Origin of the sequence: Streptomyces sp. NPDC006687 (genome assembly GCF_040636215.1) — a bacterium.
Taxonomy (GTDB): domain Bacteria; phylum Actinomycetota; class Actinomycetes; order Streptomycetales; family Streptomycetaceae; genus Streptomyces.
Genome location: NZ_JBEYJJ010000008.1, coordinates 54,825 through 277,994 on the forward strand (window position 1 = coordinate 54,825; position 223,170 = coordinate 277,994).

The 223,170-nt window shown below is 72.0% G+C and carries 213 protein-coding genes and 3 pseudogenes (1 of these 216 cut by a window edge); 127 read left to right on the plus strand and 89 right to left on the minus strand.

Annotation, left to right across the window (positions count from 1 at the left end):
* The 3 genes in view from afsQ1 to ABZ716_RS12440 are tightly spaced (at most 34 nt apart) and all read left to right on the plus strand, a layout consistent with a single transcriptional unit that may run on beyond the window.
* A protein-coding gene (afsQ1, locus tag ABZ716_RS12430) for a two-component system response regulator AfsQ1 (protein ID WP_185117195.1) crosses the window boundary here: on the plus strand, nt 1-37 show its end. Its footprint begins 641 nt before the window's first position; only the last 37 of its 678 coding nucleotides appear in the window; its start codon lies off the left edge, out of view; the stop codon is at nt 35-37.
* Nucleotides 34-1,524, plus strand: a complete 1,491-nt coding sequence (locus tag ABZ716_RS12435) for a HAMP domain-containing sensor histidine kinase (protein WP_358812888.1) — start codon at nt 34-36, stop codon at nt 1,522-1,524. Before afsQ1 ends, ABZ716_RS12435 begins: the two co-directional genes overlap by 4 nt.
* Nucleotides 1,525-1,558: 34 nt before the next feature.
* Nucleotides 1,559-2,182: a hypothetical protein gene (locus tag ABZ716_RS12440; protein WP_358958721.1), complete on the plus strand. Its 624-nt coding sequence runs from the start codon at nt 1,559-1,561 to the stop codon at nt 2,180-2,182.
* A 263-nt stretch (nt 2,183-2,445) separates the two neighbouring features.
* Here the strand turns inward: ABZ716_RS12440 and ABZ716_RS12445 are convergent, their stop codons facing one another.
* The 3 genes from ABZ716_RS12445 to ABZ716_RS12455 form a co-directional block, all read right to left on the minus strand.
* Nucleotides 2,446-4,095: a phospho-sugar mutase gene (locus ABZ716_RS12445; protein ID WP_358958497.1), complete on the minus strand. Its 1,650-nt coding sequence runs from the start codon at nt 4,093-4,095 to the stop codon at nt 2,446-2,448.
* 38 nt (nt 4,096-4,133) lie between these two features.
* Nucleotides 4,134-4,940 (minus strand): purine-nucleoside phosphorylase, encoded by an 807-nt coding sequence (locus ABZ716_RS12450; protein WP_045949141.1) that lies wholly within the window; start codon nt 4,938-4,940, stop codon nt 4,134-4,136.
* 238 nt (nt 4,941-5,178) lie between these two features.
* A complete protein-coding gene (locus ABZ716_RS12455; RefSeq protein WP_125603982.1) occupies nt 5,179-5,616 on the minus strand; it encodes a gamma-glutamylcyclotransferase in 438 nt (145 codons plus the stop codon).
* Between the two features lie 183 nt (nt 5,617-5,799).
* On the opposite strand from ABZ716_RS12455, the gene ABZ716_RS12460 reads away from it, so the two are divergent.
* Both ABZ716_RS12460 and ABZ716_RS12465 read left to right on the plus strand, forming a co-directional pair.
* Nucleotides 5,800-7,239 (plus strand): NAD(P)H-quinone dehydrogenase, encoded by a 1,440-nt coding sequence (locus ABZ716_RS12460; protein WP_351877967.1) that lies wholly within the window; start codon nt 5,800-5,802, stop codon nt 7,237-7,239.
* Between the two features lie 198 nt (nt 7,240-7,437).
* Complete coding sequence (locus ABZ716_RS12465) at nt 7,438-8,427, plus strand: DeoR/GlpR family DNA-binding transcription regulator (RefSeq protein ID WP_358958499.1); 990 nt, start codon at nt 7,438-7,440, stop codon at nt 8,425-8,427.
* A gap of 484 nt (nt 8,428-8,911) precedes the next feature.
* Here ABZ716_RS12465 and ABZ716_RS12470 read toward each other — a convergent pair whose 3' ends face one another.
* A complete protein-coding gene (locus ABZ716_RS12470; RefSeq protein ID WP_358958501.1) occupies nt 8,912-10,675 on the minus strand; it encodes a biotin carboxylase N-terminal domain-containing protein in 1,764 nt (587 codons plus the stop codon).
* A 378-nt stretch (nt 10,676-11,053) separates the two neighbouring features.
* On the opposite strand from ABZ716_RS12470, the gene ABZ716_RS12475 reads away from it, so the two are divergent.
* Entirely contained in the window at nt 11,054-11,491 is a 438-nt protein-coding gene (locus ABZ716_RS12475) for a hypothetical protein (protein ID WP_358811184.1), read from the plus strand.
* On the opposite strand, the gene ABZ716_RS12480 is transcribed toward ABZ716_RS12475, so the two are convergent.
* From ABZ716_RS12480 to ABZ716_RS12495, 4 genes are all read right to left on the minus strand, one after another.
* The gene (locus ABZ716_RS12480) at nt 11,472-12,080 is read right to left on the minus strand and encodes a nucleoside triphosphate pyrophosphatase (RefSeq protein ID WP_358958724.1); all 609 of its coding nucleotides are present in this window, start codon (nt 12,078-12,080) and stop codon (nt 11,472-11,474) included. The two genes, ABZ716_RS12475 and ABZ716_RS12480, sit on opposite strands and share 20 nt — an antisense overlap.
* A 1-nt stretch (nt 12,081) precedes the next feature.
* Entirely contained in the window at nt 12,082-12,216 is a 135-nt protein-coding gene (locus tag ABZ716_RS12485; protein WP_358811183.1) for a hypothetical protein, read from the minus strand.
* A 96-nt stretch (nt 12,217-12,312) separates the two neighbouring features.
* Nucleotides 12,313-12,525 carry an acyl-CoA carboxylase epsilon subunit gene (locus tag ABZ716_RS12490; RefSeq protein ID WP_351883252.1) on the minus strand — a complete coding sequence of 71 codons (213 nt, stop codon included), beginning with the start codon at nt 12,523-12,525 and terminating at the stop codon, nt 12,313-12,315.
* A 21-nt stretch (nt 12,526-12,546) separates the two neighbouring features.
* Nucleotides 12,547-14,139 (minus strand): acyl-CoA carboxylase subunit beta, encoded by a 1,593-nt coding sequence (locus ABZ716_RS12495; protein WP_358811182.1) that lies wholly within the window; start codon nt 14,137-14,139, stop codon nt 12,547-12,549.
* A 131-nt stretch (nt 14,140-14,270) separates the two neighbouring features.
* Between ABZ716_RS12495 and ABZ716_RS12500 the strand changes: the two genes are divergently transcribed.
* The 5 genes from ABZ716_RS12500 to hutH all read left to right on the plus strand — a co-directional run bounded on the left by ABZ716_RS12500 (nt 14,271) and on the right by hutH (nt 20,132).
* Nucleotides 14,271-15,137, plus strand: coding sequence for a biotin--[acetyl-CoA-carboxylase] ligase (locus ABZ716_RS12500; RefSeq protein ID WP_358811181.1), 867 nt, complete (start codon nt 14,271-14,273; stop codon nt 15,135-15,137).
* Nucleotides 15,138-15,266: 129 nt separating this feature from the next.
* The gene (locus ABZ716_RS12505; protein WP_358811180.1) at nt 15,267-16,424 is read left to right on the plus strand and encodes an adenylate/guanylate cyclase domain-containing protein; all 1,158 of its coding nucleotides are present in this window, start codon (nt 15,267-15,269) and stop codon (nt 16,422-16,424) included.
* Between the two features lie 31 nt (nt 16,425-16,455).
* A complete protein-coding gene (locus ABZ716_RS12510) occupies nt 16,456-17,265 on the plus strand; it encodes an enoyl-CoA hydratase-related protein (protein WP_358958503.1) in 810 nt (269 codons plus the stop codon).
* Nucleotides 17,266-17,348: 83 nt separating this feature from the next.
* The gene (locus ABZ716_RS12515) at nt 17,349-18,464 is read left to right on the plus strand and encodes a GGDEF domain-containing protein (RefSeq protein WP_358811179.1); all 1,116 of its coding nucleotides are present in this window, start codon (nt 17,349-17,351) and stop codon (nt 18,462-18,464) included.
* A 126-nt stretch (nt 18,465-18,590) separates the two neighbouring features.
* Complete coding sequence (hutH, locus tag ABZ716_RS12520) at nt 18,591-20,132, plus strand: histidine ammonia-lyase (protein ID WP_351883287.1); 1,542 nt, start codon at nt 18,591-18,593, stop codon at nt 20,130-20,132.
* Between the two features lie 65 nt (nt 20,133-20,197).
* Here the strand turns inward: hutH and ABZ716_RS12525 are convergent, their stop codons facing one another.
* Entirely contained in the window at nt 20,198-20,524 is a 327-nt protein-coding gene (locus ABZ716_RS12525; RefSeq protein WP_351883240.1) for a hypothetical protein, read from the minus strand.
* A gap of 107 nt (nt 20,525-20,631) precedes the next feature.
* Here ABZ716_RS12525 and ABZ716_RS12530 point away from each other — a divergent pair, with 107 nt between their 5' ends.
* The 4 genes from ABZ716_RS12530 to ABZ716_RS12545 all read left to right on the plus strand — a co-directional run bounded on the left by ABZ716_RS12530 (nt 20,632) and on the right by ABZ716_RS12545 (nt 24,679).
* Complete coding sequence (locus ABZ716_RS12530; protein ID WP_351883238.1) at nt 20,632-20,973, plus strand: hypothetical protein; 342 nt, start codon at nt 20,632-20,634, stop codon at nt 20,971-20,973.
* 144 nt (nt 20,974-21,117) lie between these two features.
* The gene (locus ABZ716_RS12535) at nt 21,118-22,371 is read left to right on the plus strand and encodes an Ig-like domain-containing protein (RefSeq protein WP_358811178.1); all 1,254 of its coding nucleotides are present in this window, start codon (nt 21,118-21,120) and stop codon (nt 22,369-22,371) included.
* Between the two features lie 124 nt (nt 22,372-22,495).
* The gene (locus ABZ716_RS12540) at nt 22,496-23,953 is read left to right on the plus strand and encodes an ABC transporter permease (protein WP_358958506.1); all 1,458 of its coding nucleotides are present in this window, start codon (nt 22,496-22,498) and stop codon (nt 23,951-23,953) included.
* Between the two features lie 48 nt (nt 23,954-24,001).
* Nucleotides 24,002-24,679, plus strand: a complete 678-nt coding sequence (locus tag ABZ716_RS12545; RefSeq protein ID WP_358958508.1) for an ABC transporter ATP-binding protein — start codon at nt 24,002-24,004, stop codon at nt 24,677-24,679.
* 18 nt (nt 24,680-24,697) lie between these two features.
* On the opposite strand, the gene msrA is transcribed toward ABZ716_RS12545, so the two are convergent.
* Entirely contained in the window at nt 24,698-25,366 is a 669-nt protein-coding gene (gene msrA, locus ABZ716_RS12550; protein WP_358811175.1) for a peptide-methionine (S)-S-oxide reductase MsrA, read from the minus strand.
* A 68-nt stretch (nt 25,367-25,434) separates the two neighbouring features.
* Nucleotides 25,435-26,541, minus strand: coding sequence for a hypothetical protein (locus ABZ716_RS12555; RefSeq protein WP_358811174.1), 1,107 nt, complete (start codon nt 26,539-26,541; stop codon nt 25,435-25,437).
* A gap of 123 nt (nt 26,542-26,664) precedes the next feature.
* Here ABZ716_RS12555 and ABZ716_RS12560 point away from each other — a divergent pair, with 123 nt between their 5' ends.
* A complete protein-coding gene (locus tag ABZ716_RS12560) occupies nt 26,665-27,822 on the plus strand; it encodes a cystathionine gamma-synthase (protein WP_358811173.1) in 1,158 nt (385 codons plus the stop codon).
* 29 nt (nt 27,823-27,851) lie between these two features.
* On the opposite strand, the gene ABZ716_RS12565 is transcribed toward ABZ716_RS12560, so the two are convergent.
* The 3 genes from ABZ716_RS12565 to ABZ716_RS12575 are packed head-to-tail and all read right to left on the minus strand — an operon-like array spanning nt 27,852 to nt 29,131.
* Nucleotides 27,852-28,103, minus strand: coding sequence for a hypothetical protein (locus ABZ716_RS12565; RefSeq protein WP_358811172.1), 252 nt, complete (start codon nt 28,101-28,103; stop codon nt 27,852-27,854).
* Nucleotides 28,100-28,549 carry a sigma factor-like helix-turn-helix DNA-binding protein gene (locus ABZ716_RS12570; RefSeq protein WP_358958510.1) on the minus strand — a complete coding sequence of 150 codons (450 nt, stop codon included), beginning with the start codon at nt 28,547-28,549 and terminating at the stop codon, nt 28,100-28,102. Before ABZ716_RS12570 ends, ABZ716_RS12565 begins: the two co-directional genes overlap by 4 nt.
* 60 nt (nt 28,550-28,609) lie before the next feature.
* On the minus strand, nt 28,610-29,131 hold the full coding sequence (locus tag ABZ716_RS12575) for a MarR family transcriptional regulator (protein ID WP_358811170.1): 522 nt from the start codon (nt 29,129-29,131) through the stop codon (nt 28,610-28,612).
* A 192-nt stretch (nt 29,132-29,323) separates the two neighbouring features.
* Between ABZ716_RS12575 and ilvA the strand changes: the two genes are divergently transcribed.
* The 3 genes and pseudogenes from ilvA to ABZ716_RS12590 all read left to right on the plus strand — a co-directional run bounded on the left by ilvA (nt 29,324) and on the right by ABZ716_RS12590 (nt 32,549).
* A complete protein-coding gene (gene ilvA, locus ABZ716_RS12580) occupies nt 29,324-30,553 on the plus strand; it encodes a threonine ammonia-lyase (protein WP_358811169.1) in 1,230 nt (409 codons plus the stop codon).
* A 139-nt stretch (nt 30,554-30,692) separates the two neighbouring features.
* Nucleotides 30,693-31,695 (plus strand): annotated as a pseudogene (locus ABZ716_RS12585) (ATP-binding cassette domain-containing protein).
* Nucleotides 31,692-32,549, plus strand: coding sequence for an ABC transporter permease (locus tag ABZ716_RS12590; protein ID WP_358811167.1), 858 nt, complete (start codon nt 31,692-31,694; stop codon nt 32,547-32,549). The pseudogene ABZ716_RS12585 and the gene ABZ716_RS12590 overlap by 4 nt, the downstream one beginning before the upstream one ends.
* A gap of 100 nt (nt 32,550-32,649) precedes the next feature.
* Here the strand turns inward: ABZ716_RS12590 and greA are convergent, their stop codons facing one another.
* Together greA and ABZ716_RS12600 are read right to left on the minus strand one after the other, a co-directional pair.
* The gene (gene greA, locus ABZ716_RS12595; protein WP_351883212.1) at nt 32,650-33,150 is read right to left on the minus strand and encodes a transcription elongation factor GreA; all 501 of its coding nucleotides are present in this window, start codon (nt 33,148-33,150) and stop codon (nt 32,650-32,652) included.
* A 157-nt stretch (nt 33,151-33,307) separates the two neighbouring features.
* Nucleotides 33,308-33,715: a DUF4307 domain-containing protein gene (locus ABZ716_RS12600; RefSeq protein ID WP_358811166.1), complete on the minus strand. Its 408-nt coding sequence runs from the start codon at nt 33,713-33,715 to the stop codon at nt 33,308-33,310.
* A 106-nt stretch (nt 33,716-33,821) separates the two neighbouring features.
* On the opposite strand from ABZ716_RS12600, the gene mca reads away from it, so the two are divergent.
* Together mca and ABZ716_RS12610 are read left to right on the plus strand one after the other, a co-directional pair.
* Nucleotides 33,822-34,703, plus strand: coding sequence for a mycothiol conjugate amidase Mca (gene mca, locus ABZ716_RS12605; protein ID WP_358811165.1), 882 nt, complete (start codon nt 33,822-33,824; stop codon nt 34,701-34,703).
* 2 nt (nt 34,704-34,705) lie between these two features.
* A complete protein-coding gene (locus ABZ716_RS12610; protein ID WP_351883207.1) occupies nt 34,706-34,939 on the plus strand; it encodes a hypothetical protein in 234 nt (77 codons plus the stop codon).
* A gap of 70 nt (nt 34,940-35,009) precedes the next feature.
* On the opposite strand, the gene ABZ716_RS12615 is transcribed toward ABZ716_RS12610, so the two are convergent.
* Nucleotides 35,010-38,240 (minus strand): tetratricopeptide repeat protein, encoded by a 3,231-nt coding sequence (locus tag ABZ716_RS12615; protein ID WP_358958513.1) that lies wholly within the window; start codon nt 38,238-38,240, stop codon nt 35,010-35,012.
* Nucleotides 38,241-38,383: 143 nt separating this feature from the next.
* Between ABZ716_RS12615 and ABZ716_RS12620 the strand changes: the two genes are divergently transcribed.
* Nucleotides 38,384-39,610: a recombinase family protein gene (locus tag ABZ716_RS12620; RefSeq protein ID WP_358958515.1), complete on the plus strand. Its 1,227-nt coding sequence runs from the start codon at nt 38,384-38,386 to the stop codon at nt 39,608-39,610.
* Between the two features lie 48 nt (nt 39,611-39,658).
* The gene (locus ABZ716_RS12625; RefSeq protein ID WP_358958518.1) at nt 39,659-41,713 is read left to right on the plus strand and encodes a thioredoxin domain-containing protein; all 2,055 of its coding nucleotides are present in this window, start codon (nt 39,659-39,661) and stop codon (nt 41,711-41,713) included.
* A gap of 527 nt (nt 41,714-42,240) precedes the next feature.
* Here ABZ716_RS12625 and ABZ716_RS12630 read toward each other — a convergent pair.
* Complete coding sequence (locus ABZ716_RS12630; RefSeq protein WP_355965424.1) at nt 42,241-42,927, minus strand: hemolysin III family protein; 687 nt, start codon at nt 42,925-42,927, stop codon at nt 42,241-42,243.
* A 220-nt stretch (nt 42,928-43,147) separates the two neighbouring features.
* Between ABZ716_RS12630 and ABZ716_RS12635 the strand changes: the two genes are divergently transcribed.
* Both ABZ716_RS12635 and ABZ716_RS12640 read left to right on the plus strand, forming a co-directional pair.
* Complete coding sequence (locus ABZ716_RS12635) at nt 43,148-44,977, plus strand: phosphoenolpyruvate carboxykinase (GTP) (protein ID WP_351883197.1); 1,830 nt, start codon at nt 43,148-43,150, stop codon at nt 44,975-44,977.
* 320 nt (nt 44,978-45,297) lie between these two features.
* Nucleotides 45,298-45,729, plus strand: coding sequence for a hypothetical protein (locus ABZ716_RS12640; protein ID WP_358811160.1), 432 nt, complete (start codon nt 45,298-45,300; stop codon nt 45,727-45,729).
* Nucleotides 45,730-45,743: 14 nt separating this feature from the next.
* Here the strand turns inward: ABZ716_RS12640 and ABZ716_RS12645 are convergent, their stop codons facing one another.
* Entirely contained in the window at nt 45,744-45,950 is a 207-nt protein-coding gene (locus ABZ716_RS12645; protein ID WP_358811159.1) for a hypothetical protein, read from the minus strand.
* 110 nt (nt 45,951-46,060) lie between these two features.
* Nucleotides 46,061-46,426, minus strand: a complete 366-nt coding sequence (locus ABZ716_RS12650) for a hypothetical protein (protein WP_358958521.1) — start codon at nt 46,424-46,426, stop codon at nt 46,061-46,063.
* Nucleotides 46,427-46,571: 145 nt separating this feature from the next.
* On the opposite strand from ABZ716_RS12650, the gene ABZ716_RS12655 reads away from it, so the two are divergent.
* From ABZ716_RS12655 to ABZ716_RS12675, 5 genes are all read left to right on the plus strand, one after another.
* Nucleotides 46,572-47,570, plus strand: a complete 999-nt coding sequence (locus ABZ716_RS12655; protein ID WP_358811157.1) for a LuxR C-terminal-related transcriptional regulator — start codon at nt 46,572-46,574, stop codon at nt 47,568-47,570.
* Nucleotides 47,571-48,140: 570 nt separating this feature from the next.
* A complete protein-coding gene (locus tag ABZ716_RS12660; RefSeq protein ID WP_358811156.1) occupies nt 48,141-49,292 on the plus strand; it encodes a DUF692 family multinuclear iron-containing protein in 1,152 nt (383 codons plus the stop codon).
* A complete protein-coding gene (locus ABZ716_RS12665) occupies nt 49,292-50,110 on the plus strand; it encodes a DUF692 family multinuclear iron-containing protein (protein ID WP_358958523.1) in 819 nt (272 codons plus the stop codon). The genes ABZ716_RS12660 and ABZ716_RS12665 overlap by 1 nt, the downstream gene beginning before the upstream one ends.
* Entirely contained in the window at nt 50,049-50,600 is a 552-nt protein-coding gene (locus ABZ716_RS12670) for a hypothetical protein (protein WP_358958526.1), read from the plus strand. The genes ABZ716_RS12665 and ABZ716_RS12670 overlap by 62 nt, the downstream gene beginning before the upstream one ends.
* The gene (locus ABZ716_RS12675; protein WP_358958528.1) at nt 50,597-51,946 is read left to right on the plus strand and encodes an MATE family efflux transporter; all 1,350 of its coding nucleotides are present in this window, start codon (nt 50,597-50,599) and stop codon (nt 51,944-51,946) included. Before ABZ716_RS12670 ends, ABZ716_RS12675 begins: the two co-directional genes overlap by 4 nt.
* Nucleotides 51,947-52,041: 95 nt before the next feature.
* Here the strand turns inward: ABZ716_RS12675 and ABZ716_RS12680 are convergent, their stop codons facing one another.
* Both ABZ716_RS12680 and ABZ716_RS12685 read right to left on the minus strand, forming a co-directional pair.
* Entirely contained in the window at nt 52,042-52,473 is a 432-nt protein-coding gene (locus ABZ716_RS12680) for a hypothetical protein (protein WP_358811152.1), read from the minus strand.
* A gap of 87 nt (nt 52,474-52,560) precedes the next feature.
* Nucleotides 52,561-53,772: a pyridoxal phosphate-dependent aminotransferase gene (locus tag ABZ716_RS12685; protein WP_358811151.1), complete on the minus strand. Its 1,212-nt coding sequence runs from the start codon at nt 53,770-53,772 to the stop codon at nt 52,561-52,563.
* Nucleotides 53,773-54,092: 320 nt separating this feature from the next.
* On the opposite strand from ABZ716_RS12685, the gene ABZ716_RS12690 reads away from it, so the two are divergent.
* Complete coding sequence (locus tag ABZ716_RS12690; RefSeq protein ID WP_358958530.1) at nt 54,093-54,650, plus strand: hypothetical protein; 558 nt, start codon at nt 54,093-54,095, stop codon at nt 54,648-54,650.
* Nucleotides 54,651-54,749: 99 nt separating this feature from the next.
* Nucleotides 54,750-55,301: a GNAT family N-acetyltransferase gene (locus tag ABZ716_RS12695; RefSeq protein WP_358811149.1), complete on the plus strand. Its 552-nt coding sequence runs from the start codon at nt 54,750-54,752 to the stop codon at nt 55,299-55,301.
* On the opposite strand, the gene ABZ716_RS12700 is transcribed toward ABZ716_RS12695, so the two are convergent.
* Entirely contained in the window at nt 55,298-55,954 is a 657-nt protein-coding gene (locus ABZ716_RS12700) for a TetR/AcrR family transcriptional regulator C-terminal domain-containing protein (RefSeq protein ID WP_358958532.1), read from the minus strand. The genes ABZ716_RS12695 and ABZ716_RS12700 overlap by 4 nt on opposite strands.
* Before the next feature lie 114 nt (nt 55,955-56,068).
* On the opposite strand from ABZ716_RS12700, the gene ABZ716_RS12705 reads away from it, so the two are divergent.
* The gene (locus ABZ716_RS12705) at nt 56,069-56,713 is read left to right on the plus strand and encodes a DUF4386 domain-containing protein (RefSeq protein WP_358958534.1); all 645 of its coding nucleotides are present in this window, start codon (nt 56,069-56,071) and stop codon (nt 56,711-56,713) included.
* Here ABZ716_RS12705 and ABZ716_RS12710 read toward each other — a convergent pair.
* From ABZ716_RS12710 to ABZ716_RS12730, 5 genes are all read right to left on the minus strand, one after another.
* Nucleotides 56,700-57,152 (minus strand): nitroreductase family deazaflavin-dependent oxidoreductase, encoded by a 453-nt coding sequence (locus tag ABZ716_RS12710; protein WP_358958537.1) that lies wholly within the window; start codon nt 57,150-57,152, stop codon nt 56,700-56,702. The two genes, ABZ716_RS12705 and ABZ716_RS12710, sit on opposite strands and share 14 nt — an antisense overlap.
* Nucleotides 57,153-57,307: 155 nt before the next feature.
* Nucleotides 57,308-57,493: a hypothetical protein gene (locus ABZ716_RS12715; protein WP_351883182.1), complete on the minus strand. Its 186-nt coding sequence runs from the start codon at nt 57,491-57,493 to the stop codon at nt 57,308-57,310.
* Nucleotides 57,494-57,574: 81 nt separating this feature from the next.
* Complete coding sequence (locus tag ABZ716_RS12720; protein ID WP_358958539.1) at nt 57,575-58,585, minus strand: YdcF family protein; 1,011 nt, start codon at nt 58,583-58,585, stop codon at nt 57,575-57,577.
* 5 nt (nt 58,586-58,590) lie between these two features.
* On the minus strand, nt 58,591-60,228 hold the full coding sequence (locus ABZ716_RS12725; RefSeq protein WP_358958541.1) for a D-aminoacylase: 1,638 nt from the start codon (nt 60,226-60,228) through the stop codon (nt 58,591-58,593).
* Between the two features lie 19 nt (nt 60,229-60,247).
* Nucleotides 60,248-61,528, minus strand: coding sequence for an amino acid deaminase (locus ABZ716_RS12730; protein ID WP_358958543.1), 1,281 nt, complete (start codon nt 61,526-61,528; stop codon nt 60,248-60,250).
* 210 nt (nt 61,529-61,738) lie between these two features.
* Here ABZ716_RS12730 and ABZ716_RS12735 point away from each other — a divergent pair, with 210 nt between their 5' ends.
* Entirely contained in the window at nt 61,739-62,146 is a 408-nt protein-coding gene (locus tag ABZ716_RS12735; RefSeq protein ID WP_358958546.1) for a RidA family protein, read from the plus strand.
* 55 nt (nt 62,147-62,201) lie between these two features.
* Here ABZ716_RS12735 and ABZ716_RS12740 read toward each other — a convergent pair whose 3' ends face one another.
* Together ABZ716_RS12740 and ABZ716_RS12745 are read right to left on the minus strand one after the other, a co-directional pair.
* Complete coding sequence (locus ABZ716_RS12740; protein WP_358958548.1) at nt 62,202-63,539, minus strand: M14 family metallopeptidase; 1,338 nt, start codon at nt 63,537-63,539, stop codon at nt 62,202-62,204.
* Between the two features lie 139 nt (nt 63,540-63,678).
* Nucleotides 63,679-65,373 carry a glycoside hydrolase family 18 protein gene (locus ABZ716_RS12745; RefSeq protein WP_358811140.1) on the minus strand — a complete coding sequence of 565 codons (1,695 nt, stop codon included), beginning with the start codon at nt 65,371-65,373 and terminating at the stop codon, nt 63,679-63,681.
* 396 nt (nt 65,374-65,769) lie between these two features.
* Between ABZ716_RS12745 and ABZ716_RS12750 the strand changes: the two genes are divergently transcribed.
* The 14 genes from ABZ716_RS12750 to ABZ716_RS12815 all read left to right on the plus strand — a co-directional run bounded on the left by ABZ716_RS12750 (nt 65,770) and on the right by ABZ716_RS12815 (nt 76,687).
* The gene (locus tag ABZ716_RS12750) at nt 65,770-66,666 is read left to right on the plus strand and encodes a hypothetical protein (RefSeq protein WP_358958550.1); all 897 of its coding nucleotides are present in this window, start codon (nt 65,770-65,772) and stop codon (nt 66,664-66,666) included.
* Nucleotides 66,667-66,705: 39 nt separating this feature from the next.
* The gene (gene cpaB, locus ABZ716_RS12755; protein WP_358811138.1) at nt 66,706-67,407 is read left to right on the plus strand and encodes a Flp pilus assembly protein CpaB; all 702 of its coding nucleotides are present in this window, start codon (nt 66,706-66,708) and stop codon (nt 67,405-67,407) included.
* Between the two features lie 7 nt (nt 67,408-67,414).
* On the plus strand, nt 67,415-68,719 hold the full coding sequence (locus ABZ716_RS12760) for an AAA family ATPase (protein ID WP_358958553.1): 1,305 nt from the start codon (nt 67,415-67,417) through the stop codon (nt 68,717-68,719).
* Between the two features lie 3 nt (nt 68,720-68,722).
* Nucleotides 68,723-69,094, plus strand: a complete 372-nt coding sequence (locus ABZ716_RS12765) for a TadE family protein (RefSeq protein ID WP_358811136.1) — start codon at nt 68,723-68,725, stop codon at nt 69,092-69,094.
* Nucleotides 69,091-69,468 carry a TadE/TadG family type IV pilus assembly protein gene (locus ABZ716_RS12770; protein ID WP_358958556.1) on the plus strand — a complete coding sequence of 126 codons (378 nt, stop codon included), beginning with the start codon at nt 69,091-69,093 and terminating at the stop codon, nt 69,466-69,468. Before ABZ716_RS12765 ends, ABZ716_RS12770 begins: the two co-directional genes overlap by 4 nt.
* Entirely contained in the window at nt 69,465-70,811 is a 1,347-nt protein-coding gene (locus tag ABZ716_RS12775) for a CpaF family protein (RefSeq protein ID WP_358811134.1), read from the plus strand. The genes ABZ716_RS12770 and ABZ716_RS12775 overlap by 4 nt, the downstream gene beginning before the upstream one ends.
* Complete coding sequence (locus ABZ716_RS12780; RefSeq protein WP_351883156.1) at nt 70,808-71,746, plus strand: type II secretion system F family protein; 939 nt, start codon at nt 70,808-70,810, stop codon at nt 71,744-71,746. Before ABZ716_RS12775 ends, ABZ716_RS12780 begins: the two co-directional genes overlap by 4 nt.
* A gap of 18 nt (nt 71,747-71,764) precedes the next feature.
* Nucleotides 71,765-72,679 (plus strand): DUF5936 domain-containing protein, encoded by a 915-nt coding sequence (locus ABZ716_RS12785; RefSeq protein ID WP_358958559.1) that lies wholly within the window; start codon nt 71,765-71,767, stop codon nt 72,677-72,679.
* A gap of 71 nt (nt 72,680-72,750) precedes the next feature.
* Nucleotides 72,751-73,440, plus strand: a complete 690-nt coding sequence (locus ABZ716_RS12790) for a response regulator transcription factor (protein WP_358958562.1) — start codon at nt 72,751-72,753, stop codon at nt 73,438-73,440.
* Nucleotides 73,441-73,565: 125 nt separating this feature from the next.
* Nucleotides 73,566-73,796 (plus strand): hypothetical protein, encoded by a 231-nt coding sequence (locus ABZ716_RS12795; RefSeq protein WP_355965480.1) that lies wholly within the window; start codon nt 73,566-73,568, stop codon nt 73,794-73,796.
* 11 nt (nt 73,797-73,807) lie between these two features.
* Complete coding sequence (locus tag ABZ716_RS12800) at nt 73,808-74,449, plus strand: pilus assembly protein TadG-related protein (RefSeq protein WP_358811130.1); 642 nt, start codon at nt 73,808-73,810, stop codon at nt 74,447-74,449.
* Between the two features lie 30 nt (nt 74,450-74,479).
* Entirely contained in the window at nt 74,480-75,070 is a 591-nt protein-coding gene (locus ABZ716_RS12805) for a hypothetical protein (protein ID WP_358958564.1), read from the plus strand.
* A 4-nt stretch (nt 75,071-75,074) separates the two neighbouring features.
* Nucleotides 75,075-75,722, plus strand: a complete 648-nt coding sequence (locus ABZ716_RS12810; protein WP_355965397.1) for an OmpA family protein — start codon at nt 75,075-75,077, stop codon at nt 75,720-75,722.
* Nucleotides 75,723-75,739: 17 nt separating this feature from the next.
* Nucleotides 75,740-76,687, plus strand: coding sequence for an aminoglycoside phosphotransferase family protein (locus ABZ716_RS12815; protein WP_358958567.1), 948 nt, complete (start codon nt 75,740-75,742; stop codon nt 76,685-76,687).
* 118 nt (nt 76,688-76,805) lie between these two features.
* Here the strand turns inward: ABZ716_RS12815 and ABZ716_RS12820 are convergent, their stop codons facing one another.
* Nucleotides 76,806-77,222 (minus strand): VOC family protein, encoded by a 417-nt coding sequence (locus ABZ716_RS12820; RefSeq protein WP_358958570.1) that lies wholly within the window; start codon nt 77,220-77,222, stop codon nt 76,806-76,808.
* A gap of 10 nt (nt 77,223-77,232) precedes the next feature.
* The gene (locus tag ABZ716_RS12825) at nt 77,233-77,652 is read right to left on the minus strand and encodes a helix-turn-helix transcriptional regulator (protein ID WP_351883138.1); all 420 of its coding nucleotides are present in this window, start codon (nt 77,650-77,652) and stop codon (nt 77,233-77,235) included.
* A 146-nt stretch (nt 77,653-77,798) separates the two neighbouring features.
* On the opposite strand from ABZ716_RS12825, the gene ABZ716_RS12830 reads away from it, so the two are divergent.
* Entirely contained in the window at nt 77,799-79,424 is a 1,626-nt protein-coding gene (locus tag ABZ716_RS12830) for a cytochrome b N-terminal domain-containing protein (RefSeq protein WP_358958573.1), read from the plus strand.
* A 13-nt stretch (nt 79,425-79,437) separates the two neighbouring features.
* On the opposite strand, the gene ABZ716_RS12835 is transcribed toward ABZ716_RS12830, so the two are convergent.
* The 4 genes from ABZ716_RS12835 to ABZ716_RS12850 form a co-directional block, all read right to left on the minus strand.
* Nucleotides 79,438-79,845 (minus strand): cytochrome c oxidase subunit 4, encoded by a 408-nt coding sequence (locus tag ABZ716_RS12835; RefSeq protein ID WP_358958575.1) that lies wholly within the window; start codon nt 79,843-79,845, stop codon nt 79,438-79,440.
* A complete protein-coding gene (gene ctaD, locus ABZ716_RS12840; protein ID WP_358958577.1) occupies nt 79,835-81,493 on the minus strand; it encodes a cytochrome c oxidase subunit I in 1,659 nt (552 codons plus the stop codon). The genes ABZ716_RS12835 and ctaD overlap by 11 nt, the downstream gene beginning before the upstream one ends.
* Nucleotides 81,494-81,737: 244 nt before the next feature.
* Complete coding sequence (locus ABZ716_RS12845) at nt 81,738-82,760, minus strand: SGNH/GDSL hydrolase family protein (RefSeq protein WP_358958579.1); 1,023 nt, start codon at nt 82,758-82,760, stop codon at nt 81,738-81,740.
* A gap of 133 nt (nt 82,761-82,893) precedes the next feature.
* A complete protein-coding gene (locus ABZ716_RS12850) occupies nt 82,894-83,487 on the minus strand; it encodes a TetR/AcrR family transcriptional regulator (protein WP_358811122.1) in 594 nt (197 codons plus the stop codon).
* Between the two features lie 129 nt (nt 83,488-83,616).
* On the opposite strand from ABZ716_RS12850, the gene ABZ716_RS12855 reads away from it, so the two are divergent.
* Nucleotides 83,617-85,203 (plus strand): MDR family MFS transporter, encoded by a 1,587-nt coding sequence (locus ABZ716_RS12855; RefSeq protein WP_358811121.1) that lies wholly within the window; start codon nt 83,617-83,619, stop codon nt 85,201-85,203.
* A 226-nt stretch (nt 85,204-85,429) separates the two neighbouring features.
* A complete protein-coding gene (locus ABZ716_RS12860; protein WP_358811120.1) occupies nt 85,430-86,044 on the plus strand; it encodes a hypothetical protein in 615 nt (204 codons plus the stop codon).
* A gap of 186 nt (nt 86,045-86,230) precedes the next feature.
* Here ABZ716_RS12860 and ABZ716_RS12865 read toward each other — a convergent pair whose 3' ends face one another.
* The 3 genes from ABZ716_RS12865 to ABZ716_RS12875 form a co-directional block, all read right to left on the minus strand.
* The gene (locus ABZ716_RS12865; RefSeq protein WP_358811198.1) at nt 86,231-87,508 is read right to left on the minus strand and encodes an extracellular solute-binding protein; all 1,278 of its coding nucleotides are present in this window, start codon (nt 87,506-87,508) and stop codon (nt 86,231-86,233) included.
* A 285-nt stretch (nt 87,509-87,793) separates the two neighbouring features.
* Nucleotides 87,794-88,411 (minus strand): SMI1/KNR4 family protein, encoded by a 618-nt coding sequence (locus tag ABZ716_RS12870; protein WP_351883122.1) that lies wholly within the window; start codon nt 88,409-88,411, stop codon nt 87,794-87,796.
* A gap of 63 nt (nt 88,412-88,474) precedes the next feature.
* Nucleotides 88,475-88,831 carry a DUF192 domain-containing protein gene (locus ABZ716_RS12875; protein WP_358811119.1) on the minus strand — a complete coding sequence of 119 codons (357 nt, stop codon included), beginning with the start codon at nt 88,829-88,831 and terminating at the stop codon, nt 88,475-88,477.
* Nucleotides 88,832-88,946: 115 nt separating this feature from the next.
* On the opposite strand from ABZ716_RS12875, the gene ABZ716_RS12880 reads away from it, so the two are divergent.
* Nucleotides 88,947-89,651: a prepilin peptidase gene (locus tag ABZ716_RS12880; protein ID WP_358811118.1), complete on the plus strand. Its 705-nt coding sequence runs from the start codon at nt 88,947-88,949 to the stop codon at nt 89,649-89,651.
* Nucleotides 89,652-89,793: 142 nt separating this feature from the next.
* Here ABZ716_RS12880 and mgrA read toward each other — a convergent pair whose 3' ends face one another.
* Complete coding sequence (gene mgrA, locus ABZ716_RS12885) at nt 89,794-90,831, minus strand: L-glyceraldehyde 3-phosphate reductase (RefSeq protein ID WP_358958581.1); 1,038 nt, start codon at nt 90,829-90,831, stop codon at nt 89,794-89,796.
* A 129-nt stretch (nt 90,832-90,960) separates the two neighbouring features.
* Here mgrA and ABZ716_RS12890 point away from each other — a divergent pair, with 129 nt between their 5' ends.
* From ABZ716_RS12890 to ABZ716_RS12905, 4 genes are all read left to right on the plus strand, one after another.
* Nucleotides 90,961-91,722, plus strand: coding sequence for an isoprenyl transferase (locus ABZ716_RS12890; RefSeq protein WP_351883118.1), 762 nt, complete (start codon nt 90,961-90,963; stop codon nt 91,720-91,722).
* 376 nt (nt 91,723-92,098) lie between these two features.
* Complete coding sequence (locus tag ABZ716_RS12895) at nt 92,099-93,415, plus strand: PhoH family protein (protein ID WP_358811116.1); 1,317 nt, start codon at nt 92,099-92,101, stop codon at nt 93,413-93,415.
* Nucleotides 93,416-93,829: 414 nt separating this feature from the next.
* The gene (locus tag ABZ716_RS12900) at nt 93,830-94,552 is read left to right on the plus strand and encodes a transglycosylase SLT domain-containing protein (RefSeq protein WP_358811115.1); all 723 of its coding nucleotides are present in this window, start codon (nt 93,830-93,832) and stop codon (nt 94,550-94,552) included.
* A 120-nt stretch (nt 94,553-94,672) separates the two neighbouring features.
* The gene (locus tag ABZ716_RS12905) at nt 94,673-95,998 is read left to right on the plus strand and encodes an AI-2E family transporter (protein WP_358811114.1); all 1,326 of its coding nucleotides are present in this window, start codon (nt 94,673-94,675) and stop codon (nt 95,996-95,998) included.
* An 88-nt stretch (nt 95,999-96,086) separates the two neighbouring features.
* Here the strand turns inward: ABZ716_RS12905 and ABZ716_RS12910 are convergent, their stop codons facing one another.
* Nucleotides 96,087-96,626: an alkyl hydroperoxide reductase gene (locus ABZ716_RS12910; protein ID WP_358811113.1), complete on the minus strand. Its 540-nt coding sequence runs from the start codon at nt 96,624-96,626 to the stop codon at nt 96,087-96,089.
* 3 nt (nt 96,627-96,629) lie between these two features.
* On the minus strand, nt 96,630-97,184 hold the full coding sequence (locus tag ABZ716_RS12915) for a peroxiredoxin (RefSeq protein ID WP_351883109.1): 555 nt from the start codon (nt 97,182-97,184) through the stop codon (nt 96,630-96,632).
* A gap of 135 nt (nt 97,185-97,319) precedes the next feature.
* On the opposite strand from ABZ716_RS12915, the gene ABZ716_RS12920 reads away from it, so the two are divergent.
* Nucleotides 97,320-98,267, plus strand: a complete 948-nt coding sequence (locus ABZ716_RS12920; protein ID WP_351883107.1) for a hydrogen peroxide-inducible genes activator — start codon at nt 97,320-97,322, stop codon at nt 98,265-98,267.
* Nucleotides 98,268-98,305: 38 nt separating this feature from the next.
* On the opposite strand, the gene ABZ716_RS12925 is transcribed toward ABZ716_RS12920, so the two are convergent.
* The 5 genes from ABZ716_RS12925 to ABZ716_RS12945 all read right to left on the minus strand — a co-directional run bounded on the left by ABZ716_RS12925 (nt 98,306) and on the right by ABZ716_RS12945 (nt 103,197).
* On the minus strand, nt 98,306-100,672 hold the full coding sequence (locus ABZ716_RS12925; RefSeq protein ID WP_358958583.1) for an FtsX-like permease family protein: 2,367 nt from the start codon (nt 100,670-100,672) through the stop codon (nt 98,306-98,308).
* The gene (locus ABZ716_RS12930) at nt 100,669-101,355 is read right to left on the minus strand and encodes an ABC transporter ATP-binding protein (protein ID WP_358811110.1); all 687 of its coding nucleotides are present in this window, start codon (nt 101,353-101,355) and stop codon (nt 100,669-100,671) included. The genes ABZ716_RS12925 and ABZ716_RS12930 overlap by 4 nt, the downstream gene beginning before the upstream one ends.
* Nucleotides 101,352-101,876 carry a PadR family transcriptional regulator gene (locus ABZ716_RS12935; RefSeq protein WP_351883101.1) on the minus strand — a complete coding sequence of 175 codons (525 nt, stop codon included), beginning with the start codon at nt 101,874-101,876 and terminating at the stop codon, nt 101,352-101,354. Before ABZ716_RS12935 ends, ABZ716_RS12930 begins: the two co-directional genes overlap by 4 nt.
* Before the next feature lie 164 nt (nt 101,877-102,040).
* Nucleotides 102,041-102,298 (minus strand): hypothetical protein, encoded by a 258-nt coding sequence (locus ABZ716_RS12940; protein WP_355965381.1) that lies wholly within the window; start codon nt 102,296-102,298, stop codon nt 102,041-102,043.
* Entirely contained in the window at nt 102,295-103,197 is a 903-nt protein-coding gene (locus tag ABZ716_RS12945) for an SPFH domain-containing protein (protein WP_358958585.1), read from the minus strand. The genes ABZ716_RS12940 and ABZ716_RS12945 overlap by 4 nt, the downstream gene beginning before the upstream one ends.
* A gap of 255 nt (nt 103,198-103,452) precedes the next feature.
* Here ABZ716_RS12945 and ABZ716_RS12950 point away from each other — a divergent pair, with 255 nt between their 5' ends.
* Entirely contained in the window at nt 103,453-105,753 is a 2,301-nt protein-coding gene (locus tag ABZ716_RS12950; protein WP_358958587.1) for a transglycosylase domain-containing protein, read from the plus strand.
* Nucleotides 105,754-105,822: 69 nt separating this feature from the next.
* Here ABZ716_RS12950 and ABZ716_RS12955 read toward each other — a convergent pair whose 3' ends face one another.
* From ABZ716_RS12955 to ABZ716_RS12965, 3 genes are all read right to left on the minus strand, one after another.
* Nucleotides 105,823-108,021: an ATP-binding SpoIIE family protein phosphatase gene (locus ABZ716_RS12955; RefSeq protein ID WP_358811107.1), complete on the minus strand. Its 2,199-nt coding sequence runs from the start codon at nt 108,019-108,021 to the stop codon at nt 105,823-105,825.
* 252 nt (nt 108,022-108,273) lie between these two features.
* Nucleotides 108,274-108,993, minus strand: a complete 720-nt coding sequence (locus ABZ716_RS12960) for a DUF402 domain-containing protein (RefSeq protein ID WP_358958589.1) — start codon at nt 108,991-108,993, stop codon at nt 108,274-108,276.
* A gap of 101 nt (nt 108,994-109,094) precedes the next feature.
* Nucleotides 109,095-110,498 carry a class II fumarate hydratase gene (locus ABZ716_RS12965; protein ID WP_351883089.1) on the minus strand — a complete coding sequence of 468 codons (1,404 nt, stop codon included), beginning with the start codon at nt 110,496-110,498 and terminating at the stop codon, nt 109,095-109,097.
* Nucleotides 110,499-110,606: 108 nt separating this feature from the next.
* Here ABZ716_RS12965 and ABZ716_RS12970 point away from each other — a divergent pair, with 108 nt between their 5' ends.
* Complete coding sequence (locus ABZ716_RS12970; protein WP_358958591.1) at nt 110,607-112,136, plus strand: ricin-type beta-trefoil lectin domain protein; 1,530 nt, start codon at nt 110,607-110,609, stop codon at nt 112,134-112,136.
* Nucleotides 112,137-112,226: 90 nt separating this feature from the next.
* On the opposite strand, the gene ABZ716_RS12975 is transcribed toward ABZ716_RS12970, so the two are convergent.
* On the minus strand, nt 112,227-113,012 hold the full coding sequence (locus tag ABZ716_RS12975; RefSeq protein ID WP_358958594.1) for a glycerophosphodiester phosphodiesterase: 786 nt from the start codon (nt 113,010-113,012) through the stop codon (nt 112,227-112,229).
* A 233-nt stretch (nt 113,013-113,245) separates the two neighbouring features.
* Here ABZ716_RS12975 and ABZ716_RS12980 point away from each other — a divergent pair, with 233 nt between their 5' ends.
* Together ABZ716_RS12980 and ABZ716_RS12985 are read left to right on the plus strand one after the other, a co-directional pair.
* A complete protein-coding gene (locus ABZ716_RS12980) occupies nt 113,246-114,046 on the plus strand; it encodes an MEDS domain-containing protein (protein ID WP_358958596.1) in 801 nt (266 codons plus the stop codon).
* A complete protein-coding gene (locus tag ABZ716_RS12985) occupies nt 114,043-115,026 on the plus strand; it encodes a sensor histidine kinase (protein WP_358958599.1) in 984 nt (327 codons plus the stop codon). The genes ABZ716_RS12980 and ABZ716_RS12985 overlap by 4 nt, the downstream gene beginning before the upstream one ends.
* Nucleotides 115,027-115,103: 77 nt before the next feature.
* On the opposite strand, the gene ABZ716_RS12990 is transcribed toward ABZ716_RS12985, so the two are convergent.
* Nucleotides 115,104-116,771: a fumarate hydratase gene (locus tag ABZ716_RS12990; protein ID WP_358811101.1), complete on the minus strand. Its 1,668-nt coding sequence runs from the start codon at nt 116,769-116,771 to the stop codon at nt 115,104-115,106.
* Nucleotides 116,772-116,919: 148 nt separating this feature from the next.
* Between ABZ716_RS12990 and ABZ716_RS12995 the strand changes: the two genes are divergently transcribed.
* Complete coding sequence (locus ABZ716_RS12995) at nt 116,920-117,600, plus strand: DUF1707 domain-containing protein (RefSeq protein WP_358958602.1); 681 nt, start codon at nt 116,920-116,922, stop codon at nt 117,598-117,600.
* 218 nt (nt 117,601-117,818) lie between these two features.
* Nucleotides 117,819-118,133 carry a WhiB family transcriptional regulator gene (locus ABZ716_RS13000; protein ID WP_351883063.1) on the plus strand — a complete coding sequence of 105 codons (315 nt, stop codon included), beginning with the start codon at nt 117,819-117,821 and terminating at the stop codon, nt 118,131-118,133.
* A gap of 109 nt (nt 118,134-118,242) precedes the next feature.
* Here the strand turns inward: ABZ716_RS13000 and glpX are convergent, their stop codons facing one another.
* Nucleotides 118,243-119,274 carry a class II fructose-bisphosphatase gene (glpX, locus tag ABZ716_RS13005; RefSeq protein WP_351883061.1) on the minus strand — a complete coding sequence of 344 codons (1,032 nt, stop codon included), beginning with the start codon at nt 119,272-119,274 and terminating at the stop codon, nt 118,243-118,245.
* Nucleotides 119,275-119,500: 226 nt separating this feature from the next.
* Here glpX and ABZ716_RS13010 point away from each other — a divergent pair, with 226 nt between their 5' ends.
* Nucleotides 119,501-120,019 carry a DUF4245 domain-containing protein gene (locus tag ABZ716_RS13010; protein WP_358811197.1) on the plus strand — a complete coding sequence of 173 codons (519 nt, stop codon included), beginning with the start codon at nt 119,501-119,503 and terminating at the stop codon, nt 120,017-120,019.
* A 147-nt stretch (nt 120,020-120,166) separates the two neighbouring features.
* Here the strand turns inward: ABZ716_RS13010 and ABZ716_RS13015 are convergent, their stop codons facing one another.
* From ABZ716_RS13015 to ABZ716_RS13030, 4 genes are all read right to left on the minus strand, one after another.
* On the minus strand, nt 120,167-120,754 hold the full coding sequence (locus ABZ716_RS13015; protein ID WP_351883059.1) for a malonic semialdehyde reductase: 588 nt from the start codon (nt 120,752-120,754) through the stop codon (nt 120,167-120,169).
* A 97-nt stretch (nt 120,755-120,851) separates the two neighbouring features.
* Complete coding sequence (locus tag ABZ716_RS13020) at nt 120,852-121,091, minus strand: exodeoxyribonuclease VII small subunit (RefSeq protein WP_358811099.1); 240 nt, start codon at nt 121,089-121,091, stop codon at nt 120,852-120,854.
* Nucleotides 121,092-121,116: 25 nt separating this feature from the next.
* The gene (gene xseA / locus ABZ716_RS13025; RefSeq protein ID WP_358811098.1) at nt 121,117-122,376 is read right to left on the minus strand and encodes an exodeoxyribonuclease VII large subunit; all 1,260 of its coding nucleotides are present in this window, start codon (nt 122,374-122,376) and stop codon (nt 121,117-121,119) included.
* A 33-nt stretch (nt 122,377-122,409) separates the two neighbouring features.
* Nucleotides 122,410-123,783, minus strand: coding sequence for an APC family permease (locus ABZ716_RS13030; RefSeq protein ID WP_358811097.1), 1,374 nt, complete (start codon nt 123,781-123,783; stop codon nt 122,410-122,412).
* A gap of 86 nt (nt 123,784-123,869) precedes the next feature.
* Here ABZ716_RS13030 and ABZ716_RS13035 point away from each other — a divergent pair, with 86 nt between their 5' ends.
* Nucleotides 123,870-124,877: a 4-hydroxy-3-methylbut-2-enyl diphosphate reductase gene (locus ABZ716_RS13035; protein WP_358958604.1), complete on the plus strand. Its 1,008-nt coding sequence runs from the start codon at nt 123,870-123,872 to the stop codon at nt 124,875-124,877.
* A gap of 32 nt (nt 124,878-124,909) precedes the next feature.
* Complete coding sequence (gene ppgK, locus ABZ716_RS13040; RefSeq protein ID WP_358811096.1) at nt 124,910-125,659, plus strand: polyphosphate--glucose phosphotransferase; 750 nt, start codon at nt 124,910-124,912, stop codon at nt 125,657-125,659.
* A 29-nt stretch (nt 125,660-125,688) separates the two neighbouring features.
* Here the strand turns inward: ppgK and ABZ716_RS13045 are convergent, their stop codons facing one another.
* The gene (locus tag ABZ716_RS13045) at nt 125,689-126,090 is read right to left on the minus strand and encodes a DUF6542 domain-containing protein (protein ID WP_358958727.1); all 402 of its coding nucleotides are present in this window, start codon (nt 126,088-126,090) and stop codon (nt 125,689-125,691) included.
* A gap of 232 nt (nt 126,091-126,322) precedes the next feature.
* On the opposite strand from ABZ716_RS13045, the gene ychF reads away from it, so the two are divergent.
* The 6 genes from ychF (at nt 126,323) to ABZ716_RS13075 (ending at nt 136,557) form a co-directional block, all read left to right on the plus strand.
* The gene (ychF, locus tag ABZ716_RS13050; protein WP_358811094.1) at nt 126,323-127,411 is read left to right on the plus strand and encodes a redox-regulated ATPase YchF; all 1,089 of its coding nucleotides are present in this window, start codon (nt 126,323-126,325) and stop codon (nt 127,409-127,411) included.
* 278 nt (nt 127,412-127,689) lie between these two features.
* Complete coding sequence (locus tag ABZ716_RS13055; protein ID WP_358958606.1) at nt 127,690-129,435, plus strand: class I SAM-dependent DNA methyltransferase; 1,746 nt, start codon at nt 127,690-127,692, stop codon at nt 129,433-129,435.
* Entirely contained in the window at nt 129,432-130,676 is a 1,245-nt protein-coding gene (locus ABZ716_RS13060) for a restriction endonuclease subunit S (protein WP_358958608.1), read from the plus strand. The genes ABZ716_RS13055 and ABZ716_RS13060 overlap by 4 nt, the downstream gene beginning before the upstream one ends.
* Nucleotides 130,676-134,248: a type I restriction endonuclease gene (locus tag ABZ716_RS13065; RefSeq protein ID WP_358958611.1), complete on the plus strand. Its 3,573-nt coding sequence runs from the start codon at nt 130,676-130,678 to the stop codon at nt 134,246-134,248. The genes ABZ716_RS13060 and ABZ716_RS13065 overlap by 1 nt, the downstream gene beginning before the upstream one ends.
* A gap of 3 nt (nt 134,249-134,251) precedes the next feature.
* Nucleotides 134,252-135,532, plus strand: coding sequence for a CHAT domain-containing protein (locus tag ABZ716_RS13070; protein WP_358958613.1), 1,281 nt, complete (start codon nt 134,252-134,254; stop codon nt 135,530-135,532).
* Entirely contained in the window at nt 135,529-136,557 is a 1,029-nt protein-coding gene (locus ABZ716_RS13075; protein WP_358958615.1) for a hypothetical protein, read from the plus strand. The genes ABZ716_RS13070 and ABZ716_RS13075 overlap by 4 nt, the downstream gene beginning before the upstream one ends.
* Before the next feature lie 220 nt (nt 136,558-136,777).
* On the opposite strand, the gene ABZ716_RS13080 is transcribed toward ABZ716_RS13075, so the two are convergent.
* From ABZ716_RS13080 to ABZ716_RS13100, 5 genes are all read right to left on the minus strand, one after another.
* Nucleotides 136,778-137,185 carry a PIN domain-containing protein gene (locus ABZ716_RS13080; RefSeq protein WP_358958617.1) on the minus strand — a complete coding sequence of 136 codons (408 nt, stop codon included), beginning with the start codon at nt 137,183-137,185 and terminating at the stop codon, nt 136,778-136,780.
* The gene (locus tag ABZ716_RS13085; protein ID WP_358958620.1) at nt 137,182-137,457 is read right to left on the minus strand and encodes a hypothetical protein; all 276 of its coding nucleotides are present in this window, start codon (nt 137,455-137,457) and stop codon (nt 137,182-137,184) included. Before ABZ716_RS13085 ends, ABZ716_RS13080 begins: the two co-directional genes overlap by 4 nt.
* Nucleotides 137,458-137,733: 276 nt before the next feature.
* Entirely contained in the window at nt 137,734-138,315 is a 582-nt protein-coding gene (locus tag ABZ716_RS13090) for a Uma2 family endonuclease (RefSeq protein WP_358811092.1), read from the minus strand.
* 43 nt (nt 138,316-138,358) lie between these two features.
* The gene (locus ABZ716_RS13095; RefSeq protein WP_358958622.1) at nt 138,359-139,546 is read right to left on the minus strand and encodes a hypothetical protein; all 1,188 of its coding nucleotides are present in this window, start codon (nt 139,544-139,546) and stop codon (nt 138,359-138,361) included.
* Between the two features lie 44 nt (nt 139,547-139,590).
* Nucleotides 139,591-140,568 carry a superoxide dismutase gene (locus tag ABZ716_RS13100; RefSeq protein ID WP_358958625.1) on the minus strand — a complete coding sequence of 326 codons (978 nt, stop codon included), beginning with the start codon at nt 140,566-140,568 and terminating at the stop codon, nt 139,591-139,593.
* Nucleotides 140,569-140,645: 77 nt separating this feature from the next.
* Between ABZ716_RS13100 and ABZ716_RS13105 the strand changes: the two genes are divergently transcribed.
* The 4 genes from ABZ716_RS13105 (at nt 140,646) to ABZ716_RS13120 (ending at nt 144,397) form a co-directional block, all read left to right on the plus strand.
* Nucleotides 140,646-141,083: a MarR family transcriptional regulator gene (locus ABZ716_RS13105; RefSeq protein ID WP_358958628.1), complete on the plus strand. Its 438-nt coding sequence runs from the start codon at nt 140,646-140,648 to the stop codon at nt 141,081-141,083.
* A 122-nt stretch (nt 141,084-141,205) separates the two neighbouring features.
* The gene (locus ABZ716_RS13110) at nt 141,206-142,342 is read left to right on the plus strand and encodes an alpha/beta hydrolase-fold protein (RefSeq protein ID WP_358958630.1); all 1,137 of its coding nucleotides are present in this window, start codon (nt 141,206-141,208) and stop codon (nt 142,340-142,342) included.
* A gap of 193 nt (nt 142,343-142,535) precedes the next feature.
* A complete protein-coding gene (locus tag ABZ716_RS13115; RefSeq protein WP_358811087.1) occupies nt 142,536-143,609 on the plus strand; it encodes an alpha/beta hydrolase-fold protein in 1,074 nt (357 codons plus the stop codon).
* Between the two features lie 8 nt (nt 143,610-143,617).
* Nucleotides 143,618-144,397 (plus strand): trypsin-like peptidase domain-containing protein, encoded by a 780-nt coding sequence (locus ABZ716_RS13120; RefSeq protein WP_358958632.1) that lies wholly within the window; start codon nt 143,618-143,620, stop codon nt 144,395-144,397.
* Between the two features lie 15 nt (nt 144,398-144,412).
* Here the strand turns inward: ABZ716_RS13120 and ABZ716_RS13125 are convergent, their stop codons facing one another.
* The 3 genes from ABZ716_RS13125 to ABZ716_RS13135 all read right to left on the minus strand — a co-directional run bounded on the left by ABZ716_RS13125 (nt 144,413) and on the right by ABZ716_RS13135 (nt 147,418).
* Nucleotides 144,413-145,354, minus strand: coding sequence for an EamA family transporter (locus tag ABZ716_RS13125; RefSeq protein WP_358811085.1), 942 nt, complete (start codon nt 145,352-145,354; stop codon nt 144,413-144,415).
* Nucleotides 145,355-145,398: 44 nt separating this feature from the next.
* Nucleotides 145,399-146,208 carry an isocitrate lyase/phosphoenolpyruvate mutase family protein gene (locus ABZ716_RS13130; protein ID WP_358958635.1) on the minus strand — a complete coding sequence of 270 codons (810 nt, stop codon included), beginning with the start codon at nt 146,206-146,208 and terminating at the stop codon, nt 145,399-145,401.
* A 97-nt stretch (nt 146,209-146,305) separates the two neighbouring features.
* The gene (locus tag ABZ716_RS13135; protein WP_358958637.1) at nt 146,306-147,418 is read right to left on the minus strand and encodes a pyridoxal-phosphate dependent enzyme; all 1,113 of its coding nucleotides are present in this window, start codon (nt 147,416-147,418) and stop codon (nt 146,306-146,308) included.
* Nucleotides 147,419-147,638: 220 nt separating this feature from the next.
* Between ABZ716_RS13135 and ABZ716_RS13140 the strand changes: the two genes are divergently transcribed.
* From ABZ716_RS13140 to ABZ716_RS13170, 7 genes are all read left to right on the plus strand, one after another.
* Nucleotides 147,639-149,213 carry a S8 family peptidase gene (locus tag ABZ716_RS13140; RefSeq protein ID WP_358958639.1) on the plus strand — a complete coding sequence of 525 codons (1,575 nt, stop codon included), beginning with the start codon at nt 147,639-147,641 and terminating at the stop codon, nt 149,211-149,213.
* Between the two features lie 189 nt (nt 149,214-149,402).
* Nucleotides 149,403-150,551, plus strand: a complete 1,149-nt coding sequence (locus ABZ716_RS13145) for a DUF4190 domain-containing protein (protein ID WP_358958642.1) — start codon at nt 149,403-149,405, stop codon at nt 150,549-150,551.
* A gap of 159 nt (nt 150,552-150,710) precedes the next feature.
* Complete coding sequence (locus tag ABZ716_RS13150) at nt 150,711-151,466, plus strand: GntR family transcriptional regulator (protein WP_358811080.1); 756 nt, start codon at nt 150,711-150,713, stop codon at nt 151,464-151,466.
* A 203-nt stretch (nt 151,467-151,669) separates the two neighbouring features.
* Complete coding sequence (locus ABZ716_RS13155; RefSeq protein WP_358811079.1) at nt 151,670-151,873, plus strand: SPOR domain-containing protein; 204 nt, start codon at nt 151,670-151,672, stop codon at nt 151,871-151,873.
* A gap of 32 nt (nt 151,874-151,905) precedes the next feature.
* Nucleotides 151,906-152,394 (plus strand): (deoxy)nucleoside triphosphate pyrophosphohydrolase, encoded by a 489-nt coding sequence (locus tag ABZ716_RS13160; RefSeq protein WP_358958645.1) that lies wholly within the window; start codon nt 151,906-151,908, stop codon nt 152,392-152,394.
* A gap of 154 nt (nt 152,395-152,548) precedes the next feature.
* On the plus strand, nt 152,549-152,977 hold the full coding sequence (locus ABZ716_RS13165) for an ATP-binding protein (RefSeq protein ID WP_358811196.1): 429 nt from the start codon (nt 152,549-152,551) through the stop codon (nt 152,975-152,977).
* A 244-nt stretch (nt 152,978-153,221) separates the two neighbouring features.
* Nucleotides 153,222-155,786 carry a SpoIIE family protein phosphatase gene (locus tag ABZ716_RS13170; RefSeq protein ID WP_358811195.1) on the plus strand — a complete coding sequence of 855 codons (2,565 nt, stop codon included), beginning with the start codon at nt 153,222-153,224 and terminating at the stop codon, nt 155,784-155,786.
* 95 nt (nt 155,787-155,881) lie between these two features.
* On the opposite strand, the gene ABZ716_RS13175 is transcribed toward ABZ716_RS13170, so the two are convergent.
* From ABZ716_RS13175 to ABZ716_RS13190, 4 genes are all read right to left on the minus strand, one after another.
* The gene (locus ABZ716_RS13175; RefSeq protein WP_358811077.1) at nt 155,882-156,664 is read right to left on the minus strand and encodes a succinate dehydrogenase/fumarate reductase iron-sulfur subunit; all 783 of its coding nucleotides are present in this window, start codon (nt 156,662-156,664) and stop codon (nt 155,882-155,884) included.
* Nucleotides 156,661-158,565 carry a fumarate reductase/succinate dehydrogenase flavoprotein subunit gene (locus tag ABZ716_RS13180; RefSeq protein ID WP_358958648.1) on the minus strand — a complete coding sequence of 635 codons (1,905 nt, stop codon included), beginning with the start codon at nt 158,563-158,565 and terminating at the stop codon, nt 156,661-156,663. Before ABZ716_RS13180 ends, ABZ716_RS13175 begins: the two co-directional genes overlap by 4 nt.
* Before the next feature lies 1 nt (nt 158,566).
* A complete protein-coding gene (locus tag ABZ716_RS13185) occupies nt 158,567-159,391 on the minus strand; it encodes a hypothetical protein (RefSeq protein ID WP_358811075.1) in 825 nt (274 codons plus the stop codon).
* 103 nt (nt 159,392-159,494) lie between these two features.
* Nucleotides 159,495-159,719, minus strand: coding sequence for a hypothetical protein (locus ABZ716_RS13190; RefSeq protein WP_358811074.1), 225 nt, complete (start codon nt 159,717-159,719; stop codon nt 159,495-159,497).
* Nucleotides 159,720-160,078: 359 nt separating this feature from the next.
* Here ABZ716_RS13190 and ABZ716_RS13195 point away from each other — a divergent pair, with 359 nt between their 5' ends.
* The 23 genes from ABZ716_RS13195 to ABZ716_RS13305 all read left to right on the plus strand — a co-directional run bounded on the left by ABZ716_RS13195 (nt 160,079) and on the right by ABZ716_RS13305 (nt 188,807).
* Nucleotides 160,079-162,487 (plus strand): ABC transporter family substrate-binding protein, encoded by a 2,409-nt coding sequence (locus tag ABZ716_RS13195; protein WP_358958650.1) that lies wholly within the window; start codon nt 160,079-160,081, stop codon nt 162,485-162,487.
* A 361-nt stretch (nt 162,488-162,848) separates the two neighbouring features.
* Nucleotides 162,849-164,753 (plus strand): translational GTPase TypA, encoded by a 1,905-nt coding sequence (typA, locus tag ABZ716_RS13200; protein ID WP_351882973.1) that lies wholly within the window; start codon nt 162,849-162,851, stop codon nt 164,751-164,753.
* Nucleotides 164,754-165,208: 455 nt separating this feature from the next.
* Nucleotides 165,209-166,855: a peptide ABC transporter substrate-binding protein gene (locus ABZ716_RS13205; RefSeq protein WP_351882971.1), complete on the plus strand. Its 1,647-nt coding sequence runs from the start codon at nt 165,209-165,211 to the stop codon at nt 166,853-166,855.
* A gap of 182 nt (nt 166,856-167,037) precedes the next feature.
* Nucleotides 167,038-167,961 carry an ABC transporter permease gene (locus tag ABZ716_RS13210; RefSeq protein WP_351882969.1) on the plus strand — a complete coding sequence of 308 codons (924 nt, stop codon included), beginning with the start codon at nt 167,038-167,040 and terminating at the stop codon, nt 167,959-167,961.
* A 28-nt stretch (nt 167,962-167,989) separates the two neighbouring features.
* Nucleotides 167,990-168,916, plus strand: coding sequence for an ABC transporter permease (locus tag ABZ716_RS13215; protein WP_351882967.1), 927 nt, complete (start codon nt 167,990-167,992; stop codon nt 168,914-168,916).
* A gap of 18 nt (nt 168,917-168,934) precedes the next feature.
* Nucleotides 168,935-169,990 (plus strand): ABC transporter ATP-binding protein, encoded by a 1,056-nt coding sequence (locus tag ABZ716_RS13220; RefSeq protein WP_358958652.1) that lies wholly within the window; start codon nt 168,935-168,937, stop codon nt 169,988-169,990.
* Nucleotides 169,983-171,128, plus strand: coding sequence for a dipeptide ABC transporter ATP-binding protein (locus ABZ716_RS13225; RefSeq protein ID WP_351882963.1), 1,146 nt, complete (start codon nt 169,983-169,985; stop codon nt 171,126-171,128). The genes ABZ716_RS13220 and ABZ716_RS13225 overlap by 8 nt, the downstream gene beginning before the upstream one ends.
* Nucleotides 171,129-171,279: 151 nt before the next feature.
* Nucleotides 171,280-172,905, plus strand: a complete 1,626-nt coding sequence (locus ABZ716_RS13230; RefSeq protein WP_358958655.1) for an ABC transporter substrate-binding protein — start codon at nt 171,280-171,282, stop codon at nt 172,903-172,905.
* Nucleotides 172,906-172,982: 77 nt separating this feature from the next.
* Nucleotides 172,983-173,924: a GNAT family N-acetyltransferase gene (locus ABZ716_RS13235; protein WP_358958658.1), complete on the plus strand. Its 942-nt coding sequence runs from the start codon at nt 172,983-172,985 to the stop codon at nt 173,922-173,924.
* A gap of 106 nt (nt 173,925-174,030) precedes the next feature.
* A complete protein-coding gene (locus ABZ716_RS13240) occupies nt 174,031-175,662 on the plus strand; it encodes an ABC transporter substrate-binding protein (protein ID WP_358958660.1) in 1,632 nt (543 codons plus the stop codon).
* Nucleotides 175,663-175,696: 34 nt separating this feature from the next.
* Complete coding sequence (locus ABZ716_RS13245; protein WP_358958662.1) at nt 175,697-176,620, plus strand: ABC transporter permease; 924 nt, start codon at nt 175,697-175,699, stop codon at nt 176,618-176,620.
* Entirely contained in the window at nt 176,613-177,617 is a 1,005-nt protein-coding gene (locus ABZ716_RS13250) for an ABC transporter permease (RefSeq protein WP_358958664.1), read from the plus strand. The genes ABZ716_RS13245 and ABZ716_RS13250 overlap by 8 nt, the downstream gene beginning before the upstream one ends.
* Nucleotides 177,618-177,632: 15 nt before the next feature.
* A complete protein-coding gene (locus ABZ716_RS13255) occupies nt 177,633-178,607 on the plus strand; it encodes an ABC transporter ATP-binding protein (RefSeq protein ID WP_358958666.1) in 975 nt (324 codons plus the stop codon).
* Nucleotides 178,600-179,661: a dipeptide ABC transporter ATP-binding protein gene (locus tag ABZ716_RS13260; protein ID WP_358958669.1), complete on the plus strand. Its 1,062-nt coding sequence runs from the start codon at nt 178,600-178,602 to the stop codon at nt 179,659-179,661. Before ABZ716_RS13255 ends, ABZ716_RS13260 begins: the two co-directional genes overlap by 8 nt.
* 359 nt (nt 179,662-180,020) lie before the next feature.
* On the plus strand, nt 180,021-180,215 hold the full coding sequence (locus ABZ716_RS13265; protein ID WP_007266329.1) for a hypothetical protein: 195 nt from the start codon (nt 180,021-180,023) through the stop codon (nt 180,213-180,215).
* Nucleotides 180,216-180,237: 22 nt separating this feature from the next.
* The gene (mshB, locus tag ABZ716_RS13270) at nt 180,238-181,143 is read left to right on the plus strand and encodes an N-acetyl-1-D-myo-inositol-2-amino-2-deoxy-alpha-D-glucopyranoside deacetylase (protein ID WP_358958671.1); all 906 of its coding nucleotides are present in this window, start codon (nt 180,238-180,240) and stop codon (nt 181,141-181,143) included.
* A complete protein-coding gene (locus ABZ716_RS13275; RefSeq protein WP_358811063.1) occupies nt 181,140-181,523 on the plus strand; it encodes a DUF6113 family protein in 384 nt (127 codons plus the stop codon). The genes mshB and ABZ716_RS13275 overlap by 4 nt, the downstream gene beginning before the upstream one ends.
* Nucleotides 181,524-181,880: 357 nt before the next feature.
* On the plus strand, nt 181,881-183,860 hold the full coding sequence (locus ABZ716_RS13280) for a hypothetical protein (protein ID WP_358958674.1): 1,980 nt from the start codon (nt 181,881-181,883) through the stop codon (nt 183,858-183,860).
* A 160-nt stretch (nt 183,861-184,020) separates the two neighbouring features.
* Complete coding sequence (locus tag ABZ716_RS13285; RefSeq protein ID WP_358811061.1) at nt 184,021-184,980, plus strand: ABC transporter ATP-binding protein; 960 nt, start codon at nt 184,021-184,023, stop codon at nt 184,978-184,980.
* On the plus strand, nt 184,977-185,729 hold the full coding sequence (locus ABZ716_RS13290; protein WP_358811060.1) for an ABC transporter permease: 753 nt from the start codon (nt 184,977-184,979) through the stop codon (nt 185,727-185,729). Before ABZ716_RS13285 ends, ABZ716_RS13290 begins: the two co-directional genes overlap by 4 nt.
* 32 nt (nt 185,730-185,761) lie before the next feature.
* Complete coding sequence (locus ABZ716_RS13295) at nt 185,762-186,895, plus strand: sensor histidine kinase (protein WP_358958729.1); 1,134 nt, start codon at nt 185,762-185,764, stop codon at nt 186,893-186,895.
* Entirely contained in the window at nt 186,892-187,527 is a 636-nt protein-coding gene (locus ABZ716_RS13300; RefSeq protein ID WP_358958677.1) for a response regulator transcription factor, read from the plus strand. The genes ABZ716_RS13295 and ABZ716_RS13300 overlap by 4 nt, the downstream gene beginning before the upstream one ends.
* Before the next feature lie 26 nt (nt 187,528-187,553).
* Nucleotides 187,554-188,807, plus strand: coding sequence for an MFS transporter (locus ABZ716_RS13305; protein WP_358958679.1), 1,254 nt, complete (start codon nt 187,554-187,556; stop codon nt 188,805-188,807).
* Here the strand turns inward: ABZ716_RS13305 and ABZ716_RS13310 are convergent.
* Both ABZ716_RS13310 and ABZ716_RS13315 read right to left on the minus strand, forming a co-directional pair.
* A complete protein-coding gene (locus tag ABZ716_RS13310) occupies nt 188,800-189,591 on the minus strand; it encodes a transglutaminase-like domain-containing protein (RefSeq protein WP_358811043.1) in 792 nt (263 codons plus the stop codon). The genes ABZ716_RS13305 and ABZ716_RS13310 overlap by 8 nt on opposite strands.
* Nucleotides 189,588-190,577 carry a GNAT family N-acetyltransferase gene (locus tag ABZ716_RS13315; RefSeq protein ID WP_358958682.1) on the minus strand — a complete coding sequence of 330 codons (990 nt, stop codon included), beginning with the start codon at nt 190,575-190,577 and terminating at the stop codon, nt 189,588-189,590. Before ABZ716_RS13315 ends, ABZ716_RS13310 begins: the two co-directional genes overlap by 4 nt.
* A 116-nt stretch (nt 190,578-190,693) precedes the next feature.
* Between ABZ716_RS13315 and fdxA the strand changes: the two genes are divergently transcribed.
* Both fdxA and dapC read left to right on the plus strand, forming a co-directional pair.
* Entirely contained in the window at nt 190,694-191,023 is a 330-nt protein-coding gene (gene fdxA / locus ABZ716_RS13320; RefSeq protein WP_030011906.1) for a ferredoxin, read from the plus strand.
* A 117-nt stretch (nt 191,024-191,140) separates the two neighbouring features.
* Entirely contained in the window at nt 191,141-192,235 is a 1,095-nt protein-coding gene (gene dapC / locus ABZ716_RS13325; RefSeq protein ID WP_358811041.1) for a succinyldiaminopimelate transaminase, read from the plus strand.
* 76 nt (nt 192,236-192,311) lie between these two features.
* On the opposite strand, the gene ABZ716_RS13330 is transcribed toward dapC, so the two are convergent.
* The gene (locus tag ABZ716_RS13330) at nt 192,312-192,671 is read right to left on the minus strand and encodes an ATP-binding protein (protein WP_358958685.1); all 360 of its coding nucleotides are present in this window, start codon (nt 192,669-192,671) and stop codon (nt 192,312-192,314) included.
* Between the two features lie 268 nt (nt 192,672-192,939).
* The gene (locus tag ABZ716_RS13335; RefSeq protein WP_358811193.1) at nt 192,940-194,040 is read right to left on the minus strand and encodes a hypothetical protein; all 1,101 of its coding nucleotides are present in this window, start codon (nt 194,038-194,040) and stop codon (nt 192,940-192,942) included.
* Nucleotides 194,041-194,117: 77 nt separating this feature from the next.
* Here ABZ716_RS13335 and dapE point away from each other — a divergent pair, with 77 nt between their 5' ends.
* Both dapE and ABZ716_RS13345 read left to right on the plus strand, forming a co-directional pair.
* Nucleotides 194,118-195,197, plus strand: coding sequence for a succinyl-diaminopimelate desuccinylase (gene dapE / locus ABZ716_RS13340; RefSeq protein WP_358958687.1), 1,080 nt, complete (start codon nt 194,118-194,120; stop codon nt 195,195-195,197).
* A 64-nt stretch (nt 195,198-195,261) separates the two neighbouring features.
* Nucleotides 195,262-196,020 (plus strand): TIGR00730 family Rossman fold protein, encoded by a 759-nt coding sequence (locus ABZ716_RS13345; RefSeq protein ID WP_358811038.1) that lies wholly within the window; start codon nt 195,262-195,264, stop codon nt 196,018-196,020.
* A gap of 62 nt (nt 196,021-196,082) precedes the next feature.
* Here the strand turns inward: ABZ716_RS13345 and folP are convergent, their stop codons facing one another.
* Entirely contained in the window at nt 196,083-196,943 is an 861-nt protein-coding gene (gene folP / locus ABZ716_RS13350; protein WP_358811037.1) for a dihydropteroate synthase, read from the minus strand.
* A gap of 76 nt (nt 196,944-197,019) precedes the next feature.
* Here folP and ABZ716_RS13355 point away from each other — a divergent pair, with 76 nt between their 5' ends.
* On the plus strand, nt 197,020-197,403 hold the full coding sequence (locus ABZ716_RS13355) for a DivIVA domain-containing protein (RefSeq protein ID WP_358958689.1): 384 nt from the start codon (nt 197,020-197,022) through the stop codon (nt 197,401-197,403).
* Nucleotides 197,400-197,981: a DNA-3-methyladenine glycosylase I gene (locus tag ABZ716_RS13360; RefSeq protein WP_358958691.1), complete on the plus strand. Its 582-nt coding sequence runs from the start codon at nt 197,400-197,402 to the stop codon at nt 197,979-197,981. Before ABZ716_RS13355 ends, ABZ716_RS13360 begins: the two co-directional genes overlap by 4 nt.
* A 16-nt stretch (nt 197,982-197,997) precedes the next feature.
* Here ABZ716_RS13360 and ABZ716_RS13365 read toward each other — a convergent pair whose 3' ends face one another.
* Entirely contained in the window at nt 197,998-198,801 is an 804-nt protein-coding gene (locus ABZ716_RS13365) for an enoyl-CoA hydratase-related protein (protein ID WP_358958694.1), read from the minus strand.
* Nucleotides 198,802-199,133: 332 nt separating this feature from the next.
* Here ABZ716_RS13365 and ABZ716_RS13370 point away from each other — a divergent pair, with 332 nt between their 5' ends.
* On the plus strand, nt 199,134-199,301 hold the full coding sequence (locus tag ABZ716_RS13370; protein WP_003966491.1) for a DUF3117 domain-containing protein: 168 nt from the start codon (nt 199,134-199,136) through the stop codon (nt 199,299-199,301).
* Between the two features lie 89 nt (nt 199,302-199,390).
* Here the strand turns inward: ABZ716_RS13370 and ABZ716_RS13375 are convergent, their stop codons facing one another.
* Complete coding sequence (locus ABZ716_RS13375; RefSeq protein ID WP_351882913.1) at nt 199,391-200,053, minus strand: class I SAM-dependent methyltransferase; 663 nt, start codon at nt 200,051-200,053, stop codon at nt 199,391-199,393.
* A gap of 166 nt (nt 200,054-200,219) precedes the next feature.
* Between ABZ716_RS13375 and sigE the strand changes: the two genes are divergently transcribed.
* The 5 genes and pseudogenes from sigE to ABZ716_RS13400 all read left to right on the plus strand — a co-directional run bounded on the left by sigE (nt 200,220) and on the right by ABZ716_RS13400 (nt 204,381).
* Nucleotides 200,220-200,999: an RNA polymerase sigma factor SigE gene (sigE, locus tag ABZ716_RS13380; RefSeq protein ID WP_351882911.1), complete on the plus strand. Its 780-nt coding sequence runs from the start codon at nt 200,220-200,222 to the stop codon at nt 200,997-200,999.
* A pseudogene (locus ABZ716_RS13385) lies at nt 200,996-201,472 on the plus strand (zf-HC2 domain-containing protein); the annotation flags it as partial. The gene sigE and the pseudogene ABZ716_RS13385, both read left to right, overlap by 4 nt.
* Before the next feature lie 445 nt (nt 201,473-201,917).
* Nucleotides 201,918-203,003 (plus strand): annotated as a pseudogene (locus tag ABZ716_RS13390) (trypsin-like peptidase domain-containing protein); the annotation flags it as partial.
* 137 nt (nt 203,004-203,140) lie between these two features.
* On the plus strand, nt 203,141-203,590 hold the full coding sequence (locus tag ABZ716_RS13395) for a sec-independent translocase (RefSeq protein ID WP_351882907.1): 450 nt from the start codon (nt 203,141-203,143) through the stop codon (nt 203,588-203,590).
* 74 nt (nt 203,591-203,664) lie between these two features.
* The gene (locus ABZ716_RS13400) at nt 203,665-204,381 is read left to right on the plus strand and encodes a hypothetical protein (protein WP_358811031.1); all 717 of its coding nucleotides are present in this window, start codon (nt 203,665-203,667) and stop codon (nt 204,379-204,381) included.
* 64 nt (nt 204,382-204,445) lie between these two features.
* Here ABZ716_RS13400 and ABZ716_RS13405 read toward each other — a convergent pair whose 3' ends face one another.
* The 3 genes from ABZ716_RS13405 to ABZ716_RS13415 form a co-directional block, all read right to left on the minus strand.
* The gene (locus ABZ716_RS13405; protein ID WP_358811192.1) at nt 204,446-205,579 is read right to left on the minus strand and encodes an Mrp/NBP35 family ATP-binding protein; all 1,134 of its coding nucleotides are present in this window, start codon (nt 205,577-205,579) and stop codon (nt 204,446-204,448) included.
* Nucleotides 205,580-205,648: 69 nt separating this feature from the next.
* Nucleotides 205,649-206,155, minus strand: coding sequence for a DUF1003 domain-containing protein (locus ABZ716_RS13410; protein ID WP_351883265.1), 507 nt, complete (start codon nt 206,153-206,155; stop codon nt 205,649-205,651).
* A 163-nt stretch (nt 206,156-206,318) separates the two neighbouring features.
* Nucleotides 206,319-207,590: a CBS domain-containing protein gene (locus ABZ716_RS13415; protein WP_351882903.1), complete on the minus strand. Its 1,272-nt coding sequence runs from the start codon at nt 207,588-207,590 to the stop codon at nt 206,319-206,321.
* Between the two features lie 198 nt (nt 207,591-207,788).
* On the opposite strand from ABZ716_RS13415, the gene ABZ716_RS13420 reads away from it, so the two are divergent.
* Nucleotides 207,789-208,640 (plus strand): hypothetical protein, encoded by an 852-nt coding sequence (locus ABZ716_RS13420; RefSeq protein ID WP_358958697.1) that lies wholly within the window; start codon nt 207,789-207,791, stop codon nt 208,638-208,640.
* A 23-nt stretch (nt 208,641-208,663) separates the two neighbouring features.
* Here ABZ716_RS13420 and ABZ716_RS13425 read toward each other — a convergent pair whose 3' ends face one another.
* Nucleotides 208,664-209,179, minus strand: a complete 516-nt coding sequence (locus tag ABZ716_RS13425) for a hypothetical protein (RefSeq protein ID WP_358811028.1) — start codon at nt 209,177-209,179, stop codon at nt 208,664-208,666.
* A 31-nt stretch (nt 209,180-209,210) separates the two neighbouring features.
* Nucleotides 209,211-210,323, minus strand: coding sequence for a magnesium and cobalt transport protein CorA (locus ABZ716_RS13430; protein ID WP_351882897.1), 1,113 nt, complete (start codon nt 210,321-210,323; stop codon nt 209,211-209,213).
* Nucleotides 210,324-210,696: 373 nt separating this feature from the next.
* Between ABZ716_RS13430 and ABZ716_RS13435 the strand changes: the two genes are divergently transcribed.
* From ABZ716_RS13435 to ABZ716_RS13450, 4 genes are all read left to right on the plus strand, one after another.
* Nucleotides 210,697-211,281 (plus strand): suppressor of fused domain protein, encoded by a 585-nt coding sequence (locus ABZ716_RS13435; protein WP_351882895.1) that lies wholly within the window; start codon nt 210,697-210,699, stop codon nt 211,279-211,281.
* Between the two features lie 89 nt (nt 211,282-211,370).
* On the plus strand, nt 211,371-212,012 hold the full coding sequence (locus tag ABZ716_RS13440) for a DUF6758 family protein (protein ID WP_358958699.1): 642 nt from the start codon (nt 211,371-211,373) through the stop codon (nt 212,010-212,012).
* Between the two features lie 146 nt (nt 212,013-212,158).
* Nucleotides 212,159-213,025: a PHP domain-containing protein gene (locus tag ABZ716_RS13445; RefSeq protein WP_358958702.1), complete on the plus strand. Its 867-nt coding sequence runs from the start codon at nt 212,159-212,161 to the stop codon at nt 213,023-213,025.
* Between the two features lie 97 nt (nt 213,026-213,122).
* A complete protein-coding gene (locus tag ABZ716_RS13450) occupies nt 213,123-213,728 on the plus strand; it encodes a MarC family protein (protein WP_351883263.1) in 606 nt (201 codons plus the stop codon).
* Nucleotides 213,729-213,787: 59 nt separating this feature from the next.
* Here the strand turns inward: ABZ716_RS13450 and ABZ716_RS13455 are convergent, their stop codons facing one another.
* The 3 genes from ABZ716_RS13455 to ABZ716_RS13465 all read right to left on the minus strand — a co-directional run bounded on the left by ABZ716_RS13455 (nt 213,788) and on the right by ABZ716_RS13465 (nt 217,054).
* A complete protein-coding gene (locus ABZ716_RS13455; RefSeq protein WP_183067205.1) occupies nt 213,788-213,940 on the minus strand; it encodes a hypothetical protein in 153 nt (50 codons plus the stop codon).
* Nucleotides 213,941-214,035: 95 nt separating this feature from the next.
* Entirely contained in the window at nt 214,036-214,896 is an 861-nt protein-coding gene (locus ABZ716_RS13460) for an alpha/beta hydrolase (protein WP_358958704.1), read from the minus strand.
* 97 nt (nt 214,897-214,993) lie between these two features.
* A complete protein-coding gene (locus ABZ716_RS13465; RefSeq protein WP_358958706.1) occupies nt 214,994-217,054 on the minus strand; it encodes a DEAD/DEAH box helicase in 2,061 nt (686 codons plus the stop codon).
* Nucleotides 217,055-217,519: 465 nt separating this feature from the next.
* On the opposite strand from ABZ716_RS13465, the gene ABZ716_RS13470 reads away from it, so the two are divergent.
* Nucleotides 217,520-218,278: a ferritin-like fold-containing protein gene (locus ABZ716_RS13470; RefSeq protein ID WP_351882886.1), complete on the plus strand. Its 759-nt coding sequence runs from the start codon at nt 217,520-217,522 to the stop codon at nt 218,276-218,278.
* A gap of 45 nt (nt 218,279-218,323) precedes the next feature.
* Here ABZ716_RS13470 and ABZ716_RS13475 read toward each other — a convergent pair whose 3' ends face one another.
* The 4 genes from ABZ716_RS13475 to ABZ716_RS13490 form a co-directional block, all read right to left on the minus strand.
* Nucleotides 218,324-218,623 (minus strand): hypothetical protein, encoded by a 300-nt coding sequence (locus tag ABZ716_RS13475; protein WP_358811191.1) that lies wholly within the window; start codon nt 218,621-218,623, stop codon nt 218,324-218,326.
* Nucleotides 218,624-218,741: 118 nt separating this feature from the next.
* Nucleotides 218,742-218,969: a DUF3107 domain-containing protein gene (locus tag ABZ716_RS13480; RefSeq protein ID WP_351882884.1), complete on the minus strand. Its 228-nt coding sequence runs from the start codon at nt 218,967-218,969 to the stop codon at nt 218,742-218,744.
* Between the two features lie 120 nt (nt 218,970-219,089).
* On the minus strand, nt 219,090-219,728 hold the full coding sequence (locus ABZ716_RS13485) for a TetR/AcrR family transcriptional regulator (protein WP_351882882.1): 639 nt from the start codon (nt 219,726-219,728) through the stop codon (nt 219,090-219,092).
* Nucleotides 219,729-219,885: 157 nt separating this feature from the next.
* Nucleotides 219,886-220,101, minus strand: coding sequence for a hypothetical protein (locus ABZ716_RS13490; RefSeq protein ID WP_358811022.1), 216 nt, complete (start codon nt 220,099-220,101; stop codon nt 219,886-219,888).
* 130 nt (nt 220,102-220,231) lie between these two features.
* Here ABZ716_RS13490 and ABZ716_RS13495 point away from each other — a divergent pair, with 130 nt between their 5' ends.
* From ABZ716_RS13495 to ABZ716_RS13505, 3 genes are read left to right on the plus strand one after another with little or no spacing between them, the layout of a single operon-like run.
* The gene (locus tag ABZ716_RS13495; protein WP_358958709.1) at nt 220,232-221,227 is read left to right on the plus strand and encodes an alpha/beta hydrolase; all 996 of its coding nucleotides are present in this window, start codon (nt 220,232-220,234) and stop codon (nt 221,225-221,227) included.
* A gap of 10 nt (nt 221,228-221,237) precedes the next feature.
* A complete protein-coding gene (locus tag ABZ716_RS13500) occupies nt 221,238-222,635 on the plus strand; it encodes a DUF3152 domain-containing protein (protein ID WP_358958712.1) in 1,398 nt (465 codons plus the stop codon).
* A 17-nt stretch (nt 222,636-222,652) separates the two neighbouring features.
* Nucleotides 222,653-223,000: a VOC family protein gene (locus ABZ716_RS13505; protein WP_358811019.1), complete on the plus strand. Its 348-nt coding sequence runs from the start codon at nt 222,653-222,655 to the stop codon at nt 222,998-223,000.
* Nucleotides 223,001-223,170 lie beyond the last annotated feature (170 nt).

Consider the following 223,170-nt stretch of genomic DNA (forward strand, 5'->3'; position numbering starts at 1 on the left):
CCGCGGCGTCGGCTACCGGCTGGACTCCCCGCAGTGACCAAGGCACCCTTCGCGGGCCGGCGCTGGACCAGCCTGCGGGTGCGGCTGCTCGTGGTGTTCGCCCTGGTCGCGCTGGTGGCCGCGGTCTCCGCCTCCGGCATCGCCTACTGGCTCAACCGCGAGGCGGTGCTCACCCGTACCCAGGACGCGGCCCTGGGCGACTTCCGCCAGGAGATGCAGATCCGGGCCGCGGCCCTGCCCGCCGACCCCACCCCCGAGGAACTCCAGCGCACCGCCGAGCTGATGGCCGGCAGCAGCCCCGGGTACAGCGTGCTGCTCGTCCACGAACGCAAGGACAGGCGGCTGGTGTTCGGGGCGGCCGGGGCGACGTCCTTCGGGCTGGACGACGTACCGAAGTCCCTCCAGCACGCCGTGAACGACCGCCAGAAGAGCACGACCGCCAACGACTCCGAGTACCACATGTACTGGCAGCGGACGACGCCCCACGGCAACCCCTACCTGGTCGGCGGCACCCGGATCGTCGGCGGCGGCCCCACCGGCTACATGTACAAGTCCCTCGCCACCGAGCGGGACGACCTCAACGCGCTGGGCTGGTCGCTGACCATCGCCACCGGGCTGGCCCTGCTCGGCTCCGCGCTGCTCGCCCAGGCGGCGGCCCGGACCGTGCTCAAGCCCGTCCAGCGGCTCGGCGAGGCGGCCCGCCGGCTGGGGGAGGGCGAGCTCGACCACCGGCTCGACGTCTCCGGCACCGACGAACTCGCCGACCTGTCGCGGACGTTCAACCGCACGGCGGAGGCGCTGGAGAAGAAGGTCGCCGACATGAGCGCCCGCGAGGAGGCCAGCCGGCGGTTCGTCGCCGACATGAGCCACGAACTGCGCACCCCGCTCACGGCGTTGACGGCGGTCGCCGAGGTGCTGGAGGAGGAGGTCGACGACCTCGATCCGATGATCGCGCCGGCGGTGGGCCTGGTGGTCAGCGAGACCCGGCGGCTGAACGACCTGGTGGAGAACCTGATGGAGGTTACCCGCTTCGACGCGGGCACGGCCCGGCTGGTGCTCGACGACGTGAACGTCGCCGACCAGGTCACCGCCTGCATCGACGCCCGCGCCTGGCTGGACGCCGTCGAGGTCGACGCCGGACGCGGCATCGTGGCACGGCTCGACCCGCGACGGCTCGACGTGATCCTGGCCAACCTGATCGGCAACGCCCTCAAGCACGGCGGATCGCCGGTGCGGGTGTCGGTGCGGGTGGAGGAGGAGTGGCTGGTCGTCGCGGTCAAGGACAACGGGCCGGGCATCCCCGAAGAGGTCCTGCCGCACGTCTTCGACCGCTTCTACAAGGCCAGCGCCTCCCGGCCGAAGTCCGACGGCAGCGGGCTGGGCCTGTCCATCGCCATGGAGAACGCGCACATCCACGGGGGCGACATCACGGCCGCGAACGGCCCGGACGGCGGGGCCGTCTTCACGCTGCGGCTGCCGATGGACGTGGGGAAGGTGATCGCCGGTGACGGTACGGACGCGTAGCCCGCGTAGCCCGCGTAGCGCGCGGGTGACCGTGGTGGCGGTGGTGGCCCTAGCGGTCCTGGCCCCGGTCCTGTCCGGGTGCGGGATCCGGGCCACGACCGTCCCGGTCGACGTGGGCCCGGCCCCGTCCCGGGTGTCCTGCGACACGCCGGACGTGCCGCCCGGGCAGAGCGGGGTGCAGGGGTTCCGCGCCAAGATCGAGCTGGTCTGCGGCTCGCAGCTGGTGGCGGTGGACCGGGTCGTCCCGGTGCCGGAGAAGCGGACCGGGCGCGAGCCCGTCACGCTGGTCGCGCAGGCCCTGCTGGAGGAACTGGGGCGCCCCCTGTCCGACCAGGAGCGCGAGGGCGGCTTCACCACCGTGGTCCGGGACGGGCTGACGGCCGCTCCGGCGCGCCCGGGCGACCCGGCGGGCGCGGTACGGCTGAGCCGCAAGCCGGAGGACCTGCCGCCGGTGGCACTGGCCCAGATCGTCTGCACGCTCTCCGCGAGCGACGCCGTCTCGGCCGGCCCGGGCCCGGTGGTCCTGGGCGGCCCGGACGCGGACCCACCCCGTGCCTGGGAATGCACGGACGCGGTCCGCTCCCGCCCGGAATCCGCCCCGACCCTGGGCGAACTGGTCCGCCCGACGGCGTCCCCGTCGGGGACGCCGGGGTCCTGAGGCGGCTGCCCCGGTCGGGCCGTCGGGGTCGTTGGGGTCGTCGGGGTCCTGAGGCGGCCGTACTTGTCGGGGTCCTGAGGCGGTGGTCCGGCTCGCTGTTCGTTTCCTCGCGGTGCGGGCCCGCTATCTCCCCCGCACCCGGGGAGGCGGGTGGGCAGCCACCGGCCTCCCCGGGTGCGGGGGAGACAGCGGGCCCCCGGGACGCACGCGGCCCCCCGTAGCCGGAGCTGCGGGGGGCCGGGGTGGTGGCAGGGGGGGGCGGGCTAGAGGCCCATGGCTGCCGAGAGGTCCTTTTTGAGGGTGTCCAGGACTTCCTGGCCTCTCGTGCGGGCCGGGGTGAGGTCCGAGGGGTCCGCCACCGGGACGACCACCTCCAGGTAGCACTTCAGCTTCGGCTCCGTGCCCGACGGGCGGCAGATGACGCGCGCCTTGTAGTCGCCCTCCAGGTAGTAGCGCAGGCCGTCCGTGGGCGGGAGCTTCGCCGTGCCCTGGGAGAGGTCCTCCGCCGAGACCACCCGCAGGCCCGCCAGGGCCGTCGGGGGCTGTGCGCGCAGCTGGGCCATCGCGTTGGCGATGACCGACAGGTCCGAGACGCGGACCGACAGCTGGTCGGTGTGGTGGAGGCCGTGGGCCATCGCCAGGTCGTCCAGGAGGTCGGTCAGGGTGCGGCCCTGCTCCTTGAGTTCGGAGGCCAGTTCGGCGACCAGCAGGGCGGCGGTGATGCCGTCCTTGTCGCGGACGCCCTCGGGGTCCACGCAGTAGCCGAGCGCTTCCTCGTAGCCGTAGCGCAGACCCTCCACGCGGGAGATCCACTTGAAGCCCGTGAGGGTCTCCTCGTAGCCGAGGTGCGCCGCCTCGGCGATGCGGCCCAGGAGGGACGAGGAGACGATCGACTCGGCGAAGACGCCCTGCGCGCCCTTGTGCACGAGGTGGGCCGCCAGGAGGGCGCCGACCTCGTCGCCGCGCAGCATGCGCCAGCCGCCGTCGTCGGGGACCGCCACCGCGCAGCGGTCGGCGTCCGGGTCGTTGGCGATCACGATGTCCGGCTGGACCTCGGCGGCCTTCGCGAAGGCCAGGTCCATCGCGCCGGGCTCCTCCGGGTTGGGGAAGGCGACCGTCGGGAAGGCCGGGTCCGGCTCCGCCTGCTCGGCGACGAGGACCGGCTCCGGGAAGCCGTGCCGGGCGAAGGCCGCCATGACGACGTCCTTGCCGACGCCGTGCATGGCCGTGTAGACGGTCCGCACGCCGCGCGGGGAGGCGGGCGTCAGGACGGCGTCGGTGCGCGCCAGGTACGCCTCCAGGACCTCCTCGTCGAGCTGGAGCCAGCCTTCCGAGGGGCGGGGGACGTCGGCGAGGGAGGCGATCGCGTCGATCTCCGCCGCGATCTGCGCGTCGGCGGGGGAGACGATCTGCGAGCCGTCGCCGAGGTAGACCTTGTAGCCGTTGTCCCGGGGAGGGTTGTGGCTGGCGGTCACCTCGACGCCGGCGACGGCTCCCAGGTGCCTTATGGCGTACGCGAGGACGGGCGTGGGCAGCGGGCGGGGCAGTACGGCCGCGCGCAGTCCGGCGCCGGTCATCACGGCGGCGGTGTCGCGGGCGAAGTCCGCGGACTTGTAGCGCGCGTCGTAGCCGACGACCACGAGGCCGCCGTCGTGGCCCTGGGCCTTCAGGTAGGCCGCCAGCCCCGCCGCGGCGCGGATGACCACCGAGCGGTTCATCCGCATCGGGCCCGCGCCGATCTCCCCGCGCAGTCCGGCGGTGCCGAACTGGAGCGTGCCGGAGAAACGGTCCGCGAGCTCGGCGGTGTCGCCCGCGTCGATGAGCGCCGTCAGCTCCGCCGCGGTCTCCGGGTCCGGGTCCTCGGCCAGCCAGGCGCGTGCCCGGGTGAGGAGGTCGTCGTCCTTTTCCTGCACTGCTTCCGCCTTGCCTCTCGTACGTCGTCGGTCGTCGGTCAGATGCGGGCGAGGACCTGCGTCAGCAGGGTGCCCATGCGGGCGGCGGAGTCGCGGCCGGCCTGGAGGACCTCTTCGTGGTTCAGCGGCTCGCCCGACAGGCCCGCGGCCAGGTTGGTGACCAGGGAGATGCCGAGCACCTCGGCGCCGGCCTCACGGGCGGCGATGGCCTCCAGCACGGTGGACATGCCGACCAGGTCGGCGCCCATGACGCGGATCATGTTGATCTCGGCCGGGGTCTCGTAGTGCGGCCCGGGGAACTGGACGTAGACGCCCTCTTCGAGGGTCTCGTCGATCTCCTTGCACATCGCGCGCAGGCGCGGCGAGTACAGGTCGGTGAGGTCCACGAAGTTCGCGCCGACGATCGGCGAGGTCGCGGTGAGGTTGAGGTGGTCGCTGATCAGGACGGGCTGGCCGGGCTTCATGCCCTCGCGCAGGCCGCCGCAGCCGTTGGTGAGGACGACGGTCTTGCAGCCGGCGGCGACGGCGGTACGGACGCCGTGGGCGACGGCGGCGACGCCGCGGCCCTCGTAGAAGTGGGTCCGGCCGAGGAAGAGCAGGGCGCGCTTGTCGCCGATCTTGTACGAGCGGATCTTGCCGCCGTGGCCCTCGACGGCGGGCGGCGGGAAGCCGGGCAGCTCGGTGACCGGGAACTCGGCCTCGGGCGCGCCGAGGGCCTCTGCGGCGGGGGCCCAGCCGGAGCCCATGACGAGGGCGACATCGTGGGATTCGACGCCGGTGAGCTCGCGGAGGCGGGCGGCGGCGGCGTCGGCGGCGGCGAAGGGGTCGGTAACAGATGCGTTCACGCGGATGAGCGTAGCCGCTGTTGGCCTACGCGCGTAGATGGCACAGCTCACGGTGTTCGGATCGTTGCCTTGTCGTTTCCGCCGAATCGTCCCGGAGGGCGTGGGGGGCCGCCGCGCGGAGCCTTCTCCCCGCCCCGCCCTTTCTCCGTTTCCGCCTCAATCGCCGGCGGGGCTGGAATGGCTCCGGGGGTTCCGCCCGGACCCCCGCGCCTTCAAGCGCCGGCGGGGCTCGGAGGGGTCAGCAGGGGCGTTTGCGGAGTTCCATGACGTAGTCGTGGGGGGCGCCCGCGGATTCCGCCGCGTCGGCGATCTCGCCCAGGTAGCGGGCCGAGGGGAGGCCGCCCTCGTAGCCGTTCAGGACGTAGCACCAGGCCGCCTCCTCGCCGTCCAGGGTGTGGACCCGGATGCGCATACGGCGGTAGATGTCGAGGCCGACGCCCTCCCAGCGGTCCATCGAGTCCTCGTCCAGCGGTGCGATGTCGTACAGGGCGACGAAGACCTGCTGACGGGGTGCTTCCACGACGGTGGCGAGGGCGCCCTCCCAGCCCATCTGCTCACCGCCGAACGTCAGCCGCCAGTCGTTGATCCAGCCCGTGCCGCGCAGCGGCGAATGCGGAGCGCGGCGCGTCATCAGCCGCGGGTCGAGGTTGCCGGCGTACGCGGCGTAGAGCGACATGAGGTCGAGGGTACGGGAGGGGTACCCCGGCGCGCGTGCCCGGATGGCGCACGGATGACAGGACCAGGAGTGGAGCACCTTGAAGCGTGCGGGACAATGGGCGTGGAATGCATCCCCCGGGGAGACCCCCCGGATCGCCGGCCGGGGCGGCAGCCGGCCGGGCAGACGTGAGGCGGAGTTTTCGTGACCCGGATCGTGATCATCGGCGGCGGACCCGGCGGGTATGAGGCGGCCCTGGTAGGGGCCCAGCTCGGCGCGGAGGTGACCGTCGTCGACTGCGACGGTCTGGGCGGGGCGTCGGTGCTGACCGACTGCGTGCCCTCCAAGACCCTCATCGCGACCGCCGAGGTCATGACCACCTTCGACTCCTCCTACGAGGAGCTCGGCATCGTCGTCGCCGACGACACCCCGCCCCTGGAGCAGGCCGCCCGCGTGGTCGGCGTCGACCTCGGCAAGGTGAACCGGCGTGTGAAGCGCCTCGCGCTCGCCCAGTCGCACGACATCACCGCCTCCGTGACCCGCGCCGGCGCCCGCGTCCTGCGCGGCCGGGGCAAGCTCGGCGGCCCGCAGGGCATCGACGGCACCCGGGACGTCATCGTCACCGCGGCCGACGGCACCGAGACGATCCTCACCGCCGACGCCGTGCTGATCGCCACCGGCGGCACCCCCCGCGAGATCCCGGACGCGATGCCGGACGGCGAGCGGATCCTGAACTGGACCCAGGTCTACGACCTGGAGGAGCTCCCCGAAGAGCTGATCGTGGTGGGCTCGGGTGTGACCGGAGCCGAGTTCGCGGGCGCCTACCAGGCGCTGGGCTCCCGGGTGACGCTCGTCTCCTCCCGCGACCGCGTGCTGCCCGGCGAGGACCCGGACGCGGCCGCCGTCCTGGAGGACGTCTTCCGGCGCCGCGGCATGAACGTCATCGGCCGCTCGCGCGCCGAGTCCGCCAAGCGGGTCGGCGACCGGGTCGAGGTCACCCTCTCCGACGGACGGGTCATCACCGGCACCCACTGCCTGATGGCGGTCGGCGCGATCCCCAACACCCGGAACATGAACCTGGAGGAGTCCGGGGTCCGGCTGAAGGAGTCCGGGCACATCTGGACCGACAAGGTCTCGCGGACCTCCTCGCCCGGCGTGTACGCCGCCGGCGACGTCACCGGGGTGTTCGCGCTGGCGTCCGTCGCCGCCATGCAGGGGCGCATCGCCATGTACCACTTCCTCGGCGACGCGGTGGCCCCGCTGAACCTGAAGACGGTCTCCTCGAACGTCTTCACCGACCCCGAGATCGCCACGGTGGGTTACACCCAGGCCGATGTGGACGCCGGGAAGATCGACGCCCGTGTCGTGAAGCTGCCCCTGCTGCGCAACCCGCGCGCCAAGATGCAGGGCATCCGGGACGGGTTCGTGAAGATGTTCTGCCGTCCGGGCACGGGGATCGTGGTCGGCGGTGTGGTCGTCGCCCCGCGCGCGAGCGAGCTGATCCACCCGATTTCGATCGCCGTCGACAACAATCTGACGGTCGAGCAGATCGCAAACGCGTTCACCGTGTACCCCTCGCTGTCGGGTTCGATCGCCGAGGTCGCCCGCCAGCTGCACACGCGCAAGACGGGCGGCGAGGCGTAGGACGCGCCGCGCCCCGGTCAACCGGCCCTGCTGGGAGGGGGCTTGGGGCCGGTTCCGGGGCGGCCGGGATGGCCTGCGGGCGGACGGCCGGTGTCCGGTCGGACGCGTATACCACTTGTCGCCCTACCGTATGGACAACTTCGGTATTCCGGTGCAAGGAGCTGAAAGCAGACGGTCGTTGGCGTTACTGTCAGTTTCGTGTTCGCTGCTGAACGTCGCCAATTGATCCTCGAAATGGTGCGGGCCAACGGAGCGGTTTCGCTCCGTGAGCTCGCCCGCGTCGTCCAGACCTCCGAAGTGACCGTACGGCGGGACGTGCGGGCACTGGAGGCAGAAGGACTCCTCGACCGCCGGCACGGCGGTGCGGTTCTGCCGGGCGGTTTCACGCGGGAGTCCGGCTTTCCGCAAAAATCCCATCTCGCGACGGCGGAGAAGACCGCCATCGCCGATGTCGCGGCCGGCCTCGTCGAAGAAGGCGAGGCCGTCGTCGTCGGCGCGGGTACCACGACCCAGGAGCTGGCCCGCCGGCTCGCGCGGGTGCCCGGTCTGACCGTCGTCACCAACTCGCTGCTCGTCGCCCAGGCGCTGGCCCATGCCAACCGGGTGGAGGTGGTGATGACCGGCGGCACGTTGCGCGGGTCGAACTACGCCCTCGTCGGCAGCGGCGCGGAGCAGTCCCTCCAGGGGCTGCGGGTCTCGCGGGCCTTCCTGTCCGGCAGCGGTCTGACCGCCGAGCGCGGGCTGTCCACGTCCAACATGCTCTCCGCGAGCGTGGACCGGGCGCTGGTGCAGGCGGCGGCGGAGGTGGTGGTCCTGGCGGACCACACCAAGCTGGGTACCGACACGATGTTCCAGACGGTGCCGACGGACGTGATGACGCGCCTGGTGACCGACGAGCCGCCGCAGCATGACGACCGGGCCGCCACGGAGTTGCAGGCGCTGGCCGATCAGGGGGTCCAGATCACTGTGGCGGGGGCGGCGCCGGCCTCCGGGGGGCACGGGGCCGGCGGGGCCGGTGGCGGGGGCGCGGAGGGGATGCCGGGGCGTCGGCCGCGGCGGGAGTCGCCGTTGCCGGTCCAGCGGCGCGGGGGGCCGGCCGGGCCCCTGCGGAGTGCGGCGGGGGGGATGCTGGAGCCGCAGGCCGGCGGCGCGGAGCGGGGGCGGGTGGCGGACCTGAGGCGCCGCTAGGGCGTCCGCCCCCCGCCGGTGTCCTTCGCCGGGCTGTTCCCGCCAGGGCGGCCCGTCGGGGCACCGGTGCGGGGTGGGCGGCCCTGCGGGGCTGGTCCCCTACCCGCCCTTCCTGCCCCAGCTACCGCTGGGAGGTGCCCCCAGTTCCCCGGGGCTCCGCCCCGGACCCGTACGGGCGCTGCGCGCCCGTCGCCTCAAACGCCGGCGGGGCTGAAAAGCCCTGGGGCTCCGCCCCGGGCCCCTGGGGGCTCCGCCCCCAGACCCCCGCTCCTCAAACGCCGGAGGGGCTGTAGGTACGGCGGAGGGGCTGTAGGTACGGCGGAAGGGCTGTAGGTACGGCGGAGGGGCTGTAGGTACGGCGGAAGGGCTGTAGGTACGGCGGAGGGGCAATGGATACGGCGGAAGGGCCGTAGAGACGCCGGAGGGGCCGTGGATACGCCGGAGGGGCTACAGACAACTGTCTGTAGCCCCTCCGGCGTTGGTGTCAGTCCTTGATCTCGCAGATCGCGGCGCCCGAGGTGAGGGAGGCACCCACCTCTGCCGTCAGGCCGACGATGGTGCCCGAGCGGTGGGCGTTGAGGGGCTGTTCCATCTTCATGGCCTCCAGGACCACGATGAGGTCGCCCTCGTTGACCTGCTGGCCCTCTTCCACCGCGACCTTGACGATCGTGCCCTGCATCGGGGACGCGAGGGTGTCGCCGGAGGCGGCCGGGCCGGACTTCTTGGCGGCGCGGCGCTTGGGCTTGGCGCCACCGGCGGCGGCGGTGCGGGCCAGGGTCATGCCCAGGCTGGAGGGGAGGGAGACCTCCAGGCGCTTGCCGCCGACCTCGACGACGACCGTCTCGCGGCCGGGCTCGTCCTCGGTGTCCTCGGCGGCCGGGGCCTGGAAGGGCGGGATCTCGTTGACGAACTCGGTCTCGATCCAGCGGGTGTGGACCGTGAACGGGGTGCCGTCGGCGGGGGCGAAGGCGGGGTCGGCGACGACCGCGCGGTGGAAGGGGATGGCGGTGGCCATGCCCTCCACCTGGAACTCCTCCAGGGCGCGGGCGGCGCGCTGGAGGGCCTGCTCGCGGGTGGCGCCGGTGACGATCAGCTTGGCCAGGAGGGAGTCCCAGGCGGGGCCGATGACCGAGCCGGACTCCACGCCGGCGTCCAGGCGGACACCCGGGCCGGACGGCGGGTCGAAGCGGGTGACGGTGCCGGGGGCGGGCAGGAAGCCCCGGCCCGGGTCCTCGCCGTTGATGCGGAACTCGAAGGAGTGGCCGCGCAGGACGGGGTCGCCGTAGCCGAGTTCCTCGCCGTCGGCGATGCGGAACATCTCGCGGACGAGGTCGATGCCGGCGACCTCCTCGGTGACGGGGTGCTCGACCTGGAGTCGGGTGTTGACCTCCAGGAAGGAGATGGTGCCGTCGGTGCCGACGAGGAACTCGACGGTGCCCGCGCCGACGTAGCCGGCTTCCTTGAGGATGGCCTTGGACGCGGCGTAGAGCTCGGCGTTCTGGGCCTCGGACAGGAACGGGGCGGGGGCTTCCTCGACCAGCTTCTGGTGGCGGCGCTGGAGGGAGCAGTCGCGGGTGGAGACGACGACGACGTTGCCGTGGGTGTCGGCCAGGCACTGGGTCTCGACGTGGCGGGGCTTGTCGAGGTAGCGCTCGACGAAGCACTCGCCGCGGCCGAAGGCGGCCACGGCCTCGCGGACGGCGGAGTCGTAGAGCTCGGGGACCTCTTCGAGGGTGCGGGCGACCTTCAGGCCGCGGCCGCCGCCGCCGAAGGCGGCCTTGATGGCGATGGGGAGCCCGTGCTCCTGGGCGAAGGCGATGACCTCGTCCGCGCCCGAGACCGGGTCCGGGGTGCCCGCGACCAGGGGCGCGCCGGCGCGCTGGGCGATGTGGCGGGCGGCGACCTTGTCGCCGAGGTCGCGGATGGCCTGCGGCGGCGGGCCGATCCAGGTCAGGCCCGCGTCGATGACGGCCTGGGCGAACTCGGCGTTCTCCGACAGGAAGCCGTATCCGGGGTGGATGGCGTCCGCGCCCGAGTCGGCGGCGGCCTGCAGGACCTTGCCGATGTCGAGGTAGCTGGCCGCAGGGGTGTCACCGCCCAACGCGAAAGCTTCGTCTGCCGCGCGGACGTGCAGAGCGTCCCGGTCCGGATCGGCGTAGACGGCTACGCTCGCGATCCCGGCGTCCCGGCAGGCCCGGGCAACGCGGACAGCGATTTCGCCACGGTTGGCGATGAGCACCTTGCGCACGATGGCTCCCTCCTTGAAACAAGCTGAGTTTAGGGACTGCCGACACGGCCTTACGACCCTTCCCCGGTGGTGAGCTTGCCCACACAGAGCGTGATGCGAGTGCCCCTTGAGTGTGAAAACCCTTGTGTCACCCCAGGTCAGGGAGATCCCCGACTGCACAGTAACCCTGCGGCGCGTCGGAGGTCTCTGTTCGGCCGGTCAGCCGCCCCCGTCGATTCTTTGTGGAGTCCCTACGAACGGCCTATGCATTCTTTGCGTGAGAGCCGTCACGGCACCCCGGGCGTAACGAAGCTGTGCCGACCCCTTGTCCGCAGGTTTACTCGTTAGTAGCCTCCGTGGCGTCGAACACGCTTGTGGCGTGGGAGGGATGGGGGCGTCGTGCTGCGCAGACTCGTGGCGGGGCTGGGCGCGCTCGCGCTCGTCGTCGAGGCGGCGGTGCTCGTGGTCGCCCATCTGGTCCTCGCCCGGACGACCGCCGCCCAGTCGATGTCCGTCGCGGGCAGCGACCCTGAGGTCATGTCCACGGCGACCTACGCGCTGGGTGCGGTCCTCGGGGCCTTCCTCCTGCTGGCCGCCGTCCTCCTCGCCGTCGCCGCGCTGCGCGACCGTCTGCCCGGCCGCGCCGCCCGGGTGGTCCTCGTCGCCGCCGCCGTCACCCACCTGGTGCTCGGCGCCCTCGCCGCCGCGCTCGTCGGCTGGGGTGCCTTCGCGGTGACCATGGTGATCTTCTGCCTGATCGCCGGGGCCCTGACGCTCTACGCCGACCGGGCGGGGGCGGACGCGCCCGTGGAGGGGATCAGACCCACAAGTCCGTGATGGACACGTCCAGTTCGCCCAGCAGGGAGCGCAGCAGCGGCATCGACAGGCCGATGACGTTGCCCGGGTCCCCGTCGATGCCGTCGATGAACGGCGACGACAGCCCGTCCAGGGTGAACGCCCCGGCCACGTGCAGCGGCTCGCCGCTCTCCACGTACGCCGCCACCTCCGCGTCCGTCGGCTCGCCGAAGTGGACCGTCGTCGAGGCCGTGGCCGAGACCTGACGGCCCGTCGCCGTGTCGATCACGCAGTGGCCCGTGCGCAGGACGCCGGAGCGGCCGCGCATCGACTTCCAGCGGGCCGTGGCCTCCGCCGCGTCCGCCGGCTTGCCCAGTGCCTCGCCGTCCAGCTCCAGCACGGAGTCGCAGCCGACCACCAGCGCGCCGGCGGCCTCCGGGAGCTCCGCCACCACGCCCGCCTTGGCCTCGGCCAGGGCCAGCGCCAGGTCGGCGGGGTTGTCGTGGTCCAGGGTGTCCTCGTCGAAGCCGCTGACGATCACGTGCGGGGCCAGCCCGGCCTGCCGCAGCAGGTTCAGCCGGGCGGGGGAGGCGGAAGCGAGGACGAGCGTGCGTACGGTCATGGGGGCCAGCCTAGAACGGGGCCACGCCCAGCACGTAGACGCCCACCAGGGTGGCCAGCAGCAGCACCACCAGCATCCGCCGCAGCATCGCCTGGGCGTCGCGCATCTGCTTCGGCGGCTCGTCCTTCGGGTCTGACCAGAGCATGCTCCGATCCTTGCCCCGGCGCGCCGGTGGCGCCTGAGTACGGGTACTCAGGCGCCACCGTCCGTTCGCGTCATATTCCGGGCCGCGGCCCGCGGTTCAGCCCTGCTGGGGCCAGTACGTACGCCCCCACGCCCGCGGCCCGGGCCGCAGCGTGTGCCGGCGGGCCACCCGGCCCGGCGCCGACCACTCGTCGGGGACCCGGGGCGCGCCCGACGGTGCCGAGGCCAGCGCCGCCGCGCGCGCGTGGACCACCGCCAGTGCGGCGGCCAGCTCCTCGGGGGTCGGATTGCCCTTGACGACCTTGATCATCACTGTGAGCTCCTCGGGGACCTAGAGGGGGATGTTGCCGTGCTTCTTCGGGGGCAGCGACTCCCGCTTGGTGCGCAGCTGCCGCAGTCCCTTCACCACGTGGGCGCGGGTCTCGGACGGCATGGTCACCGCGTCGATGTAACCGCGCTCGGCGGCCGTGTACGGGTTGAGCAGGGCGTCCTCGTACTCGGTGATGAGCCGGGCCCGGGTCTCCTCCACCTCCTCCGGGGCGGCCTCCGCGATCGTGCGCCGGTGCAGGATGTTGACCGCGCCCTGCGCGCCCATGACGGCGATCTGGGCGGTCGGCCAGGCCAGGTTCAGGTCCGCGCCGAGGTGCTTGGAGCCCATGACGTCGTAGGCCCCGCCGAACGCCTTGCGGGTGATGACGGTGATGAGCGGGACGGTGGCCTCGGCGTAGGCGTAGATCAGCTTGGCCCCGCGCCGGATGATTCCGTTGTATTCCTGGTCGGTGCCCGGGAGGAAGCCCGGGACGTCGACGAAGGTCAGGACCGGGATGTTGAAGGCGTCGCACGTCCGTACGAAGCGTGCGGCCTTCTCCGAGGCGTTGATGTCCAGGCAGCCGGCGAACTGCATCGGCTGGTTGGCGACCACGCCCACCGGGTGTCCCTCGACGCGGCCGAAGCCGGTCAGGATGTTCGGGGCGAACAGGGACTGCGTCTCCAGGAACTCCCCGTCGTCCAGCACGTGCTCAATCACAGTGTGCATGTCGTACGGCTGGTTCGCACTGTCCGGGATCAGCACGTCCAGTTCGAGGTCGGTGTCGGTGACCTCGGTGTCCGCCTCCTCCGGGAAGGCGGGCGGCTCGGAGAGGTTGTTCGACGGCAGGTAGGCGAGCAGCGACTTCACGTACTCGATGGCGTCCTTCTCGTCACCCGCCATGTGGTGCGCCACGCCCGAGGTGGAGTTGTGGGTGCGCGCACCGCCCAGCTCCTCGAAGCCGACGTCCTCGCCGGTGACCGTCTTGATGACGTCCGGGCCGGTGATGAACATGTGCGAGGTCTGGTCGACCATGACCGTGAAGTCGGTGATCGCCGGGGAGTAGACGGCGCCGCCCGCGCAGGGGCCGACGACCAGGCTGATCTGCGGGATCACGCCCGAGGCGTGGACGTTGCGGCGGAAGATCTCGCCGTACATGCCCAGCGCGCTGACGCCCTCCTGGATGCGGGCGCCGCCGGAGTCGTTGATGCCGATGACCGGGCAGCCGGTCTTGAGGGCGAAGTCCATCACCTTGATGATCTTCTGGCCGTAGACCTCGCCGAGGGCCCCGCCGAAGACGGTGAAGTCCTGCGAGAACACGGCCACCGGGCGGCCGTCCACCGTGCCGTAGCCGGTGACGACGCCGTCGCCGTAGGGGCGGGTCTTCTCCAGCCCGAAGTTCGTCGACCGGTGCCGGGCGAACTCGTCCAGCTCGACGAACGACCCCTCGTCCAGGAGCAGCGCCACCCGCTCACGCGCCGTCAGCTTGCCCTTGGCATGCTGCTTCTCGACGGCGCGCTCGGAACCGGCGTGCGTGGCTTCGTCGATTCGGCGCCGCAGGTCCGCGAGCTTGCCCGCGGTCGTGTGCATGTCGATCGGCTCTGAGGGTTGGGACATCGGGGTCGCGGCTCCCTGTGTGGTGTCAACTGCCTGGTCAATTGATTGACTGCTGCTGGCTACTGGTGCGTAGCGTATCGGCGGGCATGGCGCTCGGCAGTGCGGCGTTTGACACACCTACATTTGCTTGCATGACTCCACAAGATGCTTCATCCGGAGCGACCCCGAGCCGCTGGTCGAACCTGGACCGCCCGCCCCTGAACGCCACCGCGCTCTCGCGGGCGCTCGTCACGCCGGGCGGCCTGTGGACCTCGCTGGAGGTCGTCGCCTCCACCGGGTCCACCAACACCGATCTCGCGGCGCGGTCCGCTCAGGCTCCCGAGGGGACCGTCCTGGTCGCGGAGGAGCAGACCGCCGGCCGGGGGCGGCTCGACCGCAGCTGGGTCGCGCCGGCCCGGTCCGGGCTGTTCTTCTCCGTCCTGCTCAAGCCGGGGCCGGGCGTGCCCGAGGAACGCTGGGCGTGGCTGACCCTGCTCGCCGGGGTGGCCACGGCCACCGGGCTGTCGCGGGCGGCGGGCGTGGAGGCCCTGCTCAAGTGGCCCAACGACCTGCTGGTCACCGTGGAGGGCGAGGAGCGCAAGGCGGGCGGGATCCTCGCCGAGCGGGTGTCCGGGGGCGTGGTCATCGGGGTCGGCCTCAACGTCACCCTCACCGAGGACGAGCTCCCCGTGCCGACCGCGGGCTCCCTGGCCCTGGCGAAGGCGACGGTGACGGACCGCGAACCCCTGCTGAAGGCCGTCCTGCGGTCCCTGGAGGAGTGGTACGGGCGCTGGCGCGACGCCGCCGGGGATCCGGGGGAGAGCGGGCTGCAGGAGACGTACGCGGCGGGCTGCGCCACCCTCGGCCGGCACGTGCGGGCGGAGCTCCCGGGGGGTCGGACCCTCACCGGTACGGCCGAGGCGCTGGACGCCGACGGCCGCCTGGTCATCCGGACGGCCGAGGACGAGCGGGTGGCCGTCGGAGCGGGCGACGTGGTGCACCTGCGGGCGGTCCACTAGGGCCTCCCCGGGGCTGCGACGTGGGCGGGGCCGGAAGTGGGGGAGTGAGCTACGGCACACCTGCCGTATGGTTTAGGCGATCCCGATCGGGCTCCCCGGACGCGCACGGAAATGGACAGGAGGCGGCCCTTGACCGTCGGCGACTCTACGTCCAGCGCGTCCTCGTCCGGCTCCGCGAGCGGCCACGGGACCCCGATCGGACGCGACCAGCACACCCCCTTCCACGAGGTCGACCACGCGGCGCAGCCCACCGCCGACCCGCTGGCCATCCGGCTGGAGCAGCTCATCCTGGGAGCCGAGCGGCGGTACACGCCCTTCCAGGCGGCCCGCAGCGCCGGAGTCTCGATGGAGCTGGCCTCCCGCTTCTGGCGGGCCATGGGCTTCGCCGACATCGGGCAGGCCAAGGCGCTGACGGAGGCCGACGTGCTGGCGCTGCGGCGCCTGGCGGGTCTGGTGGAGGCGGGGCTGCTGAGCGAGCCGATGGCGGTGCAGGTCGCCCGTTCCACCGGACAGACCACCGCCCGGCTGGCCGAATGGCAGATCGACTCCTTCCTGGAGGGGCTGACGGAGCCGCCCGAGCCCGGAATGACCCGTACGGAGGTCACGTACCCGCTGGTCGAGCTGCTGCTGCCGGAGCTGGAGGAGTTCCTCGTCTACGTGTGGCGCCGGCAGCTGGCGGCGGCCACGGGCCGGGTGGTGCAGGTCGCGGACGACGAGGAGATGGTCGACCGGCGGCTCGCCGTCGGCTTCGCGGACCTGGTCGGCTTCACCCGGCTCACCCGGCGGCTGGAGGAGGAGGAGCTCGGCGAACTGGTCGAAGCCTTCGAGACCACGGCCGCCGACCTGGTCGCCGCGCACGGCGGCCGGCTGATCAAGACCCTCGGCGACGAGGTGCTCTACGCCGCCGACGACGCGGCGACGGCCGCCGAGATCGCGCTGCGGCTGATCGAGACGATGGAGGCGGACGCGAAGATGCCGGAGCTGCGCGTCGGCATAGCGTTCGGGACGGTCACGACCCGCATGGGCGACGTCTTCGGCACGACCGTGAACCTCGCGAGCCGGCTGACCTCGATAGCGCCGAAGGACGCCGTGCTGGTGGACGGCGCGATGGCCGAGGAGCTGGGCCGCACGGGCGCCGCGCCGAAGTCCGAGAAGGACGCCGAGAGCGAGGAGGGCGGCGGCTCGTACCGTTTCGCGCTCCAGCCGATGTGGCAGCGGCCGGTGCGCGGACTGGGTGTCGTGGAGCCCTGGTCGTTGACGCGGCGGACGCCTAAGATCCCCGGGTAACGTCCGTTAACTTTTCCGGGGAGTGTGTGCCGTGAGCGGGAACGAAGCCCGATTCGGGGAGTTCGTGGCGGTGCGGCGGCACGGCGTGGACGGTGTGGTCGCGGAGCTGGTCCTGGACCGGCCCAAGGCGATGAACGCCGTCTCGACGGAGATGGCCCGCTCGGTCTCGGCCGCCTGCGACGCGCTCGCCGCCGACCGGGGCGTACGCGTCGTCGTCCTGTCCTCCACGCACGAGCGCGCCTTCTGCGTGGGCGCGGACCTCAAGGAGCGCAACTCGCTGTCGGACGCCGAGCTGGTGCGGCAGCGGCCGACCACCCGGGGCGCGTACGGGGGCGTGCTGGAGCTGCCGATGCCCACCGTCGCGGCGGTCCACGGCTACGCCCTGGGCGGCGGCTTCGAGCTGGCGCTGGCCTGCGATGTGATCGTGGCCGACGAGACGGCGGTCGTGGGGCTGCCGGAGGTGTCGGTGGGCGTGATCCCGGGCGGTGGCGGTACGCAGCTGCTGCCGCGCCGGGTCGGGGCCGCGCGGGCCGCCGAGCTGATCTTCACGGCCCGCCGGGTGGAGGCGGCCGAGGCGCTGTCGCTGGGGCTGGTGGACGAGGTGGCCCCGGCCGGCGGGGACCGCGCGCGGGCCCTGGAGCTGGCGGCGGCGATGGCGGCGAACTCCCCGGTCGGGCTGCGGGCGGCCAAGCGGGCGCTGCGGCTGGGGCACGGGATGGACCTGGCGGCCGGGCTGGAGATCGAGGACGCGGCGTGGCGGACGGTGGCCTTCTCGGGCGACCGGGCGGAGGGCGTGGCGGCGTTCAACGAGAAGCGCGCGCCGCGGTGGCCGGGGGAGTAGCCGTACCGTCCGGGCACGCTCCGGGATCACCGAAACCTGCGTCATCCATCACTTAATCGGATAAAACTCCCTAGTCTGGGGTGATGGGAGTTGACGGACGGCTTCGGGCCGTCGTGGGCCTCGCGCAGGCCATGGCGGCGGCCTGCGCGCCGCGGGACAGCGTCCGGGCCGCGGCCCGGGGGGCCCGGCTGGCGATGGACGGGTCCTTCGCGGCCATCTCCGCCTGGGAGCGGGAGCGGGGCCGGCTGCGGGTCCTGGTGAACGAGGGGGAGCTGCGGCCCGGGGAGGAGGAGTTCCCCGAGGACGAGTCCTACCCCGTCCACGATTTCCCCGAGATCACCGAGTTCCTGCACGAGCGCTGGGCCGGGGGCGCCGGGCCGCACGCCTGGGTCGACAGCGCCGACGGCGGCAGGCCGGGGCGCCGGAGCCCGGCCCTGCGGGCGCGCGGGCGCGGGAGCTGCGTCGTCGCGCCGATCGTGCTCAGCGGCCGCGCCTGGGGGGAGCTGTACGTCGCCCGGAACGAGGGGTTGCCCGGCTTCGACGACACCGACGCGGAGTTCGCGACCGTGCTGGCGGCGGTCGTGGCGGCCGGGCTCGCGCAGAACGAACGCCTGGAGGAGGCCCGGCGGCTGGCCTTCACCGATCCGCTGACCGGGCTGGCCAACCGGCGGGCCGTGGACATGCGGCTCGACGAGGCCCTGGAGGCGCACCGGCGCACGGGGGCCGTGGTGAGCCTGGTCGTCTGCGATCTCAACGGCCTCAAGAAGGTCAACGACACCCTCGGGCACGCCACCGGCGACCGGCTGCTGGAACGGTTCGGCTCGGTGCTCAGCCTGTGCGGGGCCATGCTGGCGGGCACGCTCGTCGCACGGCTGGGCGGGGACGAGTTCTGCCTGGTCAGCGTCGGCCCGTCGGCGGACGAGGTGGTACGGGTCACCGAGGAGGTGTGCGTACGGGCCGCCGCGCTGGAGCTGGGGGAGGGCGTGGCGTGCGGGGTGGCCTCCACCGGGGACCCGATCGGGCCGGTGAAGTCCTCCCGGCGGCTGTTCCGGCTGGCCGACGCCGCGCAGTACAAGGCGAAGGCCGCCCGGTCGGTGGGTCCGGTGGTCGCGGGACGGGACACGGCGGTGGTGCGGTTGGCCGACGCCGCGGCCCAGGAGGCGCCGGGGGAGCGGCGGCGGTTCCGGGGGAGGCAGTGACGTTCCGGGCCGGCCGTCAGGTCCGGCCGTGAGGGGGCGACCGTAAGGGGTGCCGGGTGCACCCGATCGTGACATCGCAGGCTAGTGACAGGTTGGGATTCAATCCGTAGGGTGCTGAATATGGATATGCACACTGTCGTGGTGGGGACCTCCGGGACCACCGCCGAGGACGTCATCGCCGTCGCCCGAGGCAACGCGCGGGTCGAGCTGTCCGGCGAGGCGCTGGACGCGCTCGGCCGCGCCCGCGAGATCGTCGACGCGCTCGCCGCCAAGCCCGAGCCCGTCTACGGCGTCTCGACCGGCTTCGGCGCCCTCGCCTCCCGGCACATCAGCCCCGAGCTGCGCGCGCAGCTCCAGCGCAACATCGTCCGCTCGCACGCCGCCGGCATGGGCCCGCGCGTCGAACGCGAGGTCGTCCGCGCCCTGATGTTCCTGCGCCTGAAGACGGTGGCCTCCGGGCACACCGGCGTCCGGCCCTCGGTCGCCCAGACCATGGCCGACCTGCTCAACGCCGGCATCACCCCCGTCGTCCACGAGTACGGCTCCCTCGGCTGCTCCGGCGACCTCGCGCCCCTGTCCCACTGCGCCCTCGCCCTCATGGGCGAAGGCGACGCGGAGGGCCCCGACGGCACCGTCCGCCCGGCCGGCGAACTCCTCGCCGAACACGGCATCGAGCCGGTCGAGCTCCGCGAGAAGGAGGGCCTCGCCCTCCTCAACGGCACCGACGGCATGCTCGGCATGCTGGTGATGGCCCTCGCCGACCTGCGGACGCTGTACACCTCCGCCGACATCACCGCCGCCCTCACCCTGGAAGCGCTGCTCGGCACCGAGAAGGTCCTCGCGCCCGAGCTGCACGCCATCCGCCCCCACCCCGGCCAGGGCGCCTCAGCCGCCAACATGGCCGCCGTGCTCAAGGGGTCCGGCCTGACCGGGCACTTCCAGGAGGAGTCCGCCCCGCGCGTGCAGGACGCCTACTCCGTGCGCTGCGCCCCCCAGGTCGCCGGCGCCGGCCGCGACACCCTCACGCACGCCGCCCTGGTCGCCGACCGCGAGCTGGCCTCCGCCGTCGACAACCCGGTCGTCCTGCCCGACGGCCGCGTGGAGTCCAACGGCAACTTCCACGGCGCGCCCGTCGCCTACGTCCTGGACTTCCTGGCCATCGCCGCCGCCGACCTCGGCTCGATCGCCGAACGGCGCACCGACCGGCTCCTCGACAAGAACCGCAGCCACGGCCTGCCGCCGTTCCTCGCGGACGACGCCGGCGTGGACTCCGGCCTGATGATCGCCCAGTACACGCAGGCCGCCCTGGTCAGCGAGATGAAGCGGCTCGCCGTACCGGCCTCGGCCGACTCCATCCCCTCCTCCGCCATGCAGGAGGACCACGTCTCCATGGGCTGGTCGGCGGCGCGCAAGCTGCGCACCGCGGTCGACAACCTGACCCGCATCATCGCCATCGAGCTGTACGCGGCCACCCGCGCCCTGGAGCTGCGCCACGGCCTCACCCCGGCCCCGGCCAGCCAGGCCGCCATCGCGGCGGTCCGCGCGGCGGGCGTCGAGGGCCCCGGCCCGGACCGCTTCCTGGCCCCGGACCTCGCGGCCGCCGACGCCTTCGTCCGCGCCGGCGCCCTGGTGGCGGCGGTGGAGCCGGTGACGGGCCCGCTCGCGTAGCACGCCCTGACACACGACAGGCCGCGCCCGGGGCAACCCGGGCGCGGCCTGTCGCCGTTGTGGCGCTACCCCACCCGTGAGCGGCGGACCGAGAAGGTCACGAAGCCCGCGCCCAGGCCCAGGCAGAGGGTGCCGCCCAGGACGTACGGCGTGGTGTCGACGCTGCCGGTGTCGGCGAGGGAGAGGACCGTGATCGTGGCGGGGTGGGCCTCCGGGGCGATGGTGCCGTCCCCCGTGCCCTCGCCCGTGACCGTGCCGGTGTTGGCGGCGGCCGGGGCTCCGGAGGAGGCCGGCGGTTCGGGGGCGGTGGCGTTCGCCGAGGGGACGAACCAGAGGGCGGCGAGGAGGGTGGTCGCTCCGAGAGCGGTGAGGAGCGGTCGACGTGCGGACACGGTGCGATCCCCCTTGCGGAAGCAGCGAATTGGCCGTGTGCGCAGATGCTAGTGAAAGGGGCGGGTCGCGGGAAAGTCGAGGCTGTCGCGGGCTTACTCTCCGTCGTATGAACCCTTCTGAGACCTCACGTTACGTCCGGCTTCGGGTGGATCTGGTACTGGAGGTGTCGGATTCCGACGCCCTCATCGGTGCCGCCCTCGCCCACATCAAGGCCGACGAGTTCATGCCCGACGAGGAACGCGGCCACGCCGAGTCCGCGGTGAGGGAAGATGAGTCCGAGGCCCTGGCCTACCTCGTCGACCCGACCGACCTGGTCGCGGAACTCACCGGCGTGGAGCTGGCGCAGGCTTCCTGGAGCAGCGAACCCGTGGAATACGACCCCGAGTCCCTGGAGTGGGACCTGGACGAGGAAGATGGGGGCTTCGAAGAAGAGGCCGACAACGCCTGACCGTGGGGTTGCACACATTCAAACGGAGTGTGGAACCGAACCGCGTCGTTCACGCGTTGTCAGGACGTGCAGGGGGCGGTGCCCCCTGCCCGGCCCTATCCCGGGAATGCAGCCTTGGGGTTTCCGGCAACGATGGAGTGACGTGTGAGGACGTACAGCAAGCGGCAGCGCAGGTCCCTGGCAGCCGTGTCGGCCGTGCTCGGCGGCGTACTGATGCTTTCGGCCTGCAATGACGGGGGTGCCGACAAGTCAGGTGGGGACGCGGCCAAGTCGCAGGCCGAAGTCGACGCGGCGGCGGCGAAGGACGCCTCCAAGGCGAAGATAGCGATCACGCCGAAGGACGGCGCCACGAACATACCCACGAACGACGGGACGAACGTCACCGTCAGCGACGGGACGCTCACCAAGGTCGAGCTGAAGAGCTCGGACGGCGCCGCCGTCGAGGGCAAGATCGCGGCCGACGGCAAGAGCTGGAAGCCGGACGCCGCGCTGAAGCGCTCCACCAAGTACGCCCTGTCGGCGACCGCGAAGGACGAGGCGGGCCGCGAGGCGCACGAGAACGCCTCCTTCACCACCCTGTCGCCCGAGAATAGCTTCATCGGCAACTACATACCGGACGAGGGTGAGACGGTCGGCGTGGGCATGCCCGTCTCGATCACCTTCAACAAGCCGATCAAGGACACGAAGGCCGTCCAGTCGGCCATCACCGTCACCTCCAGCAGCGGCCAGGAGGTCGTCGGCCACTGGTTCGGCAACCAGCGCCTGGACTTCCGTCCGGAGCAGTACTGGAAGGCGAACTCGACCGTCACGCTGAAGCTGGCGCTCCAGGGCGTGCAGGGCGCGCCCGGCGTCCAGGGTGTGCAGAACAAGACCGTCACGTTCAAGGTCGGCCGGAGCCAGGTCTCCACGGTGGACACGAAGACGAAGAAGATGACGGTCACCCGGGACGGGCAGGTCCTCAAGACCATCCCGATCTCGGCGGGCTCCCCGGAGAACCCGACCTACAACGGTCAGATGGTGATCTCCGAGAAGTTCAAGGAGACCCGGATGGACGGCTCCACCGTCGGCTTCAAGAACAGCGAGGGCAAGGGCGAGTACGACATCAAGGACGTCCCGCACGCCATGCGGCTGTCCACGTCGGGCACCTTCATCCACGGCAACTACTGGGGCGCCGACTCCATCTTCGGCAGCGTGAACACCAGCCACGGCTGCGTCGGTCTCAACGACGCCAAGGGCGCCAACGACCCGGACACGGCGGGCGCCTGGTTCTACGAGAACTCGCTCATCGGCGACGTGGTCACCGTGGTGAACTCCCCGGACAAGACCATCCAGCCGGACAACGGCCTGAACGGCTGGAACATGAGCTGGGCGGAGTGGAAGGCCGGCCCGTCCGCGTGACGTGAGCTGACCGGCGGTCGACGGCGGGGAGTCCTCAGGGGCTCCCCGCCGTTCCGTTTGGTTCTTATCCATCTCTCACGCCAGGCTTATCCGGCCATCACGGGTGCTTCGTAGCTTCGCCCGCATGTTCTTCACCTACCTCCGGCGCGAACTGCGCCGACGCCGGAAGGCCGCGCTCGTCGTCGCCTCGGGGCTCGCCCTCGGCATCGCCCTGGTCATCGTCGTCACCTCCGTCTCCGCCGGCATGAGCGCGGCGCAGGACAAGGTCCTCCAGTCCCTGTACGGGCTGGGCACCGACATGACCGTCACCAAGGCCCAGAAGCCCCCGCAGGAGGGGGCGAACGGCACCCGGCCGCGGTTCCGTTTCGACGCCCGGGGCGAGGGCGAAGGCGGTGACGGCGAGCAGAGCGGCGACATGGTGGTCCCGCAGGGCTTCGAGACCCTCGACGCCGTCACCGTCACCCGGGTCGCCGGACAGCAGGGCGTGGCCAAGGCCGTCGGCGGGCTCAGCCTCCAGGTCGTCAAGGTCAACGGGCAGTTCAAGCGCGGAGAGCTCCGCCGCGGCCAGGGCGGCCAGGGCGGGGGCCGGGGGTCCGGCGGTGCCGGGGACGGCGTGCAGGGCGGCGGCGCCGACTTCGACGTCAACTCCTACTCCGTGTACGGGACCGATGTCGCGCAGCCCGCGATGGGCCCGCTGACCACCTCGAAGATCAGCTCCGGCCGCGGCTTCCAGACCGGCGAGAGCGACGCCGCCGTCGCGGTCCTCGACAGCGCCTACGCACAGAAGAACAAGCTCGCCGTGGGCGCCGAGATCACCGTCAGGAAGACCGTGTTCAAGGTCGTCGGCATCGCCACCGCCGACAGCGGCGACGCCGCCGCCAACGTCTACGTCCCGCTCAAGCAGGCCCAGGCCCTCGCCGGCACCCCGGACAAGATCACCACGGTCTACGTCCAGGCGGCGGACTCCCAGGCGATCGGCTCCGTCAAGCAGGCCATCCAGAAGAACGTCCCCGACACCACCGTCACCACCTCCGCCGACCTCGCCGACACCGTCTCCGGCTCGCTGTCGACGGCCTCCTCCCTCGCCTCCACCGTCGGCGCCTGGCTCTCCTACACCGTCCTCGCCGCCGCCTTCCTCGTCGCCGGGCTGCTCACCTCCTCCGCCGTCTCCCGCCGCGTCCGCGAGTTCGGCACCCTGAAGGCCCTCGGCTGGAAGAGCAGCCGCGTCACCCGCCAGGTCGTCGGAGAGGCCCTGGTCAACGGCCTGATCGGCGGCGCCCTCGGGATCGGGATCGGACTCGCCGCCGCCTACGCCATCACCGCCGCCAGCCCCAGCCTCACCGCGCACCTCGGCGGGGGCGGCGGGGGCCGGGGCGCGGGCGGCGGAGGCCGGATGTTCGGGCAGGGCGCCCGGCACGCCGCCGCCAAGGCCGTGGACGTGGCCCTGACCGCACCCGTCTCCCTCTCCACCATCGGCCTCGCCGTGGCCCTGGCCGTCGCCGGCGGGCTCGTCGCGGGCGGCTTCGGCGGCTGGCGCGCCTCCCGGCTCCGGCCGGCGGACGCCCTGCGCCGCGTCGAGTAACCCGCGCACGTCCGCCCGTACGCACCCACCACCACCCGAGGGAACGAGATGTACCAGCTCACCGCAGTCACCAAGCGCTACCAGCGCGGCAAGCAGACCGTGGACGCCCTCGCCGGCGTCGACCTGACCATCGAGGACGGCGGCCGGCTCGTCATCCAGGGCCCCACCGGCGGCGGCAAGTCCACCCTCCTGCAGATGCTCGGCGGACTCGACCGGCCGACCTCCGGCCAGGTCGTCCTCGACGGGGTGGACCTCGGCGCGGTCTCCGAGGCCCGCCTGACCGAGGTCCGCGCCCAGAGCATCGGCTTCGTCTTCCAGTCCTTCAACCTCATCCCGACGCTCACCGCCCAGGAGAACGTCGAGACGGCCCTGGTCCCCCTCGGCCTGAAGGCGGCCGAGCGGCGCACCCGGGCCGCCGAGGCGCTGGAGTCCGTCGGGCTCGGCGAGCGCATGGGCCACCTGCCCGCGGAGATGTCGGGCGGGCAGCAGCAGCGGGTGGCGATAGCCCGCGCGCTGGTCAAGAAGCCGAAGGTGCTCCTGGCGGACGAGCCGACCGGCAACCTCGACGAGTCCACCCGCGACGAGGTCATGGACCTGCTGGAGGGCCTGTGGAAGGACCACGGCCTGACCTTCGTCCTGGTCACCCACGACAGCACCCTCGCCAAGCGGGCCCCCCGCCTGGCCACGATCAGCCGCGGCCGGCTGACGCTCACGGAGAACCCCTGACCCCGTGAGCGCCGCCGCTCACGCCCCGGGGGCCTCGGCCACGCCGATGGGGCACGAGACGCCGGTGCCGCCGATGCCGCAGTAGCCGCCGGGGTTCTTGTCGAGGTACTGCTGGTGGTACGGCTCCGCCGGCCAGAAGGGGCGGGGGGCGGCCGGCAGGACGGTGGTGGTGATCGTGCCGTACCCCGAGGAGGTCAGGACCTGCTGGTAGGCGTCCCGGGAGGCTTCGGCGGTCTGCTGCTGGGCGGGGGAGTGAGTGTAGAGCGCCGAGCGGTACTGGGTGCCCACGTCGTTGCCCTGGCGGAAGCCCTGGGTGGGGTCGTGGGACTCCCAGAACAGCTTCAGGAGGGCTTCGTAGGAGACGACGGCGGGGTCGAAGACCACGCGGACCGCCTCCGTGTGGCCCGTCATGCCCGAGCAGACCTCCTCGTACGACGGGTTCTCCGTGAAGCCGCCCTGGTAGCCGGCCAGGGTCGTCCACACCCCGGGGGTCTGCCAGAACTTGCGCTCGGCGCCCCAGAAGCAGCCCAGGGCGAAGTCGGCCACCTCCAGATGGGCGGGGTAGGGCCCGGCCAGCGGGTTGCCGAGGACGGTGTGGCGCTCGGGCAGGGAGAACTGCGGCTCGGAGCGGCCCTTGAGGGCCTCCTCGCGGGTGGGCAGCTCGGGCGTGCGGCGGTACGAGAACATGGATCCTCCTTGTGGAGGGGTAACGGACGGGAACCGCCGGTGATTCCCGCCCGGTTCCGGCCCCGCGATCAATGCGGCAGCGTCGCCGGGGAGCCGCCGTTCGCCTCGTACCCCGCCACCGCCAGGGCCCGGACCACCGCGTACGCGTGCGCCGGGTCCTCGCAGGCCGACCACGGCAGCGCGCCCACGTAGCCGTCCACGTGCCGCACCTGCTCCATCGCCTCCGCCCAGCGCTCCGTCCGCACCAGGAACCACAGCAGCAGGTGCCGCACGTGCGCCAGCATCGGGTCGTCCGCCCGGGCCTGGTGCACCGCGAACAGCGCGCCCTCCACCGCCCGCGAGACGACCGCAGTCCGCCCGAAGTCGCTCACCAGGACCTGGTCGGGCAGGTTCTCGTACACCGCGAACAGCGGCAGCGCCGCCAGCAGCGAGCCCCGCGGGGACCGGGCCGCCGCGGCCTCGGCGAAGGCGGCGGCCTTCTCCCGCGAGCCGTGCCACTTCTCGCACCAGTAGAGCAGGGCCGCGAGATGCGCCCCCATGTGCGCGGGCGCCACGTCGATGACCTTGGCCCACAGGGCGTCGAACTCCGCCTCCGAGTAGCCCAGTCCGCGCGCGACCGCCAGCTCCGTGATGAACGGCACCGGGTCGCCGGGCGCCAGCAGCGCCGCCTTGCGGCAGGCGTCCCGGGCCTCCTCCAGGATGATCCGGTGGTCCTGTGACCCCACCCCGCCGGAGGACCGCCACGCCTGCTGGACCAGCAGCTCCGCGTGCACCTGGGCGCCGCCCGCGTCCTTCTCCGCCTCCAGCCGCCACGCCTTCAGCCACGGCGCGCCGACCCCGGGGCGCTGTACGAGGTCCAGCGCCGCCGCCCCGCCGAACGCCTGCACCCGCTGCCAGCGCTGCTCGCCCTCCTTCGGGGTCCCGGCGAGCAGGGCGGAGGCGGCCCGCCACCCGCCGCCGCGCTGGACGTTCTCCAGAGCGTCCATCAGGTCCTGGTCGGGCCCGGGTACCCGGACGTCGAGCTGCTCCTGCCGTACGAACCCGTAGTCCGCGGGGTCGGCGGCGTCGGGGCTGCCGGGCTGGACCACGCGCAGGCCGCCCCGCCGCGCCTGTACGAACCGATAGATCATGAAACCGGCGAGGGCCAGCATCATCAGGACCCAGATCATCTGCATGTCTCCCAGCGAACCAGACCCGGCGGCCCGAACGCGAATGCGGCAGTCCCCGCCGCCGGGCAGGTCAGTGCCGCTCCAGGCCAGGAGAGGAACGATTCCCGCGCGGGGCATAGCATCTGCCCCATGAGCGACGACAGCCACGAGCACCAGAGCTTCGAGACCCGCGCGATCCACGCGGGCAACACGGCGGACCCGCAGACCGGTGCGGTCGTACCGCCGATCTACCAGGTGTCCACCTACAAGCAGGACGGTGTGGGCGGCCTGCGCGGCGGCTACGAGTACAGCCGCAGCGCCAACCCCACCCGCACCGCGCTGGAGGAGAACCTCGCCGCGCTGGAGGGCGGCCGGCGCGGCCTCGCCTTCGCGTCCGGGCTCGCCGCCGAGGACTGCCTGCTGCGCACGCTGCTCGCGCCGGGCGACCACGTGGTCATCCCCAACGACGCCTACGGCGGCACCTTCCGCCTCTTCGCCAAGGTCGTCTCGCGCTGGGGCGTGGAGTGGTCGGTCGCCGACACCTCCGACGCCGAGTCGGTGCGCGCCGCCCTCACCCCGAAGACCAAGGTCATCTGGGTCGAGACCCCCTCCAACCCGCTGCTGGGCATCACCGACATCGCGATGATCGCGGACATCGCCCGTAGCGCCGGCGCCAAGCTGGTCGTCGACAACACCTTCGCCTCCCCCTACCTCCAGCAGCCCCTCGCGCTCGGCGCCGACGTCGTCGTGCACTCGCTGACGAAGTACATGGGCGGCCACTCCGACGTCGTCGGCGGCGCCCTGGTCACCGCGGACGAGGCCCTCGGCGAGGAGCTCGCCTACCACCAGAACGCCATGGGCGCGGTCGCCGGGCCGTTCGACTCCTGGGTCGTGCTGCGCGGGATCAAGACCCTGGCCGTGCGCATGGACCGGCACGCCGAGAACGCGGCGAAGATCGTGGAGGTGCTCCAGCGCCACCCGAAGGTCACCAAGGTCCTCTACCCGGGCCTGCCCGAGCACCCCGGGCACGAGGTCGCCGCCAAGCAGATGCGCAACTTCGGCGGCATGGTCTCCTTCCAGGTCGCCGGCGGCGAGGAGGAGGCCGTGGCGGTCTGCGGCCGCACCCGGATCTTCACCCTGGCCGAGTCCCTCGGCGGCGTCGAGTCCCTCATCGAGCACCCGGGCCGCATGACCCACGCCTCGGTGGCCGGCTCGGCCCTGGAGGTCCCCGCGGACCTGATCCGTCTGTCCGTCGGCATCGAGAACGCCGACGACCTCGTCGCGGACCTCACCCAGGCCCTCGGCTAAGACCCCGTCACCCGCCGCCCCCGGAGGGCCTACCAGCCTTCCAGGGGCGGCGAGACGTGGCTGGGCGGCGTCGCCCACGGGTGCGTCAGCGCCGCCCACACCGCGAAGGCCACCGCCGCCGCCCACAGCACCGCCCAGCCGAGACGGCGCAGCGCCCGGCGCCGGCGCAGCAGCCGCCGGCCCCGCGCCGCGGCGGCCGAGGCCAGACCGGCCGGCACCGCCGGATGCGGGCCCTCCAGCAACCGCCTGACCTGCGCTTCCTTACGGTCGTACGGGCTCATGCCGCCCCCGCCGCCGACCGCGCCCCCTCGCGCAGGGCGGCCACCGCCCGGTTGCGCAGGGCCTCGACCCGCTCCGGCGCCAGCCCCAGCTGCGCGGCCGTGACCTCCTCGGCGACCCCCTCGTAGACCCGCAGCACCAGCACCAGCCGCTCCGCCGGGCCCAGCGGTGCCAGCGGCCCGCTGCCGGGCGGCAGCCGCCGGGCGGTGCGCGCGTACGCGGCGCAGAGCTCCTGGCGGGTGTGGTCGTACGGGTCGTCCCCGCGCAGCCGCTCCCAGTACGCGTACGTACGGGCCAGCGCGCCCGCGAGGATGCGGTGGGCGGCGTACGCCCGGGCCGGGGGCTCGGCCGTCAGCAGGACCGCGACATGCAGCAGCCGCCCCGCCGCACCCGCGACGAACGCCTCGAACTCCGGGTCCCGCCCCGCCCGCCGGTCCACAGCCCCCATGGTGCGGCCGGGGCCACCACCCCGGTCAAGGGGTGCGACGCGACGGGATCCCGCACCGCCTCAGGAGGCGGGGCCGCCCTCGGAGGTGGCGGACATCAGCTCCGACAGGGAGCCGTTGAAGCGGGTCAGCAGCCGCGTGAACACCTCGCGCTCCTCCTCCGCCCAGCCCTCCGTCACCCGGGCCATCAGCTCGCGCCGCGAGGAGCGGACCTCCTCCAGCCGGGCCAGCCCGCGCGGGGACAGCGCGAGGACCACGGCCCGGCCGTCCTCGGGGTGCGAGGTGCGCTTGACCAGTCCGCCGTCGACCAGCGGGGCCACCTGCCGGGTGACGGTGGAGGAGTCGATGCCCATGCCGGCCGCGAGCGCCTTGACGCCCATCGGCCCTTCGAGGTCGAGCCGGTTGAGCAGCAGGTACGCCGCCCGGTCCATGGAGTTGCGGGCCTGGCCGACCCCGCCGAGGCGGGTCTGCTCGGCGCGGCGCGCGAAGACGGCCACCTGGTGCTGGAGCGCGTCGAGGAGTCCGGCTCCGGCGGGCGCTTCGGCCGCCGTGGGCAGGTCGGAACTGGCCGGGATGGAGGGCATGGCCGTGGGCTCTCTTCGCGTGGGGCCGACAAGGATGGGGGACAGAGTACGCGGACCTGCGGCGGCTCGTACCCCGCGTTTGACAACTGATACGCCCCGTCCGCGCGGCCGCCCCCGGGCCGTTCCGCATGGCGAGATATCGCCCCCCGCGCGGGCCCGCCCCGGACTCGCACGGGCTGCGAGACTGGCGGCATGAACTACCGCGTGCAGCCCGTCCCCCAGGTGATCCTCGACGACGTCCGGGGAGCGCAGAAGATGCTGTCCGGAGTGTCCCGGATGACCCCGATGGAAGGCAGCCGCCACCTCTCCTCCCTCGTCGGCGCCCCTGTCCACTTCAAGTGCGAGAACCTCCAGCGCACCGGCTCCTTCAAGCTGCGCGGCGCGTACGTGCGCATCGCGGGCCTGCGCCCCGAACAGCGCGCCGCCGGGGTCGTCGCCGCCAGCGCCGGCAACCACGCCCAGGGCGTGGCGCTGGCCTCCTCCCTGCTCGGGGTCCGCTCCACCGTGTTCATGCCGGTCGGCGCCCCGCTGCCCAAGGTGGCCGCCACCCGGGAGTACGGGGCGGAGGTCCGCCTGGAGGGCCACGTCGTCGACGAGAGCCTCGCCGCCGCCCAGGAGTACGCGGACCGCACGGGAGCGGTGTTCATCCACCCCTTCGACCACCGCGACATCATCGCCGGCCAGGGCACCGTCGGACTGGAGATCCTGGAGCAGTGCCCCGAGGTGCGCACGATCCTCGTCGGGGTCGGCGGCGGCGGCCTCGCCGCCGGCATCGCCGTCGCGGTCAAGGCGCTGCGGCCCGACGTGCGGCTGATCGGCGTGCAGGCGGCGGGCGCGGCCGCGTACCCGCCCTCCCTCCAGGCCGGGCACCCGGTGTCCGTCGACCAGCCCGTCACCATGGCCGACGGCATCAAGGTCGGCCGCCCCGGCGACGTCCCCTTCGCGATCATCGGGGAACTGCTGGACGACGTGACGACGGTCTCGGAGGACGCCCTGTCCAGCGCCCTGCTGCTGTGCCTGGAGCGCGCCAAGCTGGTGGTCGAGCCCGCCGGCTGCGCCCCGGTGGCGGCGCTGCTGAGCGAGCCCGGGCGGTACGGGGGCGGGCCGGTGGTGGCGGTCCTGTCCGGCGGCAACGTCGATCCGCTGCTGCTCCAGCGGATCCTGCGGCACGGTATGGCGGCGGCGGGACGCTACCTGTCGCTGCGGGTGCGGGTGGCGGACGCGCCGGGGGCGCTGGCGGGGCTGCTGGGGGTGCTGTCGACGGTGGACGCGAACGTGCTGGACGTCAGCCATGTACGGACCGACCCGCGCCTGGGGCTCACGGAGGTGGAGGTGGAGCTGCACCTGGAGACCAAGGGGCCGGAGCACTGCCGGGAGGTCGCCCGCACGCTGCACGGCGCGGGGTACCGGGTGACGGGCTGAGCATCCGTAGCGCAACGCGATATGACGCGATACAGTGACGTCGCGCGTCGGGTGGGTCCTGCCCGGCGCCCTGGGATTTTGCCGGTGAACGCCCCGATGCGACTGATCGTCGATATGACTGATCGTTGGGAGAATCCGTATGCCAGGCGCCATCTACGCCGAAGCCCTGGTCAAGACCTTCGGCACGTTACGGGCACTGGACGGCGTGGACCTCGACGTGCCCGAGGGGACCGTGCTGGGCCTGCTGGGCCCGAACGGCGCGGGCAAGACCACGGCCGTGCGCGTCCTGACCACCCTCCTCCAGCCCGACAGCGGCCGGGCCGTCGTCGCGGGGATCGACGTCCTCAAGCACCCCGACGACGTCCGCCGCTCCATAGGTCTCTCCGGCCAGTTCGCCGCCGTGGACGAGTACCTCACCGGCCGCGAGAACCTCCGGATGGTCGGCCAGCTCTACCAGATGAGCGGCCGCGCTGCCAAGGCCCGGGCCGCCGAGCTCCTGGAGCGCTTCGACCTCGCGGAGGCCGCCGACCGCACCGGCCGCCGACCGCACCGCCAAGACCTACTCCGGCGGGATGCGCAGACGCCTCGACCTCGCCGCCGCCCTCGTCGTCCGCCCGCCGGTGATGTTCATGGACGAGCCCACCACCGGCCTCGACCCGCGCAACCGCCAGGCCCTGTGGGACGTCATCGAGGAACTCGTCGCCGGCGGCACCACCCTCCTGCTCACCACCCAGTACCTGGAGGAGGCCGACCGCCTCGCCCACGACATCTGCGTGGTCGACCACGGCAAGGTCATCGCCCGCGGCACCTCCGACCAGCTCAAGGCCCGTACCGGCGGCGAGCGCGTCGAGGTCGTCGTCCACGACCGCGCGCACATCGCCGAAGCCCGCGGCGTACTCGCCGGCTTCGGCCGCGGCGGGACCACCGTCGAGGAACACACCCGCAAGCTCACCGTCCCCGTGCAGGGCGGCGCCAAGCTGCTCGCCGAGGTGATCCGGGAGCTCGACCTCAGGGGGATCGAGATCGACGACATCGGCCTGCGCCGCCCCACCCTGGACGACGTGTTCATCTCCCTCACCGGCCACGCGGCCGAGCTGACCGGGAACGACGACCACGGCGACGGCGGGAGGGCGGCGAAGTGACCACCACCTTCTCCGGCACGCGGCCCGCGGCCCCGCGCCCGCGCGGCGGCATCGTCCGGGGAGTCCGCGACTCCCTGGTCATCGCCCGCCGCAACCTGATCCGCATGTCCCGGATCCCCGAGGTCATCGTCTTCGGCGTGGTCCAGCCGGTCATGTTCGTCGTGCTGTTCAGCTACGTCTTCGGCGGCTCGATCGCCGTCGGCGGCAGCACCTCGCCCGCCGCCTACCGCGAGTTCCTCATGGCCGGCATCTTCGCCCAGACCGTCACCTTCGCCACCGCCGGCGCGGGCGCCGGCATCGCGGACGACATGCACAAGGGCCTCATCGACCGGTTCCGCTCCCTGCCCATGGCCCGCGGCGCGGTCCTCACCGGCCGCACCCTCGCCGACCTCGTGCAGACCGCGCTGACCGTCGTCGTGCTCGCGGCCGTCGCCCTGATCGTCGGCTGGCGCACCCACGAGAACCTCGGCAAGGTCCTCGCCGGCTTCGCCCTGCTGCTCCTGCTCGGTTACGCCTTCTCCTGGATCGGCGCCCTGATCGGACTGTCGGTGCGCACCCCGGAGGCGGCCACCTCGGGCGGGCTGATCTGGCTGTTCCCGCTGACGTTCATCTCGAACGCCTTCGTCCCCTCCGAGAACATGCCGGAGTTCCTGCGGCACATCGCGGAGTGGAACCCCTTCAGCGCGACCGTCCAGGCGGCCCGCGAGCTCTTCGGCAACCTGCCCGAGGGCTACCCCGTCCCGTCGGCGTGGCCGATGCAGCACCCGGTGCTCGCGTCGGCGCTGTGGTCGCTGCTGATCATCGTGGCCTTCCGCACGCTCGCGGTCCGCAAGTACCGCTCGGCCACCGCCTGAGCCGCGCCGCGCCGTGCATGCGCGAGCCCCCGCCGGAACCGGTCCGGCGGGGGCTCGCACGTACGTCCTCGTACCGCCCGCGTCCTCGTGAGGGGACGGGTCAGCCGTTGAAGGGCTTGACGGCCATGATCTTGACGGTGGCCTTCTTGCCGTTCGGCAGCTCGTACTGGGCGTCCTCGCCGACCTTCTTGCCCATGACGCCCGAGCCCAGCGGGGACTGCGGGGAGTAGGTCTCGAACTCGTCCGAGGCGTACTCGCGGGAGGCCAGCAGGAACTCCAGCGTGTCGTCCTCATCGCCGTCGAACGCGATGGTCACGAGCATGCCCGGGGCCACCTCGCCCTCGGCCGTCGTGGGGGCGGTGCCGACCTTCGCGTTCTCCAGGAGCTGGGTGAGCTGGCGGACGCGGAGCTCCATCTTGCCCTGCTCCTCCTTGGCCGCGTGGTAGCCGCCGTTCTCACGCAGGTCGCCCTCCTCGCGGGCAGCCGCGATCTTCATGGCGATCTCCGTGCGTGCGGGACCAGAGAGGTAGTCCAGCTCGGCCTTCAGCTGGTCGTACGCCGCCTGGGTCAGCCAGGTGACGCTCTCGCTCGTCTGGGTCACGGGTGCTCCTCGTCGGTACAGGGGACTACAAAGCCGCCAGCGGCGGGCGAAACCACGAGCCTAACAATTCGGGAAGAAAAGGGGGAGGACACGATGTGTATGAAGTGTGTCATTGCGTCCCCGCGCCCCGCGTCCGTGATCTTGCCCGGACGTCCGCTCAGCGGGCGGCGGCCTGGCAGCCGACCAGCTCGACCATGGTGGCGCGGCCCGTGGTCCTCAGCGTGACCACCTCGTCCACCCGCGTCGCCTTCTGCGGGAAGGTGAAGTCCGCGCGGCCGACCTCGCCGTGGCCCGCGTCCTGGGAGTCGAGGGTGCAGACGCCGGTGACGGAGGCGTCCTTGCGGACCTCCAGGTGCACCTTCACCTCGCTGTCGGAGACGATCTGGAACTTGATCACCTCGGCGCTGACGCTCTGCCCGCCGACGTAGTCCCAGCCGATCCATCCGACGACGGCCAGCAGCCCGACCCCGAGCACGGATCCGACGATCTTGAGCTTGCGGTCCGCACGCTCGTCCGCGGACCGGCCGTAACGGCCTTCCGGCAGCCCTTCGCGCACCGCGCTCATGATCGATTCCTCTCGCTGGGGAGGGTGAGGCACCCAGGAATTTTCCGTCCCCCGATTCGGTCAATATAGAGGTTGACCGTCGCGCCGAATCACAGAGGATCCTGTCTTGACCGAGCAGCTTCGACTGATGGCCGTCCACGCCCACCCCGACGACGAGTCGAGCAAGGGCGCGGCCACCATGGCCAAGTACGTGTCCGAAGGAGTGCCGGTCCTGGTGGTGACCTGCACCGGCGGCGAGCGCGGCTCCGTACTGAACCCCAAGCTCCAGGGCGACAAGTACATCGAGGAGAACATCCACGAGGTGCGCGCCCGGGAGATGGACGAGGCCCGCGAGATCCTCGGCATCCAGCAGGAGTGGCTCGGCTACGTGGACTCCGGCCTGCCCGAGGGCGACCCGCTGCCCCCGCTGCCCGAGGGCTGCTTCGCCCTCGCGGACGTGGAGGAGGCGGCCGGCGAGCTGGTGAAGAAGATCCGCGCGTTCCAGCCGCAGGTCATCACCACCTACGACGAGAACGGCGGCTACCCGCACCCCGACCACATCATGACCCACAAGATCACGATGGTGGCCTTCGACGGCGCGGCCGACACCGAGCGGTTCCCCGAGGCCGAGTACGGGGCCCCCTACCAGCCGATGAAGCTCTACTACAACCAGGGCTTCAACAAGCCGCGCACCATCGCGCTGCACGAGGCGCTCCTCGCCCGCGGCCTGGAATCCCCCTACGGGGAGTGGCTGGAGCGCTGGAAGGAGTTCGAGCGCACGGAGCGGACCCTGACCACGCACGTGCCCTGCGCGGACTTCTTCGAGATCCGTGACAAGGCCCTCATCGCGCACGCCACGCAGATCGACCCGGACGGCGGCTGGTTCCGCGTCCCGATGGAGATCCAGAAGGAGGTCTGGCCCACGGAGGAGTACGAACTGGCGAAGTCGCTCGTCGAAACCTCCCTCCCCGAGTCCGACCTCTTCGCGGGCATCCGGGAGAATGCGTAGCCATGAGCGCTATGCAGGCAGCAGTCACCCAGCTCCTTCCGCTGGCCGCCGACACCTTCGACAAGAACAAGGTGACCCCGGGTCTTCTCGGGTTCATCGTGTTCGCGGCCCTCGCCCTCGGGGTGTGGGGCCTGATGAAGTCGATGAGCAAGCACATGAACCGGGTGGACTTCGAGGAGGCCCCGGAGCCGGCCGCCGCGGCCACCGCCCCGGCCGCCGAGGCCCCCAAGGGCTGACCCCGCACACCGGGTGACCCCGTCCCGTCCTGCCTTCGTCAGGGCGGGACGGGGGCTCCGGCCTGGTCGACTACGCCGAGGCGCTCGGCAGGGCCACGCCCATGACCTCGCGGGCGCGGAGGTCCGGGACCAGGCCCAGGCGCCACGCCTGCCAGCCCTCCGCCGGGTCCACACCCCGTGCCAGGACCGCCCCGTACGCCTCCACGCACTCCTCCAGCCGGTCCCCCCGCAGCCCGTGCGCGCCCTCCGCCAGGCGGGCCAGCTCCGCCCGGGCCTCGTCGGTGCCCGTCGCCGTCCCCCCGTACGGCAGCAGCGTGCAGCGCAGGAAACGGGCCCAGTCCTCCCCGCGCCGGTCCCCGTACGAGGCGAACAGACCGGCCGCCTCCGCGCACAGCGCCAGCGCCTGCGGCACCCGCCCGTTCCCCGCGTCCACCACCGCCAGCTCCACACAGGTCCAGCCCTCGCCGTGGGCCAGCCCGATCCGGCGGAAGTCGGCCCGGGCGTCCACCAGCAGCTGCCGGGCGAACCCGGAGTTGCGCAGGTTGCCCGTCTGCGCCGCCCGCAGGTCACGCGCCACGCGGCCCGAGTGGTAGCGGGCGTGCGCCAGCCCGTACACGTCCCGCATCCGCGAGAACATCGTCCGGGCCCGCTCCAGCTCCCGCACCGCCCGGTCCAGCCCGCCCTCCTCCTCCAGCGCCTGCCCCAGGTAGTACAGCGTCCACGCCTCCCCGCGCACGTCCTCCGCCAGCCGGTGCCGGGCCAGCGCGTCCCGCAGCCGCTCCAGCGCGGCCTGCGGATCCCCGGCCACCACCCGGGCCCGCCCCAGCTGCGTCAGCGCCCACGCCTCACCGCGGTCGTCGCGGGTGCGCCCGTACAGGCCCAGCGCCAGCCGCAGCTCCTCCTCCGCCCGCGCCACGTCCCCCACCCGCAGGTACACCTGCCCCAGCTGGAAGTGCGCCCACGCCTCCCCGTGCACGCTCTCGCTCTCCCGGTGCAGCGCCAGCGACCGCTCCAGCAGCGCCACCGCCTCCCCCAGCCGCCCCCGGTCCCGCTCGACCGCGCCCAGCGCGTGCAGCGCCCACGCCCGGTCGCCCGCCAGCTCCCGCGGCTCCTGGAGCGCCAGCGCCTCGCGGATCCGGGCCGCCGCCTCCGGCAGATGGCCCTGGTGGTGCAAGGTGATGCCCAGCGACAGCAGCGCCATCGCCGCGCCCGCCTCCTGCCGGGCCTCCTTGTACTGGTCCACCAGCGAGGTCAGCGTCGTCCGCGACTTGTCCAGCTCGCCGAGCTGACGCGCCGCGATACCCGTACGCCACTGCACCGAGCGGTTCAGCCGCCCGCGGTCCACCGCCCGCGCCAGCTCGTTGATCTCGCCCAGCCGGTAGAGGTCCCCGCGCAGCAGGCAGAAGTCGCACAGCGCCCCCAGCAGGTCCAGCACCGCCTGCTGGTCCACCCCCTCCGACTGGCGCAGCGCCGCCGTGATGAAGCTCGACTCGTCGTCCAGCCAGCGCAGCGCCGCGTCCAGCGAGGGGAAGCCGTGACCCCCGAAACGGTTCGCCCGCGTCGACATCTTCCCGTCGACCATCCGGATCACCGCGTCCGCCAGCCGCGCGTAGTCCCGGATCAGCCGCTCGTGCGCCGCCGCCGCCTCCGCCCGGTCCTCGTCCGCCGCCAGCCGCGCCGCCGCGTACGCGCGCACCGCGTCGTGCATCCGGTACCGCTCCCCTCGGACGAGGTCCAGCAGACCGGCCCGCGCCAGCTCGCCCAGCAGCCGCCCGGCCTCCACCCGCTCCGCGTCCGCCAGCGCCGCGGCCGCCGCCGCGCCCAGCGAGGCCCGCCCGGCCAGGGTCAGCCGGCGCAGCAGCCGGCGCCGCTCCTCGGGCAGGCGTACGTAGGCCAGCTCCAGGGCCTGCTCCAGCGCGCCGGCCCCGTCCCCGGCCCCGTCCGAGGCCCGCGCCGCCTTCAGCGGAGCCAGCACGCGCAGCGCCAGCGGCAGCCCCGCCGCCAGCTCCAGCAGCCCCGCCTCCGCCGCCGGCCCCGGCGCCGCCTCGCCCGCCGCCCGCGCCCCGGCCCGCAGCACCTCGGCCGCCTCCGGCTCCGCCAGCCGCACCACCGGCAGCTGGTGCACCCAGGCCCCCAGGTCCGCGGGCAGCTCCAGCGGCTCCCGTGCCGTGACCAGCACCAGGCTCTCGGAGCGCTCCGGCACCAGGGCCCGCACCTGCTCCGGGTCCACCGCGTCGTCCAGCACCACCGTCACCGGCAGCCCCTGGAGGTGCTGGTGGTACAGCTCCCCGAGCCGGCGCACCTGCTGCTCGGCCGAAGCCCCCTCCCGGAACAGCAGCTGCTCACGCGGGGCGCCGAGCCGGTTCAGCAGGTGCAGCAGCGCCTCCCGCGTCGACAGCGGCGCCTCACCCGCCGCCGGAGCCCCGCCCCGCAGGTCCACCACGCACGCCCCGCGGAACTGGTCCCGCAGGCTGTGCGCCGCCCGCAGCGCCAGCGCCGTACGGCCCACACCCGGCTCCCCGTGCAGCACGACCACCACCGGCCGCGTCTCGGTACTGGCCCGCGCCGACCGTACCCACTGCGCGATCCGGGCCAGCTCCGCCCGCCGGCCGGTGAACAGGGCGTCCGCGTCCGGCAGCTGCCCGAACGACTGCTCCAGCATCCGCCGCCGCCGCGCCTCGGCGCTGCGGTCCGCCCCGCGCAGCTGCGGCGGCACCGCCGGCTGGCCGTCGCCGCGTACGGGACCGCGCGGCGGGGCCGCCTGAGCCTTGGCGGGCGGCGGCGGGGCCGCGGCGGCCAGGGCCCGCTCCTGCTCCAGGAAGGGCCGGATCCCGCGCACCTCCAGCGCCGTCAGCCACTTCAGCCTCAACTGCTCCGGCCCGCCCGGGCGCCCCGCCGCCCCGGCCCGCCGGTTCGCGGCCGGTACGTGCACGGCCGCCACCCGGGCCACCGCCGTGGCGGCCCCCGCCGCGCCGGCCACGATGCCGGCGCCGAGCGCCGTACCGGCGTCCACGCCGAAGGCCAGGTCCGCCCCGACGGCGGTCGCCGCGGCGACGGCCGTCACCAGCAGGGCCGTCCCGCCGCCGGCCCGCCGGAACGCCTCCCCGAGCGACTGCTCCCCGGCGGCGGCCTCGTCCAGGGCCGCCACGTAGGCGGCGTACTCCTCACCCGCCACCCCGGCCAGCCCGTCGAGCGCCTCCCGCCCCCGCGCGAGCAGCCCCTCGTCCCCGCCCCCGCCCCCCGCCTCCCCGACGACCCGCTCCAGCACCCGCTCGGCCTCGACACGATGGCTGTCCCGCATGGGCGTCCTCCTCGGCAGAGCCACACGAACGTCCGCCAAGTCTCCCGCCCCGCCCCCCGGGACGCGACCCAATCTGAGCTAGATCAGAGCCAGTTGACGCCGCAACGGTCATCACCGCGCATATATGCGCGCGGGAGCCGGTTGTGTGGTGGGGGCAGCGCCTCAGGCAGAACTACGGCAGACATGTCGTGGCCACCTATACCGACAACGCGCGCAGTGCGACGAAGGACGACCGGCAGCGACCGGGCTTCGACCGGTTGCTGGCCGACTTGCACCGTGGCCACGCCTTCACCGCAGGACCGCTCCGGGGGGTCGTCGCCGTCGCGGACGACCGGCTCTACCGGAGGCCGGACGACTTCATCCGCTTCATGGCGGCGCTGACTTCGGAGCCCGACCGCGTCTACGTCGGCCGCGACGGCCTGCGCGACCCGTACACCAAGCAAGGTCTGCTGCAAGGCGTCGAATCTCTCCAGGGCGCGGTCGCCGAGGGGAGGATGCGCAGCCTCCGGGTCCAGGACTGGCACTGGTCCAGAGCCATGGACGGACAGCCGCACAGCGGGCCGAGACCCTTCGGGTGGCAGGAGGACCGGCAGACCCTGCACCCGGTGGAGTCGGAGCTGGTCCGCAAGGCCATCGAGGACCGGATCGCCGGGAGCTCCATGGGGCAGGTGGCGCGCGAATGGGCCGCGCTGGGGATGACCGGCACGCGGGGAGGGCGGCCGAACCCGCAGACGGTCACGCAGATCATCACAGCTCCGAGGGTGTGCGGGTTCCGGGCCCACCGCGGCGAGTTGCTGATCGATCCGGATACGGGCCGGCCGCTGGTCGGGGCGTGGGAGGCCATCGTGCCCCCGGCGCAATGGGCGGCCGTCTGCGCGACGTTCTCGGCCGGGAGCCTGTACATGCACCGGGGTCCGCTCAGTCCGCGGCTGACCAGCCGTAAAGCCGGCCCCAAGTATCTGGCGAGCGGATTCTTGCGCTGCGGAGCAGAGACCGAAGGCGGCGGTAGATGCGACCAGCTGATGGGCGGGGGCAAGACGGCGAGCCGCAAGAGCCCGTACAACTACGTCTGCACCGCTGGGCGCGGCTGCGGGCGCTGTGCCATCAGCGGCCCTCTGGTGGAGGAGGCCATCGAAAGGCTGCTCTTTCCCGCGGACGGGAAGGCCAAGGTCCGGCTTCCCGAGTCCATGAGGGCGAGGTGGCGGTCGGGCGACATGGGCTTCGAGGAGAAGCGAAGGGTCATCGGCTCGGTCTTCGCCCACCTCGTGATCACACCCGGGAAGAAAGGCTGCGTTACATGGGATCACTCCCGTGTGGTTCCCGTCTGGAAATGGGCTGATCGTTTCACCCCGGCTGAACCGGCGGCGTGATGGCCCGGTCCGCGAGGCGGGAACCGGGCGGTGGGGCAGGATGGGATTATGCCGAACCGCCTCGCGAACGAGACCTCGCCGTATCTGCTCCAGCACGCGCACAACCCGGTCGACTGGTGGCCCTGGTCGCCGGAGGCGTTCGCCGAGGCGCGGGAGCGGGGGGTGCCGGTGCTGCTCAGTGTGGGGTATTCGAGTTGCCACTGGTGCCATGTGTTCGAAGCCGAAAGCTTCGAGGACGAGCTCACCGCCGCCTACATGAACGAGCACTTCGTCAACATCAAGGTCGACCGCGAAGAGCGGCCCGATGTCGACGCGGTCTACATGGAGGCCGTGCAGGCGGCGACCGGGCAGGGCGGGTGGCCCATGACCGTGTTTCTCACGCCTGATGCCGAGCCCTTCTACTTCGGGACCTACTTCCCGCCCGAGCCCCGGCACGGGATGCCCTCCTTCATGCAGGTGCTCGAAGGGGTGCGGGGCGCCTGGGTCGGGCGGCGGGAGGAGGTCGGGGAGGTGGCGCGGCGGATCGTGGGGGATCTGGCCGGGCGGCAGCTGGACTACGGGAAGGCCGGGGTGCCCGGGGCCGAGGAGCTGGGGCGGGCTCTGCTCGGGCTGACGCGGGAGTACGACGCCGTGCGCGGGGGGTTCGGCGGGGCGCCGAAGTTCCCGCCGTCGATGGTGCTGGAGTTCCTGCTGCGCCACCACGCCCGGACCGGGTCCGAGGGGGCCCTCCAGATGGCCGCCGACACCTGCGAGGCCATGGCCCGCGGCGGGATCTACGACCAGCTCGGCGGGGGGTTCGCGCGGTACTCCGTGGACCGGGAGTGGGTCGTGCCGCACTTCGAGAAGATGCTCTACGACAACGCCCTGCTGTGCCGGGTGTACGCGCATCTGTGGCGGGCCACCGGGTCCGGTCTCGCGCGGCGGGTCGCGCTGGAGACCGCCGACTTCATGGTGCGGGAGCTGCGCACCGGGGAGGGCGGGTTCGCCTCCGCGCTCGACGCCGACAGCGAGGAGGAGGGCAGCGGGCGGCACGTCGAGGGGGCGTACTACGCCTGGACCCCGGCCCAGCTGGCCGAGGTGCTCGGGGAGGCGGACGGGGAGCTCGCCGCCGCGTACTTCGGGGTCACCGAGGAGGGCACCTTCGAGCACGGCAAGTCGGTGCTGCAACTGCCGCAGGACGGGCCCGTGGTGGAGGCCGCCCGGCTGGCCTCGATCAGGGAGCGGCTGCTCGAAGCGCGCGGCCGGAGGCCCGCGCCCGGACGGGACGACAAGGTCGTCGCCGCCTGGAACGGGCTGGCCATCGCCGCCCTCGCCGAGTGCGGGGCCTTCTTCGAGCGGCCGGACCTGGTCGAGCGGGCCATCGAGGCGGCCGACCTGCTGGTACGGGTGCACATGGACGGCAGGGCTCGGCTGGCGCGGACCAGCAAGGACGGCCGGGCCGGGGCCAACGCGGGGGTGCTGGAGGACTACGGGGACGTCGCCGAGGGGTTCCTGACCCTGGCCGCCGTCACCGGGGAGGGGGTGTGGCTGGAGTTCGCCGGGTTCCTCCTCGACCTGGTGCTGGCCCAGTTCACCGCCGAGGACGGGTCGCTGTACGACACCGCGCACGACGCCGAGCAGCTGATCCGACGCCCCCAGGACCCCACCGACACCGCCGCGCCCTCCGGCTGGACGGCCGCCGCGGGCGCGCTGCTCTCGTACGCCGCGCACACCGGCTCCTCGCCCCACCGAGAGGCGGCCGAGCGGGCGCTCGCGGTGGTGCACGCCCTCGGGCCGCGCGTCCCGCGCTTCATCGGGCACGGGCTGTCCGTGGCGGAGGCGCTCGTGGACGGGCCGCGCGAAGTGGCCGTCGTGGGGGACCCGGACGATCCGGCGACGCGGGCCCTGCACCGCACCGCCTTGCTGGGGACGGCCCCCGGGGCGGTGGTGGCGGCCGGGCCGCCCCGCGCGGAGGACGGCAGCGGAGGGGAGTTCCCCCTGCTGGCCGAGCGCACGCGCGTAGGCGACCTTCCCACGGCGTACGTGTGCCGGCACTTCGTCTGCGCGCGGCCCACCACCGATCCCGCCGAGCTGGCGGAGCAGTTGGGCGTGGTTCATCCGTGAGGGGAGCGCGGTAGCGTCAGTTCGGTCGGCGGACGCCAGGACGGCAGGACGGCGTCCCGGTGTACGACACCGCCCCGCCGCTGGGCGGGCCGGCGGGCGCGGTCCTGCTCCCGGCCGTCCGCCGGTGGTCCGCCGCGGCCCGGGCGCGCGCTCGCGCGGCCGGCCCTGGCCGCCGTGCTCCTCGCGGTGGTGCCCTGCCCGCGGCCGAACCACCATGGCCGCTCGCCACGGCGGAGTTGATCCGTCCGGCGGCGGTCACCCACTCCCCGGACCCGACCAGCGGTGCGCGGACCTGCCGATGATGGTCGTCAACGACACCACGGCCGGCGTCCCGGCGGCCTTCCCGGCGAGGTGCGCAAGACCGCCGAGGCCCGCTGCCCCTGGGCGTCGCCGGACGGGCCACTCGGCCCAACGCCGCGTATCGCGAGGGTGAGATGCCGGGGCGGCGCGTGCCCTCCGCCGTGCGCGGCCGTCACCTTCGTTCGCTGTGGACAGCACGGAACTCCCGGCGACGGGCCCGCCGCCGCTCAGTGCGAGTAGGCGGCGAGCGAGATGCCGACGTAGTGGGCCACGAAGGCCGCGAGGGTCAGGGAGTGGAAGACCTCATGGAACCCGAAGAAGCGAGGGGAGGGATTGGGACGCTTCATTCCGTAGATGACACCGCCCACGCTGTACAGCAGGCCCCCGGCGATCACCAGGACCAGCACCGCGATCCCGCCGGTGCGCAGGAAGTCCGGCAGGAAGAAGACGGCGGCCCAGCCCATCGCGATGTAGCAGGGGGTGTAGAGCCAGCGCGGGGCGCCGACCCAGAAGACGCGGAAGGCGATGCCGGCGGCGGCCGCGATCCAGACCGCCCACAGCAGGGTCCGCCCGGTGGAGTCCGGCAGCAGCAGGACGGTGAGCGGGGTGTAGGTGCCCGCGATGATCAGGAAGATGTTGGCGTGGTCGAGCCGGCGCAGGACGGCCTCGCCGCGCGGGCCCCAGGTGCCGCGGTGGTAGACGGCGCTGACCCCGAAGAGCAGGCAGGCGGTGAGGACATAGACCCCGCAGGCGACCCGCGCCCGCGTCGTGTCGGTGAAGGCCATCAGCGCGAGGCCCGCGACCACCACGGCCGGGAACATTCCGGTGTGCAGCCAGCCGCGCATCAGCGGCTTGTCCTCCGGAGCTGCCGGTCCGGCGGGGGCGGCCGCTACGGCAGCGGCGTCAGAAGTCATGGTCGTCATGCTACCTACGGGTCCGTAGGTTTCCGTTAGTCCTCTTTACGGAAGATTGACCGACGTGGCGATGCTCACGTGAGAGGCCCCCTGGACATATGCGCACACGCACCCGATGATCAGATGAGTGCGGTCGACACCGGATGAGCGGAGCGCGAAGCGTCCGGGTCGCGGCCCCCACGGGGCATACACCAAACACACCCCTCAACAAGGAGCAATCGTGGCGCGCGACAACGCGGCTCCCACCCCTTCCCTCCCGACGACGCACCAGGAGCTGATCTCCTGGGTCGACGAGATCGCGGCGATCACCCAGCCCGACCGCGTCGTCTGGTGCGACGGTTCCGAAGCCGAGTACGAGCGCCTGTGCGAGGAGCTCGTCGCCAAGGGCACGTTCAAGAAGCTCGACGAGACCAAGCGCCCCAACTCGTACTACGCCGCCTCCGACCCCTCCGACGTCGCGCGCGTCGAGGACCGGACCTTCATCTGCTCCGAGAAGGAGGAGGACGCGGGCCCGACCAACCACTGGAAGGCCCCTTCCGAGATGAAGGAGCTCTTCGCGGGCGAGAAGGGCATCTTCCGCGGCTCCATGAAGGGCCGCACGATGTACGTCGTGCCCTTCTGCATGGGCCCCCTGGGCTCCGAGCTCTCCGCGATCGGCGTCGAGATCACCGACTCCGCCTACGTCGCGGTCGCCATGCGCACCATGACCCGCATGGGCAAGGCCGTCCTCGACGAGCTCGGCACCGACGGCTTCTTCGTCAAGGCCGTCCACACCCTCGGCGCTCCGCTCGCCGAGGGCGAGGCCGACGTGCCGTGGCCCTGCAACACCACCAAGTACATCTCGCACTTCCCCGAGACCCGCGAGATCTGGTCGTACGGCTCCGGCTACGGCGGCAACGCCCTGCTCGGCAAGAAGTGCTACGCCCTGCGCATCGCCTCCGTCATGGCCCGTGACGAGGGCTGGCTCGCCGAGCACATGCTGATCCTCAAGCTCACCCCGCCGGCCGGTGAAGCCCGTTACGTCGCGGCCGCGTTCCCGTCGGCCTGCGGCAAGACCAACCTCGCCATGCTGGAGCCGACCATCCCCGGCTGGACGGTCGAGACCATCGGCGACGACATCGCCTGGATGCGCTTCGGCGAGGACGGCCGCCTCTACGCGATCAACCCCGAGGCCGGCTTCTTCGGCGTCGCGCCCGGCACCGGCGAGCACACCAACGCCAACGCCATGAAGACGATGTACGCCAACACCGTCTTCACCAACGTCGCGCTCACCCCCGACGGCGGTGACGTGTGGTGGGAGGGCATGACCGAGGAGCCCCCGGCCGAGCTCATCGACTGGCGCGGCAACCGGTGGACCCCCGAGTCCGACGCCCCGGCCGCCCACCCCAACGCCCGCTTCGCCGTCCCTGCGTCGCAGTGCCCGACGATCGCCCCCGAGTGGGAGGACCCCAAGGGCGTCCCGATCTCCGCGATCCTCTTCGGCGGCCGCCGCGCCTCCGCCGTCCCGCTGGTCACCGAGTCCTTCGACTGGAACCACGGCGTCTTCATCGGCTCGAACATCGCCTCCGAGAAGACCGCCGCCGCCGAGGGCAAGGTCGGCGAGCTGCGCCGCGACCCCTTCGCGATGCTGCCGTTCTGCGGCTACAACATGGGCGACTACATGGCCCACTGGGTCAAGGTCGCGGCCGACAAGGACCAGAGCAAGCTCCCGAAGATCTACTACGTGAACTGGTTCCGCAAGAACGACGCGGGCAAGTTCGTGTGGCCCGGCTTCGGCGAGAACAGCCGCGTCCTGAAGTGGATCGTCGGCCGCCTCGACGGCAGCGCCGAGGGCGTCGAGACCCCGATCGGCGTCCTGCCGACCAAGGCCGCCCTCGACCTCGACGGCCTCGACATCTCCGACGAGGACCTCGACTTCCTGCTCACCGTCGACAAGGACGTGTGGCGCGAGGAGGCCGCCCTGGTGCCCGAGCACCTCAACACCTACGGCGAGCACACGCCGAAGGAGCTGTGGGAGCAGTACCACGCGCTCGTCGAGCGCCTGGGCTGAGCCCGACGCCTGCGCCCCGTGCCGCAGGCCACCTGAACGTGGGAGTCCCCGACCAAGGTTCTCCCACCGCTGTGGGAATCCCCGACCAAGGCTTTCCCGGAGCAGCACACGCCTGGACGACGGGCGCCCGGCCACTGTCCCGGCCGCCGCCCGTCACCACCCGGCCGTGTGCGTCTGCTGACGGCGGACCTCCCTGTCCTGGAGGTCCGCCGTCAGGCGTTCGCGCCCCGCCGGCCGGCGCCCCGGCGGTTCCGCTTCGAAATGCTGTGTGAGTGGGCGGGTGCTGGCGGGGCGGGTGGTGTGCCGGGAGGATCACAGGCATGGCACTGAAATGGCAGGGGTGGGTGGTCGGCCTCATGGGCCTGGCCGGCCTCCTGGTGTTCGCCCCCTTGGGCCTGTACGTCTGGGCCAGCAGCCCTTCCCGTCCGGCCGCCGCGGCCGCCGCGCCCCCGCGGGTGCGGGTCACCGACTGCCGCATCGACCCGGCGAGCAAACGGGTCCTGGCGGCGGTGGAGGCCGGCGGCGGGGAGGGCTCGTACCTGGTCACGGTCGAGTTCCGCGACCGCCGGCCCGCGCCGGAGGGCGGGGGCGCGGACGGCGCCCGCACCGCTCAGTCCCTGGTCCTCCTGCCGGGCCTCGCCCCGGCCGCCCCGCCCGCCCGGACGGAGGCCGTGGGCCCGGTGTGGGACCCCGCGACGGCGCCGTGGTGCGGGGTCGCGGGGGTGGAGCGGGAGGGCGGCCCCCAGGGCTGAGGCCCTCCGCGCCGTCAGTGGCCCCAGGTGACGTCCGTGCGCCCCGCCTGGTGGCCCGTGACGGACTGGTCGAGCGGAATGGTCACGCCCGTCTCGGACCCGGAGGCGGAGACGCGGTGCGCCTGCGAGGGCTCCCCGGCGGTGACGGAATGCGCCGCGCCCAGAGCGCCGACGGCGATGACGGCCGCGGCCACGGTCTTGGCGATGCGAGTGGCGAGCATGGACATCGGTTTCCCCCTGAGCACAATCGCTTCAGCTGTGTTCCCGGGCAGCAGCCCGGCTTTCGGTCCCGGCCGGTTCCCCCGGCCGATGCCCCTACTCTGCTGACGCTTCAGAACGGGTGGAAGGGGTTCGCGGTGGACGGATCCTGCATCTGCATATCCCGTCCATCGGAGTCCAGCAGTCCGTCCCAGAACTGCGGGACCAGGGCCGCGCCGAAGGACACCACATCCACCTCTCCGAGCGAGGGGTGCGCGAGGAGCGCCCGGTGGCAGACGGCCGACGCGGTCCGCTCGGCGAGGGCGAGCGAGGACGCGGTCAGGTAGAAGCCCAGCACCGGACCGTCCGCCGCGTCCCCGTGCGCGCTGACGTGTTCCAGGCCCTCGCCCTCCAGCGCGCAACCGAGGAACAGCTGCGCCGCGTCCTCGGGAAGGGGAGTGTGATCCGGGGCCCGGAGCCGGGCGTGCACGAGATACATACGGCCATCCTGTGCGCGGCCGGCCCTCGCGGTACAGACCGGGACGGGGGACTGTTTATGCCACAACAGGAAACGACCAGGCACGCTTCAAGCGTTCGTATAGTTCCCCTCAGGCGCACGTGCACGGACACCTGGGGGCATCACCATGCTGGAACTGCTGGGACTCGACGCGGAAGCGGAACGCGTCTACCGGGCACTCCTCGCCCATCCCGACGACGGGGTGAGCGCCCTCTCCCAGCGGCTCGCGCTTCCCGAGGGCGACTTGCGCGCCTGCCTCGACCGGCTCAGCCGCCTCGCACTGGTCCAGCCCTCCTCCCGGGAAGGCATCGGGTTCCGTCCGCTGGACCCCGAGGACGCCATGGAACTGCTGCTCGCCCGCCAGCAGGCCGAACTGGCCGCCCACCAGCAGAAGGTGGAGGCGTCGCGGGCCGCCGCCGCGCAGCTCATCGCCGAATGCTCCTCCTTGCGCCGGCGCGGCGCCACCGCCGGCGTCGAGAGCCTGCGGGGGCCCGAGGAGATACGTGACCGGCTGGCCCGGCTGGCCGCCAACACCCGCCACGAGATCATGACCTTCGCGCCCGGCGGCGCCCACACCGCCGCCGACCTCGAAGCCAGCCGCGGCCCCAACGCCGCGCTCCTGGACCGGGGCATCACCATGCGCACCGTCTACCTCGACAGCGTCCGCAACCACCAGCCCACCCTGGACCACGTGGACTGGCTGCACCGCCACGGCGGCCAGGTGCGCACGGCCCCCACCCTGCCGGTACGGATGATCGTCTCGGACCGCCGCGAGGCCGTCCTCCCCCTCGACACCGACGACGCCCAGACCGGCGCGGTCGTCCTGAGCTACGAGGGCCCCATCGCCGCGCTCTGCGCCCTGTTCGAGAGCGTCTGGCAGAGCGCCAACCCCTTGGGCACCGCCGTGGAACGCAACATGGACGGGCTGACCCGCCAGCACCGCGAGTCCCTCCACATGCTCCTCCAGGGGCTCACGGACGAGGCCATCGCCAAGCGCCTCGGCGTCTCCCCGCGCACCGCCCGCCGCATCGCCGCCGAACTCATGGAGGCGCTGGAGGCCCGCAGCCGCTTCCAGGCCGGCGCGCACGCCGTCCAGAACGGCTGGCTGCCCGCCACGCGCGTCTGAGCCCGCCCCCGGCCGCTTCCGGCCCCCTTCACGAAGCCGCGTCCCCTCCCGGGGCGCGGCTTTCGTCGTCCTCCGTCCCTTTCCGTCCAGGTGGCGGTGGACGGGATATGCCATTGCAGAATCCGTCCACCGGAAAGTCCTTCCAGTGGCCTTGGAGAACCGGCACAGTAGAGGCATCGGCAGGGAAGACCGGCCGAAAAGGCGGAACTCGGGCCCCGGAAAGGGGATCTGAAAAAGCCTTCGCTCCACCCGACGCCACATCCGGAAATGGAGGTGAACGAAATGATCGACATCCAGGACATCGAGGTCATGGCCGAGGCGCTGACCTGCGGCAGCTACAACAAGGGCTGAACGCGGGCAGGTTGAAGCCTGCGGCGGACAACAGCCGGCGCATCGCGACCGTGCGAGGAGGTGAACGCAAATGATCGACATCCAGGACATCGAGGTCATGGCCGAGGCTCTGACCTGCGGCAGCTACAACAAGGGCTGAGCAATTGTGTGGGCGCGCTCCGGAGACGGAGCGCGCCCCCGCCGTACCCGCACCCGGAAACCGGGGGGAGAGGAAAAGAAATGCAGACGACGGTCCAGCCGGTCCGTGACGACCTGCTCCGCGTGGGCGGGGCGTTCACTCCGGGATTTCTCGACCCGGACCCGTCCCGGAGGCTCTCGCTCATGGGCGAGAACCCCTTCCTGGAATTCGGGTTCAACGAATGGCGGAAATGGGAGGGCCTCGACGAGGTGCCGGCGGTCCCGGAATTCTCCCTCCACCTCGGGCGTACGGCGATCTGCGAAGGCCCGCGGGAACAGGCCCGCTACATCGATTACGTGATGGAGCAGTCGGCCACCCGCCGCAACAAGCCGACCTCCATCGGAGTCCACGTCACCGGCGACCGGGCCCTGGGCGGCGGATCCTTCGGACTCCACTCCTACTTCACCGGCACCAAGGAGGAAGAGGCGCGCGCCGTCCGCTTCCTCAGCGACCTCCACCGGACCTCGGGCCTGCCCGTCTGGGTGGAGAACGCCAACTGCTACTCCGCCTCCGCCCGGGGCATCCTGGACGCCTGGCAGGCGGTCACGCGCATCTGCGAGAACACCGGCTCCGGCCTCATCGTCGACCTGGCCCACCTCTACATCGACGCCGTCAACTGCGGTGTCCCCGTCGAGGTACTGCTCGGTGCCGTCCCCTGGTCGCAGGTGGTCGAACTGCACCTGTCGGGCGTCCGCACCGGACGGGACGGGACCCTTCACGACGGGCACTCCGAAGCCGTCCACGAAGGTGTGTGGTCGCTGCTGGACACCGTGCTGGACCAGCGGCTGATCACGGAGACCGAGCCCGTCACCGTGATCGTCGAGCACGCGGACCTCACCTGGACGGACCGCGCCGACCTGTACTACGCCGATTTCGCCCGGGCCGAATCGGTCCTGGAGCGGCACCGGCGGCGCATCGCGGGAGCCGCGGAGGGCGAGCCGCACGACTACGGCGTCCCCTACTGCCGCGCCTACCTGCGCCAGCTCTGCAACGGCTGGATCCCCGGCCTCGCCCAGGCCACCGAACAGCGCGGCCTGTCCTACGCCGACCTGTTCGACCAGTGGGTGGAGGACGTCCGCGCCCGCGGCAAGCGCATCGTCCTCAACCTCGACGAGATCCCGCCGGCCGAACGCCCCGGCGCGGTCAGCGCCCCGCAGGACCTGCTGGCCTACGCCAAGGAGAAGCTGCGCTGATGCTGATCGGTGTCAACGTGACCTCGCCCGACACCCTCGACCTGGCCTGCGCCCTGCGCGACTCCGGCCACATCGACTTCGTCGAGGTCCTGATCGACGGTTTCGCCCACCTGGATCCGAAGGAGTTCCGCCGCACGGTCGGCGACCTTCCGGTCGGCTGCCACATCATGCTCTCCCGGTTCCTCGACCCGGACCGGGCGCGCCTGGACCACTACCTGGACCTGGTCAACCGGTGGCAGGCGGACTGCGGCCTGCTCTACGTCAGCGACCACATCGCCCACTTCTCCCACAACGGCCAGCCGCTGCCGCTGGCCCAGGAGGTGGACTACGCCTCCTGGCAGCCGGTGATCGACTCCGTGCGCGCCTGGCAGGAGGAGCTCGGCACCGTCCTGGCCGTGGAGAACTTCCCCTCGCAGACTTCCTCCCGCATCCCCCAGGCCCGCGCCTACGCCGAACTCACCGAAGCCACCGGGTGCGAGGTCCTCATGGACGTCTCCAACGCGATGGTGGCCCAGCTCAACACCGGGCAGCCCGCCGCGGCCTGGGCCGACGTGCCGGGGGTGGGCCGGCGGTTCCACCTGGCCGGCTACGGCCCCTCGCCGGCGGCCCCCTCGCTCATCGTCGACAGCCACGACGCCCCCGTCAGCGACGAGACCCTCGCCCTGGTGGAGCTGTTCGCCGGCCGCGCCGCACCGGACGCCACGCTCGTCGTCGAACGCGACGCCAACCACGACCTGGACGAATGGAGAACGGACCTTGACCGTACGCGCGCCGCAGTCGTCGCGGCTCGACGCCTGCATCAGCCCCACCGCACGTGACTCCCTCGCCCCGGGCTCCCGTGACCGGCTGATCGCCACGGAATCGCTCCGCATCCGCTGGCACCAGCTCTTCGACCGCATCCCGCTGCTGGCCGCCCGCCTGCCGGAGACGAGCGAGCTCTACGAGGGCTTCCTGGAGTGGGCGGTGGCCGCCGGCCGGAGGCTGGACTGGCGGATGCACCTGCACTTCCTCGAGTACCTCGAAGGTCCCGGCGGTGGGGGCGCGGCCCTGCGGACGCAGGACCACATCGAACTGCTCGCCGCCTCGGCCGCACGCTGGTTCGCCTCACCGGAGCACCGGCAGCGGGGCCTCGCCCTCACCACCGGGACCACCGCCCCCAAGGTCGTCGTCGCGCTCAAGGGGCACGCGCCCCTGGAACGCGGCCGCGTGAAGCTCGCCGAGGTGCCCGCACTGGAGCCGGAGCCGGGCATCCGGTGGTCGCTCTCCCCTTCCGGCGACTTCGCCGTCCTCGACTGGAGCCCGCTGTGACGGGCGCGGCCGCCCCCCGCCCCGTCCCGTCGCTGGGCCGGCGCGTGCTCGCCCTGATGGGCCCCATGGTGGTGGCGTCCGTCATGGGCCAGGCCATCGCCCAGACCGACCTGTGGGTGATCAGCACCCTGGGCGAACAGGCCGTGGCCGCCGCCGCCGTACCGCAGCGCCTGCTCCTCCTCGACGCGATCACCGCCATGGCCATGGGCCCCGTCGTCGGACTGTCCGTGGCCGGGGCCGTGTCCGCACACGCCCGCCGGCGGGCGGTGCAGGGCGGCCTCGTCGGCGCCACGGCCGCCGGGCTGCTCATCGCGGTGGCCGGCCTGGCCGTGCTGCCGTACCTCGTGGACACCCTGGTCGCCGCACCGGGCATCCGCGGCGACGCGCGCTCGGCCCTGGTGTGGCTGCTGATCGCCGCCCCGGTACGCCTGGCCCAGTTCGTCGGTGCCATGGCGCTGTTCGCGCTCGGGCGTTCGCGTCCGCTCCTGATCCTGTACGCCGTGGCCGTCGCCGCCAACGGCGCCCTCGACTGGTTCTTCGTCCACGGGGCCGGGCTCGGATTCGCGGGAGCCTACGCCGCCACCTCCGTCATCGCCGCCCTCGAATGCGCCGTCACCGTATGGCTGCTGCGCGACCACCTCTCCCTGCCCCTCCGGCTCCGCGAGAGCGTGTGCTGGCTGCGCCAGGTGGCGCGCAGCATGGCGACGGAGTGGGGGCACATGCTCTCGGTGATCGGCTTCGAACTGCTCCTGGTCCTCGCGCTGACCCTCAGGGCCTCGTGGGGGGACCGGCTCGCCGCCTTCTCGGCCGGGGCGGTCCTCACGGCGACGCTGCACATCCCGCTCACCGCCCTGGTCAACGCGACCGGCATGGTCTGCAAGGGCGCCGCCCCCTCCGACCGGGAATGGCGGAACCTCCGCGCGGGTGTCCTGGCCGTCAGCGGGGCCGTCTGCGTCCTCGTCGCGAGCGCGGCCTGGACGGTGCTGCCGGGGTTCTACGGCCTGCACGGCTCGGCCGCCACGTGGTTCAGCTGGCTGATGGCCGCTCAGGCCGCCGCCTTCCCCTTCCGGCTGCTGGCCGCTACCGCCGAAGGCCGGCACAAGGCGGCGGACCGTTTCGGGGTGGTGCTGCGCCTGCGCCTGATCCAGGAGTTCGGCATCGCCCTGCCGGTGTTCCTCGCGGGCCTGCTGACGGACAACGCGGCCCTGGCCTGGTCGGGCATCGTGCTGGGCTGCGCGGTCAACTACCGGCTGCTGCGCGGGTCGTCGGCGGACGGCCGGGCCGGGCCGCCGGCCGGAGCCGAGGTGGCCGGAGCGCGGGCCCGCGCCCTCCCGGTCAAGGGATAGGCCGGGAGCCGGCCGCCCCCGGGGGCGCCGGCCGGTGGGGTCCGCGGAGGTGTGGCTCCCGGTCCGGGGCCTCCGCGGCGCCGGACCGGGGCCGTCTAGGGGGTCTCCCCGGCCCGCAGGGCCAGGGGACGGGCAGAGGCCGACCGGGCGGCCGCGGCGTGGGCGTCCATGCGCTGGGCGGCGAGGATGGCCACGGCGGTGTCGGCGCGGGAGGCGGCGACGAGGAGGGCGCGGGCCGCGAGGTCGTGGGCGCGCCGGTGCAGGGTGGCGGTGTCGGCGCCCTCGGGCAGGGCCGGATAGGCGATGCGGACCGGCTGGGAGCCGCGCAGGCGGGCCACCTGCTCCGCGATGCGGGCGGCGGCGCCGTCCTCCAGGCCGAGCTCGTCGGTGACGGCGAGCAGGGCCGCGAGGTGTCCGGCCAGCTGGGTGTCGAGGGCTTCGCCGCGGCTGCTCCGCGGGTACTGGGGTGCGCGAGGGCTGCCGTCCACGACGTGGACGGCCGGCTTGGAGCGGATCGGCTCGTACATGGGGATGGCCTCCTGCGGGTCAGGAGACCATCCTACCTTGGATCGGTTCTAAAGTTGAGCTGCATCCGGACTCTGGGACGGGCCGGATCAGTGCTGGCCGTAGCCGTCCAGGAAGCGGCCGATGCGGGTGACGGCGTCCGCGAGGTCCTTCGCGTTGGGCAGCGTCACGATCCGGAAGTGGTCGGGCTCGGGCCAGTTGAAGCCCGTGCCGTGCACGACCATGATCTTCTCGGCCCGCAGCAGGTCCAGGACCATCTGCCGGTCGTCCTTGATCTTGTAGACGGACGGGTCCAGCCGTGGGAACAGGTACAGCGCGCCCTTGGGCTTCACGCACGTGACGCCCGGGATCTGCGTCAACAGCTCGTACGCGGTGTCGCGCTGCTCCAGCAGCCGCCCGCCCGGCAGCACCAGGTCCACGATCGACTGCCGGCCGCCGAGCGCGGTGGCCACCGCGTGCTGCGAGGGCATGTTCGCGCACAGGCGCATGTTGGCCAGGATGGTCAGGCCCTCGATGTACGAGGCGGCGTGCTTCTTGGGGCCGCAGACGGCCATCCAGCCGGCCCGGTAGCCGGCCACGCGGTAGTTCTTCGACAGCCCGTTGAAGGTCAGGACCAGCAGGTCCGGGGCGATGGTGGCGGTGTTGGTGTGCGTGGCGCCGTCGTAGAGGATCCGGTCGTAGATCTCGTCGGAGCAGACGATCAGGTTGTGGCGGCGCGCGATGTCCGTGAGCCCGCGCAGCATCTCGTCGTCGTAGACGGCGCCGGTCGGGTTGTTCGGGTTGATGATCACGAGCGCCTTGGTGCGGTCGGTGATCTTGCGCTCGATGTCCGCCAGGTCGGGCATCCAGTCGGACTGCTCGTCGCACCGGTAGTGCACGGCCGTGCCGCCCGCCAGGCTGACGGACGCCGTCCACAGCGGGTAGTCGGGGGCCGGGACCAGCACCTCGTCGCCGTCGTCGAGCAGCGCCTGCATCGACATCTGGATCAGCTCGGAGACGCCGTTGCCGAGGTAGATGTCCTCGACGCCGAGCTCGATGCCCTTGGTCTGGTAGTGCTGCATGACCGCGCGCCTGGCCGACAGCAGGCCCTTCGCGTCCCCGTAGCCGTGGGCGTGGCCCAGGTTGCGGAGCATGTCCTCAAGGATCTCCGGCGGGCACTCGAAGCCGAAGGCCGCGGGGTTGCCGGTGTTGAGCTTGAGGATGCGATGACCTGCCGCTTCGAGCCGCATCGCCTCTTCGAGGACGGGTCCGCGGATCTCGTAGCAGACATTGGCGAGTTTCGTTGACTGGATCACCTGCATGACGGGAGCTTACGGGCCTCTTTGTTTGTCCGCTCGGGCATTCGGCCCGGACATCAGAGGCCGATATGTCCCCATTGGCGGGATGGGGCTGGTGAGGGCCGCGTCGCTCCTTGGAAACGGCGGCCGCCCGCCCGTTCCGGCCTGCGGATCGGGTGGGGGACGGGATGGGGGAGTCGTCCGGTGTTGCGCTCGTCACCCCGGGCTGCCCGAGTCGACGGTTCCGTTTCCTGGACCCGGATTGACGGACGGGGCTCTTTAGGTGAGCCTTACCTTGCTTTCGCGCCTTCCCTGCTCGTTTCCCCCTTCCGGAGCACGCCCCCATGTCCTCGCCGGCCGCCAGAATCGCCCCCCGCCCCGTCCGCCTGTACGACTCCTGGTGGACGGTGGCGGCGGGTGCGCTGTGCGCGCTGGTCGTCCTGGCGGCGGGGCTGTGGTGCTCCGTCCATGTGCGGACCGACGCGGCCCTGCACTCCGCCGCGCTCTTCGCGCACCTGGCCTCCCTGGTGCTCGGCTTCGGTGCGGTGCTCTCCGCTGACTACCACGGACTGCTCTGGGCCGCCGGCCGCTGCACCCTGGAGGAGGTGCTCGCCGCGACCGCCCGGCTGCACGTGCCCATCTGGGCCGGCCTCGGCGGGCTCGTGGTCAGCGGGCTGATGCTGCACCCCGACGTCCACTCCCCGCTCACCCTCACCAAGCTCGGCCTGGTCGCCGCACTCACCGTGAACGGCCTCCAGGCGGGCCTGCTGGGCCGCCGCCTCGCCTGCGCCGGGGGCGGGACCGGCCGCGGGCTGCTGGTGTGGGGCGGCGTCACCGCGCTGGTCTCCCAGGTGTGCTGGTGGGGCGCGGTCGTCATCGGCTTCCTCAACACCAACACCTGATCCTCACCCTCACCCCGGCGCCCCGGCCCGCCCCGCGAGGTGACATCCCGCGCCCCGGCGGGCGCTCCCGGCGGGCTCCGGCGTGGCAGCATCGGCGCCATGCGCTACCGCTACGCCACCGATTCCGACGCGGCCGCCCTGGCCGGGCTGTTCGCCGCCAACCACCACGACGCCCTGACCCGAGAGCAGCGCGCCGCGCAGGGCTTCGTCCAGGGCTCCTTCGGCGCGGACACGCTGCGGGACATGGCCGCCGCCGGGGAGCTCCTGGTGGCCGACGACGGCCACGGCCGGATCGCCGGGCTGCTCGCGCTGTCGGTGGCGGCAGACATGGCCGACCCGCCGGCGGCGGTCGCCGGACTGCTGCGGGCGCAGGCGGACCTCCTCTGGCGGGGCCGCCCGCTGAGCGAGGTGGCGTGGCTGCTGTACGGGCCGGTGGTGGTCGACGCGGCGTTCCGCGGGCGCGGTGTGGCCCGCGGCCTGTTCGGGCGGGCCGTCGAGGCGGCGGCGGGCCGCGCCGAGGCCCTGGTCGCCTTCATCGAGGCGGGCAACGCCCCCTCCTGGCGGGTCCACGTGGACGCCTTCGGTATGACCCCCCTCGGCGAGTACACCGTCTCCGGCCGCACCTACCACGCGGTCGCCGCCCCGGTCTAGGCCGAGGTCCACCCCCGCGCGCGGAGCCGCTCGAACCCGTCGAGCAGCAGGTCCAGCGCGAACTCGAACTCGAACTGGTCGTCGCAGCCGCCGCCCACCACGGAACCCCCGTCGTGCGCGGCCGCCGCGGCCATCTCCGCGATGCGCGGGTAGCGCTGGGCCAGGGTCAGGGCGTGGGCCGGATCCGGGGGTGCGGAGCCGCCCGAGGTGTCGAACAGCTCCTGGCTGAAGCCCAGGACGCGGCTGCCCAGCGCGTGCATCGCGTGGTGTGCGAGGTCGGCGGAGAGCCCGCCGTCGCGCAAGACCCCGATCATCGAGTCCAGGTACTCCAGCACCGCCGGCGTCGGCCCGCTCCGCGACTCGATCACCCGGTACGCCCAGCGGTGGCGCAGCAGCACCCGCCGGGCCGACAGCACCCGCCGGCGTACCGCCTCGCGCCAGTCGGAGCCGGGCTCCGCAAGCTCGATCTCCCCGACGACGGCGTCCACCATGCCGTCGAGCAGCTGCTCCTTGTTGGCCACGTGCTTGTAGAGCGCCATCGGTACGACGTCCAGCTCCTGCGCCAGCCTGCGCATGCTCAGCGCCTCGATCCCGCCCTCGTCGGCGAGTGCGACGGCGGCCCGCAGCACCCGCTCCCGGTTCAGCCGCGTCATCCCTGGTCCTCCTCCGGGTCCGTCCGTCCACGCCTTGACGAGTGTACGGCGTACACCTATGGTCGGAACCCGAAGGTGTACGCCGTACACCTTCGCCGAGGAGGGGCCGACGCCATGAGAAGAACCGCCGTCACCGCAGGGGTGCTGTTCCTGGTGACCGAGGTCGCCGCGATCGCCGGGGCGGTCCTCTACCGCCCCCTGCTCGGCGGGGCGGGCGCCGGGGCCGACGGCCGGGCGGTCCTCGGGGCCCTGTGCGAGCTGGTCCTGGTGGCCGCCGTGGCCGGCACCGGCGTGACCCTGTTCCCCGTGGTCCGGCGCTGGGGCCAGACGGCCGCCCTCGGCTACCTCTGCGCCCGCGTCATGGAGGCGGTGCTCATCCTGCTCGGGATCGTCGCCGTACTGGCCCTGGTCACCCTGCGCCGCGAGCCGGGCGGGCCCGGGGCGGCCGCCGCCGACACGGCGCTGGTGGCCGTGCACGACTGGACGTTCCTGCTCGGCCCCAACCTCGCCCTCGGACTGAACACCGCCCTGCTCGCCGGGCTCATGTACCGCTCCCGGCTCGTGCCCCGGCCCATCGCCGTCCTCGGCCTGGCCGGCGGCCCGCTGATCTGCGCCTCGGCCGTCGCCGTGATGTCCGGGCTCTACGCCCAGCTCTCCCTGCCCGGGTCGCTCGCCGCCCTCCCGGTGTTCGCCTGGGAGGTCTCACTCGCCGTCTGGCTCGTCGCCAGGGGGTTCCGGCCGGCCGTCACCCCTCGATGATCACCAGCGGGAGCTCCCGCGGCCGGGCGGTCTCCCGGTAGTCGTCGAACAGCGGCCACAGGGCCGTCATCGCCTCCCAGTACGTCTCCCGCTCCTGCGGCGCCGCCGTCCGCGCCCAGGCCGCGAAGACGTCCGGGCCCACCTGGACGCGCACCTCGGGGTGCGCGACGAGGTTCCCGTACCAGGAGGGGTGGCGGGGCCCGCCCGTCCCGGCGGCCACCACCAGCAGCCGGCCCGCGTCCCGCCCGTAGATCAGCGGGGTGCGCACCGCCCGGCCGCGGGCCCGGTCGAGGGTGGTCAGCAGCAGGGTGGGGACCCCGTGCCACAGGTGCCCGTCCGTGCCACCGCTCGACACGTACGTCCGCACGTGCTCCCGCCGCGGTCCCGGGCGGGGATCGGCGGGGTGGTTCCAGTCGACGGCGACGGCGACGCTGTTCATCTGACCTCCGTAGGGCGTCCCCCCTGCGGCTAACGATCCTTCACCTGATCCGGATGCGGCGCACCCGCCCAGCGGGCCGCGCGCCGCGACGACAACGGGCCACGGCCCGGGGGCAACCCGGGCCGTGGCCCACAGCAGCGTCCGGCCGGATACGGCTACGGCAGGTAGCGCTCGATCACGGACAGACCCTTCTCCTCGATCAGCTTCCGCGCCTTCTCGACCCGCTCCGGAGTCGGGTCGTGGCCGGTCGCCATCACCAGGTCCTCGGGGTCGTACGGCCGCTCACCACCGGTGAAGAGCCGGTCCGACCGGGTGGGCTGCTCGTTGGTTTCACTGTCCATCGGATACCTCCTACGGTGCCCCAGGCCCCCATCCTCCGACTCCGGGCCCAAGAACGCACGTCGGCGCCCGCGGCGGCCGCCTCAGCGGACGGTGAGGGTGGCCAGAGCGCCGATGGCGACCAGCGCCCCGCAGATCGACAGGTTGACCGCCCGGTGCTCCCAGAACACCGCCACGAACTCGCGCAGGGTGGCGCTCGGCAGGAAGTAGCGGGCCGTCGGCGAGCCCACCACCTGCCCGTTCACCCCCACCTTGCGGGCCATCATCGCGGCCCGGAAGGCGTGGAAGTTGTTGGTGACCACCACGCAGCGGTAGCCCGGGACGGCCGCCCGCATGATCTCCTTCGAGAACAGCATGTTCTCCTCGGTCGTCCGCGACCGGTCCTCCAGCGCGATGTGCTCCTGGGGCACCCCCTCGGCGATCAGCCAGTCCGCCATCGCCCGCGCCTCCGCGACCTGCTCGTCCGACCCCTTGCCGCCCGAGGTCAGCAGCACCGGCGGGCGCGAGCCGCGGGCCAGCTGGGCGACGTAGATCTCCTGCCCCTTGCGCAGCCGCGAGGCCAGCAGCGGCGGTACCCGGTCCCCGCCGACCAGGCCGGAACCCAGCAGCACCACGTGGTCGACGTCCCCGCGCACCCGGATGCGGCCGTAGAGGAAGGCGTAGCCGAGGAAGCACAGGAAGAGGAAGGAGACGTAGGCCGCGACCACGGTGAGGGTCGCCGCCATCCCGTTCAGGACGGGGGAGTGGAACATCGGGACGACGATCAGCAGCGCGATCAGCCCGAAGATCCCCAGCCCCGCCAGCAGCGACAGCAGGGTGGCCGGGCTGGTGCCCTCCTTGCGGACCATCGTCATCCCGTTGGCGATCAGGAAGGCGGCGATGGCCATCGTCCCGAGCGTCGGCGCGGCGAAGGCCAGACCGATGATCGTCAGGGCGGCCCACCCCGGCAGGGCCGTCACCTGGTACAGCAGGGCCGCCGAGAACGTGAGGAGGGTCAGTCCGAACAGCACCGCGTTGCTGAAACGGCGGCGGTCCTTGAACGCGCTGACGCACAGGGCGAGGAAGAAGAGGGCGGGAAGGACGAAAGCGGCCATGCCGCTCATCGTATGTGCCGACCGCGTCCCGCCGTCCGAGGCGATGGTCCTGGTCGAACGCCCTGTCCGGTGAGGGGGGTTCTGCGCACGGAGCGCCCGGCCAGCACATCGGTGCGCCGGCCGTCGCGGATGACGAACCGGCCGTCGATCAGCACGTACGGGATGCCGGACGGCAGGGTGCGCGGGCGGTCGTACGTGGACCCCGCCGCGACCGTCCGCGGGTCGAAGAGGACGAGATCGGCCCGGTACCCCTCGCGCACCAGCCCCCGGTCCGACAGCCGCAGCCGGGCCGCAGGCCGGCCCGACAGGTGCGCCACGCACTCCTCCAGCGAGAGCACCCCCAGCTCGCGCACGTAGTGGCCGAGGTAGTGCGGGAAGGTGCCGTACGCCCTCGGGTGCGGCTTCGCCCCGTGCAGGATCCCGTCCGAGCCGCCGGTGTGCACCCGGTGGCGCATGATCGCCCGCACGTTCTCCTCGTGGCCCACGTGCTGGAGGACCGTGGTGCCGAGCCGGTCGCCCAGCAGCAGCCGGCGCGCGCTCTCCCAGCCGTCGAGGCGGGTGCCGACGTGGTGGCCGTAGGCGGGGTCCGTGGTCCCGGACACCTCGACCGACGGCCAGTCCACCGGCACCCCGTGGCAGCCGTCGGAGCCCTCCGTCTCCAGCGCGTGCCGGATCCGCCCGGCGGTGGGGCCGTCCGCGAGCCGGGCCAGCAGGGCGCCGGGGCCGCCCTCGTGCGCCCAGCCGGGCAGCAGGGCGGCGAGGGTGGTGCAGCCGGGGGTGTAGGGGTAGCTGTCGAGGGTGACGTCGGTCCCGGCGGCGAGGGCCTCGTCCAGCAGGGCCAGCAGCTCGGGGGCGCGGCCCCGGTTCTCGGGGAAGTTCAGGGTGGCGTGCGCGAGGTGCAGGGCGCAGCCGGTCTCCCGGGCGAGGGCCAGCATCTCGGCGTAGGCGGCGAGGGCGCCGCGCCCGTACGAGCGGTGGTGGGGGCAGTAGTAGCCGCCGTAGCGGGCCACGACCGCGCACAGGCCGGCGAGTTCGGCTCCGGAGGCGTACATGCCGGGGGTGTAGGTGAGCCCGGAGGACATCCCGACGGCGCCGTCCTCCAGCCCTTCGGCGACGAGCTGCCGCATCCGGGCGGCCTCGGCGGGGGTCGGCGGCCTGTCCTCCCAGCCGAGCACGTACGCCCGTACCGTGCCCTGCGGTACGAGGTAGGCGGCGTTGACGGCGCAGCCCTGTCCGCCGTGGGCCCGGTCCAGCCGGCCGAGGTACTCCCCGACCGTGCGGAAGTCGAACGTGACGTCCTCGCCAGGGCCGTTCCACCCGGCGATCGCGGTGCGGACCCCGGCCAGGGTCCGCTCGTCGGCGGGCGCGTAGGACAGCCCGTCCTGGCCGAGGACCTCCAGGGTCACGCCCTGGGCGGCCTTGGCGCTGTGGTCCGGGTCGCGCAGCAGGGCGAGGTCGCTGTGGGCGTGCATGTCGACGAACCCGGGCGCGAGGACCAGCCCGTCGGCGTCGACGGTCCGCCGCCCGCCGCCGGGCAGCCGGCCGATGGCGGTGATCCGCCCCTCGTGCACGCCGACGTCGGCGCGGTAGGAGGGCCCGCCGCTGCCGTCGGCGACACGGGCGCCCCGTATGACGAGATCCACCGCCCGGCCCGCCCGCGGCCTAGAAGAAGGTCCGCACGTACTCGCGGACGGCCCCGTCGGCGTCGACGACCGGGATCAGCGGCCACTTCTCGAAGATGGTGCACGGGTGCGACATCCCGAGCGCCACCCAGTCGCCGACCTGTACGTCCTCGGCGGAACCGGTCTCCAGCCAGGCGTGCTGGTCGGACAGCTTGACCACCCGGACGCCGGTTGCGGCCCGCTCCGCGCCGGTGAAGGCGTCCCGCACCAGCTCGGCCTCCGGCAGCCCGAGGTCGTAGGCGATGTCGCGCTTGCCGGCGTTGACGAACGCCTGGGTGGGGGAGGGGCGCGAGACGACCTGCGTCCAGAGCCGGAACGCGGGGCGCAGCCCGCCCTCCTCGGGGACCCGGTTGAAGGGGGTCAGGCGGCCGTACCAGCCGTGGTCGTGGGAGACGTACGCCCCGGAGCGCAGCAGCTTCAGCACGGGCCGGGACAGGGCGGGCAGTTCCCCGAACACGTCGGCGACGGCGTCGAACCAGGCCGAGCCGCCCGCGCTGACGACGATCTCCTCCACCTCGGACCCGAACCGCCCGGCCTTGTCGAACTCGACGGCGAGGGCGGTGAGCCGGCGCAGCCAGGCGTGCACCGACTCCGGGTCGGCGCCGGGCACCTCGGCCTCGTACCCGGCGACGCCGGTCAGGCGCAGGGTGGAGGTCGCGGCCACGGCGTCGGCGACGGCCCGGCAGTCCTCGTCGCTGCGGGCCCCGGTACGGGCGCCCTCGCCGGCGCCGAGCTCGACGACGACGTCCACCACCGCGCCCTGCCCCTGGAGGGCGCGGTCCATGAGCTGGACGCCGCGCACGGAGTCCACGTAGCAGACGAACCGGAAGGCGGGGTCGGCCGTCAGTTCGGCGGCGACCCAGCGCAGGGCGGCGGGGTCGACGAGCTCGTTGGCGAGGAAGATCCGCTGGATGCCGAAGGCCCGGTAGACGCGGGCCTGGTGGGGGACGGCGGCGGTGATGCCCCAGGCGCCGTGCTCCAGCTGGCGCTCGAAGAGCTGGGGGGCCATGCAGGTCTTGCCGTGCGGGGCGAAGGCCAGCTGGTGGCGGTCGGCGTACGCGCCGAGGACGGCGAGGTTGTGGGCGAGGGCGTCGGCGTCCAGGGTCAGGACGGGGGTGGTGAACCCGCCGGTGAACAGGTCCCGCGCCTGGGCGGCGAGCTCGCCGACGGTGAGGCCGGCGGCCTCGGCGTCCGGGGGGAGGCCCTTGAAGCGGTGGTCGACGGGTTCGGCGGCGAGGCGTCGGACGGCGTCGCTGGGCATGGGGCCTCCTGGTGGTGCGGGTGGTGCTTGTGGTGTAACACCGCATACGACGAGGGGTCAACGGGCCGTGGTTCCGGCAGGGGTGCGCGCGTCGTACGGGCTAGCGAACCGCTCGAGCCCCGGCCGCCGGCGGGCCCGGCGCTGACACCATCGGTGCGGAGCACCGCTCCACCCACCGGACACCCCACCACGAACCCAGCAGAGGATCCCGTGAGCGAGAAGACCGCCATCACCCCCGCCGCCCACCCCGCCGCCCCCGCGAAGTTCTCGCACGGGGTCCGCAAGGGCAACATCCTCCAGGTCGCCGGCCAGGTCGGCCAGCTGCCGGGCGCCGCCGGGCAGCCGCCCGTCGTCGCCGGGCCGACCCTGCGCGAGCAGACCCTCCAGACCCTGGAGAACGTCCGCTCCGTCCTGGAGGCGGGCGGCGCGGGCTGGGACGACGCCATGATGATCCGCGTCTACCTGACCGACACCGCCCACTTCGCGGAGATGAACGAGGTCTACAACGCCTACTTCGAGGAGCAGGGCGTCAAGGTCCCCGCCGCCCGCACCACGGTCTACGTCGGCCTGCCCGCCGGCCTGCTGATCGAGATCGACGCCCTCGCCGTCCTGGACTGACCGGCGCGGAGGGCGCCCCCCTGGCGGTGGGGCGCCCCGGGCGGGCCCGCCGCGCCTAGGCGCAGTACTGGGCTTCCTTGCCGATCGAGCGGTACATGCAGTCGGCGTTCTCCAGCAGCTGGAGCACCGCGTCCCTGTTGCGGGCCGTCTCACGGTCGATGACCTCGTCGGGCGGGTAGAAGCCGCCGCCCGCGCCGCTGTCGGAGGGGTACATCTCGAAGGTGTAGGCGAAGACCTTCTGGTCGCCCCACAGCCAGTCGTCGATCGTGCCGTCGGTGATGTACAGGTCGCTGGACTGCTCCGGCGTGTAGCCGTTGCTGGCGGCCATGCTGGTGCCGATCTTCTTGTACACGGCCAGGTCGTCCGCGGTCATGCCCGGCGCCGTGTCGTTGTACGTCCAGCCGAAGGGCCACAGCACGAGCTCGCTGTAGGTGTGGAAGTCGATGGCGGCCTTGATCTGCTGCTTGCCGCCGACGATCCGGCTGCGGACGAAGTCGGAGACCACCTTCACCTCGGGCGCCGAGGCGGCCGACGGCCCGCGGTAGGTCTCGGAGCTCTTGCTGCCGCTGGAGCCGCCGCAGCAGCCCCACTTGTAGTCCCAGTTGCGGTTGAGGTCGGTGCCCACGGCCGTGGAGCCGGAGTTGGGCTGCCGGTTCTTGCGCCAGGAGCGGTAGGAGCCGGTGGCGATGTCGTACTCGCCGCCGTCCGGGTTGAGGTCGGGGACGATCCAGATCTCACGGCTGTTGACCATGTTCGTGATCCGCGGGTCGGTCCCGTACTGGGAACCGAACTCCTTCAGCAGGTACAGGGCCATCTCGACGGTCAGGTGCTCCCGGGCGTGCTGGTGTGCGGTGAAGAGCACCTCGGGTTCGTTCTCGTCGGTGGCGACGTTGTCGCTGATCTTGATGGCGATGATGTCGCGGCCCTGGTACGACTTCCCGATGACCTGCTTGCTCATGATCCCGGGGTACTGGGCGATGCGCTGGTCGATCTCCGCGTTCGCCTCGGCGTAGTTGTGGTACCTGGAGTCGGCCGAGGGGAAGTCCATCGGGCGGGTGGCGACGCCCCGCTCGGAGCGGTCCGGCGGTCCGGCCAGGGCGGTCAGCCGGTAGCCGCGGGCGCGCAGGGCCTTGGCCTGGGCCGGGGTCGCGCTGACCACGACCGAGCGGGCGTCCACCTCGTCGATGGAGACCCCGCTGCTCAGCAGGGCGGTGCGTTCGGCGGCGGTGGAGGGGCCCTGGACCTCGTACTGGACGACCGCCTCGTCCTGGGTGGCCGTCGAGGGGGTGGGCGGCGGGGCTGCCGTCGCGCTCATGCCGTAGGCGGGTGCGCCGAGCGCGAGCGCCAGCAGGGCGGCCGTGACGGCGGCCCTCCGGCGGGTGTGGAGCCGCATGCGTTCTCCTGGGTGGGGAGTGTGGGGGTAGCCGTGCGGACGCGCACAGCGTGCTCTTGTGGCATGTCCCGGTCAATAGCCCCAGGCGTACCCGGAGCCGGACACCGCACCGAATCAGCCACCCCCACACACCTACCGCCTACGGCAGCCCGTGGACCTTCGGACCCACCGCGTTCGACCAGGTACTACCCGCCTTGGCGTCCCAGTTCGTCGACCAGGTCATCGCCCCGCGCAGTCCGGGGTAGGTCTTCGACGGCTTGAACGACCCGCAGTTCGTCCCCCGCGCCAGGCAGTCCAGGGCGCTGTTCACCACGGACGGCGCGACATAGCCGCTGCCCGCCCCGCTGGGGGAGGCCGGTACGCCGATGCCCACCTGCGAGGGGTCGAGGCCGCCCTCCAGCTGGATGCAGGCCAGGGCGGTCAGGAAGTCCACCGAGCCCTGGGAGTAGACCTTGCCGTCGCAGCCGTTCATCGCGCCGCTGTTGTAGAACTGCGTGTTCACCACGGTGAGGATGTCCTTCACCGCCAGCGCGGTCTTGAAGTACCCGCCCTGCGTGGACTGCATGTCGATGGTCTGCGGAGCCATCGTCAGGACCAGCGACGGACCGGCCTTCGCCGCCAGCGCGCGCAGCGCCTGGGTCATGTACGTCGGGTTGAGGCCGTTCTCCAGGTCGATGTCGATCCCGCTGAACCCGTACTCCTGCATCAGCGCCCAGGCGGAGTTCGCCAGGTTCGTCGCGGAGGCGGAGTCGTTGACCGAGATCGTGCCCTTCTCGCCGCCGATGGACAGGACGACGGATTTGCCCGCCGCCTTCTTCGCGGCGATGTCCGCCTTGAACTGCGCGACGGTGTAGCCGCCGAGGCCGGCCGAGTCCAGGGTGAAGCCGATCGCGCCGGGCGTGGACGTGGCGTCGGCGAAGGAGACGGCGATGATGTCGTACTGGGCGGAGACGTCGGAGAGCTTCTGGACGGTCGCGCCGTTGTTGAAGTTCTGCCAGTAGCCCGTCAGGGCGTGCTTCGGCACGGAGGGGTTGGGGCTGGGGGTGCCCCCGCCGGTGGTGGTGCCGGTGACCGGGGCGGACTTCGGCCCTTCTCCGGCCGCGTTGTACGCGCTCACCTGGAAGGAGTACGAGGTGGCCGCGGCGAGCCCGGTGAGCTGCGCGGAGGTGGCGCTGACCGTCTGGACGCGGGCGCCGTCCTGGTAGACGTGGTAGCCGCTCGCGCCGCTGACCGCGTTCCACGAGAGGGTGAGCGCGTGGTCGCCCTGGCCGGAGACCGTGGCCCCCGCCGGGGCGCCGGGCAGGCCCGGGCCGGGGTCGGTGCCTCCGCCCCCGTCGGGGCCGAAGACGCTGAACTCGTCGACGAGGTAGGAGCTCTGGCCGTACCAGCCGTGGGTCCAGACGGTGACCTGGGTGGTGTTCGGCCCGGTGGTGAAGGTGGTCGACAGCTTCTGCCAGCCGCCGCCGGAGCCGGGGGTCCAGGTGGAGACGTCCTGGGTGCCGGTGCCGGTTGCGCCCAGGTAGACGTACGAGCCCTGGACCTGGGCGCTGAGGGTGTACGTGGAATTCGGCTTGACCGTGACGGTCTGGCCGCACTGGGCGTTGTCCTGGCCCGCCGGGGTGGCGCGCAGGGCGCCCGAGCCGGCGTAGACGGGGGAGGGGACGGCGGCGCCCGAGCCGGCGGAGCACGACCAGCCGGTGAGGCCGGACTCGAAGCCTCCGTTGCGGGCGACGTTGACGTCGGCGGCCTGGGCGGTACCCGCCGTGAGGGCGGTGAGCCCGCCCGCGGCGAGGGTGGCGGCGCCCAGCAGGGCGAGGGAGCGTATGCGGTTCACGTGGGCTCCGTGGGGGGAGTGAAAGGGGTGGAGCGGAAGGGAGTTCGAAGGATCCGGACGGAGGGGAGTGGGGTTCCCCGCGACCGGAAGCTGACGTGCAGCCAAGTTGGTCCAGACCAATCTCGGTGTCAAGGGTGTTTGCGAACTGGCTGGAAAACAACGGGTTCCGGGATCCCGGTTGTCCGGGTTTCGCGCCACCTGTGCCATGTGCTTCCGGCACGGGAATCACCAAGCCCCTGACCCGCCGAGGGAGACGCGGATATGGTGCTCGGGCAAGGGGGAAGGCGCGCCGGGTGTTTGCGGTCGCGCAGCGCCGCGCGTACGCCCAGGCGTTCGTGCGCGTACCTGACGGCCCGGGGAACGGCCGTCGCGTACAGGGTGAACGGGGGGATCCACGTGCCGACCGCCATCGCTGTCACCAGTGCCGATCTGGTGCTGCCGGCCCCCGACCGGCACACCCCGGGCGCCGCCGTCCTGGGCCCGCCCGGCGAGAGCGGACTGGAGAGCGCGCTCGCCGAGACCACCGCCCTGCTGGAACGGCACGGCCACCTCGTGGCCCTCGTACCGCCCTGGCTGCCCCCGGCCACCGTCCGCCGGCTGCACACCGTGCGGGCCATCCTGGAGACCGGCCGGATCGCCCTCCTCGACATCGACCTCCCGCCGCTGGGCACGGCCGTGCTGGCCCGTCAGCTGCGCCAGCTCACCGTCACCGACCTCAGCCCCGGGGTGCTCGCCTCCGCCGCCCGGCTGCTGTCCCACTACGTCTACGCGGGCGCCCTGCTGGGCAGCGTCGCCCGGCTGGACCGGATCCCCGTCGGGCTGAAGGCCCACGCCCGCTCCTGGTCGCCCGGCGCCCAGTTCGCCGTCCTCGCCCACCCGCAGCCGCACCTGGCCCGGCTCGGAGCCTCCGCGGCCCCCGCCCACGGCGGAGTGCTGCCCCCCGGACCCGCCTTCGCCACCCACCTCACCTTCGCGCGCGGACAGCTGGCCTCCGACTGGGTCGCGGCCCAGCTGGCCCCCGCCTGGAAGGTGGGCGGCGTCATGGAGAACCCCCTCCCGGCCGACTCCGCCCGCTGGTGGGCCACCCCCAAGCTGGTCGAGTTCGCCGCCGCCATCCCGGACGTCTCCGTCCTCTACCGGCTCGTCGCCTCGGTCCGCCGCGAACAGTGCCGCTGGTGCGGCTTCGAGCTCATCGGCGACCGCTGCGGCTTCTGCTCCGCCCCGCTCGCCGCCCCACCGCCCGGGGACGACGCCGCCCCACGGGCCGCCGCCCGCGGCGGATCCGGATCCTGACCGCCCGAACGAACGAAGAACGGCGAGGTAGTACGGCTCATGAACTCACGCCAGCGCCGCGGCGTCATCCTGCTCCTGCTGTCGGCCGTGTGCGCCCTCGCGGCGTTCGCCGGGGTGCTCGTGGTGATAGGCGACGTCAACTCCAAGGTCGGCGCCGAGGTCGTCGCGTACCGCGTCAAGGGCGACATCGCCCCGTACAGCGCCCTGACGTCCGGCCAGTTCGAGGAGGTCAAGATCCCCAAGCGGTGGCTGCCGGACACCGCCGTCGACGACCTCGGGGCCCTCCAGGGCAAGATCGCGCTCACCACCCTGAAGAAGGGCTCCCTGCTCCAGAGCGACATGTTCGTCGACCAGCCGAAGCTCCAGCCCGGGGAGCAGGAGATCGCCATCATGATCGACGCGGCCACCGGTGTGGCCGGAAAGATCACCTCCGGGGCCAAGGTCAACATCATCGCCACCTTCAAGGGCGCCAAGGAGGCCGACCCCTCCCGCTCGGTGATCATCGTCGCCAACGCCCGGGTGCTGGGGGTCGGCAAGCTCACCGCGCTGGACAAGGACAGCGACAAGAAGGGCCCCGCCGAGGCCGTCCCGATCACCTTCGCCCTGAACACCAAGGACACCCAGCGCGTCGCCTACGCCGAGTCCTTCGCGGAGCACGTCCGCCTGGCCCTCGTCGCCCCCGGCACCGACTCCGCCCCGAGCCCGGGCGACCGCACGTACACCCTCGACGGGGACAAGTGAGGCGCGGATGACCATTCGAATCCTCCCCGCGGCGGGCGACGCCGACGCCGCCCGCTCCCTCGTCGCCCTGCTCGGCCAGCTCCCCGACGCCGAGCCCGCCCCGCCCGTCCCCGACTCCACCTCCCTCCTCGACATCCTGGGCCGGCTCGCCGCCGACTCCGTCGACGAGCTGCCCGAGGTGGTCCTGGTCCACGAGCGGATCGGGCCCGTCCCCGCGCTGGAACTCGTCCGCGAAGTCGCCCTGCGCTTCCCGGCCGTCGGCGTGGTCCTGCTCTCCTCGGACACCGGGCCCGCGGTGTTCTCCGCCGCCATGGACTCCGGCGCGCGGGGCCTGGTCGGGCTGCCCCTGCACTACGAGGAGCTCGCCGCCCGGACCGGAGCCGCCGCCCAGTGGTCGGCGGGCGTACGCCGGCACCTGGGCCTGGGCGCGCAGGCGAACACCGGCCCGGGCGGGCGGGTGGTCACCGTCACCGGCGCCAAGGGCGGCGTCGGCACCACCTTCACCGCCGTCCAGTTCGCCCTGGCCGCGGCCGCCTCGGGACGCCGCACGGCCCTGGTGGACCTCGATCTCCAGGCCGGGGACGTCGGCTCCTACCTCGACGTCCAGTTCCGCCGCTCCATCGCCGACCTCGCCGGCATCCAGGACATCTCTCCCCGCGTCCTCCAGGACGCCGTCTACGAGGACCGCACCGGCCTGGCCCTGCTGCTGGCCCCGGCGGAGGGCGAGCGCGGCGAGGACCTCGACGAACGCGCCACCCGCCAGGTCCTCAGCGCCCTGCGCGCCCGCTACGAGCTGGTCGTGGTCGACTGCGGCACCCAGGTCACCGGCGCCAACGCCACCGCCGTCGAGCAGGCCGACGTGGCCGTCCTGGTCACCACCCCGGACGTGGTCGCCGTCCGCGCGGCCAAGCGGATGGTGCGGATGTGGGAGCGGCTCCAGGTGCGCAAGGCGCAGGACACCGCGCTGGTGGTCAACCGCTGGAGCAAGCACACGGAGATACAGCCCGCGCTGATCGAGAAGATCACCCGGACCCGTCCGACCCGCACCCCGGTGCCCGCCGCCTTCAAGGAGCTCCAGGGGGTGGTGGACGCGGGCCGGGTGCAGGACCTCGACAACCGCTCGACGGTCAAGCAGGCCCTGTGGGCCCTGGCGGGGGAACTGGGGCTGCTCGCGGACCCGTCCGCCGCCGGGTCCTCCGCTCCGTCCCCGGCGGCGGTGGCCGGACGGGGGGCCGGACGCGGGGCCGGCTCCGCCCTGGCGGTCCGCGCGGCGGGCCCGGTGTCCCGGCTGCGGCGCGGGCGGGAGGGCTGAGCGATGCGGGGGCGGCCGGGGGCGCGGGACCGGGACCGGGGGCAGGTGGCGGTGGAGTTCGTCGGCATGGTCCCGCTGATCCTGCTGCTCCTGGCGGCGGTGTGGGAGTGCGTACTGATCGGCTACGCCTTCTCCCTCGCCGGGAACGCCGCCGACGAGGGGGCGCGGGCGGGCGCGGTGCACGGGGACGGCGCCTGCCGGACGGCCGCCGCCGAGCACATCGGGGAAGCGTGGGGCATGAGGGCGGACTGCGGCCCGTCCGGGGACGTCTACAAGGCCACGGTCAAGCTCAGCATCCCGGTCCTCTACCCGGGCCTGAACTTCGGGGAGATCACGGGGACGGGCGGCGCGGCGACGGAGAAGGAGGCGCGATGAACCGGTACCGGGGCCGGGACCGGGGCCAGGTGGCCCTGGAGTACATCGGGTTCGTCCCGATCCTGCTGTTCGTCGCGCTGTGCGGGATCCAGCTGGGCTGGATCGCGTACGTCCACGAGCAGGCCGACACCGCCGCCCGTACCGCGGCCCGCGTGGAGGCCCGCAAGGGCTCGGGCGGGGAGGCGGCGGGCGCGGCGGCCGTCCGCGGGAGCCTCGCCCCCGTCGTGAAGGTGAGCAAGGACGCCGACGCGGTCACCGCCACCGTGACCATCCCCATCAGCTCGCTCGTGCCCGGCCTGTCCATCGACCCGGCCGAGGCCACCGCCGTCATGCCCAACGACGCCCCGACCGACGCAACCGGAGCCCGCCCATGAGCCTGCGATCCCGGGTCAGCACCCCCGACGACCGGCACGGCCCCCGCGAGGACGGCCGGCTCGTCTCCTCCTACCGCGCCAAGCTGCTGGAGGAGATCGACCTCGCCGAGATGTCCGCGCTCGCGCCCGCCGAGCGCCGGGCCCGCCTGGAACGCGTCCTGGGCCACATCATCAGCCGCGAGGGCCCCGTCCTGTCCACCGCCGAACGGGCCCAGCTGATCCGCCGCGTGGTGGACGAGGCCCTCGGCCTCGGCGTGCTCGAACCGCTCCTGGAGGACGCCTCCATCTCCGAGATCATGGTCAACGGCCCCGACCAGATCTTCGTCGAGCGCGCCGGCCGGGTCGAACAGCTCCCGATCCGCTTCGCCTCCCACGAGCAGCTGATGCAGACCATCGAGCGCATCGTCTCCACCGTCAACCGCCGCGTGGACGAGGCCAATCCGATGGTCGACGCCCGCCTGCCCAGCGGGGAGCGCGTCAACGTCATCATCCCGCCGCTCTCCCTCACGGGCGCGACCCTGACCATCCGCCGCTTCCCGCGCGCCTTCACCCTGCACGAGATGATCGCGCTCGGCTCCCTGGACGAGCAGATGCTGCTCCTGCTGTCCGGGATGGTCCAGGCGCGCATGAACCTGATCGTCTCCGGCGCCACCGGCACCGGGAAGACCACCCTCCTCAACGCCCTCTCGGGCCTGATCCCCGAGGGCGAGCGGGTCATCACCATCGAGGACTCCGCCGAACTCCAGCTCCAGCAGGCGCACGTGATCCGCCTCGAATCCCGCCCCGCCAACGTCGAGGGCAAGGGCCAGATCACCATCCGCGACCTCGTCCGCAACTCCCTGCGCATGCGCCCCGACCGCATCATCGTCGGCGAGGTCCGCGGCGGCGAGACCCTCGACATGCTCCAGGCCATGTCCACCGGACACGACGGCTCCCTCGCCACCGTCCACGCCAACAGCTCCCAGGACGCGCTGATGCGCCTGCAGACCCTCGCCTCCATGTCGGAGGTCGAGATCCCCTTCGAGGCGCTCCAGGACCAGATCAACAGCGCCGTCAACGTCATCGTCCAGCTCACCCGTTTCGGCGACGGTTCGCGCCGCGTCACCGAGATCTCCGTCCTCGACTCGCACGGCCGCGAACCGTTCCGCATCACCACGGTCTGCCGTTACGTCGCCCAGCCCATGGCCGCCGACGGGCGCGTGCACGGCTACTTCGCCTACGCCCCCCTCCCGCGCCGGATCGCGGAGCGCCTCTACATGAACAACCAGCCGATCCCCCAGGCGTTCGGGGTCGCCCCGCCCGAGGGCCACCTCGACCCGCTCACCTCCCGGACCGTCCTGTGACCGACCTCGTCCTCCTCACCCTCGGCGCCACCCTGCTGGCCGGCCTGCTCGTCTCCCTCGGGGTGCACGCCTACGCCGCCGGACTGGCCCAGCGCGCCGCCCTCGTCGAACGCCTCGCCGCCGAAGGGGCCCCGGAGACCACCGGCCGCAGACGCCGCTTCCCCGGGGTGGACCGGCGCCTGCGCGGGACGAAGCTCGGCCGGCGCATCGAGGTCAAGCTGGCCACCACCGGCCTGGACCTCACCCCGGGCGAGTTCTTCGTCGCCGGGCTGGTGGGGGTCGCGGGGGTGTGGCTGGTCTCCGCCGCCCTGCTGGCGCCCTTCTTCGGCCCGGTCGCGGGCCTGATCGGCCTGTGGGCCGCGAACGCCTTCCTCGACTGGCAGCGGGCGCGCCGCACCGAGCGGTTCGTCAACCAGCTGCCGGAGCTGGCCCGGATCCTCGCGAACGCCACCCAGGCCGGACTCGCCCTGCGCACGGCCATCGGGATGGCGGCGGAGGAACTGGAGGCCCCGGCGGGGGAGGAGCTGTCCCGGGTCGCGGACCGGCTCGCGGTGGGGCACTCCGTCGAGGAGGCGCTGGGGGAGATCGCGGAGCGGCTGCCCTCGCGGGAGCTGGTCGTCCTGGTCTCCACCCTCGTGCTGTCGGCGCGGGCCGGCGGGGCCATCGTGGGGAGCCTGCGCAACCTGGTGGTCACCCTGGAGCAGCGCAAGGAGACGCGCAGGGAGATCCGTACGCAGCTCTCCCAGGTCACCGTCACCGCCTACCTGGTCCCGGCGATCGGTCTGGGCTCGCTGCTGCTGGTCGACCTGATGATGCCCGGCGCGCTGGACCGGATGACCGGCGCCCTGATCGGCCAGACGGCCGTCCTGGTCGCCCTGGGCCTGTTCACCCTCGGCTTCGTCCTCATCCGCCGCCTGTCGAAGATCGACGTCTGACGGGAGGACGACGCCACCATGACCACGACCCTGACCCCCTACCTCCCGGTCCTGCTCGCCGCGGCCGCCGCCCTCTCGGTCTTCGGCGTCCTGCACGGCATCCGCCTCTACCGCGCCGACGTCGAACTCCCCACCGACCTCGCTTTCGCCCTGGAGGTCGGCTCCTCGCGCACGACGGCCGTCGGCTCGCTCGTCGACCGCCTCGGCATCCGCTGGGCGCCGCTGGTGCTGCGGCTGATGGGGCCCAAGCGGGTGGCCCGCAAGCGCGCCCAGATCGACCGGGCGGGCAACCCGGCGGGCCTGACCATCGACCGGTACGCGGCCCGGCGCGCGGTCTACGGCTTCCTCGGCGGCCTGGGCGCGTTCGCGATGCTCCTGAACGGCCAGCTCGTCATCGCCCTCCTCATGATCGCCTTCGGTCTGTTCTGGATCGAGGCGGGCCTGTGGTCGGCGATCCGGATCCGCCGCGACGACATCGAGCGCACCCTGCCCGACTTCCTCGACGTCCTCGCGGTCGTCGTCAGCGCCGGGCTCGGCTTCCGGCAGGCCCTGGAACGCGTGGCGGGCAAGTACGAGGGCCCCTGGGCGGACGAGGTCCGCATCACGCTCCAGCAGATGGACATGGGCGTCAGCCGCCGCCAGGCGTTCGACGAACTGCGCCGCCGCAACGACAGCGAGCAGGTGGCCCAGTTCGTCACCGCCCTCCAGCAGGGCGAGGAGCTGGGCTCCCCGATCGTGGACACCCTGATCGCCCTCGCGGAGGACATGCGCCGCACGGACGCCCAGAACGCCCGCCGCCGCGCCGCCCGCGCCGTCCCGAAGGCCACGTTCGCGGTGACGATGTTCATGCTGCCCGGCACCCTGATCCTGCTGGTCTGCGGCTTCGTCTACGGCGCGAACGTGGACTTCGCCGCCCTCCTGAACGGCCGCTGACCATGTCCCGGCCCCACCCGCGCTCCCGGCACCCGGATCCACCTGACCCTCCCCCTGGAAGGCACCCCCTGATGCCCGGCCTCCGCGTCCTGATCGCCGACGACAACCCGGTCATACGGGCCGGCCTGGCCGCCCTCCTGACGGCGGCGGGCTCCACCGAGGTGGTCGCCGAGGCGTCGGACGGCCGCGAGGCCCTCAGCCTGACGCGCCACCACGCCCCCGACCTGGTCCTCCTCGACGTCCGCATGCCGGGCGTGGACGGCATCTCGGCCCTGCCGCACCTGGTGCGCCTGGCGCCGGTCCTGATGCTCACCTACAGCCGGGATCCGGACATCGTCCGGGAATCGCTCCTGCTGGGTGCGGGCGGCTATCTGGTCCACGGCGAGTTCACGCCGGACGAGCTCCTGAGAGCCGTCCACGACGTCCGGGAGGGCCGCCCGCACTTCACCCCCACGGCGGCCGCCGTCCTCCTCACCGCCCTCCGCCACACCTCTTCGCACCCGCAACGTCCCGCACCCCAGTCCCCGGACCGCCTGCACAACTCGGTTCTCTTCGGCCTGAGTTCCCGTGAGGTGGAGATCATGGACCTGATCGCGTCCGGGATGAGCAACCAGCAGATCGCGGCGGCGTGCTTCATCAGCGAGAAGACGGTGAAGAACCACATCAACCGCATCTTCGCCAAACTCCAGAGCACCACGAGAAGCGAGGCGATAGCCCACTGGCTGGGAACCGCCCGCCCGGGGGTGAGTGGACATGGGTAGACACGATGCGCAGTGGGTCCGTAAATGGGCCCCGGGACCCTTGGTTACCTCTCGTCACTCCACGTACCGTCCGCAAATCAACAGCGGCACCGGCCCCGAAGGGAACGCCCATGTCACACAACGCGCTGCTGAAGGCGTCGGTCGAGGCGAAACTCCGCCTGACCGGCTGGACGGACACGACGGTGTCCCGCATCCGCAAGCGTTACGCGAACCTCGACCGGGGACAGACCGCCTTCGAGTACCTGGGCATCATCCTGGTGGTCGTGGTGATCATCGGTGCGATCGTCGGCTCCGGCATCGGTTCGGAGATCACATCGAGGATCAAGGAAGCGGTGAAGAACATCAAGGCCGGATAGCGGCGTTGCGTATGAGGCGCGACGGCGACCGAGGGCAGGCGTTCCCCTTCTACGTGGTCATGGTGGCAGGGCTGCTGTTCGCTGCACTGGCCTTCTTCGTCATCGGCCAGGCGTCCGTCACCCGGAGCGACGCGCAAGGTGCGGCGGACGCGGCGGCGCTGGCGGCAGCGCAGGACGCGCGCGACCACCTCCTTCCGGGGCTGGTCCTGTCCGAGCTGCAACCGAAGGACTGGATCGAGGTGCTCAAGGGCAACCGGCTCGGTGGCGGGGGCTGCGAGAAGGCCGACAGCTTCGCCGAGAGGAACGGCGCGACGGCGTCGTGCGCCTCCACGGGGCTCAGCTTCACCGTCGCGGTGGAGACCACCAGGACCGTGGGAAGCTCGGTGATTCCGGGAACCGAGGGCATGCGCGGGACGGCCGATGCCACAGCTGAAATCGAACCGCTCTGCCGACTCGGGGAGTTGCCCTCACCGTCGCCGGCGCCCTCGTCGTCCGCCGGCCAGACGCCTCCGCCCTCCGACGGCACCATCCCCAAGCCCGCATCACTGAAGTTCCAGTGCAAGGGGGGGAAGGAAATCACCTTCGACCCCGCGAAGCCCGTTCCATGGCGCACGTTGGGGAGAAGCCTCTTCGACGTGCGACTGACCGACTAACAGCGAGCAACGGACAAGGAAGCAGCGCACATGAGCATGCGGCAAACGGTGAAGGTTCGCGGGGGAGCGGCCGTTGCGGTTGCGGCGGTTCTCGCCCTCACGTTGGCCGGGTGTGGAGGCAGCAGCGACGACAAGGCGAAGGCCCCTGCGAAGTCCTCACCCCCGCAGTCCCAGGGAGCCGGGAGCCAGGGAGCGGCATCGGGCAACGGGCAGAGTCCGCAGCCGACCGAGGTGATCGCCACACTGAGCGGGCAGGCCGGTATGACCCTGATCATCAACTCGGTACGCCGGGACTCCGGCGGTTTCGTGACGGTCACCGGGCAGATCAAGAACACGGGCAGCGAAGCCTTCACCCATACGTCGGACTGGCGTGGGATCGAGCTGAAGGGGAGCGGCGAGTCAGTGGCGGGTGCCACGCTCGTGGACAAGGCGGGCAAGAAGCGCTACTACGTGCTTCGGGACACCGAGTCGAGGTGTCTGTGCACCACGGGCATCTCAAGCGTCGACCCTGGCCAGGCCGTTCCCTTCTTCGCCCAGTTCCCGGCACCACCGTCCGCCACCACTGAGGTGGAGTTCAGCCTTCCCACTTTCACCTCGGCCACCGTCAAAATCTCCGGGTGATCCGATGACAACACGCCTCCGGCTAGCCACATCCACAGCAGTCGCCGCCCTCGTCATCGGGGGTGCGCACCTGGTCGGCGCGGGCGCCGCCTACGCCGATGACCCTCAGCCTTCCGTGCCCCCCGGCACAGAGCCGTCGGCCGCCGCGCCCGTACCCATCGATTCCCGCGCCCCCGGCCTCAAGATCCCCCAGGGCGGCACCCTCGCCCCCGTCAAGGTGCTCGACATCGCCGAGGTCGTCGAGGATCTCGGCGGGGAGCAGCGGCGGCAGGAGACGAACCAGAACGTCATGATGGCCCTCCAGTCCGAGGTCCTCTTCCCCGAGAACAGCGCCGTCTTCAACGCCCAGGCCGCCGCCCGCATCCAGGCCATCGCGCAGGAGATCAACACCCAGAAGGCCACCCGCATCCGCGTCTTCGGCTTCACCGACGACCAGGGCAGCTACGAACACGGCCAGGAGCTCTCCAAGCAGCGCGCCGACGCCGTGCAGGCGGAGCTGGCGAAGACCGTCACCAACCCCGGCGTCACCTACGACGTGCGCGGCTACAGCGAGGACTACCCGATCGCCGACAACAGCACCGAGGAGGGCCGCAAGAAGAACCGCCGCGTCGAGATCACCTTCCCCCGCGGAGCGGCCGGCACGGCCGGTTAGCCCGGTACGGTACCGAGATGATCAAGCCGCCGGAGGCGTTCGTACGGACCACCGTCGACCGCGAGGGCGAGCCCGGCGCCGCCTGGCTCGCCCGGCTCCCCGCCTTCGTCGAGGACCTCCTCGCCCGCTGGGACTGCGCCCCCGACGGCGAGCTCACGCACGGCGGCGTCGGCCTCGTCGTCCCCGTCCGGTGGCGGCGCCGGCGGCAGCCCGCCGTGCTGAAGGTGTCGTTCCCGCACCCCGGCAACGTCCACGAGCCCGACGCCTTCACCGCCTGGCGCGGCCGCGGCGCCGTCCACCTCCTGGAGCGCGACGACGAGCGGTTCGCGATGCTGCTGGAGCGCGCCCACCCGGCCACCCTGGCGCAGGCCGCGGACGGCGACGAGCTCGTCACGGTCGCCGGCCGCCTCAACCGCCGCCTCGCCGTGCCCGCACCGCCCGGCCTGCCCCGCATGAGCGAGCAGGCCGGCGCCTGGGAGGAACAGCTGCGCGAGGACGCCGCGGAACTGACGCACCCCCTCCCGGGACGGGCGCTGGACGCGGCCGTGGCCACCGTCCGGGAACTGGGCCCCGGCCAGCCGGACACCCTCGTCCACGGCGACCTCCACGCCGGGAACATCCTGCGCGCCGACCGCGAGCCGTGGCTGGCCGTCGACCCCAAGGGCTACGTGGGCGACCCCGCGTACGACGGCGGCACGCTGCTCAAGTCCCGCGCGCTGAGCCTCATCGCGGCGGACGACCCGGTTCGGGCCGTCCACCGCGTCCTGGACGTGTTCGCCGGCTCCGCGGAACTCGACCGCGAGCGCGTCCAGCGCTGGGCCCAGTTCCACGCCGTCCAGGCGGCCCTGTGGGGCCGCCACCACGGCTTCCGCACGGCCCGCACCGGCCCCCGCCCGGACCGGCTCACCGCATTCGCCGACGACCTGGCGAACCTGCTCACCAACCGCCGCACCCGCCGCTCCTAGCCGGGCGGGGGTGGCAGGACGCACACCGAGTCTCCGGACTGTGCCCGGGCCATCGCGGCCCCCGCCTGAACGGAACGGGCCGGGACGGGGCGGGCCGGGCCGGGGTGGGCCGGAGGGGTCAGGTCCTGCGGGGCTGGTTGAAGCGGAGCATGTTGCCCGACGGGTCGCGGAAGGCGCAGTCGCGTACCCCGTACGGCTGGTCCATCGGCTCCTGGAGCACGTCGGCGCCCGCCGCCCGGATCCGCTCGAAGGTGGCGTCCACGTCGTCGGTGGTGAAGATGACCCCGCGCAGCATCCCCTTGGCCATCAGCTCCGCGACCGCCTGCTGGTCGGCGGGGGAGGCGTTCGGGTCGGCCAGCGGGGGTTCCAGGACGATCTCCACGTCCGGCTGTGCGGGCGAGCCGACGGTCACCCAGCGCATGTTCTCGTACCCGACGTCGTTACGGACCTCCAGGCCGAGCACGTCCCGGTAGAACGGGATGGCCTTGTCGTGGTCGTCGACGGCGATGAAGCACTGCGAAAGCTTGATTCCCATGCCTCCGACGCTACCCACGCGTGCCCGGTTCGGCTTCTCCGTTCCTGACCGGCCGCGTGTGGATCTTGGCGATGCAGGCGGGGATGGCGGCGCTGTCGCCGTGGTCGCGGGCCCGGTAGGCGCTCGGCGACTCGCCGACCAGCTCGGTGAAACGGGAGCTGAAGGACCCCAGGGAGGTGCACCCCACCTCGAAGCAGACCTCCGTCACCGACAGGTCCCCACGCCGCAGCAGGGCCTTGGCCCGTTCGATGCGGCGGGTCATGAGATAGCCGTACGGTGTCTCCCCGTAGGCGGCGCGGAAGCTGCGGGAGAAGTGACCGGCCGACATCAGGGCGATCCGGGCCAGGGCGGGGACGTCCAGCGGCTTCGCGTAGTCGCGGTCCATCGCGTCACGGGCCCGGCGGAGCCGGGCGAGGTCCTCCAGGTTCACACCGTCCACCCTCTCACGGGCCGGAATCCGCCCGCCGTGGAAGCGGTACGCGTACCCCGACGGGGCTCGTGTCTGTTGTGTCCCGGAGTGTGCCGGTTCGGTAGCGTGGCGTCGCGTACGCGCCCGATGACAGGAGAGGGACGCCGGTGCCGGGTTTCCAGCGCAGGACGCGGGCGGTGGTGCGGGGCGGGGAGGCTCTGGACGCGCGGTTGCCGCTGGCCGAGGTCCTGCGGGGCGGCGTACGGAAGGTCTTCCCCGACCACTGGTCGTTCCTGCTCGGGGAGCTCGCCCTCTACAGCTTCGCGGTGCTGCTGCTGACCGGGGTGTACCTGTCGTTCTTCTTCGACCCCTCCATGCGCGAGAGCGCCTACCACGGCTCGTACGGGCCGCTGCGCGGCGTCCGGATGTCACAGGCGTACCTCTCCACCCTCCGCATCAGCTTCGACGTCCGCGGCGGGCTGCTCATCCGGCAGATCCACCACTGGGCGGCGATCGTCTTCCTCGCCGCCATCGGCGCGCACCTCCTGCGCGTCTTCCTCACCGGAGCCTTCCGCCGCCCCCGCGAGCTCAACTGGATCATCGGGGTCACCCTCTTCGCGCTGGCGACGCTGGAGGGTTTCGCCGGCTACTCCCTCCCCGACGACCTGCTGTCCGGCACCGGGCTGCGCATCGCGCAGGGCATCGCGATGTCCGTCCCGGTCGTCGGCACCTACCTGGGGTTCTTCGCCTTCGGCGGGGAGTACCCGGGCACGGACATCGTCCCCCGCCTCTACCCCGTGCACATCCTGCTGGTCCCCGGCCTCCTGCTGGGCCTGATCACCGTGCACCTGCTGCTGGTGGTCCACCTCAAGCACACCCACTGGCCGGGACCCGGCCGGACCGGCCGCAACGTCGTCGGGCAGCCGTTCTTCCCCCAGTACCTCGCCAAGTCGGGCGGGCTGTTCCTCGCGGTGGCCGGGCTGCTGGCCGCCCTCGCCGCCGTCGCGCAGGTCAACCCCATCTGGGCGTACGGGCCCTACCGCGCCGACCTGGTCTCCACCGGCTCCCAGCCCGACTGGTACATCGGCTTCCTGGAGGGCTCGCTGCGGCTCATGCCCGGGGTGGAGACCCGGCTGTGGGGACACACGGTGGTGTGGAACCCGTTCGTGGCGGCCGTCCTGCTGCCCGGGGTGTTCTTCGCCGTCCTGTACGCCTACCCCTTCTTCGAGCGCTGGATCACCGGCGACCACGGCGAACGGCACCTGTGCGACCGCCCCCGCGACCGGCCCGTGCGGACGGGGCTCGGCGCGGCGGCCCTCTCCTGGTACGCCGTACTGCTGCTCGCCGGGGCCCAGGACATCCTCGCGTTCGTCTTCGCCGTGCCCCTGCCGGAGCTGACCTGGACCCTGCGCGCCGCGTTCTTCGCGGTGCCGGCGGCGGTGTTCTGGCTCACCCGGCGGCTGTGCCTGGCCTTGCAGGACCGGGAGCGGGAACTTCTGACCGGGGGCGAGGAGACGGGGCTGGTGCGTCAGGGCGTCGAGGGCGGCTTCCACCCCGCACTCCGCTCGCTGCCGGCCGACGAGCGGTACGTGATGCTCGTCGGGGACCGGCCCCGCCCGCTGGAGGACGACCGGGACCCGACCCGCTCGCTGCCGCGCCGGCTGCTGGAGCGGGCCCGGGCGGCCATCAGCTCCTGGTACTACCGCGACCGGGTCGCCTACCCGGTGACGCCCGGACAGCGCGGGGAGATCGCCGAGGTGACGGCGGGCCCCGACCGCCCGCCGGCCCCGTGACACCGCTGCACCGCTACTCCGGGCGCTCAGCGTGCTCAGGGTGGTCGACGTGCTGGAAGGCGAAGCCGAGGATCCCCGGCGCCAGCACCCCGAAGCCGATCAGGCACAGCCACAGCCCCTGCACCACCCCCAGCGCCGTCAGCGCGGCGCCGAGCGCCGTCACGGCGGGGAAGTAGCTGCGGTCGGGGAAGAAGATCTCCCGGCCGGACACCTCCAGCACCTCGGCGTCCCCCCGGTCCTCCGGCCGCTCCCCGCCCCGCACGTGCTGGCGCCACAGGAAGGCGGCGACCAGGGCCGACATCACGAAGGACACGCACAGCGCCGAGCTGCCCGCCGGATCGGCGGAGAACCAGCGGTAGACGACGGTGGTGGCCGCGAAGAACAGGGCCGTTCCGGTGAACAGCCACGCCTCACCCTTCACGGGACACCTCCGGGTGGTGCAGGTCGAAGGCCGGGGACTCCGAACGGATCTGCGGCACGGCGTGGAAGTTGTGGCGGGGCGGCGGGCAGCTCGTCGCCCATTCCAGGGAACGCCCCCAGCCCCAGGGGTCGTCGACCGTCACCCGCTCGCCCCCGCGGTGGGTCTTCCAGACGTTGTAGAGGAACGGCAGCGTGGACAGCCCCAGCAGGAAGGACCCGATGGTGGAGAGGGTGTTGAGGAGGGTGAACCCGTCGGACGCCAGGTAGTCGGCGTACCGGCGCGGCATGCCCATCTCGCCGAGCCAGTGATGGACGAGGAAGGTCAGCTGGAAGCCGGGGAAGAGGGTCCAGAAGTGCAGCCTGCCCAGCCGCTCGTCCAGCATCCGGCCGGTCAGCTTGGGCCACCAGAAGTAGAACCCGGCGAAGGTGGCGAAGACGATCGTGCCGAAGAGGACGTAGTGGAGGTGGGCGACGACGAAGTAGCTGTCGGTCAGGTGGAAGTCCAGCGGGGGCGAGGCGACCAGCACCCCGGTCAGGCCGCCCAGCAGGAAGGTGACGAGGAAGCCGGCCGACCACAGCATCGGCGTCTCGAAGGAGAGCGAGCCGTGCCACATCGTGCCGATCCAGTTGAAGAACTTCACCCCCGTCGGCACGGCGATCAGGAACGACAGCAGGGAGAAGAACGGCAGCAGGACCGCGCCCGTGGCGAACATGTGGTGCGCCCACACGGTCGCGGACAGGCCGGTGATGGCGATGGTCGCCCCGATCAGGGCCGCGTAGCCGAACATGGGCTTGCGGCTGAAGACCGGCACGATCTCGCTGACCACGCCGAAGAACGGCAGGGCCACGATGTAGACCTCGGGATGCCCGAAGAACCAGAACAGGTGCTGCCACAGCAGGGCGCCGCCGTTGGCCGCGTCGAAGACGTGCGCGCCGAACTTCCGGTCCGCCTCCAGGGCCAGCAGGGCGGCCGTGAGCACCGGGAACGCCAGCAGCGCCAGGATCGACGTGAACAGCACGTTCCAGGTGAAGATCGGCATCCGGAACAGGGTCATGCCCGGCGCGCGCAGACAGACGATCGTGGTGATGAAGTTGACCGCGCCCAGGATGGTGCTCAGACCCGCCACGGCCAGCCCCATCGCCCACAGGTCGGGGCCCGTCCCGGGGGAGAACACGGGCCCGTTGAGCGGTGCGTACGCGAACCAGCCGAAGGCCGCCGCCCCGTCGGAGGTCAGGAACCCCGAGACCACCATCAGGCCGCCGAACAGGTAGACCCAGTAGGTGAAGGCGTTCAGCCGGGGGAACGCGACGTCCGGCGCCCCGATCTGGAGCGGCATCACCGCGTTGGCGAAGCCGGTGAAGGTCGGCGTCGCGAACAGCAGCATCATGATCGTGGCGTGCATGGTGAACAGCTCGTTGTACTGCTGGTTCGAGACGATCTGGAGCCCCGGCCGGGCCAGTTCGGCCCGCATCACCAGGGCCATCAGCCCGGCGAAGAGGAAGAAGCAGAAGGCCGTCACCAGGTAGAGGTTGCCGATCACCTTGTGGTCGGTGGTCGACAGCCAGCGCAGGACCGCCGAGCCCTGCCGGATCCGCCGGCCGGTCCGTGCCGTCGTCTCGGGCGGGGGTGAGGGGTCCAACGCCGTCATCGGGTCCTCCAGGGAGCCTCGAAGCTTCACGGTCCTGCGGCCTCGGAGCCCCGCCGCCGGGCGTGCACCCCCTTCGACTACCGGCCCCCCACCCTGCGGCCCGCCCGACGCGCCGCAGCCGGCCCGCCCCCGGCCCCCATATCCCCCACCCGGGGGATCCCCGGCCCCCCGGCCCGAGCACCGGCGGGCGGTGGGCGCGGGCCGGCGCCGGCGGGCGGTGGGCGCGGGCCGGCGCCGGCGCGGCTCACCGTCCGGCCGCCCCCAGCGCCGCCAGCGCCCGCGTGACCACCTCCGCCTGGTGGGCGACCCCGGCGAGGTTGGGGTGCAGGACCGTACACGCCTCCCCCTGGGCGGGGATCATCCGGCACACGTCCGAGGGGGCGTCCCGCTGCTTCCCCTCACCGGTCAGCTGGTCCTTGATCCCGTACATCCAGCGCTGCCCGCCGGCCGAGCACACCCCGTGCCCGGCGCTGCCGGCGTACAGGTCCACGTACGCCGCGCCCGACTGCGCCGCCTGCTCGCGCAGCAGGGTGTTGACCCGGCGCTCCAGGGAGTCCAGCCAGGGCATGTCCCCCTTGGTGACGGTGCCCATCTGGGACCAGGTGCCCCAGCGGCAGCCGGCCGCCTCGTCGACGACGGCCGGGTAGCCGACCACCGCCACCCGGGCGTGCGGGGCCCGGTTCCGGATCTCCTTCAGCAGGGTGGCGAAGTCGGCCCGGAGCGCGGTGATCCTCCCCTCCAGGGCGGTGGCGCCCGCGCCGCCGGAGTAGTACGAGGTGCACGGCCGGCCCAGCCCGAAGCGGGCCAGTCCCTCCTCGACGCACTTCTGGACGATGCCGGCGAAGCCCACGGAGTTGCCCCCGAAGCCGACCGTGACGAGGTCGGTGGCGGCGGATACGGCCCGCAGCTGGGGCGGCCGCGCCGTCCAGCCGCCCCGGGGCGGGACGGACGGCGGACCGCCCATCTCGGTCTGCGGCTCCAGCGCGCCGGCTCTGACCTCGGCCGCGGAGCAGGTGACGTCCGTCAGCCGTAGCTTCAGCCGGGCGGCCGCCTGCCGGGGGTAGTTCACCGCCGAGCGGCCGCAGCCGTCCCCTTCGTCCCAGGGGCGGACGAAGGCCCCCGCGCTGTAGGAGTCCCCGAGCGCGACGTAGTTCAGCGCCGGTGCCGCGGCGGCCGCCGCGGGCGCGGCGGAGACCGGGGCGAGCGCGGCGGCCGCCGCGGCGAGGGTGGTGGCGGTGGCGAGAGCGATCCGGGTCGCGGCGTTCACGGCTACGTCCTTACGTCAGGCGCCGGGCGACCGTCTCGACCGGCGGGTATGACATAACGTAACGCGCGCGATTACGCAGCGTAGTCGATCAGGGCGCAAACCACCCGATGGAGTGGCTGTCCGCGAAGGCTCCTCACTCCCCGCCGTGGGCGCGGGTGATGAGGTCCGTGGCGACCTCCAGCGCCGCCAGCCGCGTCGCCTCCGGGTCGCCCTCGTCCACGTGCTGGAGGAACATCATCCCCGCGTGCAGCGTGAACAGGGCGCTCACGCAGCGCACCTGGTCCGCCAGCGGCCCGTCGTCCGTACGCAGCAGTTCGACCAGGGTGAAGAGCCTCCGCTTGACGATCTCCCCGATGCTCAGCTCCCGCATCGTCGCCTGGTTCTCGTGCATGAAGCGGTACAGCTGTGTGCCGACGACCATCGCCTCGCTGTAGCGGCGCAGCACCTCGCGCTTGGTCTCCAGCGTTCGAGGCTGCCCCTGTGCCCACTCGATCAGCTCGTCGATGGGCCGCGTGCGGTCCTCGAAGACGCTGATGATGATGTCTTCCTTGGTCTTGAAGTGGTAGTACAGCGCCGCCTTCGTGACCTCCAGCCGCTCCGCGATCTCCCTGAGCGAGGTCTTCTCGTACCCCTGCTCGGCGAAGAGCTCCAGCGCGACCTCCTGGATGCGCTGGCGCGTGTTGCCGCGCTTGACCTGCGGTCCCGTGCCGCTGGAGCTGCTGGACATGTGTCTCCCCACGAACTTACTTGACGCCCGGCTAGTGACGCGTCTACCTTCCCCAGTGTAGTGAACTAGCCGGGCGGCAAGTAAGTGTCCGCGCAGGGAATGAAGAGATCGGTGTCACGGGGAGTGGACATGAGCGACGCAGTGAAGCAGACCGGGAGTCCGGAGGAGGTGAAGCCGCGCAGCGTGCGCGTCGTCCTCATGGCGCTGATGATCGCCATGCTGCTCGCCATGCTCGACAACATGATCATCGGTACCGCGATGCCGACCATCGTGGGCGAGCTCGGCGGCCTCGAACACCTCTCGTGGGTGGTCACCGCCTACACCCTGGCCACCGCCGCCTCGACCCCCATCTGGGGCAAGGTCGGCGACATGTACGGGCGCAAGGGCTCCTTCCTCACCTCGATCGTCATCTTCCTCATCGGCTCCGCGCTCAGCGGCATGGCCCAGGACATGGGCCAGCTGATCGGCTTCCGCGCCATCCAGGGCCTGGGCGCCGGCGGTCTGATGGTCGGCGTCATGGCGATCATCGGCGACCTGATCCCGCCCCGCGAGCGCGGCAAGTACCAGGGCATGATGGCCGGCGTGATGGCCCTCGCCATGATCGGCGGCCCGCTGGTCGGCGGCACCATCACCGACCACATGGGCTGGCGCTGGTCCTTCTACATCAACCTCCCCCTCGGCGCCGTCGCCCTCGCGATGGTCAGCGCGGTGCTGCACCTGCCCAAGAAGACAGGGCAGGGGGAACGGCCGAAGATCGACTACCTGGGCGCCGCCCTGCTGACCGTGGCCATCACCTCGACCGTCCTCGTGACGACCTGGGGCGGCACCGAGTACGCCTGGGGCTCCGGGCAGATCATCGGCCTGATCGTGGCCGGCGTCCTGGCCATCGCCGCCTTCCTCTACGTCGAGACCAAGGCCGCCGAGCCGGTCATGCCGCTGCACATCTTCCGCAGCCGCAACTTCACCCTCATGTCCGTCATCGGCTTCCTCGTCGGCTTCGCCATGTTCGGCGGCGTGCTCTACCTGCCGCTCTTCCAGCAGGCGGTGCAGGGCGCCTCCGCCACCAACTCCGGCCTGCTGCTCCTGCCCATGCTGCTCTCGATGATGGCCGTCTCACTCATCGCGGGCCGCATCACCACCAGCACCGGCAAGTACAAGGTCTTCCCGATCGCCGGCGGCGCCCTCATGGTCGTCGGGCTCTTCCTGCTCGCCACCATGGACACCGGCACCACGCGTCTGGTCTCCGGCCTCTACATGGCCGTCCTCGGCGCCGGTCTGGGCTTCCTGATGCAGATCACCATGCTGGTGGCCCAGAACAGCGTGGAGATGAAGGACATGGGCGTGGCCTCCTCCTCGGCCACCCTCTTCCGTACCCTCGGCGGCTCCTTCGGCGTGGCGCTGATGGGCTCCCTGTTCACCTCCCAGGTCACCGACACCATGTCCGAGCGGCTCGGCCCGCAGGCCGCGCAGGCCGCCGGATCCGCCCAGCTCGACGCGGCCAGCCTGGCCAAGCTGCCCGAGGCCGTCCGCGACGCCTACCAGCACGCGGTCGCCGCCGGTACGCACTCGGCGTTCCTGCTCGGCGCGGCGATCGCCGTCATCGGCTTCGCGCTCGCCTGGTTCGTCAAGGAGGTCCCGCTGCGGGGCGCGGGCCCGGCCCAGGCCGGCGGCAACCCCCAGACCGCGGCCTCGGCGGCGGACTCCTTCGCGCACTGACAGGCGGAGCCCCAGAGGCGGGTGCGGCCGGGATCTCCCGGCCGCACCCGCCTCGTCGTGCGTACGGGCTCCTCCGGCCCCGCGCCGCACCGTCAGCCGCGACCGGTCAGCTCATATGCCCGCCCCGGCCGCGATCCGTCAGCGGTGCCCGCGCGGCCCGCTCCCGTACGGGTGAACGCGCGCGCGGTGACGTTCCGGGCCGCCGCGGGGGCCCGTTGGACCGGGCATGAAGCGCACCCGTACCGCCGCTCTCACCGCCGTCGCCGCCGTCGCGGCCCTCAGCCCCGCCCTCGGCCAGGCGGCCGCCACCGCCGCCGACGGCAAGGGCAACCTCCCCCAGGACCCCGTCGGCAGCGGGAAGGCGTGGAGCGGGGACCAGAAGCACAAGGTGGAAGGACAGGTCCGCTTCCACCCCGGCGTGCAGTACCGGACCGTCACCCGGCCCGGACCCGAGAGCGCCCCCGAGTGGGAACGGCAGGTCGGAGACCCGGACACCCTGGCCTGGCTGCCCTCGTACGAGTTCTCCTGGACGGTCTCCGACGTCCTGGTCAGCAAGGGCCTGAGCACGAAGAACGGCAAGCACGCCCTCGCACTGCACGCCGTACTGCGCGACGGGCGCCACGGCGTGGTCGGGGAGGTGGACAAGAAGCTGTCCGGACAGCCGGCGACGGGCAGTCAGAAGATCCCGGGGAACCAGCGGGTCGCCTGCGACACCGGCGAGTACACGGTGGAGTGGACGCTGGAACGCCCCGGCTACGCGAAGATCGGCGGCACGCTGCGCTGGGACTCCAGCTGCGAGCAGTACCGCAAGGCGTTCGCCGCGGAACGCGCCGGGAAGTAGCGGCGCAGCGGCGAAGGGGGCCGGAGAACGGCGGGGGGAGGGGCGTGGGAGAACGGCCTGCCGCCCTGCGCACCTTGTGGGCGCTCGTCGGGCGACGGGGCCACGGCCCTTGGATCAGGTGCCGTCAGCCATTCTGCCGTACGGGAAGGGGTGCGAGGGTGGGCGAAGGTCCCGTCCCGCCGGTTCTCAGTCCTTCTTCCGGGCGGCCTCGCCCGCCTTCGCGGCGATCCCCTCCAGGACGGACTTGGGGTCGCCGTTCGGGTCGACGGCGTGGCCGATGTTGCGCTTGATGGTGTCGCTGACGGTCACCCAGGAGGGGGCGCTGACCGGGTAGAGCTGCGCGCCGCGCAGGGCAGTCAGGAACTGCTCGTCGTTGCGTTCGAGGCCGCCGCCCGAGGGGGTGCGGGAGGCCGAGACCGTCGAGGGCAGCAGGTGGTAGCGGCCGGCGAAGTCCGACAGGTTCTTGTCCTGGTAGACGTAGTCCAGGAACTTGCCGATCTCCACGCCGTTCCCGTTCTGCTTGAACGCCATCATCCAGTCGGCCACGCCGACGGTCGGCGGGGCCTCGCCCGAGCCGAGGCTGTCCGAGATGGGCATGGGGACGGCGTTGACGGTCATGCCCTTGGCGCGGGCCTCGTGCAGCAGCGAGGGGTAGCCGTTGACCATGCCGACCTCGCCGCGCAGGAAGGCGGCGAAGGCGTCGGCGCGGTTGAGCTGTGACGGCGGGGTCGGGCCGGTGAGGCCCGGGGTGACCAGCTTGTCCTTGAGCCAGCGGAAGGTCGCGATGTTCTGGTCGGAGGCCAGGCTGTAGTTGCCGCTGCTGTCGGCGTACCCGCCGCCGTTGCTGAGCTCCCAGATCATCGCCTCGGCGTGCGCCTCCTCGGGGCCCAGCGGCAGGGCGACCGGGTACTTCACGCCCTTGTCCTTGAGCGCCTTGGCGTCGGCCACGAGGTCGGACCAGGTCTTCGGCGCGGAGGTGATCCCGGCCTGCTTGAACAGGGTGTCGTTGTAGAAGAGCAGACGGCTCGACGCGACGAACGGCAGGCCGTAGAGCGTGTTGCCCACCGAGCCTGCCTCGGTGAGCGGCTGGAGGAAGTTCGCCTCGGCGCTGATGGTGAGCAGTTCTTCCGCGGAATACAGCTTTCCCTGGGCCGCGAAGTCCGAGTACGAGCCCATGAGGGCCATGTCCGGCGCATTGCCGGCCTTGACCATACGGGAGACCTCGCGGTCGATGTCGGCCCAGGGCAGGAGCCGTACCTGGACCTTGATTCCGGGGTTGGCGGCGGTGAAATCCTTCGTCACCTTGTCCCAGAAAGACTTGGAGCTGGTGGCCGCGCTGTCACCGTATTCGGCGGCCACCAGGTGCAGCGTGGTGCCGCCGGAGGCGGCGCCGTCGGAGGAGCCGCAGCCGGACAGCGGTACGAGCAGGCCGAACACGGCAGCCGTGGCGGCCGCGCCGAACATTCTTCGTCGCACGAGTGGATACCCCTGATTTTCTTTTGAGTCCCGTTATTACTTATGAGTTACTCCGGGCTGGGGTGCCCCGCCGCGGCCCGTCATGGCGGGAATTCTCTCCCGAAGCCGGCGGAGTTGTTTCCGTGGGGTCGGACTTTGTGTTCAATGCTCCAAAACAGGAATTCCGCCATTGTGTTTTCGGATATGACCCGCCGGAATGGGACGCGCGTAGACATACCGAAAAGCCCGTTTCCTTCCGGAAACGGGCTCGGGGTGGTGGCGGTCGCTATCGGGTCAGTCGGCGAACTCGCCGGCGTACGGGTCGGGGTCGCCCGTCTCGGGGTTGCGGCCCTCCTGCCAGCGGCGCTGGGCCTTGCGCCAGTGGACGAAGCTGAGGTGGCCGGCGTCCCAGAAGGTGATGCCGACGGGGCTCACGTCGAACTCGTCGGAGCACATCCGCAGCAGGAACTCGGCCATGCCGTACGGGTACACCGCGAAGGCTTCGGCGGTGTGCCGGCCCGCGACCAGGACCGGCCAGCGGTCGGGATCGGGGTCGCCGGCCAGCCAGCACAGGATGTCCGCGCCGGCGGTGACCCCCCAGGCGATGATCGACTCCGGGTCCACATCGAGCACGGCCCGGCCGCCGAGGCTCTCCCACGTGGCACGGGCGTTGGCGGTCTCCTCGGCCATCCCCGCCGGGTCCCACTGGAGTCCGGGCTTGGGCAGGGGGAGCAGGATCTCGGCCTCGCCGTTGATCGACCCGGCGCCGAAACGGCCCATGAACGCGACGAAGTCGGAGGGGAAGCGGGTGCCCCAGACGGCCTCGGCCCGCTGCCAGTCGATGTCCTCGTCGGCGCCGTGCGTCGCCGGCATGATCTGCTCCAGCGCCTTGACCCGCGCGTTCTCCGTCATGCCCGCCGCTCCCCTGACACCCCAGCTCAACCGCCCCAACCTACCGCCCGGCGGCGCCGTGACCTAGGGGGTGCCCAGCCCTTCCGGAATGACGGTGTCGCCGACGCGCAGACCCCAGCCGGCCATCGCGCCGGCCTCGGCCTCCAGGACGTGGCGGGCGCGGGGGCGGGGGAGGCCCAGGCGGTTCGGGGGCATGGTGGTGAGGGCGATGACGCGCAGGCGGCGGTCGAGGTAGGCCACGTCGATGGGGAACCGCATGCGGAACGTGTGCACGCTCGCGGCGGGGGTGAGCAGGAGCGCCCCCGCGATGCCGTCCCGGCCGAGCAGGCCGCGGGTGCGGGCGCGGTAGGAGGCGGCGATCTCCAGGGGGAGGGTGGTCCGCGCGAGGCGGAGGGTTCCGGTGCCGTCCTGGTAGGCCATGGGCCCAGCCTAGGCCGTCTCTTCCGGAGCCTGCCTGACCGACGAGATCCGGAAGAGACGACCTGGGGGGAGCCAACTCCTGCCCGCCGGGCCCCCGGTGGCCTACCGTCGGCGGATGGGCGTCGTCGTGAGCATCCTTGCCGCCGTGTACGGGGCGGCCGCCGGGGCCGGGCTGCCCCGGGCCGCGTACCGGCTCTCCGTCGAGCCGGGCGAGCCCTGGCGTACGCACCGCCCCGACGGGAGGCCCGTCGCCGGGTGGTTCGGCCCCGGCCCCGGTCCCGGCCGCTCCCCGTGGGCGCCCGCGCTGGTCTGCGCGGCCGTGTGCGGGGCGCTCGGCGCCGCCGGCGGGGTCCGGCCCGAGGCGGCGGTGTTCGCCCTCGTGGCCCCGCTCGTAGTGCTGCTCGGGATGGTCGACCTCGCCGTGCACCGGCTGCCCGACGTCCTCACCCTGCCCCTCGCCGCCGCCACCGCCGCCCTGCTCGGCGTGGCCGCCCTCCTGCCCCGGGCCGCCGGCAGCTGGCGGGGGGCCCTGCTGGGCGGGGCCGCGCTCGGCGCGGCGTACCTCGTGCTGTTCCTGGTCAACCCCGCCGGGATGGGCCTCGGCGACGTCAAGCTCGCGCTTCCCCTGGGGGTCGCTCTTGGGTGGTACGGGTGGGGGGTATGGGTGGCGGGGGCCTTCCTCGGGCTGCTCTACGGGGCCCTGTACGGGCTCGCACTGCTCCTGACCGGCCGCGCGACCCGCAAGACGGGCTTCGCCCTGGGGCCCTTCATGGCCGCCGGAGCCCTCTCCGGAGTGCTGCTGGGCGGATTCGGAGCGTAATCATTCTGCGTCGATGCACGCAGGACGCTTTACGAAGGGTTATGGTGGAACCCCCCCCTCGGGCCGGTCCGTATCCCCCCCACGGACCGGCCCGTTTTTCTTTTCCGCCGCCCTTCCCCCGCCGCCCGGGCAAACGCGCAGGTCAGCCGCGCTGGGCCCAGATGTTGGTGCCGGGGGTGGAGACGGCGAAGGAGTCGATCTCCTTCAGCTCCTGCTCCGACAGCGGAGCCCCGGCCAGCGCGGCCACGTTCTCCTCCAGCTGCTTCACGCTCGACGCACCGATCAGCGCCGAGGTCATCCGGTCGTCCCGCAGCACCCAGTTCAGCGCGAGCTGCGCCAGCGACTGGCCGCGCCGGGCCGCGATGTCGGCCAGTCCGCGCAGCCGGCGCAGGACGTCCTCGGACAGCAGCTCCGGGTTGAGCGACTTGCCCGCGGCGGCCCGGGAGTCCGCCGGGATGCCCTGGAGGTACTTGCCGGTCAGCAGACCCTGGGCGAGCGGCGCGAAGGCGATGCAGCCCATGCCGGCCTCCTCCAGGGTGTCCAGCAGCCCGTCCTCCTCCGTCCAGCGGTTGATCATCGAGTACGAGGGCTGGTGGATCAGCGGCCGCACCCCCATGTCCCGCAGGATCCGCACGGCCTCGGCGGTCTGCTCCGCCGTGTACGAGGAGACGCCCACGTACAGCGCCTTGCCCTGCTGGACCGCGGACGCGAGCGCGCCCATGGTCTCCTCCAGCGGGGTCTCCGGGTCGAACCGGTGCGAGTAGAAGATGTCGACGTAGTCGACGCCCATCCGCTTCAGCGAGGCGTCCAGCGACCCGAGCAGGTACTTGCGGCTGCCCCACTCCCCGTACGGCCCGGGGTGCATCAGGTATCCGGCCTTCGTGGACAGCACCAGCTCCTCGCGGTGGCGCGCGAAGTCCTGGGCGAAGATCGTGCCGAAGTTCAGCTCGGCCGAACCGGGCGGCGGGCCGTAGTTGTTCGCCAGGTCGAAGTGGGTGACGCCGAGGTCGAACGCGCGGCGCAGGATCGACCGCTGGGACTCCAGGGACTTGTCGTCACCGAAGTTGTGCCAGAGGCCGAGGGAGATGGCGGGAAGCTTGAGTCCGCTGCGGCCCGTGCGCCGGTAGGGCATGGAGTCGTAGCGGGAGGGCTCTGCCCGATAGGGATTGGTATCAGTCACGTTGTCCTTGCTATCACGGACTTGTGACCTGCCGAGTTGGGTACCCCATCCCGCCGCGCAGTAATGTGGCGGGGACTCGGGGGAGACCGCAATCTGTACGGGGGCATTGCACGGAGGGGCTGGAAGATCGTGAAGCTGCGCGACCTGGTGTACAAGCTCTATGCACGCCGGGTGGAAGGTCGCCTCGACCATGACGCGTCGCCCAAGCACATCGGCGTCATCCTGGACGGGAACAGGCGCTGGGCGAAGGCGTCCGGAGGTACGACGGAGCAGGGCCACCAGGCCGGTGCCGACAAGATCTCCGAGCTGCTGGGCTGGTGCACCGAGACGGACGTCGAGGTCGTCACGCTGTGGATGCTCTCCACGGACAACCTGGACCGGCCGGAGGTCGAGCTCCGCCCGCTGCTCAACATCATCGAGAACACCGTCAGGGGCCTCGCCGAGGACGGTCGCTGGCGCGTCCACCACGTCGGCAACCTGGACATCCTGCCCTCCCGGACGCAGACCGTGCTGAAGGAGGCCGAGGAGGCCACGCACGACGTCGACGGGATACTGGTCAACGTCGCGGTGGGCTACGGCGGCCGCCAGGAGATCGCCGACGCGGTCCGCTCGCTGCTGCTGGAGCACGCCGAGAAGGGCACCTCCTTCGAGGAGCTCGCCGAGGTCCTCGACATCGACCACATCGCCGAGCACCTCTACACCCGCGGCCAGCCCGACCCCGACCTGGTGATCCGCACCAGCGGCGAGCAGCGGCTGTCCGGATTCATGCTGTGGCAGAGCGCGCACTCCGAGTACTACTTCTGCGAGGTCTTCTGGCCGGCCTTCCGCAAGGTCGACTTCCTGCGCGCCCTGCGCGACTACGCCGCCCGGCACCGCCGGTACGGCACCTGACCCCACGGGACCTGACCCCGCAGGACCTGACCCCCGGTCGGCCGGTCCCCCCTCTCGGCTCCCCCTCCCCGTAGGCCCCCCTCGCCCCGCGCGTCCCCCTGGCCGAGTCTTCACCAGGGGTTCACCGAGCGTCCGTCATATGCCATGGCATGGGCGCCCCCGTTCCCGGGAATAAGCCTTGCAGGTCGACACCCGGTCCACGGGTGTCGCATCTCAGCGGGCGGCACAGGGCCGTCCGCCCGGGAGGCCCTTTGCACCAGGACGAGCGTGCGGTTCGCACGGACGGAATGGAGGGCCGGAAAGCGGCCCTGGCACAGGTGCCGTTGACCGGTCCGGTCTTCATGGCCCGACCTCTTACGAGGGGGTACGTCCTTCCGTGGTGACCAGCACTAAGCGCCGCCTGAACGACAGGCGGACCTACGTCCTCGACACCAGCGTCCTGCTGGCAGACCCCCATGCGATCTCCCGCTTCGACGAGCACGAGGTCGTACTCCCGATCGTGGTGATCACCGAGCTGGAGGCGAAGAGGCACCACCCCGAGCTCGGCTACTTCGCCCGTCAGGCCCTGCGCCTGCTCGACGACTTCCGGGTCCGCCACGGCCGCCTCGACGCCCCCATCCCGCTGGGCGATCTGGGCGGGACCCTGCGCGTCGAGCTCAACCACTCCGACCCCGGCGTCCTGCCGGCGGGGTTCCGGCTGGGGGACAACGACTCCCGCATCCTCGCGGTCGCCCGCAACCTCCAGGCCGAGGGCTACGACGTCACCGTCGTCTCCAAGGACCTCCCGCTGCGCATCAAGGCGTCCTCGGTGGGCCTGCTCGCCGAGGAGTACCGGGCCGAACTCGCCATCACCGACGCCGGCTGGACCGGCATGAGCGAGCTCGCCCTCTCCGGGGAGCAGGTGGACCTCCTCTACTCCGAGGAGCGGCTCTACGTCCCGGAGGCCGCCGAACTGCCCGTGCACACCGGCCTGATCCTCCAGTCCGAGCGCGGCAAGGCCCTGGGCCGGGTCACCGCCGACGGCAACGTCAAGCTCGTACGGGGCGACCGCGACGCCTTCGGGCTGCACGGCCGCAGCGCCGAACAGCGCATCGCCCTGGACCTGCTGCTCGACCCGGAGGTCGGGATCATCTCGATGGGCGGCCGGGCCGGCACCGGGAAGTCGGCGCTGGCGCTGTGCGCGGGTCTGGAGGCGGTCCTGGAGCGGCGCCAGCACCAGAAGGTGATGGTCTTCCGGCCGCTGTACGCGGTGGGCGGCCAGGACCTCGGCTACCTGCCCGGAGACGCCTCCGAGAAGATGAGCCCCTGGGCGCAGGCGGTGTTCGACACCCTCTCGGCGGTCGCCGGGCGCGAGGTCATCGAGGAGGTGCTGGGCCGGGGGATGCTGGAGGTCCTGCCGCTCACGCACATCCGGGGCCGCTCCCTGCACGACGCCTTCGTCATCGTCGACGAGGCGCAGTCCCTGGAGCGCAACGTCCTGCTGACCGTTCTGTCCCGGATCGGGGCCAACTCGCGGGTGGTCCTGACCCATGACGTGGCCCAGCGCGACAACCTGCGGGTCGGCCGGTACGACGGGGTGGTCGCCGTCGTTGAGAAGCTGAAGGGGCATCCGCTCTTCGCCCACGTCACGCTCACCCGCTCCGAGCGGTCCCCGATCGCCGCGCTCGTCACGGAGATGCTCGAAAGCCTGTAAGGGTCAAATCCCCCATACCGGGACGGTGAGTTGACGCCGTCCGGCAAAGGCCCAGGAGCCTAGCCGGACGGCGTCGTTCCGCACAGGGCTTTGCCGAAAACAGCTGCTCCCTGCCTGGTGTGACCTTTCCCACGCAACGCAGAATTGCCTTGCGGCGTCGAGGTCCGGCAGAGTCTGTTTTCCGTCAGGCCCCGCATACGGCACATCTGTATCCCCTGTCTCCAGTTGGGGATGCGCGCAGCACCACAACTCCACAGCCGTTGACCGTATGCCGCCCGGTTTCACGTGGCAGCCCCCGCAAGGGAGTTGTCCACGGGCCCGTGGCTCCAGTGACCAGAGCACCACGGAGCCCAGTGTCGAAGGGGCACTCTTGCGCTCGCGCGGTCACTGCGGACGCTGCTGGAAGGACACCGTGTGAGCCGGATCTCGGTCCGGGGGTTCGCAGTGGCTTCGGCCACCGCGGTCACCACCGTCGGCGCAGTCGTAGGCGTTGCCACTGGCGACGCCGCCACCTCGAACGACCTCGAGACGACCGCGTCCGGAGCGACTCTCCTCACTGACATCCCGGTCGGCGAGCAGGCACAGGTCCAGAGCGGGTCCCTGACCCAGCAGGCCGACGCCATCGCCCACGCCGCCGACGCCGACGCCAAGCGCTCGGCGGAGGAGGCAGCCCGCATCCAGGCCGCCGAGGACGCCAAGTCCAAGAAGGCGGACGCGGAGAAGGCGGAGCAGGAGAAGAAGGACGCGGAAGCCAAGAAGCTCAAGGACGCCCGCGACTCCGCCGAGGGCATCGCCAGCCGCTCGGCCACCCGCGACGCCGGTGACTTCCCCGTCCAGGGCTCCTACACGGTCGCCCAGGTCAAGGACATCGCCCGGCAGCTGGTCCCCTCCGGCCAGTTCCAGTGCTTCTCCAACATCATCAACGAGGAATCGACCTGGAACTACCAGGCCGTGAACTCCTCCTCGGGCGCCTACGGCCTGGTCCAGGCGCTCCCCGGTTCGAAGATGGCCTCGGCCGGCTCGGACTGGCGCACCAACCCGGCCACCCAGATCAAGTGGGGCCTGGGCTACATGAACGAGCGCTACGGCAGCCCCTGCAGCGCCTGGAGCTTCCACCAGGCCAACGGCTGGTACTAGAGCCGCGGCGGACGACGCCCGCGCACAACCCCGGCGAACCCCACACCGTCCTACGGTGTGGGGTTCGGCGCGTGTACGGTCGAGCGAATGCGTCCGCGGGGCGGGGGGAAAGGGAACGACATGGCGAAGAGAACCGGCTGGCTCGGCCGGCTCGGCACAGGGCTGAGCCGGATGGAGGCACGCCTGAACGAGCGGCGGGCCGAGGTCGCGGCGGAAGCCGAGGCCGACGCGGAGCCGTCGCTTCCGGCCGGCTCCGCCCCCGAGCCCCGGCCCCCCGCCGCGTACGAGGAACCCCCGCCGCCCGCCCGGCCCGACCCGGTGGCCGTCATCCCCTGGGGGATGCGCGTCGCCGCCGAGGCCAGCTGGCGGCTGCTGCTGCTCGCCGGGATGGTCTGGGTGCTGATGAAGGTGATCAGCGAAGTCCGCCTGGTCGTCCTCGCCTTCGCCGCCGCCCTCCTCGTCACCGCCCTGCTCCAGCCCTTCGTGGTCCGGCTGCGGCGGATGGGGCTGCCGCGGGGTCTGGCCACCGCCGTCACCGCGATCCTCGGCTTCGTCGTCATCGGGCTGGTCGGCTGGTTCGTGGTCTGGCAGGTCATGGAGAACCTCGACGACCTCTCCAACCGGCTGCGCGAGGGCATCAACGAGCTCAAGAGCTGGGCACTGGACAGTCCGTTCCATGTGACCGAGAAGCAGATCAACGACATCGCCAAGAACCTCAGCGAGACCATCGGCACCAACACCGAGGAGATAACCTCCGCCGGACTCCAGGGCGTGACGGTGCTCGTCGAGGTGCTGACGGGGATGCTGCTCGCGATGTTCTCGACGCTGTTCCTGCTCTACGACGGCCAGAAGATCTGGAACTGGGTGCTCGGCCTGGTCCCCTCCGCGGCCCGCCCCGGCGTCGCGGGGGCCGGTCCGCGCGCCTGGCGCACGCTCACCGCGTACGTGCGGGGCACGGTCCTCGTCGCCCTCATCGACGCCGTCTTCATCGGCCTGGGCATCTACTTCCTCAAGGTGCCCATGGCGGTGCCGCTCGCCGTGTTCATCTTCCTGTTCGCCTTCATCCCGCTCGTCGGCGCGGTGGTCTCCGGCGCCCTCGCGGTGGTGGTGGCCCTGGTGACGCAGGGGCCGTTCACCGCGCTGATGGTGCTGCTGGTGGTGCTGGCGGTGCAGCAGATCGAGGGGCACGTGCTCCAGCCCTTCATCCTGGGCCGGGCCGTACGGGTCCACCCGCTCGCGGTGGTGCTGTCGGTCGCGGCCGGCGGGATGATCGCCGGGATCGGCGGCGCGGTCGTCGCCGTTCCGCTGGTCGCCGTCACCAACACCGTCGTCGTCTACCTGCGCGCGTACTCCCGCGAGCGCCGTCTCGCCCCCGTCTCCGCGGCCGGGCCGGGGCCGCACGGGGCCACGGCCGTCGAGGCGCCGGGTCAGGGGGCCGGGGAGTGAGCGCCACGGCGCCCTGAACGCACCGTGCCCCGCGGCCGGAGGGGCCGCGGGGCACGGAGGGGCGTACGAGGTCCACTCGTACGGGGGACTACTCGGCGGCCAGGGCCGCTTCGGCGTCGAGGGTGACGGCGACGGCCTGGATCACCGAAGCGATCTTGAAGGCTTCCTGGACCGTCTCGCGGTCCACGCCGGCCTTGCGCAGGACCTGCTCGTGCGAGTCCAGGCACTGGCCGCAGCCGTTGATGGCGGAGACGGCGAGCGACCAGAGCTCGAAGTCCACCTTCTCCACGCCCGGGTTGCCGATGACGTTCATCCGCAGGCCCGCGCGCAGCGTGCCGTACTCCGGGTCGGAGAGCAGGTGCCGGGTCCGGTAGAAGACGTTGTTCATCGCCATGACCGCGGCGGCGGACTTGGCGGCGTCGTACGCCTCCGGGGACAGCGCGGCCTTCGCCTCGGGCTCCAGCTCACGCAGGACGCGCGGGGAGCGGGCGGCGATCGCGCAGGACAGGACGGTGCCCCACAGCTGCTGCTGGGTGAGGGTGTCCTGGTTGCCGATGACCGAACCCAGGTTCAGCTTCAGGTCCTTGGCGAAGTCCGGCAGGGCGGACTTGAGGGTGTCGAGGGACATCCGTCACTCACCGGCCAGCAGGGCGCCGGCGTTCAGGGTGTCCTCGCCCTTGTTCCAGTTGCAGGGGCACAGCTCGTCGGTCTGCAGGGCGTCGAGGACCCGCAGGACCTCCTTGGGGTTACGGCCCACGGAACCGGCGGTCACCATGGAGAACTGGATCTCGTTGTTCGGGTCCACGATGAAGACGGCGCGCTGCGCGAAGCCGTCCTCGCCCTGGATGCCGCACGCCTGCATCAGCTCGTGCTTGGAGTCGGCCAGCATCGGGAAGGGCAGGTCACGCAGGTCGGCGTGGTCCTTGCGCCAGGCGTGGTGGACGTACTCGGAGTCGCCGGAGACGCCGAGGACCTGGGCGTCACGGTCGAGGAACTCCTCGTTCAGCTTGCCGAACGCGGCGATCTCGGTGGGGCACACGAAGGTGAAGTCAGCGGGCCAGAAGAAGACGACGCGCCACTTGCCCTCGTAGGTCTTCTGGTCGATCTGCGCGAACTCCTTGCCGGCTTCGAGCGAGACACAGGCGGTCAGGTCGTAGCTGGGGAACTTGTCACCGACAGTGAGCACGAACTCTCCTTGCAGAATGGAAAGTGACCCTTTTGGGGGCTTTCCGAGAGGGTTGGACGGATCTCACATGCTGGCACAGCTGCATTGATTAGAGAAATAGCTAGTCTTGGGGTGGGTGATCGGAGGTACCTATCAGTGGCTGTCAGTAGTAGGGGACAGAAGCAGCCGACGCTGGCGCAGCTGCGCGCCTTCGCGGCGGTCGCGGAACACCTGCACTTCCGGGACGCCGCCGCGGCGATAGGAATGAGCCAGCCGGCGCTCTCCGGGGCCGTCTCCGCGCTGGAGGAGGCCCTCGGGGTGCAGCTGCTGGAGCGCACCACCCGCAAGGTGCTGCTCTCCCCGGCGGGCGAGCGGATCGCGGTCCGGGCTCGCGGGGTGCTCGACGCGCTCGGCGGTCTGCTGGAGGAGGCCGAGGCGGTACGGGCCCCCTTCACCGGGATGCTGCGCCTCGGGGTGATCCCGACCGTGGCCCCGTACCTGCTGCCGACCGTGCTCGGGCTCTTCCACCGGCGCTACCCGCGCATGGACCTCCAGGTCCACGAGGAGCAGACGGCGTCCCTGCTGGAGGGGCTGGCCGCCGGGCGGCTGGACCTGCTGCTGCTCGCGGTGCCGCTGGGCGTGCCCGGGGTGTGCGAACTCCCGCTCTTCGACGAGGACTTCGTCCTGCTGGCCCCCCGCGAGCATCCGCTGGCCGGGCGCAGGGACATCCCGCGCGAGGAACTGCGGGGCCTTCAGCTGCTGTTGCTCGACGAGGGGCACTGCCTGCGCGACCAGGCCCTGGACATCTGCCGCGAGGCCGGGCGCACCGCCGGCGCGGACGTCACCACCACCGCCGCCGGGCTGTCCACGCTGGTCCAGCTGGTGGCCGGGGGGCTCGGGGTGACCCTGCTGCCGCGTACCGCGCTGCGGCTGGAGACGGCCCGTAACGAGGCCCTGGCCACCGGGTACTTCGCCGAGCCGGCCCCCTCGCGGCGGATCGCCCTGGCCATGCGGACCGGGACCGCCCGGCAGGAGGAGTTCCGGGCCATCGCGGGCGCGCTGCGCGAGGCGGTGCGCCCGCTCCCGGTGTGGCCGACCGACTGAGGGGAGCGGGCGCGGGTGGCCCCGTAGGGGGCCGGGGGTCACTCCGTGCGCAGGCCGTCCGGGCGCATCAGGCGCAGCAGGGGCGGCAGGCTCAGCAGGTTGACCAGCGCGACCACGGCCGCTCCGGCCCCGGCGAGGGCCAGGACCGAGACCCAGTCGATCCGCACGGAGCCGCCGGTGACCCACAGCAGGGTGGACCCCAGGCCCAGGCCCGCGCCGGTCGCCAGCGACAGCCCGACCGCCACCGGCAGGGCGGTCTGCCAGAGCACGGACAGGCCGAGCGTCCCGCGCGGGGTGCCGAAGGCCACCAGCGCGGCCAGCAGGCGCCGCCGTTCACGCAGCTGATCCAGCTGCGACACCAGCAGGCTGGTGCCGATGAGCACCAGCAGCCCCGCGGCGCCGAAGAAGAGCCCGGTGCGGATCGCCGTGTACGAGGCGTTCTCGGAAACCTCGGCCAGGGTCACCGCCGGGGAGAAGGGGTCCGCCTTGAACGCCGTCGTGCGGACCCGGTCGAGGGTCTCGGCCCGGTCCCCGTCGGTCTGGACGAAGACCTCGCGGGCGGGCCAGCTGCCCAGGTCCTTCGGCGCGGCCGACGGCGTGGCCAGCAGCCCCTGGCGGAGCCGGCCCCCCGGGTCCGTCACGGGCCGCACCGTGCGGGCGCCCGCGGGGACGGTCCACTCGACGGGCTTCTCGCCGGGCAGCTCGCGGACCCCGTACGAGGTGATGTTGCCGGCGTAGATCCGTTCGCCGGGAGCGGGGGTGAGCGGCCCGCCGGTGGGGGAGAGGCCGCCGCCGGACAGGACGAAGGCGTCGCCCTCGGTGCAGGTGCCGATCTCGGCGACCTCGCGCAGCGCCTCGCAGCTGCCGATGGTGAGCTGCGCGGTCTGGTCGTCGGCCGGGACGCTCCGCGCCACGCGGACGTCGGTCAGGGGGACGGCGCGGACGACGCCCGGGGTCGCGGCGAGTTTCCCGGCGAGCTCGTCGAGGTGGGACTCGGTGCCCATCCGCATCAGGACCGCCACGGCCGCACGGGCCGGGTCCTGGCCGGTGGGGGCCTCGTAGTTCTCCTCGACGCCGGTGAACACCATCTGGAGGGCGATGGCCCCGGCGACCGCCACCGCGATCCCGTTGACCATGCGGGCGGCGCCGCCGCTGTCGGCCTGGAGCCGGCGGACGGCCAGCTGCCAGGAGACCGGTCCGCCCGAGAGCTTTCCGACGGTCCGCTCCAGCAGCCACGGCAGCAGGACGGTGACGGCGACCAGCAGCAGCACCACACCACCGCCGGCCTGCCACCGGTTGATCCCCTCCTGCCGCCCGCTGCGCGTTCCCAGCGGGGCCAGCAGGCCCAGCCCGGCCAGCGGCAGCAGCAGCCGCCACCAGACGCGGCGGCGCGGCGCGGCCGTCCGCGCGACGCCCAGCGGCTCGATGACCACCCGGCGCAGGGCGAGGAGGGTGACGCCCACGGCCGCCGCCGGGACCGCCAGTGCCACCAGCAGGAGCAGCCACGGGGAGGGGTCCAGGTCGTACGGGAAGACGCTGCGCTGGTCGAAGGAGAGGGAGCCGGCTAGGCCGCGGCCGGCCAGGAAGAAGCCGGCGCCGAGCACCAGCCCGGCCAGTGCCCCGCACAGGGCCTCCCCGGCCGCGATCCGGCGCACCGTGCGGCCGTCGGCGCCCACCAGGCGCAGCGCGGCGAGCCGCTGGTCGCGCCGCTCGCCGCCGAAGCGGACGGAGGCGGCGATGAAGACCAGGACGGGTGTCAGCAGGGCGACGAAGGTCAGGAGCACCAGCAGCATCAGCACCGGGTCGAGGCCGCGCGGCTCGGGGTGGCCGGCGAAGGCGGTGATCCGCTGGACCCGGTGCTCGGCCTGTCCGGGCGCGGGCAGGGTGTCGTCGCCCAGGTAGAAGAGGAGTTCCGCCGGGCCGGTCAGGCCCTGGTCGGCGATGGTCCCGGTGATCCTGGCGCCGAGGCGCTCGCGCAGGCCGGCCCCCTCGGGGGAGGCCAGCAGCCGTCCGAGGGCGGGGGAGACCACCATCTCGCCGGCCTTCGGGACGCGTTCCAGCCCGGGCGGCACGGGTGCGTCGGGGCCCTCCGCGTGCAGCACCCGCCCGTCGATGTCCTGCTGGCGGTAGGTCTGGTTGAGGCGGGCGACCAGCAGGGTGTCCCGGCCGGGTGCGCGGGCCTCGGTGGCGCCGAAGAGGGAGCGGGCGTCCTCGCGTGCGTGGCGGGCGGTCAGCGCGCCCGGTACCGAGGTGCCGAGCAGCAGCAGCGCGACGCCGAGCCCGACGCCGATGCCGGTGAGCAGCGTACGGGTCCAGCCCCGGCGGCCTCCGCCGAAGGCGAAGCGGGCCCCGAGGGCGAGGTCCCGGGTCCAGGCCCGCAGGCTGCTCGTAGGGGGTCCGCTCATATGGCGCGCTCCATGTCCCGCGAGCGGCCGTCGCGTACGACGATCTCCCGGTCGGAGTAGGCGGCCACCCGGGTCTCGTGCGTGACCAGGACGACGGCGGCGCTCGCGGCCCGGGCGGCCTCGGTCAGCAGCTGCATGACGAGTTCGCCGTTGAGGGAGTCCAGGGCGCCGGTGGGCTCGTCCGCGAAGACCACCCGGGGCCGGGTGACCAGCGCCCGGGCGACGGCCACCCGCTGGCCCTGGCCGCCGCTGACCTCACCGGGGCGCTTGGCGCCGATGTCCTCGACCTGGAGCCGTTCCATCCAGCCCAGGGCGGTGGCCTCGGCCTCCTTGCGCCGGACTCCGGCCAGGCGCAGCGGCAGGGCGACGTTCTCCACACAGGTCAGTTCGGGGACGAGCCGGCCGAACTGGAAGACGAACCCGAACTGGCCGCGGCGCAGGGCGCTGCGCTCGGCGTCGCCCATGGCGGTGAGGTCGCGGCCGTCGTAGGTGACGGTGCCGGAGTCGGGCGGGACGATCCCGGCGAGGCAGTGCAGGAGCGTGGACTTGCCGGAGCCGGAGGGTCCCATGACGGCGACGACCTCGCCGGGGTGGATGGAGAACTCGGCGCCGTCGAGGGCCCTGGTGGTGCCGTACGCCTTGTGCAGGCCGGTGGCGACGAGGAGGGAGCCGGCGGGGGTCATCGGCGCACCTCGCGGGCGAGCTGGTCCAGGCGGGCGGAGGTGAGTTCGAGCCAGCGCAGGTCGGCCTCCAGGTGGAACAGGGCGTGGTCGCAGACCAGCTGGTCGGCGAGGTCACCCTTGCGCTTGCGCTGGGTGAGGATGCGCATCAGGCGCAGGTGCTCGGCGCGCTGGGTGTCCAGCAGGCCGCTCGCGCTGCGGCCGGTGAGCAGCGCGAGGATCACCTTGGTGTAGAGGGTGGAGTGCAGGTACGGCTCCGGCTTCTCCGGTTCGGAGAGCCAGTGCTCGACGTCGGTGATCCCGGCGTCGGTGATGGCGTACCGCTTGCGGTCGGGGCCGCCGCCGCTCTCTATCCCGTCGACCTCGACGAGGCCGTTCTTCAGGAGGCGGGACATGGTCGAGTAGACCTGCCCGTAGGCGAGGGGCCGGTCGTGGCCGAAGTTCTCGTCGAAGGCGCGCTTGAGGTCGTAACCATGGCGCGGGCCGGCCTCCAGGAGGCCGAGCAGGGTGTGGCCGATGGACATGGCCGCGACTATACACGCGGTGTATACGCACGGTGTATAGATGCCCGGGGGGTGCTCTCCCGGTGCGCGCGGACGCGAAAGGGCCCGGGCGCAAGAAGGCCCGGACGCGAGAAGGCCCGGGCGCGGTGGTCGCGCCCGGGCTGCGGGGTCCGGGGTGGGTGCGGTCAGGTGTCCCGGTTGGTGCGGGGGCGGCCGCGGGGCGGGATCGGGGCGGCGCCGCCGGGGAGCCGGCCCGCCTCGGACAGGGCCCGGCGCAGCAGGAACTCGATCTGCGCGTTCGCGCTGCGCAGCTCCTCGCCGGCCCAGCGCGCGAGGGCGTCGTACACCTGCGGGTCCAGCCGCAGCAGTACCTGTTTGCGCGGTTCCCGTCCGGCCCGGGCGGGCCTGGGCTCGGACGGGTCCTGCTCGCCCCGGGGGGTCACTGGTAGAGGGTGCCCGTGTTGATGACCGGGGTGGCCGCCCGGTCGCCGCACAGGACCACCATCAGGTTGGAGACCATGGAAGCCTTCCGCTCCGGGTCCAGGTCCACGATCTCCTCCTCGGCCAGCCGGGTCAGGGCGAGCTCCACCATGCCCACCGCGCCCTCGACGATCTGCTTGCGCGCCGCCACGACCGCACCGGCCTGCTGGCGCTGGAGCATCGCGGAGGCGATCTCCGGAGCGTACGCGAGGTGGGTGAAGCGGGACTCGATGATCTCCACGCCCGCCGCCTGGACCCGGGTGGCCAGCTCGGCCGCGAGCGTCTCGGTGATCTCCTCGGCGTTGCCGCGCAGCGACAGACCGCCCTCGTCGTGGGAGTCGTAGGGGTACTCGATCGCGATGTGCCGGACGGCGGCCTCGGTCTGCGTCTCGACGAACTCCGTGAAGTCCTCGACCTCGAACACCGCCCGCGCGGTGTCGGCCACCCGCCACACCACGACCGCCGCCAGCTCGATGGGGTTGCCGTAGGCGTCGTTGACCTTCAGGACGTTGGTCTCGTGGTTGCGGACGCGGGTGGAGATCTTCTCGCGGGAGGTCAGCGGGTTGACCCAGCGCAGTCCGTCGGTGCGGATCGTGCCCCGGTAGCGGCCGAACAGCTGGACCACGCGGGCCTGGCCGGGGGCCACCGTGTTGAGGCCGCTCATGGCCATCACGGAGGCCAGCACCAGCAGGACGCCGACGGAGATCAGGACGGCCTTCGCCGCCGTCGCCGCCACCCCCGCACCGACGGCGATCAGGCCGGCTCCGACGGCCAGCCCCACCAGCCCCGACAGCAGCGCGAGCCCGCCGCCGACGCTGTGCGCCGCGAACTCCCTTACCTCGACCGGTCGTTCGTCCGCCATCGTCGCTGTCATGGAATACCCCCGTTTGGTCGGTCGCGTCCGGCCGGGTCCGGCCGGAATGCCTAGCAAATTGATATCACTTTTTGCGGTGACCGCAACCCATCCGGCATCGTGAGCGTCGGTTCCATCGGAGTGGGTGCTGATTCTCACGTCCGATTTGACCGTTATTGATCAGGGTTAGCCAACCTTTGTCACAGCCTGCGGTGTTAGTTTTCTGAGCTGACGTCGGGGGGGTAATCGAGCGGAGCGGGAGCGATGGGCCGAGCAGATGCGCGACGGGCGCAGCAGCAGCGCGGTGGGCGGAAGGCGCCGACCGGGCGTGCCGCCGGGCGCGCGGGCAAGCCGACCGGGAAGAAGCAGCGCAGCGGCATACGTCGTTTCTTCACCTGGAAGACCATCCTCGGGACCTTCCTCGGCGGGATCCTGCTCCTCGTGGCCGGAGCCTTCGCCCTCTACTTCTCCGTGGACGAGCCGAGCGACCCGAACAAGACGGCGGTCCTGCAGAGCAACACGTTCAAGTGGGCCGACGGGTCCGTCATGACCCGCACCGGCGAGATGAACCGCGAGATCGTCTCGATCGACAAGATCCCGGAGGACGTCCGGACGGCCTTCATCGCGATCGAGAACAAGACCTTCTACAAGGACCGCGGCGTCGACTTCGTGGGCATCGCCCGCGGTGTCTTCAACACCCTGCGCGGCAAGGGCACGGCCGGCGGTTCGACGATCACCCAGCAGTACGTCAAGAACTACTACCTGACCCAGGACCAGTCGGCGACCCGCAAGCTCCGGGAGATGGTGATCTCCCTCAAGGTCGACCAGCGCATGGAGAAGGACGACATCCTGGTCGGGTACCTCAACACCAACTTCTACGGCCGCAGCGCCTACGGCATCCAGGCCGCCGCCCAGGCGTACTACGGCGTCGACTCCAGCAAGCTGACCCTCGAACAGGGCGCCTACCTCGCCGCCGTCATCCAGGCCCCCAGCCAGTACGACCTGGCCACGGCGGGCCCGAACGGCCGGCGACTGGTCACCATCCGCTTCAACGCCGTCCTCGACAACATGGTCGAGATGGGCAAGCTGGACAAGGCCAAGCGCGACACCCTGCACCTCCCGGAGCCCATCAAGCCCAAGCAGCGCCCCGGCATGGACGGCCAGAAGGGCTACCTGATCCAGGCCGCCAAGCAGGAGCTGAGCCGCCAGGGCATCAAGGAGTCCGACATCGAGGCCGGTGGCTGGACGATCACCCTCAACATCGACAAGAAGAAGCAGGCGGCGCTGGAGAAGGCCGTCCAGGACGAGCTGGAGTCCAAGCTCGACCGCAAGAACGTCAAGGACCGCCCCCAGGACCAGAGCGTCCAGGCCGGCGCCACCTCCGTGGACGCCAAGACCGGGAACATCGTCGCCATGTACGGCGGTACCGGTCTGGCCGAGAAGGCGGCCAGCAACGCCCTGCGCTCGGACTACCAGCCGGGCTCCACCTTCAAGCCGATCGTGCTCGCCACCGCGCTGGAGACCGGGGCGAAGACCCAGGACGGCCACCTGATCACCCCGAACGCCCTCTACGACGGCACCAGCAAGCGCCCCGTGGTCGGCAGCGACACCCCCTTCGCCCCGCAGAACCAGGACGACGTCAACTACGGCGACCCGATGCTCACGGTGCAGGAGGCCACCAACTCCTCCGTGAACTCGGTGTACGCGCAGATGATCGTGGACGCCAAGCCGCCGGAGGTGAAGAAGACCGCGATCGCCCTCGGCATGAAGGACCGCGAGGGCTGGCCTGCCGACAAGCCCGCCATGTCCCTGGGCACGATGAGCGCCAACACCGTGGAGATGGCCGGGGTCTACGCCACCTTCGGCAACCACGGCAAGAAGGTCACCCCGACCATCGTCAAGAGCGCCGAGCACGTCGACGCCGCGTACAAGTCGGTCAGCCCCATCGGCGCCCAGGTCATCAAGCGCGAGACCGCCGACACCGTCACCAAGGTCCTGACCGGCGTGGTCCAGGACGGCTCCGGCAAGGCCGTCCGCAGCGACGCCTACCAGGCCGCGGGCAAGACGGGTACCACCGAGTCCAACGTGGCCGCCTGGTTCACCGGCTACACCCCGGAGCTGGTCACCGTCGTCGCGATGTTCGGTGAGGACCCCAACACGCACAGCCAGGTCACCCTGACCGGTACGGCCGGCAAGGGCCGCGCGGGCGGTTCCAGCTTCCCCGCGCAGATCTGGCAGGCGTACACGACGGCCGCGCTCAAGGGCGTCAGCACGGGCCAGTTCGACCTGTCGGACGCGCAGATGGGCACCCCGGTCGCCCCGACCCGCACCGCGGTCCCCTCGGCCGGTCCCTCCGGCTCCGCCAACCCCTCGCCGTCCAGCTCCGGCACCCGCCCGACGGGCACCCCGGACCCCTCGGGCAGCGGCACCGGCAAGCCGGACCCGACCTCGTCGACGAAGAGCCCGACCCCGCCGACGAAGGGCCCGACGCCCCCGACACAGGACCCCCAGCCGACGAAGAAGCCGACGCCGCCGCCCCTGTTCCCGCAGGCGCCGCAGCAGTAGGCCGTCGTACGCACACACCGCCGCCCCGCAGCGAGAACGCTGCGGGGCGGCGGTGTGTCCGTCACCGGTTCAGCGCCGGTCGTGCGCTCCCGGCAGGGCCAGCTCGAACCAGACCACCTTGCCGCTGCTCAGCCGGGTCGCGCCCCAGCGCCGCGCGAGGCGGTTGACCAGGAAGAGGCCGCGGCCGCCCTCGTCGGTCTCCCGCGCCCGGCGCTGGCGCGGCAGCTGCGGGGAGTCGTCGCCGACCTCGCAGCGCAGCACGTCCGTCCGGAGCAGGCGCAGGGTCACGGGCCGCTCGGCGTACCGGACGGCGTTGGTGACCACCTCGCTGACCAGCAGCTCCAGCGAATCGCTCAGCTCCTCCAGACCCCAGCGGGCCAGGGCGCGCCGGGCGAACCGGCGGGCCCGGCCGGGGGCGGTCTCCTCGGGGTCGAGGAACCAGTACGCCACGTCGCTGGGGGCGATGCCCTCGAAGCGGGCAGCGAGCAGGGCGATGTCGTCGTCCCGGTCGCCCGGGCCCAGCATGTCCAGCACGTCGTCGCAGAGGGCCTCCAGCGGCGGCGGGTGGTCCAGCCCGGTCAGCTGCGCGGTGGTGGCGAGCCGTTCGCGGAGCTGGTCGATGCCCGTCCACACGTCCCGCAGCCGGGACTCCACCAGCCCGTCGGTGTACAGCAGCAGCGTGGCCCCGGCCGGGGCGTCGAGCTCCACGGCCTCGAAGTCCACCCCGCCGACCCCGATGGGGGCGCCCGGCGGGACGCGCAGCACCTCGGCACGGCCGCCCAGGTGCAGCAGGACCGGCGGAGGGTGCCCGGCGTTGGCGATGGTGATCCGGTGCGAGACCGGGTCGTAGACCGCGTACAGACAGGTGGCCATCCGGTCGGAGCCCAGCCGCTGGGCCTGCTCGTCCAGGTGGTGCAGCACCTCGGCCGGGGGCAGGTCCAGCTGGGCCAGGGTCTGGGCGGTGGTGCGCAGCTGGCCCATGATCGCGGCGGAGGTCATGGAGTGGCCCATGACGTCGCCGACGACCAGCGCGACCCGGCTGCCGGGCAGCGGTATGGCGTCGTACCAGTCGCCGCCGACCCGGGCCGTCTCGGCGGCGGGCAGGTAGCGGGAGGCCAGCCGCACCCCGGTGGGCTGGGGGAGGCCGTCGGGCAGCATGGTGCGCTGGAGCTCGTCGGCGATGTACGCCTCGCGGCCGTACAGCACGGCCTTGTCGATGCCGAGCGCGGTGTGCGTGGCCAGCTGGGCGGCGACGAGCAGGTCGTTGGTCTCGAAGGCGTCCCGCTCCGGGGTACGCAGGAACACCGCCGCGCCGATCACGCGCCGGCGCCCCCGCAGCGGGGCGAGGATGGCCCGCTGCCCGCGCGGTACGGGATGGCCGCCGCCCAGCAGTTCGGGCAGGGCGTCCCGGGCGCCGGGGGCCGACCCGAACACGGGCCGTACGCCGCGCAGCACCTCGGCGAGGGCCCCGCCGGGCAGGATCTCGCACAGCTCCGCCGCGGGCAGGTCACCCTGCGGGCCGACCAGCGGGAGCTGGCTGAAGTCGAGTTCGCCGGCGCCCCCCGCTGCCGCGACGGCGGTCTCGCCCCCGTCGGCCAGGCCCAGATCGTCGATCGGCCGGAGCCGGTCGGTGCGGCGGAGCCTTAAAACGACCGGGCCGATGGGCCGCTCGTCACCGACGGGCAGCGGATCGCGCAGGTAGACCAGGATCGCGTCGGAGAAGGTGGGGACGGTCGCCCGGCACAGGCCGAGGACGATCTCGTCGAGGTCGATGCCGCGGGCGATCCGGCGCGTGGCGGCGCCGACGAACCGCAGCCGGTCGCCCTCGCGCCGGGCCACGCTCGCTTCGGCGCCGCCGGCGCCGAGAAGACCGGGAGTGCCGGGGCTGCCGCCGGGCAGCCCGGGTGCGCCGGCGCCGTCGGGAAGAGGGCCCGGCCCACCGGCGCCCGCGCCGACGTCCTGGCCGGGCAGAGCGGCGCAGGCCCCGTCCGCGTCCGGGCGCCGGCCCGCGTTGCGGGCGGCATCGCCGTCGCGCGCCCGCGCGCTGCCGGAGCCGGCTCCGGCCACGTCGTGCCCGGTGGCCCGGGTGCCCTGCCCGGGCTGGCCGCCGCTCTCGCCCGTGGTGCCGCGCGGGCGCGGGACGTCGGCATGCGTGCGTACGGCCTCGGCGGCCGCGATGGGGGCCTTGCCGTGGCCGAGCTCGTCCGTACCTCCGCCGGGGGCGACGGTGGGCTGCGGGCCCTCCTGGGAGGTGGGGTACTCCGTCACGCGTGGAATTCCGTCCGTTTGCGCTCGATGTGCGCTGCACTCAACTCGGTCAGTCGCGGTATACCCGCTCAGCGGCGGGGGCACCACCACCCCCGGGTTCCGCGTCCCGCTCGTTACCTTTCTTTCCGCGTCGACCTCCGGTCAAGTCCCGGTCTCCGCAGGTCATTTACGGGTGCGGCACCGGAACGGCCCCCCGCGTGCGACCGGCGGAGGACGATCCTACGGTTGCACCCCGGGGGCGCATCAAGGGTCTCATGACGTCATATGCGGCGGGGTGCGGTCCCAGTCTTCGGGCAGAACCGGAACTTCCCAGGCCGGATCCGGTCGCCAGTTCTCCCACCCGTCGCAGAACGGCGGCCCCCACGCCTTGACCACCTCCAGCGCCGCCCGGCCCGCGTCCTCCACCCGGCGCGCCTGCGCGGCGTCGATCAGCCCGACCCGCCGGGCCTGGGCGAACTCGTCCTCGTCGCGCCACTTCCAGCTGCGGTCGGGGTAGACGGAGATGTCGAGGAAGTGGTCCACCGAGTCGACCCCGCCGGACCAGCGGGTGCGCGGCTCCTCCAGGTTCACGTACCAGTCCTTGAACTGCCAGTCGTGCTCCCAGAACAGCCACACCGACCACGGCTGCCCGGGGCGGGCCAGCTTGAGCACCCCGGCGCCGAACCAGCGGGACCGTACGATGGTGCGCGGCGCGGTGTAGCGGGTGGCGAGGGGCTCCTGGTGCACCGGAGTGCCGTCGGCGAGCACGGGTTTGACGCACTCGGTGCCGGGCGCCATCCACACCGCGAGCAGTTCGTCGGTGTCCTGGACGACGGTCACCGGACGGGCGATGTGGACCGGGCCCTTCAGCCCGGGGGTGTGGTCGCGGTAGCGCCAGAGGATCCGGTCCCCGGGCGCCCAGCGCGCGCCGTGCGTCCCGCCGCGCGCGGCGGGGCCCGCCGCACCGGGGCCGGACCTGGAAGTACCTGTCATGCGCAGATCTTAGGGCGGCGGCCCCTCAGGACGCTGCGGTGCAGGTCACGGAGGGGGCCGAGGCGCGGAAACGACCGGATTCGGCCCCCTTCCGGGAAGGGTCAGGGGCGGGTCATGCGCAGGACGTCCAGCGCCTCGTCCAGCTGCTGGAGCGTCAGCACGCCCCGGTCGACGTAGCCGGACTCCAGGACGACCTCCCTGATGGTCTTGCGTTCGGCGAGCGAACGCTTGGCGACCTTGGCCGCCTCCTCGTAGCCGATGTAGCGGTTCAGCGGGGTCACCACGGAGGGCGAGGACTCGGCGTACTCCCTGGCCCGCTCGGCGTTGGCGGTGATCCCGTCCACGGTGCGGTCGGCCAGCAGACGGCTTCCGTTCGCGAGCAGCCGGACGGACTCCAGGAGGTTGCGGGCCATCACCGGGAGCATCACGTTGAGCTCGAAATTGCCGGCCGCGCCCGCCACGGTGACCGCGGTGTCGTTGCCCGTCACCTGCGCGGCGATCATCAGCAGGGCCTCGGGGACGACCGGATTGACCTTTCCGGGCATGATCGAGGACCCGGGCTGGAGATCGGGCAGATTGATTTCGGCCAATCCGGTGCGCGGGCCGGAGGCCATCCAGCGCAGGTCGTTGCAGACCTTGGTGAGCGAGACGGCGATCGTACGGAGCATCCCCGAGGTCTCCACCAGCGCGTCCCGGGCGCCCTGGGCCTCGAAGTGGTCGCGCGCCTCGGTCAGCGGCAGCCCGGTGGCCCGCGCCACCTCGGCGATCACGGCCGCCGGGAACCCGGGCGGGGTGTTGATCCCGGTGCCCACGGCCGTACCGCCCAGCGGCAGTTCGGCGAGGCGCGGCAGGACGGCGTGCAGGCGCTCGATGCCGTAGCGGATCTGGGCGGCGTACCCGCCGAACTCCTGGCCCAGGGTGACGGGGGTGGCGTCCATCAGGTGCGTGCGCCCGGACTTGACCACGCCGGCGAACTCGGCGGCCTTGCGCTCCAGGGCCAGCTCCAGGTGGCGCAGGGCCGGGATCAGGTCGTGGGTGACGGCGGCGGTGGCGGCGATGTGGATCGAGGAGGGGAAGACGTCGTTGGAGCTCTGCGAGGCGTTGACGTGGTCGTTGGGGTGGACCTCGCGCCCCAGCCGCTCGGTGGCCAGGGTGGCGATCACCTCGTTGGTGTTCATGTTGGACGAGGTCCCCGAGCCGGTCTGGAAGACGTCGACGGGGAAGTGCTCGTCCCAGCGGCCCTCGGCGACCTCCGCCGCGGCCGAACCGATGGCCCCGGCGGTCTCCTCGTCCAGCACCCCCAGCTGCGCGTTGACGAGCGCGGCGGCCGCCTTGATCCGGGCCAGGGCCTCGATGTGGGCGCGTTCGATGCGCTGCCCGGAGAGCGGGAAGTTCTCCACCGCGCGCTGGGTCTGGGCCCGCCACTTGGCGTGGGCGGGCACCCGTACCTCGCCCATCGAATCGTGCTCGGTGCGGAACTCCTGGGGCTTCTGATCGTCGGTCATCTGCACATCCTCCTCAGAAAGTTGAGCAATTGTCTTGTTAGGACTGTTCCCATCTCCCTTACCGGCCAGTAAATACCGGGGGTAACACCGCTATCGGGGAGGCAGTCCATGGCTCGTCCGGGTACCAAACCCAGGCTCAGATCTACCTTCGCCGCCGTCGCGGCGATCGCGGCCGCCCTCGGGGGCGTCACCGCCGTCACCCCCCTGGCCGAAGCGGCCCCCGCCGCATCCGGCTCGATCACACCGCTCCCGCCGGAACTCGAAGCCATCCGCGCGGCCGAGGCCACCAAGATCTACGGGGACCCCGCCATCCGCCCCCTCGCCGAACGCCGCACCGGGCTCATCTCCCTCGGCGACAGCGAGATCTCGGGCGAGGGCACCGGCAACTACGACCCCGCCACCAACACCTCCGCCAACCAGTGCCACCGCTCGCCGGACTCCGCGATCCACCGCACGGGCATCCCGGCCGACCTCACCTTCAACGTCGCCTGCTCCGGCGGCTACACCGGCAACATCCGCATCGGCGGCAGCAAGCAGTACGCCGACGAACTGGTGCAGAGCGACAGCCTGGCCATCAAGGCCCGCAACACGAAGATCAAGATGGTGGTGCTGGTCGCCGGAGCCAACGACGACCTCCAGTTCGGCCCCGTCATGACCGACTGCGTCAGCCGCTGGGTGCTCAGCCAGGGCACCTGCGAACCCAAATACGGCCCCGGCTGGCAGTCCCGCGTCGACGGACTGGTGCCCAAGGTCGAAGCCACCATCGGCGACCTCAAGACCGTCATGCGCGACGCCGGCTACGCCGACTCCGACTACAAGCTCGTCGTCATGGGCTACCCCAGCCCCATCGGCCCCGACTTCGCCGACAACCCCGACTTCCCCGGCAAGCTCCCCGGAGGCTGCGCCGGCTACGACTCCGACGCCGCCTGGGGCCGCAACTACGCCGTCCCCGCCTTCGAGAAGGGGATGCGCGCCGCCGCCCTCGCCGCCGGCGCCACCTACCTGGACAACTCGCGGCTCTTCCACGGCCACGAGGTCTGCATGGAGGACACCTGGGCCCGCGGCCTCTACCTCGACCTCGGCGACCACTTCCCCTGGGACGAGAACACCGCCCGCCAGTCCTTCCACCCCAACTACCGCGGCCACGGCGCCTTCGCCGCCTGCCTCACCCAGCTCTACACCTCCGGCCTGCGCGAAGCCTCCTGCGCCGACCCGGGCAGCACCGGAACCCCCGTCCTCCAGGCCGGCGCCTGGGACGACCTCTACGAGCCCCTGAAGAACGAGGCCACCGGCAACTGCCTCGACGCCTTCGGCGGCTCCAGCGCCAACGGCACCAAGGTGACCGGCTGGGACTGCCACGGCGGCCGCAACCAGGACTGGTGGCAGGACTCCGTGAAGAAGTCCGTCCACAACGGCCTCACCCAGGACCGCTGCCTCGACGTCCCCCGCGCCGACTACTCGGCCGGTGCCGGCCTCGTCCTCTGGAACTGCCACGGCGGCGCCAACCAGCAGTTCGTCCGCGACGGCGCCACCCTGCACCCCGCCGCCGCCCCCGCCCTGTGCCTGACGGTCGCCGCCGCCCACGAGCAGCTGCGCCTCCAGCCCTGCAACGGCTCGGCGTCCCAGCGCTTCGCGTGAGCCGCGGGTAACCGGACCCGGGCGCGTGCCAGCCCAGGGGCGTCCCCGCGCACGTGCGGGGACGCCCCCACCGGTCCGGTCCGGGCCGGCCTAGCGCGCCGCCGCGCGGACGCCCCCGGCTTCCAGCTGCTCGCGGACCTCGCGGGGCCGGTTGGTGATGATCGTCTCCACCCCGAGCCGGACGCACAGCTCCACGTCCTCGGGCTCGTCCACCGTCCACACCCGCACCCGCAGCCCCCTGGCCCTCAGCCGCCCCACCAGCCCGGGGTCCCTCCGCACCAGCTCGATCCCCGGACCGGCGTGGCCCGCGAACGGCGGCCGGGGCGCACGCAGCCGCCGCTCGATCAGGTGGACGGCGGGCAGCCCGGGCGCCAGCCGGTGCAGCCGGGTCAGCGCGGTGCGGGAGAAGCTCATCACCTCCACGCGGCCGTCGGAACCGTCCGCGAGCCCGTACTCCTTCAGCACCCGCACCAGCTCCGCCTCCAGGCGGCCACCCGCCCGCGTCGGGTGCTTGGTCTCCACCGCCAGCCCCACCGGCCGGTCCGCCGCCAGGGCCTCCCTCAGCAGGTCCTCGAACAGCAGCACCCGCGCCCCCCGGTGCTCCTCACCCTTCCAGCCGCCGAAGTCGAACGCGGCCAGCTCCCCGTACGTCAGCTCGGAGACCACCCCCCGCCCGTCGGAGGTCCGCTCCACCGTCCGGTCGTGCACGCACACCAGCCGCCCGTCCGCACTCAGCCGCACATCGCACTCCAGGGCGTCGGCCCCGTCGGCGATGGCCTGCCGGTAGGCGGCGATGGTGTGCTCGGGGTGCTCGTGGGAGGCCCCCCGGTGCGCGACGACGCGGACGGTGCGGGGGGACGAGCTCGTCGGTGCCATACGGGAATCCTTGCGAACCGGGATGAACGGCCGGATGCGGGCCTGCGACCCCGACGTTAACCCAGGTCCCGCGCATGATCGGTCGAGGGCGGGGCAGGGGCTCGGGAGGTCTCCGCCCCACGAGGGCCACCGGTTCCGCGGCGTTCGCCGGTCCGGGTTCGGCCGTAGCGGGACCGTGCCGCAGACGGCGCAGTAGTCTCTGTGCAGGAGGCCGACGGCTGGGAAGGGGCGAGGTGAGAGCGGCACGGGCTTTGGCGACGCTGGACGAGGTCGACATCGGTGACCACGTCTGCTGGCTGGTCGACGCGGCTGCCCCCTTCCCCGGTGGCGCGCAGGCGTACGTGGCCGACGGAGCCCTGTACGGGGACAAGATCGTGGTGGTCGGAGCGGCCGGCGGCGTCGCCGAGGACCGGCTCCTGGCCTCGGCCGCCGTGGTGCTCGATCTGCCCAGCCTGGGCGACACCGACTCGGTCCTGGCGGCGGTGAAGCGCGAAGCCCGTACCGCGACCCGTGAGGGTTACCGCTCGGTACGGGTGCTCGCCGAACGGATGCCGGTCACGGACCCCGGCGCGGCGCACGACCTGCTGTCCCAGGAGCTGAGGCTCGACGAGTTCGCCTCGGAGTGCGGCGCGATGGTGCTGTGCGCCTTCAGGCCGTCCCAGTGGCAGGCGGATACGCTGGAATACGTGGCGAGTGTGCACCCGCACGAGATGGGCACACGTGCAGAGCGTCCGGCGTTCCGGATGTTCAGCACGGGTGCCGACAGCTGGAGTGTGGACGGGGTGATCGATTCCCAGGGTGCTGCGGCCTTCAACGCGGCGCTTCGCGCGGCGGTGGGCTACACACCGAGGATGAGGCTGTGCTTCAACCGTCTGGAGATGATCGACGCCGCCGGAATGGGAGCCCTGGTCGAGGCGGCGAACCACCTCCCCGGACGGCGCATCGTGGTGGAGGGCGCCAACGAGACCGTGCGGCTGTGCTGGGAACTCGCGGGTTACGCCGCGCCCGGTGTGCCGGTGGTGATGGCCGGATGAGCACCACCCAGTCGCCCGGAACCCCCGAGTCGGCCGCCCCGGCCGAGGTCCGTTTCCGCCACGAGCTGTACCCGTACCGGGGGCAGGACCAGTTCATGACCGGCACCCTCGGTTTCATCCGTGAGGCCCTGGAGGCCGACGAAGCGGTCGTCGTCGCCGTCCCCGAGGACAGGGCGGCACTTCTGCGGGGCGAGCTGGCCGGCGAGCTCGCCGTCACCTTCGTCGACACCGCGACGGCCGGACCGAACCCGGGTCGGCTCGTCGACGCCTGGACCGCCTGGTTGGAGGAGCGCGGCGAAGGAGGCCGGCCGGTACGGGGCGTCGGGGAGACCGCCTGGAGCCGGGCCCGCAACGCGGCCCACCTCTCGGAGCTGCGCCACCACGAGTGGCTGCTGAACCAGGCGTTCGCGCGCAACTCCGCGTGGTCGATGCTGTGCCCGTACGACGCCACCGACCAGGACGAGGCCGCGCTGCGGTCCGTCTCCCGCTGCCACCCGCTGATCCGCGAGGACGGCCGGCACACCCCCAACGGCTCCTTCCTGGAGGAGGGCCCCTACCCCTTCGAGGTACTGCCCGACCCGTGCGACCCGTACCAGGAGCTCAGCTACACGCACGGGGACCTGGCCGCGGTCCGCTCGAAGGTCGCCCAGTGCGCGTCCGACGCGGGCGTGTCCCAGGAGCAGCAGTCGAAGCTCGCCGTCGCCGTCACCGAGATCGCCACCAACAGCATCATCCACGGCGGCGGCCGAGGCACCGTGCGGACGTGGGCCCAGGACTCGGTGTTCCTGTGCGAGTTCCGGGACGCCGGGTACATCGCCGACCCGATGGCCGGCCGCGTCCGGCCGTCGGCCCAGCAGCTCGGCGGCCGCGGCCTGTGGCTGGCCCACCAGCTCTGCGATCTGGTCGAGATCCGTTCCACCCCCGAACAGGGCACCACCGTGCGCCTCCACACGGACGTCGAGGGGAAACAGGCACGCTGACGCCCTGGAGACGAAAGCACGGCGAAGGAGCCCCCGGCAGGCGTGCCGGGGGCTCCTTCCGTCGTTCGGCTGCCGGGTTACGCCAGGCCCGGCCCGCGCACCGGGATGTGGGTGAACGTCGGCTCCGGGGCCGGGTTCTGGAAGAAGTCGTTGCCCTTGTCGTCCACGACGATGAAGGCCGGGAAGTCCTCGACCTCGATCTTCCAGACCGCCTCCATGCCGAGCTCCTCGTACTCCAGGACCTCGACCTTCTTGATGCAGTCCTGCGCCAGGCGGGCCGCCGGGCCGCCGATCGAGCCGAGGTAGAAGCCGCCGTGCGCGCCGCACGCGTCGGTCACCTGCTGCGAGCGGTTGCCCTTGGCCAGCATCACCTTGGAGCCGCCCGCCGCCTGGAACTGCTCGACGTAGGAGTCCATACGGCCGGCGGTGGTCGGGCCGAAGGAGCCCGAGGCGTAGCCCTCGGGGGTCTTCGCCGGGCCGGCGTAGTACACCGGGTGGTCCTTGAGGTACTGCGGCATGCCCTCGCCCGCGTCCAGCCGCTCCTTGATCTTGGCGTGCGCGATGTCGCGGGCCACGACCAGCGGTCCGGTCAGGCTGAGGCGGGTCTTGACCGGGTGCTTGGTCAGCGTCGCGAGGATCTCGTCCATCGGCTGGTTCAGGTCGATCCGGACCACCTCCGCCGACTCGGCGAGGTGCTCGTCGGTGGTCTCCGGCAGGAAGCGCGCCGGGTCGGTCTCCAGCTGCTCCAGGAAGACGCCCTCGGCGGTGATCTTCGCGACGGCCTGGCGGTCGGCGGAGCAGGACACCGCGATGGCGACCGGGAGGGAGGCGCCGTGGCGGGGCAGGCGCACCACGCGGACGTCGTGGCAGAAGTACTTGCCGCCGAACTGGGCGCCGATGCCGATCTTCTGGGTCAGCTCGAAGACCTGCTGCTCCAGGGCCTCGTCGCGGAAGCCGTGGCCGAGTGCCGAACCCTCGCGGGGGAGCTCGTCCAGGTAGTGCGCGGAGGCGTACTTGGCGGTCTTGAGGGCGTGCTCGGCGGAGGTGCCGCCGACGACGATCGCCAGGTGGTAGGGCGGGCAGGCCGCCGTGCCCAGCGAACGGATCTTCTCCTCCAGGAACTTCATCATGGAGGTCTCGTTGAGGACCGCCTTGGTCTCCTGGTAGAGGAAGGACTTGTTGGCCGAGCCGCCGCCCTTGGCCATGAAGAGGAACTTGTACGCGCCGCCGTCGGTCGCGTAGAGCTCGATCTGCGCGGGCAGGTTCGAGCCGGTGTTCTTCTCCTCCCACATGGTCAGCGGGGCCATCTGGGAGTAGCGCAGGTTCAGCCGGGTGTAGGCGTCGTAGATGCCGCGCGAGAGGGCTTCCTCGTCGCCGCCCTGCGTCAGGACGTTCTGGCCGCGCTTGCCCATGACGATCGCCGTGCCCGTGTCCTGGCACATGGGCAGCACGCCGGCCGCCGCGATGTTGGCGTTCTTCAGCAGGTCGAGGGCGACGAACTTGTCGTTCGCGCTCGCCTCCGGGTCGTCGATGATGCGGCGCAGCTGGGCCAGGTGCGCGGGGCGCAGGAAGTGCTGGATGTCGTGGATGGCCTCCTCGGCGAGCTTGCGCAGCGCCTCCGGCTCGACCTTGAGGAACGTACGCCCGTCGGCCTCGAAGGTCGAGACGCCCTCGGCGGTCACCAGCCGGTAGGGGGTGGTGTCCTCGCCCAAGGGCAGCAGGTCGGTGTACGCGAACTCCGGCATGGTGGCCAATCCTCACTCGGCAGACAGCGCTGGCGCCCGTTTTGGCAGCGCGACACACCAGCGTAGAACCTCCGGTCTCGGCCGTGTCTGTGAGGTAGGGCTCACCGGCCAGTATCGCGATCTATCGTGTCTCGCTATGCTGGCGTGCGTGGACCTGGAAAAGCACCCCGCCGCCCCTGCCCCTGCCGCCCCTGCGGCCTCCGGGGCCCCGGCCGCCGGCGGCCTGCGCGCCTCCGACGCCGACCGGGACCGGATCGCGCAGATCCTCTCCGAGGCCGTCGCGGAGGGCCGGCTGACCGCCGAAGAGCACGCCGAGCGCCTGGACACCCTCTACGCCGTCAAGACGGTGGGGGAGCTGGAGGTGCTCGTACGGGACCTCCCGGCCGGAGCCGCCCACCGCGCGGCTCCCGCCGCCCCCGCCCCGGCCTCCGCGGGGATCGGCCCGGTGGAGTCCGTGGTGGCCGTGTGCAGCAGCTCCGCCCGCAAGGGCCGCTGGCGCCCCGGCGCGCGCACCCGTGCCGTCTCGGTCCTCGGGGACATCACCCTCGACCTCACCGAGGCCGTGTTCGAACAGCAGGTCACCGAGTTCAACGTGGTCTCGGTCCTCGGCAACGTCGAGGTCCTGGTCCCGGAGAACGTCACCCTGCGCGGCTACGGCAGCGGGGTCCTCGGCAACTTCGAGGTGGGCGGGGAGGGCACGGCCGCCGACCCCCAGGCGCCGGTCGTGATCGTCCGCGGCTTCGCCCTGCTCGGCAACATCGAGGCCCGCCCCAAGCCGGGCGCCCGTCTGGTGGACCTCGCCGCCAGGCTCCGCAAGCGCCTGGGCTGAGCCGGCCGCTCGGGTGGGGGCGGGTTTCGGACGAACCGCGTCCGGGTGGTCACGCCCGGTGCATAGGGGCACGCGCAGCGGGTAGGGACAGGTGCATCGTCTCTCGCTCGCGTATCCGTCGTCAGGAGTAGACCGTGCCGCATCCGCCGCATCAGTCCCTGCAGGCAGCCGCCGTCCAGAGCCTTCAGACGCGCCCGGCCGCCGTGCCGAAGCCACGGATGGCGGCGAGGGAAGAGGAGGACGGGCCCTGGCACACCGAGGCGGTGTGCCGCAGGGACGAGGCGGGGCTGTTCTTCGCGCCGTCCAAGGAGCCGACCGCGGCCCGGCTCGCCCGCGAGGAGGCCGCCAAGCGGGTCTGCGCCCGCTGCCCCGTGATGGTCGCCTGCCGGGAGCACGCCCTGCTCCAGCCCGAGCCGTACGGGGTCTGGGGCGGGCTGACCGCCGCAGAGCGGCGGGTGGTGCTGGGCCGCCGCCGGCGCCGCGCCGCCGAGCTGCTGCCGGGCGCACCCGGGCCGGTCGCCGCCGCGGGCTGACCCGCGGGGGCCGCGCAGGCCGGGGAGACCGGAGACGACTGAGGGGCGGTTCCCCCGCACGGGGACCGCCCCTCGGACGTGCCGTCACCGGCCGCCCTGCCGCCGGCTCCTACTGGGCGCGGTCGAAGTCGATGTCGCTGTAGGCGCGCAGCTTCGACAGCCGGTGCGTGGAGTCGATCTGCCGGATGGTGCCCGACTTCGAGCGCATGACCAGCGAGGACGTGGTCGCCGTCTCCGAGCGGTAGTGGACGCCGCGCAGCAGCTCGCCGTCCGTGATGCCGGTGGCGACGAAGAAGACGTTCTCGCCGGAGACCAGGTCGTTGGTGGTCAGGACGCGGTCGAGGTCGTGCCCCGCGTCGATGGCCTTCTGACGCTCGGCCTCGTCCTTGGGCCAGAGCTTGCCCTGGATGACACCGCCGAGGCACTTTATGGCGCAGGCCGAGATGATGCCCTCGGGCGTGCCGCCGATGCCCATGAGCAGGTCGACGCCGGTGCCCTCGCGCACCGCCATGACCGAGCCGGCGACGTCGCCGTCGGAGATGAACTTGATGCGGGCGCCGGTCTCGCGGATCTCCTTGACGATGCCCTCGTGACGCGGGCGGTCCAGGATGACGACGGTGACGTCCTCGACGGCGATGCTCTTCGCCTTGGCGACCCGGCGGATGTTGACCGAAACGGGGGCGTTGATGTCCACGAAGTCGGCGGCCTGGGGGCCGGTGACGAGCTTGTCCATGTAGAACACGGCGGACGGGTCGAACATGGTGCCGCGGTCGGCGGCGGCCAGGACGGCGATGGCGTTGGGCATGCCCTTGGCGTTCAGGGTGGTGCCGTCGATCGGGTCGACGGCGATGTCGACCTCGGCGCCGGTGCCGTCACCGACGTGCTCGCCGTTGAAGAGCATGGGGGCTTCGTCCTTCTCCCCCTCGCCGATGACGACGACGCCGTTCATCGAGACGGTGGAGATCAGGGTCCGCATCGCGTTGACCGCGGCGCCGTCGGCGCCGATCTTGTCGCCACGGCCGACCCACCGGCCCGCGGCGAGCGCCGCAGCCTCGGTGACCCGTACGAGTTCGAGGGCGAGGTTGCGGTCAGGCGAGTCGGGGGCGACTTCGAGCTGGGGCGGCAGGTTGTGCTCGGTCATCGGAGCGCACCTTTCTGTACGACGACGGCCGGGAGTGTGAGGGTGCTGGAACTCTATCGGTTCGTCGACATATTGAGCAGAGCGGGTCACTTATGAGCGCATTATCGGTCAGCCGGTGCGGCTGAGCGGACACTGCGGGCCCTTCGCGAGCCGTCCGCGCCGGCCGCCACGCCGACCCCGGCGGTGATCGCCGTCGGCCATGCGGGACGATGGGGGGGTGGCAGGTATGAAAGGCAAGCAGACGGTCTGGGACATGGTCCGGTCGCTGGCGGTGATCGGTGTCGTCGTGGCGGGTATCTACATCTTCGTCCCGCACGACGACAAAGCCGACCCGACGCGCACGGTGGACTACCGGGTCGAGACCCTGACGGCCCGGCGCGCGGCCCCGTACCCGGTGGCCGCCCCCGTGGGCCTGCCGGAGCAGTGGCGGGCCACGTCGGTGACGTTCGAGCGCAAGAACGCCAACGCCTGGCACCTGGGCTTCCTGGATCCGCAGCAGCAGTACGTGGCGGTCGAGCAGAGCACGGACGCCTCGCAGAAGAACCTCGCCAAGCTCACCCAGAAGGCCGAGCCCACCGGGCAGACGCAGCAGGTCGGCGACCGGGCGTGGGAGCGCTGGGACGGCGAGAAGTACGACGCGCTGGTCCGCCAGGAGCAGGGCTACGTCACGGTGGTCACCGGGACGGGCTCCTTCGAGCAGCTGGGCACGATGGCGGCGGCCCTGGAGTTCAAGCAGGGGCAGTGAGGTCGCTTCGGCAGCCGGCACGAACAAGGCCGCCCGCCCCGCGGAAACCGGGGCGGGCGGCCTTTGCCGTGGGTCCGTGCCGCCGTGGTGGCGGCGCCGGGGACCGGCAGGAGATCAGCAGGAGATCAGCCGGGGATCAGCCGGGGATCAGACGGTGGTGATGACGTCCTCGTAGGACAGGCGCGGGGAGCGGGGGTGCCAGGCGTCCTCGCCCGGCTTGCCGATGTTGACGACCATCAGGGCGGAGTGGTCCCCGTCGAGGAACTCCTTGTTGATGCCCTCGAAGTCGGCACCCGTCATCGGGCCGGCCGCCAGGCCGGCGGCGCGCACGCCCACGATGAAGTAGGCGGCCTGGAGCGCGGCGTTCATGCCGGCGAAGCGCTCGCGGGCCGGACGCTCGGTGAAGAAGCCCTTGACCTGCGGGTAGTGCGGCAGGAGGGTGTCGAACTCCTCGTGGAACTCGTTGTCCGCGGAGAGGATGGCGACCAGCGGGGCGGCGGCCGTCTTGGCCTTGTTGCCGTCCGACATCAGGTTCACCAGGCGCTCGCGGGCCTCGGCCGAGCGGACCAGGGTGACGCGCAGCGGGGTCGCGTTGAAGGCGGTCGGGCCGTACTTCACCAGGTCGTAGATGGCCTGGACCTGCTCGTCGGTCACCGGCTCGTCGGAGAACGAGTTGGCGGTGCGGGCCTCGCGGAAGAGCAGGTCCTGAGCAGCGGCGTCGAGCACGAGAGACATCGGTAAGCCTTCTTCTGTACGTGAGGTGAAGCGGTACCCCGACCATAGGCAGAAGTAGATGAAATTTCAACTACTTTCCCATGGGGAGTGATCCGGATCACTCGCCGCGGCCGTCGCCCTCCGCGGCCTGCGCCGCCTCGCGGGCCGCCAGGGCGGAGTCCAGCCGGGCGCGGGCCCCCTCCAGCCAGTGCCGGCAGACCTTCGCCAGCTCCTCGCCGCGCTCCCACAGCGCCAGCGACTCCTCCAGCGAGGTGCCGCCCGCCTCCAGCCTGCGGACGACCTCGACGAGCTCGTCGCGCGCCTGCTCGTACCCCAGCGCCGTATCGGTCTCAGACATTCCCTGGTCCCATCGTAGATGTGTGTTACAACGACTTCGCTGCCGGAACGTGCCCGTCTGCGGCGGTTCCCGAGCCGGTCTCCACCACGGTCACCGCGAACTCGCCCTGGGCCACCCGCGCCCGCAGCGCCTCGCCCGGTGCGACCTCGCCCGGCGCCCGCACCACATGCCCGTCCGCCCGCTGGAGCACCGCGTAGCCGCGCTCCATGGTGGCCGCCGGCGACAGCGCCAAGACCCGGGCGCGGGTGTGCTCCAGCTCCGACTCCGCGCGGTCCAGCAGATGCCCGAGCGTGCGCCGGCCGCGTGCCAGCAGGGCCTCCAGCTCGTCCTCCCGGGTCTCCACCATCCGCTGCGGATGGACGAACACCGGCCGGGCGAGCGCCTGCGCCAGCCCGCGCTCCTCCCGCTCCAGCAGCCCCGTCAGCGCCCGCAGCCCCCGGCCCTGGAGCTGGCGCACCCGCTCCAGCTCCTCCCCGACGTCCGGGACCACCTTCTTCGCCGCGTCCGTCGGCGTGGAGGCCCGCAGGTCCGCCACCAGGTCCAGCAGCGGGGAGTCCGGCTCGTGCCCGATCGCCGAGACCACCGGCGTACGGGCCGCCGCCACCGTCCGCACCACCTCCTCGTCGGAGAACGGCAGCAGGTCCTCCACGCTGCCGCCGCCCCGCGCCACGATGATCACGTCCACCTCGTCCAGGGCGTCCAGCTCCCGGACCGCCCGCACCACCTGCGGCACCGCGTGCACCCCCTGCACCGCCACGTTGCGCACCTCGAAGCGCACCGCCGGCCACCGCCGCCGGGCGTTCTCCAGCACGTCCCGCTCGGCCGCCGACGCCCGCCCCACCACCAGCCCGATCAGCTGCGGCAGGAACGGCAGCGGCTTCTTGCGGTCCAGCGCGAACAGCCCCTCCGAGGCCAGCGACCGCTTGAGCCGCTCCAGCCGCGCCAGCAGCTCCCCGATGCCGACGGGCCGTATCTCCGTCACCCGCAGGGACAGCTGCCCGCGCGGCGCGTACCACTCCGGCTTCGCCAGGACGACGACCCGCGCGCCCTCCGACACCACGTCCGCGACCTCGTCGAACACCTGGCGGAAACACGTCACGCTGACGGAGATGTCGTGCGAGGGGTCGCGCAGCGTCAGGAACACCACCCCGGCCCCCGGCCGCCGGGACAGCTGCGTGATCTGCCCCTCCACCCACACCTGGCCCAGCCGGTCGATCCAGCCCCCGATGAGCCGGGACACCTGACCGACCGGCAGCGGCGCATCCGCCGACGTATTCAGACCCATGCAGGCAGGCTAACCGCCCGCGCTGACAGCGTCTCAGGCCGCCGGCGGGATGTCGGCGTCCGTACGCCCGCGCTGGACGAACAGCACCCCCAGCCCCACCGCCAGCCACACCGCCCCCACCGCCTGCGCCGTCGGGGAGGCCGCCACGATCACCGTCACCGTCACCGCCGCCCCCAGCGCCGGCGCCACCAGGTGCCGGCCCCAGCGCGGCGGGCCCTCCGCCCGCCGCACCACGAACCAGCCCACCACCGACGCGTGCAACAGGGTGAACGCCACGAGCGCCCCCACGTCCACCACGGACACCAGGTGGTCCAGCCCGTCGTCGCGCCGGGCCGCCCACACGGCCGCCACCAGCGTCACCGCCGCCGCCACCAGCAGCGCCGCCCTCGGCGTGCCCTGCGAGGTCCGGGCCAGGATCCCCGGCAGCCGCCGCTCCCGGGCCATCGCGAACACCAGCCGCCCGGCCGCCGCCTGCCCGGCCAGCGCCGCGAAGGCCGCCCCCACCGCCTTGCTCACCGCCACCAGATCGTGCAGCCAGCCCCCCACCGACCCCTCGACCGCCGTGTAGAACGCCGGCCCCTGCGACGCCGGGTCCGCCGCCAGCTCCGCCGCCGAGAACGGCGCCAGCAACGCCGCCAGATACGTCTGCGCCACGAACAGCACCCCCGTCAGCCCCAGACAGAACAGCACCGCCCGGGCCACCCGCGCACCGCCCCCCGTCACCTCCTCCGCGAACGAGGCGATCGCGTCGAACCCCAGGTACGACAGCACCGCCACCGACACCGCGGCCGCCACCGCCGCCGCCGAGAAGCCCAGCGAACCGTCCCCCGTCAGCGGCGACAGCCAGCCGCGCCGCGCCCCGTCCCGTACCAGCACCGCCACCGCCGCCACCACGAAGACCAGCAGCACCACGATCTCCAGCGCCAGCACCGCGAACCCCACCCGGGCCGCCACCCGCACCCCCGAGAGGTTCAGCGCGGTCGTCACCACCACCGCCAGCGCCGTCCACACCCACCGCGAGACCCCCGGCACCAGCGCGTTCATCGCGATCCCCGAGAACAGGTACGCCACCGCCGGGATCAGCAGGTAGTCGAGCAGCGCCATCCACCCCGCGACCATCCCCGGCCCCTCGCCCAGCCCCTTGCGGGCGTAGGCGAACACCGACCCCGCCAGCGGAACCACCCGCACCATCTGCGCGTAGGAGAAGGCCGTGAACCCCATCGCGACGGTCGCGCAGAGGTAGACCAGGGCGACGGCCCCGTGCGACTTCGCGTCCAGCGTGCCGAAGACCCCCACCGGGGCCATGGGGGCGATGAAGAGCAGCCCGTAGACCACCAGATCCCGGAACCCCAGGCTCCGCCGCAGCGCCGGGGGCGCGGCCGTACCGGGATCCACAGCGGCTGCCATCGTTCCTCCGGGGGGTGGTGAGGACGGACGTTCGCCCCAGTCTCTGCCGGACGGGGGACGACCGGCCTGCTGGAGCCCCCCGTACGATGGAGCGTATGACTGCCCCCGCACCCGCCTCCCGCCGCGTCCTGCTCGCCGCCCCGCGCGGTTACTGCGCCGGCGTGGACCGCGCCGTGATCGCCGTCGAGAAGGCCCTTGAGCAGTACGGCGCCCCGGTCTACGTCCGCCACGAGATCGTGCACAACAAGTACGTCGTCCAGACGCTGGAGAAGAAGGGGGCCGTCTTCGTCGAGCGGACGGAAGAGGTCCCGCCGGGCAACATCGTGATGTTCTCCGCCCACGGCGTGGCCCCCGTGGTGCACGAGGAGGCCGCGCGCGGCCGGCTCGCGACGATCGACGCGACCTGCCCCCTGGTCACCAAGGTGCACAAGGAAGCCATCCGCTACGCGGGCGAGGACTTCGACATCCTCCTGATCGGCCACGAGGGCCACGAGGAGGTCATCGGCACCTCCGGCGAGGCCCCCGAGCACATCACGATCGTGGACGGACCCGACGATGTCGACAAGGTCACCGTCCGCGACGAGTCCAAGGTCGTCTGGCTCTCCCAGACCACCCTCTCCGTGGACGAGACGATGGAGACGGTCGACGCGCTGAAGACCAGGTTCCCGCTGCTCGTCTCCCCGCCCAGCGACGACATCTGCTACGCCACCTCCAACCGCCAGGCAGCCGTCAAGGCCATGGGCGCCGACGCCGACCTGGTGATCGTCGTCGGCTCCAAGAACTCCTCGAACTCCATCCGCCTCGTCGAGGTCGCCCTCGACGCCGGCGCCCGCGCCGCCCACCTGGTCGACTTCGCGAGCGAGATCGACGAGGCGTGGCTGGAGGGCGTCACCACGGTCGGCCTGACCTCGGGCGCCTCGGTGCCGGAGGTACTGGTCGAAGAGGTCCTGGAGTGGCTGGCCCGGCGCGGCTTCGAAGACGTGGAGACCGTCAAGACCGCCGAGGAGTCCATCACCTTCTCGCTGCCCAAGGAACTGCGCCGCGACCTGCGCGCCGAAGCCGCCGGACTGGCGGCCGAGGGCACCGACAAGTAGCCTGCGCGGCGCCTCGTTCGTACGGTGGGTCCATGCAGATCTTCGGTGTGGACATCGGCGGTACGGGAATCAAGGGCGCTCCCGTGGACCTGGAGCGCGGCGAGCCGGCGCAGGAGCGTCACAAGGTACTGACACCACATCCGGCCACCCCCGAGGGGGTGGCCGGAGGCGTAGTCGAGGTCGTCAAGCACTTCGACTGGGACGGGCCGATCGGCGTCACCTTCCCCGGCGTGGTCACCCACGGCGTGACCCGGTCCGCCGCCAACGTGGACAAGGCGTGGATCGGCCTCGACGCGGCGGCCCTGCTCTCCGACCGCCTCGGCGGCCGCCCGGTCACCGTCCTCAACGACGCGGACGCGGCGGGCGTCGCGGAGATGACGTACGGGGCGGGGCGCGGGGTGTCCGGCACGGTCATCCTGCTCACCCTGGGCACGGGCATCGGCAGCGCCCTCTTCCGCGACGGCCGCCTCGTCCCCAACACGGAGCTGGGCCACCTGGAGCTCAAGGGCCACGACGCGGAGACCCGCGCCTCGGTGAAGGCCAAGGAGGACGGCGACCTCAGCTGGGAGCGGTGGGCCCACCGGCTGGACAAGTACCTGGCCCACGTCGAGATGCTCTTCTCCCCGGACCTGCTCATCCTCGGCGGCGGCGTCAGCCGCAAGCCGGAGAAGTTCGTACCCCTCCTGACGAACATCCGGGCGCGGATCGTCCCGGCGAAGCTCCAGAACAACGCGGGCATCGTCGGCGCGGCCATGGCGGCGAGGGACGGCCTGGCGCACTAGTCCGCCCGACGCAGCAGCCCCCGGCGGGGTCAGAAGGCGGCGGGGCTGCTGCGCCTCGCCGCCCTGCGCCGCCCGCTCAGCGCGGCCCGCCGCACCAGCGCGATCAGCCCGGCGGCCAGCGTCCCCGCGTACAGCCACCCGGCGTGCAGGGACAGCGCCGACACCACCCCCATCAGCTCCCCGCCGAAGCCGCCGGAGCCGCCCGACACGGGCCACACTCCGGCGGCGAAGGCGATCGGCACGCTCACCGGCGCGGTGATCAGGTCGGCGGGCCGCACCCACAGGGCGGTCGCGGCGGCCACGGGCAGGAAGAGCAGCCCGTACGCGAACAGCGAGGAGTCGAAGAGCAGCCAGCAGATCCCGGCGACGAACAGCATCGCCGCACTGGCGAACAGCCCGCCGCCGAGCCCGGTCAGCCGGGGCCGCGGCATCCGCCGGCCGGCCGCGGCGGCGGGGGGCCGGGGGCGCCGCGCCGCCGGGGCGGGCACCTGCGGGTGACGTACCGAACGCATTCTGTATCGCTCCACCCGACCAACCTAGGCGCGATCCCCCGCCCCGGGCGGCCGGACACGCGTACCACCACGTCCGCGCCCACAGGAAAGTAAACTGTCCGACGGCCCACTCCGGGCCGCCGCCCCCATACAGCTACGGGAAGTCGCCAACGTGTCGCTCACGATCGGAATCGTCGGCCTGCCGAATGTCGGCAAGTCGACCCTGTTCAACGCCCTGACCAAGAACGACGTACTGGCGGCCAACTACCCGTTCGCCACCATCGAGCCGAACATCGGCGTCGTCGGTGTCCCGGACAAGCGCCTCGCGGTCCTGGCCCAGATCTTCGGCTCGCAGCGCGTCCTGCCGGCCACGGTCGACTTCGTCGACATCGCCGGCATCGTGCGCGGCGCCTCGGAGGGCGAGGGCCTGGGCAACAAGTTCCTTGCGAACATCCGCGAGTCGGACGCGATCTGCCAGGTCATCCGCGCCTTCAAGGACGAGAACGTCGTCCACGTCGACGGCAAGGTCTCGCCGAAGGACGACATCGAGACGATCAACACCGAGCTGATCCTCGCCGACCTCCAGTCCATCGAGAAGGCGGTCCCCCGCCTGACGAAGGAGGCCCGCCTCCAGAAGGACAAGGCCGCGGTCCTGGCGGCGGCGGAGAAGGCCCAGAAGATCCTGGAGAACGGCGACACCCTCTTCTCCCAGGGCATCACCAAGGGCACCGAGCAGGGCGACCTCCTCCACGAGCTCCACCTCCTCACCACGAAGCCGTTCCTGTACGTCTTCAACGTCGACGAGGACGAGCTGACGGACGACGCCTTCAAGGCCGAGCAGTCCGCCCTGGTCGCCCCGGCGGAGGCCATCTTCCTCAACGCCAAGCTGGAGGCGGACCTCGCCGAGCTGGACGACGAGGAAGCCCTGGAGCTCCTCCAGTCGGTCGGCCAGGACGAGCCCGGCCTCGCCACCCTCGGCCGCGTCGGCTTCGCCACCCTGGGCCTTCAGACCTACCTGACGGCCGGCCCGAAGGAAACCCGCGCCTGGACCATCAAGCAGGGCGCCACGGCCCCCGAAGCGGCCGGCGTCATCCACACCGACTTCCAGCGCGGCTTCATCAAGGCGGAGGTCATCTCCTTCGCCGACCTGGTCGAATGCGGCTCGGTAGCCGAGGCCCGCGCGAAGGGCAAGGCCCGCATGGAGGGCAAGGACTACGTCATGCAGGACGGCGACGTGGTGGAGTTCCGCTTCAACGTGTAGCGGCTGACATATCACCACGTCGCTGATCTGGCAAACATGCAGGTCAGAAAGGGTCCGGCTCTTCGGGGTCGGGCCCTTTGTTTTTTCCCGTGCTGGGATGGTGCTGGGATGGCTGACCTCTCGTCACCTGTCGTCATCCCTGGTCATTCGTACCGTGCTGGGATGGTGAGGGGCTGCTGGTGCTGGGTTCCACTCTGGTGAGTGGCTGAACCATGGGACGGTGGCTGCTGCCTCTGGCAGAGTGATCGGCACCGCTAGACGATTTTCGTGAGGAACTTGTGAGCACGCTCGGTAGCTTCATCTGGTCAATCGCTGACCAGCTTCGGGGCCCCTATCGCCCCAACCAGTACGGGACAGTGGTCCTCCCGTTCACGATCCTGCGGCGGCTCGACTGCATCCTTGAACCCGATCATGCGACGGTGCGAGAGCTGGCAACGAAGTTCGAGAACCCGAACCGGCTCAAGGTCGAGGTCAAGAAGGCCACAGGACGGACCTTCTACAACACCTCCAACTACTCGTTCGCGAACTTGCTGGCCGACGCGGACGGGCTGGCGGACAACCTGGCCGACTACATCGACCGGTTCTCCGGCGACGTGGACGTGTTCGAGTACTTCGACTTCAAGCAGGAGATCCTGGCTCTGGAGAAGGCCGGGCTCCTACGCGAGATCGTCAAGTCCTTCGGCAAGATCGACCTCCACCCTGATGTGGTGTCGAACTCCGACATGGGCGACGCCTTCGAATACATCATCCGCAAGTTCAACGAGGCAGCGAACGAGACCTCCGGAGACCACTACACGCCGCGCGACGCGATCCGGCTGCTGGTCGACTTGCTCTTCGCGGAGAAGGACGTCGACCTCACCGAGGGCGGCATCATCCGATCGCTGTACGACCCCACCGCCGGCACCGGCGGCATGCTCTCCCTGGCAGAGGAGCACCTGCTCGCCGAGAACCCCGACGCGAAGCTGAGCCTGTACGGCCAGGAGTACAACCCGCAGTCGTACGCCATCTGCAAGTCCGACCTGCTCGCCAAGGGCCACGACGCGACCAACATCGCCTTCGGTAACACGCTCACCGACGACGCCTTCAAGGGCCGCCAGTTCGACTACTGCATGTCTAACCCGCCCTATGGCGTGGACTGGAAGCAGTATGCCAAGGCGGTCAAGGAGGAGCGAGACTCCGCCGGCCCCTACGGCCGCTTCGCACCGGGCCTCCCCGCGACATCCGACGGGCAGATGCTCTTCCTGCTCCACCTGGCCCACAAGATGCGCGCACCCGAGGATGGTGGCGGCCGCGTCGGCATCGTCATGAACGGCTCTCCGCTCTTCAACGGCGCCGCCGAATCCGGCCCTTCCAACATCCGCCGGTGGCTGCTGGAGAACGACCTCGTCGAGGCGATCGTCGCCCTGCCGACCAACATGTTCTTCAACACCGGCATCGCCACTTACATCTGGATCCTGGACAACACCAAGCACCCCGACCGCCAGGGCAAGGTGCAGCTGATCGACGGCACCTCGTTCTGGACCAAGATGCGCAAGAACCTCGGTGCCAAGGGACGCGAGATCAGCGACGCCGACCGCGCCAAGGTCGTGCGGCTGTACGCCGACTTCGAGGACGCCGATCCCGAGCTCTCCAAGGTGCTGCGCAACGACGATTTCGGCTACTGGACGGTCACCGTCGAGCGCCCCCTGCTGGACGAGGGCGGGAACCCTGTCGTCAACCGCAAGGGTGACCCGAAGCCCGATTCGAAGAAGCGTGACACCGAGAACGTGCCCTTCACCTACGGCGGCTCGACCGTCGGCGCGGCAGCGGAACGCGAAGTCATCCAGGCGTACTTCGATGCGGAGGTGAAGCCGCATGTTCCCGACGCCTGGATCGACTGGGCCAAGACCAAGACGGGGTACGAGATCCCCTTCACGCGGCACTTCTACAAGTACGTTCCGCCTCGTCCGCTCGTGGAGATCGACGCCGACCTGGAGAAGCAGGTCGCCAAGATCCTCGATCTGCTGCGGGAGGTTGAGGGATGACACAAGCACAGTTTGATCTTGAGCAGGCTTGGGCCGGCAACGTCCCATCCCGCTGGCGCTGGAGCAGAAACAAAGAACTCCTGGCAGAGTCGCTGTCTGTCTCGCCCGAAGGCACAGAGGAACTTCTCAGCGTGTCGCATCTGACCGGGATCACCCCGAGGTCAGAGAAGAACGTGACGATGACTGCAGCGGAGAGCCTCGATGGCTACCGCCTCGTGGACGCGGGCGATCTCGTCATCAACACGATGTGGGCGTGGATGGGGGCGCTCGGCGTCTCGAAGCAGGCTGGCATTGTGAGCCCCGCGTACGGTGTGTACAGGCCGCGTCCGAACGCAGCCTTCTGTCCTGGGTTTTACGACTACCTCTACCGATCGACCCCGTACGTGATGGAGATGACTCGCCTCTCCCGCGGCATCTGGTCATCGCGCCTTCGGATCTACCCTGACGTCTTCCTCCGCATGGCGATCCCAGTGCCGCCGTTGGAAGAACAGCGTGCCATCGCCGACTACCTCGACCGCGAGACGTCCCGCATCGACACACTCATCGAGGAGCAGCAGCGGCTGATCGAGATGCTCAGCGAGCGTCGCGTGGCAACAGTCGCTGAGACCTTGGATGGCTACGAGCGGACTCAGGTGCGCCGGTTGGTCGATCACGATCGGCCGATGACCTACGGAATTCTGCAGTGTGGTGAGCCGGTCGACGGTGGGGTTGTCTACATCGGGCCGTCGGACATTCAGGGCGAAGGCCAATCTCCGGATAGGGATGCCCTGCGAACAACAGCACCTGAAATTGCGAGCGCGTACAAGCGGTCAGTTCTCAAGAGTGGTGACGTCGTCGTTTCCATCGGCCCGGCGTACGGGAAAGTGGCTGTCGTATCGGACGACTTGGACGGGGCGAATCTGACGCAAGATACGGTCCGAGTTGCACTGCGGCCGGATCTGGTCGACACGAGATTTTTCGTGTGGGCGCTACTGTCACGTCAGACGGCTGAGTATTGGGACTACCAGGTCATGGGTGCGACGTTCCGTCGGTTGAACCTCGGCACCTTGGCCAGGACACCCGTTCCGCTCCCGGCGATCCAAGAGCAGAGGCGGATCGCTGTGTATCTGGATGAGCAGACCGCAAAGATCGACACGCTCATCGCCGAGGCCGAGCGGTTCATTGAGCTCTCTCGGGAACGGCGGTCGGCGTTGATCACGGCGGCGGTGACGGGGCAGATCGACGTACGAGAGGCAGCGTGATGGCTGACCACAACGAGGCGGTCTTCGAGAAGGAGATCTGCGAGTACCTCGAGGCCCGCGGCTGGCTCTACTCGGTGAACGACCACGACAGCGGCGAGTACGACCGCGATCGGGCGCTGTTCCCGGTGGACCTGTTCGCGTGGCTGGAGGCGACGCAGAAACCGGCGTACGAGAAGGCGTTGAAGGCTGCGGGGTCGCAGGCGAAGTTCCTCGACGTGCTGACCGCAGCGTTGGACAAGCCACTGGAGCATGGCGGCGGAACGCTGAGCATCCTGCGCAACGGGGTTCAGTACATCGGTGGCGGCCGGTTGAAGATGGCGCAGTTCCGTCCCGAGACCTCGCTCAACGCGACCACCACGGCGCACTACGAGGCGATGCGGGTGCGGGTGGTGCGGCAGGTGCACTTCTCGACAGCCGACCAGCGCACGATCGATCTGGTGTTCTTCGTCAACGGGCTCCCGGTGGCCACGGTGGAGCTGAAGACCGACTTCACCCAGTCACTGGACGAGGCGATCAACCAGTACAAGCACGACCGCAACCCGCTGACGAACGGGCGCCCGGAGCCGCTGCTTTCGTTCGGTCACCGGGCGCTGGTGCACTTCGCGGTCTCCAACGGCCTGGCGGCCATGACCACGAAGCTGGAAGGGGAGAAGACCCACTTCCTTCCGTTCAACATCGGATTGGACAGTGGTGCCGGCAACCCGCCCGGCGGGGACGGACGGTCGGCGACGGCGTATCTATGGGAACGGGTCTGGGAGAAGCACGCCTGGCTGAACATCATCGGGCGGCTGATGATCGTGCAGACCAAAGAGGAGTGGGACGTCACCACCGGCACCTCGGTCCGGCGTACGAGCATGCTCTTCCCGCGCTTCCACCAGTGGGAGGCCGTCACGGGCATCGTCGCCGCGGTGAAGGAGGAGGGTGTTGGGCACCGGTACTTGATCGAGCACTCGGCCGGGTCAGGAAAGACGAACACCATCGCCTGGACCGCCCACGGGCTGGCCCGACTGCATGACGCCGACGACAAGAAGGTCTTCGACTCCGTCATCGTGGTCGTGGACCGCACCGTACTCGACTCCCAGCTGCAGGATGCTATCCGGCAGATCGACGGAAACAAGAAGATTGTCGCGACGATCAGCCCCGAGGACGTTCGCAAGGCGGGCGCGAAGTCGAAGTCGGGTCTACTGGCGCAGGCATTGAAAAGCGGCGAGCTCATCATCGCGGTGACGGTGCAGACCTTCCCGCATGCGTTGGAAGAGATCCGGACCGACGCCAGCCTGAAGGGCAAGCGATTCGCCGTGATCGCGGATGAGGCGCACTCCTCCCAGTCGGGGCAGATCTCCTCGAAGCTGAAGCAGGTACTGACGACCGAGGAGCTCAAAGAGATCGAGGAGGGCGGGGATGTCGATGTGGAGTCGGTGCTGGCCTCGGAGATGACCGAGCGGGCCGAATCGGAGAACATCTCCTACTTCGCCTTCACCGCGACGCCGAAGAACAAGACCCTCGAACTGTTCGGCCGCAAGGGCCCCGATGGCAAGCCGCGCGAGTTCCACCTGTACTCGATGAAGCAGGCGATCGAGGAGGGCTACATCCTCGACGTCCTCAAGGGCTACCAGTCCTACGACACCGCTCTGCAGATCGCCGGCAAGGCCGAGGCCGGGGACGGAGGCGAGGTCGAGGAGGCCGCTGCCCGCAAGGGGCTGATGAGGTGGGTTCAGCTCCACCCGACGAACGTCAGCCAGAAGGTGCAGATCATCGTCGAGCACTTCCACGCCAACGTCGCCTACCTCCTCGAAGGCAAGGCGAAGGCCATGGTGGTGACCGACTCCCGGAAGTCCGCAGTGAAGTACAAGCTGGCGATAGACGCCTACATCGCCAAGCGCCGCGCCGAGGACGCTTCGTACAACTACCGCACCCTGGTCGCCTTTTCGGGCGGGGTGACGATGCCCGAGGACGAGACCTGGCACAGTGACTGGGGTCCGCAGCCGTCGAAGGATGACGAGTTCACCGAGGCCAATATGAACCCCGGCGCCGGGGCTGATCTGGCGGCTGCGTTCAAGGGCGACACGTACAAGATCATGCTGGTCGCCAACAAGTTCCAGACCGGCTTCGATCAGCCCCTGCTCTCGGCGATGTACGTCGACAAGAAGCTGTCCGGGGTCACCGCGGTGCAGACGCTCTCGCGCCTCAACCGCACCCACCGCACCGCTGGTGGGGAACAGAAGCGCAAGACGTTCGTCATCGACTTCGCCAACAAGCCCGAGGACATCAAGACGGCCTTCGAGCCGTACTTCAAGAACGCGACACTGGAGACCGAGACCGACCCGTATGTCGTCGTCCACCTGGCCAATAAGCTCGCCCAGGCCGGGATCTACACCGAGGACGACGTCCGCAAGGTCGCCGAACTGTGGGTGACACGGAAGGGCAACAACGCTCTCTCGGCGGCGATCAGCCCGGCGCAGCACGACTTCCGGCGCCGCTACGCGCAGGCGATCGAGGAGGAAGACAAGGTAAGGCTCCAGGAGCTCGACCTGTTCCGCAAGGACGTCTCCACCTACGTACGGCTCTACGACTTCATGTCCCAGATCGTCGACTACGGCGACCCCTACATGGAGATGCTCTCGATCTTCCTGCGCCTGCTGGAGAAGGTGATTGCCGAGTCCGCTTGGGCGGCCGACGTGGATCTCTCCGACGTAGTGCTGGTCGGAGTCAAGCACAACAAGGCGATCCCGGTCGACATCTCGCTCGTGGGCGACGGGCAGCTGAAGGGCATCAGCGCAGCCGGCACGGGGGCGAAGAAGGATCCGAAGTACGTCGCGCTTCAGGTCGTCATAGACAAGATGAACGACCTCTTCGGCGCCGAAACGTTCGCTGCCTCCCAGGTCAGGGAGTTCGTACAGGGCCTCGTGCAGCGGCTGCTCGCCGACCCGAACCTGGTCCAGCAAACCAAGGTGAACTCAAAGAAGCAGTTCCTGGAGTCACAGGATTTCCAAGCGGCAGTCACGGAGGCAGTCGCAGACAACCAGGACGCCCACAACGCGATGGCTGACTACTTCTTCACCGACGGGCCGGCGATCAACTCGATCATCGTTGCGCTCGCGGATGCCTTCTACGAAGCAGCGGTCGAGCCCTATGCAGCCGCCGGCAGCGTGGTTGCGGTTGACGTGGCACCTCCGGCGCTCTCGGCACCGCCCCGCTGCCGAGCACATCTGACGCTCTTGGACGACAACCCCAGTGTGGGGACTCCAGTACACGTGACACTGAAGCTGGTCGCTGAGTCCCAGCATCCCTGGGCCCGCCCGGGTGGGCGGCCCGCGCTGGACATCGTGGCCGTGCCGTTGAGTGGCGCGGAGGTTACACCAGCCACGATGGCGTACCACCCTGAAGACGCCGAATCCGAGCAGTTCCGCTTCACGGCCCTGGAGCCCGGCACGCACCGGATCCGGTTCACCCTGCTACATCACGACACAGGCACCGTCTTGCAGCAGGTGGAGTCCGATCTGTCCATCACGGAGACGAAGTCCAGCGGGTCGGGGAATAGACAGCTGCGGCCACGCACGGGGAGGGCCTGACCGATGCCCCGCGAATTGACCACCCGCATTGTTCAGGACCCTAGCGACGGCTTCCGCTTCTTGCCGCACCTGACGACGGAGGCTCCCGACCTCCGCGTCAGCTTCGACGTCCTCGGTGGAGGTCGGATCAGGGCGCGGATGTCAGGATCGGCCGTTCCGGCACTCCACGGCACCGAGCACAAGGTTGACCTGTATGCCCGGGCCGATGAGGTCCATGGGGCGGCGGCCCGGCTCCGTGCCCGATGGAAATCGGAGTTCGTTGATTTCCAGCCGGTCGACGACCTGGGTCGGTCTCTGCAGAGTCGACGGCGCCCGTACGCAACGTCCGCGGACCTTAGTGCCGAACCTGAGGAGGAGTTGCGCCGGATAGTGGCCGATCTGGCTCGAAGCGGTGAATCGCTGCTGTTTGGCACTCTGCTGCGTGGTGACGACGCACCGACCAACATGTTCCGCACCTCTCTGCGTTCGGCCTTGTCCCGGGAGGGTCTGCGGGTACGGTTCGACTCCGATCTGCATCTGCCCTGGCCGCTGCTGTGCACAACCGAAGATTCCACCGTGCCTGCAACCTTGGAGGTTCTCTTCACTCGCTTCCTCGGCCATCGGCATCAGATCGAGCACACCGGTGATGCCTACGCGTGGATCGGGCCGCCCGGAGCAGCGCATCAGCGGCCAACGGTCAGCCTGAACCACGACGTCCAGGTGGGCAGTGCCACCCGTGCGAATGAAGTCGCGAAGGCACTGACAGAGGGCACGGAGTACACCGAGCGAACGACTTATGAGGAACTAGTCCGTGATCTCGGGAAGCCCGAGCTGGACGAGCAGTTGATGTACTTCTGGTGCCACGGAGAGTTCGTCGGCAACGTTCCCGAACCCCCGACCCTGGTCATCAGGCTCACCGACGGCACCTCCTTCGACGGCCACACCGTACGTGAGCTAAGGGCAAATTTCCGGCACGGTTGTTTCCGACCGTTTGTCCTACTCAACGCCTGCCACACCGGAGTCTCCGCGGCGAGTGGGGACCGAGCGTTCCTTGGGAGCATGCTCATTGAGCACGGCGCGCAGGGCGTGCTTGGGCCGCAGATCGCGATGCCGCAGGCGTTTGCTGCCGAGTACGCCCTCGAGTTCGTCACCCGCTACTTGCGCGGGACGGCCACCGCTGGCCAGATCACTCATGAGTTGGCCCGGGACTTCGCCGCCCGATACCGAAACCCCCTGGGGTTCGCCTACGGTCTGCACTGCGGCATGGATGCTCGTCTGGATCGGACAAGTGGAGGTGAGGCATGAGCCGTGTCGGCACGGTGGAGGTCGTTGACCTGGATGCGACGGGCTGGCTGCTCGACGCTGACACGGGTAAGCCCGTGCCCGAGGCATGGCTGCGCCATTACTTCGCGGAGCGCCTCACCCCGCCTGTCTGGGCGACGGACATAGTCGTCTATGTCCACGGTTGGCAGACCTCGCCCGACTCCGCCTACCGCACCGCTGAGCGACTGTTGTCTCTGACGCAAGACGTCTTTGTGACAGCCCCGGCCCGGTATCCGACCCTAGCTGCCCAGGGCTTCAGCCCATGGTGTGTCGTCGTGCGCTGGCCATCCTCCAGCCTGGTCACCCCCACCGGCTACCGCATGATCCGGGACCGGGCGCACGCGATGGGCGCACGCGACGGAGGAGGCCATGCCGCCCACATCCTGGGCCGGCTCCTCGGCTATCTGGACGCCGAGCGCGCCGACCCTGGAGCAGCGCCTGTGCTCGCCAACCGAGACGGTCAGTACCTCCACCTCGTCGGGCACTCATTCGGCTGTCGCTTCTTGTGCGAGGCGGTCCAATGGTCGGCAGACGCCCGTCTCGATGACACACTCGGCTGGAGCGTGACGGACCACTCGCCATCCCGCCCGTTCACCGCCGACAGCATGCTGCTATTCCAAATGGCCGCACGCCGAGACGCGTTCCTCTCGCTCTTTCCGAACATCCTGCCGAGCGAGGCGCATGATGGCGCTCCGCTGAGGGGGCCTGTCGTCGCCACTTACTCCCGTCACGACCGGGCGACAGGGTTCTGGCATCTGCGGGCCGAGCAGCAACCCGGCATCGGGCACTCCGGAATTGGTCCGGCCCCCGCGCCCATGTTCACCACAACCCTGTTGCCACTCGATGAGCGGTATCCGCACTCCGCGCTTGACCACCGTTTCGTCAACGTCGACGCCTCCGACGTGTATGTTCGCGGGCGCCACCTCAATCCGGCAGGTGCCCATTCCGATCACGTGCGCGCTGAGTCGGCACACCTTCTACTCACCCTCGCGGACTACTCGCGCTGAGGAGACGGTCCAAGATCCCCAACACCAGAGGACTGCACCCTCGCGCAACTCGTGTTCGCCGCCACCGCTCATCCGCCATGTCTCGCGCAGCCGACCGTGGCACCGCACCGCTCGCTCAACCTTGACCCTCCCGGGCTCTTCAAAATGACCCCATGGGGTTCGTTGGGCCCAGCTGCGGGGTCGGCGAGACAGCGCGATTCAAGCTGAGTGAACGCCAAGATCAGACATCCTTGATCTGTACTCCGTCGCCGCACAGTTTCGACCAGTCGTCGCGGTCCGAGGTCAGTACGAGGACGGGTGCCGGGGAGCGGAGCGCCATCGCGGCGACAAGGGCATCAATGGCGTACTTGTGGCCGTGCAGGCCGCCGGCGTCGCTCAGTAGCTGCACCGCCGTGAGGCTGTCCGCCTGGGTGGCGTCCTGGACCTGAAGGCGGGAGAGCAGCCAGCGCAGCCGGGCGGTATCCGTCTTCCCGTAGACGGCTTCCACCACCGTCAGGGCCGACACGAGGACGGGTACGCCCACGCGACGAGCGGCCTCGATCCGGGTGATCATCTGGCGATCGTTGCGCAGCAGCAGCGACAGCGCCTGGGAGTCGAGCACCAGGGACCTGGCCGCGGGCTCTTTCATGCGGCGCTGTCGTTCGACGCGTACGGTGCCGGTGCGTCACCGAACAGTTCGCTCTGCGCGACCTGGACTTCGGCCTCGCTCAGCGGCTCGTGCTCGGCTTCGTAGGCGGCCACGATCTCGGCGAGGCCGTCCATCGCGAGCTGGTGCCGGACTGCTGCCGTCACATATGCGGACACGCCGCGCTTGCCAGTACGTGTGCGCAGAGCACCGAGGAGTTCCGAGGGCATCGAGACGGAGATGTTCTCCGTGCTGCCGGGGCGGGGTGACTTCATGGCTGCAAGTCTAGTACAGAAAGTATTACAGCGTCTGGAGTGCTGCGCGGCCTGTATCCAGGGCGGGCGGTGATGCGTAGTCTTGGCGCTTCCGGATCTTTTTGTACTTTGCAGTGAATCCCGTGCTGGGATGGTGCTGGGATGCGCTCGCATAACCGCAGGTCAGAGTAGTTGTGGTGGAGTTCCGCTTCAACGTCTGGGTGCACAGCACAGAAGGGGCCGGACTCGTCAGAGTCCGGCCCCCGCTGCGTTCCCGTCTGACTTGGTGCTGACTTTTCAGTTGCCCCGGGGCGGCATGAGCTTGTCGAGGTCCAGGGTGACCTCGAAAGGCACCGGGCGCCGGAGAGTGCCCCGGAAGATTCCGGCGGGGGCGTAGGCGCGGGTGGGGTGGTCGAGCTCGTAGACGTGGACGACGGGTGCCCCGTCCTCGTCCTCGACGCACCAGTAGTGCGGGATGCCGGCCTCCGCGTACTTGCGGAGCTTGACGGTGCGGTCGCGGTGGGCGGACTCCGGGGATACGGCCTCCACGACGAGCTTCACGTCCTCCGGCGCGTACCACGTCCGGTCAGGGTCGTAGGGCAGGTCCGTCAGCAAGAGGTCCGGCTCGGGGCGGTTGCGGGCGTCGAGGCGGATCGTCATCTCCCGCTCGACCTCGAAGCCGGCCGGCGCCTGCGCCATGAGTGCGGTGGTCAGGGCGGTGACGAGGCGTCCGTGCCAGGAACGCTGGGGCGACATCAGGAAGACGAGTGCTCCATCGATCAGCTCGGTGTGGCGGGGTGCCTCGGGGAGGCGGTCGAGGTCCTCCGCGAACCAGCCTTCCGCGCGCGGCGGGCGCATCCAGTCGGGCAGTGCGGTCATGGCTCCACCGTAGCGATTCGGCGAGGCGTGGACCACGAGATCATCACCGGGCGCTGCCCGTCGTTCCGTCGTGGGACCCCGGGCTTCCCGCTTCGTCCGGTGCCAGCATCGGTTCGAAGGCGGCCTCCTCGTCGCCAGGTACCCGGGGGAGGAAGCCGTCGGGGACGGTGCGGGAGGCGGTCGTGAGGAGGTGGTGCAGGACGGCTGCCTCGGTGGTCGGGGGGAGGCGGAGGATGGTGAGGAGGCGGGCGCGGGTCGTGGGGTGGTCCGGGTTGTCCTCGAGGTAGTCGGCGTTGAGGGCCGGGGGGCGGAAGCCCGCCAGGGCGTCGTGCCAGGAGGGGAGGACGATGGCGAGGGTCAGGGCCTCGGCGAGGGAGTCGGCGAGGAGGGTGGCCCGGCCCTCGGAGTCGGTGTAGAGGACGGGGCGGGTGCCGTCGGGGGTGGCCGGGCCGCAGAGGTAGTGGGTGCCGCCCGCGCCGCAGCCGGCGACCGGGTCCACCGGCAGGCCGTTGGGCAGGGTGATCGCTTCGATCGGGTCGGTGCGGTCGAGGTCGAATTCACCGTCGCAGGCGAGGTGGTCGGCTACCTCGGGGTGTGCGGCGGCCCTGCGCAGCAGTGCCTCGTCGGAGAGGGCGGCCGGGTTGAGGGCCCGGGCGGTCGCCAGGGTCAGGGGGTGCCCGGCGAGGACGTGGCGGATGGCGTCGAGGGGGACGGGGCGCTCGTAACAGTCCTCGAAGTGGGCCTGGACGGCTTCGGGGGAGCGGTCGGTGAGGAGGTGGAAGAGGGAGCCGGAGCCGTCCGCGTCCTGGCTGCCGGTGCGCCAGGCGGTGTCGCCGGTCTCGCGCCACAGGCAGGCGGTGGCCGGCGGGGCGCCGATGGTCTCGTCGTAGAAGGCGGGCTCGTCGAGGAGCGGGCGGAGCGGGGCGGGTACGTCGTCGAGGACGCCGGGCCACACCTGTGCGTCGTCCCTGCCGTACGGGCTCATCGGCGACTCGTGGTCGAAGCCGCGGATGAGCACGCCGGCCGGGGTGAAGAGGACCGAGAAGTCGTCCCCCGAGCCGTTGTCCATCAGGGCCGCCTCCACCCCGGGACCCCAGGCGGGGTGGAAGGAGTACGAGCAGAGCGACGGGTCCTCGCTGATCGCCGCGTCCAGGACCGCCAGCGCGCGCAGGTGGGCGCGGAGCGGGCCGGGGTCGGGGAGGAGGGCGGCGGTCGTGTGCGGGGTGCTCATGGCGTCATGGAAGCAGCCGCCACTGACAGCCCGGCGGGGCCGGGCTACAGGCCGTGGACCGAGGCGACGGAGAACGTCGTCGGGGTGCCCGTGGACGGGGTCATGGGGCCGCCCTTGTCGAACTGGGAGCGGACCACGAGGGTGCGGGCCGGGGTGTGGGCGAGGGTGGTGGGGATCTGGAGGGACGGGTCCGTGAGGGTGTGGAGCAGGCGGGCGCGGGTGCCGTCCGGGGTGAGCTGCCAGCGGGTCAGGGTGTTGGTGATGTTGTGGGCCGCCCGGAGGGTGCCGCCGGGGGAGAGGTCGAGGCCGTCGGCGGCCTTGAGGTCGCCGCCGCTGAGGGTGACCCGGCTGAGGGCGCCCGTGGCGAGGTCGACGCGGTGGAGCTCCCCGGCGGTCATGTCGACGGCGAGGAGGTAGCGGCCCGCCGCGTCGGAGGTGATGCCGTTGAGGGTGAACTGGCCCGGCGGGGGCGGGGTGACGTGACCGCTCAGGTCGTAGGCCACCGTCAGGGTGCCGGAGCCCGCCCGCAGCTCGGCCGGGGTGACCCGGTAGATCACCGCGCGGACGCTGTCCGTGAGGTAGGCGGTGCCGTCGGGGGTGATGGTGAGGTCGTTGACGAAGTGCGGGAGGGCGGGGTCCACCTCGAAGCGGGCCAGGCGCGCGCCGGTCGCGGTGTCGTACACCGTGACGCCGGCCGTGGAGTCGGTGACCCACAGGCGGCCCCGGGCGTCGACGCGCAGGCCGTTGGCCGTGTGCCGGCCGTCGGTGCCGGACGGCAGGAACACCTCGGCCGTACGGGCGCCGGGGCGGGCGCGGTAGACGGTGCCGTCCGCGTACGAGCCCACGTACACCGTGCCGGTACGGGCGTCGGAGGCGATGCCCTCGGGGTAGACCTTCGCCCCGGGCAGGGTGAACGCCGTCGCGACGCGGGGCGTGGCGGGGGCGGCGGCGCCGGTGGTGAGGGCGGTGGTGGCCAGGGTCAGGAGGATGGCGCAGGGGAGGGTGTACGACAGCTTGCGCATGGGTGTGCCCTTCTGGATAGGTGTGATCGAAGAGTAGTTAGAGCTCTAATGATTGGCAAGGGTCATAGGATGACGCCATGACCTCCATGCCCCCCGAGGAGCGGATCGGCTCGCACGTCAAGCGCGCCGAGCAGGCGCTCATGGCGGCGAAGACCACCGCCTGCAAGCCGGCCGCGGTAACGGTTCCGCAGTACGCCGCCCTGCTCTGGCTCGCCGAGAAGCCCGGTATCTCCGCCGCGGCCCTCGCCCGGCTGTGCGGGGTCACGGCGCCGACGATGAACACCGTGCTGAAGAACCTCCACGAGCGCGGGCTCGTCGAGCGGACCCCGCACGAATGGCACCGCAACGTGCTGGAGACCCGGCTCACGGTCGAGGGGCGCGCCGCCATGGAGCTCGCGGACGCGGGCGCCGTGCGCGTGGAGAGGGCGCTCGCGGACGCCTTCACCGCCGAGGAGCGCGAGCGGCTCGTGACCCTGCTCGGGCGCTGCGCGGAGGTACTCGACACCCTCAAGTGACGTTTCCGGCGCGTTTTTGCCGGATCGGGAACTGTCCGCAGAATGCGCTCATCAGGACCAATCAAGGGGATGTCCGCCGCGCTGCCCGCACCGGGGCAGTCGAGACCGTTCGGAGCGACTTCGTGCACCAGTACCCTCAGCAGCCGTCCGGCGACCCCTCCGAGCGGCCCGGGGGCCGCAGGAAGTCCCGGCGTGCGATAGCCGTCGGCGCGGGCGTGGCCCTCGTGCTCCTCGTCGGCGGCGGAGGCTTCGCCGCGTACGAGAACGAGTGGTTCGACGGCAACGGCCAGACCGTCAGCTTCGGCAAGGACCACCGGTCCACCCCCGCCCCGGACGGCGGCAGCGGTTCCGCGAAGAACGGCGCGCCCCCCTCCGCTCCTCCCACGCCCACCGGCGACCCGGACGTGCAGCTGCCCGCCGGCCCCCGCTCGGAGTTCAGGCAGACCGCCAAGCTCGACGACGGCACGGTCATCGCCAAGACCCGCCTGGCCGGTGCGAAGTCCGGCTTCGAGGGCGACGTCTGGGTGTGGACCCCCAAGGAGTACGACGACCCGAAGTACGCCAAGAGCGCCTTCCCGGTCCTCATCGCCCTCCCCGGCGGCAACGGCTTCCCGGCGAACTACTGGTCCGACCGCAGCCTCGGCCTCCAGAAGGCGATCAGCGAGGGCGTCCAGGCCGGTACCAGCCTGCCCTTCATCGTGATCATGCCGGTGCTCAACCCGGACAACAAGTACTACTACGACGGCGCCGACATCCCCGGCCAGCCGAAGATGGGCACCTGGATCGCCGAGGACGTCCCGGCCTTCACCCGCGCCAACTTCCGCACCTACAAGAGCCGGGACGGCTGGGCCTTCATGGGCTCCTCCTCCGGGGCCTTCGTCGGCATGAAGACGGTGTTGCAGTACCCGGACCGCTTCAAGGCCGTGATCGCCAGCGGCGGCGAGATCGTCCCGGACTCCCCGCTCTGGAAGGGCCACCAGGCGGAGATGGACGCGAACAACCCCGAGAAGCTGGCCGAGAAGCTGATCGCGGCGGGCGGCCCGGACGTCTATGTCAACTTCCAGGTCGGCACCAAGGAGACCGGCAAGGACCGGATGGTGAAATTCGTCCAGCAGTACGGCAGGGGTCCCGTGAAGACGACCATCCGGGACATCCAGAACGGCGAGCACAACGGCTGGCACTACGTGCGCGGCATGAAGGAGGGCTCGCTGGAGTGGATCAGCAAGGTGATGAAGGGCCCGAAGCCCGAGGCCGGCTGACCCGAACCGGGATCCTCCGCGGACGCCGCCGCACGAGGCGTCCGTACAGGCGTCCGCCACGTGGCCCTCGCCACGTCGCCCCGGTCCCAGGCAACCCCTACGGTCGTTGACACCTCTGTAGAAGCGATAAGGGGGACCTATCGGTCCGACCCCCGCCCAACCAGGGCGCCGGAGAAGGAACGGGAACAAATCCGTGCAGTATGACCAGCAAGGCGGCGACGGCGGCCGCCGCCCCGCGCACCGCCCGCGGAAGCGGCGGATCCTGATCGGCGCCGGTCTGGCCCTCGTCCTGGCGGCCGGAGGCGGTACGGCGTACGAGACGGGCCTCTTCACCGACCTGGGGGATCCCGTCTCCTTCGGGAAGATCCAGGAGTCGGCGACCACCGAGGAGATCCGCCCCGGGGTGCTGATGCCCACCGGCCCCAAGTCCGAGTTCGTCCGCACCAGCCGGCTGCCGGACGGCACGCAGATCGCGATGACCACCCTGACCGGCAAGAAGTCGGGTTTCACGGGTGACGTGTGGGTGTGGGTCCCCAAGGAGTACGACGAGCCCCGCTACGCCAAGAGCGGCTTCCCGGTCATGATCGCCCTGCCCGGCGGCCGCGGCTACCCCAAGAACTACTGGGGCACGGGCCCCGGCCTCGGCCTCCAGCAGGCCGTGATCGACGGGGTCAAGAAGGGCACCAGCCTCCCCTTCATCCTGGTCATGCCGGTGATCAACGCCGACACCAAGCACCACTACGACGGCTCCGACATCCCCGGACAGCCCAAGATGGGCACCTGGATGGCCGATGACGTCCCGGATTTCGCGAAGGCCAACTTCCGCACCTTCACCTCCCGTGACGGCTGGGCCTTCATGGGCTCCTCCTCGGGCGGTTTCGGCGCCTTCAAGGACGTGCTGAAGTACCCCGAACGCTTCAAGGCCGTCATCGCCAGCGGCGTGGACTTCGTCCCGGACTCCCCGCTCTGGAAGGGCCACCAGGCGGAGATGGACGCGAACAACCCCGAGAAGCTCGCCGCCAAGCTGATCGAGGAGGGCGGGCCGGACGTCTACATCAGCTTCCAGATCGGCACCAAGGAGAGCGGCCGGGATCTGGCGGAGAAGTTCATGAAGGAGTACGGCAGGGGCCCCGTGCACACCCGGCTCCAGGTGATCCAGGATGGTGAGCACAACGGAAAATCGTATGTACGCGGGATGAGGGAGGGCTCGCTGGAGTGGATCAGCAAGGTGATGCAGGCACCGGTACCCGAGCCCGGCGTGCGATGAGCCCGGTGGTGAAGGGTGCGACGGCGGCGGCCCTCGCCGCGGGGATCGTGGCGGCGTGCGCCGTCGTCCTCCTCGGCGCGTCCGCCGAGCAGCCCGTCCACCCCTTCCCCACCGTCGGCGTGCTCATGGCGAACGGCGAGCACTGGTGCACGGCCAGCGTGGTGGACAGCCCCAAGGGCAACGTCGTCGCGACCGCCGCCCACTGCGTGGCCCCGGCCGGCGAGGACGGCCGGCCCGGTGAGGCGGCGCACGACGGGCTGGCCATCGGCGAGCTCGCCTTCGCGCCCGCCTTCTCCGGCGAGGGCTCGGGCGACCGGCCGCTGGGCGTGTGGAAGGTCCGCTCGATCCACGTGGACGAGCGGTGGACGAAGTGGGGCGACGAGACCGCCGACTTCGCCTTCCTCACCGTCGAGCCGGACGGGGACGGACGCAGCCTCCAGCAGCGGGTCGGCCGGGGCGAGGCGCCCAAGCCGGACTGGACCTCCGGGTACGAGCGCGAGGTCACCGTCATCGGCTACCCGGAGTCCGACCACAACCCGCAGAACCGGCCGGTCTCCTGCACCACCCAGACCCGCCACGACACCGACGACCCCGACATGCTGTACATCAGCTGCGCGGGCTTCTGGACGGGCACCAGCGGCAGCCCCTGGATCGCCGACCGCGGCGGCGTCGGCCAGCCGGGACGGCTCATCGGGGTGCTCAGCGGCGGCAACACCGACGTGGACTCCACGGCGGCGCTGTTCGACGAGAGGGCCCGGGCCCTCTACGAGGCCGCCGCCCGGGGCTGACCAGGGCCGCCATGGCTACGTCCGGCGCTCGGTGCTGACGATCACGCCCACCGCCGCCACCACGATGGCACCGCCGAGCACGATCGGCAGGGTCAGCGGCTCGTCCAGGATCAGCGCCCCCAGCGCGACGGCCACCACCGGATTGACGTACGCGTACGTGGCCACCAGCGACAGCGGCGCCGCCTGGAGCAGCCACGCGTACGCCGTGAAAGCGACGACCGAACCGATCAGCACCAGGTACCCCAGGGCCAGCCAGGAGGCGGTGGAGAAGGAGCCGGGGTCCAGCCCGCGCTGCTCCCCGCGCACCAGCCCGACGAGCACACCGGCGAGCCCGCCCCACACCATCTGGTACGCGCTGCCCGTGAACGGGTTCCCCGGCAGCGGCAGCCGCCCGGCGCTGAAGGAGCCCAGCGACCAGCAGAGCGCCCCCGCCAGGACCAGCAGCACCCCGGACAGCCGGACCTCCCCGCTCAGCCCCGGACTGGTCAGCACCGCCAGCCCCGCGAGGCCCACCAGCACCCCGAGCAGGGTGCGCACGGGCGGCCGGTCCCCGGTGAGCGTCCTCAGCACCACGACCCACATCGGCACCGAAGCCACCAGCAGCGCCGCCAGCCCCGAGGGCACCGAGGTCTCGGCCAGCACGACCAGGCCGTTGCCGCCGAGCACCAGCAGCAGGCCGACCACCACCGTGGAGCCGAGCTGCGCGCGGGTCACGCGCAGCGCGGACGGCCCGTAGCGCCAGGCGACGATGCCGGCCAGCACCAGGCCCGCCGTGATGAAGCGGGCCCCCGCGGAGAGGAACGGCGGCATGGTCTGGACGGCGATCCGGATGCCGAGGTACGTCGAGCCCCAGACGACGTACACCACGCCGAGGGCGGACCAGACGGCTCCGCTGGTGCCGCGCCGGGAGGTGCCGGGGTCCGCCTTCGCCGGCTCGGCCGGTATCGAGGTGCTCATGACCGGATCCTATGATCGGTGCCCACTGCACGCTTCCCGGTTTCTCACCCCTTGATCAAGGCGTTCAGCTCCCCGTACGGGAGGGCCCCGGCGAGGGAGCCGTAGGTGCCGCCGCCGAGCAGTTCCTCGGTGGCGCGGCGGGCGACGGCGTACGCGGCCTCCGCCACCCCGGAGCCGAGGCTGACCCTGGCGACACCGAGGGCGCCGAGCTCGGCGACGGAGGGCGCGCCGGGGCCCACGAGGACGTTGAGCGGGGCGTCGATGCCCCGGGCGAGCTCCCCGATGACGGCGGGGTCGGTGACTCCGGGGACGAAGACGCCGCTGGCGCCGGCGGCGAGGTAGGCGGCGGCGCGGGCGAGGGTCTCGTCGAGGCGGGTCGCGCTCTCGCCGAGGCCGAAGAGGTACGTGTCCACGCGGGCGTTGATGTACAGCGGGACCCGGGCGGCGTCGGCGGCGGCGCGGGCGGCGGCCAGGCGCTCGGCGTGCTCGGCGGGGGAGCGGTTGCCGTCCTCGATGTTGACGCCGACCGCACCGGCGGCCAGTACCCCGGCGACGGTCTCCCCGACCCCGGCGGCGTCGGCGGCGAAGCCGCCCTCGATGTCGGCGGTGACGGGGACGGAGACGGCGCGGGCCACGCGGGCGATGAGGTCCAGCGCCCGGTCCCGCGCGAGGGCGTCACCGTCGGGCGCCCCGAGGGACCAGGCGACTCCGGCGCTGGTGGTGGCCACGGCGGGAGCCCCGGCGGCCTCGGTGATCCGCGCGCTGGCCACGTCCCAGGCGTTGGCCAGCGGCAGGGGGGCGGTGGGGGTGTGCAGGGCGGCGAAGGCGGCGGCCTTCTCAAGTGCGGTGATCATGCGGTCAGTTCACCAGAGCGCGGGGCGCCCGTCTGGCGGTTTTCCGACCTGTACGCGGACGCGGTCCCCGCCGCGGACGCAGCCGGGTCCCGCCCGGCTACGGCGCCAGGCCCGTCTTCGCGCCCGCGCCGCACAGGGGCAGGACCGCCGTGCGGCCCTTGAGGGGGTCCGTGGGGGCGCCGGGGCCCACGGCCGCCCAGCAGGCGGCGGCCGTCGCCTCCACGAACAGCCCGCGCGCGGCCAGGTCCCGCTGGGCATCGCGGATCCGGCTGTCGGACACCGTCAGGATCGTGCCGCCGGACTTGCGGACCGCTGCCAGGATCTGGCGCGCCCGGGGCGGCGCCGGGATCGCGATGCCCTCCGCCAGGGTCGGCCGCTGCTCCACCGGCTCCGCCTCCTCCGCCCCCGCCGCGAAGGCCGCCGCCAGCGGCGACACCGCCTCCGCCTGCACCCCGACCAGCACGGGCGCCCGTACGCCCCGCCGTTCCAGCTCCGCCACCGCGAGCGCCGCGCCCAGCAGCAGCGTGCCGTTGCCGACCGGGACGACCAGCACCTCGGGCAGCCGGCCGCCGAGCGCCTCCCAGACCTCGTAGACGTAGGTCTTCGTCCCGTGCAGGAAGTACGGGTTGAAGACATGGCTGGCGTAGAAGACGCCCGGCGCGTCCGCCGCCGCCCGGGCGGCCTCCGCCGCGGCCTCGCGGCCGCCCGGCACGAGCCGTACCGCCGCCCCGTGCGCCCGCATCTGCCCGGTCTTCTTCTCCGAGGTGTCCGCGGGCACGAAGACTTCGCACCGCAGTCCGGCCCGCGCGCAGTACGCCGCCACGGAGGTCCCCGCGTTCCCGCTGCTGTCCGCGACCACCCGCTCCGGGCCCAGCCGCCGGGCCAGCTCGGCGAGCATCACCGCGCCCCGGTCCTTGAAGGACAGCGTCGGCATCAGGAAGTCGAGCTTGGCGTGAACGCGCTCCCCGAGCGGCAGCAGCGGGGTGTGGCCCTCGGACAGGGTGACCGAGAACGCCCCCGGCAGCGGCAGTGCGGGCGCGTACCGCCACAGCGAGTGCGGTCCGGCGGCCGGCTCCAGCGCGATGGCCGGATCGGGTGTGAAGTCCAGGTCCCACGGGCCGCCGCAGACGGGGCAGCACCACGGTGCGGTCCGGACATCCGCGCGCGTGCCGTCCTCGGGGCAGAGGTAACCAGGAAGTGCGTGCGACATGTGCGGAGCGCCTTTGCTCGTTCATGGCTGTCGTATGGCACGGATGTTACGCGTTCGTGGGGCCCTTGTGGGATGGCGCACGGGTGGGCCAACCTTTTTGAGAACGCGGCGGGTTGGGCCCAAGAAATTGTCATGAGCACGTCTTTCCGTGGTTTCGTGCGCCTCCCGCCGGCCCACGCACCCCCCACGCAGCGCACCGCCTATGAGGAGGACCCCTCACATGTCCGTGATGCGTCACACCCGCCGGAAGACCGCCGGCATCGCGACCGCCGTCGTGGCCCTCGCGCTCGGCGCGGCCGCCGCGCTGCCCGCCCCGGCCGCGTCCGCCGCCGGCGGCCCCCAGGGCGTCATCGAGAACGCCGGCGCCGCCGGGGCCGTCCCCGGCAGCTACATCGTCACCCTGAAGGACTCCGCCGCCCGTTCCACCGCCGACAGCGGCAAGGCCGTCGCCCACCGGTACGGCGCGAGGATCGACCGCACCTACAGCGCCGCCCTCAACGGCTACTCCGTCGAGGTCTCCGAGGCGCAGGCGAAGAGGCTCGCCGCCGACCCGGCGGTCGCCTCGGTGGTGCAGAACCGCACCTTCACCGTCGACGGCACCCAGCCCGGCCCGCCGTCCTGGGGCCTGGACCGGATCGACCAGCGGGCACTCCCCCTCGACCAGGGCTACACCTACCCGGACAAGGCGGGCGAGGGCGTCACCGCGTACATCATCGACACCGGAGTGCGGATCACCCACCAGGACCTGGCCGGCCGCGCCTCCTACGGCTACGACGCCATCGACAACGACAACACCGCCCAGGACGGCCACGGCCACGGCACCCACGTGGCCGGCACCGTGGCGGGCAGCAGCTACGGCGTCGCCAAGAAGGCGAAGATCGTCGGCGTCCGCGTGCTCGACAACAACGGCTCCGGTACGACCGCCCAGGTGGTCGCGGGCATCGACTGGGTGACCCGCAACGCCGTCAAGCCCGCCGTGGCCAACATGTCGCTGGGCGGCGGGGCCGACTCCGCGCTCGACACCGCCGTACGCAACTCCATCGCGTCCGGCATCACCTACGGGGTCGCGGCAGGCAACGAGTCCACCGACGCCTCCACCAAGTCCCCGGCGCGCGTGGCCGAGGCCATCACCGTCGGCGCCACGACCAGCACGGACGCCAAGGCGAGCTACTCCAACTACGGGTCCGTCCTGGACCTCTTCGCACCGGGCTCCTCCATCACCTCCTCGTGGGGCACGGGCGACACCGCGACGAACACCATCTCGGGGACGTCGATGGCCACCCCGCACGTCGTCGGCGCGGCCGCCCTCTACCTCTCGCAGAACCCCTCGGCCACCCCGGCGCAGGTCCGTGACGGCCTGGTCGCGGCCGCCACTCCGAACGTGGTGACGGGCCCGGGCACCGGCTCGCCCAACCGCCTGCTGAACACCGGCGCGGGCACCACCCCGCCGAGCGGCCCGCGCTTCGAGAACACCGCCGACTACGCGGTGGCCGACAACGCCACGGTCGAGTCCCCGATCACCGTCAGCGGGGTCTCCGGCAACGCCCCGGCGACGCTGGGCGTGTCGGTGGACATCAAGCACACCTACATCGGTGACCTGAAGGTGGACCTGGTCGCCCCCGACGGCACCCTCTACAACCTGCACAACCGCACCGGCGGGAGCGCGGACGACATCGTCAGGACCGTCACGGTCAACGCCTCGTCCGAGGTCGCCAACGGGGTCTGGAAGCTGCGCGTGAACGACAACGCGGCCGCCGACACCGGCAAGATCGACTCCTGGGCGCTGCAGTTCTGACCTGCCCGGAGGGATGACGCGCGGTCCCGGGGCGGGCCGCGCGGTGAAGGCGGGGGCGACCGGTGGACCGGCCGCCCCCGCTGCGTACTATTCGGGCAGCCGTTCGCGGCAGGCCCGGCGCGGCCGTTCCTCCGCGCGGCCGACCCCGCGCAGCCGTATCCGAGCCCCCGTGATGGAGCACCCCACCCGGTGAGCACCCCGCCCCCGCAGCCGCCCCGTCCTGCCGGTCCCGGCCCCGCCTGGCCGCCGCCGGCGCCGCCGCGGCCGGGCTGGGGGGTGCCGCCGGGGCCGCCCGCGCCGCCGGCGCTGAACGGTTTCGCCCTCGCCTCCCTGCTGGTCGGGCTGCTCTGCCTCCCGCCGCTCGGCGTCGTCTTCGCCCTGGTCGCGCTGGCGCAGATCCGGCGCCGGGGCGAACGGGGCAGGGCGCTGGCGTTCACCGGTCTGGCGGTCTCCCTGGCCACGACGGCGGTGCTGCTCTACGGGGTGGCCGGTCTCGCGGGGCCGGTCCTGGAGCACCTGGCCTCGCGGCGGGAGCCGGAGCCGGTCGAGGGCCAGCTGACGGACATGGACCGGCTGCGGGAGGGCGACTGCTTCAACGTCCCCGGCGGCGACCTCCTCGACGAGACGCCCTTCACCTACCGGACCGACTGCGCGCAGACGCACGACGCCGAGGTGACCTCCGCCTCGACGCTCGCCCCCGGAGCCTTCCCGGGCGCCGCCACGCTCAAGGACACGGCCACGGAGGCGTGCTGGAAGGCGCAGGACGCGTACGCGATGGACAGCTGGGCCCTGCCCGACTACGCGGAGATGTACTACTTCGCCCCCACGCGCGAAGCGTGGCGGGCGGGCGACCGGCGGCTGATCTGCGTGATCGGCACGGCGGGGCACGAGCACCAGGGGAGCCTGCGCAAGGACGCGGGGATGCTGACGCCGGAACAGGTCTCCCTGCTGACCGCCCTCAACGCGGCCGACGGGGCGCTGGGGCGGCCGCCCGAGGGGGACCTCGCCGGGGCGCTGCCGCAGTACCGGGCGTGGGCGCGCGAGGTCGACGAGGCGCTGGCCGCGGAGGAGGCCGTACTGGGGCGGGCCGTCGCCGCTCACCCGCAGGCGCAGGCCCGGCTGAGGGAGCTGGCGGCGGCGCGGGCGCAGTGGCAGCGGGCGTCGCGGGCGGCCCGGCCGGCCGAGTTCGCGCAGGCGCGGGTCGCGGCGGAGCGGGCGCTGACGACCGGCTCGGAGAAGGTCCTGCGGGGGGCGTACGGGCTGTCGACGCGGGTTCCCGAGTGGCTGGAGGACAACCCGGAGGGGGCGGGGCGGGGGCCCTCGGCCGACTCGGCGTGAGGCCGGCGAGGGCGGGGAAGAGGGCCCTGAGGGTAACGCCGGGTAAGGGGTTTGAGTGACCAGGCTTCATCACATCGGGTGAAACCCTGGCCCGCGCTTGCACAGCTGAACAGCGGGTTGCCAGGCTGTAGCTGTCTGTCAACCTGATGGGAGTGGCCCGTGACTTTCGGTGAGCAGCCGGCCTATCTTCGCGTGGCCGGTGATCTGCGACGGAAGATCGTCGATGGGTCCCTGCCCCCGCACACCCGGCTCCCTTCCCAGGCCCGCATCCGCGAGGAGTACGGGGTCTCCGACACCGTCGCCCTGGAGGCGCGCAAGGTCCTCATGGCGGAGGGTCTGGTCGAGGGCCGGTCCGGGTCCGGTACGTACGTGCGCGAGCAGCCGGTCCCGCGCCGGGTCGCGCGCTCCGGCTACCGCACGGGCGGGGCCTCGACGCCGTTCCGGCAGGAGCAGGCGGAGTCCGGCGCGCAGGGGACGTGGGAGTCCAGCAGCGAGCAGACGGAGGCGCCGGCGGACATCGCGCAGCGCCTGGGCATCGCACCGGGGGACCGGGTCATGCGCACCCGGTACGTCTTCCGTGACGCGGGCGAGGCGATGATGCTGTCCACCTCCTGGGAGCCGCTGTCCGTGACCGGCCGGACCCCGGTGATGCTGCCGGAGGAGGGCCCGCTGGGCGGCTCCGGGGTGGTCGACCGCATGGCGGCCATCGACGTGGTCGTGGACAACGTGGTCGAGGAGGTCGGAGCGCGGCCGGGCCTGGCGGAGGAGAACATGACGCTCGGCGGGGTGCCCGGGCACGTGGTGCTGGTGGTGTCGCGGACCTACTACGCCTCGGGGCGGCCCGTGGAGACGGCTGACGTGGTCGTCCCGGCGGACCGCTACCGGCTCTCCTACCACCTGCCCGTCCGCCGCTAGGCCGTCTCTGCCGGTAGCTCGCCGAGCGCCGCCGGGGTCGCTTTCGCGCCCCGGCGGCGCTTTCGCACGCCTGGCCGGATGCGTACGCCCCCCAGGTATCTCTTCGTGAAAACCCGTATCCGCTCAGTGAAGGTCGGGCGTAAGCTCGGGCATATGCGCAATGCGGTTTCCTGGGCAGGAACATCGGCGGAGGGTGGAGCGCGATGAACGACAGCGGTGCCCTGCTTCCATGGCTGGTCATACGTCAGGACGACAACGGCAACCGCTACCGGGTGGGCCGGTACGCCACCCGGGCCGAGGCCCAGAAGGTCGTCGACGTCTTCGAGGACCGGGGGCACAAGCAGCTCTACTGGGTCGAGCGGCTCGGCCAGGCGGACAGCAGCCCGGCCGCCACGACGCGGAACTGAAGGCCCGCCAGGGCCTGGCATAGGCTCCGTCCATGACGGTACGCGTGGTCGTGGGCGGAGCCCTCTGTCGTGACGGGCGCCTGCTGGCCGCCCGCCGCAGCGCGCCCCCGGAGCTCGCCGGCCGCTGGGAGCTCCCCGGCGGCAAGGCGGAGCCGGGCGAGACGGTGCCCGAGGCACTGGTGCGCGAGCTGCGCGAGGAACTCGGCGTCGAGACGGAGGCGCTGGAGCGGATCCCGGGGGAGTGGCCGCTGAAGCCCGGCCTCGTGCTGCACGTGTGGACCGCCCGGCTGCTCTCCGGCGAGCCCGCCCCGCTGGAGGACCACGACGAGCTGCGCTGGCTGGCCCCGCACGAGCTGGACTCCGTCGACTGGCTCGACCAGGACCGGCCGTTCGTCGCCGAGGCCGGCCGCAGACTCGGCGCCGGTCGCGACGGGCTCGCCGCTCCCGGCGGCGCCGGTGGCCCCGGCGAGCCCGGTGCGCACGGCGGCCGGGGAGCGGACGGGGCGCACCGGGGCGCATGACGCTCGCGTTCTAGTCCGTCTGCGCCACAGTGCGCCGTTGGGTGGCGGATCGGGTGGTACGGCGCCCCAAATATCGGGTATGTCGCTATTAGTCCCTATCTCGTCCCCCATTCGTCCCCGACGAACCTGACTGGGGTCGCTGGTGGCCCGGGAAGTGATCGGCGTGATCGACACAGACGGTGAGTGTGCCGAGTGGGCCTTCCCCGCCGAGCCCGGTGCCGTCCGCACCGCCCGCCACGCCGTGCGCGGCGCCCTCCGTTCCTGGGGCCTGGACGCCGTCGGAGATGTGACCGTCCTGCTGGTCAGTGAGCTTGTCACCAACTCCCTGCGCTACGCCTCCGGCCCGATCGGGGTCCGGCTGGAGCGGCGCGCTCCCGCCGAGGAGGGGCTCGCGGGCGGCCCCGCGCTGCTCGTGGAGGTCTCTGATCCGCTTCCGGATCCGCCCCGCGAACGGGTCGCCGACGCCGAGGACGAGGGCGGACGCGGACTGCACCTCGTCGCCGTCTCCGCGCGGCGCTGGGGCACCCGGCACGGAAAGTCGGGGAAGACGGTGTGGTTCGAGTTGGCTCTTCCTGGTGAGTAACAAGGAGAAGGGCGAGAAGGGCGGCAGGGGTCTCCCGGAGCGCGTCAGGGATGACCGCCGGACGTGGCCGGAAAACAACGGGACCCTTTTGTGATCGTGAACGCCGTGCCGTACCGGGCCGTGGTGCTGAATACTTCGGTCATGGCCGGTCCGGTTGCGGTGAGCTGGAGGGGACGGTCGCGTGAGCGAGATACCTGCGCAGGCACATCAGACCCGTGTGCCCGGGGAGTCGTGGCACGACTCCTTGTGGCACAGCAGTCCGCCTGGCTCGATATATGACTACATAAAGGTCGCATCGTTCTCGATCGGCCCTGACGGGCTCATCGACCAGTGGAGCCTGCGCGCCGAGGAGCTGTTCGGACTTCCCGCAGCCCAGGCGGTGGGACGGGATCCGGTCGAGGCGTTCATGCCGCCCGAGCTGCGCGACGGCGGCCGCCGCAAGGTCGCCGAGATCCTCGACGGCAAGGAGTGGACGGGCCTGGTCCCCTTCCGCATCCCGGGCGGGAACGGCGCCCACGGCGTGGCCGAGATCTACGTGATGCCGACCCAGACCGGTACCGGAGCGCGGGCCGCGCTCTGCGTCGTGGTCGATGTCCGCGCCCTGCGCCGCATCGAGTCCGACCTCGCCGCGTCGCAGGCCATATTCGGCCAATCTCCCTTCGGCTTCCTGCTCTTCGGCACCGACCTCACCGTGCGGCGCGCCAACCGCCGCTTCGCCACCGTGTTCGGAGGCGCCGTGGAGGAACACCGGGGCCGCACCGTCCACGACTACCTGCCCGCGCACGAGGCCGACCGGATGACGGCCGCCCTGCGCCGGGTACTGGACACCGGGCAGTCCGTCACCGACTTCAGGATCACCGGCTCGGCCCCCGGCAGCCGCGAGAACCGGCACTGGTCCATCAACCTCTACCGGGTCCACGACGGGACCGGCCGCCCGATCGGCATCGCCGGCCTCGGCACCGACGTCACCCGCCGCCACCTCGCCGCCCGCGAGGCCGCCGGCGTCCGCCGCAACCTGGCCCTCCTCAACGAGGCCGGCCACCGCATCGGCAACTCCCTCGACCTGGAGACCACCGCCCGCGAACTCCTCGACGTCACCGTCCCCGGCTTCTGCGACCTGGCCGCCGTCGACCTCTACGAGGGGCTCCTGCTCGGCGACGACGACCGCCCCGCCCGCCCCCAGGGCCCCGGACTGCCCTCCCTGCCCGGGCAGGGCGCCCGCCGCGCCCCCTCGGCGCCGCTGCGGCGCGTGGCCTTCGCCTCCGCCGTCTCCGACGCCCCGCTGTCGGGGCCGGGCGCGCCGGCCGCCGTCGGGGAGACCCACCGCTACCCCGCCGCCTCCCCGGGGGCCGTCGCCCTGCGCACCGCGCGGACCCGGCTGATCGAGGGCGGGGGATCGGACGACCGCGTCCAGTCGACCCTGATCGTGCCGATGGTCGCCCATGACACGGTCGTCGGCCTCGCCCAGTTCTCCCGTACCAAGGGCAGCGAGCCCTTCGGCGAACGGGACCGGGCCGTCGCCGTCGAACTGGCCGCCCGCGCCGCCGTCTGCATCGACAACGCACGCCTCTACCGGCGCGAGCACGAACGGGCGCTGATCCTCCAGCGCAGCCTGCTGCCCCCCGGCGACCCCGAGGCGGCCGGCCTGGACATCGCCTGCCGCTACCTGCCCGGCAACGCCGCGACCGAGGTCGGCGGCGACTGGTTCGACGTCATCGAACTGCCCGGACACCGCACCGCCCTCGTCGTCGGCGACGTCATGGGCCGCGGGCTGCGCGCCGCCGTCGCCATGGGCGAACTGCGGACCGCCGTACGCACCCTCGCGCTGCTGGACCTGGAACCGGCCGAGGTGCTCACCGCCCTCGACGAGGTCGCCCGCGGCCTCGGCGCCCCCGGCGGCGCCCAGCAGGCGTCCCGCTCGGCCCTGCACTCCCGCGACGCCGACCGCTCCGAGGTCTACCTCGCCACCTGCGTCTACGCCGTCTACGACCCGGTGACCCGGCGCTGCACCATCGCCAACGCCGGCCACATGCCGCCCGTCCTGGTCGAACCCGCCGAGGAGGGCAACGCCCCGCGCCCCGGCCTGCTGCTGGAGATCCCGACCGGCATGCCGCTCGGGGTGGGCGGCGAACCCTTCGAGGAGGTCGAGGTCGAACTCCCCGAAGGAGCGCTGCTCGCCCTCTACACCGACGGGCTCGTGGAATCCCGCGACCACCCCCTGGAGGAGGGGCTGCGCGGACTGCGCGGCGCGGTCGCCGACCCGTCCCGCCCGCTGGAGGAGGTCTGCGACCACGTCCTGGACACCCTCCACACCCGCCACGGGGAGGACGACATCGCCCTGCTGATGGCCCGCGTCCAGGGCCTGCCGGTGGACGCCGTCGGCGACTGGCAGCTGCCCCGCGAGGCCCGCTCGGTGGGCCGCGCCCGCGAACTGGCCCGGACCAAGCTGCCCGCCTGGGGCCTGGAGGGCCTGCTCGACACCACCGAACTGCTGGTCAGCGAACTCGTCACCAACGCCCTGCGGTACGGGGAGGGCGAGATCCGGCTCCGGCTGCTGCTCGACCGGACGCTGGTCTGCGAGGTCTGGGACGCCAACCTCGCCCAGCCCCGCCGCCGCCGCGCCCGCGACACCGACGAGGGCGGCCGGGGCCTGCAACTGGTCGGCCTCCTGGCGGCCGGCTGGGGCACGCGCCGCACGCACCGCGGCAAGACGGTCTGGTTCGAACTCCCCCTCCCCATCCCCGGCGGAGCGGTGGGCGAGAGCTCGACGGAACTCTCGGCGGAGCAGCTGCTCAGCATGTACGGGTGAGGGGCGGCCCCGCCCTGGACTCCGCCCATCGCGAAGCCCCCTGACACCACGTCATCCGACGGTGGTGCAGGGGGCGGGATCCCTCGCGGACCGGACTACCGGGGGTCGGAGGGCGAGCGGCGGCGGATCTTGCTGCCCAGCCAGACCAGGGGGTCGTACTTGCGGTCCACGGCCCGTTCCTTCAGCGGGATCAGGGCGTTGTCGGTGATCCTGATGCCCTCGGGGCAGACCTCCGTGCAGCACTTGGTGATGTTGCAGTAGCCCAGCCCGTGCTCCTCCTGGGCCGTGCGCTTGCGGTCCAGGCCCGCCTCCTCGGCCGCGTCCAGGGGGTGCATGTCCAGCTCGGCGATCCGCATCAGGAAGCGCGGTCCGGCGAAGACGGTCTTGTTCTCCTCGTGGTCGCGCACCACGTGGCAGGTGTCCTGGCACAGGAAGCACTCGATGCACTTGCGGAACTCCTGCGAGCGTTCCACGTCCACCTGCCGCATCCGGTACTCGCCCGGCGCCAGCCCGGCGGGCGGGACGAACGACGGGACCGTGCGCGCCTTCTCGTAGTTGAAGGACACGTCCGTCACCAGGTCCCGCACCACAGGGAAGGCCCGCAGCGGGGTGATCGTGACCGTCTCGGAGCGGTCGAAGACCGACATCCGGGTCATGCACATCAGCCGCGGCCGCCCGTTGATCTCCGCGCTGCACGAGCCGCACTTGCCCGCCTTGCAGTTCCAGCGCACCGCCAGGTCGGGGGCCTGCGTCGCCTGGAGCCGGTGGACGATGTCCAGCACCACCTCCCCGTCGTGCACCTCGACGGTGAAGTCCCGCAGGTCACCGCCGTCCGCGTCGCCCCGCCAGACCCGGAAGCGGGCGTCGTAGGTGGTCATCCGTGCAGCTCCTCTTCGGCGAGGTACTTCGCCAGCTCGTCCTTCTCGAACAGCGCGAGCAGGTCGGGGCGGATGGGTTCGGTCCGCACCCGTTCGAGGGCGATCCGGCCGGCGGCCGGATCGGCCGGGGCCGGGTCCACGGGGCGGCACAGCAGGTTCACCGGCCGCCACTGCCGCTCCATCGACGGGCAGTCCTCGCGGGTGTGCCCGCCCCGGCTCTCGGTGCGCTCCAGGGCCGCGCGGGCCACGCACTCGCTGACCAGCAGCATGTTCCGCAGGTCCAGCGCCAGGTGCCAGCCCGGGTTGAACTGCCGGTGCCCCTCGACGCCGGCGCGCGCGGCCCGTACGCGCAGGGCGGACAGCCGCTCCAGGGCCTCGGCCATCTCGGCCTCGCGGCGGATGATGCCGACCAGGTCGTTCATGGTCGTCTGGAGCTCCTGGTGGAGCGTGTACGGGTTCTCCGCGCCCGCGTCGGCCCGGAAGGGGGCCAGCGCCTCGGCGGCGGCCGCGTCGATCTGCTCCTGGGAGACGGCGGGCGGAGTGCCGGCGAGGCCCTGTGCGTACAGTGCCGCGTGCAGCCCGGCCCGGCGGCCGAAGACCAGCAGGTCGGAGAGGGAGTTCCCGCCGAGCCGGTTCGAGCCGTGCATCCCGCCCGCGACCTCACCGGCCGCGAACAGCCCCGGCACCCCGGCCGTGGCGGCGGTGTCGGAGTCGACCGCGATCCCGCCCATCACGTAGTGGCAGGTCGGCCCGACCTCCATCGGCTCGGCGGTGATGTCCACGTCCGCCAGCTCCTTGAACTGGTGGTACATCGACGGCAGCCGGCGCCTGATCTTCTCGGCGGGCATCCGGGTGGACACGTCCAGGAACACCCCGCCGTGCGGGGAGCCGCGGCCGGCCTTCACCTCGGAGTTGATGGCCCGGGCCACCTCGTCGCGGGGCAGCAGCTCGGGCGGGCGCCGGTTGTGGTCGGGGTCCTCGTACCAGCGGTCGCCCTCCTCCTCCGTCTCGGCGTACTTCTCCTTGAAGACGTCCGGGACGTAGTCGAACATGAACCGCTCGCCCTCGCTGTTGCGCAGCACCCCGCCGTCGCCGCGGACCGATTCCGTGACGAGGATGCCCTTCACGGACGGGGGCCAGACCATGCCCGTGGGGTGGAACTGCACGAACTCCATGTTGAGCAGGGGCGCCCCGGCGAGCAGGGCCAGCGCGTGGCCGTCGCCGGTGTACTCCCAGGAGTTGGAGGTGGTCTTGAAGGACTTGCCGATGCCGCCCGTGGCCAGCACCACCGCCGGGGCCTCCAGCACGAAGAAGCGACCGCTCTCGCGCTCGTAGCAGAAGGCCCCCGAGACCCTCTGCCCGTCCTTCAAGACCCGGGTGACCGTGCACTCCTGGAACACCTTGAGCCGGGCCTCGTGGTCCCCGTACTCCCGGAAGTCCTCCTGCTGGAGCTGGACGATCTTCTGCTGGAGGGTGCGGATCAGCTCCAGCCCGGTCCGGTCGCCGACGTGCGCGAGGCGCGGGTACTCGTGGCCGCCGAAGTTGCGCTGAGAGATCCTCCCGTCGGGCGTCCGGTCGAAGAGCGCGCCCCAGGTCTCCAGCTCCCACACCCGGTCCGGGGCCTCCTTGGCGTGCAGCTCGGCCATCCGCCACTGGTTGAGGAACTTCCCGCCGCGCATGGTGTCGCGGAAGTGGACCTGCCAGTTGTCGTGCGGGTTGGCGTTGCCCATGGAGGCGGCGATCCCGCCCTCGGCCATGACGGTGTGCGCCTTGCCGAAGAGGGACTTGCAGATCACCGCCGTACGGGCGCCCCGCTCCCGGGCCTCGATCGCGGCCCGCAGCCCGGCGCCGCCCGCGCCGACCACGACCACGTCCCACTGCTGCCGGTCGACTTGGGTCATCTCAGAAGAACCTCGGGTCCGTGAAGGTGCCGGTGGCCAGCAGGTAGACGTAGAAGTCGCACAGGGCCACGCTGATCAGGGAGGCCCAGGCGAGCTGCATGTGGCGGGCGTTGAGCCGGCTCGTCCAGCTCCACAGCCGGTAGCGCACCGGGTGCCGGGAGAAGTGCCGCAGGCGGCCGCCCATGATGTGCCGGCAGGAGTGGCAGGAGAGCGTGTAGGCCCAGATCAGCACGATGTTGACCAGGAACAGCAGGGTCCCCAGCCCCATGTGCCCCCACGCGTAGTGCCCGTCGCGGAAGGTCAGCACGGTGTCGTACGTGAGGATCCCGGCTACGGGCACGGCCGCGTAGAAGAAGTACCGGTGCGCGTTCTGCAGGACGAGCGGGAAGCGGGTCTCGCCCGTGTACCCGGCGTGCGGTTCGGCGACCGCGCAGGCGGGCGGCGAGGCCCAGAAGCCCCGGTAGTACGCCTTGCGGTAGTAGTAGCAGGTCAGCCGGAAACCGAGCGGGAAGACCAGGATCAGCAGGGCGGGGGACAGGCCCCACCAGCTGCCGAAGAGGTCCAGGTTGGGGCCGCCGCGCATCGTCGCGCAGTTCTGCGCCAGGCAGGGCGAGTAGAACGGCGAGACGTAGGGGGCCGCGTAGTAGTCGGCGTTGGCGAAGGCCCGCCAGGTCGAGTAGACGACGAAGGCGAGCAGCCCGGCCGCGGTGCCGGCGGGGGCCAGCCACCACCGGTCGGTCCGCAGGTGCCGGGCCGCGATCGCCGCCCGGGCGGGGGAGTGGACCCCGCCGGGCCGTTGCGGGGGTGGTTGCGTGCCTGTGGCCAAGGAGAACTCCGGGTGGAGTGCGGGGAGGGGTGGCCCAGGAGGCCCGGCCGCTCGTGCGGCCGGGCCCGATGGGGTGGGTGCGGACGGCGTCCGGTGGCGGGCGTCAGGGGGCGCGGCGGTCGCGTACGCCGAGGCCCTCGTCGTCGGTGTCCGTCCACTTGGACCGGTCGTACGGGGTGTCCGGGACGCTGACCATGCCGGTGGGGCCGGTCGCTGCGGGGGCGGCGCCCGGCGACTGCCGGGCGACGTCCTGCTCCAGCCGTTCCACGGAGCGGACCAGCTCGTTCAGGTTGCGTCGTACGGCGGTCAGATCGTCTTGCAGGGACATGACGTGACCTCACTTCCGCGGGGGTGCGGTGGCAACGCTCACGGGCGCCTGCGAGTGTCCCGCCTCCCGTCCCCGGTTGTGAAGGGACGCGCAGCGATTCCGGGCGCGCAGGCTCAAACCGTGCGCCCCTCCCTGCCCCCATTTTCATCCCTCGAACGAGGGAACGCCTGTCCGGGCCGCAACCGGGATTGGTCCGCACGGGTGGGGTTCGCGGCGTGGCGCGGGTCCGCTCCGGAGGAGGTGGCGGGCCGTCTATTTCAGTGGGTTCCGGCAGCAGTGTGATCAGCTCCATATACCGCCGAACGTGATCAAGCCCCCTCTCTTTCACGGCTCCACGCCCCGCCCCGGAGGTACCACCCATGACCCAGAGAACGCGCAGGTCCTTGGCGCTCCTCACCTCGGGAGTCCTTGCGCTGCCGCTCCTCGCGGGCTGCGGGGCGGGTGAGGACGACGGGGGGCCGGCCGCCGCCGGACCGGACATCGCGCTGACGGCCCGCGACCAGGTCGCCGACGGCGGGGTCCTGCGCTGGGCGGTGGACTCCGTGCCGGAGACCCTCAACAGCTTCCAGGCCGACGCGGACGCCACCACCAGCCGGATCACCGGGGCGGTCCTGCCCCAGCTGTTCACGCTGGACGCCAAGGGGCGGCCGGTGGCCAATCCCGACTACCTGGAGAAGGCCGAGGTCGTCGCGCGCGAGCCGAAGCAGGTCGTGCTGTACAAGCTGAACCAGAAGGCGGTGTGGAGCGACGGGCGGGAGATCGGCGCCCCCGACTTCGTGGCGCAGTGGCGGGCCCTGAACGGCAAGGACTCGGCGTACTGGACGGCGCGCAACGCCGGTTACGAGCGGATCGAGAAGATCGAGCGCGGCAAGAACGACCTGGAGGTCAAGGTCACCTTCCTGCGCCCCTACGCGGACTGGCGCTCCCTGTTCAGCCCGCTCTACCCCAAGCAGGTCATGGGCACCCCGGAGGCGTTCAACGAGGGGGCCCGCGGCGCCCTCAAGGCCACCGCCGGACCCTTCAACCTCGGGGCCGTCGACAAGAAGACCGGCACCGCTGCCCTGACCCGCAACCCCCGCTGGTGGGGCCGGCCCGCCAAGCTGGACACGCTGGTCCTGACGGCGGTCCCCCGCGCCGGCCGCCCGGCCGCGCTGGCCGAGGGCAAGGTGGACCTGGCGGAGATCGACCGCGCGGGCGCCGACCGGATCGCCCTCGCCCACCGCGACGCCGGCCACGTGGACGGCAGCCACGGCCCGGGTGCCTCCCTCACCCCGGCGCAGGCCACCCTCTCCTGGGCGCTGGCCCACGGCGCCGACGAGACCAAGGCCAGGGAGGAGCAGGAGAACCGGCAGAAGAACGCCGAGGCGGCGAAGAAGTACGCCGACGAGCAGGGGGCCCTGCGCGGCTTCGAGGTCCGCAGGTCGCTGGAGCCCTCGTACACCCAGCTGGCCATGAACGGGGCCTCCGGCCCGCTGTCCGACGAGCGGGTCCGCCGGGCGATCGCCCGGGCCCTGGACCGCAAGGAGCTCGCGGAGATCGTCCTCAAGCCGCTCGGCCTGCCGGCCAAGCCCGTCGGCAGCCACCTGGCACTGGCCGGGCAGCAGGCGTACGCCGACAACAGCGACGCCCTCGGCGGCCAGGACACCCACGCGGCCCAGGCCCTCCTCGCGGACGCGGGCTGGCGCAAGGGCGGCAAGCTCACCGAGCCGGCCGCGAAGGCGGGCCCGGAGGGCGAGGGCGCGACGGACGACTCCAAGACCCCGAAGGGCGCCAAGCCCGGACCGGGCGACGGCACCGGCGACGACGGCCTGTACATCGTGGGCCAGGACGACGGCCGCAACGGCGCCGCGCGCAAGGACCGCCCCGACCGCCAGAGCCGGGCGCAGGGACGCGCGCCCCTCGTCGCGGGCCCGCGGGCGTTCCCCGAGGGCCCGGCAGCCTTCGCGGGGGAGCCCGCCCTGGGCGCCCCCGGTGAGCGGCCCGCCGCGGCGCTGGCCCCCGCCTCCCTGGCCGCGCAGCAGGAGGAGGCGCTGCGGGCCCAGGCGGGCGCCGTCGAGGACGGCAAGCGCGCGGCCGCCGCGGCCGCCCAGGAGAAGGCGGAGGCCGAGGGCGACGAGGAGGACGCGAAGGAGCCCGCCAGGGCCACCCCGGCCCCGGCCCCCGCCAAGCAGACCACCCCGCGCACCTCGGGCGCCATGCTCGCCAAGGACGGCAAGCAGCTCACCCTGCGCTTCGTCCTTCCGGCCGGCCCCGGCTCGGAGGCGCTGCGCGCGGTGGGCGAGCGGATCTCCCGCACGCTGGAGAAGATCGGCATCAGCACCCAGACGACCAAGGTCCCGGACGAGAGCTTCTTCAAGGACCACATCGCCTCCGGCCAGTACGACCTGGCCCTGTACTCCTGGCCCACCACGGCCTTCCCGGCCACCGACGCCCGGCCCATCTTCGCCAAGCCGGAGCCGGCCGCCGACGGCTCGCTGCTCGTCGAGCAGAACTACACCCGGGTCGGCACCGACCACATCGACCAGCTCTTCGACCAGGCGGCCGGCGAGCTGGACGAGGCCAAGGCGCGCGAGCTGATGCGCAAGGCGGACGCCCGGATCTGGGCGGCGGCCGGCTCCATCCCGCTCTACCAGCGCCCCGAGCTGGTCGCCGCCAAGGCGGGCCTGGCCAACGCCGGAGCCTTCGGCCTCGGGGCGCCCCGCTTCCAGGACATCGGCTGGAAGAAGCCGACCGCCGCCAAGGACGCCAAGAAGAACGAGAAGAACTAGGAGAACCAGCCGGTGGCCGGAAGACGCCGGGGCGAAGAAGTGGTGAAAAAACGGGGCCTGCCGGGTTGACCCGCGGGTAGCAAGCTCAGAAGTGACTCAAGTTCCTTGCCCGCCGGATCCCCGGCGGGCAAGGTCGTGCGTACCCATTGACCCGCAGGAACACAGGCCGCGACCCCGGCCGGGGACCCCCACCCACACCCCGGCCTTCCTCAGTCGTCCGGCCTCTTGACAGACCCCCCGGCAGGCAGTTCCCGCCGATCGACGTACGATGGGGTAAGGCCGTGGCAGGTTTCCGCCCGGCTCAAGGCTCGCGTGCCGGACCGTACGCGCCGCCATCCACGATCCCGGGAGAAGCGCCGAAGTGCCCACGCGCCACGACATCCGTAACGTCGCCATCGTCGCCCACGTCGACCATGGCAAGACGACCATCGTCGATGCCATGCTCAAGCAGGCCGGTGCCTTCGCCGCCCACCAGCACCTCGACGACCGCATGATGGACTCGAACGACCTGGAGCGTGAGAAGGGCATCACGATCCTCGCCAAGAACACGGCGGTGAAGTACCACCCCAAGGACGGCGGGGCGCCCATCACGATCAACATCATCGACACCCCCGGCCACGCCGACTTCGGTGGCGAGGTCGAGCGCGGCCTGTCGATGGTCGACGCCGTCGTCCTGCTGGTGGACGCGTCCGAGGGTCCGCTGCCGCAGACCCGCTTCGTGCTCCGCAAGGCCCTCCAGGCCCGGATGCCCGTCATCCTCTGCATCAACAAGACCGACCGCCCCGACTCCCGGATCGACGAGGTCGTCAACGAGACGTACGACCTGTTCCTGGACCTCGACGCGGACGAGGACCAGATCGAGTTCCCGATCGTCTACGCCTGCGGCCGTGACGGCATCGCCTCGCTGACCAAGCCGGAGGACGGCACCGTCCCCGCCGACAGCGACAGCCTGGAGCCGTTCTTCTCCACCATCCTGGCGCACGTCCCGGCCCCGACGTACGAGGAGGACGCGCCGCTCCAGGCCCACGTCACCAACCTCGACGCCGACAACTTCCTCGGCCGTATCGCGCTGCTGCGCGTCGAGCAGGGCGAGCTGCGCAAGGGCCAGACGGTCGCGTGGATCAAGCGGGACGGCACCGTCTCCAACGTCCGCATCACCGAGCTGATGATGACCGAGGCGCTCACCCGCAAGCCCGCCGAGGTCGCCGGTCCCGGCGACATCTGCGCCGTCGCCGGTATCCCCGAGATCATGATCGGCGAGACCCTGGCCGACCCGGAGAACCCGATCGCGCTGCCGCTGATCACGGTGGACGAGCCGGCCATCTCGATGGTCATCGGCACCAACACCTCCCCGCTGGTCGGCCGCGGCGGCACCGGCAAGGGCGCGGACGCCAAGGCCGCGGTCAAGGACCGCAAGGTCACCGCCCGCCAGGTCAAGGACCGCCTGGACCGCGAGCTGATCGGTAACGTCTCGCTGCGCGTCCTCGACACCGAGCGCCCGGACGCCTGGGAGGTCCAGGGCCGCGGTGAGCTCGCGCTGGCGATCCTGGTCGAGCAGATGCGCCGCGAGGGCTTCGAGCTGACCATCGGCAAGCCGCAGGTCGTCACCAAGGAGGTCGACGGCAAGACGTACGAGCCCGTCGAGCGCATGACGATCGACGTGCCCGAGGAGCACATGGGCGCCGTCACCCAGCTCATGGGCGTCCGCAAGGGCCGCATGGACAACATGTCGAACCACGGCTCCGGCTGGGTCCGCATGGAATTCGTCGTGCCCTCGCGCGGTCTGATCGGCTTCCGTACCGAGTTCCTGACGAACACCCGCGGTACGGGTATCGCCCACTCCATCCACGAGGGCCACGAGCCGTGGTTCGGCAACCTGCAGACCCGCAACAACGGTTCGCTGGTCGCCGACCGCGCCGGCGCGGTCACCGCGTTCGCGATGACCAACCTCCAGGAGCGCGGCGTCCTGTTCACCGACCCCGGCACCGAGGTGTACGAGGGCATGATCGTCGGCGAGAACTCGCGCGCCGACGACATGGACGTGAACATCACCAAGGAGAAGAAGCTCACGAACATGCGGTCGTCCTCGGCCGACTCGTTCGAGGCGATCGTCCCGCCGCGCAAGCTCTCCCTGGAGCAGTCCCTGGAGTTCTGCCGCGACGACGAGTGCGTCGAGGTGACCCCGGAGGCCGTCCGCATCCGCAAGGTCGTCCTGGACCAGAAGGAGCGCTCGCGCACCGCTTCGCGCGCCAAGTCGGCGAAGTAGCACGCGAGTAGCGGGCGAGTAGGACGCCAGCGGTACGCGAGCCGGCTCCTGGCCGAAACCCATGCGTTCGACGACGGCCCCTCCTCCCACCGGACCGGTGGGAGGAGGGGCCGTCGTCGTTTGTCAAACGGATTGTGTCGCTCATGTGTCCGCATACCGACCGTGACGCTCCGGAAGATGAACTAACCGTCCGTTTCGCACGTGTCTGTCTCCTATCCGTTTGTCCGGATTTCGGGTTTTCGCCATACGGTGATGTTGTGAAAACGAGACCACTTAAGTGTGGTTTACGGTCTGGGTGTCCCTGAGGATGGCTCCATTGAGCTCGGGTCAATGGGTCACACGCTGTGGGGAGCGGCGACTCACGAGCACACACGACGGGACCGGATTTCGCTGTCAGGGGTGTCAGCGGACCGGGCCCTCATCATCGACAGTGACTCCTGAGGAGGCTATTACCCATGCGCGGAGCAACGAGCGCCAAGTGGGTCGTGGGTGCTGTGATCGTGGCGATGGCTGCCACGGCTTGCAGCAGCGGCGACAAGAACAGCGGCAGTGGCGGTGTCAAGGGCGGTACGTTCCGCCTCGGTATCACCGAGCCCACCGCGATCGACCCGGCCAACTCCCAGGAGTCCGAGGGCGCTCTCGTCACGCACAACCTCTTCACGGGCCTCTACAGCGCCACGGTCGACGGCAAGCTGAAGCCCGAACTCGCCGAGTCGGTGCAGACCAGTGACGACGGCAAGACCTGGACCTTCAAGATCAAGCAGGGCACCAAGTTCACCAACGGTGAGCCCGTGGACGCCGAGGCGTTCGTCCGCGGCTGGACCCGCGTGGTCGCCAAGGACTCCGCCTCCGACGTGGCCTACCCGTTCGCGGGCGTCGCCGGCTACAAGGAGCTCAACGGCGGTACCGCCACCACCTTCTCCGGTGTGACGGCTCCCGACGCGGGTACCCTCAAGGTCGAGCTCTCCGAGCCCGACTTCGAGTTCGACAAGAAGACCGTGCACCAGGCGTTCAGCCCGGTCCCGAAGGCCGCCGGCGCCGCCAACAACAAGGCGTACAACGACGCGCCGATCGGCAACGGCCCCTTCAAGATGGAGGGTTCGTGGCAGCACAACAAGTCCATCACCCTCGTCCGTAACGACGACTACGGCCTGGAGAAGGCGAAGCTCGGCAAGGTCGAGATGTCGATCCTGAACGCCGCCAACGGCTCCACGCTGGAGTACCAGGGCTTCCAGTCGGGCCAGTTCGACTGGGCCCGTATGCCCACGCCGCAGCTGCCGGTCGCCAAGACCAAGTACGCGCCGAAGAAGCAGTGGATCGAGGCCGACACCAGCGGCATCAACTACCTGGTCGCCTTCAACCAGGTCGCGCCGCTGAACAACCCCGACGCGCGCAAGGCGATCTCGTACGCGATCGACCGGGACGCCATCGCCAAGGGCGTCTTCCAGGGCATGCAGAAGCCCGCCACCTCCGTCCTGCCGCCGTCCTTCGCGGACACCTACCAGGACGGCGTCTGCTCCTCCTGCGTCAAGCAGGACAAGGAGAAGGCCAAGCAGTACGCGGAGAAGGGCGGCCTGAAGCCGGGCACCGTCCTGGACTTCGGCTACAACACCGGTGCGGGCCACGAGGAGTGGGTCCAGGCCGTCGCGCAGCAGCTGAAGGACGTCCTCGGCCTCGACGTCAAGCTGAACGGCAAGCCGTTCAAGGAGGCGCTGGCCCAGCAGAACGACAAGGGCACCGCCGGTCTGTGGCGTTCGGCCTGGGGCGCGGACTACCCGACCCCGGACAACTTCCTGTACCCGCTGCTCCACTCGGGTTCGATCAACGAGGACCCGGTGACGGGCAAGGCGTCCGGTGACAACCGCGGCCGCTACAACAACCCGAAGTTCGACGAGCTGATCGCCAAGGCCCGTGGCACCAAGGACCCGGCGGCCCGCGCCGCGGTCTACAAGGAGGCCGAGAAGCTCGCGGTCGACGACGAGCAGGGTCTCATCCCGCTGTGGAAGCGCACCCAGTTCCGCCTCGCGGCCACGGACAAGTTCGACAACATCCAGCTGGACTTCTTCGAGGACCCGAACCTCGCTGAGATCTCGGCCAAGTAAGAGCCTCCTCATCAACAGGTAGGCGAAGGTCGTGGGGGCCCGGAGTCACTACTTCGGCCCCCACGGCCTTCGCCCAGTCCCGGGCGCACCCCTCTGTGTCGTCGATCCGCGCCCGGATGCGGCCAATCTCCCGATCGGATGAAGCCGCCAACCCCCCACGCTCGGTATGTGAAGGAGGCATCGTGGGAAGATATGTGATCCGGCGGCTCGGACAGATGGTTGTCGTTCTCTTCGGTGCGACGGTTATTCTCTTCTGCTGTCTTTTCGTGCTCCCCGGCGACCCGGTGGGTTCGCTCGGTGGTGACAAGGCCCGTGACCCGGCCGTGGTCGAGGCGCTCCGCGAGCGCTACGGCCTCAATGACCCGCTGCCCGTGCAGTACGGGAACTTCGTCAAGAACCTCGCGCAGGGTGACCTCGGTGAGGACTACACCCAGCGCCGGCCGGTGACCGAGGTCCTCGCGCCGAAGCTCGCGAACACCGCGCAGCTCGCGCTGGCGGCCATCGTCCTGGACATCCTGATCGGCCTGCTCGCGGGTCTGATCGCCGCGCTGTTCAGATACTCCTTCTGGGACGTGTTGATCACGCTCCTGACCACCATGGCCGTCGGCTTCCCGTCCTTCGTGATCGGCATGGTGTTCCAGAAGGTCTTCGTGATCCAGCTCGACTGGGTCCCGCTGATCTCCGACGGCACGGTGAAGTCGCTGATCCTGCCCGCCTTCACGCTGGCGATCCTCGACGCCGCCCTCGTGGCGCGGCTCATGCGCGGCACCATGCTGGAGGTGCTGCGCGCCGACTACGTCAAGACGGCCGTCGCCAAGGGTCTGCCGCGGCGGACCGTGCTCGTCAAGCACGTCATGCGCAACTCGATCATCCCGGTCGTCACCTACCTGGGTATCTCCTTCGGTTCGCTGCTCGGTGGCGCCCTGATCACCGAGGCGATCTTCAACTGGGACGGCATCGGGCTCGCCCTGGTCCAGGCGGTCCAGCAGCAGAACAACCCGATCATCATCGGCGTGGTGAGCTTCGGCGTCGCCGTGTTCGTCCTGCTGAACCTCCTCGTCGACCTTCTGTACGCGGTCCTCGACCCGCGCATCCGTCTCGCCTGATCCAGGCAGCCCGTTCTAGGAGTTACCCATGACCGAGCTCACCAAGAGCACATCGGTGGGGGACGCGATCGCGCCGGCGAAGGGCGCGAACGCGGAGGCCGAACCGGCCATCGCCCGCGTGACCCAGTGGGGCGAGATCCGCCACCGCTTCCTCGCCAACAAGCTGGCCGTCGTCGGCCTCGGCCTCGTCCTGCTGCTGTTCCTGACCGCGATCTTCGCTCCGCTGATCGCGCCGCAGGACCCGCTGGCCCAGGACCTGACCAACACCCTTCAGGACCCGGGCAACGGCCACCTGCTGGGCACCGACTCCCTCGGCCGCGACCAGTTCTCCCGCATCATCTACGGCACCCGCATCGCCGTCGAGATCGGTCTCGCGTCGATCTTCCTGGCCTGCCTCATCGGCATCGTCATCGGCGCCCTGGCCGGCTACTTCGGCCGCGCCACCGACTCGGTGCTGATGCGCATCGCCGACGTCTTCTTCGCCTTCCCGCTGCTGATCGGTGCCATCGTCATCATCATCGTGATGGGGCGCGGCGTGATGCCGGTCATCATCTCGCTGGCGATCTTCTCCTGGCCGACGGTCTCCCGTCTGCTGCGCAGCTCGATCCTGTCGGTCCGCGAGGCCGACTACGTGCTGGCCGCCCGCGCCCTGGGCGCGGACACCCGCCGGATCATCCTGCGGCACATCATTCCCAACTCCATCGCCGCCGTGATGGCCTACGCCGCGTTCAGCGTCGGCGGTGCCATCGTGGCGGAAGCCTCGCTGTCCTTCCTGGGCGTGGGCGTCAGCCCCGAGGTCCCGGAGTGGGGCAACATGCTCGCCGCCGCCAAGGACTTCATGGGGGTCAAGGACTTCCTGTGGACCTACCCCAGCATCGCGATCGTGCTGACGGTCCTTGGCTTCGTATTCGTCGGTGACGGGCTCCGCGACGCCCTCGACCCGAAGCTGCGCTAGAAGGGCGGCACCACCGAAATGACTGCTTCAAGCATCACCGCAGACGCGTCCCCCCGGAAGGCCGGGGACGCCGAGGTGCCCGTACTCGAAGTGCGCGACCTGCACGTCGAGTTCGCGACCCGTGAAGGCGTCGTCAAGGCCGTCAACGGCGTGAACTACAGCGTCTCCTCCGGCGAGACCCTGGCCGTCCTCGGCGAGTCGGGCTCCGGCAAGTCCGTGACCGCGCAGGCGATCATGGGCATCCTCGACTCGCCCCCCGGGCGGGTGGCCAAGGGAGAGATCCTCTTCCGCGGCGAGGACATCCTCAAGCTTCCGGAGAGCGAGCGGCGCAAGCTGCGCGGTCCGAAGATGGCGATGATCTTCCAGGACGCGCTGTCCGCGCTGAACCCGGTGTACTCCGTCGGCAACCAGCTGGGCGAGATGTTCCGCGTCCACCAGGGCATGTCGAAGAAGGACGCCAAGGCCAAGGCGATCGAGCTCATGGACCGGGTGAAGATCCCCGCGGCCAGGAGCCGGGTCAACGACTACCCGCACCAGTTCTCGGGCGGTATGCGCCAGCGCATCATGATCGCGATGGCGCTCGCCCTGGAGCCGGACCTGATCATCGCGGACGAGCCCACCACGGCGCTCGACGTGACGGTCCAGGCCCAGGTCATGGACCTGCTGGCCGACCTGCAGCGCGAGTACAACATGGGCCTGATCCTGATCACCCACGACCTCGGCGTCGTCGCCGACGTCGCGGACAAGATCGCCGTGATGTACGCGGGCCGCATCGTCGAGCAGGCTCCGGTCCACGAGCTGTACCAGCGCCCCGCGCACCCGTACACCCGTGGTCTGCTGGACTCGATCCCGCGCCTGGACCAGAAGGGCCAGGAGCTCTACGCGATCAAGGGTCTGCCGCCCAACCTGCTGAAGGCCCCCTCGGGCTGCGCCTTCAACCCGCGCTGCCCCAAGGCGCAGGACATCTGCCGTACCGAGGTCCCGGCCCTGCTGCCGGTGACCGAACAGGACGGCTCCGAGCTGGTCGGCCGCGGCAGCGCCTGCCACTTCTGGGAGGAGCAGCTCCATGGCTGAGTTGGACAAGAAGGATGACGCCGTGGACGCCACCCCCGGTATCAGCGAGGTCGAGGTCGTCGAGGCGGCGACCGAGACGGCGGCCGTGGCCGCCATCGAGGCTCCCGTCGAGCGCGGCGAGCCGATCCTGCAGGTGCGCAACCTGGTCAAGCACTTCCCGCTGACCCAGGGCATCCTGTTCAAGAAGCAGATCGGCGCCGTCCGCGCGGTCGACGGGATCTCCTTCGACCTGCACCAGGGCGAGACCCTCGGCATCGTCGGCGAGTCCGGCTGCGGCAAGTCGACCGTCGCCAAGCTGCTGATGCTGCTGGAGACGGCGACGTCCGGCGAGGTCTTCTACAAGGGCCAGGACATCACCAAGCTGTCGGGCCGGGCCCTCAAGGCCGTGCGCCGCAACATCCAGATGGTGTTCCAGGACCCGTACACCTCGCTGAACCCGCGCATGACGGTCGGCGACATCATCGGCGAGCCCTTCGAGATCCACCCCGAGGTGGCCCCGAAGGGCGACCGGCGGCGCAAGGTCCAGGAGCTCCTGGACGTCGTCGGCCTGAACCCGGAGTACATCAACCGTTACCCGCACCAGTTCTCCGGCGGCCAGCGCCAGCGCATCGGCATCGCCCGCGGCCTCGCGCTCCAGCCCGAGATCATCATCTGCGACGAGCCGGTCTCCGCGCTCGACGTGTCGGTGCAGGCGCAGGTCATCAACCTGATGGCGAAGCTGCAGGACGAGTACAACCTGTCCTACATCTTCATCGCGCACGACCTCTCGATCGTCCGGCACATCTCGGACCGCGTGGGCGTCATGTACCTGGGCAAGATGGCCGAGATCGGCACCGACGCCCAGATCTACGACCACCCCACCCACCCGTACACCCAGGCGCTGCTCTCCGCGGTGCCGGTGCCGGACCCGTCGGCCCGCGAGGGCCGTGAGCGGATCATCCTGACCGGTGACGTCCCGTCCCCGGCCAACCCGCCGTCGGGCTGCCGCTTCCGCACCCGCTGCTGGAAGGCGCAGGACATCTGCTCCACCGAGGTCCCGCTGCTGGCGGTCCCGGAGCGCTTCAAGGGCCAGGACACCGAGGCGGCGCACGAGTCCGCGTGCCACTTCGCCGAGGAGAAGACGATCCTGCCCGTCTGATCCCCTGCGCGCACCCCTGACCGGGCACGGCCGTTCGCGGCCGTGCCCGGTCGGCGTTGGAGGTGCTCAGGTATGTTCTAGGGGGTCCAACGCTGTGGGGAGCGTCGGCTCACGAGCACATCGACAGTGACTCCTGAGGAGGCAATTTCCCATGCGTGGAGCAACCCGCGCCCGATGGGCCGCCTGCGCCGTCGTGCTGGCGACGGCCGCCACCGGCTGCGGCGCCGCTGACGACCCGGCCGCCGCCGGCCGGATGGGCGGCCAGATCAGCGTGCGGCTGAGCGAGCCGCAGCACGGCCTGGTGGGCCAGACCACCGCCGAGTCCGAGGGCGCCGAGGTGCTCCACGCGCTCTTCACGGGCCTGGTCGCGTACGACGACAAGACCAGCGAGCCCAAGCTCGCGGTCGCCGAGTCCATCGAGACGACGGACTCCCGGACCTGGACGATCAAGCTCAAGGACGGCTACACCTTCCACAACGGCGAGAAGGTCGACGCCCAGTCCTTCGTCCGCGCCTGGAACTGGGGTGCCAACCAGGAGAACAACGCCGAGGCGATGGGCTTCTTCTCCAAGATCGAGGGCTCCGACGAGCTCGCCCCGGGCAAGGGGAAGACCCCCACCGCCAAGGAGCTCAAGGGTCTGAAGGTCGTCGACAGCAAGACCTTCGTCGTCACGCTGAAGGCGCCGTTCTCCCAGTTCAAGACCATGCTGGGCTATAACGCCTTCTACCCGCTGCCCAAGGCGTTCGAGGCGGACCCGCAGAAGTTCGGCGAGGCGCCGATCGGCAACGGCCCGTTCCAGATGGACGGCCGCTGGGAGCACAACAAGCAGATCAAGGTCAAGAAGTACGCCAAGTACCCCAGCGACGGACGGGCCAAGCTCGACGGGGTCACCTTCAGGATCTACGACAACCTCGACGCCGCCTACAGCGACCTCCAGGCGGGCAAGCTCCAGATCGTCGACAAGCTGCCGGTGACCGCGCTGCCCACCGTCTCCGAGGAGTTCGGCGAGCGCTACATCTACAAGCCGGAAGCCTCCATCGGCTACATCGGCCTGCCGCTGGAGGCCGACTCCGAGGCGTTCGACAAGGTGGACGTCCGCAAGGCGATCTCGATGGCGATCGACCGGGACGCCATCGCCAAGACCATCTTCAACGGCACCCGCAAGCCGGCCGACGACTTCATCAGCCCCATCGTGCCCGGCTACCGCAAGGGCGCCCTGGGCGAGGCGGGCCTGTTCAACCCCGTCAAGGCCAGGGAGCTGTTCCAGCGCGCCGGCGGCATCCCCGGCAACAGGATGGAACTCGGCTACGACGCCGACAGCGACAACAAGGAGTGGATCGAGGCGGTCGCCGCCCAGCTGAAGACCAACCTGGGCATCGAGGTCACCCCCAAGCCCTTCCCCAAGATAGGCGACCTGCTGAACGAGGTGAAGTCGCAGAAGTTCCAGGGCGCCTTCCGCACGGGCTGGGCCATGGACTACCCGGCGGCCGAGGACTACCTGCGTCCGGTCTTCTCCAAGGAGGCCCTCGCCAACGGCTCCAACTTCGGGCACTACCGGAGCGAGGAGTTCGAGGCGGCCCTCGCCGCCGCCGACCGGTCCACCGACCCGGCCGACAGCCTCAAGCTCTACCAGAAGTCCGACGACATCGTCATCCGGGACCTCCCGTACATCCCGGTGTTCACGTACATGTCCGCCGCCGCCTACTCCAAGGACGTCACGCACGTCGAGGTCGACGCCCAGGGCCGGATGGACCTCGCGAACGTCCAGCGCACCTGAGTCCCGCCCCGCCCCCACCCGGCCGGGGGCGGGAAAGCCGCTTGCGGCCGCCCTCCGCGGCGGCCGACAGTGGGCGGATGGCCCGCGACACGCTGACCGTCCGCCCCGCCGGTCCCGGGGACGCCCCGGACCTCTGCGCCCTGCTCAACGCCGTCGACCGCGCCGAGATCGGCCGGCCCGAGACCGACCTCGGCAGCGTCGAGGCCGAGCTCAACCACCCCGGCGTGGACCTGGCCACCGACTCCTGGCTCGCCCTCCAGGGCGGCCGCCCCGTCGGCTACGCCCTCGTCTGTGCCGACTCCGCACCCGGCAGGATCGACGGCGACCACTGCGTCCTGCCCGGCCGCGGCCGCGCCGCCCTGCGACTGCTCCAGCTGATGGAGGCCCGCGCCCGCGCCCTGGCCGGCGGCGCACCCGGCGCCCGGCTGCGCATCCAGCTCAACACCCGGCCCACCCTCGACCTCTCCCTCCTCACCGCACGCGGCTACCGCAGCGTGCGCCGCCACCAGGTGCTGACCCGCGCCCTCAGCCCCGCCGCCGACCTGCCCCCCGAGCCGCCCGCCGGGGTGACCCTGCGCGACTGCGCCGCCGACCCGGCCGACCGCCGCCGCGCCCACGCCCTCGTCGAGGACACCTTCGCCGCCCACTTCGGCCACACCGCGCGCCCGTACGAGGCATGGCTGGACCACCTCGGCGGCCGCGGCCTCGACTGGTCGCTGGTGTGGATCGCGAGCCTGCCGGGACAGGACGACGCGGCCGTCCTCCTCACCCGTGACGACCGCACCAGCATGGGGTGGATCAGCCGCCTCGGCGTACGGGAGGAGCTGCGCGGCCGGGGCCTCGGCCGGTTCCTGCTGCGCCACGCCTTCGCCGTCTACGCCGCCCGCGGCCGGGGCACCGTCGGCCTGGGCGTGGACACCCTCAACGCCACCGGTGCCCTGGCCCTCTACGAGGCGCACGGGATGGCCCCGCACTACGCCGTCGACACCTGGGACCTGGCTTTGCACCCCCAGGGGTGACACGCGGGGGACGCGAGGGTGCAAAACGGCCGACCGGAAAGGAAAGCAGCCCTCCATGGGGTGACATTGCCCCTAAGTGAGTCTTGGGACCCCTAGGAGGCAGTCCATGCGCGGAGCCACCCACGCCCAGTGGGCCGCATGTGCGGTGGCCGTCGCCCTCGCGGCGACGGCCTGCGGCGGCGGGAGCGACAGCGGCGGGGGCGGTGGTGCGGCGGGGATCGTCAGCTCCTCCTGGGGCGACCCGCAGAACCCCCTGGAGCCGGCCAACACCAACGAGGTGCAGGGCGGCAAGGTCCTCGACATGCTCTTCCGGGGCCTCAAGCGCTACGACGCCAAGACCGGCGAGGCCCGCAACATGGTCGCCGACAAGATCGAGACCACCGACAGCCAGCACTTCACCATCACCCTGAAGGACGGCTGGAAGTTCAGCAACGGCGAACCGGTCACCGCCCAGTCCTTCGTCGACGCCTGGAACTACGCGGCCGACGTGCGCAACAAGCAGAACAACGCGACCTTCTTCTCCTCCATCGTGGGCTACGCCGACGTGCACCCCGCCTCCGGGGAACCCAAGGCGAAGACCATGTCCGGGCTGGTGGTCAAGGACCCCAAGACCTTCACCGTCGCCCTGAAGACGAAGTTCTCCACCTGGCCCGAGACCCTCGGCTACCAGGCGTTCTCCCCCCTGCCCAAGGCGTTCTTCACCGACCACACCGCCTGGCTGGACAAGCCCGTCGGCAACGGCCCGTACACGGTAGACTCCTACACCAAGGGCACCGGCATGAAGCTGCGCAAGTGGGACGGCTACCCCGGGGAGGATAAGGCGCAGAACGGCGGCGTGGACCTCAAGGTCTACACCGACAACAACACCGCCTACACCGACCTGATCTCCGGCAACCTCGACCTCGTCGACGACGTCCCGGCGCAGCAGCTGAAGAACGTCAAGAACGACCTCGGCGACCGCTACATCAACCAGCCGGCCCTCATCATCCAGACCCTCACCTTCCCCCAGTACGACCCCCAGTGGGGCAAGGAGGGCATGGAGAAGGTCCGCCGCGGCATCTCCATGGCCATCAACCGCGAAGAGATCACCGAGCAGATCTTCCGGGAGACCCGCACCCCGGCCAAGGACTGGACCTCGCCCGCCCTCGGCGAGAAGGGCGGCTTCAGCTCCACGCTCTGCGGCGAAGCCTGCACGTTCAACCCCAAGGCGGCCAAGGCCCTCATCCAGGAGGCCGGCGGTCTGCCCGGCGGCAAGATGACCCTCACCTCGAACGTGGACACCGGCTCCCACCGCGACTGGATGGAAGCCGTCTGCAACAGCGTCAACAACGCCCTCGGCGAAGGCCCCGTCTGCACCGTCAACCCCATCGGCACCTTCGCCGACTTCCGCAACCAGCAGAGCGCCTTCAAGCTCACCGGCCCCTTCCGCTCCGGCTGGCAGGCCGACTACCCGCTCATCCAGAACTTCCTCCAGCCGCTCTACTACACGGGCGCCTCCTCCAACTACGGCAAGTTCAGCAACCCGGACTTCGACCGGCTCGTCGACGAGGCCAACCAGGAGAGCGACACCGCCAAGGCCGTGGGGAAGTTCCAGGACGCCGAGAAGATCCTCGCCGAGCAGATGCCGTCCATCCCCCTGTGGTACCAGAACGGCAGCGCCGGGCACTCCGAGCGGATCTCCGACGTCGCCCTGAACCAGTTCAGCGTCCCCGTCTACAACGAGATCAAGGTCAGCTGAGCCCCGCCGCAGCGCCCGACACCCCGGAGCCCGAATGGGACGTTATGTGATCCGGCGGCTGCTCCAGATGATCCCCGTGTTCATCGGCAGCACCTTCCTGATCTTCTTCATGGTCTACGCGCTCGGCGACCCGGTGGCGGCCCTCTTCGGGGACAAGGCCCCCGACCCCGCCACCGTCGCCCGCATCCGCAAGGACCTCTACCTCGACCGCCCCCTGTGGGAGCAGTACGTCCACTACATGGGGCAGATCTTCCAGGGAGACTTCGGCACCGCCTTCAACGGCCAGGAGGTCACCGAGCTGATGGGCAGCGCCTTCGCCGTCACCCTCCGGCTGACCTGCGTCGCGATCCTCATCGAGGTCCTCGTCGGCATCACCCTCGGCGTGGTCGGCGGACTGCGCCGGGGCAAGGCCGTCGACACCAGCCTGCTGGTGGCCACCCTCGTGGTGATCTCCGTGCCCACCTTCGTCACCGGATACGTGCTCCAGTTCCTCTTCGGCGTCCAATGGGGCTGGGTCCGCCCCACCGTCTCCCCGGACGCCCCCTTCGACGAGCTGCTCCTGCCGGGCCTGGTCCTCGCGCTGGTCTCCCTCGCCTACGTCACCCGGCTCTCGCGGACCTCCATCGCCGAGAACGTCAAGGCCGACTACGTGCGCACCGCCGTGGCCAAGGGCCTGCCGCGCCGCCGGGTCATCACCCGCCACCTGCTGCGCAACTCCCTCATCCCGGTGGTCACCTTCATCGGGACCGACATCGGCGCCCTGATGGGCGGCGCCATCATCACCGAGCGGATCTTCAACATCCACGGCGTGGGCTACCAGCTCTACCAGGGCATCCTGCGCGGCAACTCGCCCACCGTCGTGGGCTTCGTGACCATCCTCGTCATCGTCTTCCTCCTGGCGAACCTGCTCGTCGACCTGCTCTACGCGGTCCTGGACCCGAGGATCCGCTATGCCTGAACACGAGCCACAGCCCTACGACCCGCTGAAGCCGGCCGAAGGCGAGGCGATCGCCCCGACCGGGCAGGGAGGTGCCATGGACCTCGCGCTGGAGGAGGCCGAAAGCCTGGAGCAGCCCCCGGGCGGCCCCGGCGCCGCCGGACCCCGGGAGCGGGCCCGCTCGCTGGGGTCCGACGCCTGGCACCAGCTGCGCCGCAACCCCGTCTTCGTGCTCTCCGCCCTGCTCATCGTCTTCCTCGTCATCATCGCGATCTGGCCCCAGCTCATCGCGAGCGGCGACCCGCTCCACTGCGAGCTGTCCAAGTCCCAGCAGGGCAGCGCCCCCGGACACCCCTTCGGCTACGACACCCAGGGCTGCGACGTCTACACCCGCACCGTGTACGGGGCCCGCGCCTCCATCACCGTCGGCATCTGCGCCACCCTGGGCGCCGCCCTGCTCGGCTCCGCGCTCGGCGGGTTCGCCGGGTTCTTCGGCGGCTGGAGCGACGCCCTGCTCTCCCGGGTCGCGGACATCTTCTTCGGGATCCCGGTCGTCCTCGGCGGGCTCGTCTTCCTGTCCGTCATCACCAGTACCACCGTCTGGCCGGTGGTCGGCTTCATCGTGCTGCTCGGCTGGCCGCAGCTGGCCCGTATCGCCCGCGGCTCGGTGATCACCGCCAAACAGAACGACTACGTCCAGGCCGCCCGGGCCCTCGGCGCCGGCAACACCCGGATGCTGCTGCGCCACGTCGCGCCCAACGCCGTCGCACCCGTCATCGTCGTCGCCACCATCGCGCTGGGCACCTACATCGCCCTGGAGGCCACCTTGTCCTTCCTCGGCGTGGGCCTGCGTCCGCCCACCGTCTCCTGGGGCATCGACATCTCCAACGCCGCCCCCCAGATCCGCAACGCCCCGCACATGCTGCTGTGGCCCGCGGGGGCCCTGAGCCTGACCGTGCTCGCCTTCATCATGCTCGGCGACGCGGTCCGCGACGCCCTCGACCCCAAGCTGCGCTGAGGAGTGAGCCGCCAGATGCTGCTCGAAGTCCGCGACCTGCACGTGGAGTTCACCACCCGCGACGGGATCGCACGGGCCGTCAACGGGGTGAGCTACGCGGTGGACGAGGGCGAGACGCTCGCCGTGCTCGGGGAGTCCGGCTCGGGGAAGTCGGTGACGGCCCAGGCCGTGATGGGGATCCTCGACACGCCGCCCGGCAGGATCGCGGGCGGCGAGATCCTCTTCAAGGGCAAGGACCTGCTGAAGACCAAGGAGGACGAGCGCAGGAGGATCCGCGGCGCCGACATGGCGATGATCTTCCAGGACGCCCTGTCCTCCCTCAACCCCGTCCTCAGCGTCGGCGCCCAGCTCGGCGAGATGTACGAGGTCCACCGCGGGATGTCGCGCAAGGACGCCCGCGCCAGAGCCGTCGAGCTGATGGACCGGGTGAAGATCCCCGCCGCCCGCCAGCGCGTGGGCGACTACCCGCACCAGTTCTCCGGCGGTATGCGCCAGCGCATCATGATCGCCATGGCGCTGGCCCTGGAACCCTCTCTGATCATCGCCGACGAACCCACCACCGCCCTCGACGTCACCGTCCAGGCCCAGGTCATGGACCTGCTCGCCGAGCTCCAGCGCGAACTCGGCATGGGGCTGATCCTGATCACCCACGACCTCGGTGTCGTCGCCGACGTGGCCGACAAGATCGCCGTCATGTACGCGGGCCGGATCGTGGAGTCCGCCCCCGTCCACTCCCTCTACAAGGCACCCGCGCACCCCTACACCCGGGGCCTGCTCGACTCGATCCCGCGCCTGGACCAGAAGGGACAGGAGCTCTACGCCATCAAGGGCCTGCCCCCGAACCTGCTGGCCATCCCGCCCGGCTGCGCCTTCAACCCGCGCTGCCCGATGGCCCGGCCCGTCTGCCGCACCGAGGTCCCGCCGCTCGCGGCCGCCGGCCCCGGCCGGGCCAGCGCCTGCTTCTTCTGGAGGGAGTGCCTCGATGCCTGAGCCCCTCCTGGAGGTCCGCGACCTCGTCAAGCACTACCCCCTCACCCAGGGCGTCCTGTTCAAGAGGCAGACCGGCGCGGTCAAGGCCGTCGACGGGGTCTCCTTCGGGCTCGCGGCCGGCGAGACCCTCGGCATCGTCGGCGAGTCCGGCTGCGGGAAGTCCACCGTCGCCAAGATGCTGGTCCACCTGGAACGCCCGACCGCCGGGGTCATCTCGTACAAGGGCGAGGACATCACCAAGCTGTCGGGCCGGGCCCTCAAGGCCGTGCGCCGCAACATCCAGATGGTGTTCCAGGACCCGTACACCTCGCTGAACCCGCGCATGACGGTCGGCGACATCATCGGCGAGCCGTACGAGATCCACCCCGAGGTGGCCCCGAAGGGCGACCGGCGGCGCAAGGTCCAGGAGCTCCTGGACGTCGTCGGCCTGAACCCGGAGTACATCAACCGCTACCCGCACCAGTTCTCCGGCGGCCAGCGCCAGCGCATCGGCATCGCCCGGGGCCTGGCGCTCCAGCCCGAGGTCATCGTCGCGGACGAGCCGGTCTCCGCCCTCGACGTCTCCGTCCAGGCCCAGGTGATCAACCTGCTGGGCCGCCTCCAGGACGACTTCGGGCTGTCCTACGTCTTCATCGCGCACGACCTCTCGATCGTCCGGCACATCTCCGACCGCGTCGGGGTCATGTACCTCGGTCGGATCGTGGAGACGGGCACCGACGCCCAGATCTACGACCACCCCACCCACCCCTACACCCAGGCCCTGCTCTCCGCCGTCCCGGTGCCCGACCCCGACGCGCGCGCCCACCGGGACCGGATCCTGCTCTCCGGCGACGTACCGTCCCCGGCCAACCCCCCCTCGGGCTGCCCCTTCCGCACCCGCTGCTGGAAGGCCGAATCCCGCTGTGCCACGGAGGTACCGCCGCTGGCCGTCCCGGCGTGGCTGCCGCCCGGGCCCGCGGCCCACCCTTCGGCCTGCCATTTCGCCGCCGAGCGGCGGGTGGTCCCGGCCACCGGGGAACTCCCTCCGCCCCCCGCGCCGCTGACGGAGGGGTAGGCGCTGTTCGAACGATTCCGGACGGGGGCGACGCGCCCGGGAGCGATCATTTCCAGCCACCCGGAACACCGGACGCGGGACCCCAGGCTGTCGGTCCAACAGCCTGCTTCCGAGGGCGACTTGACCGATCTGCCCCGAGTTCCCGGCCCCGTCGCCCGGGCGGGATACGGCCGCGAGCCCCCGGACCGCCCCGCCTGACCCCGGCACGCCCCCGGGTGTGCGCGGTATGCGCCCCTCGTGCTGCCGGAATTCGACCGATGCGCTGGTACGGATAGTTATGATCCGTAGCGCACGGTGGGTATGAATCGCCGAGCACGAGTACGCGTACCGATGTCCGCTCGACGTGGAGGTGAAACGCCGTGGCACTATCGATCTCGGCCGTGGTGCTGCTGGCGATCGTCGTCTTCCTTCTGGTCCGCAAGTCGGGCCTGAAGGCGGGGCACGCGTTCGTCTGTGTACTGCTCGGGTTCTACCTGGCGAGTTCGACCGTGGCTCCCACCCTCAGCCAGCTCACGTCGAACGTGGCGAGCATGATCAGTGGCCTCAAGCTGTAGGACCTGCTCGTAGGCTGGGCCCATGAACGGTCTTCCCGCCCGCCGTCTGCTCCTCGTGCACGCGCACCCGGACGACGAGTCGATCAACAACGGCGTCACCATGGCCAAGTACGCGGCCGAGGGCGCCCACGTCGCGCTCGTGACCTGCACCCTCGGCGAGGAGGGCGAGGTCATCCCGCCCGGGCTGGCCCACCTCGCCCCGGACCGCGAGGACACCCTCGGCCCCTTCCGGGCCGGCGAGCTCGCCGCCGCCATGAAGGAGCTCGGCGTCACCGACCACCGCTTCCTCGGCGGCGCCGGCCGCTTCCGCGACTCCGGGATGATGGGCGCCCCGCAGAACACCCGCCCCGGCGCCTTCTGGTCCGCCGGCGTGGACGAGGCGGCCGGGCACCTCGTCGAGGTCATCCGGGAACTGCGCCCGCAGGTCCTCGTCACCTACGACCCGGACGGCGGCTACGGCCACCCCGACCACATCCAGGCCCACCGCGTCGCCATGCGCGCGGCGGAGCTGGCCGCCGACCCCGCCTACCGCCCCGGGCTCGGCGCCCCGCACACCATCGCGAAGGTCTACTGGAACCGGGTCCCGCTCTCCGTGGTGGAGGAGGGCTTCGCGCGGCTGCGCGAGCTGGGCGACGCGCTGCCCTTCCCGGGCCTGGCCACCGCCGCCGACGTGCCCGGTGTGGTTCCCGACGCGCGGATCACCGCCGAGATCGGCGACGCGGAGGGCGAGCGGCGGCTGGTGGAGGCCAAGGCGGCCGCCATGCGGGCGCACGCGACCCAGATCGCCGTGGACGGCCCCTTCTTCGCCCTCTCGAACGACCTGGCCCAGCCCCTGTTCGCCCGCGAGTTCTACGAGCTGGCCGTGGGGGAGCCGGGAGCCCCGGCCGGGACGCGCGAGCGGGACCTGTTCGCGGGGGTGGAGGCGTGACCACAGCCATGACCCCGGGGCGGATCGCCGCCCTGCTGGGCCTGCTTGCGGCGGGCGTCCTCACCGGCCTGGCCGGCTGGCTCGTGGTGGACCTGTGGTTCCCGGCCGGGCTGCTGCTCGCCGTACTGGCCCTCGCCGGGCTGTTCCTCGGCGCCCGGATCGCCCTCGGCGGCGGGCTGGGCGTGGGCGTCGCGGCGGCCGGCTGGTTCCTCTCGTACGTCCTTCTTGGTGTCCCGCGTCCCGAAGGTGACTTCCTGCTGGGTTCCGCCGGAATCGGTATGTACGCATACCTTTTGGGCGGAAGTGCGGTCGCTGTGATCTGTGCCACGATGCGCGGTCCGGTGGAACCGCCGGTTTCGGCCGCGAAACCGCGCGGTTGACGGGTCGCCGGAGCTGCTCGCCCCCCGATCGCGGGCGGGTTGCGGGGGTTTGACGGGCCCTTGGGGGAGGGGGTCCGGAAGGCTAAGAGGAACCTTTCATTCCCCGGGGACAGTTGCGTCCGCGCGGCGGCCAGTATGGTGGACGGGCCGCCGAGCTGCCCGCGCACGGCACGCGGGCGGCGGAGCCAACCGGGAGAACCTGCCTTGAGTCGTGAAACTGACAGTCCGTCCCCCGGGCCCCAAGGGCACGGTGGAGCCGCCTACCCCTCGGGTACGCCGCCGTATGGAACCGGCCAGTCCGCGCCCACGTCCCTGCCGCCCCGGCCTGGCGCGGAGACCGCCCCGGAGGAGAACCCTGTGACGTCGAACCCGTCCACGCCCGACACCGACGGGCCGAAGACCGAGACCACCCTGACGACCCGGATCCGGATCAACATCCCGGGTTCGCGGCCGATCCCGCCCGTGGTCGTCCGCAAGCCGGTGAAGGACGCCCCCGCGGAGCCCTCCGCCGGCTCCGCCGAGCCCGAGCCCGCCCCGCGCGGCCAGGCGCCCGCCCGGGGCCAGGACCCGGCGCGCGGCCAGGCCCCCGCCCGCGGCCAGGACTCCGGCCGCGGCCAGGCGCCCGCCCCGCGCGGGCAGGCCCCTTCCCCGGCCCCGGCGCGCACCGGCCTGCCGTCGCGGCCCGCGGCCCAGGAGTCCGCGCCCGGGCAGGGCCCGGCCTCCGGCGAGGGGTCGTCGGGCGCCGGCTGGTTCGCCCCGCGCAAGGCGGCGACGCCCCCGCCCGCCCCCGCGGCCCCGGCACCCGCCGCCAGCTACGGCTCCTCGGCGCCCGCCCCCGCCAACGCCCCGCGCAACGCCCCCGGCGGCGTCCCGGGCAACGGCCCGCGCGGTGACTTCGACGGCGGCCCCGGCGGTGGCCCGCGCGGCGGTACGGGCAACGGCCCCGGCGGCGGCCCGCGCGGCGGCCTCGACGGTGGCCCCGGCCCCGGCACCGGCGCCGGGTTCGCGCCCCCGGCCGCCCCCGGCCGCCCGCAGCCCCCCGCGCCCGCCCCCCGTACCGGCGCGGGCGCCGGTTTCGCGCCCGCCCCCGGCGCCGGCGGCCCCGGCGCGGGCTCCGCCCAGGGGTACGCGGCGTACGACGCGGGCCCGTCCACCGAGGCGTTCCCCGCCTTCACCGAGCCCTCCGGCCCCACCGGCGGCCCCGCGCTGGGCACCGTCCCGCCGGGCGCCGGCGAGGCCCCGCGCTGGCCCGGCCCCGAGGCCCCGGAGACCACCGGCCCGGCCGGCCCCTTCCCCGGCCCGGCCGCCCCGCCGCCCGGCCCCCGGCCGCCCCTGCCGACGCCCGCGCCCGCCGGGAAGTCCGGCAAGAAGGCCCCGTCCGCCAAGCCCGCCAAGAAGAAGGGCCGCTCCAAGCTGGTCCTGCTCGGCGGCGGCCTCCTCACCCTCGTGGCCGTGGCCTACGGCGCCGGTCTGCTGATGAACCACTCCGACATCCCCAAGGGCACCAAGGTCCTCGGCGTCGACATCAGCGGCAGCCGCGACGACGCCGTGGCCAAGCTCCAGACGGCCTTCGGCAAGCGCTCCGCCACCCCGCTCCAGCTCACCGTCGGCGGCAAGACCGTCGAGCTGAAGCCCGAGAAGGCCGGCCTGACCCTCGACGGCCAGACCACCGTCCGCAACGCCGCCGGCAGCGACTACAACCCGGTCACCGTCATCGGGTCGCTCTTCGGCGTGGAGCGCACGGCCACCGCCGTCATGCCGGTGGACGAGGAGAAGCTGAAGGTCTCCCTCCAGGAGCTCTCCGGCACCGCCGGCACCGCCACCGAGGGCACCATCACCTTCGAGACCGGCAAGCCCGTCGCGGTCCCCGGCAAGGCCGGCACCAGCCTGGACGTCGACGGCTCCGTGGACCGGGTCACCAAGGCGTTCCGCGAGCTGGTCGCCAACGGCAAGGCGGCCCCCGTCGAACTCCCCACGGCCACCAAGGAACCGACCATCACCCAGGCGGAACTGAACCGGGCGATGAAGGAGTTCGCGGAGCCGGCCATGTCCGCCCCCGTGACCGTCAAGGCGGGAACCAAGTCCCTGGCCTTCGGCGCCAAGTCCCTGCCGAAGATCCTCAGCATGGCGCCCGTCCAGGGCAAGCTCGTCGAGAAGTACGACCTGGAGGCCCTCAAGGCCACCTACGGCAACGCCTTCGACGGGGTCCTGATCACCCGGGGCACCGGCGCGAAGACCCCGGTCACCCCGCAGGACGTCGTGGGCGCCCTCGGCAAGGGCCTGGTCGGCAAGACCCCCGCCGAGCGGGTCGTGACGATCGACACCAACGCCAACTGAGGCTCCACCAGGCCGCGCAGAGCCCCTCCCGGGAGCGCCGGGAGGGGCTCCGCGCGTCTACCTGACCGGCGACGTCATGCCCTGGCCATGACATCTGTCATCCCGCTCCCACGACACAGGACACTGCCGCGCGCACCCCCGTCCGGGAGAAGCTCGGTGCATGAAGACGACGACCGCGACGCAGTCCGGAGCCCCCGGACCCGCACACGCCGGCGGCGACAGCCCCGTGGTGAGCTTCCGACAGGTGACCAAGAACTACGGGCAGGTCCGGGCCGTCGACGGACTCACCCTCGACCTCCACCCGGGCGAGACCGTCGCCCTCCTCGGCCCCAACGGCGCCGGCAAGTCCTCCACCCTCGACCTGCTCCTGGGCCTGCGCCCCGCCGACTCCGGCACCGTGAGCCTCTTCGGCACCACGCCCCGCGAGGCGATCGCGGCCGGCCGGGTCGGCGCCATGCTCCAGAGCGGCGGCCTGATGGAGGAGGTGACCGTGCGCGAGCTCGTCAGCCTCGGCTGCGCCCTGCACCCCCGCCCGTACCCGGTCGACGAGGTGCTCTCCCGCGCCGGCGTCACGGAGATCGCCGGGCGCATGGTCAACAAGCTCTCCGGCGGCCAGGAGCAGCGCGTGCGCTTCGCCCTCGCCACCGCCGGACACAACGACCTGATCATCCTGGACGAGCCGACCACCGGCATGGACGTCACCTCCCGCCACGCCTTCTGGGCCACCATGCGCGAGCAGGCCGCCCAGGGCCGTACGGTCCTGTTCGCCACCCACTACCTGGAAGAGGCGGACGCGATCGCCGACCGGGTCCTGGTCCTGAACAAGGGCCGGCTCCTCGCCGACGGCACCGCCGCCGAGATCAAGGCCAAGGCCGGCGCCCGCAAGGTCGCCTTCGACCTCGACGGCGTGATCGACCAGCAGATCCTGCGCGCCCTGCCGGCCCTGACCTCCTTCGAGGTCAACGGCTCCACCGTGCGCCTGCAGTCGCGCGACGCCGACGCCACCGTCCACGCCGTGTACGCCCTCGGGCTCTACCCCCGCAACCTGGAGGTCGCGGGCCTGGGCCTGGAGCAGGCATTCATCGCCCTGACCGAGGCCGAGGAGGCCCACGCTTCATGAACACCGGAACGCTGAACCTGATCAGGCTGGAGATCAGCCGCGCCCTGCGGAACAAGAAGTACATCTTCTTCACGCTGCTCTACCCGGCGGCCCTCTTCCTGATGCTCGGCGGCACCCTCGACGGGACCACCAAGGTCATGGGCACCGAACTGACCATGCCCGCCTTCTACATGGTCGCCATGGCCTCCTTCGGCGCCCTGACCGCCGTCCTGGTGGGCAACGCCGAACGCATCGCCAAGGAGCGGGAGGCCGGCTGGGTGCGCCAGCTGCGCCTGACCGCCCTGCCCGGCCACGGCTACGTGCTCGGCAAGACGGCCAGCGCGGGCGTGCTCTCGCTGCCGGCCATCCTCGTGGTCTTCCTCGTCGCCGCCGTCGCCAAGGGCGTCCGCTTCGAGCTCTGGCAGTGGCTCGCCCTGACCGGCTCCATCTGGGCCGGCAGCCTCGTCTTCGCGGCCCTGGGCGTGGCCATCGGCTACCTCGCCGGCGCCGACAACGTCCGGCCGCTGAGCATGCTGTTCTACTTCGCCCTGTCGATCCTCGGGGGCCTGTGGATGCCCACCGCCGCCTTCCCGCAGTGGCTCCAGAACATCTGCGAGTGGCTGCCGACCCACGCCTACGCGGGTCTCGGCCAGGCCATCGAGCTGGGCGGCGCCCCGCAGGCCAAGGACGTGGCGATCCTCGTGGGGTACTTCGTACTCTTCACCGGTGCGGCCGCCTGGCTGTACCGCAAGGACTCACTGAAGGCGTAGGGACCGTGGGGCTGACGCACGACACCGAGGGCGTGGGCCGCAGCGTCCGGGCACCCGACAAGACCGTCCACAAGGTGGTCAAGAGCCTCTGGATCCTCATCTGGCTCTTCTACCTCAGTGCCCCCGTCACCGACCTGGTGAGCGGGGGGCACAGCACCGGTGCCCGGGTGCTGGGCGGGCTGGGGCTGCTGGGCTTCGTCGTCTGGTACCTGCGGCTGGTGTTCCGCCCCGACCAGCAGAAGCCGGTGCGGCCGGTCCTGCTGTCGCTGGCCGTGCTCAGCGCGGAGGCGTCGGTGCTCTCGCTGGCCCTGGGACGCGAGTGGCTGGTGCTGTTCGTCTACGTCTCCATCGCCTCCGGAGCCGCCCTGCCGCTGAGGCTCTCGCGCCTGACGGTCCCGGGCGCGACGGCGATCCTGACGGCGCTGGCCCTCACGGTGCCGGGCGGCGACGCCTACCTGGCCGGGCTGCTGATCCCGGCCCTGATGGGCGGGTTCGCGATGGTCGGGGTCCGCGAGATGATCCGGACCACCATCGAGCTCCGGCAGGCCCGGGCCACGGTGGCGCAGCTCGCGGCGAACGAGGAACGCCTGAGGATGGCCCGTGACCTGCACGACCTGCTGGGCCACTCGCTGTCGCTGATCACGCTCAAGAGCGAGCTCGCCGGCCGGATGCTGCCCGACCACCCGGACCGGGCCGCCCAGCAGGTGGCGGACATCGAGAAGGTCTCCCGGCAGGCGCTGGTCGACGTACGGGAGGCCGTCAGCGGCTACCGGCGGCCGACCCTGCCCGGCGAGCTCGCGGGCGCCCGGACGGCCCTGGCCGCGGCCGGGGTACGGGCCGACCTGCCCGCGGACTTCACCGACGAGGTTCCGGAAGAGCCGGAGTGCGCGCTGGCCTGGTCGCTGCGCGAGGCGGTGACCAACGTGGTCCGGCACAGCGGCGCCACCCGCTGCACGGTGGCCCTGACGACCCGGCAGACCCTCGCGGGACCGGTCCTGGAGCTGTCGGTGACCGACGACGGCGCGGGCGGCGCGGCGGTCCCCGGCAACGGCCTGACGGGCCTGACGGAACGTCTGGAGGCGGTCGGCGGGACGCTGTGGGCGGGCCCCGCGGGCCGGACCGGCTTCCGGCTGCTGGCGCGCGTCCCCCTAGGATCCCCGTCATGACGCACGCCACCGACGCCGCGCCGGCCCCCATCCGCATCCTCCTGGCGGAGGACCAGTCCATGGTCCGGGAAGCCCTCGCCGCCCTCCTCGGACTGGAGCCGGACATCGAGGTCCTGGCCCAGGTGGCACGGGGCGACGAGGTCCTGGCGGCGGCCCTCGCCCACGACGTGAACGTGGCCCTGCTGGACATCGAGATGCCCGGTATGACGGGCATCGAGGCGGCCAAGGCCCTGCGCCTCGCCCTCCCGGCCCTCAAGATCGTGATCGTGACCACCTTCGGCCGCCCCGGCTACCTGCGCGGGGCGATGGAAGCGGGCGCGTCGGCGTTCCTGGTCAAGGACGCCCCGGCGGCGGAGCTCGCGGAGGCGGTGCGCAAGGTCCTCGCGGGCGAGCGCGTCATCGACCCCGGCCTCGCGGCCGCCGCCCTGGCGGAGGGCGCGAACCCGCTCACCGAGCGGGAACGGGAGGTGCTGCGCGCCGCCGAACACGGCGCGACCAACGCCGAACTGGCGGCGGCCCTCTCCCTCTCCCAGGGCACCGTCCGCAACTACCTCTCGACGGCCATCCAGAAGCTGGCCGCCCGCAACCGCGCCGAGGCGGTCCGCGTGGCCCGCGAAAAGGGCTGGCTTTAGCCCCGGGCGCTGACCAGACTTCCCCGGTGTTCCGAAAACTGTGGGCGGCCACCGCCGCCGCGAACCTGGCGGACGGCGTGAGTCTGGCCGCGGCGCCCCTGCTGGCGGCCACCATCACCCGTGACCCGGCCCTGATCGCGGGCGTCACCGTCGCCCAGCGCGCCCCCTGGCTGGTCCTGGCCTTCGTCTCCGGGGCGCTCGCGGACCGCCTGGACCGCCGCACGGTGGCCCAGAGCGCGAACTGGATCCGCTGCGCGGCCTTCGCCGGCCTCACCGCGGCCGTCCTGGGCGGGGCGCTGTCCATGCCCCTGCTGTACGTGCTCCTCTTCGCGATCGGCACCGCGGAGACCCTCTACGAGAGCGTGTCGGCCGCCTGGGTGCCGATGCTGGTCGGCCCGGGGGAGCTCACCCGGGCCAACAGCCGCCTCCAGACGACCTTCGTCGTCTGCAACGAGTTCGCCGGGCCGCCGCTCGGCGGCTTCCTCTTCGCCGCGGCGGCCTTCGCGCCCTTCGCGCTGGGGACGGCCGGATACCTGGCCGCCGTGGGCCTGCTGGCCCTCATCCCCCGGGCGGTGCGGCGCGAGGACGAACCGGCCCCCGCGCCGCTCACGGTGCGCGGCGTGGCCGAGGACATCGCCGTCGGCGCGCGCTGGTACTGGTCCTCACCCCTCCTGCGCGCCTTCAGCCTGATGGCCGCCGTCGGCAACGCGGCCGCCGCCGCCAGCTACGGCCTGCTGGTCCTCCTCGCGCAGGACGAACTGGGCGTCTCCGACCAGGGCTACGGCGTCATGCTCGCCGCCGGCGCGATCGGCGCGGTCCTCGGCGGCATGGCGGCGGGCCCGGTCGGCGCCCGGTTCGCTCCCGGCACGCTGATCCTGCTGACCAGCCTGCTGTCGGCGGCGTGCACGGCGGGGCTGGGCCTGGCCGTCAGCCCGGCCGTGACCGTCGCCCTCATGGCCCTGGACGGCTTCGTGGTCCTCGTCCTGTCCGTCCATGTGGTGACCCTGCGCCAGCAGATCGTGCCCCAGGAGCTGATGGGCCGGGTCACCTCCGTCTACCGGGTCGTCGCGATCGGCTCCTTCGCCGTCGGCGGTATCGCGGGCGGCGCCGTGGCCGGCGCGTTCGGCGTCCCCGCCGCCTTCTACGCCGGCGGCGCGGCCATCGCCCTCGTCGCCTTCCTGGTGCTGCCCGTCCTCAGCAACACCCGCCTGAGCGAGCTCCAGCGGCGGGCAGCGGCGGCCGAGGCGGAGGCGGAGGCCGGCGCCGCGCCCGTCAGTTGAGCAGGGCGCGGGCCGCGGCGGCCTCCCCGCGGATGCGGACCGCCGCCTCGGGGTCGACCGCGTCCATGACCACCGCGTACCCCTCCATCTCCGCCGCGCCCTCCTGGAAGGAACCGCGCTCCACCAGCAGCCGGGCCCGCTCGTAGCGCAGCGCCGCCGGATGCGAGGGCAGCAGCAGGGACAGGTCCAGGGACCACAGGGCGACGGCCGAGTGCTCCGGCCGGGCCGACGCCCACACCCGGATGTTCCCCAGGATCCGCAGGACGATGTCCAGGGTGCGGGCGGGCGTCCGCGGCCCCCGCGCCAGCTCCGCCGGACCCGCCCCCAGCGAGGCGCCGCCCGCGAACGGGTCCACCACCACCCCCTCCTCGGGGTCCCCGAAGCCCACCGTGAAGTGCCCCGGAAGCGCCAGCCCGTACACCGGCGCCCCCGCACGCCGGGCCACCTCCATCCACACCACCGACAGCAGGATCGGCAGCCCGCGCCGGCGCCGCAGCACCTCGTGCAGCAGCGAGGACTCCAGCCGGTCGTAGTCCTTCGGGGTGCCGTGGAAGCCGGCCCGGCGGCCCAGCAGCTCCGTCACCGCCGCCGCCCAGGCCCGCGCCCCGCGCAGCCCGTACGGCAGCATCCCCGCCAGCCGGTCCAGCTCCACCTGCGCCCAGTCCATGGCCCGTTCGTCCAGCTCCGGGTCGGCCTCCGCCGCCAGCAGCAGGCACAGCAGCGCCAGGTCCGGCCGCTCGGAGCGGGCCTCCGCCGCGAACAGCTCCCGCGTGGCCGCGCTCATGCCCCGGCTCCGGCGCGGAAGTGGTGGTAGGCGTGGTGCGTGGCGAAGCCCAGGCCGTCGTACAGGGCGTGCGCGGCGTCGTTGTCGCTCTCCACCTGGAGCCAGGCCGCCGAGGCCCCCTCCTCCAGCGCCCGCCGGGCCAGCGCCGTCATCACCGCCGTCGCGAGCCCCGCGCGGCGGTCCTCCGGGGCGACCGTGACCGCGCCGAAGCCGGCCCAGCGCCCGTCGACCACGCACCGGCCGACCGCCCGCCCGCCGTCCAGCGAGGCGAACCACACCGACGGCCCCTCCACCAGCACCCGCCGCGCCAGGTCCGGGTCGCGGACCTTGCCGTAGCGGCCGAGCCACTCCTCGCCGGGCTCCCGGGTCAGCCGTATCCCGGACAGGTCCGCGTCCCGGTCGGCCACCGGCGCCAGGCCCCCGGTGCGGACCTCCGCCGAGACCTCCCTGACCCAGCCGCGTGCCTCCAGCTCCGCGCAGAGCACCTCCTGGGTGCCGGCCGCGCCGGTCGCCGCCTGGACGTACGCCGGCAGAGCGCGTCGCGCGTACCAGGCCGTCACCCGCGCGAGTGCTTCGTCCAGGGGTATCCCGGGGTCGCCGAGGGCGAGGGCCGAGTTGGCCCGCCGGGTGAACCCGCCGGCGGCCCGCAGCGTCCACTCGCCCAGGACTTCGCTCTCCAGCGGCTGCCAGGCCCGGGCCGTGACCCGCGCCAGCTCCTCGAAGGAGGCCGCGGGACCCCGCCGGCGGGCCGGGGCGGCCGGCACCACCTTGCCCGCGACCAGCGAGGATTCCGCGATGTGGACGGACACCCCGTCCTTCCTTGTGATCGTCAGCACACCCCCGGTCCAGGATGTGAGAACACCGACGGTGTCGGCGAAGGCGGGGGAGGTGCCGACACCCTCCAGCACCCGTCGTACAGAGACTCGTTTCCCCACGTCAGCCTGGGTGATACGGACCTCCAGCAGTCCACCGGCAGTGATTTCCACAGCTCTGTCCGCCCCTCCTGTTCGGATCGTGCCCGGGAACGGAGATACTAGGTGCGGGCATCGACGACGCCGCGCTCCCGCGCGAATGGACAGCCCTACCGAGGAGGAACGAGAGCGTGACCTACGTCATCGCGGAGCCTTGTGTCGACGTCAAGGACAAGGCATGCATCGAAGAGTGCCCCGTCGACTGCATCTACGAGGGCCAGCGGTCCTTGTACATCCACCCGGACGAGTGCGTCGACTGCGGCGCGTGTGAGCCGGTCTGCCCGGTCGAGGCCATCTTCTACGAGGATGACACCCCGGAGGAGTGGAAGGACTACTACAAGGCGAACGTCGAGTTCTTCGACGAGCTCGGCTCGCCCGGTGGTGCCTCCAAGCTCGGTCTGATCGAGCGCGACCACCCCTTCGTCGCCGCGCTGCCCGCCGGCATCAACGGCGAGCACTGACCGTTTCACGGCACACGCGCCCCTTCGGTCCCGTACGGCACTGCTGCCGGGCGGGACCGAGCCGTTTTCCCGCCCGTTTCCCGTACGTTTCCCGCCCCTGAGAGAGAGCAGAGCACCGTGGCCGCAGTTTCCGACCGTCTCCCCGCGTTCCCCTGGGACAAGCTGGAGCCGTACAAGAAGACGGCGGCGGCCCACGAGGACGGCATCGTCGACCTGTCCGTCGGCACGCCCGTCGACCCGGTGCCGCAGCTCGTCCAGGACGCCCTGACCGGCGCCGCCGACTCCCCGGGCTACCCGACGGTGTGGGGCACCCCCGCGCTGCGCGACGCGATCACCGGCTGGCTGCGCGGCCGGCTCGGGGCGAGCGCCGCCGGGCACCGCAACGTCCTGCCCGTCGTCGGCTCCAAGGAGCTGGTGGCCTGGCTGCCGACCCAGCTGGGCCTGGGCCCCGGGGACCAGGTGGCCTACCCGCGCCTGGCGTACCCGACGTACGAGGTCGGCGCGCGGCTGTGCGGGGCCGAGCCCGTGGTGTACGACGACCCGACGGAGCTGGACCCGGCCGGGCTGAAGCTGCTCTGGCTCAACTCCCCGTCCAACCCCACCGGAAAGGTCCTCGGCAAGGAGGAACTGATCCGGATCGTCGCCTGGGCCCGGGAACACGGGATCCTGGTCTTCAGCGACGAGTGCTACCTGGAGCTCGGCTGGGAGGCCGAGCCGGTCTCCGTCCTGCACGACGAGGTCTGCGGCGGCTCCTACGAGGGGCTCGTCGCCGTCCACTCGCTCTCCAAGCGCTCCAACCTGGCCGGCTACCGGGCGGCCTTCATCGCCGGCGACGAGCACGTCCTCGCCGAGCTGCTGGAGATCCGCAAGCACGGCGGCATGATGACCCCGGCGCCCGTCCAGGCCGCGGTGATCGCGGCCCTCGGCGACGACGCGCACGTGGCCGAGCAGCGCGGCCGCTACGCCGCCCGCCGCGAGGCACTGCGCACGGCCCTGGAGGGCCACGGCTTCCGCGTCGAGCACAGCGAGGCCAGCCTCTACCTGTGGGTGACCCGCGACGAGCCCTGCTGGGACACCGTCGCCCACCTCGCCTCCCTCGGCATCCTGGTGGCGCCGGGCGACTTCTACGGGGAGGCCGGCGCACGGTTCGTCCGCGTCGCCTTCACCGCCACCGACGAGCGGGTCGAGGCCGCGGTCAAGCGCCTCGGCTAGGCCGCACACGGAACGCACCGAGGGGCCGGGAGCGGTGTGCTCCCGGCCCCTCGGCGTTGCGGCGTGTGCGGAAGGCTCAGCCGCCCAGCGGCAGGGAGCCCAGCGGCAGGGCGCCGACCGGCAGGTCGTGGCCCACGGGCAGCTGCGAGAGCGGCAGCCCGCCCAGCATCTGGCCCGCGCTGCCCGCCACGTCCGAGGCGGGCGCGGCGGCGGGGAGGGCCTTGGTGGCGGTGCCGGCGACGTCCGCGGCCGCGCCGGTGGCCGCCCCGGTGGCGGCGGTGGCGTCGGCGGCGTCCGGGGCGGCGAGCGTGCCCAGCTGCGGCACGGACTCCAGGCCCGCGGCGCCGGCCACGCCGGCCGCACCGACCACGGGAGCGGTACCGGCTGCGAGGAGAAGCGCGGCGCGGGCGATCCGGCGGGTCAGGGGGAGGGACATGATGCTCCTAAGCGGTAGCGGCTGCGTACGCCGTGTACAACCGCTCCCGGGGGGTGACGAGTTGCGGAGGGCCCGGGTAAAGGATCAGTAACGCATCGTTTAATCGGCTTCCGTGACAAGCCCATCGGACCGCGCCCACCAGGGCTTCTGCCCCTCCGCGCCGCCCCGGACACGGGTACGCGGCCGCCCCCTTCCGGGGGACGGCCCGCACGCGCGAACGATCACGTCCCGTCGCCGGGACGGCCCCGGAGGCGCTGCTCCGGGGTCCTCAGCCGCTGCCGCGGGGCAGGAAGATCCGGACCTGGCCCGTGAGCGCCTCGTACGGGTCGGCGGCCGCGCCGCCCTTCGCACCGCCGGCCCCCTGGCGCCGCCACTCGCCCCGGTTCTCGCCCGCCACCCAGGCGAAGCCGTCGTACGAGACCCGGGTGATGCCCAGTTCCTTCGCCCGGGCCACCGCCCAGTGCGCCATCGCCCGGCCGCGCCGCGCCTCCGCCGGGCCGCCCCCGTCCTTCAGCCACAGGTCCACCTCGGGCTCCGGGACGGCCGCCGGCCGCGAGGGCCCCGCCGCCGCCCCGCCGGAGCCGGCCGAGGGGCTCGGCGCTGCCGTCGGGGTGGCGCGCGGCGTCGCCGAGGGCCTGGGAGCGGTGCTCGCCCCGGCCTTGGGCGCCGCGTGCAGGACGGGCCGGCCGGCGCCCAGGGCCTCCTTGCCGAAGGCCCGCCCCAGCTCCGCGCGGACCTTCTCCGGGTCCCCCTTCAGGGGGGCCGGGCCGGCGCAGGTCAGGGTGGCCGCGGTCTCGCCCTCGCCGAAGGCGGCCGTCACGACCGTCGCGTCCGGCTCGTGCTTGGCGTACGCCTGCGGGAACCCGCTGAGCTGCACCCGCTGCGCGGCCACCGTCAGCGGCAGCCGGGTGTAGCCGTTGACCTCCACCAGCCGGTCGTAGAAGATCCCCGCCGAGTACACCGGGTCCATGATCTGCTCGGGGGTGCCCCAGCCCTGCGAGGGCCGCTGCTGGAACAGGCCCAGGGAGTCCCGGTCGCCGTGGTCGAGGTTGCGCAGCCCCGACTCCTGCATCGCCGTCGCCAGCGCGATCGTCAGCGCCCGGTCCGGGAGCCCCTTGGAGATCCCGACGGCGGCTATCGTCGCCGCGTTCGACGCCTGTTCGGGGGTCATCTCGTACGTCTGGACCGCGCCGCCCGGTCCCGGGCCCTTCGCCGTCACCGTGCAGCGGGGGGCGCCGACGCCGCCGTTGGAATAGTGGTGCACCAGCACGTAACCGATCACCGCGAGCAGGACGGCCAGGCCCACGGCCGCGCGGAGCGGCCCGCGGCGGCGGGGACGGGGGCGATCGGTCTCGGACACGCGGCCCACCGTACTGGAGGCCGATATGACGTCCACCGAGCGGACACCGCCGGTACCCGCCCATCCCGGGGCGTTAGGGTCGGTTCATGTCCGAATCCGAGCTCGACCTCACCCTCGACGCCGCCGGGCTGACCGCCCGCCTCGTCGACATCCCCTCCGAGAGCGGCGACGAGAAGGTGCTCGCCGACCTCGTGGAAGACGCCCTGCGCGGGCTCGCGCACCTCACCGTCGACCGATACGGCAACAACGTCGTCGCCCGTACGCACCTCGGCCGCGCCGAGCGCGTCGTCCTCGCCGGGCACCTCGACACCGTGCCGATCGCCGGCAACGTCCCCTCCCGCCTGGACGAGAACGACGTCCTGTGGGGCTGCGGCACGACGGACATGAAGTCCGGGCTGGCCGTGCAGCTGAGGATCGCCGCGACGGTACCTGAGCCCAACCGCGACCTCACCTTCGTCTTCTACGACCAGGAGGAGGTCGCCGCCGACCTCAACGGTCTCGGCAAGGTCGCCGCGGCCCACCCCGACTGGCTGGCCGGGGACTTCGCGGTGCTGCTGGAGCCCTCCAACGCCGAGGTCGAGGGCGGCTGCCAGGGCACCCTGCGCGTCCTGCTGCACACCCGCGGCGAGCGCGCCCACTCCGCCCGCAGCTGGATGGGCTCCAACGCCATCCACGACGCGAGCCCGATCCTGGCGAAGCTGGCCGCCTACGAGCCCCGCAGGCCCGTCATCGACGGCCTGGAGTACCACGAGGGCCTCAACGCCGTCCGGATCGAGGGCGGAGTCGCCAACAACGTGATCCCCGACGCCTGCACGGTCACGGTCAACTTCCGCTACGCCCCCGACCGCACCGAGGCCGACGCGCTCGCCCACGTCAAGGAGGTCTTCGCGGACTGCGGCGTCGACTCCTTCACCGTCGACGACTCCTCGCCCGGCGCCCTCCCCGGCCTGTCCCACCCGGCGGCCGCCGCCTTCATGGAGGCGGTCGGCGGCCACGCCATGCCCAAGTTCGGCTGGACGGACGTCTCCCGCTTCAGCGCGCTGGGCGTCCCGGCCGTCAACTACGGGCCGGGTGACGCGCTGCTCGCGCACAAGGTCGACGAGCGCGTAGAGACCAAGGCGATCCTGCACTGCGAGGAGCGACTCCGCGCCTGGCTGACCTCGTAAATTCCCCCTCCCGTCACTTTTGTGCGCCTAACCTGATCCAACGATCAGCAGGAGGGAGCACATCATGGGCAACTCCGAAGGCAACGGGCCCCGGCGCCCCGAGGAGCAGCAGCTCGGGCCGGTGCTGCGCAGACGGGGTCAGGTGCAGGCGGGCAGCACGACGGACCAGCGGCTGCTCGATTCGGCCGGCCCCTCCGAGTGGGTGCACACCGATCCCTGGCGGGTCCTGCGCATCCAGTCGGAGTTCATCGAGGGCTTCGGCACGCTCGCCGAGTTGCCGCCCGCGATCAGCGTGTTCGGCTCGGCGCGCACCCCGGTGGGCTCCCCGGAGTACGAGGCGGGCGTACGGATCGGCAGCGCGCTCGTCGAGGCCGGGTTCGCCGTCATCACCGGCGGCGGCCCGGGCGCGATGGAGGCGGCCAACAAGGGCGCCCGCGAAGCGAACGGGATCTCGGTCGGCCTCGGCATCGAGCTCCCCTTCGAACAGGGGCTCAACCAGCACGTGGACCTCGGGCTGAACTTCCGGTACTTCTTCGTCCGCAAGACGATGTTCGTGAAGTACAGCCAGGGCTTCGTCGTACTGCCCGGCGGGTTCGGCACCCTGGACGAGATGTTCGAGGCGCTGACCCTGGTGCAGACGCAGAAGATCACCCGGTTCCCGATCGTGCTCTTCGGCACGGCGTACTGGGGCGGGCTCGTCGACTGGCTGCGCACCACGGTCATCGCGCAGGGCAAGGCGTCCGAGAAGGACCTCCACCTCTTCCACCTCACCGACGACGTGGACGAGGCGATCGCCCTGGTGACGAAGGAAGTCGGCAAGTAGGCACCCGGCCGCCCGGGCGCGGGTTCCACACCGCCGCCGGCGGTGTGGTCCCGCGGGGCGGCCTAGGCCAGCCCGCGGCGGGCGACGGCGGGCGGGCGGTGCCCCTGGATGGAGCGGACCATGTCGAGGACCTGCCGGGTCTCCGCGACCTCGTGGACCCGGTAGACCTGCGCGCCGAGCCAGGCCGAGACGGCCGTGGTCGCCAGGGTGCCCAGCAGCCGCTCCTTGACCGGCCGGTCCAGGGTCTCCCCGACGAAGTCCTTGTTGGACAGCGACACCAGCACCGGCCAACCGGTTCCGGTCATCTCCGCGAGGCGGCGGGTGGCCTCCAGGGAGTGCCGGGTGTTCTTCCCGAAGTCGTGGCCCGGGTCGATCAGGATCGACTCCCGGGGCACGCCGAGGGCCTCGGCCCGCTCCGCGAGCCCGACCGTGACGCGCAGGATGTCCTCCATGACGTCCTCGTACGAGGTGCGGTGCGGCCGGGTACGCGGCTCGACCCCGCCCGCGTGGGTGCAGACGATCCCCGCGCCGTAGCGCGCCGCGACCTCCGCCAGCTTGGGGTCCACCCCGCCCCAGGCGTCGTTCAGCAGGTCCGCCCCGGCCTCGCAGACGGCCTCGCCGACCTCGTGCCGCCAGGTGTCCACGCTGATCACCACGTCCGGGTGGCGGCGGCGCACCTGCGCCACGAAGCCGACCGTACGGCGGGCCTCCTCCGCGGCGTCCACGTGCTCGCCCGGGCCCGCCTTGACCCCGCCGATGTCGATGACGGCCGCGCCCTCGGCCACGGCCTGCTCGACCCGGTCCAGCGCGGGCCCGTCGCGGAAGGTGGCGCCCCGGTCGTAGAAGGAGTCCGGGGTCCGGTTCACGATGGCCATGATCACCGGCTCGTGGGTGTCGAACTCGCGCCTGCCCAGTCGCAGCATCCCGTTCTTTCCTCCTTCGGCGACCCTCGCGCCTCGTCTGCGACCTTAACCTGGTGGCCGGAGTCTCTCAGGGGAGTTGATCGTGTTCTGGTTCTTGCTGATCGCGCTGGTCGTGGTCGTGGCCGCGGTCACCCTCGCGGTGGTCGGCGGAGGGGCGGAGGCCGTCCTGCCCGAGGCCGAGCCCGACCGGGTGGCCGACGCCCTGCCGGAGACCCGTCCGGTGGTCCGGGAGGACATCGACGCGCTGCGGCTGCCGATCGCCCCGCGCGGTTACCGGATGGCCGAGGTGGACGACGTCCTCGACCGCCTGGCGGCCGAGCTCGCCGAGCGGGACGCGCGCATCGCGGAGCTGACGGCGGCGCGCACCCCGGCGGCCACCCAGGCGCAGGCCACGGCCCCGGCCACCGCCCCGGCCGAGGCTCCCGGGGACCGGGTCGACCTCGGCAAGGACGAGCGGTGAGCGGCGGCGGACTGCTGGCCGGACCGGACGGCGCCCTGCGCTGCCCGTGGGGGCTGGCCACCGAGGACTACGTCACCTACCACGACACCGAATGGGGCAAGCCCGTCCACGGCGACGACGCCCTGTACGAGCGGCTGTGCCTGGAGGCGTTCCAGTCGGGGCTGTCGTGGCTGACGATCCTGCGCCGGCGCGAGGGCTTCCGCAAGGCGTTCTGCGACTTCCGGATCGCGGCGGTCGCCCAGTTCGGCCCGGCCGACGCCGAGCGGCTCCTCGCCGACGAGGGGATCATCCGCAACCGCGCCAAGATCGAGGCCACCCTGGCCAACGCCAAGGTGCTGGCCGGCTGGCAGCCCGGCGAACTGGACGCGCTGATCTGGTCCCACGCCCCGCAGGAGCGGGGACGGGCCCCCAGGAACACCGGCGAGGTGCCGGCGGTCACCCCGGAGTCCACGGCCCTGGCCAAGGCCCTCAAGAAGGCGGGCATCCGTTTCGTCGGGCCCACCACGGCCTACGCGCTGATGCAGGCGTGCGGCCTGGTCGACGACCACCTCGCGGGCTGCGTCGCCCGCGAGGCGTGACGGCGGAGGTGTCCGCTCAGCGGCCCAGGTACGCGGGGGGCTGCTTGGCGAGGAACGCCTGGACGGCGATGGAGTGGTCCTCGGAGGCGCCCGCACGGGTCTGGAGGACGTCCTCGCGCTCCAGGGCCTCGGACAGGGAGTGCGAGGCCCCGTACGCGAGGGACTCCTTCAGGGCGGCGTAGGCCACCGTCGGGCCGGAGGCGAGGGCCCGGGCCACCGCCTCGGCCTCGGCGTGCAGGGAGTCCGCCGGGACCAGACGGTTGGCGATGCCCAGCTCGTACGCCTCCTGCGCCTTGACCGAGCGGGGGAACAGCAGCAGGTCGCCGGCGCGGGAGGCGCCGATCAGCCGGGGCAGCGTCCAGGAGACCCCGGAGTCGGCGGTCAGCGCGACACCGGCGAAGGAGGTGTTGAAGGAGGCGGTGTCGGCGACCACGCGGAAGTCCGCCGCCAGCGCGAACCCGAAGCCCGCCCCGGCCGCGACACCGTTGACCCCGGCCACCACGGGCTTGGGCATCTCGGTCAGGGCCCGCACGATCGGGTTGTAGTGCTCGGAGACGGTGGTCATGGTGAGCCGCGAGCCGCTCTCGCGGTCCGCCGCCAGGTTGCCGATGTGCTCCTTGAGGTCCTGGCCCACGCAGAAGGCCCGGGTGCCGGAGGCGGTCAGCAGGACCGCCCGCACGGCCGGGTCGGCGGCCGCCGCCTGCACGGCGTCGCGCAGGGCGACCTTGGCCTCCGTGTTCATGGCGTTCATCGCGTCGGGCCGGTTGATCGTGACCTTCGCGAGTCCGTCGGTCACTTCGTAGAGCACGCTGTCGGCCATGGCGGGGGTCCCCCTTCGTCGCGGGTGTGGCTACCGGCCGGTACCGGCCGGTCCAAGGGTCAGCATGGCGGACGCGACCACCGCCGGGCATGTGATGTGCGTCAAACGAAGCGGAGCCACTTCCCCGGGAGCGGCGGCGAAGTATCGCAGGCGGATCCCCGAAATGAGTGGTTTTGGCCGAGCGCGTTGCCCAAGCGTTCCCTGCCGATGTTGGTCATCGGGTCCTGACATGCGGGATAATGGCTGGGAAGCAATGTGTTCGATGCCGGGTATTAGGCGCCTGAACGGGGCCGTCGGCTGACGATGAGCTGGTTTCAGGAAGGGGAACGAGCATGGCGGCCATGAAGCCGCGGACGGGCGACGGCCCGCTCGAGGTCACCAAGGAGGGGCGAGGCATCGTCATGCGCGTACCGCTCGAAGGCGGCGGTCGGCTTGTCGTCGAGCTGACTCCGGACGAGGCGGACGCCCTGGGTGACGCCCTGAAGAAGGTCGTCGGCTGACACTCGACGCCACAGAACCCCACACCGCCCCGCCGCTCTCCAGCGGCGGGGCGGTGTTCTTCGTCCGGGGCCCTCGGGGAGGGCGGCGGCTACCGCCGCACCGCGCACAGCAGGCCGTCGCCCACCGGCAGCAGCGCGGACTCCAGCGCCGGGCTCTCGCGGACGCTGCGCAGCAGCTCCCGCACCCGCAGGACCTCCACCGGCTGCGCGGCGGAGTCGACCGTACGCCCGTCCGAGAAGACCCCCTCGAAGCACACCAGCCCACCCGGCCGCAGCAGACGCAACGATTCCGCGAGGTAGTCCAGCGACTCGGTGGGGTCCCCGTCGCAGAACACGAGGTCGTACCCGCCGTCGGCGAGCCGGGGCAGCACGTCCAGGGCGCGCCCCGGGATGAACCGGGCCCGGTTCCCCGCGAAGCCGGCGGCGCGGAACGCCTGTCGGGCGAATGCCTGCCGGTCCGGCTCGGGGTCGACCGTGGTCAGCACGCCGTCCGGCCGCATCCCGTGCAGCAGGTGGATGCCGGAGACCCCGGTCCCGGTGCCGATCTCGGCGACCGCCTTGGCGTCCGCGGTGGCGGCGAGCAGACGCAGCGCGGCCCCGGTACCGGGGGAGACGGGGCGCAGGCCCGCTTCCCTGGACCGGTCGCGGGCCCATCGCAGAGCGTCGTCCTCGGCGACAAACGCGTCGGCGAACGCCCAGCTCGTCTGCCGGTTGCCGGTAATGACCCTCTCCTGTCCCCATAGTTGGCGCAACGGTGACTGTATCCGCTGACGTCGGGAACCCGCAGATGGGACCGGGCGTTGGGAGGGTGAGAGGCGGGATGGAGGGGACGCCGGCGGGCAGATCGGCGGCGCGGACCCGAGTCCCGGGCAAAGAAACTGCAAAAATGCTTATCCAGAGCTGACGGGAGGGGTGGCTATGGTAGGGGCTCCACTGGACACCACCAGAGCCGACAGGGGAGGTGCGGCTGCGCCTGTGGATCGTGGCGGCGTCCTCAGACGTCTCCTCTGGTCGGCGGGTGAGCCGAAATCCGTGACCTACACCGCTGACCGTTTCCACACCGCCCACACCGCGACCACCGCGACCTTTGCCGCCGATGCGGGCTCCCAGGCGTGGACCCCTCCCACCTGGGAGGAGATCGTCAGCACGCACAGCGCGCGGGTCTACCGCCTCGCCTACCGCCTGACGGGCAACCAGCACGACGCCGAGGACCTGACGCAGGAGGTCTTCGTCCGCGTCTTCCGCTCCCTGTCCACGTACACGCCCGGCACCTTCGAGGGCTGGCTGCACCGCATCACCACCAACCTCTTCCTGGACATGGTCCGCCGCAAGCAGCGGATCCGCTTCGACGCGCTCGGCGACGACGCCGCCGAGCGGCTGCCGAGCCGTGAGCCGTCCCCGCAGCAAGTGCTGCACGACACCCACTTCGACGCCGACGTGCAGCAGGCGCTGGACACCCTCGCGCCCGAGTTCCGTGCCGCCGTGGTGCTCTGCGACATCGAGGGCCTGTCCTACGAGGAGATCGCCGCCACCCTCGGCGTGAAGCTCGGCACCGTCCGCAGCCGCATCCACCGCGGCCGCTCGCACCTGCGCAAGGCGCTCAAGCACCGCTCGCCCGAAGCCCGGGCGGGGCAGCGTGCGCTGGCGGGCGTGGCGGTGGGTGCCCCCGGCGCCGGGGGAGAGGGCGGACCGGAGTGAGCGGAGTCAGTCCGTCCCCCGCCGAACAGCACCTGGGCGACCGGCTCGCCGCCCTGGTGGACGGGGAGCTGAAGCACGACGCCCGCGAGCGGGTGCTGGCCCATCTGGCGACCTGCGCCAAATGCAAGGCCGAGGCCGATGCGCAGCGACGGGTGAAGAGCCTGTTCGTGGAGAGCGCCCCGCCGCCGCTTTCCGCCGGACTGCTGGCCCGGCTGCAGGGCCTGCCGGGCGCCGCTCCCGAGGGACCCGCCGGCCCGGGCGGCTCCGCCGCGCCTGGCGGCCCTGGAGGCGACCCTTTCGCCGCCTTCGGTTACGCCCCGCCGCCCGCCGCGCGCCAGGGGTTCCCGATCCATGAGGTGGGGCGCCCCAGACGCCGGCTCGCCTTCGTCGCGGCCGGGGCCGTGTCGCTGGCCGCGATCGCGCTGGGCGGCGCGCTCCCGCTGGACGCCATCGAGCCGAACGCCCGGGGCGAGGCGCCGGCCTCCCGGCCCGGCCCGTCGGTCCCCCTGACCGACGCCGCCGTCCGCGACCTGCTGCCCCTGCCCGACGCCGTCCGCACCCTCACCCCCTCCGCCCCCCTGCCCCCGCCCGTCTCCTCGCCCCCGGTCTCCGCCGTACCGGCCTCCCTGTCCCGCTGACCACCCCGCCCCGGGGCCAGCGCCGGTGACCGGTACCTGGTTGAATCTGCGGCACACGCGCCGCCCCGCGGTGCGCCAGGCCCGCGGGGGAGCGACCATGCCCGACAGTCCCAACACCGACCCAGCCCCCACCCCCGCACCCGGGGCGGGGCGGGAAGCCGTGCCCGAGGCCCCGCCGGCGGTGCGGTACGACCCCTGGGCCGTTCAGCCGCTCCAGGTGGCGGACGACCAGGGGGCGCCGCGCCGGGGCGGCCCGTCGGGGTGGCAGCTGGCGGTGTTCGGGGTGGTGATCGCGCTCCTCGCCGGAGGTGTCGGCGGATGGCTGGGCATCCTCGCCGAGCGCCGCACCGGCACCCGCCTGGAGCTTCCGCAGGCGGCCGTGGACAACAGGGGCCGGGCCCCCGACAGCGTGGCCGGCATCGCGGCCACCGCCCTGCCCGGTGTCGTCACCCTGCACGTCAGCGGCGGCGAGGGCAGCGGCACCGGCACCGGCTTCGTCCTGGACGAACAGGGCCACATCCTCACCAACAACCACGTCGTGGCCGACGCCAAGGACATAACGGTCACCTTCAGCACCGGCGACAGCGTCACCGCCGAGCTGGTCGGCCGCGACAGCGGCTACGACCTGGCCGTCGTCAAGGTCACCGGCGTCCGCGGCCTGCACCCCCTGGCCCTCGGGAACTCCGAGAACGTCCGCGTCGGAGACCCCGTCGTCGCCATCGGCGCCCCCTTCGACCTCTCCAACACCGTCACCGCGGGCATCATCAGCGCCACCGGCCGCCCCATCACGGCGGGCGGCGACAAGGGCGGCGACAAGGGCGGCGGCAGTGACGTCAGCTACGTCGACGCCCTCCAGACCGACGCCCCCATCAACCCGGGCAACTCCGGCGGCCCGCTCCTGGACTCCCGCGCCCACGTCATCGGCATCAACAGCGCCATCCGCGGCGCCGACAAGGGCGAGGACGACGGCGACCGCACCCGCCAGAGCGGCAGCATCGGCCTCGGCTTCGCCATCCCCGTCAACCAGGGCAAGCGCGTCGCGGAGGAACTCATCCGCACCGGCCACGCCACCCACCCCGTCATCGGGGTCACCTTGGACATGCAGTACACCGGCGACGGAGCCCGGGTCGACACCAAGGGCGCGGACGGCAAGGCCGCCGTGACCGCCGACGGCCCCGGCGCCCGCGCAGGCGTCCGCCCCGGCGACGTGATCACCAAGGTGGACGGGGTCCGCGTCCACGGCGGCGACGAGCTGATCATCAAGATCCGGGCCCACCGGCCCGGCGACCGCCTCGCCCTGACCGTGCTGCGCGAGGGCCGCGAACGCACCCTGGACGTGGTCCTCGGCTCGGCCAGCGGCTCCTGAGGGCAGGCGTCCACCGGGCGAACGGGGGGCGACGGCCGGGTGAATCCGGCGAAGGGTCCGCACCGGCGTAGGGGAGGGCCGGGATCGCCGGGTACCGTTGGACCGGGCCGGAAGTGAGAGAGCCGAGGAGCGGCAAGGTGTTCAACGACATAGGCGCACTCGAACTCGTCACCATCGTGGTGCTCGCCATCCTCATCTTCGGGCCGGACAAGCTCCCGAAGGTCATCCAGGACGTCTCCGGCTTCATCCGCAAGATCCGCGCGTTCTCGGACAGCGCCAAGCAGGACATCCGCTCCGAACTCGGCCCCGAGTTCAAGGACTTCGAGTTCGAGGACCTCAACCCGAAGACCTTCCTGCGCAAGCAGCTCGCCGAGAACGAGGACCTCCAGGAGCTGCGCACCAGCTTCGACCTCCGCAAGGAGCTGAACGAGGTCACCGACGCGGTCAACAGCCGCGAGACCGGGCCCGCGCCCACCGCCGCCCCGGCGTCCGCCACGCCCGCCGCCGGAGCCGGTCCGGATCTGCTGAAGAAGCCCGCCGCACCGGCCCCTGAGCCCCGTACGCCCTTCGACGCCGACGCCACCTGAGCGGCAGCCTGCCCGGCGATCCGGGGCCGGATGGCTATCCTCCATCCGGATCCCACGGAAGCGAAAGGCCGCCCATGGAGACGACGAGCACGAGCAGCAGCCGGGTGGGCGCACAGCCCGCCGAAGCCACCGCCCCGCAGCCCGAGCCGGCCGGAACGGCGGCGGAGCCCCCACAGTCCGGCGCGCCCGTCCCGGCGGCCCGCCGCACCGCCGAGGGGTACCTGAGGGCCGATTTCCCCTGGTACGGGCTGGACGGCGCCTTCACCGGCCCCCGCTGGCTGATGCAGGTCGGCACCGGCGCCGACGGCACCGTGGAGCACGGCTCCACCGGGCACGGGGACGAGCCCTCCGTCCGGGGCGAGATCGCCACCGGGGAGAAGGAGCGGTTCGCGGTGGTGGTCACCGTCGCCAGCAACCCCCTGCGCCGCAGCGGGGACGGCACCGGCGTCCTGGAGGCCACCTCGGTCTCCTCGGCCGCCTGGCTGGCCGGCTCGGGGCTGCTGGCCTACAGCTGGCCCCCGCAGATGGACCACACCCTGCGCGACGACTGGCTGGACCAGCAGACGGAGGCGGCGTGGGAGCTCGCCGACGACCTCGACGGTCCGGACTGGTCGACGCTGTCGCTGCCGGTGGACGGTGTGCCGACGCCGTTCCACTACCGGGAGTCGGAGTTCGGGTGGGTGCTGGCCGGATCCACCGGGAGCGGGGTGCACCTGGGGGCGTACGGGCGGGGGATGAGCGCGTACGGGCTCGGCTTCTCCGCCATCGCCGACCTGGGGACGTACGAGTAGCCCGGATCGGGGCCAGGGGTCCGGGGTACGGGAAAGGGCACCGCCTGACGGCGGTGCCCTCTTCCTAGAACTTGTTGCGCGGGGTGATGCCCAGGGACATGCCCGAGAGGCCGCGGGCCCGGCCGCCCAGCTTGCCGGCGATCGTGCGCAGGGCCGCGCCCGCCGGGGAGTCGGGGTCCGCCAGGACGACCGGGGTGCCGTTGTCGCCGCCCTCGCGCAGCCGGACGTCGATCGGGATCTGGCCGAGGACCGGCACCGTGGCGCCGGTGGTCTTCGTCAGGCCGTCCGCGACGAGCTGGCCGCCGCCGGTGCCGAAGACGTCCACCATCTCGTCGCAGTGCGGGCACGGCAGGCCCGACATGTTCTCCACGACGCCGACGATCTTCTGGTGCGTCTGCACGGCGATCGAACCGGCCCGCTCCGCCACCTCGGCCGCGGCCTGCTGCGGGGTGGTGACGACCAGGATCTCGGCGTTCGGCACCAGCTGCGCCACCGAGATGGCGATGTCACCCGTGCCCGGCGGGAGGTCCAGCAGGAGCACGTCCAGGTCGCCCCAGAACACGTCGGCCAGGAACTGCTGGAGCGCGCGGTGCAGCATCGGGCCGCGCCACACCACCGGGGCGTTGCCCGGGGTGAACATGCCGATGGAGATGACCTTCACCCCGTGCGAGGACGGCGGCATGATCATGTTCTCGACCTGGGTCGGCCTGCCGTCCACGCCCAGCATCCGCGGCACGCTGTGGCCGTAGATGTCGGCGTCGACCACGCCCACCTTCAGGCCGTCGGCCGCCATCGCCGCCGCCAGGTTGACCGTGACGGAGGACTTGCCCACGCCGCCCTTGCCGGAGGCCACCGCGTAGACACGCGTCAGCGAGCCCGGCTTGGCGAAGGGCACCTCGCGCTCGGCGGTGCCGCCGCGCAGGGTGGCGGCGAGCTCCTTGCGCTGCTCGTCGCTCATCACGTCCAGGGTGACGGAGACGGAGGTGACGCCGGCGACCTGCGCGACGGCGTCGGTGACGTTCTTGGTGATGGTCTCGCGCATGGGGCAGCCCGACACCGTCAGGTAGACCGTGACGGCGACCGCGCCGCCGTCGCCGATCTCCACCGATTTGACCATGCCGAGTTCGGTGATCGGCCGGTGGATCTCGGGGTCGTTGACCGTCGCCAGCGCGTCCAGGATCGCGTCCTGCTCCGGCACGGCGGCGGAGGGTGTCTCGGTAGCCATGCCCCGATGGTACGGCTCGGTAGCAGCGCTCGGGTAAGCCCGTCAGCGGTCGCCTTCGTCACTTTCGCCGGAGAACAGCCGCCGCTCGTCCATCTCCTTGATCAGGTCCTGGAACTCCGAGCGGATCCAGTCGCGGGTGGCCACCTCGCCCAGGCCCATCCGCAGCGCCGCGATCTCCCGGGTCAGGTACTCGGTGTCCGCGATCGACCGCTCGTTCTGCTTGCGGTCCTGCTCGTGGGTGACCCGGTCCCGGTCGTCCTGCCGGTTCTGCGCGAGCAGGATCAACGGGGCCGCGTAGGACGCCTGGAGGGACAGCATCAGCGTCAGGAAGATGAAGGGGTACTGGTCGAAGCGCAGGTGGTCCGGGGCGAAGATGTTCCACAGCACCCACACCACGATGACCAGGGTCATCCAGACGATGAACCGGCCCGTGCCGAGGAACCGCGCCACCCGCTCCGACAGTCGCCCGAACGCCTCCGGGTCGTACTCGGGCAGCAGCCTGCGCCGGGCCTGGCGCGGCTGGTCCAGCCGTACCCGGGACCGGGTCAGCGCGCTGGCCCCCGAGGGCGCGCCGGCCCGCGCCCGCTCGGAGGAACGTTCCGTCCGCTCGGCCCGCTGCCGCGCGGCCTCCTCCAGCCGCTCCGGGAGCCTCTCGCGGGCCTGCTCGCGCCGCTCCCGGCGGCGCTCGCGCGCGCCCTCGCCGCGTCCGCGTTCAGTGGCCACGTACGGCCTCCTCGGAGTGGAAGTCCGTCTCCCGCCAGTCCTCGGGCAACAGGTGGTCCAGGACGTCGTCGACCGTCACCGCGCCCAGCAGCGAGCCGCTCTCGTCGACGACCGGCGCCGCGACCATGTTGTACGCGGCCAGGTAGCTCGTCACCACGGGCAGCGAGGCGTCCGGGGGCAGCGGCGGCAGGTCCGTGTCCACGATCGAGCTGACCAGGGTGAACGGGGGGTCGCGCAGCAGCCGCTGGAAGTGGACCGTCCCCAGGTACTTGCCCGTCGGCGTCTCGTCGGGGGGCCGGCAGACGTACACCTGCGCGGCCAGCGCCGGCGACAGGTCCGACTGCCGTACGCGGGCCAGCGCGTCGGCGACGGTCGCGTCGGGCCGCAGCACGATCGGCTCGGTGGTCATCAGACCGCCCGCGGTGTTCTCCTCGTACGACAGCAGGCGGCGCACATCGGCCGCGTCGTCCGGCTGCATCAGCGTCAGCAGCCGCTCCTGGTCGTCCTCGGGCAGCTCCGAGAGCAGGTCGGCCGCGTCGTCCGGGTCCATCGCCTCCAGGACGTCGGCGGCGCGCTCCTCCTTGAGCTTGCCGAGGATCTCCACCTGCTCGTCCTCGGGCAGCTCCTCCAGGACGTCCGCGAGCCGGTCGTCGTCGAGGGCGTTGGCCACCTCGGCGCGCCGCTTCGGCGTCAGGTGGTGCAGGACGTTCGCCACGTCCGCGGGACGCATCTGCTCGAAGGTGGCGACCAGGTTCTCGGCGCCCTGGCCCTCCTCCTCCAGGGAGAAGCCGGTCACCGCCGACCACTCCACCGTCAGCGTCTCGCCGCGGCGGCGCAGCGCGCCCGCCTTGCCCTTGCGGACGAAGATCCGGTCGATCTCCCAGTCGCGGCGGGCCGGGAGCTGCTGGATGGCCACGTCGAGCACGGTGACCTCCTCGCCGCTGGCCACCAGCGTCACCCGGCGGTCCAGCAGCTCGCCGATGATCAGCCGCTCGGTGGGGCGCTGCTCGAACCGCCGCATGTTGACGACACCGGTGGTGATGACCTGCCCGGACTCCACGCCCGTCACCCGGGTCATCGGCAGGAAGATGCGGCGCCGGCTGACCACCTCGACCACCAGTCCCAGCAGCCGGGGCGGGCGCCCGCCGACGCGCAGCATCGCGACGAGGTCACGCACCCGGCCGACCTGGTCGCCGTTGGGGTCGAAGACGGGCACGCCCGAGAGGTGCGAGACGAAGATCCGCGGGGCGCCTGCACCCATCCGAGCGCCTCCTAGAGCGTCGATCACCAGTCCTGCCGAGCCTCAGGCTAGCTGCTGCCGGGGGAAAGCGTCCTGGTGGGGCGGTCCGGCCGGGGGTCCGGCGGGGGCCGTCGCGCAGGCGGGTACGCTGCCTGCTGCTCCCCTCCGGACCACCGCGGGGAGACCACCCCAGCCGGCCAGCGACGAGAGGCACCCGACGTGACCGCCTACCCCTCCGCCGTCCGGCTGCGCCGGGCCGCCGTCATCGGCGCCCTGTGCGCGGGCATCGCCGTCACCCAGGCGGGCTGCGCGGAGAAGACGGACCCCGACAAGGGGACGAACGGGGTCGGCAAGCAGACGCCGGAGAAGATCGAGAGCCAGGCGAAGGCCGCGGCCGCCGCCGCCGGCTCCGTCCACCTCTCCGGGACCCTGGTCAGCGGAGGCAAGTCCTTCACCCTCGACCTCCGGCTCAAGGCCGACGGCGGCTCCGGCGAGGTGAAGTCGCAGGCGGACACCTTCCAGGTGCTGCGGGTCGGCGAACAGCTGTACCTGAAGGCCAGCGCGGCCTTCTGGGGGAAGTCGGACTCGGCCGGCAAGCTCGGCGACAAGTACGTGAAGGTGCCGCAGAGCGACCCCACCTACAAGCAGTTCCGCGGGTTCACCGACATGCACGTCCTGCTCGACGGACTGCTGGGCCTCCAGGGCAAGCTCGCCAAGGGCGGCTACACCACCGTCGGGCACACCCGCGCGGTACCGGTCTCGGCCGACGCCGGCAAGGGCGGCAAGCTGACGGTCTCCCTGGAGGGGACCCCGTACCCGCTGCTGATGGAGCGGGCGGGCGGGGCGGGCCGGGTGGAACTGTCCGAATGGGGCAAGACCTTCCCGCTGGAGGCTCCGGCGCAGGACCAGACCGTGGACTACGGCTCCCAGCTGCCGACCACGAAGGACGGGCCCGCCAAGGACGGCACGGGCGCCGCCTCCCCGGCCCCGTCCAAGAGCTCCGGCGGGGGCGGCAAGGGCACCGGCGGCGCCGGCTCCTCCGGCCAGGGCTCGGACCCCACCGGCGGCTGACCGCCCCCCTCACCCTGCGACGCCTACAGCCCCAGCCGCTTCTTCCGCTTCAGCAGCAGCTTCGGCAGCGCCGCCGGAACCGCCCTGCGCGTGGTCACCGGGGTCTCCAGCGGGGCCGCGGCCAGCGAGCCCACGGGCAGCCGGCCGGCCACCGCCACCGGCTCCAGGCGCAGCACCCGGCACTCCCGGGCCCAGCGCTCGGTCATCTGCTCGGAGTCGGGGGCGTTCAGCCGCTTGCCCTTGAGCTCGGCGACGGCCGCCTCCCACGGCTGCGTGCGCGGCGCGAGCTCCCGTACGGCCGCGGTCCAGGCCACGAGCCGGCCGCCCTTGTCCTTGCTGCGTACGGTCACCTCGGCGGCGGCGCCGTCGGCGAGCCCCGGGAACGGCTGCTCGCCGGGCCCGTCGCCGAGCACGTGCGCGGCGCCGTCCACCCAGGCGTGCCACAGCGCCCGGTCGGCGCCGGCGCCGCGGACCCAGATCAGCCCGGACTTCTTGGTGGCCTCCTCGACGAGGGCCAGGTCGAGTGCGCTGAGAGTCATGCGCACAGCGTAGGGCGTGCGCCGACGCCCGCTACAGCCAGCCGTTGCGTCGCAGCGTCCGGTGGATGGCGAAGCAGCTGCCGACGATCGCGGCCATCACCATCGGATAGCCGTAGCGCCAGTGCAGCTCGGGCATGTGCTCGAAGTTCATCCCGTACACCCCGCAGATCATCGTGGGGACGGCGATGATCGCCGCCCACGAGGTGATCTTGCGCATGTCCTCGTTCTGGGCGACGGACGCCTGGGCCAGGTTGGCCTGGAGGATGGAGTTCAGCAGCTCGTCGAAGCCGATGACCTGCTCGTGCACCCGGGCGAGGTGGTCGGCGACGTCGCGGAAGTACTTCTGGATACCGGGGTCCACCAGCCGCATGGGCCGCTCGCTCAGCAGCTCCATCGGCCGCAGCAGCGGCGAGACCGCCCGCTTGAACTCCAGCACCTCGCGCTTGAGCTGGTAGATGCGGCCCGCCTCGCCACCCCGGGCGACGCCCTTGGCGGGGGCGGCGAAGACCGCGCTCTCCACCTCGTCGATGTCGTCCTGCACGGCCGCGGCCACCGCGATGTAGCCGTCCACCACGTGGTCGGCGATCGAGTGCAGTACCGCCGAGGGGCCCCGGGTGAGGAGCTCGGGGTCGTCCTGGAGCCGGTGGCGCAGGGTCCGCAGGGAGCCCTGGCCGCCGTGCCGGACGGTGATGACGAAGTCGGGGCCGGTGAAGCACATCACCTCGCCGGTCTCCACCACCTCGCTGGTGGCGGTCAGTTCGGCGTGCTCCACGTAGTGGATCGTCTTGAAGACCGTGAACAGGGTCTCGTCGTACCGCTCCAGCTTCGGACGCTGGTGGGCGTGGACCGCGTCCTCCACGGCGAGGGGGTGCAGCCCGAAGGTGGCGGCGATCCCTGCGAACTCCGCCTCGGTGGGCTCGTGCAGCCCGATCCAGGCGAACCCGCCGTCCTCCCGGACCCGGCGCAGCGCCTCACGGGGGGTCAGGCAGTCGCCCTGGGCGCGCCGGCCGTCGCGGTAGACGGCGCAGTCGACCACCGCGCTGCTCGCCGAGGGGTCGCGGGTGGTGTCGTAGCCGGGCTGGACGGGGGTGGACCTGCGCAGTGCCGGGCGGACGGCGGCACGGAGGTAGGGCAGCATCGACATGGCAGGCTCCTTCTCGCGCACGGCTGCGGCCGCACGGGTGGGAGACCCTCCGGCGGCGGGCGGGCGGGCCCGTGCGGACGGAGGGAAACAGGACGGGAGGACAAAGTTCTGCCGTCGCTCTTCTGCTGATCAGAAGATCAAAGGGGGCTGGAGCCGCCCTGGAAAGTCGCCGAAGAGCGATTGGTACTGCACGATCGACTTCGGTCCATCGCAGCCCCACCTCCTCCGGCCGGTCCCCCGTGGAGGACGTCCTGTCGCCGGAGCCCTGAATCAACGCTTCTGCGCGCGGCCCCGACCAGCTGTCAACACTATCAGCCGACGGATGGTCAAACGCATGTCTTTACCCGGCGGATAGGAGTTCTATGCTCGCTCCATGGCAGAAATTCCGGCCCTCGTCGAAGCCCGGCTCCGCAGCGCGTTCGGCGAACCCGACGCCCGCGCCGCCGTCACCTTCCTGGGCACCGACCGCATTGAGGTCCTCCGCTTCACCGAGGGCGACCTCGTCCGGTACGCGACCCTCGGCATGTCCGCGCACCCCATGACCGACCCGACCGCCGTGGTCGCCGACCCGGTGCGCGGCCCGCGCGCCGAGCTGCTGCTGACCGTACGGGCGGGGCTCGCGCCCACCGACAAGGTGCTGCGGCCCCTCGCGGTGCTGGCGGCCTCCCCGGTGGTGGAGGGGCTGGTGGTGGCGCCGGGAGCCTCCCTCGACGTCGGCGAACCGCTGTGGGACGGGGCGCCGTTCACCTCGGTCCTCGTCGCGGAGCCGGGCGGGCTGGTGGAGGACCTCGCCCTGGACGAGCCGATGGACCCCGTCCGCTTCCTGCCGCTGCTGCCGATGACGGCGAACGAGGCCGCCTGGAAGCGGGTGCACGGCGCCGCCGCCCTCCAGGAGCGCTGGCTCGCGCGCGGCACGGATCTGCGGGACCCTCTGCGTACGGCCGTCGCACTGGACTGAGCACGGTGCCCCCCCGGGTGCGGACGCCATCCATCCGGACGGGTGATCGCGTCTTGACGGGGCGCCGGGCGGGGAGGAGCGTGCTTCCTATGAGGGGCGAACCGAGTTGCCCGAGGTGTGGTGGCCGGGTGCGCGCGCCCGGTCTTTTCTCCGACTCCTGGCAGTGCGCCGTGCACGGCCCCGTCCACCCGCTCCAGCCCGTGATCCCGCCCAGCGTGGAGGGTCTGGGCGTGGTGGCGAACCGGTCCAAGGTCCCGGTGTGGATGCCGTGGCCGCTGCCGGTGGGCTGGCTGTTCACCGGCGTCGCGTACGCCGGTGACGACCGGACGGGCGGCCGGGCCACGGTCGTGGCCTGCACGGGCCCCGGCCCGCTGGGCGGTCTGGGCGAGCTGCTGCTGGTCGCGGAGGAGCTGGGCGTCGGGCTCGGCGCCCGGTTCGCGGGCATCGACGGCCCCGACCCCGGCGCGGGTCTCGACGTCTCCGGCCCCGCGCACACGAAGGTCGTCGCCGACGGCCGGCCGACACCGCTGTGGCACGTCTCGGGCGTACCGGAGGACCGGGCGGTGTTCGCGGGCGAGGCGGGCGGCCTGTGGCTGTGGGCCATCGTATGGCCGGAACAATCCGGGCTGCTCATGTACGACGAACTCGTCCTGGCCGACCTGCGCGACGCGGGCGCGGAGGTCGAACTGGTCCCCTGCGGCGCCCTGAGCCCGCGCATCCTCGGGCCCTGAGGCGGCCCTAAGGCGGCCCCGAGGGGGCCCTGAGGGCCGCACACCCGAGCGGATCCGGCAGGTCACGGCACAGGTACCCTGGAGTGTCCCCCGGCTGTGGCCGGGAGGCGCCCCCACCTCGTCCGTCCGACCCCTGGAGCCCGGCTGTGCGCATCGACCTGCACGCCCACTCCACGGCTTCCGACGGTACCGACACCCCCGCCGAGCTGGTGCGGGGCGCCGCGGCGGCCGGGCTGGACGTGGTCGCGCTGACCGACCACGACACCGTCGCGGGATACGCCGAGGCCATCGCGGCCCTGCCGCACGGGCTCACCCTGGTCACCGGGGCCGAGCTGTCCTGCCGGCTCGACGGGATCGGGCTGCACTTGCTGGCCTACCTCTTCGACCCGCGGGAGCCCGAGCTCGCCCGCGAGCGCGAGCTCGTGCGCGACGACCGGACCCCGCGCGCCCAGGCCATGATCGGCAAGCTCCAGGAGCTCGGCGTCGGCGTGACCTGGGAGCAGGTGGCCCGGATCGCCGGGGACGGCTCCGTCGGGCGCCCTCACATCGCGACCGCCATGGTCGAGCTGGGGGTCGTCCCCACCGTCTCCGACGCGTTCACCGCGGACTGGCTCGCCGACGGCGGCCGCGCGTACGCCGAGAAGCACGAGCTCGACCCGTTCGACGCCATCCGCCTGGTCAAGGCGGCCGGCGGGGTCACCGTCTTCGCGCACCCCGCCGCCGTCAAGCGCGGCACCTGCGTGCCCGAGGAGGCGATAGCCGCCCTCGCGGCCGCGGGCCTGGACGGCATCGAGGTGGACCACATGGACCACGACACCGACACCCGCGCGCGCCTGCGCGCACTGGCGGGGGACCTGGGTCTGCTGACCACCGGCTCCAGCGACTACCACGGCAGCCGCAAGACCTGCCGTCTCGGGGACTGCACCACCGACCCCGAGATCTACGGCGAGATCACGCGCCGCGCGACGGGGGCCTTCCCCGTCCCGGGCGCAGGCGGAGACGCCCGCGCCTGAGCGCCGCCACCCGCCGCCCCTGCGGTCGGTCGCCGCGCCCATGCACGCCCTCCCCCCTCGCCCTTTCTCGTAACACCCCTCTATGCAAGGCATCACTGTGTTCGATTTCGCCGTCTTCGGATCCCTTTTTCTCACGCTTTTTGTGATTATGGACCCGCCAGGCATCACGCCGATCTTCCTCGCCCTGACCTCGGGCCGTGCCGCCAAGGTCCAGCGCCGTATGGCCTGGCAGGCCGTGTGCGTCGCCTTCGGCGTGATCGCCACCTTCGGCATCTGCGGCCAGCAGATCCTGGACTACCTGCACGTCTCCGTCCCGGCGCTGATGATCGCCGGTGGTCTGCTGCTCCTGCTGATCGCCCTCGACCTGCTCACGGGCAAGACCGACGAGCCCAAGCAGACCAAGGACGTCAACGTCGCCCTCGTCCCGCTGGGCATGCCGCTGCTGGCCGGTCCCGGTGCGATCGTCTCCGTCATCCTGGCCGTGCAGAAGGCCGACGGGTTCAGCGGACAGCTCTCCGTGTGGACCGCGATCGCGGCCATGCACGTGGTGCTGTGGCTGACCATGCGCTACTCACTGGTGATCATCCGGATCATCAAGGACGGCGGCGTCGTCCTCGTCACCCGCCTCGCCGGCATGATGCTCTCCGCCATCGCCGTCCAGCAGATCATCAACGGCGTCCTCCAGGTCATCCACACGGCCTGACCGCCCCCGGACGTACGAACGCCCCCGTACCGCAAGCGGTACGGGGGCGTTCGGAAGCATCAGGAGGACGCACTCTCGGCCGGTCGGATCAGGATGCGCTGGCCGATGGAGGCCGCCTGCTGCACGATCCGGTTGACGGAGGCCGCGTCCACGACGGTGCTGTCCACGGCGGTTCCGTCGACATCGTCCAGGCGCAGAATCTCGAAGCGCATGGCTTCTCCCTTCGTCGGTGTTCTCCTTGCACAGGGTTCAACCAGGCGCCCTACAGAAACATTCCCTACGCTAAGGAAATTTTTTCCTTAGCTAACTACTGCGGGGTCAAGGATCGCCAGAAGGTGACTAGAGAACCGGCCGTGACCTGCGGGTTCTCCGCGTTCGGGGAGTGCTCGGCGCCCTCGACCACCACTCGGGAAGCCCCCAGACGAGCGGCCATCTCGTCCATCAGCGGCACCGGCCAGGCGTAGTCGGCCACCCCCGAGAGGACCAGCTTGGGCAGCGGCAGCTCCGCCAGCTCCGCCACCCGGTCCGGCTCGGACACCAGCACCCGGCCGGTGGTGATCAGCTGCTCCGGGACGGTGGCCAGCCAGCGCTCGCGCAGGAAGGCGGCCAGCTCGGGAGAGTCGGGCACCGCGTCGGCCGGATCCTGGGCCCGCATGGCCGCCCAGACGGCCGGCATATCGTCGCGCATCGCCTCCAGCGCCGCGACCAGCAGCTTCGTGCGGGCCTGCTGCTCCTCGGAGATGGCGGCGGGGCCGCTGCTCATCAGGGTGAGGGAGGCGAAGGGGGAGGGGTCGCGCAGGACCGCCGCGCGGGAGATCAGGCCGCCGAGGGAGTGGCCCACCAGGTGCAGCGGCCCGGCGCCCGCCAGCGCCGACGCCTGCGCCAGGAGGTCCAGGGCCAGCTCGTGCAGCTCGTACGCGGACTCCTCGCGCGGTCCGGGACTCTCGTACTGCCCGCGCCCGTCGACGGCGACCACCCGGAACCCGGCGGCGGCGAGCGGCTCCAGCAGGGCGATGAAGTCCTCCTTGCTGCCCGTGTACCCGGGAACCAGCAGGGCGGTGCCGTGCACGGGCTCGCCCGCCTCGTGCACGGCGAACTCCCCGCGCGCGGTGGCCAGGCGGTACGCGCGGGCGGCGGGGGGCAGGGTGAGGCGCGGCGGCTTGCTCATGGCCCGAGGCTACCGGCCCGTAAGCCCGGGTACGCGGACGGCCCCGGCCCCCTGGAAAGGGGACCGGGGCCGTACGTACGCTCACCCGTGGCGGTGCTTACCGGAAGCGGCGGGTCGTGCGGACCGGCTCGCTCGGCGGGGCGATCTGGAACTGCGGCTCGGAGGCCGGAGCGGCGGCCACCTTGCGGGGACGGCGCCGCGGCGCGACGGGCGCCTCGTCCCGGACGACGTCCGGGATCGGCGTCGGCGCGGCCTTGCGGGTCGGGACCCGGCGCCGCCGGACCGGAGCCTCGGCGGCGGCCTCCGCCACCGGCGCCTCCGTGACGGTGGCCTCCGCGACGGCGGCCTTGCGGGTCCGGGTGCGCTTCGGCTGCGCCGGAGCCTCCTCGGCCACGGCGGCCTCGGCGGCCGGGGCCTCGGCCGCGGTCTCCGTCTTGCGGGTCCGGGTGCGGCGCGGCTTGACCACCGCGGGCTCCTCGGCGACCACGGGAGCCTCGGCCAGCGCGATCTCGACGGCCGGAGCCTCGACGGCCACGGCCACGGCGGCCGGAGCCTCGGCGGCCGCGGTCTCCGCCTTGCGGGTCCGGGTGCGGCGCGGCCTGACCACCGCGGCCTCCTCGGCCACGACGGAAGCCTCGGCCAGGGGAACCTCGACGGCCGGAGCCTCGACGGCCACCGCGGCCGGGGCCTCGGCGGCGCCGTCCACCGCGGCGACGGCCGCGGCCGTCAGACGGGTGCGGCGGCGGCGCGGGCGGCGCGCCTCGTCAGCCTCGGGTGCCTCGGCGGCCGGCGACACCGGAGCGGCCACGGCCTCCGCCTCGGCACCGGACTCCGCACCACCACGGGTACGGCGGCGCTGGCGCGGCGTCCGGGTCCGGGCGGGACGCTCCTCGGCGGCCGGAGCGGCGGCGGGGCCACGGCCGCCACGGCCACCGCGCCCGCCGGTCTCGCCCAGGTCCTCCAGCTCCTCGGCCTTCAGGCCGGCCCGCGTGCGCTCGGCGCGCGGCAGGATGCCCTTGGTGCCGGCCGGGATGCCCAGCTCCTCGTACAGGTGCGCGGAGGTGGAGTACGTCTCGACCGGGTCGTGGAAGTCCAGCTCCAGCGCCTTGTTGATCAGCTGCCAGCGCGGGATGTCGTCCCAGTCGACCAGGGTGACGGCGGTTCCCTTGTTGCCCGCGCGGCCGGTGCGGCCCACGCGGTGCAGGAAGGTCTTCTCGTCCTCCGGCGTCTGGTAGTTGATGACGTGGGTCACACCCTCGACGTCGATACCGCGCGCGGCGACGTCGGTGCACACCAGCACGTCGACCTTGCCGTTGCGGAACGCGCGCAGGGCCTGCTCGCGGGCGCCCTGGCCGAGGTCGCCGTGGACGGCGCCGGAGGCGAAGCCGCGCTTCTCCAGCTGCTCGGCGATGTCGGCAGCCGTGCGCTTGGTACGGCAGAAGATCATGGCCAGGCCACGGCCGTCGGCCTGGAGGATGCGGGAGACGAGCTCCGGCTTGTCCATGTTGTGCGCACGGAAGACGTGCTGCTTGATGTTGGCGACGGTCACGCCCTCGCCCTCGGGCGAGGTGGCGCGGATGTGCGTCGGCTGCGTCATGTAGCGGCGGGCCAGGCCGATGACCGCGCCCGGCATGGTCGCCGAGAAGAGCATCGTCTGCCGCTTGGCCGGCAGCAGGTTCATGATCTTCTCGACGTCGGGCAGGAAGCCCAGGTCGAGCATCTCGTCGGCCTCGTCCAGGACGAGGGCCTTGACGTGGGACAGGTCGAGCTTCTTCTGGCCGGCCAGGTCCAGCAGGCGGCCCGGGGTGCCGACGATCACGTCGACGCCCTTCTGGAGCGCCTCGACCTGGGGCTCGTACGCGCGGCCGCCGTATATGGCGAGGACGCGGACGTTGCGGACCTTGCCCGCGGTCAGCAGGTCGTTGGTCACCTGGGTGCACAGCTCGCGGGTCGGAACCACCACGAGGGCCTGCGGGGCGTCGGTCAGCTGACCGGGCTGGGCCCGGCCGGCCTCGACGTCCGCCGGGACGACGACCCGCTCCAGCAGGGGGAGGCCGAAGCCCAGCGTCTTGCCGGTGCCGGTCTTGGCCTGGCCGATGACGTCCGAGCCCGAGAGGGCCACGGGGAGGGTCATCTCCTGGATCGGGAAGGGGGACACGATGCCGACGGCCTCGAGGGCTTCGGCGGTCTCGGGAAAGATTCCGAGGTCACGGAACGTAGTCAGGGTGCTGCCTCTTCTGTGAGACGCGGCGTGAGGCGGCGAAGGGGGTCCTACCGTGCCGGGCTTGCGGTACTGCGCCCGCCCAGTTTCGGGCGGGTCGTACGAAGCTGCGCGGGACCACTGCCATCGCTCAGGCGCTCATGCCGCTGAGGGGGCCCCTCGTGGAGGCGGTACGCATGGGCGTACTGCCCGCACCGAGGGCGGTCGGGTGGAGCCGATCGGGCCACCGACCGGGCATCCTCATTCGGATGGCCCGCCGAGTATCCGGCAGGCGCATTACCACTGTACCCCGGAATCGCGCAGCTGTGTTGGGTGAATTCACCACCCAGGCGTGTTTAGACAGATCGGGAGTGCGCGGGAGTGGTGACTTGTCCCGCCTTTCGGCGGGCTATTGTGCGGAGCATGTCGACCGTTGAAAACGCATCTCCCGCCGGCGACGACGCCCAGGCCGGGGCCCAGGGCATCGCCGCGCAGGACTGGGCGACCGCCTCCGCCTCCCCGCAGTACCGGGCCGCCGTCGTGGACCTTCTCGGCGCGCTGGCGTACGGAGAACTCGCCGCCTTCGAGCGCCTCGCGGAGGACGCGAAGCTCGCGCCCACCCTGGGCGACAAGGCCGAACTGGCGAAGATGGCCTCCGCCGAGTTCCACCACTTCGAGCGGCTGCGTGACCGGCTCGCGGCGATCGACGCCGAGCCCACCGCCGCGATGGAGCCCTTCGCCAAGGGCGTGGACGACTTCCACCGCCAGACCGCGCCCTCGGACTGGCTGGAGGGCCTGGTCAAGGCGTACGTCGGCGACTCGATCGCCAGCGACTTCTACCGTGAGGTCGCCACCCACCTGGACACCGACACACGTGCCCTGGTCGTCGGCGTCCTCGACGACACCGGCCACGGCGGCTTCGCCGTCGAGAAGGTCCGCGCCGCGATCGACGCCGACCCGCGCCTCGGCGGCCGGCTCGCCCTGTGGGCGCGCCGCCTGATGGGTGAGGCCCTCTCGCAGGCCCAGCGCGTGGTCGCCGAGCGCGACGCGCTCTCCACCATGCTCGTCGGCGGTGTGGACGGGATGGCGGCCGGCTTCGACCTGGCGGCCGTCGGCGAGATGTTCACCCGGATCACCAAGGCCCACACCAAGCGCATGGCCGCCCTCGGCCTCGCGGCCTAGCGGTCCCCCGGGTGCGGCCGCGTCCGGTCCGCCGGCCGGCCGCGCTCAGCTCCGCGACGGAAGCGAAAACGGAGGCCGGCGCGGGCCCCGGCCGCCCCCGTTGGCCGGGCGCAGCAGCAGGGACAGCACGACGGCCGACACGCCGAGCCCGCCCAGCAGCGTGGCGTAGAGGGTGTTGTGCTCGGGCCCGAGCGACATATGCGTCAGGTAGGCCCCGAACAGGGCTCCGCTCACCCCGCTGACCAGCACCGTTCTGGTGGAGGGCAGCCGCTTGGCGAGTACGCGCACGGCCACGCCCGCGAGGGCGAGGCCCAGCAGACCGGAGCCGACGGCCTCCATCAGCATCATCTGGTCACTCCCCTACGTCAGGGCAAACCGGGTCACTGCGGTCCTACCCGAAGCGGAAGATACGGAAACGGCCCGGCGTATGCGTCCGCCGGGCCGTTCCACTCGTACTCCAGTGCTAGAGCGCCCCGAAGCCGACCTTGCGCTGAGCCGGCTCGCCGAGGTCGACGTACGCCAGACGGTCGGACGGCACCAGGACCTTGCGACCCTTGATGTCGGTCAGGCTCAGCAGCGGCGCGGTGCCGGTCAGGGCGTCGGCGACGATGCCCTCCAGCTCCTCGGCGCTCAGGCCGCTCTCCAGCACGATCTCCCGGGGTGCGTGCTGCACGCCGATCTTGACCTCCACGGCTATGTCCCTCCGACGGTCCGGTTCGCGCGATCAGCCGCGCCGTACCCGGTCCACATTAGCCCGGTGAGGGGACACGATCGGCTCGCGGCGGACACGCTCGCAGCGAACAACGGCCGGTCAGACCTCCGTGCCGTGCAGGGGGAAGCCGGCGATGCCGCGCCAGGCCAGCGAGGTCAGCAGACCCACCGCCGTGTCACGGGCGACCGGGCTCTCGCTCGACAGCCAGTACCGCGCCACGACCTGCGAGACCCCGCCCAGGCCCACGGCCAGCAGCATCGACTCGTCCTTCGACAGCCCGGTGTCCTCGGCGATCACGTCCGAGATGGCCTCCGCGCACTGCAACGAGACCCGGTCGACGCGCTCGCGCACCGCCGGCTCGTTGGTCAGGTCCGACTCGAACACCAGCCGGAACGCGCCACCCTCGTCCTCGACGTACGCGAAGTAGGCGTCCATCGTCGCCGCCACGCGCAGCTTGTTGTCGCTGGTGGACTCCAGCGCCCCGCGCACCGCCTGGAGCAGGCTCTCGCAGTGCTGGTCCAGCAGCGCCAGGTACAGGTCGAGCTTGCCGGGGAAGTGCTGGTACAGCACCGGCTTGCTGACGCCGGCCCGCTCCGCGATGTCGTCCATGGCCGCCGCGTGGTAGCCCTGCGCGACGAACACCTCCTGGGCGGCGCCCAGCAGCTGGTTACGCCGGGCACGGCGCGGCAGTCGCGTACCCCGCGGACGCGCTGCCTCGGTCTGCTCGATGGCTGTCACGCCGCCTCCCACTTTCTCTAAGAACACAGTGCGCTCTGCGCCGCGCCGCCATCGTACTTTTCGGTAACCGGATCTGGTGGGTCCAAGCCTGGTTTTCTCGCTGTGCGGACGGCCTGGACGCACCCCGGAGATGCTGGTCAGCGCCTGGCAGATGCTGTCAGCGGTAGTCCTCCTCGTCCAGGGGTACCACCCGTGACTGTTCCGCGGCGTCCGCCTCCGGGGCCTCTACCAGCTCCTTGCCGTTGAGCGGTTCGTCCTCCTGTGGCTGGACGTCGGTGAGCTGCTCGGCGGCGTCCGCCTCGGGCGCCTCGTCGTCGAGCGGGTCCGCGAACCGGTCCCGGAAGGTGTCGGGTTCCGCAGGGTCGACAGTCATTCCACTCCCCTCGCCTCGTTCGTCCTCCTCTGAGCCTAGGGGGATCGGGGGACGGCCGCCAGGCGGTCCTGTGACCGCGGACACAAGGGAACGCCGGAGGGCGGGCGTGATCGTCTCGTAACATTGGCCCATGTCTTCGACCGAGCTGCCGGGCATCAGATCCACCGCCGAGCCGACCTCCCCGGTGGGAGCGGCCCGGCTGGCCGAAGGAGAAGGGCTGCGCACCGTCGCGCTGCCCGGCCTGGAGATGAACGTACGTTTCCGGCCACCGCAGCGGGAGGGCCTGCCGCCCGCCCTGTTCGTCCACGGGCTCGGCGGTTCCTCCCAGAACTGGTCGGCGCTCATGGAGCAGCTCGCCGGCACCGTCGACGGCGAGGCGGTCGACCTGCCCGGCTTCGGCTGGTCCCCGCCGCCCGCCGACCGGGACTACTCCCTCAGGGCGCTGGCCCGCGCCGTCATCCGCCACCTCGACGCCGCCGGGCGGGGGCCGGTGCACCTGTTCGGCAACTCCCTCGGCGGCGCCGTCTCCACCCGGGTCGCGGCGGCCCGCCCCGACCTCGTGCGCACCCTGACGCTGGTCTCGCCGGCCCTGCCGGAGCTGCGCGTACAACGCTCGGCCGTGCCCACCGCCCTGCTGGCGCTGCCCGGCGTGCCCGCCCTCTTCGGGCGGCTCACCCGGCACCTGACGGCCGAGCAGCGCACCCGGGGAGTGACGGACCTCTGTTACGGAGACCCCTCACGGGTGACAGCGGAGGGGTTCGCCCACGCCGTCGAGGAGATGGAACGGCGCCTGGCGCTGCCCTACTTCTGGGAGGCGATGAGCCGTTCCTCGCGCGGGATCGTCGACGCCTACACCCTCGGCGGTCAACACGGGCTGTGGCGCCAGGCGCAGCGCGTCCTCGCGCCGACCCTGCTGGTCTACGGTGGCCGGGACCAACTGGTCTCGTACCGTATGGCGCGCAAGGCCGCCGCGGCCTTCCGCGGTTCGCGGCTGCTGACCCTGCCCGACGCCGGGCACGTGGCGATGATGGAGTACCCCGAGGTGGTGGCCACCGCCTTCCGGGAGCTGCTGCGCGACGCCGCCGCCGGGGAGACCGACCGAGATACCGCAGACGGCAAGGGCTGAGGCTGAGGACGTGGGACGACATAGTCGCAAGGCTCCCGCACCGGCTCCGGGGGAGGGGCTGTACGAGCCCCAGCCGTACGACTCCGGGGCGTACGGGTCCGGGCCGTACGAGCCGCAGCCGCCGGCCCGGGCGCGGGCGCCGCAGCCGCAGCCGCAGCCGCCCGCCGGGTACGGGGAACCGGCCGGGCCCCGCCGGGCCGCCGAGCCGGCCGTCGTCCACCAGGGCCACGCCCCGCCCCCGGCCCGTCCCGCAGGGCATCCCGAGCACCGCGAGGAGGGCGGCGGCGCCCGGAGCGCGGGCCCGGCCGCCGCCTCCGTGTACGGGGACTGGCGGGGCACCCCCCGTCCCGCCGCCCCCCAGCCCCCCGAGGCGCTGACCTCCACGGGCTCGCACCGCCGCGTCCCCGCACCCGAGCCGCTGACCTCCACGGGCTCGCACCGCCGCGTCCCCGCACCCGAGGCGCTGACCTCCACGGGCTCGCCCTCCCGGGTTCCCGAGCCCGAGCCGCTCACCTCCACCGGCTCGCACCGCCGGGTACCCGCCCCGCGGGTGCCCGACGGGGCGGGCGTGGAACGGTCCCCGGACCGGCGCCGGGCGCGGATCCGTACCTGTACCGGGATCGCCGCCCTGGCCGTCACCGCCGTACTCGCGGTCGTCGTCGCCGGCCAGGTCACCGCCGAGGGCGACCCGGCCGCCGCCGGTACGCCCGCCGCCGGGGACGACGTCTCCCAGCGGCCCGGCGGCGACAAGGCCGCCGTCTCCCGCTCCGACGGCCGCCCCACCCCCGCCTCGCCCGCGCAACCGCCGACGTACGAACAGCAGATGGCGCAGCAGCTGCCCATCGACGCCAAGCTCACCGGCCCGGGCGTCTTCGACACGGTCCCCGGCACCGCCAAGGCGCCCGGCAAGGGCAAGGTCGTGCACTACCGGGTCGACGTGGAGCAGGGCCTCGGCATGGACGCGCAGCTCTTCGCCGAGGCCGTCCAGCGCACCCTCAACGACCCCCGCAGCTGGGGCCACGACGGGGAGATGACCTTCGAGCGGGTGGCGGACGGCAAGGCCGACTTCGTCATCACCCTGGCCAGCCCCGGCACCACCGGCGCGTGGTGCGCCAAGTCGGATCTGGACACCACCATCGACAACGTCTCCTGCGACTCCGCCAGCACCGAACGCGTGATGATCAACGCCTTCCGGTGGGGCCAGGGTTCGGCGACCTACGGCGCCGGCCAGATGCTCGCCTACCGGCAGATGCTCATCAACCACGAGGTCGGCCACCGGCTCGGACACGGACACGTGAGCTGCCAGAAGCCCGGCTCACTCGCGCCGATCATGCAGCAGCAGACGAAGTCCCTCGACATCGACAACGTCCACTGCCTTCCCAACCCCTGGGTGTTTCCCGACAACTGACCGCCCTGGAGCCGTCGATGACCGTTCGCCGTGTCGTACCCAACGTCCGGTCGCAAGCCGTGCCGGAGAGCCGGGAGTTCTACGGCCTGCTCGGGTTCGAGGAGGTCATGGACCACGGCTGGATCATGACGATGGCCTCCCCGTCCGCTCCGGCGGCGCAGATCAGCTTCATGGCCGACGACAGGACCGCGCCGGTCACCCCCGACATGAGCGTCGAGGTGGACGACGTGGACGCGGCCTACGCGCTCATGCGGCAGAGCGGCGCGGAGATCGTGCACCCCTTGCGGGACGAGGAGTGGGGGGTGCGCCGGTTCTTCGTGCGCGACCCCAACGGCCGGGTGGTCAACGTGCTGGGCCACCGCTGACGGCCGTCCCGGGCACCGGCCTTCCTAGCGCCCTCGAACGCGAACCGTACGGGAAAGTTACGACTCTTCACCCCTTCCGGTGGCGGGGGGGGGCCGGCGAGGCCCGGCGGCGCCCCGCGGGCGGAGTGTAGACAAAGCGCGGGGGGGGCGCGCGCGGGCGCCCCCCCGCG

Excerpts from the sequence above, each read along its gene's own strand:
- ppgK (WP_358811096.1), top strand. The coding sequence starts at position 124,910 with ATGCAGATCTTCGGTGTGGACATCGGCGGTACGGGAATCAAGGGCGCT.
- ABZ716_RS12730 (WP_358958543.1), bottom strand. The coding sequence starts at position 61,528 with ATGCCCAGCGACGCCGTCCGACGCCTCGCCGCCGAACCCGTCGACCAC.
- ABZ716_RS13225 (WP_351882963.1), top strand. The coding sequence starts at position 169,983 with ATGGCTGAGTTGGACAAGAAGGATGACGCCGTGGACGCCACCCCCGGT.
- ABZ716_RS12515 (WP_358811179.1), top strand. The coding sequence starts at position 17,349 with ATGGGAGTTGACGGACGGCTTCGGGCCGTCGTGGGCCTCGCGCAGGCC.
- ABZ716_RS12760 (WP_358958553.1), top strand. The coding sequence starts at position 67,415 with ATGACCATTCGAATCCTCCCCGCGGCGGGCGACGCCGACGCCGCCCGC.
- ABZ716_RS13155 (WP_358811079.1), top strand. The coding sequence starts at position 151,670 with ATGAACGACAGCGGTGCCCTGCTTCCATGGCTGGTCATACGTCAGGAC.
- ABZ716_RS12715 (WP_351883182.1), bottom strand. The coding sequence starts at position 57,493 with ATGGACAGTGAAACCAACGAGCAGCCCACCCGGTCGGACCGGCTCTTC.
- ABZ716_RS12565 (WP_358811172.1), bottom strand. The coding sequence starts at position 28,103 with ATGAGCCCGTACGACCGTAAGGAAGCGCAGGTCAGGCGGTTGCTGGAG.
- ABZ716_RS12925 (WP_358958583.1), bottom strand. The coding sequence starts at position 100,672 with ATGAGCGGACCCCCTACGAGCAGCCTGCGGGCCTGGACCCGGGACCTC.
- ABZ716_RS12700 (WP_358958532.1), bottom strand. The coding sequence starts at position 55,954 with ATGACGCGGCTGAACCGGGAGCGGGTGCTGCGGGCCGCCGTCGCACTC.
- ABZ716_RS13495 (WP_358958709.1), top strand. The coding sequence starts at position 220,232 with ATGTCTTCGACCGAGCTGCCGGGCATCAGATCCACCGCCGAGCCGACC.
- ABZ716_RS13045 (WP_358958727.1), bottom strand. The coding sequence starts at position 126,090 with ATGCCGCGGCCCCGGCTGACCGGGCTCGGCGGCGGGCTGTTCGCCAGT.
- ABZ716_RS13000 (WP_351883063.1), top strand. The coding sequence starts at position 117,819 with ATGGCGGCGAGGGAAGAGGAGGACGGGCCCTGGCACACCGAGGCGGTG.
- ABZ716_RS13030 (WP_358811097.1), bottom strand. The coding sequence starts at position 123,783 with ATGGCAGCCGCTGTGGATCCCGGTACGGCCGCGCCCCCGGCGCTGCGG.
- ABZ716_RS12810 (WP_355965397.1), top strand. The coding sequence starts at position 75,075 with ATGACAACACGCCTCCGGCTAGCCACATCCACAGCAGTCGCCGCCCTC.
- ABZ716_RS13215 (WP_351882967.1), top strand. The coding sequence starts at position 167,990 with ATGACCGAGCTCACCAAGAGCACATCGGTGGGGGACGCGATCGCGCCG.
- ABZ716_RS12740 (WP_358958548.1), bottom strand. The coding sequence starts at position 63,539 with ATGCGGCTCCACACCCGCCGGAGGGCCGCCGTCACGGCCGCCCTGCTG.
- ABZ716_RS13455 (WP_183067205.1), bottom strand. The coding sequence starts at position 213,940 with ATGCGCTTCGAGATTCTGCGCCTGGACGATGTCGACGGAACCGCCGTG.
- ABZ716_RS12660 (WP_358811156.1), top strand. The coding sequence starts at position 48,141 with ATGCAGACGACGGTCCAGCCGGTCCGTGACGACCTGCTCCGCGTGGGC.
- ABZ716_RS13255 (WP_358958666.1), top strand. The coding sequence starts at position 177,633 with ATGCTGCTCGAAGTCCGCGACCTGCACGTGGAGTTCACCACCCGCGAC.
- ABZ716_RS13365 (WP_358958694.1), bottom strand. The coding sequence starts at position 198,801 with ATGGCCGACAGCGTGCTCTACGAAGTGACCGACGGACTCGCGAAGGTC.
- ABZ716_RS12555 (WP_358811174.1), bottom strand. The coding sequence starts at position 26,541 with ATGCAGATGATCTGGGTCCTGATGATGCTGGCCCTCGCCGGTTTCATG.
- xseA (WP_358811098.1), bottom strand. The coding sequence starts at position 122,376 with ATGGGTCTGAATACGTCGGCGGATGCGCCGCTGCCGGTCGGTCAGGTG.
- ABZ716_RS13460 (WP_358958704.1), bottom strand. The coding sequence starts at position 214,896 with ATGAGCAAGCCGCCGCGCCTCACCCTGCCCCCCGCCGCCCGCGCGTAC.
- ABZ716_RS12645 (WP_358811159.1), bottom strand. The coding sequence starts at position 45,950 with ATGCTCGCCACTCGCATCGCCAAGACCGTGGCCGCGGCCGTCATCGCC.
- ABZ716_RS13125 (WP_358811085.1), bottom strand. The coding sequence starts at position 145,354 with ATGAGCACCTCGATACCGGCCGAGCCGGCGAAGGCGGACCCCGGCACC.
- sigE (WP_351882911.1), top strand. The coding sequence starts at position 200,220 with ATGGTAGGGGCTCCACTGGACACCACCAGAGCCGACAGGGGAGGTGCG.
- ABZ716_RS13435 (WP_351882895.1), top strand. The coding sequence starts at position 210,697 with ATGGCAGAAATTCCGGCCCTCGTCGAAGCCCGGCTCCGCAGCGCGTTC.
- ABZ716_RS13105 (WP_358958628.1), top strand. The coding sequence starts at position 140,646 with ATGACCTCCATGCCCCCCGAGGAGCGGATCGGCTCGCACGTCAAGCGC.
- ABZ716_RS13010 (WP_358811197.1), top strand. The coding sequence starts at position 119,501 with ATGAAAGGCAAGCAGACGGTCTGGGACATGGTCCGGTCGCTGGCGGTG.
- ABZ716_RS13430 (WP_351882897.1), bottom strand. The coding sequence starts at position 210,323 with ATGTCGATGCTGCCCTACCTCCGTGCCGCCGTCCGCCCGGCACTGCGC.
- ABZ716_RS13100 (WP_358958625.1), bottom strand. The coding sequence starts at position 140,568 with ATGCGCAAGCTGTCGTACACCCTCCCCTGCGCCATCCTCCTGACCCTG.
- ABZ716_RS12640 (WP_358811160.1), top strand. The coding sequence starts at position 45,298 with ATGGCACTGAAATGGCAGGGGTGGGTGGTCGGCCTCATGGGCCTGGCC.
- ABZ716_RS13090 (WP_358811092.1), bottom strand. The coding sequence starts at position 138,315 with ATGACCGCACTGCCCGACTGGATGCGCCCGCCGCGCGCGGAAGGCTGG.
- ABZ716_RS13085 (WP_358958620.1), bottom strand. The coding sequence starts at position 137,457 with ATGAAGTCACCCCGCCCCGGCAGCACGGAGAACATCTCCGTCTCGATG.
- ABZ716_RS12880 (WP_358811118.1), top strand. The coding sequence starts at position 88,947 with ATGGGCGTCGTCGTGAGCATCCTTGCCGCCGTGTACGGGGCGGCCGCC.
- ABZ716_RS12650 (WP_358958521.1), bottom strand. The coding sequence starts at position 46,426 with ATGTATCTCGTGCACGCCCGGCTCCGGGCCCCGGATCACACTCCCCTT.
- ABZ716_RS13160 (WP_358958645.1), top strand. The coding sequence starts at position 151,906 with ATGACGGTACGCGTGGTCGTGGGCGGAGCCCTCTGTCGTGACGGGCGC.
- ABZ716_RS12685 (WP_358811151.1), bottom strand. The coding sequence starts at position 53,772 with ATGCAGGTGATCCAGTCAACGAAACTCGCCAATGTCTGCTACGAGATC.
- ABZ716_RS12710 (WP_358958537.1), bottom strand. The coding sequence starts at position 57,152 with ATGAACAGCGTCGCCGTCGCCGTCGACTGGAACCACCCCGCCGATCCC.
- ABZ716_RS13440 (WP_358958699.1), top strand. The coding sequence starts at position 211,371 with ATGAGGGGCGAACCGAGTTGCCCGAGGTGTGGTGGCCGGGTGCGCGCG.
- ilvA (WP_358811169.1), top strand. The coding sequence starts at position 29,324 with ATGAACTACCGCGTGCAGCCCGTCCCCCAGGTGATCCTCGACGACGTC.
- ABZ716_RS13130 (WP_358958635.1), bottom strand. The coding sequence starts at position 146,208 with ATGATCACCGCACTTGAGAAGGCCGCCGCCTTCGCCGCCCTGCACACC.
- ABZ716_RS12680 (WP_358811152.1), bottom strand. The coding sequence starts at position 52,473 with ATGTACGAGCCGATCCGCTCCAAGCCGGCCGTCCACGTCGTGGACGGC.
- folP (WP_358811037.1), bottom strand. The coding sequence starts at position 196,943 with ATGCTGCGACTGGGCAGGCGCGAGTTCGACACCCACGAGCCGGTGATC.
- ABZ716_RS12855 (WP_358811121.1), top strand. The coding sequence starts at position 83,617 with ATGAGCGACGCAGTGAAGCAGACCGGGAGTCCGGAGGAGGTGAAGCCG.
- ABZ716_RS13070 (WP_358958613.1), top strand. The coding sequence starts at position 134,252 with ATGCCCCGCGAATTGACCACCCGCATTGTTCAGGACCCTAGCGACGGC.
- ABZ716_RS13180 (WP_358958648.1), bottom strand. The coding sequence starts at position 158,565 with ATGACCCAAGTCGACCGGCAGCAGTGGGACGTGGTCGTGGTCGGCGCG.
- ABZ716_RS13230 (WP_358958655.1), top strand. The coding sequence starts at position 171,280 with ATGCGTGGAGCAACCCGCGCCCGATGGGCCGCCTGCGCCGTCGTGCTG.
- ABZ716_RS13505 (WP_358811019.1), top strand. The coding sequence starts at position 222,653 with ATGACCGTTCGCCGTGTCGTACCCAACGTCCGGTCGCAAGCCGTGCCG.
- ABZ716_RS12455 (WP_125603982.1), bottom strand. The coding sequence starts at position 5,616 with ATGTCGCTCTACGCCGCGTACGCCGGCAACCTCGACCCGCGGCTGATG.
- ABZ716_RS13285 (WP_358811061.1), top strand. The coding sequence starts at position 184,021 with ATGAAGACGACGACCGCGACGCAGTCCGGAGCCCCCGGACCCGCACAC.
- ABZ716_RS13425 (WP_358811028.1), bottom strand. The coding sequence starts at position 209,179 with ATGACTCTCAGCGCACTCGACCTGGCCCTCGTCGAGGAGGCCACCAAG.
- ABZ716_RS12860 (WP_358811120.1), top strand. The coding sequence starts at position 85,430 with ATGAAGCGCACCCGTACCGCCGCTCTCACCGCCGTCGCCGCCGTCGCG.
- ABZ716_RS12815 (WP_358958567.1), top strand. The coding sequence starts at position 75,740 with ATGATCAAGCCGCCGGAGGCGTTCGTACGGACCACCGTCGACCGCGAG.
- ABZ716_RS13020 (WP_358811099.1), bottom strand. The coding sequence starts at position 121,091 with ATGTCTGAGACCGATACGGCGCTGGGGTACGAGCAGGCGCGCGACGAG.
- cpaB (WP_358811138.1), top strand. The coding sequence starts at position 66,706 with ATGAACTCACGCCAGCGCCGCGGCGTCATCCTGCTCCTGCTGTCGGCC.
- ABZ716_RS12485 (WP_358811183.1), bottom strand. The coding sequence starts at position 12,216 with ATGCTCTGGTCAGACCCGAAGGACGAGCCGCCGAAGCAGATGCGCGAC.
- ABZ716_RS13175 (WP_358811077.1), bottom strand. The coding sequence starts at position 156,664 with ATGACCACCTACGACGCCCGCTTCCGGGTCTGGCGGGGCGACGCGGAC.
- ABZ716_RS13475 (WP_358811191.1), bottom strand. The coding sequence starts at position 218,623 with ATGCTGATGGAGGCCGTCGGCTCCGGTCTGCTGGGCCTCGCCCTCGCG.
- ABZ716_RS13400 (WP_358811031.1), top strand. The coding sequence starts at position 203,665 with ATGGAGACGACGAGCACGAGCAGCAGCCGGGTGGGCGCACAGCCCGCC.
- ABZ716_RS13220 (WP_358958652.1), top strand. The coding sequence starts at position 168,935 with ATGACTGCTTCAAGCATCACCGCAGACGCGTCCCCCCGGAAGGCCGGG.
- ABZ716_RS12625 (WP_358958518.1), top strand. The coding sequence starts at position 39,659 with ATGCCGAACCGCCTCGCGAACGAGACCTCGCCGTATCTGCTCCAGCAC.
- ABZ716_RS12500 (WP_358811181.1), top strand. The coding sequence starts at position 14,271 with ATGACTCCACAAGATGCTTCATCCGGAGCGACCCCGAGCCGCTGGTCG.
- ABZ716_RS13140 (WP_358958639.1), top strand. The coding sequence starts at position 147,639 with ATGTCCGTGATGCGTCACACCCGCCGGAAGACCGCCGGCATCGCGACC.
- ABZ716_RS12690 (WP_358958530.1), top strand. The coding sequence starts at position 54,093 with ATGTCCTCGCCGGCCGCCAGAATCGCCCCCCGCCCCGTCCGCCTGTAC.
- ABZ716_RS12800 (WP_358811130.1), top strand. The coding sequence starts at position 73,808 with ATGAGGCGCGACGGCGACCGAGGGCAGGCGTTCCCCTTCTACGTGGTC.
- ABZ716_RS13240 (WP_358958660.1), top strand. The coding sequence starts at position 174,031 with ATGCGCGGAGCCACCCACGCCCAGTGGGCCGCATGTGCGGTGGCCGTC.
- ABZ716_RS12770 (WP_358958556.1), top strand. The coding sequence starts at position 69,091 with ATGAACCGGTACCGGGGCCGGGACCGGGGCCAGGTGGCCCTGGAGTAC.
- msrA (WP_358811175.1), bottom strand. The coding sequence starts at position 25,366 with ATGTTCTCGTACCGCCGCACGCCCGAGCTGCCCACCCGCGAGGAGGCC.
- ABZ716_RS12850 (WP_358811122.1), bottom strand. The coding sequence starts at position 83,487 with ATGTCCAGCAGCTCCAGCGGCACGGGACCGCAGGTCAAGCGCGGCAAC.
- ctaD (WP_358958577.1), bottom strand. The coding sequence starts at position 81,493 with ATGACGGCGTTGGACCCCTCACCCCCGCCCGAGACGACGGCACGGACC.
- ABZ716_RS12765 (WP_358811136.1), top strand. The coding sequence starts at position 68,723 with ATGCGGGGGCGGCCGGGGGCGCGGGACCGGGACCGGGGGCAGGTGGCG.
- ABZ716_RS13345 (WP_358811038.1), top strand. The coding sequence starts at position 195,262 with ATGGGCAACTCCGAAGGCAACGGGCCCCGGCGCCCCGAGGAGCAGCAG.
- ABZ716_RS12630 (WP_355965424.1), bottom strand. The coding sequence starts at position 42,927 with ATGACTTCTGACGCCGCTGCCGTAGCGGCCGCCCCCGCCGGACCGGCA.
- ABZ716_RS12600 (WP_358811166.1), bottom strand. The coding sequence starts at position 33,715 with ATGAGCGCGGTGCGCGAAGGGCTGCCGGAAGGCCGTTACGGCCGGTCC.
- ABZ716_RS13235 (WP_358958658.1), top strand. The coding sequence starts at position 172,983 with ATGGCCCGCGACACGCTGACCGTCCGCCCCGCCGGTCCCGGGGACGCC.
- ABZ716_RS12655 (WP_358811157.1), top strand. The coding sequence starts at position 46,572 with ATGCTGGAACTGCTGGGACTCGACGCGGAAGCGGAACGCGTCTACCGG.
- ABZ716_RS12965 (WP_351883089.1), bottom strand. The coding sequence starts at position 110,498 with ATGACCGACGATCAGAAGCCCCAGGAGTTCCGCACCGAGCACGATTCG.
- ABZ716_RS12575 (WP_358811170.1), bottom strand. The coding sequence starts at position 29,131 with ATGCCCTCCATCCCGGCCAGTTCCGACCTGCCCACGGCGGCCGAAGCG.
- ABZ716_RS13245 (WP_358958662.1), top strand. The coding sequence starts at position 175,697 with ATGGGACGTTATGTGATCCGGCGGCTGCTCCAGATGATCCCCGTGTTC.
- ABZ716_RS13035 (WP_358958604.1), top strand. The coding sequence starts at position 123,870 with ATGGAGCGTATGACTGCCCCCGCACCCGCCTCCCGCCGCGTCCTGCTC.
- ABZ716_RS12805 (WP_358958564.1), top strand. The coding sequence starts at position 74,480 with ATGAGCATGCGGCAAACGGTGAAGGTTCGCGGGGGAGCGGCCGTTGCG.
- ABZ716_RS12775 (WP_358811134.1), top strand. The coding sequence starts at position 69,465 with ATGAGCCTGCGATCCCGGGTCAGCACCCCCGACGACCGGCACGGCCCC.
- ABZ716_RS12790 (WP_358958562.1), top strand. The coding sequence starts at position 72,751 with ATGCCCGGCCTCCGCGTCCTGATCGCCGACGACAACCCGGTCATACGG.
- ABZ716_RS12870 (WP_351883122.1), bottom strand. The coding sequence starts at position 88,411 with ATGACGGAGAACGCGCGGGTCAAGGCGCTGGAGCAGATCATGCCGGCG.
- ABZ716_RS13095 (WP_358958622.1), bottom strand. The coding sequence starts at position 139,546 with ATGAGCACCCCGCACACGACCGCCGCCCTCCTCCCCGACCCCGGCCCG.
- ABZ716_RS12570 (WP_358958510.1), bottom strand. The coding sequence starts at position 28,549 with ATGGGGGCTGTGGACCGGCGGGCGGGGCGGGACCCGGAGTTCGAGGCG.
- ABZ716_RS13330 (WP_358958685.1), bottom strand. The coding sequence starts at position 192,671 with ATGTCCCTCCCCCTGACCCGCCGGATCGCCCGCGCCGCGCTTCTCCTC.
- ABZ716_RS12560 (WP_358811173.1), top strand. The coding sequence starts at position 26,665 with ATGAGCGACGACAGCCACGAGCACCAGAGCTTCGAGACCCGCGCGATC.
- ABZ716_RS12935 (WP_351883101.1), bottom strand. The coding sequence starts at position 101,876 with ATGTCCATCGGCCACACCCTGCTCGGCCTCCTGGAGGCCGGCCCGCGC.
- ABZ716_RS13370 (WP_003966491.1), top strand. The coding sequence starts at position 199,134 with ATGGCGGCCATGAAGCCGCGGACGGGCGACGGCCCGCTCGAGGTCACC.
- ABZ716_RS12930 (WP_358811110.1), bottom strand. The coding sequence starts at position 101,355 with ATGACCCCCGCCGGCTCCCTCCTCGTCGCCACCGGCCTGCACAAGGCG.
- ABZ716_RS13065 (WP_358958611.1), top strand. The coding sequence starts at position 130,676 with ATGGCTGACCACAACGAGGCGGTCTTCGAGAAGGAGATCTGCGAGTAC.
- ABZ716_RS12705 (WP_358958534.1), top strand. The coding sequence starts at position 56,069 with ATGAGAAGAACCGCCGTCACCGCAGGGGTGCTGTTCCTGGTGACCGAG.
- ABZ716_RS12530 (WP_351883238.1), top strand. The coding sequence starts at position 20,632 with ATGAACCCTTCTGAGACCTCACGTTACGTCCGGCTTCGGGTGGATCTG.
- ABZ716_RS12865 (WP_358811198.1), bottom strand. The coding sequence starts at position 87,508 with ATGTTCGGCGCGGCCGCCACGGCTGCCGTGTTCGGCCTGCTCGTACCG.
- ABZ716_RS12545 (WP_358958508.1), top strand. The coding sequence starts at position 24,002 with ATGTACCAGCTCACCGCAGTCACCAAGCGCTACCAGCGCGGCAAGCAG.
- ABZ716_RS12540 (WP_358958506.1), top strand. The coding sequence starts at position 22,496 with ATGTTCTTCACCTACCTCCGGCGCGAACTGCGCCGACGCCGGAAGGCC.
- ABZ716_RS13470 (WP_351882886.1), top strand. The coding sequence starts at position 217,520 with ATGTCGACCGTTGAAAACGCATCTCCCGCCGGCGACGACGCCCAGGCC.
- ABZ716_RS12990 (WP_358811101.1), bottom strand. The coding sequence starts at position 116,771 with ATGCCGGAGTTCGCGTACACCGACCTGCTGCCCTTGGGCGAGGACACC.
- mshB (WP_358958671.1), top strand. The coding sequence starts at position 180,238 with ATGAACGGTCTTCCCGCCCGCCGTCTGCTCCTCGTGCACGCGCACCCG.
- ABZ716_RS12970 (WP_358958591.1), top strand. The coding sequence starts at position 110,607 with ATGGCTCGTCCGGGTACCAAACCCAGGCTCAGATCTACCTTCGCCGCC.
- ABZ716_RS13300 (WP_358958677.1), top strand. The coding sequence starts at position 186,892 with ATGACGCACGCCACCGACGCCGCGCCGGCCCCCATCCGCATCCTCCTG.
- ABZ716_RS12985 (WP_358958599.1), top strand. The coding sequence starts at position 114,043 with ATGAGCACCACCCAGTCGCCCGGAACCCCCGAGTCGGCCGCCCCGGCC.
- ABZ716_RS12785 (WP_358958559.1), top strand. The coding sequence starts at position 71,765 with ATGACCACGACCCTGACCCCCTACCTCCCGGTCCTGCTCGCCGCGGCC.
- ABZ716_RS13135 (WP_358958637.1), bottom strand. The coding sequence starts at position 147,418 with ATGTCGCACGCACTTCCTGGTTACCTCTGCCCCGAGGACGGCACGCGC.
- ABZ716_RS13205 (WP_351882971.1), top strand. The coding sequence starts at position 165,209 with ATGCGCGGAGCAACGAGCGCCAAGTGGGTCGTGGGTGCTGTGATCGTG.
- ABZ716_RS12910 (WP_358811113.1), bottom strand. The coding sequence starts at position 96,626 with ATGTCCCTCGACACCCTCAAGTCCGCCCTGCCGGACTTCGCCAAGGAC.
- ABZ716_RS12975 (WP_358958594.1), bottom strand. The coding sequence starts at position 113,012 with ATGGCACCGACGAGCTCGTCCCCCCGCACCGTCCGCGTCGTCGCGCAC.
- ABZ716_RS13190 (WP_358811074.1), bottom strand. The coding sequence starts at position 159,719 with ATGTCCCTGCAAGACGATCTGACCGCCGTACGACGCAACCTGAACGAG.
- ABZ716_RS12905 (WP_358811114.1), top strand. The coding sequence starts at position 94,673 with ATGGCGAAGAGAACCGGCTGGCTCGGCCGGCTCGGCACAGGGCTGAGC.
- ABZ716_RS12695 (WP_358811149.1), top strand. The coding sequence starts at position 54,750 with ATGCGCTACCGCTACGCCACCGATTCCGACGCGGCCGCCCTGGCCGGG.
- ABZ716_RS12665 (WP_358958523.1), top strand. The coding sequence starts at position 49,292 with ATGCTGATCGGTGTCAACGTGACCTCGCCCGACACCCTCGACCTGGCC.
- ABZ716_RS12610 (WP_351883207.1), top strand. The coding sequence starts at position 34,706 with ATGAGCGCTATGCAGGCAGCAGTCACCCAGCTCCTTCCGCTGGCCGCC.
- ABZ716_RS12615 (WP_358958513.1), bottom strand. The coding sequence starts at position 38,240 with ATGCGGGACAGCCATCGTGTCGAGGCCGAGCGGGTGCTGGAGCGGGTC.
- ABZ716_RS12720 (WP_358958539.1), bottom strand. The coding sequence starts at position 58,585 with ATGGCCGCTTTCGTCCTTCCCGCCCTCTTCTTCCTCGCCCTGTGCGTC.
- dapE (WP_358958687.1), top strand. The coding sequence starts at position 194,118 with ATGTCCGAATCCGAGCTCGACCTCACCCTCGACGCCGCCGGGCTGACC.
- ABZ716_RS12950 (WP_358958587.1), top strand. The coding sequence starts at position 103,453 with ATGGGCCGAGCAGATGCGCGACGGGCGCAGCAGCAGCGCGGTGGGCGG.
- hutH (WP_351883287.1), top strand. The coding sequence starts at position 18,591 with ATGCACACTGTCGTGGTGGGGACCTCCGGGACCACCGCCGAGGACGTC.
- ABZ716_RS13080 (WP_358958617.1), bottom strand. The coding sequence starts at position 137,185 with ATGAAAGAGCCCGCGGCCAGGTCCCTGGTGCTCGACTCCCAGGCGCTG.
- ABZ716_RS12820 (WP_358958570.1), bottom strand. The coding sequence starts at position 77,222 with ATGGGAATCAAGCTTTCGCAGTGCTTCATCGCCGTCGACGACCACGAC.
- ABZ716_RS13060 (WP_358958608.1), top strand. The coding sequence starts at position 129,432 with ATGACACAAGCACAGTTTGATCTTGAGCAGGCTTGGGCCGGCAACGTC.
- ABZ716_RS12875 (WP_358811119.1), bottom strand. The coding sequence starts at position 88,831 with ATGGCCTACCAGGACGGCACCGGAACCCTCCGCCTCGCGCGGACCACC.
- ABZ716_RS12960 (WP_358958589.1), bottom strand. The coding sequence starts at position 108,993 with ATGACAGGTACTTCCAGGTCCGGCCCCGGTGCGGCGGGCCCCGCCGCG.
- glpX (WP_351883061.1), bottom strand. The coding sequence starts at position 119,274 with ATGACCGAGCACAACCTGCCGCCCCAGCTCGAAGTCGCCCCCGACTCG.
- ABZ716_RS13195 (WP_358958650.1), top strand. The coding sequence starts at position 160,079 with ATGACCCAGAGAACGCGCAGGTCCTTGGCGCTCCTCACCTCGGGAGTC.
- ABZ716_RS13290 (WP_358811060.1), top strand. The coding sequence starts at position 184,977 with ATGAACACCGGAACGCTGAACCTGATCAGGCTGGAGATCAGCCGCGCC.
- ABZ716_RS12495 (WP_358811182.1), bottom strand. The coding sequence starts at position 14,139 with ATGTCCCAACCCTCAGAGCCGATCGACATGCACACGACCGCGGGCAAG.
- ABZ716_RS13250 (WP_358958664.1), top strand. The coding sequence starts at position 176,613 with ATGCCTGAACACGAGCCACAGCCCTACGACCCGCTGAAGCCGGCCGAA.
- ABZ716_RS13075 (WP_358958615.1), top strand. The coding sequence starts at position 135,529 with ATGAGCCGTGTCGGCACGGTGGAGGTCGTTGACCTGGATGCGACGGGC.
- ABZ716_RS12490 (WP_351883252.1), bottom strand. The coding sequence starts at position 12,525 with ATGATCAAGGTCGTCAAGGGCAATCCGACCCCCGAGGAGCTGGCCGCC.
- ABZ716_RS13015 (WP_351883059.1), bottom strand. The coding sequence starts at position 120,754 with ATGTCTCTCGTGCTCGACGCCGCTGCTCAGGACCTGCTCTTCCGCGAG.
- ABZ716_RS12945 (WP_358958585.1), bottom strand. The coding sequence starts at position 103,197 with ATGGCGGACGAACGACCGGTCGAGGTAAGGGAGTTCGCGGCGCACAGC.
- ABZ716_RS13310 (WP_358811043.1), bottom strand. The coding sequence starts at position 189,591 with ATGAGCGCGGCCACGCGGGAGCTGTTCGCGGCGGAGGCCCGCTCCGAG.
- ABZ716_RS13490 (WP_358811022.1), bottom strand. The coding sequence starts at position 220,101 with ATGACTGTCGACCCTGCGGAACCCGACACCTTCCGGGACCGGTTCGCG.
- ABZ716_RS13415 (WP_351882903.1), bottom strand. The coding sequence starts at position 207,590 with ATGGGTGCAGGCGCCCCGCGGATCTTCGTCTCGCACCTCTCGGGCGTG.
- ABZ716_RS13260 (WP_358958669.1), top strand. The coding sequence starts at position 178,600 with ATGCCTGAGCCCCTCCTGGAGGTCCGCGACCTCGTCAAGCACTACCCC.